Annotated in this window: 211 protein-coding genes, 10 tRNA genes and 8 pseudogenes (2 of these 229 running past the window's edge); 132 read left to right on the top strand and 97 right to left on the bottom strand. The window is 42.6% G+C overall.

The window, feature by feature from the left end; all coding sequences use genetic code 11:
• The 6 genes and pseudogenes from ACNS8M_RS12855 to ACNS8M_RS12830 form a co-directional block, all read right to left on the bottom strand.
• Positions 1–267: pseudogene (locus tag ACNS8M_RS12855) on the bottom strand (type II toxin-antitoxin system HipA family toxin); it reaches 931 nt to the left of the window's first position.
• A gap of 64 nt (positions 268–331) precedes the next feature.
• Entirely contained in the window at positions 332–634 is a 303-nt protein-coding gene (locus ACNS8M_RS12850) for a helix-turn-helix transcriptional regulator (protein WP_317097861.1), read from the bottom strand.
• Positions 635–781: 147 nt separating this feature from the next.
• Positions 782–1,483, bottom strand: coding sequence for an IS1 family transposase (locus tag ACNS8M_RS12845; RefSeq protein ID WP_419224903.1), 702 nt, complete (start codon positions 1,481–1,483; stop codon positions 782–784).
• A gap of 79 nt (positions 1,484–1,562) precedes the next feature.
• Positions 1,563–4,520 (bottom strand): tyrosine-type recombinase/integrase, encoded by a 2,958-nt coding sequence (locus ACNS8M_RS12840; protein ID WP_419224902.1) that lies wholly within the window; start codon positions 4,518–4,520, stop codon positions 1,563–1,565.
• The gene (locus tag ACNS8M_RS12835) at positions 4,517–6,697 is read right to left on the bottom strand and encodes a hypothetical protein (RefSeq protein WP_419224901.1); all 2,181 of its coding nucleotides are present in this window, start codon (positions 6,695–6,697) and stop codon (positions 4,517–4,519) included. Before ACNS8M_RS12835 ends, ACNS8M_RS12840 begins: the two co-directional genes overlap by 4 nt.
• 2 nt (positions 6,698–6,699) lie before the next feature.
• Positions 6,700–7,326, bottom strand: coding sequence for a hypothetical protein (locus ACNS8M_RS12830; RefSeq protein WP_354667295.1), 627 nt, complete (start codon positions 7,324–7,326; stop codon positions 6,700–6,702).
• Between the two features lie 146 nt (positions 7,327–7,472).
• Here ACNS8M_RS12830 and ACNS8M_RS12825 point away from each other — a divergent pair.
• The 5 genes and pseudogenes from ACNS8M_RS12825 (at position 7,473) to ACNS8M_RS12805 (ending at position 25,392) form a co-directional block, all read left to right on the top strand.
• Positions 7,473–8,413: pseudogene (locus ACNS8M_RS12825) on the top strand (IS5 family transposase).
• Positions 8,414–8,800: 387 nt separating this feature from the next.
• Complete coding sequence (locus ACNS8M_RS12820; protein ID WP_419224900.1) at positions 8,801–20,221, top strand: immunoglobulin-like domain-containing protein; 11,421 nt, start codon at positions 8,801–8,803, stop codon at positions 20,219–20,221.
• A gap of 107 nt (positions 20,222–20,328) precedes the next feature.
• Entirely contained in the window at positions 20,329–21,708 is a 1,380-nt protein-coding gene (locus tag ACNS8M_RS12815; RefSeq protein ID WP_419224899.1) for a TolC family outer membrane protein, read from the top strand.
• 112 nt (positions 21,709–21,820) lie between these two features.
• Positions 21,821–23,956 carry a type I secretion system permease/ATPase gene (locus ACNS8M_RS12810; protein ID WP_253116803.1) on the top strand — a complete coding sequence of 712 codons (2,136 nt, stop codon included), beginning with the start codon at positions 21,821–21,823 and terminating at the stop codon, positions 23,954–23,956.
• Positions 23,953–25,392 carry an HlyD family type I secretion periplasmic adaptor subunit gene (locus ACNS8M_RS12805; RefSeq protein ID WP_419224898.1) on the top strand — a complete coding sequence of 480 codons (1,440 nt, stop codon included), beginning with the start codon at positions 23,953–23,955 and terminating at the stop codon, positions 25,390–25,392. Before ACNS8M_RS12810 ends, ACNS8M_RS12805 begins: the two co-directional genes overlap by 4 nt.
• 128 nt (positions 25,393–25,520) lie before the next feature.
• On the opposite strand, the gene ACNS8M_RS12800 is transcribed toward ACNS8M_RS12805, so the two are convergent.
• The gene (locus tag ACNS8M_RS12800) at positions 25,521–26,138 is read right to left on the bottom strand and encodes a CAP domain-containing protein (RefSeq protein WP_078390486.1); all 618 of its coding nucleotides are present in this window, start codon (positions 26,136–26,138) and stop codon (positions 25,521–25,523) included.
• 135 nt (positions 26,139–26,273) lie between these two features.
• On the opposite strand from ACNS8M_RS12800, the pseudogene ACNS8M_RS12795 reads away from it, so the two are divergent.
• Together ACNS8M_RS12795 and ACNS8M_RS12790 are read left to right on the top strand one after the other, a co-directional pair.
• A pseudogene (locus ACNS8M_RS12795) lies at positions 26,274–26,663 on the top strand (helix-turn-helix domain-containing protein); the annotation flags it as partial.
• 70 nt (positions 26,664–26,733) lie between these two features.
• A pseudogene (locus tag ACNS8M_RS12790) lies at positions 26,734–27,824 on the top strand (IS3 family transposase).
• A 388-nt stretch (positions 27,825–28,212) separates the two neighbouring features.
• On the opposite strand, the gene ACNS8M_RS12785 reads toward ACNS8M_RS12790, so the two are convergent.
• The 8 genes and pseudogenes from ACNS8M_RS12785 to ACNS8M_RS12750 all read right to left on the bottom strand — a co-directional run bounded on the left by ACNS8M_RS12785 (position 28,213) and on the right by ACNS8M_RS12750 (position 33,893).
• Positions 28,213–29,250: a L,D-transpeptidase family protein gene (locus tag ACNS8M_RS12785; protein WP_005401921.1), complete on the bottom strand. Its 1,038-nt coding sequence runs from the start codon at positions 29,248–29,250 to the stop codon at positions 28,213–28,215.
• 128 nt (positions 29,251–29,378) lie between these two features.
• Positions 29,379–29,882: pseudogene (locus tag ACNS8M_RS12780) on the bottom strand (IS4-like element ISAba33 family transposase); the annotation flags it as partial.
• Between the two features lie 28 nt (positions 29,883–29,910).
• Positions 29,911–30,612, bottom strand: a complete 702-nt coding sequence (locus ACNS8M_RS12775; RefSeq protein ID WP_419224897.1) for an IS1 family transposase — start codon at positions 30,610–30,612, stop codon at positions 29,911–29,913.
• Positions 30,613–30,807: 195 nt separating this feature from the next.
• Positions 30,808–31,554, bottom strand: a complete 747-nt coding sequence (locus tag ACNS8M_RS12770) for an ATP-binding protein (protein ID WP_317097890.1) — start codon at positions 31,552–31,554, stop codon at positions 30,808–30,810.
• Positions 31,555–31,564: 10 nt separating this feature from the next.
• A complete protein-coding gene (locus ACNS8M_RS12765) occupies positions 31,565–32,173 on the bottom strand; it encodes a DUF1376 domain-containing protein (protein WP_419224896.1) in 609 nt (202 codons plus the stop codon).
• A gap of 69 nt (positions 32,174–32,242) precedes the next feature.
• Positions 32,243–32,491, bottom strand: coding sequence for a hypothetical protein (locus tag ACNS8M_RS12760; protein ID WP_180160752.1), 249 nt, complete (start codon positions 32,489–32,491; stop codon positions 32,243–32,245).
• Positions 32,481–33,665: an Arm DNA-binding domain-containing protein gene (locus ACNS8M_RS12755; RefSeq protein ID WP_419224895.1), complete on the bottom strand. Its 1,185-nt coding sequence runs from the start codon at positions 33,663–33,665 to the stop codon at positions 32,481–32,483. Before ACNS8M_RS12755 ends, ACNS8M_RS12760 begins: the two co-directional genes overlap by 11 nt.
• A 12-nt stretch (positions 33,666–33,677) precedes the next feature.
• Positions 33,678–33,893, bottom strand: coding sequence for a hypothetical protein (locus ACNS8M_RS12750; RefSeq protein WP_019837125.1), 216 nt, complete (start codon positions 33,891–33,893; stop codon positions 33,678–33,680).
• 110 nt (positions 33,894–34,003) lie between these two features.
• Here ACNS8M_RS12750 and ACNS8M_RS12745 point away from each other — a divergent pair, with 110 nt between their 5' ends.
• Positions 34,004–34,213 carry a helix-turn-helix domain-containing protein gene (locus tag ACNS8M_RS12745; protein WP_084792783.1) on the top strand — a complete coding sequence of 70 codons (210 nt, stop codon included), beginning with the start codon at positions 34,004–34,006 and terminating at the stop codon, positions 34,211–34,213.
• Between the two features lie 328 nt (positions 34,214–34,541).
• Here ACNS8M_RS12745 and ACNS8M_RS12740 read toward each other — a convergent pair.
• From ACNS8M_RS12740 to ACNS8M_RS12695, 10 genes and pseudogenes are all read right to left on the bottom strand, one after another.
• Positions 34,542–34,617, bottom strand: a tRNA-Gly gene (locus ACNS8M_RS12740).
• 299 nt (positions 34,618–34,916) lie between these two features.
• Entirely contained in the window at positions 34,917–36,758 is a 1,842-nt protein-coding gene (gene glmS, locus ACNS8M_RS12735) for a glutamine--fructose-6-phosphate transaminase (isomerizing) (RefSeq protein WP_419224894.1), read from the bottom strand.
• A 12-nt stretch (positions 36,759–36,770) separates the two neighbouring features.
• Entirely contained in the window at positions 36,771–38,135 is a 1,365-nt protein-coding gene (glmU, locus tag ACNS8M_RS12730) for a bifunctional UDP-N-acetylglucosamine diphosphorylase/glucosamine-1-phosphate N-acetyltransferase GlmU (RefSeq protein ID WP_419224893.1), read from the bottom strand.
• An 18-nt stretch (positions 38,136–38,153) separates the two neighbouring features.
• A complete protein-coding gene (locus ACNS8M_RS12725; protein WP_419224892.1) occupies positions 38,154–38,675 on the bottom strand; it encodes a phosphatidylglycerophosphatase A in 522 nt (173 codons plus the stop codon).
• Entirely contained in the window at positions 38,641–39,570 is a 930-nt protein-coding gene (thiL, locus tag ACNS8M_RS12720; RefSeq protein WP_419224891.1) for a thiamine-phosphate kinase, read from the bottom strand. Before thiL ends, ACNS8M_RS12725 begins: the two co-directional genes overlap by 35 nt.
• 25 nt (positions 39,571–39,595) lie before the next feature.
• Complete coding sequence (gene nusB / locus ACNS8M_RS12715) at positions 39,596–40,045, bottom strand: transcription antitermination factor NusB (RefSeq protein WP_419224890.1); 450 nt, start codon at positions 40,043–40,045, stop codon at positions 39,596–39,598.
• A 4-nt stretch (positions 40,046–40,049) separates the two neighbouring features.
• Complete coding sequence (gene ribE, locus ACNS8M_RS12710; protein WP_004974350.1) at positions 40,050–40,520, bottom strand: 6,7-dimethyl-8-ribityllumazine synthase; 471 nt, start codon at positions 40,518–40,520, stop codon at positions 40,050–40,052.
• Positions 40,521–40,531: 11 nt separating this feature from the next.
• Positions 40,532–41,653: a bifunctional 3,4-dihydroxy-2-butanone-4-phosphate synthase/GTP cyclohydrolase II gene (gene ribBA, locus ACNS8M_RS12705; protein ID WP_419224889.1), complete on the bottom strand. Its 1,122-nt coding sequence runs from the start codon at positions 41,651–41,653 to the stop codon at positions 40,532–40,534.
• 377 nt (positions 41,654–42,030) lie between these two features.
• On the bottom strand, positions 42,031–43,221 hold the full coding sequence (locus ACNS8M_RS12700; RefSeq protein WP_419224888.1) for an HlyD family efflux transporter periplasmic adaptor subunit: 1,191 nt from the start codon (positions 43,219–43,221) through the stop codon (positions 42,031–42,033).
• Positions 43,218–43,659, bottom strand: a pseudogene (locus tag ACNS8M_RS12695) (ATP-binding cassette domain-containing protein); the annotation flags it as partial. The pseudogene ACNS8M_RS12695 and the gene ACNS8M_RS12700, both read right to left, overlap by 4 nt.
• 336 nt (positions 43,660–43,995) lie before the next feature.
• Here ACNS8M_RS12695 and ACNS8M_RS12690 point away from each other — a divergent pair.
• Complete coding sequence (locus ACNS8M_RS12690) at positions 43,996–44,646, top strand: response regulator (protein ID WP_168419383.1); 651 nt, start codon at positions 43,996–43,998, stop codon at positions 44,644–44,646.
• Between the two features lie 170 nt (positions 44,647–44,816).
• On the opposite strand, the gene ACNS8M_RS12685 is transcribed toward ACNS8M_RS12690, so the two are convergent.
• A tRNA-Ser gene (locus tag ACNS8M_RS12685) sits at positions 44,817–44,907 on the bottom strand.
• Between the two features lie 119 nt (positions 44,908–45,026).
• Here ACNS8M_RS12685 and ACNS8M_RS12680 point away from each other — a divergent pair.
• Complete coding sequence (locus tag ACNS8M_RS12680; protein WP_168419384.1) at positions 45,027–46,907, top strand: potassium transporter Kup; 1,881 nt, start codon at positions 45,027–45,029, stop codon at positions 46,905–46,907.
• Between the two features lie 116 nt (positions 46,908–47,023).
• Here the strand turns inward: ACNS8M_RS12680 and ACNS8M_RS12675 are convergent, their stop codons facing one another.
• Positions 47,024–47,620 (bottom strand): hypothetical protein, encoded by a 597-nt coding sequence (locus tag ACNS8M_RS12675; RefSeq protein ID WP_419224887.1) that lies wholly within the window; start codon positions 47,618–47,620, stop codon positions 47,024–47,026.
• A gap of 310 nt (positions 47,621–47,930) precedes the next feature.
• On the opposite strand from ACNS8M_RS12675, the gene ACNS8M_RS12670 reads away from it, so the two are divergent.
• A complete protein-coding gene (locus ACNS8M_RS12670; RefSeq protein WP_168526706.1) occupies positions 47,931–49,007 on the top strand; it encodes a DNA/RNA non-specific endonuclease in 1,077 nt (358 codons plus the stop codon).
• A 48-nt stretch (positions 49,008–49,055) separates the two neighbouring features.
• A complete protein-coding gene (locus ACNS8M_RS12665) occupies positions 49,056–49,301 on the top strand; it encodes a hypothetical protein (protein ID WP_136143622.1) in 246 nt (81 codons plus the stop codon).
• A 108-nt stretch (positions 49,302–49,409) separates the two neighbouring features.
• Here ACNS8M_RS12665 and aqpZ read toward each other — a convergent pair whose 3' ends face one another.
• Both aqpZ and ACNS8M_RS12655 read right to left on the bottom strand, forming a co-directional pair.
• Positions 49,410–50,105 carry an aquaporin Z gene (aqpZ, locus tag ACNS8M_RS12660; RefSeq protein ID WP_168542730.1) on the bottom strand — a complete coding sequence of 232 codons (696 nt, stop codon included), beginning with the start codon at positions 50,103–50,105 and terminating at the stop codon, positions 49,410–49,412.
• Positions 50,106–50,214: 109 nt separating this feature from the next.
• Positions 50,215–51,216 (bottom strand): AraC family transcriptional regulator ligand-binding domain-containing protein, encoded by a 1,002-nt coding sequence (locus ACNS8M_RS12655; protein WP_419224886.1) that lies wholly within the window; start codon positions 51,214–51,216, stop codon positions 50,215–50,217.
• Positions 51,217–51,339: 123 nt separating this feature from the next.
• Between ACNS8M_RS12655 and ACNS8M_RS12650 the strand changes: the two genes are divergently transcribed.
• The gene (locus ACNS8M_RS12650; RefSeq protein WP_419224885.1) at positions 51,340–51,954 is read left to right on the top strand and encodes a hypothetical protein; all 615 of its coding nucleotides are present in this window, start codon (positions 51,340–51,342) and stop codon (positions 51,952–51,954) included.
• A gap of 355 nt (positions 51,955–52,309) precedes the next feature.
• Here the strand turns inward: ACNS8M_RS12650 and hisF are convergent, their stop codons facing one another.
• Complete coding sequence (hisF, locus tag ACNS8M_RS12645; RefSeq protein WP_004974384.1) at positions 52,310–53,068, bottom strand: imidazole glycerol phosphate synthase subunit HisF; 759 nt, start codon at positions 53,066–53,068, stop codon at positions 52,310–52,312.
• Positions 53,069–53,181: 113 nt separating this feature from the next.
• Here hisF and ACNS8M_RS12640 point away from each other — a divergent pair, with 113 nt between their 5' ends.
• From ACNS8M_RS12640 to ACNS8M_RS12630, 3 genes are read left to right on the top strand one after another with little or no spacing between them, the layout of a single operon-like run.
• Entirely contained in the window at positions 53,182–54,132 is a 951-nt protein-coding gene (locus tag ACNS8M_RS12640) for a homoserine kinase (protein ID WP_419224884.1), read from the top strand.
• Positions 54,133–54,142: 10 nt separating this feature from the next.
• Positions 54,143–54,772 carry a DUF1294 domain-containing protein gene (locus tag ACNS8M_RS12635; RefSeq protein ID WP_419224883.1) on the top strand — a complete coding sequence of 210 codons (630 nt, stop codon included), beginning with the start codon at positions 54,143–54,145 and terminating at the stop codon, positions 54,770–54,772.
• A 40-nt stretch (positions 54,773–54,812) separates the two neighbouring features.
• Positions 54,813–55,217: a DUF4870 family protein gene (locus tag ACNS8M_RS12630; protein ID WP_168419391.1), complete on the top strand. Its 405-nt coding sequence runs from the start codon at positions 54,813–54,815 to the stop codon at positions 55,215–55,217.
• Positions 55,218–55,313: 96 nt separating this feature from the next.
• Here the strand turns inward: ACNS8M_RS12630 and ACNS8M_RS12625 are convergent, their stop codons facing one another.
• From ACNS8M_RS12625 to hisB, 6 genes are all read right to left on the bottom strand, one after another.
• Positions 55,314–56,216: a DMT family transporter gene (locus ACNS8M_RS12625; RefSeq protein WP_168542720.1), complete on the bottom strand. Its 903-nt coding sequence runs from the start codon at positions 56,214–56,216 to the stop codon at positions 55,314–55,316.
• An 83-nt stretch (positions 56,217–56,299) separates the two neighbouring features.
• Positions 56,300–57,031: a 1-(5-phosphoribosyl)-5-[(5-phosphoribosylamino)methylideneamino]imidazole-4-carboxamide isomerase gene (hisA, locus tag ACNS8M_RS12620; RefSeq protein ID WP_168526034.1), complete on the bottom strand. Its 732-nt coding sequence runs from the start codon at positions 57,029–57,031 to the stop codon at positions 56,300–56,302.
• A 67-nt stretch (positions 57,032–57,098) separates the two neighbouring features.
• Positions 57,099–57,776 carry a 3'-5' exonuclease gene (locus tag ACNS8M_RS12615; protein ID WP_419224882.1) on the bottom strand — a complete coding sequence of 226 codons (678 nt, stop codon included), beginning with the start codon at positions 57,774–57,776 and terminating at the stop codon, positions 57,099–57,101.
• A 165-nt stretch (positions 57,777–57,941) separates the two neighbouring features.
• Complete coding sequence (locus ACNS8M_RS12610) at positions 57,942–58,406, bottom strand: DUF805 domain-containing protein (RefSeq protein WP_104852664.1); 465 nt, start codon at positions 58,404–58,406, stop codon at positions 57,942–57,944.
• A 169-nt stretch (positions 58,407–58,575) separates the two neighbouring features.
• Positions 58,576–59,193: an imidazole glycerol phosphate synthase subunit HisH gene (gene hisH, locus ACNS8M_RS12605; protein ID WP_104852663.1), complete on the bottom strand. Its 618-nt coding sequence runs from the start codon at positions 59,191–59,193 to the stop codon at positions 58,576–58,578.
• Entirely contained in the window at positions 59,193–59,786 is a 594-nt protein-coding gene (hisB, locus tag ACNS8M_RS12600; protein ID WP_004974403.1) for an imidazoleglycerol-phosphate dehydratase HisB, read from the bottom strand. The genes hisH and hisB overlap by 1 nt, the downstream gene beginning before the upstream one ends.
• Positions 59,787–59,883: 97 nt before the next feature.
• On the opposite strand from hisB, the gene ACNS8M_RS12595 reads away from it, so the two are divergent.
• The 5 genes from ACNS8M_RS12595 (at position 59,884) to ACNS8M_RS12575 (ending at position 62,095) form a co-directional block, all read left to right on the top strand.
• Positions 59,884–60,261: a GNAT family N-acetyltransferase gene (locus tag ACNS8M_RS12595; protein ID WP_004974405.1), complete on the top strand. Its 378-nt coding sequence runs from the start codon at positions 59,884–59,886 to the stop codon at positions 60,259–60,261.
• 142 nt (positions 60,262–60,403) lie between these two features.
• Positions 60,404–60,479 (top strand) — tRNA-Phe (locus ACNS8M_RS12590).
• Positions 60,480–60,613: 134 nt separating this feature from the next.
• Positions 60,614–60,689, top strand: a tRNA-Phe gene (locus tag ACNS8M_RS12585).
• A 159-nt stretch (positions 60,690–60,848) separates the two neighbouring features.
• Positions 60,849–61,583 carry a class I SAM-dependent methyltransferase gene (locus tag ACNS8M_RS12580; RefSeq protein WP_419224881.1) on the top strand — a complete coding sequence of 245 codons (735 nt, stop codon included), beginning with the start codon at positions 60,849–60,851 and terminating at the stop codon, positions 61,581–61,583.
• 98 nt (positions 61,584–61,681) lie between these two features.
• The gene (locus ACNS8M_RS12575) at positions 61,682–62,095 is read left to right on the top strand and encodes a hypothetical protein (protein WP_419224880.1); all 414 of its coding nucleotides are present in this window, start codon (positions 61,682–61,684) and stop codon (positions 62,093–62,095) included.
• Between the two features lie 103 nt (positions 62,096–62,198).
• On the opposite strand, the gene ACNS8M_RS12570 is transcribed toward ACNS8M_RS12575, so the two are convergent.
• The 3 genes from ACNS8M_RS12570 to ompR all read right to left on the bottom strand — a co-directional run bounded on the left by ACNS8M_RS12570 (position 62,199) and on the right by ompR (position 66,423).
• On the bottom strand, positions 62,199–63,722 hold the full coding sequence (locus ACNS8M_RS12570; protein WP_419224879.1) for an acetyl-CoA hydrolase/transferase family protein: 1,524 nt from the start codon (positions 63,720–63,722) through the stop codon (positions 62,199–62,201).
• A 307-nt stretch (positions 63,723–64,029) separates the two neighbouring features.
• The gene (locus ACNS8M_RS12565; RefSeq protein WP_419224878.1) at positions 64,030–65,490 is read right to left on the bottom strand and encodes an ATP-binding protein; all 1,461 of its coding nucleotides are present in this window, start codon (positions 65,488–65,490) and stop codon (positions 64,030–64,032) included.
• Between the two features lie 168 nt (positions 65,491–65,658).
• On the bottom strand, positions 65,659–66,423 hold the full coding sequence (ompR, locus tag ACNS8M_RS12560; RefSeq protein WP_096901297.1) for a two-component system response regulator OmpR: 765 nt from the start codon (positions 66,421–66,423) through the stop codon (positions 65,659–65,661).
• 347 nt (positions 66,424–66,770) lie between these two features.
• Between ompR and ACNS8M_RS12555 the strand changes: the two genes are divergently transcribed.
• Positions 66,771–69,122, top strand: coding sequence for a Tex family protein (locus ACNS8M_RS12555; protein ID WP_419224877.1), 2,352 nt, complete (start codon positions 66,771–66,773; stop codon positions 69,120–69,122).
• A gap of 87 nt (positions 69,123–69,209) precedes the next feature.
• Here ACNS8M_RS12555 and ACNS8M_RS12550 read toward each other — a convergent pair whose 3' ends face one another.
• From ACNS8M_RS12550 to ACNS8M_RS12535, 4 genes are all read right to left on the bottom strand, one after another.
• Complete coding sequence (locus ACNS8M_RS12550; RefSeq protein WP_168460776.1) at positions 69,210–69,521, bottom strand: hypothetical protein; 312 nt, start codon at positions 69,519–69,521, stop codon at positions 69,210–69,212.
• A 106-nt stretch (positions 69,522–69,627) separates the two neighbouring features.
• Complete coding sequence (locus ACNS8M_RS12545; RefSeq protein WP_168460774.1) at positions 69,628–69,918, bottom strand: hypothetical protein; 291 nt, start codon at positions 69,916–69,918, stop codon at positions 69,628–69,630.
• Positions 69,919–70,122: 204 nt separating this feature from the next.
• Complete coding sequence (locus tag ACNS8M_RS12540; protein ID WP_168460772.1) at positions 70,123–71,010, bottom strand: SDR family NAD(P)-dependent oxidoreductase; 888 nt, start codon at positions 71,008–71,010, stop codon at positions 70,123–70,125.
• A gap of 306 nt (positions 71,011–71,316) precedes the next feature.
• On the bottom strand, positions 71,317–72,594 hold the full coding sequence (locus tag ACNS8M_RS12535; RefSeq protein ID WP_168418898.1) for an O-acetylhomoserine aminocarboxypropyltransferase/cysteine synthase family protein: 1,278 nt from the start codon (positions 72,592–72,594) through the stop codon (positions 71,317–71,319).
• Positions 72,595–72,876: 282 nt separating this feature from the next.
• On the opposite strand from ACNS8M_RS12535, the gene ettA reads away from it, so the two are divergent.
• Positions 72,877–74,538, top strand: a complete 1,662-nt coding sequence (gene ettA / locus ACNS8M_RS12530; RefSeq protein WP_019838215.1) for an energy-dependent translational throttle protein EttA — start codon at positions 72,877–72,879, stop codon at positions 74,536–74,538.
• 122 nt (positions 74,539–74,660) lie between these two features.
• Here ettA and ACNS8M_RS12525 read toward each other — a convergent pair whose 3' ends face one another.
• From ACNS8M_RS12525 to ACNS8M_RS12505, 5 genes are all read right to left on the bottom strand, one after another.
• Positions 74,661–75,002, bottom strand: a complete 342-nt coding sequence (locus ACNS8M_RS12525; protein WP_168460768.1) for a hypothetical protein — start codon at positions 75,000–75,002, stop codon at positions 74,661–74,663.
• 153 nt (positions 75,003–75,155) lie between these two features.
• A tRNA-Glu gene (locus ACNS8M_RS12520) sits at positions 75,156–75,231 on the bottom strand.
• Positions 75,232–75,267: 36 nt separating this feature from the next.
• Positions 75,268–75,343, bottom strand: a tRNA-Ala gene (locus ACNS8M_RS12515).
• A 57-nt stretch (positions 75,344–75,400) separates the two neighbouring features.
• The gene (gene gltX, locus ACNS8M_RS12510) at positions 75,401–76,909 is read right to left on the bottom strand and encodes a glutamate--tRNA ligase (RefSeq protein ID WP_419224876.1); all 1,509 of its coding nucleotides are present in this window, start codon (positions 76,907–76,909) and stop codon (positions 75,401–75,403) included.
• Positions 76,910–77,049: 140 nt separating this feature from the next.
• A complete protein-coding gene (locus ACNS8M_RS12505) occupies positions 77,050–77,346 on the bottom strand; it encodes a hypothetical protein (protein WP_168418900.1) in 297 nt (98 codons plus the stop codon).
• Positions 77,347–77,843: 497 nt separating this feature from the next.
• Here ACNS8M_RS12505 and ACNS8M_RS12500 point away from each other — a divergent pair, with 497 nt between their 5' ends.
• From ACNS8M_RS12500 to ACNS8M_RS12465, 8 genes are all read left to right on the top strand, one after another.
• Positions 77,844–78,857 carry a sulfate ABC transporter substrate-binding protein gene (locus ACNS8M_RS12500; RefSeq protein ID WP_168418901.1) on the top strand — a complete coding sequence of 338 codons (1,014 nt, stop codon included), beginning with the start codon at positions 77,844–77,846 and terminating at the stop codon, positions 78,855–78,857.
• 197 nt (positions 78,858–79,054) lie between these two features.
• Positions 79,055–79,966 (top strand): 16S rRNA (cytosine(1402)-N(4))-methyltransferase RsmH, encoded by a 912-nt coding sequence (rsmH, locus tag ACNS8M_RS12495; protein ID WP_168418902.1) that lies wholly within the window; start codon positions 79,055–79,057, stop codon positions 79,964–79,966.
• Positions 79,967–80,028: 62 nt separating this feature from the next.
• Complete coding sequence (gene ftsL, locus ACNS8M_RS12490) at positions 80,029–80,304, top strand: cell division protein FtsL (protein WP_413784402.1); 276 nt, start codon at positions 80,029–80,031, stop codon at positions 80,302–80,304.
• Between the two features lie 12 nt (positions 80,305–80,316).
• Positions 80,317–82,140, top strand: coding sequence for a penicillin-binding protein PBP3 (gene ftsI, locus ACNS8M_RS12485; protein WP_419224875.1), 1,824 nt, complete (start codon positions 80,317–80,319; stop codon positions 82,138–82,140).
• Between the two features lie 10 nt (positions 82,141–82,150).
• Positions 82,151–83,644 (top strand): UDP-N-acetylmuramoyl-L-alanyl-D-glutamate--2,6-diaminopimelate ligase, encoded by a 1,494-nt coding sequence (locus tag ACNS8M_RS12480; RefSeq protein ID WP_419224874.1) that lies wholly within the window; start codon positions 82,151–82,153, stop codon positions 83,642–83,644.
• 9 nt (positions 83,645–83,653) lie between these two features.
• Positions 83,654–85,063, top strand: a complete 1,410-nt coding sequence (locus tag ACNS8M_RS12475) for a UDP-N-acetylmuramoyl-tripeptide--D-alanyl-D-alanine ligase (protein ID WP_419224873.1) — start codon at positions 83,654–83,656, stop codon at positions 85,061–85,063.
• Positions 85,064–86,182 (top strand): phospho-N-acetylmuramoyl-pentapeptide-transferase, encoded by a 1,119-nt coding sequence (gene mraY / locus ACNS8M_RS12470; protein ID WP_168418907.1) that lies wholly within the window; start codon positions 85,064–85,066, stop codon positions 86,180–86,182.
• Positions 86,183–86,255: 73 nt separating this feature from the next.
• Complete coding sequence (locus ACNS8M_RS12465; protein ID WP_168418908.1) at positions 86,256–87,059, top strand: putative RNA methyltransferase; 804 nt, start codon at positions 86,256–86,258, stop codon at positions 87,057–87,059.
• Positions 87,060–87,165: 106 nt separating this feature from the next.
• Here the strand turns inward: ACNS8M_RS12465 and ponA are convergent, their stop codons facing one another.
• Positions 87,166–89,724 (bottom strand): penicillin-binding protein PBP1a, encoded by a 2,559-nt coding sequence (ponA, locus tag ACNS8M_RS12460; protein ID WP_419224872.1) that lies wholly within the window; start codon positions 89,722–89,724, stop codon positions 87,166–87,168.
• A gap of 169 nt (positions 89,725–89,893) precedes the next feature.
• Between ponA and ACNS8M_RS12455 the strand changes: the two genes are divergently transcribed.
• From ACNS8M_RS12455 to ACNS8M_RS12365, 19 genes are all read left to right on the top strand, one after another.
• Positions 89,894–90,952, top strand: coding sequence for a pilus assembly protein PilM (locus ACNS8M_RS12455; RefSeq protein WP_194559041.1), 1,059 nt, complete (start codon positions 89,894–89,896; stop codon positions 90,950–90,952).
• Entirely contained in the window at positions 90,952–91,587 is a 636-nt protein-coding gene (locus ACNS8M_RS12450) for a PilN domain-containing protein (RefSeq protein WP_104852652.1), read from the top strand. The genes ACNS8M_RS12455 and ACNS8M_RS12450 overlap by 1 nt, the downstream gene beginning before the upstream one ends.
• Positions 91,584–92,294, top strand: a complete 711-nt coding sequence (locus ACNS8M_RS12445; protein ID WP_419224871.1) for a type 4a pilus biogenesis protein PilO — start codon at positions 91,584–91,586, stop codon at positions 92,292–92,294. The genes ACNS8M_RS12450 and ACNS8M_RS12445 overlap by 4 nt, the downstream gene beginning before the upstream one ends.
• On the top strand, positions 92,294–92,818 hold the full coding sequence (locus tag ACNS8M_RS12440; RefSeq protein ID WP_104852650.1) for a pilus assembly protein PilP: 525 nt from the start codon (positions 92,294–92,296) through the stop codon (positions 92,816–92,818). The genes ACNS8M_RS12445 and ACNS8M_RS12440 overlap by 1 nt, the downstream gene beginning before the upstream one ends.
• 60 nt (positions 92,819–92,878) lie before the next feature.
• Positions 92,879–95,020, top strand: a complete 2,142-nt coding sequence (locus ACNS8M_RS12435; RefSeq protein ID WP_419225342.1) for a type IV pilus secretin PilQ — start codon at positions 92,879–92,881, stop codon at positions 95,018–95,020.
• A gap of 37 nt (positions 95,021–95,057) precedes the next feature.
• A complete protein-coding gene (aroK, locus tag ACNS8M_RS12430; RefSeq protein WP_096901281.1) occupies positions 95,058–95,600 on the top strand; it encodes a shikimate kinase AroK in 543 nt (180 codons plus the stop codon).
• Positions 95,601–95,619: 19 nt separating this feature from the next.
• Complete coding sequence (gene aroB / locus ACNS8M_RS12425; RefSeq protein WP_168460758.1) at positions 95,620–96,699, top strand: 3-dehydroquinate synthase; 1,080 nt, start codon at positions 95,620–95,622, stop codon at positions 96,697–96,699.
• 9 nt (positions 96,700–96,708) lie between these two features.
• Positions 96,709–97,563, top strand: coding sequence for a hypothetical protein (locus ACNS8M_RS12420; RefSeq protein ID WP_419224870.1), 855 nt, complete (start codon positions 96,709–96,711; stop codon positions 97,561–97,563).
• A gap of 591 nt (positions 97,564–98,154) precedes the next feature.
• Complete coding sequence (gene gltB, locus ACNS8M_RS12415) at positions 98,155–102,630, top strand: glutamate synthase large subunit (RefSeq protein ID WP_419224869.1); 4,476 nt, start codon at positions 98,155–98,157, stop codon at positions 102,628–102,630.
• 91 nt (positions 102,631–102,721) lie between these two features.
• Complete coding sequence (locus ACNS8M_RS12410; protein WP_419224868.1) at positions 102,722–104,143, top strand: FAD-dependent oxidoreductase; 1,422 nt, start codon at positions 102,722–102,724, stop codon at positions 104,141–104,143.
• 290 nt (positions 104,144–104,433) lie between these two features.
• On the top strand, positions 104,434–105,024 hold the full coding sequence (locus ACNS8M_RS12405) for a LemA family protein (protein ID WP_168418454.1): 591 nt from the start codon (positions 104,434–104,436) through the stop codon (positions 105,022–105,024).
• Between the two features lie 20 nt (positions 105,025–105,044).
• Positions 105,045–106,151 carry a TPM domain-containing protein gene (locus ACNS8M_RS12400; RefSeq protein ID WP_419224867.1) on the top strand — a complete coding sequence of 369 codons (1,107 nt, stop codon included), beginning with the start codon at positions 105,045–105,047 and terminating at the stop codon, positions 106,149–106,151.
• Complete coding sequence (locus ACNS8M_RS12395; RefSeq protein ID WP_419224866.1) at positions 106,145–106,705, top strand: TPM domain-containing protein; 561 nt, start codon at positions 106,145–106,147, stop codon at positions 106,703–106,705. Before ACNS8M_RS12400 ends, ACNS8M_RS12395 begins: the two co-directional genes overlap by 7 nt.
• A gap of 461 nt (positions 106,706–107,166) precedes the next feature.
• Positions 107,167–107,697, top strand: coding sequence for a pilin (locus ACNS8M_RS12390; protein WP_168390234.1), 531 nt, complete (start codon positions 107,167–107,169; stop codon positions 107,695–107,697).
• 54 nt (positions 107,698–107,751) lie between these two features.
• Positions 107,752–109,410: an O-antigen ligase family protein gene (locus ACNS8M_RS12385; protein ID WP_168390235.1), complete on the top strand. Its 1,659-nt coding sequence runs from the start codon at positions 107,752–107,754 to the stop codon at positions 109,408–109,410.
• Positions 109,411–109,416: 6 nt separating this feature from the next.
• Positions 109,417–110,151 carry a TfpX/TfpZ family type IV pilin accessory protein gene (gene tfpZ, locus ACNS8M_RS12380; protein ID WP_419224865.1) on the top strand — a complete coding sequence of 245 codons (735 nt, stop codon included), beginning with the start codon at positions 109,417–109,419 and terminating at the stop codon, positions 110,149–110,151.
• Positions 110,152–110,303: 152 nt separating this feature from the next.
• Entirely contained in the window at positions 110,304–111,935 is a 1,632-nt protein-coding gene (locus tag ACNS8M_RS12375; RefSeq protein ID WP_419224863.1) for a Wzy polymerase domain-containing protein, read from the top strand.
• 219 nt (positions 111,936–112,154) lie between these two features.
• Positions 112,155–112,397, top strand: a complete 243-nt coding sequence (locus ACNS8M_RS12370) for a type II toxin-antitoxin system ParD family antitoxin (RefSeq protein ID WP_004974509.1) — start codon at positions 112,155–112,157, stop codon at positions 112,395–112,397.
• The gene (locus ACNS8M_RS12365; RefSeq protein WP_070153485.1) at positions 112,390–112,683 is read left to right on the top strand and encodes a type II toxin-antitoxin system RelE/ParE family toxin; all 294 of its coding nucleotides are present in this window, start codon (positions 112,390–112,392) and stop codon (positions 112,681–112,683) included. Before ACNS8M_RS12370 ends, ACNS8M_RS12365 begins: the two co-directional genes overlap by 8 nt.
• A 165-nt stretch (positions 112,684–112,848) precedes the next feature.
• Here the strand turns inward: ACNS8M_RS12365 and bfr are convergent, their stop codons facing one another.
• The 6 genes from bfr to gmk all read right to left on the bottom strand — a co-directional run bounded on the left by bfr (position 112,849) and on the right by gmk (position 118,037).
• Entirely contained in the window at positions 112,849–113,313 is a 465-nt protein-coding gene (bfr, locus tag ACNS8M_RS12360; RefSeq protein WP_131260631.1) for a heteropolymeric bacterioferritin subunit Bfr, read from the bottom strand.
• Positions 113,314–113,856: 543 nt separating this feature from the next.
• Positions 113,857–114,051, bottom strand: coding sequence for a bacterioferritin-associated ferredoxin (locus ACNS8M_RS12355; RefSeq protein ID WP_178866789.1), 195 nt, complete (start codon positions 114,049–114,051; stop codon positions 113,857–113,859).
• Between the two features lie 172 nt (positions 114,052–114,223).
• A complete protein-coding gene (locus tag ACNS8M_RS12350; RefSeq protein WP_156189568.1) occupies positions 114,224–114,607 on the bottom strand; it encodes a RidA family protein in 384 nt (127 codons plus the stop codon).
• Between the two features lie 123 nt (positions 114,608–114,730).
• Complete coding sequence (locus ACNS8M_RS12345) at positions 114,731–116,833, bottom strand: RelA/SpoT family protein (RefSeq protein ID WP_419224862.1); 2,103 nt, start codon at positions 116,831–116,833, stop codon at positions 114,731–114,733.
• A gap of 222 nt (positions 116,834–117,055) precedes the next feature.
• Complete coding sequence (rpoZ, locus tag ACNS8M_RS12340) at positions 117,056–117,337, bottom strand: DNA-directed RNA polymerase subunit omega (RefSeq protein WP_004896248.1); 282 nt, start codon at positions 117,335–117,337, stop codon at positions 117,056–117,058.
• Between the two features lie 76 nt (positions 117,338–117,413).
• A complete protein-coding gene (gene gmk / locus ACNS8M_RS12335; RefSeq protein ID WP_419224861.1) occupies positions 117,414–118,037 on the bottom strand; it encodes a guanylate kinase in 624 nt (207 codons plus the stop codon).
• 134 nt (positions 118,038–118,171) lie between these two features.
• Between gmk and ispH the strand changes: the two genes are divergently transcribed.
• From ispH to rplS, 12 genes are all read left to right on the top strand, one after another.
• On the top strand, positions 118,172–119,122 hold the full coding sequence (gene ispH / locus ACNS8M_RS12330) for a 4-hydroxy-3-methylbut-2-enyl diphosphate reductase (RefSeq protein ID WP_016658473.1): 951 nt from the start codon (positions 118,172–118,174) through the stop codon (positions 119,120–119,122).
• A gap of 164 nt (positions 119,123–119,286) precedes the next feature.
• On the top strand, positions 119,287–119,772 hold the full coding sequence (locus ACNS8M_RS12325; protein ID WP_419224860.1) for a GspH/FimT family pseudopilin: 486 nt from the start codon (positions 119,287–119,289) through the stop codon (positions 119,770–119,772).
• On the top strand, positions 119,772–120,281 hold the full coding sequence (gene pilV, locus ACNS8M_RS12320) for a type IV pilus modification protein PilV (RefSeq protein WP_419224859.1): 510 nt from the start codon (positions 119,772–119,774) through the stop codon (positions 120,279–120,281). The genes ACNS8M_RS12325 and pilV overlap by 1 nt, the downstream gene beginning before the upstream one ends.
• Before the next feature lies 1 nt (position 120,282).
• Entirely contained in the window at positions 120,283–121,266 is a 984-nt protein-coding gene (locus ACNS8M_RS12315; protein ID WP_419224858.1) for a PilW family protein, read from the top strand.
• Complete coding sequence (locus tag ACNS8M_RS12310; RefSeq protein ID WP_419224857.1) at positions 121,263–122,072, top strand: pilus assembly PilX family protein; 810 nt, start codon at positions 121,263–121,265, stop codon at positions 122,070–122,072. Before ACNS8M_RS12315 ends, ACNS8M_RS12310 begins: the two co-directional genes overlap by 4 nt.
• A gap of 24 nt (positions 122,073–122,096) precedes the next feature.
• A complete protein-coding gene (locus tag ACNS8M_RS12305) occupies positions 122,097–126,422 on the top strand; it encodes a hypothetical protein (RefSeq protein WP_419224856.1) in 4,326 nt (1,441 codons plus the stop codon).
• 9 nt (positions 126,423–126,431) lie between these two features.
• The gene (locus ACNS8M_RS12300) at positions 126,432–126,908 is read left to right on the top strand and encodes a type IV pilin protein (RefSeq protein ID WP_419224855.1); all 477 of its coding nucleotides are present in this window, start codon (positions 126,432–126,434) and stop codon (positions 126,906–126,908) included.
• Between the two features lie 13 nt (positions 126,909–126,921).
• On the top strand, positions 126,922–127,407 hold the full coding sequence (locus ACNS8M_RS12295; protein ID WP_419224854.1) for a type IV pilin protein: 486 nt from the start codon (positions 126,922–126,924) through the stop codon (positions 127,405–127,407).
• Positions 127,408–127,545: 138 nt separating this feature from the next.
• Complete coding sequence (gene rpsP, locus ACNS8M_RS12290) at positions 127,546–127,803, top strand: 30S ribosomal protein S16 (RefSeq protein WP_004974526.1); 258 nt, start codon at positions 127,546–127,548, stop codon at positions 127,801–127,803.
• 28 nt (positions 127,804–127,831) lie between these two features.
• Positions 127,832–128,380: a ribosome maturation factor RimM gene (gene rimM / locus ACNS8M_RS12285; RefSeq protein ID WP_104852625.1), complete on the top strand. Its 549-nt coding sequence runs from the start codon at positions 127,832–127,834 to the stop codon at positions 128,378–128,380.
• Positions 128,381–128,422: 42 nt separating this feature from the next.
• On the top strand, positions 128,423–129,172 hold the full coding sequence (trmD, locus tag ACNS8M_RS12280; RefSeq protein WP_419224853.1) for a tRNA (guanosine(37)-N1)-methyltransferase TrmD: 750 nt from the start codon (positions 128,423–128,425) through the stop codon (positions 129,170–129,172).
• Positions 129,173–129,344: 172 nt separating this feature from the next.
• Positions 129,345–129,716: a 50S ribosomal protein L19 gene (rplS, locus tag ACNS8M_RS12275; protein WP_004974529.1), complete on the top strand. Its 372-nt coding sequence runs from the start codon at positions 129,345–129,347 to the stop codon at positions 129,714–129,716.
• 67 nt (positions 129,717–129,783) lie between these two features.
• On the opposite strand, the gene ACNS8M_RS12270 is transcribed toward rplS, so the two are convergent.
• The 5 genes from ACNS8M_RS12270 to ACNS8M_RS12250 form a co-directional block, all read right to left on the bottom strand.
• Complete coding sequence (locus ACNS8M_RS12270) at positions 129,784–130,764, bottom strand: esterase/lipase family protein (protein WP_419224852.1); 981 nt, start codon at positions 130,762–130,764, stop codon at positions 129,784–129,786.
• 102 nt (positions 130,765–130,866) lie between these two features.
• A complete protein-coding gene (locus tag ACNS8M_RS12265; RefSeq protein ID WP_416710142.1) occupies positions 130,867–131,835 on the bottom strand; it encodes a lipase family alpha/beta hydrolase in 969 nt (322 codons plus the stop codon).
• 208 nt (positions 131,836–132,043) lie between these two features.
• A complete protein-coding gene (locus tag ACNS8M_RS12260) occupies positions 132,044–133,024 on the bottom strand; it encodes an esterase/lipase family protein (protein ID WP_419224851.1) in 981 nt (326 codons plus the stop codon).
• Between the two features lie 68 nt (positions 133,025–133,092).
• Positions 133,093–134,475 carry an IS200/IS605 family accessory protein TnpB-related protein gene (locus tag ACNS8M_RS12255; RefSeq protein WP_419224850.1) on the bottom strand — a complete coding sequence of 461 codons (1,383 nt, stop codon included), beginning with the start codon at positions 134,473–134,475 and terminating at the stop codon, positions 133,093–133,095.
• A gap of 479 nt (positions 134,476–134,954) precedes the next feature.
• Positions 134,955–135,986, bottom strand: a complete 1,032-nt coding sequence (locus ACNS8M_RS12250) for a lipase secretion chaperone (RefSeq protein ID WP_419224849.1) — start codon at positions 135,984–135,986, stop codon at positions 134,955–134,957.
• 142 nt (positions 135,987–136,128) lie between these two features.
• On the opposite strand from ACNS8M_RS12250, the gene truB reads away from it, so the two are divergent.
• Positions 136,129–137,034 (top strand): tRNA pseudouridine(55) synthase TruB, encoded by a 906-nt coding sequence (truB, locus tag ACNS8M_RS12245; protein ID WP_419225341.1) that lies wholly within the window; start codon positions 136,129–136,131, stop codon positions 137,032–137,034.
• 202 nt (positions 137,035–137,236) lie between these two features.
• On the top strand, positions 137,237–137,695 hold the full coding sequence (locus ACNS8M_RS12240; protein ID WP_419224848.1) for a hemerythrin domain-containing protein: 459 nt from the start codon (positions 137,237–137,239) through the stop codon (positions 137,693–137,695).
• A gap of 20 nt (positions 137,696–137,715) precedes the next feature.
• Here ACNS8M_RS12240 and ACNS8M_RS12235 read toward each other — a convergent pair whose 3' ends face one another.
• Positions 137,716–138,594 (bottom strand): EamA family transporter, encoded by an 879-nt coding sequence (locus ACNS8M_RS12235; protein ID WP_168542664.1) that lies wholly within the window; start codon positions 138,592–138,594, stop codon positions 137,716–137,718.
• Positions 138,595–138,754: 160 nt separating this feature from the next.
• Positions 138,755–139,987, bottom strand: coding sequence for a phosphoglycerate dehydrogenase (gene serA, locus ACNS8M_RS12230; protein ID WP_168418491.1), 1,233 nt, complete (start codon positions 139,985–139,987; stop codon positions 138,755–138,757).
• A gap of 347 nt (positions 139,988–140,334) precedes the next feature.
• On the opposite strand from serA, the gene ACNS8M_RS12225 reads away from it, so the two are divergent.
• From ACNS8M_RS12225 to ACNS8M_RS12210, 4 genes are all read left to right on the top strand, one after another.
• A complete protein-coding gene (locus ACNS8M_RS12225) occupies positions 140,335–141,744 on the top strand; it encodes an FAD-binding oxidoreductase (protein ID WP_419224847.1) in 1,410 nt (469 codons plus the stop codon).
• Positions 141,745–141,885: 141 nt separating this feature from the next.
• Positions 141,886–142,257, top strand: coding sequence for a hypothetical protein (locus ACNS8M_RS12220; protein WP_168418493.1), 372 nt, complete (start codon positions 141,886–141,888; stop codon positions 142,255–142,257).
• A gap of 168 nt (positions 142,258–142,425) precedes the next feature.
• Positions 142,426–143,316 (top strand): pirin family protein, encoded by an 891-nt coding sequence (locus ACNS8M_RS12215; protein ID WP_419224846.1) that lies wholly within the window; start codon positions 142,426–142,428, stop codon positions 143,314–143,316.
• A 157-nt stretch (positions 143,317–143,473) separates the two neighbouring features.
• A complete protein-coding gene (locus ACNS8M_RS12210; RefSeq protein WP_419224845.1) occupies positions 143,474–144,703 on the top strand; it encodes an MFS transporter in 1,230 nt (409 codons plus the stop codon).
• Between the two features lie 123 nt (positions 144,704–144,826).
• Here ACNS8M_RS12210 and ACNS8M_RS12205 read toward each other — a convergent pair whose 3' ends face one another.
• From ACNS8M_RS12205 to ACNS8M_RS12190, 4 genes are all read right to left on the bottom strand, one after another.
• Positions 144,827–145,123 carry a DUF3817 domain-containing protein gene (locus ACNS8M_RS12205; RefSeq protein WP_168418496.1) on the bottom strand — a complete coding sequence of 99 codons (297 nt, stop codon included), beginning with the start codon at positions 145,121–145,123 and terminating at the stop codon, positions 144,827–144,829.
• Positions 145,124–145,460: 337 nt separating this feature from the next.
• Positions 145,461–145,949, bottom strand: coding sequence for a superoxide dismutase [Cu-Zn] SodC (gene sodC / locus ACNS8M_RS12200; protein ID WP_250316244.1), 489 nt, complete (start codon positions 145,947–145,949; stop codon positions 145,461–145,463).
• A 217-nt stretch (positions 145,950–146,166) separates the two neighbouring features.
• Positions 146,167–147,306: an AI-2E family transporter gene (locus ACNS8M_RS12195; RefSeq protein ID WP_096901248.1), complete on the bottom strand. Its 1,140-nt coding sequence runs from the start codon at positions 147,304–147,306 to the stop codon at positions 146,167–146,169.
• A 108-nt stretch (positions 147,307–147,414) separates the two neighbouring features.
• On the bottom strand, positions 147,415–148,059 hold the full coding sequence (locus ACNS8M_RS12190; protein ID WP_096901247.1) for a ParA family protein: 645 nt from the start codon (positions 148,057–148,059) through the stop codon (positions 147,415–147,417).
• Between the two features lie 117 nt (positions 148,060–148,176).
• Between ACNS8M_RS12190 and ACNS8M_RS12185 the strand changes: the two genes are divergently transcribed.
• Positions 148,177–148,650: a Holliday junction resolvase-like protein gene (locus ACNS8M_RS12185; protein WP_168418498.1), complete on the top strand. Its 474-nt coding sequence runs from the start codon at positions 148,177–148,179 to the stop codon at positions 148,648–148,650.
• A 133-nt stretch (positions 148,651–148,783) separates the two neighbouring features.
• Here ACNS8M_RS12185 and ACNS8M_RS12180 read toward each other — a convergent pair whose 3' ends face one another.
• Positions 148,784–149,410, bottom strand: coding sequence for a class I SAM-dependent methyltransferase (locus ACNS8M_RS12180; protein WP_419224844.1), 627 nt, complete (start codon positions 149,408–149,410; stop codon positions 148,784–148,786).
• 175 nt (positions 149,411–149,585) lie between these two features.
• Here ACNS8M_RS12180 and ACNS8M_RS12175 point away from each other — a divergent pair, with 175 nt between their 5' ends.
• Positions 149,586–150,152, top strand: coding sequence for a hypothetical protein (locus ACNS8M_RS12175; RefSeq protein WP_419225340.1), 567 nt, complete (start codon positions 149,586–149,588; stop codon positions 150,150–150,152).
• A gap of 9 nt (positions 150,153–150,161) precedes the next feature.
• A complete protein-coding gene (locus ACNS8M_RS12170; RefSeq protein WP_419224843.1) occupies positions 150,162–150,572 on the top strand; it encodes a protease inhibitor I42 family protein in 411 nt (136 codons plus the stop codon).
• Between the two features lie 148 nt (positions 150,573–150,720).
• On the opposite strand, the gene ACNS8M_RS12165 is transcribed toward ACNS8M_RS12170, so the two are convergent.
• Positions 150,721–151,053, bottom strand: coding sequence for a HopJ type III effector protein (locus tag ACNS8M_RS12165; protein ID WP_168418502.1), 333 nt, complete (start codon positions 151,051–151,053; stop codon positions 150,721–150,723).
• 239 nt (positions 151,054–151,292) lie between these two features.
• On the opposite strand from ACNS8M_RS12165, the gene ACNS8M_RS12160 reads away from it, so the two are divergent.
• The 4 genes from ACNS8M_RS12160 (at position 151,293) to crcB (ending at position 154,389) form a co-directional block, all read left to right on the top strand.
• Positions 151,293–151,934 (top strand): hypothetical protein, encoded by a 642-nt coding sequence (locus ACNS8M_RS12160; RefSeq protein WP_096902615.1) that lies wholly within the window; start codon positions 151,293–151,295, stop codon positions 151,932–151,934.
• A complete protein-coding gene (locus ACNS8M_RS12155) occupies positions 151,934–152,533 on the top strand; it encodes an IS607 family transposase (RefSeq protein ID WP_419224842.1) in 600 nt (199 codons plus the stop codon). The genes ACNS8M_RS12160 and ACNS8M_RS12155 overlap by 1 nt, the downstream gene beginning before the upstream one ends.
• Before the next feature lie 4 nt (positions 152,534–152,537).
• The gene (locus tag ACNS8M_RS12150; protein WP_419224841.1) at positions 152,538–153,920 is read left to right on the top strand and encodes an IS200/IS605 family accessory protein TnpB-related protein; all 1,383 of its coding nucleotides are present in this window, start codon (positions 152,538–152,540) and stop codon (positions 153,918–153,920) included.
• 91 nt (positions 153,921–154,011) lie between these two features.
• Positions 154,012–154,389, top strand: coding sequence for a fluoride efflux transporter CrcB (gene crcB, locus ACNS8M_RS12145; protein WP_104852609.1), 378 nt, complete (start codon positions 154,012–154,014; stop codon positions 154,387–154,389).
• 144 nt (positions 154,390–154,533) lie between these two features.
• On the opposite strand, the gene ACNS8M_RS12140 is transcribed toward crcB, so the two are convergent.
• The 4 genes from ACNS8M_RS12140 to ACNS8M_RS12125 form a co-directional block, all read right to left on the bottom strand.
• Positions 154,534–154,788: a type B 50S ribosomal protein L31 gene (locus tag ACNS8M_RS12140; protein ID WP_096901241.1), complete on the bottom strand. Its 255-nt coding sequence runs from the start codon at positions 154,786–154,788 to the stop codon at positions 154,534–154,536.
• Positions 154,789–154,922: 134 nt separating this feature from the next.
• Positions 154,923–156,221 (bottom strand): ABC1 kinase family protein, encoded by a 1,299-nt coding sequence (locus ACNS8M_RS12135; protein WP_168419196.1) that lies wholly within the window; start codon positions 156,219–156,221, stop codon positions 154,923–154,925.
• 152 nt (positions 156,222–156,373) lie between these two features.
• Positions 156,374–157,729 carry an MATE family efflux transporter gene (locus ACNS8M_RS12130; protein WP_419225339.1) on the bottom strand — a complete coding sequence of 452 codons (1,356 nt, stop codon included), beginning with the start codon at positions 157,727–157,729 and terminating at the stop codon, positions 156,374–156,376.
• Between the two features lie 45 nt (positions 157,730–157,774).
• Positions 157,775–158,239 carry a DMT family transporter gene (locus tag ACNS8M_RS12125; RefSeq protein WP_419224840.1) on the bottom strand — a complete coding sequence of 155 codons (465 nt, stop codon included), beginning with the start codon at positions 158,237–158,239 and terminating at the stop codon, positions 157,775–157,777.
• A 123-nt stretch (positions 158,240–158,362) separates the two neighbouring features.
• On the opposite strand from ACNS8M_RS12125, the gene hemW reads away from it, so the two are divergent.
• Positions 158,363–159,517 carry a radical SAM family heme chaperone HemW gene (hemW, locus tag ACNS8M_RS12120; protein ID WP_419224839.1) on the top strand — a complete coding sequence of 385 codons (1,155 nt, stop codon included), beginning with the start codon at positions 158,363–158,365 and terminating at the stop codon, positions 159,515–159,517.
• A 96-nt stretch (positions 159,518–159,613) separates the two neighbouring features.
• On the opposite strand, the gene ACNS8M_RS12115 is transcribed toward hemW, so the two are convergent.
• Entirely contained in the window at positions 159,614–161,437 is a 1,824-nt protein-coding gene (locus ACNS8M_RS12115) for an acyl-CoA dehydrogenase C-terminal domain-containing protein (protein ID WP_096901237.1), read from the bottom strand.
• A gap of 225 nt (positions 161,438–161,662) precedes the next feature.
• On the opposite strand from ACNS8M_RS12115, the gene ACNS8M_RS12110 reads away from it, so the two are divergent.
• Complete coding sequence (locus ACNS8M_RS12110; RefSeq protein WP_419224838.1) at positions 161,663–164,074, top strand: hypothetical protein; 2,412 nt, start codon at positions 161,663–161,665, stop codon at positions 164,072–164,074.
• A 100-nt stretch (positions 164,075–164,174) separates the two neighbouring features.
• On the opposite strand, the gene aroE is transcribed toward ACNS8M_RS12110, so the two are convergent.
• From aroE to hemF, 3 genes are all read right to left on the bottom strand, one after another.
• Positions 164,175–164,963, bottom strand: a complete 789-nt coding sequence (gene aroE / locus ACNS8M_RS12105) for a shikimate dehydrogenase (protein ID WP_096901235.1) — start codon at positions 164,961–164,963, stop codon at positions 164,175–164,177.
• 142 nt (positions 164,964–165,105) lie between these two features.
• Entirely contained in the window at positions 165,106–165,312 is a 207-nt protein-coding gene (locus tag ACNS8M_RS12100) for a hypothetical protein (RefSeq protein WP_419224837.1), read from the bottom strand.
• 283 nt (positions 165,313–165,595) lie between these two features.
• Positions 165,596–166,546, bottom strand: a complete 951-nt coding sequence (gene hemF / locus ACNS8M_RS12095) for an oxygen-dependent coproporphyrinogen oxidase (protein WP_168526374.1) — start codon at positions 166,544–166,546, stop codon at positions 165,596–165,598.
• Between the two features lie 232 nt (positions 166,547–166,778).
• Between hemF and hemN the strand changes: the two genes are divergently transcribed.
• Complete coding sequence (hemN, locus tag ACNS8M_RS12090) at positions 166,779–168,152, top strand: oxygen-independent coproporphyrinogen III oxidase (RefSeq protein ID WP_168541567.1); 1,374 nt, start codon at positions 166,779–166,781, stop codon at positions 168,150–168,152.
• Positions 168,153–168,197: 45 nt separating this feature from the next.
• Here hemN and ribA read toward each other — a convergent pair whose 3' ends face one another.
• On the bottom strand, positions 168,198–168,800 hold the full coding sequence (gene ribA, locus ACNS8M_RS12085) for a GTP cyclohydrolase II (RefSeq protein ID WP_168419189.1): 603 nt from the start codon (positions 168,798–168,800) through the stop codon (positions 168,198–168,200).
• A gap of 307 nt (positions 168,801–169,107) precedes the next feature.
• Between ribA and dxs the strand changes: the two genes are divergently transcribed.
• The 8 genes from dxs to ACNS8M_RS12045 all read left to right on the top strand — a co-directional run bounded on the left by dxs (position 169,108) and on the right by ACNS8M_RS12045 (position 177,892).
• The gene (gene dxs / locus ACNS8M_RS12080; protein WP_168461818.1) at positions 169,108–171,018 is read left to right on the top strand and encodes a 1-deoxy-D-xylulose-5-phosphate synthase; all 1,911 of its coding nucleotides are present in this window, start codon (positions 169,108–169,110) and stop codon (positions 171,016–171,018) included.
• Between the two features lie 103 nt (positions 171,019–171,121).
• Positions 171,122–171,952, top strand: a complete 831-nt coding sequence (locus ACNS8M_RS12075; protein ID WP_179989904.1) for an inositol monophosphatase family protein — start codon at positions 171,122–171,124, stop codon at positions 171,950–171,952.
• Positions 171,953–172,435: 483 nt separating this feature from the next.
• Positions 172,436–174,286 carry a DEAD/DEAH box helicase gene (locus tag ACNS8M_RS12070; protein WP_168419186.1) on the top strand — a complete coding sequence of 617 codons (1,851 nt, stop codon included), beginning with the start codon at positions 172,436–172,438 and terminating at the stop codon, positions 174,284–174,286.
• A gap of 389 nt (positions 174,287–174,675) precedes the next feature.
• Positions 174,676–175,494 carry an ABC transporter ATP-binding protein gene (locus ACNS8M_RS12065; protein WP_168419185.1) on the top strand — a complete coding sequence of 273 codons (819 nt, stop codon included), beginning with the start codon at positions 174,676–174,678 and terminating at the stop codon, positions 175,492–175,494.
• Positions 175,491–176,270 carry a lipid asymmetry maintenance ABC transporter permease subunit MlaE gene (gene mlaE / locus ACNS8M_RS12060; protein ID WP_168419184.1) on the top strand — a complete coding sequence of 260 codons (780 nt, stop codon included), beginning with the start codon at positions 175,491–175,493 and terminating at the stop codon, positions 176,268–176,270. Before ACNS8M_RS12065 ends, mlaE begins: the two co-directional genes overlap by 4 nt.
• On the top strand, positions 176,270–176,941 hold the full coding sequence (locus ACNS8M_RS12055) for an outer membrane lipid asymmetry maintenance protein MlaD (protein ID WP_168419183.1): 672 nt from the start codon (positions 176,270–176,272) through the stop codon (positions 176,939–176,941). Before mlaE ends, ACNS8M_RS12055 begins: the two co-directional genes overlap by 1 nt.
• Before the next feature lie 15 nt (positions 176,942–176,956).
• The gene (locus ACNS8M_RS12050; protein ID WP_178318815.1) at positions 176,957–177,592 is read left to right on the top strand and encodes an MlaC/ttg2D family ABC transporter substrate-binding protein; all 636 of its coding nucleotides are present in this window, start codon (positions 176,957–176,959) and stop codon (positions 177,590–177,592) included.
• Positions 177,593–177,604: 12 nt separating this feature from the next.
• A complete protein-coding gene (locus ACNS8M_RS12045; RefSeq protein ID WP_419224836.1) occupies positions 177,605–177,892 on the top strand; it encodes an STAS domain-containing protein in 288 nt (95 codons plus the stop codon).
• Between the two features lie 181 nt (positions 177,893–178,073).
• Here the strand turns inward: ACNS8M_RS12045 and ACNS8M_RS12040 are convergent, their stop codons facing one another.
• Positions 178,074–179,087 (bottom strand): magnesium and cobalt transport protein CorA, encoded by a 1,014-nt coding sequence (locus ACNS8M_RS12040; RefSeq protein WP_168419484.1) that lies wholly within the window; start codon positions 179,085–179,087, stop codon positions 178,074–178,076.
• 152 nt (positions 179,088–179,239) lie between these two features.
• Between ACNS8M_RS12040 and ACNS8M_RS12035 the strand changes: the two genes are divergently transcribed.
• Together ACNS8M_RS12035 and ACNS8M_RS12030 are read left to right on the top strand one after the other, a co-directional pair.
• Positions 179,240–179,845, top strand: coding sequence for a TIGR00730 family Rossman fold protein (locus ACNS8M_RS12035; protein WP_168419483.1), 606 nt, complete (start codon positions 179,240–179,242; stop codon positions 179,843–179,845).
• Positions 179,846–179,849: 4 nt separating this feature from the next.
• Positions 179,850–180,272 (top strand): NUDIX hydrolase, encoded by a 423-nt coding sequence (locus ACNS8M_RS12030; protein WP_419224835.1) that lies wholly within the window; start codon positions 179,850–179,852, stop codon positions 180,270–180,272.
• A gap of 57 nt (positions 180,273–180,329) precedes the next feature.
• Here ACNS8M_RS12030 and ACNS8M_RS12025 read toward each other — a convergent pair whose 3' ends face one another.
• Positions 180,330–180,965 (bottom strand): ComF family protein, encoded by a 636-nt coding sequence (locus ACNS8M_RS12025; protein WP_168459968.1) that lies wholly within the window; start codon positions 180,963–180,965, stop codon positions 180,330–180,332.
• Positions 180,966–180,980: 15 nt separating this feature from the next.
• The gene (gene recG / locus ACNS8M_RS12020; RefSeq protein ID WP_419224834.1) at positions 180,981–183,026 is read right to left on the bottom strand and encodes an ATP-dependent DNA helicase RecG; all 2,046 of its coding nucleotides are present in this window, start codon (positions 183,024–183,026) and stop codon (positions 180,981–180,983) included.
• Positions 183,027–183,062: 36 nt separating this feature from the next.
• On the opposite strand from recG, the gene ACNS8M_RS12015 reads away from it, so the two are divergent.
• Positions 183,063–183,884, top strand: coding sequence for an NAD-dependent epimerase/dehydratase family protein (locus ACNS8M_RS12015; RefSeq protein ID WP_168419479.1), 822 nt, complete (start codon positions 183,063–183,065; stop codon positions 183,882–183,884).
• Between the two features lie 53 nt (positions 183,885–183,937).
• Here the strand turns inward: ACNS8M_RS12015 and plsB are convergent, their stop codons facing one another.
• On the bottom strand, positions 183,938–186,502 hold the full coding sequence (plsB, locus tag ACNS8M_RS12010) for a glycerol-3-phosphate 1-O-acyltransferase PlsB (protein ID WP_168419478.1): 2,565 nt from the start codon (positions 186,500–186,502) through the stop codon (positions 183,938–183,940).
• Between the two features lie 291 nt (positions 186,503–186,793).
• On the opposite strand from plsB, the gene ACNS8M_RS12005 reads away from it, so the two are divergent.
• A complete protein-coding gene (locus ACNS8M_RS12005; RefSeq protein ID WP_168419477.1) occupies positions 186,794–187,666 on the top strand; it encodes an acyl-CoA thioesterase in 873 nt (290 codons plus the stop codon).
• A gap of 158 nt (positions 187,667–187,824) precedes the next feature.
• On the top strand, positions 187,825–189,066 hold the full coding sequence (locus tag ACNS8M_RS12000; protein ID WP_168419476.1) for a dicarboxylate/amino acid:cation symporter: 1,242 nt from the start codon (positions 187,825–187,827) through the stop codon (positions 189,064–189,066).
• 53 nt (positions 189,067–189,119) lie between these two features.
• Here ACNS8M_RS12000 and ACNS8M_RS11995 read toward each other — a convergent pair whose 3' ends face one another.
• From ACNS8M_RS11995 to ACNS8M_RS11970, 6 genes are all read right to left on the bottom strand, one after another.
• Entirely contained in the window at positions 189,120–189,533 is a 414-nt protein-coding gene (locus ACNS8M_RS11995; protein ID WP_168419475.1) for a VOC family protein, read from the bottom strand.
• A 193-nt stretch (positions 189,534–189,726) separates the two neighbouring features.
• Positions 189,727–190,587, bottom strand: coding sequence for a ribosome biogenesis GTP-binding protein YihA/YsxC (gene yihA, locus ACNS8M_RS11990; RefSeq protein WP_419224832.1), 861 nt, complete (start codon positions 190,585–190,587; stop codon positions 189,727–189,729).
• Positions 190,588–190,709: 122 nt separating this feature from the next.
• Entirely contained in the window at positions 190,710–191,153 is a 444-nt protein-coding gene (locus ACNS8M_RS11985; RefSeq protein ID WP_168418785.1) for an RrF2 family transcriptional regulator, read from the bottom strand.
• A 93-nt stretch (positions 191,154–191,246) separates the two neighbouring features.
• The gene (hmpA, locus tag ACNS8M_RS11980) at positions 191,247–192,458 is read right to left on the bottom strand and encodes an NO-inducible flavohemoprotein (protein ID WP_168418784.1); all 1,212 of its coding nucleotides are present in this window, start codon (positions 192,456–192,458) and stop codon (positions 191,247–191,249) included.
• A gap of 239 nt (positions 192,459–192,697) precedes the next feature.
• Positions 192,698–194,281 (bottom strand): helicase HerA-like domain-containing protein, encoded by a 1,584-nt coding sequence (locus tag ACNS8M_RS11975; RefSeq protein ID WP_168525589.1) that lies wholly within the window; start codon positions 194,279–194,281, stop codon positions 192,698–192,700.
• A gap of 60 nt (positions 194,282–194,341) precedes the next feature.
• Positions 194,342–195,535: a PLP-dependent transferase gene (locus ACNS8M_RS11970; RefSeq protein WP_168525591.1), complete on the bottom strand. Its 1,194-nt coding sequence runs from the start codon at positions 195,533–195,535 to the stop codon at positions 194,342–194,344.
• A 160-nt stretch (positions 195,536–195,695) separates the two neighbouring features.
• On the opposite strand from ACNS8M_RS11970, the gene ACNS8M_RS11965 reads away from it, so the two are divergent.
• From ACNS8M_RS11965 to ACNS8M_RS11820, 30 genes and pseudogenes are all read left to right on the top strand, one after another.
• Positions 195,696–196,433 (top strand): type 1 glutamine amidotransferase, encoded by a 738-nt coding sequence (locus ACNS8M_RS11965; protein WP_168418788.1) that lies wholly within the window; start codon positions 195,696–195,698, stop codon positions 196,431–196,433.
• A 278-nt stretch (positions 196,434–196,711) separates the two neighbouring features.
• A complete protein-coding gene (rpsJ, locus tag ACNS8M_RS11960) occupies positions 196,712–197,023 on the top strand; it encodes a 30S ribosomal protein S10 (protein WP_000070912.1) in 312 nt (103 codons plus the stop codon).
• 59 nt (positions 197,024–197,082) lie between these two features.
• Positions 197,083–197,721 (top strand): 50S ribosomal protein L3, encoded by a 639-nt coding sequence (gene rplC / locus ACNS8M_RS11955; protein ID WP_168418781.1) that lies wholly within the window; start codon positions 197,083–197,085, stop codon positions 197,719–197,721.
• 11 nt (positions 197,722–197,732) lie between these two features.
• Positions 197,733–198,335: a 50S ribosomal protein L4 gene (gene rplD / locus ACNS8M_RS11950; protein WP_168418780.1), complete on the top strand. Its 603-nt coding sequence runs from the start codon at positions 197,733–197,735 to the stop codon at positions 198,333–198,335.
• Positions 198,332–198,652, top strand: coding sequence for a 50S ribosomal protein L23 (gene rplW / locus ACNS8M_RS11945; protein ID WP_004974703.1), 321 nt, complete (start codon positions 198,332–198,334; stop codon positions 198,650–198,652). The genes rplD and rplW overlap by 4 nt, the downstream gene beginning before the upstream one ends.
• Before the next feature lie 11 nt (positions 198,653–198,663).
• Positions 198,664–199,488, top strand: a complete 825-nt coding sequence (gene rplB / locus ACNS8M_RS11940; RefSeq protein WP_004974706.1) for a 50S ribosomal protein L2 — start codon at positions 198,664–198,666, stop codon at positions 199,486–199,488.
• A gap of 19 nt (positions 199,489–199,507) precedes the next feature.
• The gene (gene rpsS, locus ACNS8M_RS11935) at positions 199,508–199,783 is read left to right on the top strand and encodes a 30S ribosomal protein S19 (protein WP_004673001.1); all 276 of its coding nucleotides are present in this window, start codon (positions 199,508–199,510) and stop codon (positions 199,781–199,783) included.
• Between the two features lie 11 nt (positions 199,784–199,794).
• Positions 199,795–200,124, top strand: coding sequence for a 50S ribosomal protein L22 (gene rplV, locus ACNS8M_RS11930; protein WP_001982638.1), 330 nt, complete (start codon positions 199,795–199,797; stop codon positions 200,122–200,124).
• Position 200,125: 1 nt separating this feature from the next.
• A pseudogene (rpsC, locus tag ACNS8M_RS11925) lies at positions 200,126–200,942 on the top strand (30S ribosomal protein S3).
• Positions 200,882–201,295: a 50S ribosomal protein L16 gene (rplP, locus tag ACNS8M_RS11920; protein ID WP_168418779.1), complete on the top strand. Its 414-nt coding sequence runs from the start codon at positions 200,882–200,884 to the stop codon at positions 201,293–201,295. The pseudogene rpsC and the gene rplP overlap by 61 nt, the downstream one beginning before the upstream one ends.
• Positions 201,295–201,492 (top strand): 50S ribosomal protein L29, encoded by a 198-nt coding sequence (gene rpmC / locus ACNS8M_RS11915; RefSeq protein ID WP_004650482.1) that lies wholly within the window; start codon positions 201,295–201,297, stop codon positions 201,490–201,492. The genes rplP and rpmC overlap by 1 nt, the downstream gene beginning before the upstream one ends.
• Positions 201,489–201,746: a 30S ribosomal protein S17 gene (rpsQ, locus tag ACNS8M_RS11910; protein ID WP_004974714.1), complete on the top strand. Its 258-nt coding sequence runs from the start codon at positions 201,489–201,491 to the stop codon at positions 201,744–201,746. Before rpmC ends, rpsQ begins: the two co-directional genes overlap by 4 nt.
• A 91-nt stretch (positions 201,747–201,837) precedes the next feature.
• Positions 201,838–202,206, top strand: coding sequence for a 50S ribosomal protein L14 (rplN, locus tag ACNS8M_RS11905; RefSeq protein ID WP_001982634.1), 369 nt, complete (start codon positions 201,838–201,840; stop codon positions 202,204–202,206).
• Between the two features lie 9 nt (positions 202,207–202,215).
• Entirely contained in the window at positions 202,216–202,533 is a 318-nt protein-coding gene (rplX, locus tag ACNS8M_RS11900; protein WP_168418778.1) for a 50S ribosomal protein L24, read from the top strand.
• A 16-nt stretch (positions 202,534–202,549) separates the two neighbouring features.
• Positions 202,550–203,086 carry a 50S ribosomal protein L5 gene (gene rplE / locus ACNS8M_RS11895; protein ID WP_168418777.1) on the top strand — a complete coding sequence of 179 codons (537 nt, stop codon included), beginning with the start codon at positions 202,550–202,552 and terminating at the stop codon, positions 203,084–203,086.
• A gap of 9 nt (positions 203,087–203,095) precedes the next feature.
• Positions 203,096–203,401: a 30S ribosomal protein S14 gene (gene rpsN / locus ACNS8M_RS11890; protein ID WP_004825185.1), complete on the top strand. Its 306-nt coding sequence runs from the start codon at positions 203,096–203,098 to the stop codon at positions 203,399–203,401.
• Between the two features lie 12 nt (positions 203,402–203,413).
• Positions 203,414–203,809: a 30S ribosomal protein S8 gene (gene rpsH, locus ACNS8M_RS11885; protein ID WP_168418776.1), complete on the top strand. Its 396-nt coding sequence runs from the start codon at positions 203,414–203,416 to the stop codon at positions 203,807–203,809.
• 16 nt (positions 203,810–203,825) lie between these two features.
• A complete protein-coding gene (rplF, locus tag ACNS8M_RS11880) occupies positions 203,826–204,359 on the top strand; it encodes a 50S ribosomal protein L6 (RefSeq protein ID WP_004974722.1) in 534 nt (177 codons plus the stop codon).
• 14 nt (positions 204,360–204,373) lie between these two features.
• A complete protein-coding gene (gene rplR / locus ACNS8M_RS11875; protein ID WP_004281497.1) occupies positions 204,374–204,724 on the top strand; it encodes a 50S ribosomal protein L18 in 351 nt (116 codons plus the stop codon).
• A gap of 2 nt (positions 204,725–204,726) precedes the next feature.
• Positions 204,727–205,224, top strand: a complete 498-nt coding sequence (gene rpsE / locus ACNS8M_RS11870; protein WP_004974725.1) for a 30S ribosomal protein S5 — start codon at positions 204,727–204,729, stop codon at positions 205,222–205,224.
• 6 nt (positions 205,225–205,230) lie between these two features.
• Complete coding sequence (gene rpmD / locus ACNS8M_RS11865; protein WP_004786899.1) at positions 205,231–205,407, top strand: 50S ribosomal protein L30; 177 nt, start codon at positions 205,231–205,233, stop codon at positions 205,405–205,407.
• A gap of 3 nt (positions 205,408–205,410) precedes the next feature.
• A complete protein-coding gene (gene rplO / locus ACNS8M_RS11860) occupies positions 205,411–205,851 on the top strand; it encodes a 50S ribosomal protein L15 (protein ID WP_168418774.1) in 441 nt (146 codons plus the stop codon).
• A gap of 45 nt (positions 205,852–205,896) precedes the next feature.
• Complete coding sequence (gene secY / locus ACNS8M_RS11855; protein WP_171525193.1) at positions 205,897–207,216, top strand: preprotein translocase subunit SecY; 1,320 nt, start codon at positions 205,897–205,899, stop codon at positions 207,214–207,216.
• Positions 207,217–207,236: 20 nt separating this feature from the next.
• Positions 207,237–207,353: a 50S ribosomal protein L36 gene (gene rpmJ, locus ACNS8M_RS11850; RefSeq protein ID WP_000867907.1), complete on the top strand. Its 117-nt coding sequence runs from the start codon at positions 207,237–207,239 to the stop codon at positions 207,351–207,353.
• A gap of 107 nt (positions 207,354–207,460) precedes the next feature.
• Positions 207,461–207,817, top strand: coding sequence for a 30S ribosomal protein S13 (rpsM, locus tag ACNS8M_RS11845; RefSeq protein WP_004974734.1), 357 nt, complete (start codon positions 207,461–207,463; stop codon positions 207,815–207,817).
• Positions 207,818–207,836: 19 nt separating this feature from the next.
• Positions 207,837–208,223 (top strand): 30S ribosomal protein S11, encoded by a 387-nt coding sequence (rpsK, locus tag ACNS8M_RS11840; RefSeq protein ID WP_001040166.1) that lies wholly within the window; start codon positions 207,837–207,839, stop codon positions 208,221–208,223.
• 12 nt (positions 208,224–208,235) lie between these two features.
• Entirely contained in the window at positions 208,236–208,862 is a 627-nt protein-coding gene (rpsD, locus tag ACNS8M_RS11835) for a 30S ribosomal protein S4 (protein ID WP_004786890.1), read from the top strand.
• Positions 208,863–208,879: 17 nt separating this feature from the next.
• The gene (locus ACNS8M_RS11830; RefSeq protein ID WP_168418773.1) at positions 208,880–209,887 is read left to right on the top strand and encodes a DNA-directed RNA polymerase subunit alpha; all 1,008 of its coding nucleotides are present in this window, start codon (positions 208,880–208,882) and stop codon (positions 209,885–209,887) included.
• Positions 209,888–209,905: 18 nt separating this feature from the next.
• Positions 209,906–210,271 (top strand): 50S ribosomal protein L17, encoded by a 366-nt coding sequence (rplQ, locus tag ACNS8M_RS11825; protein WP_004974746.1) that lies wholly within the window; start codon positions 209,906–209,908, stop codon positions 210,269–210,271.
• Positions 210,272–210,472: 201 nt separating this feature from the next.
• Positions 210,473–211,963 (top strand): flavin-containing monooxygenase, encoded by a 1,491-nt coding sequence (locus ACNS8M_RS11820; RefSeq protein WP_168418772.1) that lies wholly within the window; start codon positions 210,473–210,475, stop codon positions 211,961–211,963.
• A gap of 62 nt (positions 211,964–212,025) precedes the next feature.
• On the opposite strand, the gene ACNS8M_RS11815 is transcribed toward ACNS8M_RS11820, so the two are convergent.
• Positions 212,026–213,198, bottom strand: a complete 1,173-nt coding sequence (locus ACNS8M_RS11815; protein WP_168418771.1) for an acyl-CoA dehydrogenase family protein — start codon at positions 213,196–213,198, stop codon at positions 212,026–212,028.
• 185 nt (positions 213,199–213,383) lie between these two features.
• Between ACNS8M_RS11815 and ACNS8M_RS11810 the strand changes: the two genes are divergently transcribed.
• From ACNS8M_RS11810 to ACNS8M_RS11790, 5 genes are all read left to right on the top strand, one after another.
• A complete protein-coding gene (locus ACNS8M_RS11810) occupies positions 213,384–213,641 on the top strand; it encodes a succinate dehydrogenase assembly factor 2 (RefSeq protein WP_168418770.1) in 258 nt (85 codons plus the stop codon).
• Positions 213,634–214,068 (top strand): hypothetical protein, encoded by a 435-nt coding sequence (locus ACNS8M_RS11805; protein WP_168418769.1) that lies wholly within the window; start codon positions 213,634–213,636, stop codon positions 214,066–214,068. Before ACNS8M_RS11810 ends, ACNS8M_RS11805 begins: the two co-directional genes overlap by 8 nt.
• A 445-nt stretch (positions 214,069–214,513) precedes the next feature.
• Positions 214,514–215,566 carry a hypothetical protein gene (locus ACNS8M_RS11800; RefSeq protein WP_168418768.1) on the top strand — a complete coding sequence of 351 codons (1,053 nt, stop codon included), beginning with the start codon at positions 214,514–214,516 and terminating at the stop codon, positions 215,564–215,566.
• Positions 215,567–215,670: 104 nt separating this feature from the next.
• Positions 215,671–216,252 (top strand): rhombosortase, encoded by a 582-nt coding sequence (rrtA, locus tag ACNS8M_RS11795; protein ID WP_168418767.1) that lies wholly within the window; start codon positions 215,671–215,673, stop codon positions 216,250–216,252.
• A gap of 137 nt (positions 216,253–216,389) precedes the next feature.
• Positions 216,390–218,675 (top strand): TRAP transporter large permease subunit, encoded by a 2,286-nt coding sequence (locus ACNS8M_RS11790; RefSeq protein ID WP_419224831.1) that lies wholly within the window; start codon positions 216,390–216,392, stop codon positions 218,673–218,675.
• Positions 218,676–218,766: 91 nt separating this feature from the next.
• Here ACNS8M_RS11790 and ACNS8M_RS11785 read toward each other — a convergent pair whose 3' ends face one another.
• The 5 genes from ACNS8M_RS11785 to rnr form a co-directional block, all read right to left on the bottom strand.
• Complete coding sequence (locus ACNS8M_RS11785; RefSeq protein ID WP_168418765.1) at positions 218,767–219,660, bottom strand: DMT family transporter; 894 nt, start codon at positions 219,658–219,660, stop codon at positions 218,767–218,769.
• Between the two features lie 79 nt (positions 219,661–219,739).
• Positions 219,740–220,153 (bottom strand): hypothetical protein, encoded by a 414-nt coding sequence (locus tag ACNS8M_RS11780; RefSeq protein ID WP_419224830.1) that lies wholly within the window; start codon positions 220,151–220,153, stop codon positions 219,740–219,742.
• A gap of 18 nt (positions 220,154–220,171) precedes the next feature.
• Entirely contained in the window at positions 220,172–220,381 is a 210-nt protein-coding gene (locus tag ACNS8M_RS11775) for a YheV family putative zinc ribbon protein (RefSeq protein ID WP_413784390.1), read from the bottom strand.
• A gap of 40 nt (positions 220,382–220,421) precedes the next feature.
• Positions 220,422–222,461, bottom strand: coding sequence for a M3 family metallopeptidase (locus ACNS8M_RS11770; protein WP_168459980.1), 2,040 nt, complete (start codon positions 222,459–222,461; stop codon positions 220,422–220,424).
• A gap of 194 nt (positions 222,462–222,655) precedes the next feature.
• The gene (gene rnr / locus ACNS8M_RS11765; RefSeq protein ID WP_168459981.1) at positions 222,656–225,079 is read right to left on the bottom strand and encodes a ribonuclease R; all 2,424 of its coding nucleotides are present in this window, start codon (positions 225,077–225,079) and stop codon (positions 222,656–222,658) included.
• A gap of 264 nt (positions 225,080–225,343) precedes the next feature.
• On the opposite strand from rnr, the gene ACNS8M_RS11760 reads away from it, so the two are divergent.
• The 4 genes from ACNS8M_RS11760 (at position 225,344) to ACNS8M_RS11745 (ending at position 225,939) form a co-directional block, all read left to right on the top strand.
• Positions 225,344–225,433: transfer RNA gene (locus tag ACNS8M_RS11760), tRNA-Ser, on the top strand.
• 15 nt (positions 225,434–225,448) lie between these two features.
• Positions 225,449–225,525 (top strand) — tRNA-Arg (locus ACNS8M_RS11755).
• A 47-nt stretch (positions 225,526–225,572) separates the two neighbouring features.
• Positions 225,573–225,649, top strand: a tRNA-Arg gene (locus ACNS8M_RS11750).
• A 213-nt stretch (positions 225,650–225,862) separates the two neighbouring features.
• Positions 225,863–225,939: transfer RNA gene (locus tag ACNS8M_RS11745), tRNA-Arg, on the top strand.
• A 91-nt stretch (positions 225,940–226,030) separates the two neighbouring features.
• Here ACNS8M_RS11745 and ACNS8M_RS11740 read toward each other — a convergent pair.
• Positions 226,031–227,330: pseudogene (locus tag ACNS8M_RS11740) on the bottom strand (SRPBCC family protein).
• Positions 227,331–227,487: 157 nt separating this feature from the next.
• On the opposite strand from ACNS8M_RS11740, the gene ACNS8M_RS11735 reads away from it, so the two are divergent.
• Entirely contained in the window at positions 227,488–227,985 is a 498-nt protein-coding gene (locus ACNS8M_RS11735; RefSeq protein WP_168418759.1) for a YcxB family protein, read from the top strand.
• Positions 227,986–228,024: 39 nt separating this feature from the next.
• Positions 228,025–228,663, top strand: coding sequence for a fumarylacetoacetate hydrolase family protein (locus tag ACNS8M_RS11730; protein ID WP_168459982.1), 639 nt, complete (start codon positions 228,025–228,027; stop codon positions 228,661–228,663).
• Positions 228,664–228,734: 71 nt separating this feature from the next.
• Here the strand turns inward: ACNS8M_RS11730 and msrA are convergent, their stop codons facing one another.
• From msrA to ACNS8M_RS11715, 3 genes are all read right to left on the bottom strand, one after another.
• Complete coding sequence (msrA, locus tag ACNS8M_RS11725) at positions 228,735–229,256, bottom strand: peptide-methionine (S)-S-oxide reductase MsrA (RefSeq protein ID WP_168459983.1); 522 nt, start codon at positions 229,254–229,256, stop codon at positions 228,735–228,737.
• A gap of 66 nt (positions 229,257–229,322) precedes the next feature.
• Positions 229,323–229,787: an META domain-containing protein gene (locus ACNS8M_RS11720; RefSeq protein ID WP_168459984.1), complete on the bottom strand. Its 465-nt coding sequence runs from the start codon at positions 229,785–229,787 to the stop codon at positions 229,323–229,325.
• A gap of 154 nt (positions 229,788–229,941) precedes the next feature.
• Positions 229,942–230,686 carry the 3' portion of a DUF4105 domain-containing protein gene (locus ACNS8M_RS11715; RefSeq protein WP_168459985.1) on the bottom strand. It continues 311 nt past the right edge of the window, so only the last 745 of its 1,056 coding nucleotides appear in the window; the start codon falls outside the window, past its right edge; its stop codon occupies positions 229,942–229,944.

Genomic DNA, 230,686 nt, shown 5'->3' with positions numbered 1-230,686 from the left:
TACGTGAGTCGTTCTAATGGCCCAATCCGTGCTGGATTGAATCCATCTTTTTAAATAAGCGATCCATAAGAAGCATGCCCCAACCATCGGGTAGGGCATCATATATAGGACCTGGCAATCCCATTTGATGTGCAGGAAAGTTCTTTCTTAATGGTCACGTTTTAACGGAAGTAGGTAAGAGAAAAGTTCTAAACCTTTACTGATCGCTTCTGCACTGTATTCAAAGGCGATTAATGGTCGACCTGTGATTGCGGTTGAGGAGACCAGTGTACCTCAAAGCCAATATTCCCCCCATCCATTGTAGTAAACATTAAGTTTTTTGAGCATGGATTTATTTCCTTTTGATACGTTGGCGAGCCGTATTGCTCTCATAGCGGAGAATGTCATCTACACTGTTTAAATCTGGTTTGAAGAGTTCCTCTAATTCTTTTAATCTGCCCAATACCATGGCAACGCGTACTAAATTTTCAAATGAAACATTTCGACCAGCTTCCAGATTAGATACTGTATTCACGCTAACACCAGCACGTGTAGCGACGTCTGACTGAGTCATTTCCAGATAAAGTCGTTCTTTGCGAAGCCTTTCACATAATAAAGTAACAACTTCTTCAGGTTTTTTGAATTTTAAATCCATAATATTGGGTCTTATATCTATATAAATCCATTAAAGCACAAAATAATGGATTTATAAAAATAAACCATTTGATGTAAGGAGGGTGCTTTATTAGCCTGATTAGATCCCATTAGATTAAAGGGTAGTATTTCAAAAAGTATGCTGGCGTTAAACAAATCCATTATTAAGGTAAAAGAAAGTCAAATCAAAGGCTTTAAAATGATTTTCGAGCTTTTTAGAAAAGTTGCAACTTCTCCTAAATCCACGCCTGATTCGATGACGAATTCTACAGTTGTTACCTTCAATACCGACGGTAAAAAACTTACCGATCACTTGCTTGCAACATTGAAATGCTGTGATAAAACTATCCCAGTGATCACTCGCAATTCCAGCATATTGAACCCTAAGCTTTTTAAGTCTAGCTTTAAGACGTTGAACCGTTGCTAAATCCCGCTTACCCCAAACATAAGCAACAACTTCTCCAGATTCTCGATGGTAGGCATAAATAAGCCATTGTTTATTTTTCTTATTCCCTACAAAAGTCCAAAGTTCATCGACTTCAAGACATTCGTAGTGGCTTTGTTTAGGCTGAATCTGATAGATCGATTCACTTAAGGTTCGTAATACCTTGCCAATGCTGATACGCTCGACTTCAGCAATATCTCTTACACCGCTTCCTCTGACCATTAAATGTAATATCTTGCCGGTAATACCTGAGTTACATCCTTGATAGCTTAATGCATGATCACCAATAAACTGACGTTTGCAATCTTTGCATTGATGGTTTTGTTTCCCATCTACTTTGATGCCATTTCTCTTTATATTATTACTTAGACAGGTAGGACATTTGATTTGTAGCGTTATTTTCATACCTCTATTTTATCAAAAGCCATATTGTTTTTTTCAGCATACTTTTTGAAACACCACCCAAATTTTTATTACAAGCAGCTTAAAGATGAGAAACTATCATGAGATACATCAGTAACTTGAATACCCCAAGTGCTTTTGCATCTTTACTTTTGAAGCAGAATTTAATTCGCCTTTCATTTACATTCAAGCTGAAGTTTTCTGCCCGTAATGTTAAATCCTGTAATGTCTTTTTGAGCTCTGTCTTGCTCTGTTGAGAGAGTTCTAAATGAAGATATTTTTTCGGAAATAAACTATGAATAAAAGAAAGAAGTTTCTTCAGTTGCCGTTTTTCATTCAGTTCAAAAATTAACTGGGCTGAATTGGGCTGAACTTTTTCAAGATAAATTGAGTAGATCGTATGAAGCTGTTTTTTGTATTTACTTTGTACATTTGCATAGCGCTCCTGAACATGTTGAATGACTTTTTTTTCCTCCTGATTGGTTGGCAACATGGTGACCAATGCATTCGGAGTTTTCCTTAAAAAATCTGTGGTAAATAACCTCGATGATTTTTTTTGGTTTACACAGGAGGTTTTCAAATGTAGGGCTCTGGCACGTAATTTTTGCGCGATTTGCAAAGGAATGGCTTCAGGTAACAGAAGATCTTGCTCTTTTTCTACTGCAAGAATGTGATGCAATAATTCAAAAGTCATCTCTGAGTCATGAGCTCCTAGCATCAGTGAATCAGGCGATTTCTGTTGTTCTGGTTTATATTGATGATCATGTTGCCTGTAACGGTCTTTAGTGAGTTGATCAAATAAAAACTGTTTGATCGCCCGTTGCTGAACAGGATATTTAATAGCATCATCATGTTTCAGAATATTAAAATAGGCTTCTTTAGGAAGTGGGCTGTGCATTTGATTCAGCTGGTAGCTAATTGCCAGATGCATTAAATGCAGATAGCTTGAACAGGTCGTGTCAGGGGTTAGGTGCCCGGCAAAATGAGAAAGTGCATACCAGGTTTGCTGAGTATTTCTGTTTCGCAACAATGCATAACGGATACGTAATTGCTCATGTGGGCTATAGTCAGTAAATGCATCTGAAAGTGTTGAGTTTTTTAAAATCAGGTAAAGATGATTAAATGCAGAATGGCGCAGACTATGGTAAGTAAAATTGTGTTCTCCAAAAACTGGCTGGATCAATTGTTTCAATAGGGAATTCACTTCATTTTCATGAGTTTCTTCTAAGGACTGTTTTAAAAACAGCGGTTGTGCAACTGATTTTCCTTGTTCTTTTAGCAGACGTTTTCTATTCTGACTATATATTTTAAATGCATGTAATTCGTCGGCTTTAAGTAGATGATGCAGGGGAATCTTGCGGTAAGCTGAGTAGCTTTTTTGATTTTTATTGCGATTGTTGCGAATAGTGATTATCACAGCATCTTCACTAATAAATAGATCACGTACGAAGATATTCAATGTTTCATTGATCCGTAGTCCGACTCTGAACCCCAGAATAAAAATCAGTTTAAATATATTTTTATCCTGAATCGAAATATTTTGAGTATTTTCGAGCTGCTCTAGCATGTGGTGAAAAATATGGGGCGAGATCAATGCGGTTCTGCAGATTTTTACCTGGATTAAATTATCCAGATCAACAGTGGGTGCGTTAAAAAATAAGGTCTGTTTGTGATGAAACTCCTGTAGACGTTTTTGTAGAGTTGCTCTAGTTGTTTCTTTCTTTAATAGAAGCATTTCTCCATACAAATCTTCAAAATCAGCATCTGAAAATGATGAAATATCTTTGTCTTGGGTTGCCTGCAGCCAATGGACTGCAAACTGTGAAAACATGGTCTTCAGAGAACTTTGCTTGAGCGGCTGAAAATCTGCACGTATAAGCTTGCGCTTAAATCGTTGCTGCTGCTGAATAATATGATTTAGAAGGTCCAGTTGAGGTTCCGTTAATTTTGAGCGTAGAATGCTCCACAGCAGCAAACGTTCCAAGGCTGGAGATTGTTCTTTAGCATATAATTCTATGAGTTGATCGCTATAGTTTTTTGCACGAATAGCTTGACGTATTTCTACTAAAATATCGGCTATATCTAATGCAATAGTGACTGTAGACTGGTTCTGAGGGTTCTCATAAACTTTCTGAATCGTATGGGTAGGCGTGGGTTCAGGCTGACTAAAATAAGCTGCTAATTGTTTTTCGAGAGGACTGGAACTATAAATTTCATTTTTTAAGATACAAATGGACATTTGATCCAGCCCGCTGTTTTTCAGGAACTGTGTATAGTAAAAACCGTATTTTAACAGGTCTTTACAACGCACCTTTTCCTCAGGGAAGCATTCAATAATACAAGCGTTAATCAGATGTTCTGCATCTTCAATATCCGAAAATAAATCAAATTTTTGATGTTTTAGTCTGTAGATCCAGCATTTCACAATGTCGTGTAGCACAAACGTTTTGGTATAGCTGACTGAAAAATCAGGGTCATATATACGCTGATTACCGAAATTCCGGTTCGGGATATCAAGTGAAACAATATGATTCAGGTTTAAAAAACTTTGAAATTTCTTTGTTTTTAAAATGATTTTTAAAAACTTTTGTAGTTCGTTCTCATTATAAATGCCATTAAATAATATTGAACTGATCAAACAGAAGCCAAGTGATTGAGTTAGACTGAAGTCATTATGTTTTGTCCAGTAAGCAATCATATTTTGGGCAAATTGAGTAACTTTTTTACCATGTTTTAAGGTTTCAATATTTTGTAGTGGCAGAGACCTTTCGTACCTTACGGGAGCGGCAGGCACTGGATAGTAGTGATTCGATGAAAGATTAAAGCGCTTGATATATTTAGCAAATTCTATACGTGCCATCTGATAGCTACGGATGTTTGACTTACAGTGTTCTAAAAGCTGATTATCAACTTGACGACAAATTTCCGAATAGTTCTCAGGCGTCAGCTCTATACATTTCTCACTAAACAAGTTCAGAAGAAATGCTTTGTTTTTTCTATGCTTTTTTATTCTTTTGAGGGAGTGTGGGTGTTTACTCATTCAATCAGGAACCCGTTAAATGTAGACATACTTTTAAGTTCTAATATTTCGACAAGCTTGTCTTGTGCTACTCGAATATGATCGTAATCAGTTGCCTGAAAACCCGAATAACGATCAAACAGTCCCTGCATTGCTTCGTCATGACCAAAGATGTCTTTAACTATATCTTCATTGCAGTATTGTGCAAAAAAATAACGAGAAAAGTGGCGGGTCCAATTGCGCTGAAGGGCTATTTCTGTACAGAATTTTTGAATATCAGAAAGTTCTAAATTTCGGATATCTCCTTGTGGATCGTAAAATAATAGAAAGGGGCGTTCACCCTCGAAGACCTCATGGATTGTTTGTACTTGTTCATTGGACAGATAGGCTTTTGTGAGGTAGAGAAAGTGTTTTAAATATTTTAGGTAATGCTGTATTTCATCACGAAGATAATCGTTAAACGGTAGATATCGTCCAATGGTGCCCGAATAACGCTGCTCTTTATCTGCAACAGCCATCAATTGATTGTCGAGGTCAATATAATCTAGATTTGGCGGGAAGGACTCACTTGGTCGTGCTGAAGTTATCAGCATGCAAATATGCCAAAGCCAGATTGAATAATACTTCAGTGTTTTGAAAGGATTTGGATTACCTCGAACTTGTTCATCAAGCTGTTTAAATAAAGATTTAACCAGTGGCAGATCTGGTGTTTGCTGACTACCGAAAGTAATAGGAGATTTAAATTCTTCGATATAACTGCTGTTGAGCTGCGGGCAAACTAGATAAAGTGTTTGGCTATAAATATCGAGAATATCTATGATCTGTGTTGAAGAGTAATGGCAAGGAATATAGTGCTGAACGCTTACGCCGCTAAGTAACTTACTTTCCAATTCATAACCTAGCTCATTCAATGTAATGTCACTGAGTAAACGTGGGAGATTTTGTTGAGTTAGCTGGAAAGTCAGCTCTTTATTGATGCTACGTAAATGCTCTTGTACTTTTGAATCAATTTTTGCATGATCCCACTTTTTTAGTTGAAAAATATTTTTAAAGTAAACTTGAGGCAAGGGAATTGTAAAAGAGTTTATGGTATTCAGCATATGTTCTTTCAAAACAAAATCTTTGAATTTAGAGATTTCAAAGCTTTGTTTGAAGAAACACGAGTCAGGCTTCAGTAAAACTTTTTTATTTTTTGCAGTGATTCGTGAGTTTTTTTGGAAAACTGGCAGATCTTTATAATAAGTAAGGCTGAGTACTGAAAATAGAAGTAAAGCATGAATGGGAGAACTTTCTGCTTCTTCAAATAAAACTTGCATAACGTGCCGTGCAGTAGGTAAATCGAAAACCCGAGGATTTGGCTTGTTCATTAGCTCATTCTTGTTTTGATGCAGAATTTTACTTTTCAGATTTACGATTTGGGCAGTGACAGAATGTTGCTCTAATCCAGTAAATTCAAAGTTATGATCTTCAACTGTTTCAATGACTTTATCTTCGCGTGATTGTTTAGCTGTACCCTGTTCAAACTTGGTCTGATACGTTTGCTCATCATCAAGAGTAGTTCTTGAGGTCTTGTAAACATCTGTTTGGGGAGGTTCTTGGATGCCTGGATTACTTTGACGGTGTCTTTTTTGACGTTCTGATTGAGTATAGGTATACGTATAAATAACGCGGATTTCTGCCAATTGGCCTATTTGGGTTTTCTTTAAACTCTCTTTGGATTTGTCAAATAATTTTCTATTCTCAGTTTCAGCTTCTTTTAGAAATTCAACAAGATCGTCTAATTCGATCGGAAGAGACGGTAAAAAATTGTAAAGCCAATGGTATTCCTGCTTTGTACTGGCTAAACGAAAACGTCTACAAAGATTAGCTACAGTAGCTGCATGTTCTTTGCTATCAAGTAATTCAATGCATTGAGTATTGAAAATGGCCCATTTCAGTGCATTTGATTGATATGCTGATGGAGTGTTGATCAGCGCCAGGAGATAATGAGCTAATGGATACTTACTAATCGATAGATCAGTAGGATGCTGATTCATAATTTTAATTAGTTTAACGACTTCAGTTGGTCGGATGAAATCATTGAGCTTAAAGAAGTCCTGATCATTTTCCAGTTTTGCTTCCGCCAGTGCTTGATAGAAGTCTCGAAATAGCTCAAGCTTTAATTCTTGAGTATCTTCTAAATAACGATATTCGTTCATGATTAAATTCCCGCCAGAATTTTTTCTAATGACAGTGGGTCGGCATAATTTGAAATAGAACTCACTGGACTTTTGGATTTAGACAGTCCTGATAATTCTCGTAGATAATTGATAGTTAAAACTTCCTGACCGAAAATTTCCTGAAGATGTGCAGCTAAGTATTCTTCATTTAGCCAATTTGCAATGATGTCTAAGCCATGAATGGAGTGGTGTAATCCGGAACACAGTAAGGCCTTTACTTCGCTTAAAGCCTGGATGGTGAATTCGTAGGAATTATTTTTTTCATAAGCTCTGAACTTAAATTCATTTTTATTCTTGTTGTAAGAATAGGCATAGATCCAGCTGAAATGACTACTAAAAAAATAGTGATCAGGTTTGTCTGTTGTCAGAACAGGAATGTCGACTTTTTGTTGAAAAGTAAAATCCAAATGATAGTTTTGCTGTTTCTCATTAAGCTGAAAAAATAGAGCAATCCAGATTTGGTAGGCATGCATACATTTTGGATAACACATTAATTTTAAGTTTTTTGAAGATACACGATGACTTTCAATAGCTTTTTTTTTATAGACATATGCTGATGTCTCCCCATATTTATGCCAAGTGGCTGAAAAATAAGCTATAATATTCACGTATTTTTTATAGGAGAGTCAAGGGTTGTGCACCCTATATTGTGTTATTAAATTGTAAATTTCACTATATATAGTGTTTTTAATCTTTTTTGGGCTTTGTTGCACAAACCTATCTGTAAAGGCTTTTTCAGCGATATAATTTTCAAATGAAGAAGCCTACACACAAAATCTATCGCACAACCAATTGGCCCGCATATAACCGAGCACTCATGAGTCGCGGAAATATTGCCATTTGGTTTGATCCTGCTACGCAATGGTATGCGCCATCAAAAGGCAAACAAGGGCGAAATCAAATCTACTCCGACGCAGCTATCCAATGCTGCTTAATGATTAAATCCTTATTCCGTCTGTCTTTACGTATGGTTACTGGCTTTGTGCAAAGTCTGATTAAACTTTGCGGATGAGCAGCCCCGAATATCAGTGATATTCTTACACCACGCTTTGTAGAAGACAAAAGCATATTGATATTGTAATCAGCTACCAAAAAAGTAGCGATGGGCTGCATCTACTCATGGACTCTACAGGCATGAAGTTTCTAGGTGAGGGCGAATGGAAACGAAAGAAACATGGACCTGAATATCGTCGCCAATGGCGTAAACTACATATTGGTATAGATGCTAAAACCCTACAAATACGCGCTATTCAGCTCACAACCAATAATCTCAGTGATTCACAGGTGCTTGGTGATTTACTTAATCAGATTCCACAAGATGAGCGGATTGATTCTGTTTATACCGATGGAGCTTATGACACCAAGCAATGCCGTCAGGTCATTGCAGATCGGCAAGCGCATGCGGTGATTCCACCTAGAAAAAATGCGAAACCATGGAAAGATACAAAGAGTAGCTCGCTAGAGCGAAACGAATGACTTCGAACAGTTACACGTTTAGGCAGGACACTCTGGAAAAAAATGGTCAGGCTATCATCGGCGAAGTTTGGTTGAAATAAGATGCATTGCATCAAATTATTAGGAGATAAGCTCAGTGCAAGGAGTTTTGATAGCCAAGTGAATGAGATCCATGCACGTGTAGCAGTCCTTAACAGATTTACGGAATTAGGTCGACCACTTACCCAAGTTACGCCTTAAATTTGGCTCAATTAGGGGCGCTTTGCATTTCAAATCTTTGTGCAACAAAGCCACCTTAATAACGGATTTGTTTAACGCCAGCATACTTTTTGAGACACCACCAGTAATTTTAATTAAGAAATGCGAAATAAAGCACGCAATTGAATATGCGCTGTAACATTAATATTGTATATTAATTAACTAATCTAGGATGGTTTTTTGTCTGCGCTAAATAAATTTGGTCATGTAAAGCATAAATAATTGATATGGCTAAACTTTCAAATTGAGGTAAAGTTATAAATGAATACATCGGTAAAAATAATCTCTGTTGATGGTGATGTTTGGCGTTTTTCAAAGACAAATAAAAAAATAATTCTAAAAAAGGGGGCAAAGCTTCAGACCAAGGATGTGTTGCATCTTTCTGAAGAAAGCAATGTTGTGTTGCAGCTTTCAAATGGCCGTGTGGTTGAAATACACGGTAAAGATTTAACGAATAATGGCGGTAATTTTAGCCTGAGTTCTTTATTGGGCGAATCAAATTCAGATATCGATAAAATTGTAAATTTTGCAAAATCATTTCAGCAAATGAATGACACTGAACAACAAAATGATGTTGTTCGTTTGGATGATGGTCGCGTATTTAAAAAAGAAGGTAAGGACTACGTTGAAATTGCAGGGGAGTCTTTTGATGAAGATCCTGATGTAACGCAAGGTGGTCATCGTTTTGTTCAACTTACTCGTGCGGGCGAAACATCTGTCGCCGATGGCATCAAACCTTTAATGTTGAACCGAGTGGTAGATAATATTCCGCCTTTAGGAATTGAGTACCCAATATTACCTTCAGTTATCAAACCATTTGAGCATGGTTTGGGTGGTGGTAGTTGGACACCTTTGTCGCCATTTGCACCTACACTAAACACGCCACCTGTCGCAAGCGATGACACGTACAACACCGCATTCAACACGCCAGTGGCACTCAACCCATTGGCAAATGACAGCGATGCAGATGGCAACCCACTGACCATTACTGCGATCAATGGCGTGCCTTTAACGCCGGGCACCGCCCAACAAATCAACACCCCGAACGGTGTGGTGAACATCGATGCCCAAGGCAACATCACCTTCACACCGAACACAGGCTTTACAGGTCAAGAAAGCTTCAGCTACAGCATCAGCGATGGCCAAGGCGGCAGCGCAACTGCGACTGGAACCATCAACGTTTCAGCAGCACCCAACACGCCACCTGTCGCAAGCGATGACACGTACAACACCGCATTCAACACGCCAGTGGCACTCAACCCATTGGCAAATGACAGCGATGCAGATGGCAACCCACTGACCATTACTGCGATCAATGGCGTGCCTTTAACGCCGGGCAGCGCACAACAAATCAACACCCCGAACGGTGTGGTGAACATCGATGCCCAAGGCAACATCACCTTCACACCGAACGCAGGCTTTACAGGTCAAGAAAGCTTCAGCTACAGCATCAGCGATGGCCAAGGCGGCAGCGCAACTGCGACTGAAACCATTAACGTTTCAGCAGCACCCAACACGCCACCTGTCGCAAGCGATGACACGTACAACACCGCATTCAACACGCCAGTGGCACTCAACCCATTGGCAAATGACAGCGATGCAGATGGCAACCCACTGACCATTACTGCGATCAATGGCGTGCCTTTAACGCCGGGCAGCGCACAACAAATCAACACCCCGAACGGTGTGGTGAACATCGATGCCCAAGGCAACATCACCTTCACACCGAACGCAGGCTTTACAGGTCAAGAAAGCTTCAGCTACAGCATCAGCGATGGCCAAGGCGGCAGCGCAACTGCGACTGAAACCATTAACGTTTCAGCAGCACCCAACACGCCACCTGTCGCAAGCGATGACACGTACAACACCGCATTCAACACGCCAGTGGCACTCAACCCATTGGCAAATGACAGCGATGCAGATGGCAACCCACTGACCATTACTGCGATCAATGGCGTGCCTTTAACGCCGGGCAGCGCACAACAAATCAACACCCCGAACGGTGTGGTGAACATCGATGCCCAAGGCAACATCACCTTCACACCGAACGCAGGCTTTACAGGTCAAGAAAGCTTCAGCTACAGCATCAGCGATGGCCAAGGCGGCAGCGCAACTGCGACTGAAACCATCAACGTTTCAGCAGCACCCAACACGCCACCTGTCGCAAGCGATGACACGTACAACACCGCATTCAACACGCCAGTGGCCCTCAACCCATTGGCAAATGACAGCGATGCAGATGGCAACCCACTGACCATTACTGCGATCAATGGCGTGCCTTTAACGCCGGGCAGCGCACAACAAATCAACACCCCGAACGGTGTGGTGAACATCGATGCCCAAGGCAACATCACCTTCACACCGAACACAGGCTTTACAGGTCAAGAAAGCTTCAGCTACAGCATCAGCGATGGCCAAGGTGGTACGTCGACGGCGAATCAGATCATCAGTATTGCGCCAGTGGGAACAACTGCCCTGAGCTTAAGCGCAGCAGCGGTGAACGAAGGTGCGGACATCACCATCACCGCGACGGTGGACAACGCACCACAAGGCAGTGACTTAGTGATCAGCTTGGACAATGGCCAGATCATCACCATCTTGGCGGGGCAAACCACAGGCAGCGTGACCTTTGCCAACCCGAATGGAGAAGACCCATATCTCGATGCCGAGAGCTTGGTCTTTGGGGTAGACAGTGCATTGGGCGGCAACTATGAAAACCTCATCAGCCCAGCCGATGTCAGCGTACAAGTCAATGACACCATTGACGACAGCACGCTGAGCTTAAGCGCAGCAGCGGTGAACGAAGGTGCGGACATCACCATCACCGCGACGGTGGACAACGCACCACAAGGCAGTGACTTAGTGATCAGCTTGGACAATGGCCAGATCATCACCATCTTGGCGGGGCAAACCACAGGCAGCGTGACCTTTGCCAACCCGAATGGAGAAGACCCATATCTCGATGCCGAGAGCTTGGTCTTTGGGGTAGACAGTGCATTGGGCGGCAACTATGAAAACCTCATCAGCCCAGCCGATGTCAGCGTACAAGTCAATGACACCATTGACGACAGCACGCTGAGCTTAAGCGCAGCAGCGGTGAACGAAGGTGCGGACATCACCATCACCGCGACGGTGGACAACGCACCACAAGGCAGTGACTTAGTGATCAGCTTGGACAATGGCCAGATCATCACCATCTTGGCGGGGCAAACCACAGGCAGCGTGACCTTTGCCAACCCGAATGGAGAAGACCCATATCTCGATGCCGAGAGCTTGGTCTTTGGGGTAGACAGTGCATTGGGCGGCAACTATGAAAACCTCATCAGCCCAGCCGATGTCAGCGTACAAGTCAATGACACCATTGACGACAGCACGCTGAGCTTAAGCGCAGCAGCGGTGAACGAAGGTGCGGACATCACCATCACCGCGACGGTGGACAACGCACCACAAGGCAGTGACTTAGTGATCAGCTTGGACAATGGCCAGATCATCACCATCTTGGCGGGGCAAACCACAGGCAGCGTGACCTTTGCCAACCCGAATGGAGAAGACCCATATCTCGATGCCGAGAGCTTGGTCTTTGGGGTAGACAGTGCATTGGGCGGCAACTATGAAAACCTCATCAGCCCAGCCGATGTCAGCGTACAAGTCAATGACACCATTGACGACAGCACGCTGAGCTTAAGCGCAGCAGCGGTGAACGAAGGTGCGGACATCACCATCACCGCGACGGTGGACAACGCACCACAAGGCAGTGACTTAGTGATCAGCTTGGACAATGGCCAGATCATCACCATCTTGGCGGGGCAAACCACAGGCAGCGTGACCTTTGCCAACCCGAATGGAGAAGACCCATATCTCGATGCCGAGAGCTTGGTCTTTGGGGTAGACAGTGCATTGGGCGGCAACTATGAAAACCTCATCAGCCCAGCCGATGTCAGCGTACAAGTCAATGACACCATTGACGACAGCACGCTGAGCTTAAGCGCAGCAGCGGTGAACGAAGGTGCGGACATCACCATCACCGCGACGGTGGACAACGCACCACAAGGCAGTGACTTAGTGATCAGCTTGGACAATGGCCAGATCATCACCATCTTGGCGGGGCAAACCACAGGCAGCGTGACCTTTGCCAACCCGAATGGAGAAGACCCATATCTCGATGCCGAGAGCTTGGTCTTTGGGGTAGACAGTGCATTGGGCGGCAACTATGAAAACCTCATCAGCCCAGCCGATGTCAGCGTACAAGTCAATGACACCATTGACGACAGCACGCTGAGCTTAAGCGCAGCAGCGGTGAACGAAGGTGCGGACATCACCATCACCGCGACGGTGGACAACGCACCACAAGGCAGTGACTTAGTGATCAGCTTGGACAATGGCCAGATCATCACCATCTTGGCGGGGCAAACCACAGGCAGCGTGACCTTTGCCAACCCGAATGGAGAAGACCCATATCTCGATGCCGAGAGCTTGGTCTTTGGGGTAGACAGTGCATTGGGCGGCAACTATGAAAACCTCATCAGCCCAGCCGATGTCAGCGTACAAGTCAATGACACCATTGACGACAGCACGCTGAGCTTAAGCGCAGCAGCGGTGAACGAAGGTGCGGACATCACCATCACCGCGACGGTGGACAACGCACCACAAGGCAGTGACTTAGTGATCAGCTTGGACAATGGCCAGATCATCACCATCTTGGCGGGGCAAACCACAGGCAGCGTGACCTTTGCCAACCCGAATGGAGAAGACCCATATCTCGATGCCGAGAGCTTGGTCTTTGGGGTAGACAGTGCATTGGGCGGCAACTATGAAAACCTCATCAGCCCAGCCGATGTCAGCGTACAAGTCAATGACACCATTGACGACAGCACGCTGAGCTTAAGCGCAGCAGCGGTGAACGAAGGTGCGGACATCACCATCACCGCGACGGTGGACAACGCACCACAAGGCAGTGACTTAGTGATCAGCTTGGACAATGGCCAGATCATCACCATCTTGGCGGGGCAAACCACAGGCAGCGTGACCTTTGCCAACCCGAATGGAGAAGACCCATATCTCGATGCCGAGAGCTTGGTCTTTGGGGTAGACAGTGCATTGGGCGGCAACTATGAAAACCTCATCAGCCCAGCCGATGTCAGCGTACAAGTCAATGACACCATTGACGACAGCACGCTGAGCTTAAGCGCAGCAGCGGTGAACGAAGGTGCGGACATCACCATCACCGCGACGGTGGACAACGCACCACAAGGCAGTGACTTAGTGATCAGCTTGGACAATGGCCAGATCATCACCATCTTGGCGGGGCAAACCACAGGCAGCGTGACCTTTGCCAACCCGAATGGAGAAGACCCATATCTCGATGCCGAGAGCTTGGTCTTTGGGGTAGACAGTGCATTGGGCGGCAACTATGAAAACCTCATCAGCCCAGCCGATGTCAGCGTACAAGTCAATGACACCATTGACGACAGCACGCTGAGCTTAAGCGCAGCAGCGGTGAACGAAGGTGCGGACATCACCATCACCGCGACGGTGGACAACGCACCACAAGGCAGTGACTTAGTGATCAGCTTGGACAATGGCCAGATCATCACCATCTTGGCGGGGCAAACCACAGGCAGCGTGACCTTTGCCAACCCGAATGGAGAAGACCCATATCTCGATGCCGAGAGCTTGGTCTTTGGGGTAGACAGTGCATTGGGCGGCAACTATGAAAACCTCATCAGCCCAGCCGATGTCAGCGTACAAGTCAATGACACCATTGACGACAGCACGCTGAGCTTAAGCGCAGCAGCGGTGAACGAAGGTGCGGACATCACCATCACCGCGACGGTGGACAACGCACCACAAGGCAGTGACTTAGTGATCAGCTTGGACAATGGCCAGATCATCACCATCTTGGCGGGGCAAACCACAGGCAGCGTGACCTTTGCCAACCCGAATGGAGAAGACCCATATCTCGATGCCGAGAGCTTGGTCTTTGGGGTAGACAGTGCATTGGGCGGCAACTATGAAAACCTCATCAGCCCAGCCGATGTCAGCGTACAAGTCAATGACACCATTGACGACAGCACGCTGAGCTTAAGCGCAGCAGCGGTGAACGAAGGTGCGGACATCACCATCACCGCGACGGTGGACAACGCACCACAAGGCAGTGACTTAGTGATCAGCTTGGACAATGGCCAGATCATCACCATCTTGGCGGGGCAAACCACAGGCAGCGTGACCTTTGCCAACCCGAATGGAGAAGACCCATATCTCGATGCCGAGAGCTTGGTCTTTGGGGTAGACAGTGCATTGGGCGGCAACTATGAAAACCTCATCAGCCCAGCCGATGTCAGCGTACAAGTCAATGACACCATTGACGACAGCACGCTGAGCTTAAGCGCAGCAGCGGTGAACGAAGGTGCGGACATCACCATCACCGCGACGGTGGACAACGCACCACAAGGCAGTGACTTAGTGATCAGCTTGGACAATGGCCAGATCATCACCATCTTGGCGGGGCAAACCACAGGCAGCGTGACCTTTGCCAACCCGAATGGAGAAGACCCATATCTCGATGCCGAGAGCTTGGTCTTTGGGGTAGACAGTGCATTGGGCGGCAACTATGAAAACCTCATCAGCCCAGCCGATGTCAGCGTACAAGTCAATGACACCATTGACGACAGCACGCTGAGCTTAAGCGCAGCAGCGGTGAACGAAGGTGCGGACATCACCATCACCGCGACGGTGGACAACGCACCACAAGGCAGTGACTTAGTGATCAGCTTGGACAATGGCCAGATCATCACCATCTTGGCGGGGCAAACCACAGGCAGCGTGACCTTTGCCAACCCGAATGGAGAAGACCCATATCTCGATGCCGAGAGCTTGGTCTTTGGGGTAGACAGTGCATTGGGCGGCAACTATGAAAACCTCATCAGCCCAGCCGATGTCAGCGTACAAGTCAATGACACCATTGACGACAGCACGCTGAGCTTAAGCGCAGCAGCGGTGAACGAAGGTGCGGACATCACCATCACCGCGACGGTGGACAACGCACCACAAGGCAGTGACTTAGTGATCAGCTTGGACAATGGCCAGATCATCACCATCTTGGCGGGGCAAACCACAGGCAGCGTGACCTTTGCCAACCCGAATGGAGAAGACCCATATCTCGATGCCGAGAGCTTGGTCTTTGGGGTAGACAGTGCATTGGGCGGCAACTATGAAAACCTCATCAGCCCAGCCGATGTCAGCGTACAAGTCAATGACACCATTGACGACAGCACGCTGAGCTTAAGCGCAGCAGCGGTGAACGAAGGTGCGGACATCACCATCACCGCGACGGTGGACAACGCACCACAAGGCAGTGACTTAGTGATCAGCTTGGACAATGGCCAGATCATCACCATCTTGGCGGGGCAAACCACAGGCAGCGTGACCTTTGCCAACCCGAATGGAGAAGACCCATATCTCGATGCCGAGAGCTTGGTCTTTGGGGTAGACAGTGCATTGGGCGGCAACTATGAAAACCTCATCAGCCCAGCCGATGTCAGCGTACAAGTCAATGACACCATTGACGACAGCACGCTGAGCTTAAGCGCAGCAGCGGTGAACGAAGGTGCGGACATCACCATCACCGCGACGGTGGACAACGCACCACAAGGCAGTGACTTAGTGATCAGCTTGGACAATGGCCAGATCATCACCATCTTGGCGGGGCAAACCACAGGCAGCGTGACCTTTGCCAACCCGAATGGAGAAGACCCATATCTCGATGCCGAGAGCTTGGTCTTTGGGGTAGACAGTGCATTGGGCGGCAACTATGAAAACCTCATCAGCCCAGCCGATGTCAGCGTACAAGTCAATGACACCATTGACGACAGCACGCTGAGCTTAAGCGCAGCAGCGGTGAACGAAGGTGCGGACATCACCATCACCGCGACGGTGGACAACGCACCACAAGGCAGTGACTTAGTGATCAGCTTGGACAATGGCCAGATCATCACCATCTTGGCGGGGCAAACCACAGGCAGCGTGACCTTTGCCAACCCGAATGGAGAAGACCCATATCTCGATGCCGAGAGCTTGGTCTTTGGGGTAGACAGTGCATTGGGCGGCAACTATGAAAACCTCATCAGCCCAGCCGATGTCAGCGTACAAGTCAATGACACCATTGACGACAGCACGCTGAGCTTAAGCGCAGCAGCGGTGAACGAAGGTGCGGACATCACCATCACCGCGACGGTGGACAACGCACCACAAGGCAGTGACTTAGTGATCAGCTTGGACAATGGCCAGATCATCACCATCTTGGCGGGGCAAACCACAGGCAGCGTGACCTTTGCCAACCCGAATGGAGAAGACCCATATCTCGATGCCGAGAGCTTGGTCTTTGGGGTAGACAGTGCATTGGGCGGCAACTATGAAAACCTCATCAGCCCAGCCGATGTCAGCGTACAAGTCAATGACACCAGCAACCCGACCACGGTGACCCTGAATAACGTGAGCGTGGATGAAGGCACAGGAACCGCGACGATCGGTGCAAGCCTAGATTATGCGCCGACCGATGGTCCATTGGTCTTGACCTTAAGCAATGATGCGACCGTGACCTTTAACGTGGGCTACACTCCGGGTGACATCGTGCAATCGACGCCATTTGTGGTACAAGGCGACGACGTCTACCTCGATGGCGAAAGCTACAGCGTGAGCATCAGCAGCTATACCGGTGGCGCAGAATTTGAAAATCTAGTGACCACGGATACTGCGACAGTGACCGTGAACGACACCATCAACCCAACTACTATTACACTAGATGGCTCAACCAGTAACGTGACAGGTCAGATTACGCTCACTGCGAGTGTAGATCATGCACCGCTGACGACCAATCTTGTCATCACTTTAACCAATGGTGGTCCTACGATTACAATTCTTGCAGGTCAAACCACGGCTAGTGTGACCTTTGCTAACCCGAATCCTACGCTGTCGCATACGTATGCAATTAACACGGCAGCAGGTGGTCGATATGAACAATTAGTGACGACCAGTACGGTAACGATTGCAGGTCCGCTGATTGATCTTGACGGTAATAATAGTTCTGGTGTTACGGGTACAGGCTATAAGACACACTTTGTCGATGGTGGTGCGCCAGTTGCGATAGGTGATGTTGATACCGTGATCACGGATGCGGATGCTGCTGGACAACATATTGCAACAGCAACGATTAAGTTGCAGGGCACAGCGGGTTCTGGTTTTGAAGCAGGTGATGTTCTTGCGGTAGGTACTTTGCCAGCAGGAATTACTGTTGCGTCGAATGATGGACATACCATTACCTTGACGGGTAATGCAACGCTTGCGGATTATCAAACGGCAATTAAGAACATTACTTTTGCAGCAGATGCCACTACACCGAACAAAGATCTGATTCGTCATGTCGAAGTACAGGTGACCGACGTCGATGGTAACCAAAGTAATGTTGCTGTTGCAGATATTACAGTGGGTATTATTAACGCACCAGGTCAGCCAGGTGGTCCAACCAATGGTAATGACCCAATCACAGGGGGTGATGGTGATGATGTTCTGATTGGTGATGCCGGTGGTGTTAAAGTTGTACTCGAACCAGGAAATAACTACAACCTCGCCTTTATCATGGACTTATCAGGTAGTATGGCAGCCCCATTAGATCAATCATCAGGAACTGGGAATGACCGTTTAAATCTGATGAAAGAAGCCTTATTGAACTATCTGAAAGACATTGTAGAACCATTTGCATCAAATGCAGCCGACCCAACCAAAGGCGGACAAGTCAATTTGACATTGATTCCATTTTCAGCTTCAGGTAATCCGAAGTTGTCTGCGAATAATGCAGGTGCAATAGATGGTGAGTCTGCTGTCCTTAGTGTATCTATTCGAGGGGATGGTACGTTAGCTAATCCATATCAGTATTCATATGCTAATGGTCCTTGGCAAACGGTTACTTCATGGTCAGACTTGGTTGATGGTATCTTGACCGATAAACTGGGTAACGGTGGTAGCAGCTTTACGCAGGGTGGTGGTACAAACTATGAAGCAGCATTTGATGTAGCAACAGCGTGGTTTAATGATGTACAAAGTGGTACAGGTCAAAATTATTTCAATCAGACGTTCTTTATTACAGATGGTGACCCAACATACTATGGTACTAATACATCAAGTAATGGTAGTTCACCAACGTTTACCACACTGCAACGTTCGTATGACGCATTTACAAAATTGTTGGGCGTGACAGGTGGTAATACAGTTCATGCTATTGGTATTGGTGCAACAGTTTCAAAACCAATTCTAAATTTATTTGACAATACGGTTAAAGATGGTGATGTGTATCACGTTGAAGTTGATACAGGAAGCCATAGTGCTGCTAGCAATGCTACGGGTGTTGAAGCACCAGCGGCTGATGTGAAATGGAATTTTACTGGTACTGGTAATACAACGGGTGTTACTGTTGTTTCAGGAGCAACGATTAGCAATGTATCAAACAGATTACAAATTATTGATACTGTTGCAGCAGATGGTCAAGCAGCAGTATTGGAAACAAATTCATTTGATGTCACCACAACAGGTGCAAATGGTGCATTAAATACCTATGCCAGCTTTACTTATCAACGTGCTACTGGAACAGTGGACAGTGGGGATAAATTTACTTGGACATTGGAAAAATTCAATACAGTGACTGGAGAATGGGAAGCTGTTGATAGTGGTTCAAATGCTTTTGAAAAGGATTTAGCAACAACAGCGATTACCATGAAGTCTAAACTACTTGAATTGGGTACATATCGCTATATCTTTACTGTTGAAGATGTGGGTACAAATCAGTTGAGAGTACAGCTTGATAATATCCAACTGAATACTTCGGCTGAACGTAGATACTTTAGGGATGTATTGAAGAAAACGACCAGTATTGGTACTAAGGATGTGGTTGCAGGCGAAGCTGATATTGTAATGACAGCCGACCAAATGAAGTATGCCCTAGAAGCAGGTAGCTTAAAACCAAACCCAAATAAAGTCGGTGATGACGTAATGTTTGGAGGTAAAGGTAACGATATTATGTTTGGTGATGTTATCAATACCGATTGGCTTGGTGTTGATAATGATACAACAGCGATTTGGGGTAATCGTGACATTAATGCTGCAAATCAGCCTGATGCTGAAGGTTCTGGTATGGCTGCTTTGACTTACTATCTCGGACAAATGTTGGGTCGTGAAGCAGAAGCTAATGATTACTATGAATTTATTAAAGCAGAATCTAATGATACAACAGGTGTAAGTCGCTTTAATGCGACCAATGACATGCGTGGAGGTAATGATGTTCTCGATGGTGCTGCAGGTAATGACATTCTGTATGGTCAGGGTGGTAATGATACTCTGATAGGTGGTACAGGCAGTGACATTTTGTTTGGTGGCACAGGTGCAGATATCTTTATGTGGGGTCAAACACTGAAACTTGATGGCTCAGGTAAGCCTGAAAGTGTGGGTGGTGTTCCAACCAAAGCACTTGTTAGCAGTGGTATCAATGATGCTGACGGTTCAACCGATACCATCAAGGACTTTAGCCTTGCAGACGATGACAAAATTGATGCCAAAGCCTTGCTTAATGCACTCGGCTGGAATGATGGTGTAGGCACAACATTAAGCCACTTTGTCAGTGTAAATGACAACACGATTAATATTCATGATGTTAATTTTGACCACAGTGTAACAATCGTGGTTGAGGGTCAAACCTTTAGCGATATCACCGACATGATCACCAAAACCAACTTCCAGACTTAAACCTAGCATAGAGGGCGTAGTCACTTCGCCCTCTATCCCAAATTTATTTATTAATATGATGGCAACATCGTTAAACATTTAAGAAACTTTAAAACAAGGGGAAACCTGTGAAAGTATTAGCATTAACAAAAATTGCAAGCATGGTAGCGGTAGCAAGTGTAGCATTGAGTACATCAGCAGCAGACTTAACATCTGTGACTAAAACTGCGATTGAAAATAATCCAGAGGTTCAGGTTCAATGGTCAAACTTTCTTGAAGCAACTGCGAATCAAAAACAAGCACGAGCAGGTTATTTACCATCAATTGATTTAAATGCAGCTTATGGTAAAGGCGATCGTGACTTTGATGGTCGTGGTTGGTTTAATCAGGGACAAGCAGAAATTGCATTGACCCAAGTATTATTTGACGGCTTTCGTATTAAAAATAAAGTTGAGCAAGGTGACTATGCTGCACTGCGTCGTTATTATGAGCTCAACTCTGGTGTAGAGCAAAAAGCCTTAGAAGCAGCGCAAGCTTATCTTGATGTACAACGTTATCGTGATTTGGTACAACTTGCAGAAAACAACTTTAACAATCACCAGCGTGTATATAACCAAATTCAACAACGTGCCAATCAAGGGGTAGGTAACCGCGCCGATTTATCTCAGATCGCAGGACGTTTGTCTTTGGCACAAACCAACATGCTTACAGAACAATCGAATCTCAATGATGTGTCTGCACGTTATGCACGTATTGTAGGTGTAGAACCAGCAAGTACATTGGCACCAGTGACTTTAACTGCAAACTTACCAGCGAATGCACAAGAGGCTGTACAAGCTGCCTATGCACATAATAATGAACTTAAAGCAGCGTTGAGCGAAATGCAATATGCACGTGCCAATGCAAAAGAGTACAAAGCCAATATGTACCCAACGCTCTCTTTTGTTGCGCGTACAGGGCTGTATCAAAACCGCAACAGTTTTGATGAACGCAGTAATCCAGACAAATATGGTCAAGACAGTGCTGTTGAATTACGCATGAATTATAATTTGTTTAATGGCGGTGCAGATAAAGCGGCATTAAATGCAGCCAACGCACGGGTTATGTTGTCAGATGATTTGAAAAATAAAGCCTGTGTAGATATTCGCCAAACGACAACTGTAGCATATAATAATGTTGCCAATTATCAGAGCCAAATGCAGTGGTTACAACGTCACCGTGATGAATCAAATGCGGTTGTTAAGGCTTATGCAGATCAGTTCGATATTGGTCGTCGTAGTTTATTAGATGTATTGGATTCAGAAAACGAGGCATTCCAAGCCAATCGTACCTATACCAATGCACAATATGATTTAAAAATCGCCCAGTTACAGACTTTATATAGCACAGGAAACTTATTGCCAACTTTAGGGGTAAAGCGTGACAACTTACCTGAAGTATCAGAAGTTAGCCAACGTGAAATTTTGGCTGAAAATGTGTGTGGTACAGCAAGTACAACTACACAATAAGCTGTTTGAGCTATAGAGATAAAGATCAGGGTGCAACATTGCGCCCTATTTTTTTGACAGAGAAAGTTTGTTTGCATTGACCAATAGCCTTTTATCAAGATGTGGTGAACACGTGAGTACACAGATATTCGATCCTTTGGCATTATGCTTGATAAGGATTGCCAAAGATCATGACATAAGCATAACCCAAGAGGGCTTGTTGTCTGGTTTGCCATTACCTAATGGCCGCTTGATTCCGCAGTTTGTGGAGCGAGCTGCCGAGCGAGTAAGTTTATACAGCAATGTATTGCAACAGCGTTTACAGCAGCTCAACCACTTCGTATTTCCAGTGATTTTATTACTCAAAGATCAGACTGCATGTGTATTGTACCGTATTGATAACGAGCGCGAAATTGCAACCGTGTACTTCCCAGAAATGAATGATACGGTGACAGAGGTAGCGTTATCACAATTGCAAGAAAAGTACCTAGGCACTGTTATTTACTTACAGCAGCGACAATTTATTGCGGATAATCAGCTTAAGATGCAGTCGAGTACGCAGCATTGGTTCTGGGGGGTTATTCGTCAGCATCGTTCGATGTATAAAGACATTTTATTGGCTGCATTATTTGTCAATATTTTTGCTTTATGTTCACCGTTTTTTGTGATGAATGTCTACGATCGTGTCGTACCGAATCATGCTTTAGATACATTATGGGTTTTGGCGCTTGGTATTACTTTGGTGATTACTGCCGACTTGGCACTTAAGCTAATCCGTAGTTATTTTGTCGATTTGGCTGCAGTACGTGCCGATAATAAATTGTCGGCATATATTATGGAAAAAGTACTTGGTCGCCGTATGGGACAAGATAATTTGTCGGTAGGAATGATGGCATCAAACATTCAATCTTATGAGTCCATTCGTGCTTTTAGTAGCTCAATGACTGTAGTTGCAATGATTGATTTGCCATTTTTTATTCTTTTCTTAGCGGTTATTTGCTTTTTATCTTGGATTTTTGTCATACCTTTACTCATTGGTGCAGTGGTTATTTTACTTTATGCGCTCTCTGTGCATATTCGTTTGAAGCAGTTGTCGGAGGCAATGTCGGAAGCATCTCAACAGCGACAAGGCTTATTGATTGAAACCTTAAATAATGAAGAAACAATAAAAAGCTTTAATGCGACAGGACGTATGCAAGCCCTGTGGGAAAAAGCCACGCGCTTTAATGTACATTATTCTTCGAAGTTACGTTTTTTGGGTGGCACTGTTGGTAGTTTTGCAGGATGGGTACAGCAAATTACAGGTGTGGTGATCATTTTGGTTGGGGTGTATCTCATTGTAGAGGGTAAGCTTTCGCAAGGCGCGCTCATCGCTTGTTATCTGTTGGCAACACGATCATTAGCACCTATTTCACAAGTTGCGGGGTTATTAACCTCTTATTATCAGGCTTCTAGTGCATTAAAAATGCTGGATCAAACAGTACAATCAGAACAGGAGCGTGACAATCTAAAAGGCTGGCTTAGTCATCCACACTTACAAGGACAAATTGAGTTTAAAAATGTAAGTTTACGCTATTCGGAGGAAGCAAAATCTGCATTGAATGATGTTTCTTTTTCCATTCGAGCAGGAGAAAAAGTTGCGATATTAGGTAAGGTTGGTTCGGGTAAAAGCTCAATTGAAAAATTATTATTGGCGCTCTATCGTCCAACAGAAGGTTCAATATTTATTGACCAAACTAATATCGCGCAGATTGACCCAGCCGAATTGCGAAGCCAGATAGGCTATATCCCGCAAGATATTGAACTGTTAAATGGCACAGTATTATCAAATATTGTATTGGGTAATCCGCATGCGAGTCGAAGTGCTGTCGAAAAAAGTCTTATCGTGTCGGGATTGGCACATATTTTAAAAGCGCATGAAGATGGTTTATCTTTTCAAATTGGTGAGGGGGGTAGCAAGCTATCAGGAGGGCAGCGTCAAGCTATTGCTGTAGCACGTGCTATTGCTCAAGATGCAAAAATTCTAATTTTTGATGAACCGACAAGTGCAATGGATACACCATTAGAGCATCATGTAATACGGCAGTTGCAACAATATATGACTGCTCAGCATACCTTGATTTTGGTGACGCATAAGCCTTCATTATTGGCTTTGGTTGATCGTATTATTATTGTGGAAGATGGAAAAATCATTGCCGATGGTGATAAAAAAACGGTGATGAGTACGATGTTTCCTCAGCAAAGTCATCACAGTGGAGCAGCATCATGACGCAACCACAGAAAAAAACCCAACGCGAAAAACTCTTTGAGCAAGTAGGAAAAAGTATTGAGAACTCTGAGCAAGTCAGTCAGTCTATTTTTTCCAGGTTGAAGTTATTTAAAAAGTATCAACCTGCAGCAGCAGATGATTGGCAAAGTCAGGTTCAAGAGGTCACACAGTCGCAAAAGCCTATGCAAGCACGTTTGATTCTTTATATTGTTGTGGCAATTTGCTGTATATTTTTACTATGGGCAGCTTTTGCACAGGTTGATGAAATTACTCGTGGCGAAGGTAAAGTTATCCCCTCCCAGCAAATGCAAGTAATTCAGTCTGTTGATGGTGGGGTGGTTGAAAAGGTATATGTGCAAGAGGGTGAGCATGTAAAAAAAGGTGACCTACTGATTCGTATTGACCCGACAAGGTTCACCTCAAATTTGAATGAAGTTAATGCCAAGATTTTTGCCTTGCAAACCAAAGTTAGACGTTTAAGTGCACAATTAAATGGCTCGGGCTATACCTCAGGCAGTGTCCCTGCGGGGGTTTCACCTGATGCAGCTGCAATCATTATGGCGCAAGAAAGCCAATATTATGCAGAAAGTCTGCGTGAACTGAGTCAAAGAACCATGACCAATCAAGGCACGGTTTCGACCCGTCAACAGGAGTCACAACGGGCGCAAGCTGCGCTCGGCCAAGCCGAAAGAGCATATCAAATTGCGGTGCGGGAGTTAAATACCACAAGACCGTTGTTAAAGACGGGTGCAGTGTCAGAAATGGATATTTTGCGCCTTGAACGTGACGTATCGAATGCCGATGGCGAACGCAAACAGGCGGCAGCGAATTTAAGAGCTACGCAGGCATCTATTGGGGAAGCGCAATCACGCACTTCTGAGGCTGCGGTGAGTTTAAAAAATCAATGGCGCAATGAACTGGCAGAAGCGCAAGCTCAGCTAGTGAGTTTAAAGGAAAGTATTTCAGCCGTGGCAGATCGAGTAAAAACCACAGATATTCGTTCACCGACCAATGGTATCGTGCAGAAAATTTTCTTTAATACCATCGGTGGGGTGGTGAAACCGAGTGATCAAGTCGCGGAAATCGTACCTTTAGATGGACAATTGATTGTTGAAGCAAAAGTGTCTCCGAAAGATATTGCTTTTGTACGACCAGATTTGCCTGCGGTGATTAAATTTACGGCCTATGATTTTTCAATCTATGGCGGAATGAATGCGAAAGTAAAACATATTAGCCCAGACACATTTACCGATGAAAAAGGCAATATGTTTTATATCGTCCGTGCAGTGACAGACAAACCAACTTTCGGTAAAGGATTGTCTGTGATTCCAGGGATGACGGTTCAATTGGATATTACGACAGGTAAGAAAACAATTCTTTCTTATTTACTTAAACCAATTTTAAAAGCGAAAAACAATGCCTTAACCGAGCGTTAAGTCGAATAAACGTCATCAATCTACTAAAAATCCTTCTTTTAAAAAGAGGGATTTTTAATTTATAAAGCAGATTTTATAAGTGTTAATTTCAGTTTTTACCCGATCAAATAAAGATCTTGTACTCGGTTTTAGTTTTTCCCGCTACCAAAGTGTTGCACCCAGTATGTTCGATGGGTTGTAGGATTTCGGCTACATGCGATCGCATAATCTTTAAATTGCGGTTTCATTAAGTTATCGCAATGTCCTGGGCTTAATGCCAGCCAATTTTCAAGAACTTGTTTAAGGTTGGTTTGACCTGTTGCTAGATTTTCACCCCCACCGCCTTTATACCCTGTTTTTTTAATACGGAATCTAAGATTTTCACCTCCACGCCCGACATGACTTAAAATCTGACGTTGTGAAATATCCTGTGCATGCGCAGTTGAGCTCATCTGTAATTGATTATTCCATTTTAATGAATGAGTTGCCGAGTAGGCAATTTTTCCACATTGTTGGGAGTGATTTCGAATTTCATTAATGGCATTTAAAACTGCTTGCTGAAACTGTGGATTTTGAATGTCATCACAAGAGATTTTGTCAAAAGAGGCTAAAGTCTGTTGAGGATTTTTTTGAGTGGGTATCGTTGTTGATTTTGCAATGGTTTTATTTGATTGATGCTGCAAAGGCTGTTGTGGTTGTGAATTTGAACATCCATGTAGTAAAAAGTATAGACTGCATATAAAAGAATGATAAGCAATATTTTTCATAGTGCACCTCTAGCAAATTTTTTTATTCATCAGATGTATTAGTTCAGACTTGATCGGACATAACTCTTGAAAAAGAGAAAGTTACCCATTTTGATAAAGGTGTCGAAATCTTAATCAAACAAAGGTAACTTTCTTATGTTGCATACTAACAATCAAATCATTAAACACAAAGTAGGTCTGCTCAATTTAGCTGAAGTGCTTCAGAATGTATCTAGAGCGTGTAAAGTGATGGGTGTCTCTAGAGATACTTTTCATCGCTATCAGGAGCTAGTACAGTCTGGTGACATGGATGCATTGATCAATAAATCCCGTCGAGTACCTAATCTAAAAAATCGTGTAGATGATGCTACAGAACTAGCAGTCATTGATTTCGCAACTCAGTATCCAGCTTATGGGCAGCATCGTACTAGTAACGAATTACGCAAGAAGGGTGTATTTGTTTCAGGTAGCGGTGTTCGCTCTATTTGGTTACGCTATGATTTAGAGAACTTTAAGAAGCGTTTGAAAGCACTCGCAGCTAAAGTGGTAATCCCCCCTAAAAATAATAGGATCTAAAAGTAGAATTTTCTCTTAAGATACGAGCAGGAGATTCTGCATGAAAACATCTAAATTTACTGACAGTCAGATCATGTCCATCTTGAAACAGGCAGAATCTGGCACACCTGTAGCGACCCTTTGCCGTGAACACGGCATGAGTAATGCTACCTTTTATAAATGGCGTGCCAAATATGGTGGTATGGATACATCATTAATGGCTCGACTGAAAGAGCTAGAAGCCGAAAATACCAGACTTAAAAAGATGTATGCGGAAGAGTGATTAAAGGCCGAAATCATCCAGGAAGCGATGGCAATGAGCAGCACTGCTGCGCAAGGGTAAAGCCATCTTGCCGGCGTAAGATGGCACAACAGGCAGTTGCCCAGCATGCCATTAGTATTCGTTTGGCTTGTAAAGCATTTGGCATTAGTGAAACCTGCTACCGCTATCAAGCCAAACTCAGCGATGACAATGCACTCATTGCTGAACAGCTCATTGAACTCACTGAGGAAAATTCCGATTGGGGCTTTGGTTTGTGCTTCTCGTATTTACGGCATGTTGAGAGTTGCTGCTGGAATCACAAGCGGGTTTACCGCATTTACTGTGAGTTGGCACTGAATCTACGTATTAAACCGAGAAGAAGACTAAAACGGCATGCGCCTGAACCATTGAAAGAACCAATCCGAGAAAATCAGGTTTGGTCATTAGATTTTATGCATGATCAGCTTTCCGATGGTCGCAAGTTTCGATTATTGAATGTGATTGATGATTACCGCCGCGAAGGCCTAGCCATTGAAGCAGGGTTCTCATTGCCCACAATCAGGGTTATTCGTACGTTGAATCAATTGCTGGAGTGGAGAGAAAAACCGTTAGTGATCCGATGCGATAATGGTCCCGAATTTATCAGTCACGAATTTGTGCGCTGGGCTACTGAGCACGGTATTCGTATTGAATATATTCAACCGGGTAAGCCACAGCAGAATGCGTATATTGAACGCTATAATCGGTCCATACGTTATAGTTGGCTGAGCAAGCATTTATTTGATACTTTGGATGAAGTACAAGATTATGCAACAAACTGGTTGTGGCATTACAATCATGAAAGACCACATCAAGCTAACAAAGGAAAGCCACCTCTAATGGCTGCTTAACCTCTACTTTTAACTTCGGTTATTTATGGGAGGATTACCGTATCAGTCGAAATTTGTAGGTGATCGGTTACGCACCTTAGAGCTATCGGGTGATGAAGACGCTAGGTTTATTAAAGATACTGTTTTTGCTAAGAAAATATCGACTTATTCAGATTATTTAGACCATAAAGATGAAAAACCTAAGTATCCGAGGAATCTTCCTGGAAATTGGACGTATTCCGAGATTGAGCTGTTTGTTAGTGCCCAATTATTGGCAACTATGAAAAGTGGGAAAAGTATACGCCTAGCGAAATCTTGGCTTTGTGGGAAGAGACAAGAGGAATTGAGCTTGAGAACGCAAGCGCTTGATTGCTAAATTTTGATTTTTCAAATAGCGAGGTAAATTTTTTCATTCCAAGAAAATTACAGTTAACCCCTTATGGAGGACTTTAGCTAAGTTATTAGCATCCCAATTAGTCAATCGGATACAACCATGCGATGCTGTTTTAGAAATTAAGGCGGGATTTGGCGTGCCATGAATCCCAAAAGAAGGTCGAGATAAACCAATCCAAATATTTCCTACAGGGTTGTTGGGTCCTGGGGGGAGGCTTAAGGGCTTAAGATTTTTGCCTTGAATAAAATTCTTAGGGTTATAACTATAATGTGGATTGAACACGATACTGCCGATGGCATGCGTGCCAGTGGGTGAGGGATTATCTTCGCTCCCGATCGTTGCAGGAAAAGATGCAATGATCTTATTTTGTCGATTAAGCAAATATAATTGTTTAGAACCTTTGTGTGCAATAATGCTTTGCACATTATTTGGCAAAACATTTATTACATTTGCGACAATAATCTTTTCACCGACTTTATTAAAATTTGCGCCTGAATTAATTTTTTTTAAAAACAATTCATCCATATGGAATTTTTCACCGAGCATTTCGGTCACACGGGTGTAATACAAGCCCTTCATTTTTGACTGTTCGGCATAATCCACAGGGATCGATTGAGCATAAGGACCTTTCAAGTCTTGTGTGGTAATGGTGTACTCAATAAACGTCGGTTGAGTCGTAACTTCATTTAAAAGCCGCCAAGTATTTGCATCTAACACTCCGTCACCACTTAAACCCTTCATAATCTGAAAAGCTGAAATGGCTTTCACAGTATTTAGGCCCAATATGCCATCAATTGCACCTGAGGATGAGTAATGGCGACTCAACAGCACTTGTAACTTTGCGTAAACAGGAAGATAGCCTTTTTCAAGATTGTCCGACCACTCCGCTTTATTTAGATTATCTAAAGACCATGTGTCGGCTTGGTTTAACAGTGCTAAATTGTTTAGATTGTTGGTGGTAGGAGGAAGTGATTTTTGTGGTTCAGCTGCAAGAGTATAAGTCGAAAAAATATACATACTACTCAGGCAAATAACTAAAAAGCGACTCAACATAACGACTAACCCCCAAACTAATTTTATTGATCAAAATAACTGCACTCATATTTTAAATAAAGTTGATAATTTAAAAATGTATATAAAATGCGGCTTTGTAACAATTTTAACTCTGTACACGACAAATTTCATAGGGCCCTTGTCCTATCAGGCTTTTTCTTTCTTAAAATTGCTAGCACTTTCTTAAATTCTTCTTTTTTCCCAAAACCAATCAAACGTAGAATAGCCATTTGAACATGGTCCAAACCGTAGCGAAATAAACTTACTGAAAGTCGTCCATGCTTCTTTATTTTTATCGCTTTTTTTCGATCATGTTGCCATTCACCTGTTAAATAGCACCAACAGAAACCGATAGCTAGCACTGCTATCAATTTCTTGACTCGTCTAGGGTCTGTTAAACGAGTATTTTCAAGATTGAATCCACGTCCTTTGAGACAACTAAATAAGGTTTCGATTTCCCAGCGTAATGCATAATCACGAATAGCTGAAGCATTCAACATAGGAGAAACAACAAGTAAAAGTTCTCCATCTTCTAATCGTAGCGCACTAATATACAGTTTCACTCGACCAACCCAAATACGTCGTTTACGACATTCAGTTTGACCAACTTGAAGATGACGAAATAAATCACTAGGTGGTGTTTCAAAAAGTATGCTGGCGTTAAACAAATCCGTTATTAAGGGAAAAGAAAGTCAAATCAAAGGCTTTAAAATGATTTTCGAGCTTTTTAGAAAAGTTGCAACTTCTCCTAAATCCACGCCTGATTCGATGACGAATTCTACAGTTGTTACCTTCAATACCGACGGTAAAAAACTTACCGATCACTTGCTTGCAACATTGAAATGCTGTGATAAAACTATCCCAGTGATCACTCGCAATTTCAGCATATTGAATCCCAAGCTTTTTAAGTCTAGCTTTAAGACGTTGAACCGTTGCTAAATCCCGCTTACCCCAAACATAAGCAACAACTTCTCCAGATTCTCGATGGTAGGCATAAATAAGCCATTGTTTATTTTTCTTATTCCCTACAAAAGTCCAAAGTTCATCGACTTCAAGACATTCGTAGTGGCTTTGTTTAGGCTGAATCTGATAGATCGATTCACTTAAGGTTCGTAATACCTTGCCAATGCTGATACGCTCGACTTCAGCAATATCTCTTACACCGCTTCCTCTGACCATTAAATGTAATATCTTGCCGGTAATACCTGAGTTACATCCTTGATAGCTTAATGCATGATCACCAATAAACTGACGTTTGCAATCTTTGCATTGATGGTTTTGTTTCCCATCTACTTTGATGCCATTTCTCTTTATATTGTTACTTAGACAGGTAGGGCATTTGATTTGTAGCGTTATTTTCATACCTCTATTTTATCAAAAGCCATATTGTTTTTTTCAGCATACTTTTTGAAACACCACCAAATAAGAACGGGTGTTTAGCTTCAAATAAGAATATCTGTCCATTTAATAAGAATATGCAATTAATGCAATTTTGAAAAATCTAATTATAAAAGCCAATTATTTCAGCGAGATAATTGGCTTAAGTAAAGAGTCGTATTATTTGGTTATCCGCTGATCATCCCAATAACACGGTACTACAATCAAATTGTTTTCATGTAATCGTGACCATAATCGGATACCTAAATCTCGCTGCATATTTTGGACTGTGAAATTGGAAATCAGAAGGGTAGATTTCATGTTGTCATAACGACTATACAAAACCTTATGTACCATCTCCAGGCGTTTTTCATGCCGGTCATGCAGGCCATATTCATCAATCACTAATAAATCAAAGCTGGAGAAATGGTCGATGACTTCCTTTTCAGAGCGTGAAGCATCTGACCAAGTGTCCATCATTTTTTGAGCAATTTCTGCACTGGTATAGTAGCGTGCAGATTTTGTACTGTTATGTAGAATGTTACGAATAATTGATGCACTCAGATGGGTTTTACCTGTACCTGGTGTACCAATCATCAACATGTTCGGGTTGTGGTCAGAAATAATCTGCTGTGCAAAGGCCTGACATAGTTTGATGGTATTGTCTTGTGCAGGGCATGCAACTACATAATTCTTGAAGCCCCGATCCAGGTAGCGTTTATTGAGCCCTGAATTTTTAATTTTCTGTTGTAGCAATCGCTGTTGCAGTTCATTCTCATAGGCTGCATGTGAGTGATGAACAGTTTCTTTGGCACACAATTTACAGAGCCTGTGACCAGCAATTTCCATTAGGGGTATATTATGGGTAGCGCAAAGTGTTTCCGTTGTTTCTGCGCGAAACTGGAGTGTTTTGAGCATGGTATTCATGACTGATCTCCTAAATCCACTTTGAATTTTCTAAAAAACTCTCATTTTTTTCTTCAAAATTTGAAGATGAAGATGAAGATGAAGATGAAGATGAAGATGAAGATGAAGATGAAGATGAAGATGAAGATGAAGATGAAGATGAAGATGAAGATGAAGATGAAGATGAAGGGCATGATTCAAGCATGGCTTGAGTAATACTCGAGCTCTTCTCAGGAGCTGCTTGAGCATTAACTTTTCGGTGCTTGGTTGATGCTTGAGCATTACTAGCGGATTTCCCCCAACGTGCCTGAGCTGCATTTTTAGCTTTATCAGATTTCATTTGCTGATTTTGCAATGCCTGGCTTTTTAAACTGCTTAAGAAATTTGAATGAATCTGCTCAGACTCGACTTCAAACAATTCTAGGGCCATCAGCGTATTTAACAAAGTTTTAGCCTTGGTGTGCTGCGGTAATTTCGTGATGCTACATACAGTCGCTAGGTCGTGAGGAATGGCACCATTTTTCCAGAAATCCATCATTAACAGCAGTGCCGCACCAATTTGTTCTGCTGTCATTCGTGCAAATTTCGCCTGTAGGTCGCCAATATAGAGTGGCATCCAAATTGAAATATCTTTATGCATGTGTTCACCTTTTTTATAGGGATAGAGGGGCTAAGGTCATCGATTGGATGACCTTGTATATTTATTAGATCAAGGAGCTAAGCTCATTAACCGAAGGCGAGCCTGTTGGGCCAAGTCGTCGTAATGGGCTTGTCCATCATCCAGCATTCGCTGTAGCCAAAGTCTCAACGCCTGGTGATCATCGAAGCATTTATTGATTTCCAGCAAAAAGGCCAGATTGTGCAGTTTGGGAATGTGTAACTCATGAATGAGTTCACGCGCGACCCTATCTGCTTCATGGCTGACCACCACACCGCCAAGGAAAGCTTTATTGTTCATGTGCAAGCTCCTCGGTAGTGAGTCTCTCCAGCATGGCTTCAAAAGCACTGCCATCGCGACGGGTAACATTCGGAATGTAGCGGCTATAGACCCGGAACAACATTTCAGTGGTTGAATGCCCCAATTGGCGAGCGACCCATTCTGGATTTTCACCTGCCGCCAGCCAGAGCGTTGCTGCTGTATGACGTGTCTGATAAGCACGACGAGGCGTTAATCCTAAAAAGCGCAGGATAGGGTGCCATACACGCTTATTAACTAAACGGTAGTCTAGAGGACCGCCATCATGGTTGCAGAAGACGAAGTCCGATTTTCCGTTGTTGAGGCTTTTCTGTTGCAGAAAGGCTTGGTACACTCGGTCATTCATCTGGATCATGCGGTCAGAACCATACGTTTTGGTTCCACCAAGAACACCATTCACTAACGCTTCACGGATATGGATCTCACGACGTTGCAAGTCGATATTTTTCCATTGAAGGCCATCGATTTCACTGGTGCGCATACCCGTAAAAAAGCGGATGGTGTAATAAGGTTTAAAGTCGTCACGAACAGATGTAATAATTCGCTGAACTTCTTCAAGTGAGAAAGGCGTGACTTCAATCCGACCTTCTTTCAAACTTTTTATGTTTTTGTAAGGGTTATCAAAATCATATCGTTCGGATGCGCTATCTAGTATCATACGAAGTACTGTCATAATCTGATTGATTCGTGATGGTGAAAGGCATTCTTGGTTATTTCCGTATGTCACTTTGGCGAGGGATGAACGGAATCCAAGGATGTCTGACTTTTTGATGTTAATAACAGGAATTGTTCCGAAATATGGAGTTAAATATTTTCGAATAACAATTCTAATTTTTTCTGCATAGCTGCTACGCCATTCTATTTCTTTATCAGCAACCCATATTTCACAGTACTTTGAAAAAACAGGTGCTTTAGAACTCACTGCATTGATTTGGTTTTCAGCAGCTTTAATTTCTGCCAGTCGAGCACTTTTGGGAAAATATTTTGCATAATCAAATACACCTAAGAGCATTTCAGCTTCCATACGTTCAATCGCTTTTTCAAGTTTTTTACGATTGTTAGGTGTATCTTCCATTGCAGTTGTTTCACGGCAACGCTTATTTAAGTACCGAAAATCAATTGTAAGCTTGCCGTATCTTGTACGGATTGAGGCCATGTGATTGAACTCCTATTGTAGTTGTAGGCTATGAAGAGAGCCGAACGAGGTTTTTGTCATATCTTCCTCAATGCGTTCCCAAACATAAAGAATTTTGCGCCCACCAAATGGGCGAATGTAATGAACGCCTTCAATTAAGACGCTATCTTTCAGTTGATTTCTGATAGTACGCTCATTGTAATGAATTCGTTCCGAAAGTTCTTTTGTAGTAAGATACGTGAAGTTCATATGTATATCCTTTTAATAAGTATCACAATGATGTTATTTAAGATCACAATGCAATACTATAAGCATTTAATACATCATGCAAGTACTTTATTACACAATGGTGGTAATTAATGATAGTTTGCAATTTACCAGTTTTATTAGCAGAACGCAGAATGAAGGTTGCGGATGTTGCGCGTGAAACAGGGATGAGTAAAACCACTCTGCATAAACTTTATAATGGTCAATCGACTCGTATTGATTTTGAAACTATTGAGAAGCTCTGTTTATTATTAAATGTAGAGGTAGGAGATCTTCTGAAATTACAAGCTGAAGAATCTTAATACGATGAAATATTTATGAAATTAAGGTCACCAAATTTGGTCACGATCCTATTTGATCTTGAAAAATATTGAATTGAAAATAATAGAAGTCTAATGACATAGAGATTTTCGGTGGAATAATTTTTTAGGCAGTTTTAGAAAGGGGTTCTTATCTTTTTGATTTATTGAAGGCACCATTTGGTCACCATTTGGTCACCATTTGGTCACCATTTGGATATAGCACTTTTGTAAACTTACTTTTTTAAGAATAAAGATCTCTTATGAAGAAAAATATTGAATAAAATCAATAAAAAAAGCCTCAATCTTTCGACTGAGGCTTTTAGAATTTTGGAGCGGGAAACGAGACTCGAACTCGCGACCCCAACCTTGGCAAGGTTGTGCTCTACCAACTGAGCTATTCCCGCATGCGGTGTATAATACATGATGCAAAAATCGGGTCAATCATTTTTTGCATTCGTCTGTATTGTTTGCATAAATAAGCAACATTTTTAAAAATTCATCCTGCTATGGACTTTAAACTTGTATTTTTTGGATCATTCAAATGGTATGAATCAGACAGGTTCTGATTCTTGCGCTAAATGCACCTGTTTAGAAAAGATGAAGACATAAAAAATCCGCAGGCTGATTTTTTAATAAGCAGACTGCGGATTGAGATTGATCTAAAATCAATAAATTAAGTTTAAATCATTGAATAATATGGATATTATTCTACAGTTACACTTTTTGCTAGGTTTCTAGGCTGGTCGACATCTGTACCACGTAACACAGCAACATGGTAAGACAGCAATTGCACAGGAATACTATACACAATTGGCGCAAGCAATGAACTGACTTGTGGAACATACACGACATGCTGACGCTCTTTGTCTGCAGGAATCCCGCTATGCTCATCTGCAAAGACAAATAATTCACCACCACGTGCCTGTACTTCTTCCATATTCGACTTGAGTTTGTCCAGCATGTCATCTTGTGGTGCCAAAATCACCACAGGCATGTCATTGTCCACCAAAGCCAATGGGCCGTGCTTTAACTCACCAGCAGCATAACCTTCTGCATGAATATATGAAATTTCTTTTAATTTCAGTGCACCTTCCAAAGCAATTGGGAATTGTGTGCCACGACCTAAGAATAGGCAGTGATTTTTCTCTACAAACAACTCAGACAAACGTAAAATTGCAGTATCTTTTTGCAAAGTGTCTAAAATCACTTTAGGTGTGTGCCACAGGTCTGCAATAATTTCCGCAGCTGTTGTTGCACTCATTGCATTTTTCACCAGACCTACTTTTAACACCAATAACATCAGCGCTGCCAACTGTGTCGTAAAGGCTTTGGTCGATGCCACGCCAATCTCAGGTCCTGCAAGTGTCAACAAGCTATGGTTGGTTTCGCGTACCATAGATGAAGTCGCCACGTTACAAATAGTCATGGTGGTGATGTCTAAGTCTTTTGCCGCAGCACGTTTCTGGGTATCACGTAAGGCGGCTAAAGTGTCTGCAGTTTCACCTGATTGTGAAATGCACACATACAACGTGTTATTCACAATGACTGGCGTACGGTAACGGTACTCGCTGGCAATTTCTACATGGCATGGCAAGTTAATCAGCTGTTCAAACCAGTATTTTGCAATCATACCCGCATGGTAGCTAGTCCCACAGGCAATAATCTGTACCTGTTGGATATTGGCAAAATCACCTTCAGCATCTTTCAGGAAATCTTCACGTAAAGCATTGCCATTCAAGGCTTGCGAAATGGTTTGTTGAATGGCTTCAGGTTGCTCATAAATTTCTTTGAGCATATAGTGTTTATATTCACCCTTTGATGCATTGCTTACAGTGGCATCCAGCTCTTTTACAGGGCGTTGAACCGTTTGACCATTTACAAAAACTTCAATGCTGTGGCGGGTTAAGCGGGCAATATCACCTTCTTCCAAATACATGAAACGGTTGGTAATTGGCAATAATGCCAATTGGTCTGAACTGATAAAGTTTTCGCCAATACCGACACCAATCACCAAAGGCGAACCTTCACGCACAGTGATCAACTCATCTGGATAATCGGTATGGATAATTCCAAGTGCATAAGCACCTTTCAGTTGTGGCACGACTTGCTGTACCGCAGCCAATAAACTCGGTGCAGTTTTAAGAGCATGGTCGACCAAATGGGCAACCACTTCAGTATCCGTTTGAGAACTGAACACATAGCCTAAAGTTTCCAGCTCGTCTTTCAGTTCTTGATAATTTTCGATAATACCGTTGTGTACGACAGCAACATTGCCAGAAATATGCGGATGTGCATTGTTTTCAGTCGGTTTACCATGTGTTGCCCAACGCGTGTGCGCAATACCGAGTGAACCTGTTATTTGAGAATCTAGTACTGCTTGCTCAAGATTTGCTACTTTACCGACACGACGCTCACGCAAGACCTGACCTTGACTAATCAATGCCAAACCTGCGGAATCATAACCGCGATATTCTAAACGCTTTAAACCTTCAATGAGGATATTGGTAATACTACGTTCTGCAACGCCACCGACAATACCGCACATAGGAACTTCCTCTTATTTTTTCAATTTTTGTGGACGTTGATAATTTTCTTTAGTGAACTGTTTAGAACGTTCCACAGCTAAACACTGTTCTGCAACATCACGGGTAATGGTCGAACCTGCGCCTACCGTTGCACCATTGGCAATGGTGACAGGTGCAACCAATGAACTATTTGAACCAATAAAGACTTGGTCACCAATAATAGTTTTAAATTTATTGGCACCATCATAATTGCAAGTAATCGTACCTGCACCAATATTGCTGCCTGCACCCACTTCGGCATCCCCTAAGTAGGTAAAGTGGTTGGCTTTGGAGCCTAAACCAATTTGACTGTTTTTCACTTCAACAAAGTTGCCAATATGCACTTCATTGGCCAATATTGTACCCGGGCGTAAACGTGAGAACGGGCCAATTTGCGCATCTTCACCTACAACCGCTTGGTCAAATACGCTATACGGCTGAACTTTAGTGCCCGCAGCAATTTTGGTGTTTTTGAGGATACAACCTGCACCAATCTCTACGCCATCACCTAGTTCGCAATTACCTTCAATAATCACGTTAATGTCAATGCGAACGTCTTTACCTGCATGGAGATTGCCACGTAAATCAAAACGGGTTGGGTCAATTAAATGCACACCTTGTTGCATAAGTTGCTTGGCTTGGAAGTTCTGGAATTCACGTTCTAAGGCAGCCAATTGTACACGGTCATTCACGCCTTCTACTTCAAAAGCCAGTTCGGGTTTTACCGATGCAACTTCTAAACCATCGGCAATTGCCATCGCCACAATATCGGTCAGGTAATATTCACCCTGTGCATTGTTATTGCTTAGTTTTGGCAGCCATTCATGTAATTTGGCATTACTGACGCAGTAAATACCCGTGTTAATTTCTTGAATTTGGCGCTGTGCTTCAGATGCATCTTTATGTTCAATAATCGCTTGAATTTTACCGTTTTCACGCACAATACGACCATAACCCGTGGCATCGGCAAGGGTGAGTGTCACCAATCCAATTTGGGTTTCACGTGAAACATCGAGCAGCTTTTGTAGGGTTTGCTCTGTAATGCAAGGTACATCTCCCGATAAAATCAGTGATACACCTTCACGTGGTAAAACAGGCAAAGTTACTTTGACTGCGTGACCTGTGCCCAGCTGTTCAGCCTGTTCGACCCACTGTATCTGTTCATGCGTAAAAGCATTTTGAACCAAAGTACCGCCATGACCGTAAATGGTAATAATATGATCGGCTTGTAATTTTTTTGCGGTATCAATCACGTGACCCAAAAGAGGTCGTCCTGCAAGAGGTTGTAATACTTTTGGTAAATTTGAACGCATGCGCGTGCCTTTACCTGCAGCAAGAATAATCACGGTGGTAGACATGTTGAATCCTAGTGATGGCTAAACCAAAGTAAAAGATAAATAAATATAAATACATAATGCGGCCCAAAGACCCGCAATAATATCGTCCAGCATGATGCCAAAACCGCCTTCGACTTTACGGTCAATCACGCGAATCGGCCATGGTTTCCACACATCAAATAGTCGGAACAGGGCAAATCCTGCAATCACCCAAACCCAGTTGATTTGATCAATAAAAATCAGGGGGAGGAAGGTGATGGATTGTCCTGCAAACTCATCCCAGACAATGCGCCCATCATCATGCACGCCCATGACTTGTGCGGTACGTCCACAGATATATATGCCAACCAGGGACATCATAGCAATGGCAAAAAGGCTTGGAATAAAACCAAGAAAGAACCAGATTGGAATAAACAGCAGGGCAAAGGCTGAGCCAAAAGTACCAGGCGCCTTAGGTAGTAGACCTGAACCGAAACCAACACCACACCATACAATCAGTCGGTCAGTCCAAGACATGGCTTTGAAATTAATCTCGGGTTTGTGCAAAGTGTTGGTATCCATGAAAATGAAGTGAACGATCTACGCCATTCTGTTCAAAGCTTAAGCGGTTTTGATTGTTAATTTTACCGATAATATGAATAGGGGTATCTAAGGTTTGTTGCAAAAGTTGCTGATAATTTTGCGGGCTTATTGTAAAGCATAACTCATAGTCATCGCCACCAGCCAAAGCATATTGCCACTGCTTTTGTTGTGGCAATTCGGTTAATGCAGCATCTATAGGCAGTTGATCGAGTTCAATACATCCGCCCACCTGAGAGGCTTTTAGAATATGTCCCAAATCTTGAGCTAAGCCATCTGAAACATCAATCATGCTTGAAGCCAACCCTTTGAGCTGTCGTCCAAGTTGGCAGCGTGGTGTTGGATAGTCCAAACGCTGTTTTAAAGGGTGTTCAAGATGGTTAAGCCCAAAGGCAGCATCACCAACTTGTCCACTGACACAAATGTAATCGCCCACTTGAGCACCAGAACGAGCAATGGCTTGTCCGTGTTCAATCCAGCCAAGTGCGGTAATAGTAATGGTTAGATGTGGACTCTGAGTCGTGTCGCCACCAATTAAGCGCACGCCAAATTGATCGCAACAATCGTGTAAACCCTGACTAAAGCCTTTTAGCCAATCGTGATCAATTTGGGGTAGGCTCAAGGCCAATAAAATACTGTGCGGAGTTGCACCCATCGCTGCAATATCCGATAAATTTACTGCAACGGCTTTCCAGCCAATGGCATGCGGGGAGGTGTCTAGGGGAAAGTGTCGTCCTGCGATGAGCGTGTCGGCACAAATCACCAGCTGTTGTTGGGGGGGGGGGGTAAGCAAGGCTGAGTCATCACCGACACCTATATCGACAGCATCGGGATGCGGTCTGTTGAAATAGGTATCAATAATAGAAAACTCAGCCATACAACAATCGACTCAATAATTTGAATTAGTTGCTTTGTTGCTTTTCTTCTGCACGCAAGCTGTTGGCAAGACGGTCTAATACACCATTGATGTATTTATGGCTGTCTGCACCGCCGAAGTGTTTGGCCAGTTCAATCGCTTCATCCAATACCACACGATATGGAATTTCTAGATGTTGTTCTAACTCATACGCACCTAAACGTAAGGTAGCGAGTTCAACACCATCGAGCGCTTGAATATCACGATCAAGAACAGGCACCAGTAATGCATCCAATGCTTCATGGTTGGCAACCACTTGAGTCAGCAATTCATGGTAATAACCAAGATCCACTTTGTGCATGGCGTTTTCCACACGGGTACGTGCTTCAATCTCATGCACTGGATTGCGGCTCATCTGCCATTCATAAATACCTTGCACAGCAAAACGACGTGCTTTACGTTTTGCTGCATAAGTGGCTTGAAGTGTTTGCGACATAGCGTTAAATAGCCTTTAACAAGTTAACCATTTCAATTGCAGTTAAGGCAGCTTCACTTCCTTTATTACCTGCTTTTGTTCCAGAGCGTTCAATCGCTTGTTCAATACTGTCCGTAGTTAATACACCGTTAATCACAGGTAAGCCTGTATCTAAACCCACCACGCCTAAACCTTTGGCACATTCGCCTGCAACAAAGTCAAAGTGTGGTGTGCTACCGCGAATCACTGCGCCGAGTGCAATAATCGCGTCATAACCATTCGATGCAGCTAATTTTTTAGCGACTACAGGAAGTTCCCAAGCGCCTGGTGCATGAACAACGGTGATATTATCCTCTGATACGCCATGACGTTTCAATGTGTCAATTGCGCCATCAAGCAAATGCTCAACCACAAAACTATTAAAACGACCGACTAAAATCGCATAACGGCCTTCGCTAGCGAGATGTAATAAACCTTCAATACGGCGAATTGCCATAGCAACCTCGATTATTTCTCTGATGTTGGATCTGCGGTGACGTATTCCACCACTTCTAAGTTAAAGCCTGATAAAGCATTGAAACGTAATGGTGAGCTGAGCAGCTTCATTTTTTCAACGCCTAAATCACGTAAAATTTGTGCACCCACGCCAATGGTTTGATATTGCTGAGACAATGCAGCATTGGCTTTGCCCTGTTTCGGGGTTTTTAGGCTATCTAGGGCTGGGCCCAAGTCCTGTAACTGCCCCTGACCAATCCACACCAAAACACCACGTTCGCTGTCTGCAATTTCTTTAAGCGAACGGTCTAAATTCCAAGTTGCGGAACCGTCTGCTTTGTTTAGTTTGAGCAAGTCACGTGTTGGATTAAAACCATGCACACGGACTGTGGTCACGCCTTCTTTAGGCTCGCCTTTGACTAATGCTAAGTGAATATCTGGGTTACCCAATTCACGGTAGCGATACAAGTCAAACGTGCCATATTCGGTGTCAATGCTTTGCTGATCTAGACGCTCTACAGTTTGCTCATTGGTCATACGGTAGTGGATTAAATCTGCAATGGTGCCAATTTTGAGGCCATGTTTTTCAGCAAAAACTTCTAAATCTGGACGACGCGCCATGGTGCCGTCTTCATTGATAATTTCACAAATTACCGATGCTGGCTCTAAACCTGCCAAACGGGAAAGGTCACAACCTGCTTCGGTATGACCGGCACGGTGCAAAACGCCACCTGGCTGTGCCATGAGTGGGAAAATATGCCCGGGCTGAACAATATCGGCAGGCTTGGCATGTGCAGCGACTGCAGTTTGAATGGTATGCGCACGTTCTGCGGCAGAAATACCGGTCGTAATGCCTTCAGCAGCTTCAATGGATAAGGTAAAGTTTGTGCCATGTTGCGCACCGTTGGCATCGACCATTAAAGGTAGGTTCAATTGCTGGCAACGGTCACGACTTAAGGTCAGACACACAAGACCACGTGCATGCGTAATCATGAAGTTGATATCTTCAGGGCGAACGTGAGTCGCGGCAATGACTAAATCGCCTTCATTTTCACGGTCTTCATCATCCATCAGGATGACCATTTTTCCTGCACGGATATCTGCTACGAGCTCTTCAACAGTATTGAGCGGCATCTACCTTCACCTTCTGATTTGTCTGGAACGACATTTTACTGACATAGACGCATAGTCTAACGCTTTTTGCCCTGTTTTGCCTATGCTTATCATTTGCATTGCGTGACTTATGGTTATACACAGTGCAGCAAGGCTTGCAAAGGGGCGTAAATTGTTATTTTACTGTTTGGTGTAGATTATTTAGGCAGTTGGAGTGCGGTAGGAATTAGAAAAACCAGCAACTGAGCGCATCCAGTAAATCAAGCCTTTAGGGTGAGTGTCGTCACTAGATGCTGTTCCAAATAATAGGATGCTCACTTTAGACAGGATGTGACCAATCCTGTCTAAAGCGCTGTTGCTGTTAGGGTAAAATAAAATTTTGATAAAGTCAGATTGTTTTAACGCTCACGTAAGGCTTCTTTGGCTTTGTTAAATGGCTTGATGAGATAATCCAATACCGTTTTTTCTCCAGTTTTAATATCCACGGTCGCAACCATACCCGGGGTGATGCTAAAATTTTGACCTGCTTTATTGCTCAGTTGGTCGGAATCAGTACGAATATAGACCCGATAATAAAATTGATCTTGTTTGACTTCATCTCGCAAGGTATCGGGCGAAATCACGGTTACTTTGCCTTTTAAGCCACCATAAATTGAATAATCATAGGCGCTAATTTTCACCAAAGCGTCTTGATCAGGGCGAATAAATGCAATATCACGCGGCAAAATTCGTGCTTCGACCAGCAGTTGTTCATCTAGCGGTACAATGGTCATCAGCTTGCCGTTTTGCGGAACGACACCGCCCAAAGTCATCACATCAATTTCTTTGACAATGCCATGTACAGGTGATTTAAACAGCGTGCGGCTCAAGCTATCTGATTTGCCTTTTACCACTTGTGCCTGAGTTTCAATGTCGGTATTGGCTTTGGCCAGTTCTTCACGTGATTTCACATAATACTGATTGCGCACATCACTCATTTGATTGCGTAAATTATTGGCTTCACGTTTTAAACGCAGTACTTCCACCTCACTAGCAGCACCTTTGGCAACCAACGGTTCGGTCATGGCCAGTTCCTGCTCTACCAGTGTCAGAGCTTGTTTTAGTCCAGACAAAGATTCTTCTAAATTGGCGCGGCGTGAGCGATACAATGCTGTTTCTTCATTGACCAGTTGCGGCTCTTTTAATACTTCGGCAGGGAAAGACAAGGCGGTGCCATTCACTTCTGCGCGCAGGCGTGCAGCTGTGGCCTGTGCTGCGAGCAATAATGATGTGGACTCACCAACATTCGAGGCAAAACGCGTTGGGTCGAGTTGTGCTAAAACTTGACCTTGCTTGACAATTTCACCTTCACGGACGTGCAGCTGAGTTAAAATACCACCTTCCAAAGATTGCACAATTTGCTCTTTAGATGAAGGAATGACCTTGCCTGTACCCGTCGTGACTTCCTCAAGTTTAAACACCCATGCCCAAACCAGTAAGACCAGCAAACCAATACAAATCAGCCAGATAAAAACACTGGATTTAGGTAATTCAGGTTCAAGATCGGTCAGTTTCATCACTCGCTGAGGGTTAAGTTCTTTTTCGCTCATGCTTTTACTCCCGACGCAGGGCTAGCTTTTATCTGAGATTGACTTAAGACCTGATCACGTGGCCCATCCATGACAATTTTTCCATCATTCATGACAATAATTCGATCTACCAATTCCAAAACCGCCCGACGATGGGTCGCAATCACCAAAGTACGCTGTCCTAGCCAGCCTTTTAAATGCTCAATCAATTGTTTTTCGGAAATATCATCAATTGCAGCGGTAGGTTCATCTAGCAGCAAAATATTTGGTTGGCGAATCAATAAGCGTGCAAGTAATAAGGCCTGACGTTGCCCACCTGAAAAGCCAATGCCACCTTCTAAAATGACATGATCCAGCCCTTCTTTTTTGTCTTGCACAAACTGTAATGCCCCTGTGATTTTAAGCGCATGTAAAAGAAAGATCATCATCACTGGCCAAAGGCGCACCCGCCTTAGGGTTTATCACTGAAATTAATATTTTTTAAAAGGTAGGTTTGTTGCTCTATCGAATAGCTTTTTGAAAGTCTTTATTTGAATTTATCTTATCCGCTGCAATATGAATTGATTATGGCTGTGGATAATTTTTTGAAACGTGTGCATAACTATTGGATTCAATGTAGTTAGACCATCGTCTTGTTGTATATTCGAGACGTGTTGACAGGGGATGTCATAAAAAATACACACTTTTCTGTGATTTCTTGCACAATAAATGCAAAAAAGTCATATCTTGCATATCCTTCATTGTACTTGTGTGGTTAGAATAGAAGAACTGTGCACAAGATCTCTCACGTCTGTTATGAATATATTAATCGTTGATGATCATCCGCTGTTTCGTCATGCCTTAATTCAGGCGGTTCGTTATAGCTTACCGCAAGCTCAAATTCATGAAACTGCTGCAGTGAATGAATTGTATGAGCGTTTGGAAAATGGGCCTGAGCCTGATCTTGTTTTATTAGATTTGAATTTGCCAGGTGCATCGGGCTTTTCTGCTTTAGTGCATGTACGTGCGCAATATCCATCTATCCCGATTATTGTGGTGTCTGCTCACGAAGAAGCATCGATTATTCAGCGTTCTATTGCGCATGGTGCAATGGGCTATATTCCAAAATCGGCACATCCAAGCCATATTGGAGAAGCTATTCGTCAGGTACTGGAAGGTGAAATTTGGTTACCACCAAACTTGGCTGCCAACGTAAGTTTTGACCCTCGTGCTGCAGATGAAACCGCTTTGGCCGAACGCATTCAATCTTTAACTCCGCAACAATTCCGTGTATTGATGATGGTGGCAGAAGGCTTATTGAACAAGCAAATTGCCTATGAGTTAGATGTTTCTGAAGCTACCATTAAAGCGCATGTAACGGCTATTTTCCGTAAATTGGGTGTGCAAAATCGTACTCAGGCAGTTTTGGCAATTAATGCTTTAAATATTGAAGAAAAGAAAATGTGATTGATCTGTAAAAGATTGATTTTAATAGCCGCTGTATTGATCTTGAAGATTGAACAGCGGTTTTTTATTGGGTGATGATCGCTACTCACCTTATATTGGCCATAAAAAAAGCCTAAACCCTTTGGATTTAAGCCTTCTAAGACATCATGTGACTACATGATAATGAAATTTGGCGGTGAAAGAGGGATTCGAACCCTCGATACGCTATTAACGTATACACACTTTCCAGGCGTGCTCCTTCAGCCACTCGGACACTTCACCATAGGCGGTGGATAATAACCAAAAAATAGCATAAAGCCAAGTTGAAACATTTGATTTAGAGAAAAACTTATAACGTAGTGCTATGATTCTCAAAAATACCGTCTAAATTGAAGACACCTATGCAAAGTACTGCAAAAAAAGCAGCCTTACCCGTTGTTACTTTGGCTGCACTCGGAGTTGTATTTGGGGACATTGGAACCAGTCCGCTTTACGCCTTCCGACAAACTTTTTTAACGGCTCATCTTGCAATTACCCAAGCCAGTGTTTTAGGAATTTTATCCCTGATTTTCTGGTGCATGATGCTCACCATTAGCTTCAAATATGTCACCGTTATCATGCGTGCCGATAACAATGGTGAGGGTGGGATCATGTCGTTACTGGCATTGAACCTGCGAACAACCCGCATTGCTGAAGATAAAAAAATCTTCCTGATTGCACTTGGCTTTATTGGTGCATCCCTGTTCTTTGGCGATGGCATTATCACTCCCGCAATTTCTGTGCTGTCTGCTATTGAAGGGCTGAGCATTGCCACGCCTGTATTTAACCAATGGTTAGTACCACTCTCGATCGGTATTTTAGCGGGATTATTCATGGTGCAGCGTCATGGTACAGGCACCATGGGCAAATTTTTTGGCCCTTTAACGTTGTTGTGGTTTTTTGCGATTGGTGGTGCAGGCTTGCTCAGCATCATCCAAACCCCATTTGTATTGGCCATGATAAGCCCACATTGGGCCTTTAACTTTGTGGTACAACAACCCTTTGTGGCATTTTTAACCATGGGTGCTGTGATTCTGACCATGACTGGTGGTGAAGCGCTGTATGCCGATATGGGGCATTTTGGTCGCATGCCAATTCGTCTAGCTTGGTTTGTCATTGTCTTGCCTTGTCTATTACTGAATTATGCAGGACAAGGTGCGCTTTTATTGCGTAACCCAGAAGCCATTGAAAACCCATTTTATATGCTAGTACCAGAATGGGGTCTATACCCGATGATTGGGCTCGCTACAGCTGCGGCTGTCATTGCGTCTCAAGCTGTGATCACAGGTGTTTTTTCAATGGTCAATCAGGCCATTCAATTGCGTTATTTACCTCGCCTGACGGTACGCCACACCTCCGATGTAGAGCGTGGGCAAATTTATTTGCCATTTATTAACTGGGCCTTATTTATTTCGGTGCTGATTTTAATTTTGCTATTTGAAAACAGTGCCAATTTAGCCAGTGCCTATGGTGTGGCCGTGACCATGACCATGCTTTGCGGCACGATTTTAATTTCAATTTTGGCCTATGGTTTTTGGCGCTGGCCTATGTGGAAAGTTGCCCTGTTTGCGGTGCCATTTTTAACGTTGGACTTAATTTTTGTGGCGTCAACTTCGCTCAAAATTGTCGCAGGGGGATGGGTCCCAATCTTAATTGGTGCAGTCATGTTTACCATCTTGATGACTTGGAAAGATGGTCGTGCCTTAGTCATTAAGCGTTTGGAAAAAGATGCCTTGCCGATTGATCTGTTTATTCAAAGTGTCAGCATGGGTAATGAAACCAAATTTGTACCAGGAGATGCGATTTTCCTGACAGGTACGCCAAACATTGTACCGCATGCCATGTTGCACAATATTAAGCACAATAAGGTGCTGCATGAACGTAATATCATGGTGACGGTGATTACTCGCGATATTCCATTTGTGGCACAGCAAGATCGGATTCAGGTCGAAAAGCTGGATGATCGTTTCTATCGGATTAGTATGTATTACGGTTTTAAAGATCAGCCGAATATTCCGCGTGCTTTAAAACAAGCTTACAACCAGCTCGAATTTGAGTTTGATATGATGCAAATGAGCTTCTTTATTTCGCGAGATCGTATTGTGCATACCGTGGGTGATGGTATGTCACCATGGCGTGAAAAACTGTTTATTTCTATGCAGCGTAATACCAGTCCTGTAAGTGATTTTTATCAAATTCCAACCAACCGTGTGGTTGAATTGGGCAGTCAAATCGAGATTTAAATTTGACTCATGCAAGGCTAAAAACCAGCACCTCATGTGCTGGTTTTTTATTTTTACAATTTTCTGATCTTTCAAATCAAAAAATTGGGAAGATGTCGATATTGAAGACAGCAATATTATTGTTCTGTAGAGTTCGGTTGCTCGGCGTTTACATCTGTATCCTGTGCTGCAGGGGCAACTGTTTCAGGTATAGATTCACTTGGCATATTGGCCGCAGCATGTTCAGGCATGTTGGTTGCTGTCGCTTGAGGTGTAGTCTGTAAAGTTTCTGCGCTGATCTCTAAATCATCACCTGCATTAATCGGTAAATCTGCCGAAGAAGACAGTAACGGGGCAGATGGCGTAGCGGTGTGTTGCTCACTCACCTGTTCTGCTTGTGTGGCATGTTGTATAGCTGTTTCGGTACTGGCAGAAGCAGGCACAGAAGCCTCAGGCTGTGCAATCATCTCTTGATCAACTGCGTTCGGGAGTGCAGTCATCGGTGGCGTATTTTCAGTATGCGTCACAGCTTGGGGTTCAGCATTTTGCACAATACGGATTTGCCCACTGGCTACCAATTCCTCTAAAGAGCCTACTTGCCCATTAATACTGGTCTGAATTTTGACTTTAGACAGGCTTTCTAAAGTATCGCCCGTTTGAATGGGTGGTTCTGAAAAGGCAGAAATGCTCATCAAGGAACTGGTTAAACCGAAAGCAAAAAGATGAAAACGCATGTTTGACTCCATCAAAACTATTTTTAAATCATTACGCATACCGCTTAAAAAATAGGGGCGGTATTTGTTGTATTTTGGGTGGCATGAGCTTGGCAGATTTGCCAAAAGTGTTGCAATCAAACCTACTAAAACTACCTCAGACTGATGTCAAACTTGCCTAAAACTCAGGCTGTGTGGGGCTTTTGTAGGGTTATATGCGGACTTTTGTTTAATTGTTAAACGAACAAGAGTGACTTCATATACAAGCTGTAAGTGGATTGTTAAGCTCGAGCATCCTCTGCGGATCTAGAGCGAAGTTACAGTAAGGGTTATGGCAAGAAAACGGCGCAATTCCAAAAAACATTGGACTCAAATTTTCAATCAAAATAGTTTAAAAGTACTGCTGGGTGTTGTGGCAACAGGCAGCTTCGCGATTGCCTTTGGTCAGGAAAAAGTAAGTCAGTGGATGTCGCTGATTCCAAGTACAGGCAACGGTGCATGCCTGACTCCGTTTTATAGGGAAGTACCGCCATATTTACTGAAAGCTAGCCTGCAAAAAGACAGTTATCCGCTATGTTTTAATGATTTTAGTGTGATGTATTCAGGTGTATCCAAAACGCCGTTATGGGTGGCTGAAGCATTAACCCCTGCACGTTTTAATCAGCGTATTCCACGTGAAGATAATTTTCATGAAGAACCACGGGTTAAGGCAGAACACCGTGCGACGTTACAGGATTATCGTGGTTCGGGCTATGACCGTGGTCACATGGCGCCAAATGCAGATATGACCAATTTGGCCGCGCAGTTTGATAGTTTTTCTCTGGCCAATATTGTGCCGCAAGCACCTAAAAATAATCAGCAAGTCTGGCGTGAACTTGAAGAAGCCACCCGTGCAATGGTGACCAAACAAAAGCAAGATGTGTATGTGATTACAGGGCCAAGCTTCAATACCAAACGTCTAAAAACGATTGGGCAGGGTGTGATTGTGCCGACTGCAGTATATAAAGCCGTGTATATGCCGAAAACTGGGGCGATTGGTGCTTACTATGCACCGAATAATGACTCACTACAGGTGAAAGTGGTCAGTGTCTGCTATTTAGAAGAACAGTTGGGCATCAATTTATTCCCACAATTAAGCGAAGAGCAAAAGCGAAATACTTACAAATTGCCACTGACCGCGAATGCTGTCAAAGCCAATACGCCAATTGCATATTCGCATTGGGATGCAGAAAGCCAATGTGCTGAAGAGGTGCCTACCGAGCAGTTACAAGCTTTACAGACCGAATTTAAACGCTCAGGCAGCAGTCCTGCTTCAGGTGCCAGTATTGACACAGAAACCCAAGATGCAATTGTGAAGCAGTTGATTGAAGCACTGTTGCAATATATTTTACAGTTGTTGAAATCTTAAACTGGGTTAAGATGCAAAGTATGGCCCCTTCACGCTCAGGTGAATTCAATGTTTAAACCGTTTCAAAATGGCACTGAATCACACGCCATTTATGATCTAACCTTAGAAAATGATCTCGATTGCATCAATGTCTATGGCAATTTGCAAATCAGTAAGGATCAGGCAGGGTTACAGGCAGCTAAAGCCTTGCAAGCTATGATTAATGAGGTCGTGGCAGCATTGGAGCAATGCCCAAACTTACCTGAAAAACTGGAACGTCCCGAAGCGGGTGAAATTGAAAATCCATTCTTATGATGGATAAAATTTAAACGGATTGTGCTTCCAAGCAGCAAGATATAAAAAAGCCCGCCACTTTACAGCGCGGGCTTTTTATTTTGAATCATTCAAATGCAAAGTTTTGAATTAGTCTTCAGTTTTAGCCATAGCTCGATACAACACCGCACCAATCACCGCACCGACAATTGGAGCGACCCAGAAAGCCCAAAGCTGGCTCAGTGCTGCAGTTTCTGCAAAGAAGGCTACACCTGTACTACGTGCAGGGTTAACAGATGTATTGGTCACAGGAATACTGATCAGGTGGATTAAGGTCAGTGCCAAACCAATTGCAATTGGGGCAAAACCTGCAGGCGCACGTTTGTCAGTTGCACCCATAATAATCATCAAGAAACCTGCAGTGAGTACAACTTCAATCATTAAAACTGAGCTAAGTGCGTATTTACCAGGAGATAAATCTCCATAGCCGTTGGTTGCGAAACCACCTGTACCTGCAAAGCCTGCTTGACCTTGAACAATCAGATACAGCACCAATGCCGCTAGCGTTGCACCAATAATTTGCGAAATAATATAAGGCGCCAGTTCTTTGGCTTCAAAACGACCGCCTGCCCATAAACCAATACTGACCGCAGGGTTAAAGTGTCCACCTGAAATATGACCAAGCGCATAGGCTGCTGTTAAAACGGTCAAACCGAAAGCAAGTGATACACCTACAAAACCAATGCCCAATTCAGGGAAAGCTGCCGCCAATACCGCACTACCACAGCCACCGAAGACCAGCCAGAAGGTCCCAATCAGCTCCGCGAAATATTTATTTAATTTGATTCTCCAGTGCTTATTTTTTGAGTTAAATTGATTTAACTTAAATTAAACTAATCGCATTTTATAACAATAGTGTGATGAATTTATCATAAATTTGAGTAGAAAGGATAAATTATACACGGCGCTGCAAGCGCCATTGTTGAGGGGTGTGCTGTGTCCATTGTTTAAAGGCGCGCTGAAAAGCACTCTGTTCTGAATAACCCAAGAGCAGAGCAATTTCCTGCAAACTTAAATGCGGGTCTTGCAAATACTGTTCTGCCAGTAAACATCGTACTTCCTGCATACGCTTTTGATAAGTCGTGCCTTGCTGTTGTAAATGGCGCTGTAATTGACGTACAGAAATATGCAATTGTTGGGCAATATGTTCAATTTGATACATATTTTTTTGCAGACCCGTCAAAATGGCTTGCTGCAGGCGCTGATCGGTCTGGGTGCTATTTGGTAGTTTATCTAGCAAGGCCTGCGCCTGTTGCAGCAATAGATGCTGTAAGGTTTGATCGCCCTGATGAAAGGGTTTTGCCAACTCGGAAATGGGCAGTAACACTTGGGTAATTGGCTGAGAAAAACGCACTTTGCAATGAAAATACTGTTCATACAGCGCAATGTTTTTAGGTGCGGGATGATGAAAATGCACTTCGTGCAGGCAAATGTCCTCAAACTGCATAAAATGCTTAAGAAATTCCATCATTAAAGCAATTGTGATCTCATCGGTCAGTTGTGTGGTCATATGCACAGGCAATTCCGACCAACGGATAGATAAATAATCGTTTTGTGCTTCGACCTGCAACGGGCCGCCATCATAAATCAGCCGATGAAAATCATGGTAACGTTGTAGTGCCTCGCCCAAATGGTCACAGGACAGGGCTAAATAGGCAATGATGCCCAAATGTTTGGGCTGCACATATTTGGCAATTTCCAGGCCCAAGGCAGGTTGCGGTAACTGCTGCTCTAAGGTGTTAAGCAATTCACGCCAAAGCGCATAATCAAAGCGTTCAAGATTTTGAATACTATGTAATTTTTCTGGAATAGGCAGTTGTTTTGCTTGGTAATAGCACATTAATAAATGCCCTAAGCCGCCATAGACCGAGCCTGTATATTCTTTGAATTGTTGCATGTGTTATCAATTTATTTTTGTCGTCATTTGTCAATGATATAAATTTCTTTGGTCAAGATCTAGTCTACTACTGCACCTATAGTGAACACAGCGGTCAAATCGTACAGGCAGGGAGGCGAGCTGATGTTAAAAGGATTTGTGGTAGGTTTGGTGGTTGCCAATGGTTTTGAATGGGTGGCACATAAATATATTTTGCACGGAACACATCGCCTGGGGCAGCGCCGTTATAGTCCAGTGCCTGAGAGTATGAAATCGCATTGGGAGCACCATCGTGAAGTGCGTAAAACCAGTTTTCATGATCATGGCTATGTTGAAGGCATCAGTAACTGGCGTACTAAAAATGAAATTGTGTCTTTGGCTGTGGTGGCTACAGTCGCCAGTGGTGTGTTCTATCCGATCTCTAAGGGCATGAGTCTGGCTGCTATTTATAGTGCAGCGAATTATTATTATATTCATCGTCGTGCGCATTTAGAGCCAGAATGGGCGGTTAAAAAAATTCCGTGGCATTATGACCATCACATGAACAGCAATCAGGATGCGAACTGGTGTGTGACTAAGCCTTGGTTTGATTATCTTTTAGGAACGCGAGTCATTTCAGCGCCTGCTTTACAGGAGCAAAATCCGCTAGGCATTGCCTTACCTCAGGTGATTGCACAGGGTTTAAACCGTTTGTCTGCTGCATATTTTCCTGCCAAATGGGTCGAGAAAAAATTAGCTGTGGCAGAGCAGGTATCTTAACTATATTGCAGCAAATGAAGGTTTGTAGTGACAGCTTAGGCAAGTCTTATCGCAAATGGTCAATATTTTAGGTGTTTTTGGTCAATATTTCGGCTAAAGCTCTGCGTATATTGTGTGCAGTGAAATATCCACGGATGTTTCGGTTGAATATTGTGTGATGATGAATTGATTTTGTTGATTATTTTTTATAAGTCTATTTAAAAAGATAAAAGAACCTCAGCGCTGTGGTTTTTTGAGTTGATAGGAGTCTTCGGACTCCTTTTTTTCTGCCTAAATTTTACGTTGACTTCAGTTTTAGGCTAAAAAAAGTGCAATCCTCAGATTGCACTTTTCACAGTTCGTTTGCACTATGATTTTACAAACGCATTTCAATGCCTTGTGCTGCCAAATATTGTTTGGCTTCAGGAATGGTGTGCTGACCAAAGTGGAAAATTGAGGCGGCCAGTACCGCATCGGCACCGCCTTTTAGAATTCCATCGGCCAAGTGTTGTAAATTGCCTACACCGCCAGAAGCAATGGTAGGTACCGTCACACGGTCATTGATGGCACGCATGAGTGCCAAGTCATAGCCTGCTTTGGTGCCATCGGCATCCATTGAGGTGACCAGCAACTCACCTGCGCCGTAGTCTGCCATTTTTACAGCCCATTCAATTGCGTCAATACCAGTGGGTTTACGACCACCGTGGGTGAAAATTTCCCATTTGTTATCACCCGTTTTTTTCGCATCAATAGCAACCACAATACATTGTGCGCCAAAACGCTGTGAGGCTTCCTGTACAAATTCTGGGTTAAACACGGCTGCAGAGTTAATGCTGACTTTATCTGCACCTGCGTTCAATAACAGGCGAATGTCTTCAACCTTGCGCACGCCACCACCTACGGTCAGAGGAACGAACACGGTTTCTGCCATACGCTCTACAGTACGGTAAGTGGTATCACGACCATGATGGGTAGCGGTAATGTCTAAAAAGGTGATTTCATCGGCACCTTGTTCATTATAACGACGCGCCACTTCTACAGGGTCGCCCGCATCACGAATATCAAGGAATTGCACGCCCTTGACCACGCGACCATTATCTACGTCTAGGCAAGGAATAATACGTTTCGCTAGCATAAATTTTTCCAATTATTACAGCCGATTATGAAACTCACCCACACAAGCGCTACACCTTGGTAGATGGAGCGGGTATTCTATCAAACTTAGCTCAGGTTTTTCGCAGGTTTTCTATGTCGGTTTATACTCCTTTGACTTTAAAGGAAGTTCAGGTCTTTGCAGCAGCCTATGGATTGGAGGTCTTGGCGCTGATTCCTATTCAAGGTGGTATTCAAAACACCAATTATTTTTTGCGTTGCGACAATCAAAGCGAGTACGTGCTGACCATTTTTGAAGAACTTGACCAACAGGCAGTGGCTGAGTTAATTCCTGTATTGCAGCATTTGGGGCAAACAGGTTTGCCTGTGGCGGTGCCTTTGTCACACTCAGGACAAGCCATTCATCGTTTAAAAGATAAACCTGCGCAAATTGCACCGCGTTTGATTGGACAGCACCCGACCATAGCAAGCGAAGCACAAGTTGCAGCGATTGCCATTGCTCAGGCAAAAATGCATGTGGCTTTGCAGGACTTTAGCTTGCAGCGTGATCATGTGCGTGACCATGCTTATTGGGCCAGTGTTGCACGCCAATTAAAACCGAGTCTGAATGTGGCAGATCAAGCCTTACTTTCCAAGCTACTCGGACTGTATGAGGCCTTGACCGCAGTCTATCCGCAGCGTCCCAAAGGCTTTATCCACTCAGACTTGTTCCGTGACAATACCTTGTTTGCAGACGATCAATTGCAAGGCATTTTAGATTTTTACGAATTAAATCAGGATGAATTGCTGTTTGATATTGCAATTACCCTGAATGATTTTTGTACTGACTTTCCTGAACTGAGTTTAAATGAAAGCAAAGCGATTGCATTTTTAAATGCCTATGAAAGCGTGCGCCCTTTAACTCAGGATGAAAAAGCCTGTTTAGAATTATATTTGGCAATGGCAGCGGGGCGTTTTTGGTTAATGCGTTTACAGGTGGCAGCTAAAAATGCTGCAGAAGGCCGTACAGGAGCTGATATTTTGCAAAAAAATCCGAATGAAATGCGGAATATGCTGATTGAACGCTTAAAGTTTGTGACGGCTTAAGGATACAGAGATGCGTGATCAAGGACGTTTAGTAGAGTGGTTTGATGAGCAGGGTTACGGTTTTATTCAGCCAAATGACCGCCAGAAAGATCGGGTGTTTTTACACATTAAGGATTTTGCTCGTCAGGGGCCGCGTCCAATTGTCGGTTGTGCCTTGGAATATACCGTGACAGTAGATGAATGTGGTCGTTACCGAGCGCAGCAAGCCGTTTATTTAAAAGCTGCACAGACCAAAGCTGCAGCGGCATCTTCTGCGAAAACCAAAACATCCAACAGCACACAAAAAATGCAGCCCATGCAGATGCTATGTGTGGCCTATATTGTTGTTTTAGCTTTGTTGACCATGTTGGGGCTACTAAGCGGAATGTTGTTATTATTCATCAGTTTGATGAATGCGCTGAGTTATTGGCTGTATGCACAAGATAAAGAAGCTGCACAGCAGGGTGGACGTCGTATTCCTGAAAATAATTTGCATATCGTCGCTTTTTTAGGGGGCTGGCCTGCGGCATGGTTGGCACAACAAAAATTACGCCATAAAACACAAAAACAACCCTTTGGTAAGATTTATTTTTGTACAATTTTCTTAAATATCTTACTGATTTTATGGTTTATTTCACCTTTTAATCAGTTGAATATCTAGTTGAGGGTGTTGTTTCCCTAACAGACGAGTCAGGAGCACCATGTCAGATTCAGTCCATCCATACACAGTCGATCAAGACCCACATCGTTTATTGACCATGATTTTATATGTGTTGTATATCGTGGCAATTTTTTCAGCGGGGATATTGGCTGTTATTGCTTTAATCATCAATTATTTAAAACGTGGTGATGTGCAAGGTTCAATTTTTGCCAGTCATTTTACTTGGCAAATTCGTAGCTTTTGGTGGTATTTGGTCTGGAATATCGTGGCATTCATTCCCTTTGTTTTTGTGCTGTTCAGTCAGGATGTACAAGGCTTTGCCAGTATGACACTGTTTGCCACCCTGTTTTGTATCAGCGTGGTGGGGCTGTCATGGTTATGGATTGTTTATCGTGCCATTCGTGGTTTAATTCGGGTGAATGATAATCTGCCGATGTACCATTAAAAATCCTACACTTATTTTAAATCACAACAGCGCTGCAAAGGTCGGGCTGTCGGGATGCCTGTATCAAGTGTTTTAAGGCATGGTTTATGTTCAGGTTTAGGTTTGGGGTTTAGTTTTAGATTTAAAAAGTTTAGGCCGCCATTCACTGATGAATACGCCTAAAACAACCAAAAGCCCACCAAATAATGCCAGAATGGGTAAACGTTCTCCTGCTAAACGCCCAATCAGGGCTGCCCACACCGGTTCACCTGCATAAATAATGGCGGCTTGCGCAGGGTCTACCTGACGTTGTGCCCAGTTCATCACCCATTGAATCAGGGCACTGGCCATCCCCAAACCCAGTAAAACCACAACCAAGGGCAGCCGAAATTCAGGCAGTTGCGTTTCACCTAGCCAAGGTGCAACAGCAAAACACAGCAATGAAGCAAAAGCCAGTTGTAGCAGCGTCACACGTTTTAAATTGACCCGTTTGGCAAAATAACCAATCAAAATAATTTCAAATGCAATCGCAATGGCGCCAATGAGCGTCATGATTTGCCCAAAATTAAATTGCAGCGCACCCAAGCCATTGCCTGTGAGCAATAGCAGTCCCATAAAAGCCAAGACTGCGCCCAGCCAAGTCATAACATGCGGACGCTGACCAAAGCATAACCAGAGCAGCAGCGGCACAAGCGGGACATACAGCGCAGTCAAAAATGCAGATTCACTGCTGCTGATACTTTGTAAACCTATGGTTTGGGTGGCATAACCCAGTGCAATCACAGCACCAATTGTAAAACCTGCAAAAACTTCATATAGGTTGATCGCACTTAAACTACGCCATGACAGCAGTGCAACGGCTAAAGTTGCTGCAGCAAAACGTAAGGCCACAAATAAAATTGGGCTGCTGAAATTCAAGCCATATTGCACCGTAATAAAGGTCGCACCCCAAATCAGCGTGATGAACATTAACGCCAGTTGAGGTGCTTTATGACGCAATGTATGGGTAAGATGAGGCATAGAAATGGATCAAAAATAGGTGAGGAAGAGCAAAAATCAATAAAAAAGAGGTCCGTAGACCTCTTTGAGCATCTCAGAACCAATTACAAGGCTTGTTCATCTAACAGCAATTGCGCTTCACGCAGGCTTAAAGTGCCTTCATAAATTGCACGACCTGTAATAGCGCCTAGAATGCCTGGCTGACCTTTTAAGTTGCGTACGTCATCTAAGTTGGTTACACCACCCGACGCAATCACAGGCAAGCCTGAATATTGCGCCAAGTTCACGGTTTGCTCAACGTTTACACCTTGCATCATGCCGTCACGGGCAATATCGGTATAGACAATGCTAGATACGCCTGCATCGGCAAAACGTTTGGCTAAATCAGTCGCTTTGACGTCAGTCACGTTGGCCCAACCATCGGTTGCCACCATGCCATTCATGGCGTCAATTCCGACAATAATGTGTCCTGCAAACTTTTTGCATGCTTCTTCTACAAAAGCAGGCTCTTGCACGGCTTTAGTGCCAATAATCACGAAAGACACGCCAGCATCTAAATAGTGTTCAATGGTTTCGAGTGAACGAATACCACCACCAATTTGAATTGGAAGCTCAGGTTGTGATTTTGCAATGGCTTCGACCACAGGCTTATGAATTGGCGTACCTGCGAAAGCACCGTTTAAATCGACTAAATGCAAGCGACGCGCGCCTTCATTTACCCAGTGCTGTGCAGTCGCCACTGGATCGTCAGAAAATACAGTATCATCTTCCATACGACCTTGTTTTAAACGAACACACTTGCCATCTTTCAGGTCAATTGCAGGGATGATCAGCATGCTTTCGCTCCTTGCCAAAAACTTAATGAATTCAATCTGTGCATCTTAACAAAGTATTGTTAAATCTCTAAGCATCTGTTGCAGGTTTTGTTTTAGATGGGCGAATCCGCAATTTGAGTGAACTGTTGGGAATGTGATCGGGCAATAAACCTAAACGCCCTAATTCTTCAAATACCAATACAGGTGCGTAGGCATCGGCAGCGGCATAGGCAATTTGCGCTTCGCTAAGTGATTGACGTGCCCAGTTTGAGGTACTAATACTTTTACTTTTGGGAAAATTCACATGAAATAACAAGGCTATGGCATTTTTGAGCCCCAATGGGCTTTTAAAGCCAAAGCTACCAAAACATTTGGATAATTCAATCACGCTATTTAGCTGCATGCCTTTTTTACGAAATAGATGGGCATCATTTTTAAGTCCAAAACCGACTTTAATTTGATCCCGATTGGCAAAAATCGGTTGTAAAAATTGCCAAATATCGGCATTGACCTGAAATAAATAGGCTTTTTCTAGCGTTGCCAGTTGAATTAAATGCGGGCCTGTAGATACTTCACCAACATTAAAGGTGGGTTTGGATTCGGAGTCAAAACCCAAAACGGCTGCGGTTTTTAATTCTGCTTCCACTTCAAGGCATTGTTCCAGCGTTTGAATCAGCATAATCTGCGTGCGGGGCAGATTTTCAAAGCGTGGTAATTGTTGAATTTGCTCAGGGCTTGGCAGGGTGCGCAAACGGGTTTGATCCATAATATTCAAAGCGGTAAAGAAGCCGTTTTAGCCTAAAGAATTTTGCAGAATTTGGCAAAGTCTAAAATATTGAAATATCTCTTTGCTTGAAAATTTTAAAAGTTAAAAAAATAGCCCAAGCGGTGTGGACTATTCTTAAACTTCAAATGGGTATGATTTAGGCTGTTATGCCATAAAGCCAGAAAATAAGCCGCCAAGGATTGCCAAAATAATCAGGACAATGAAAATCCAAGCCAGTACTTTTTCCCAACCTGCGGTTGGACGTGGCGCACCATAGCTATTCTGACGGTCATCGCCCGGGGCAAAGATCAGATATAAACCCAGAATAATATTGACCACAGGCACTAAAATCAGCAAAGACAACCAACCCGTATGATTGCGGTCATGTAGGCGGCGGATGGTAAAAATAAAGCTAAAGTAGAATGCAACGATATAAATAATAACAAGTAAGATCATGCCAATGCCCATAGAGCCTGAGCTTAGATCGACCAAAAGATTAGGTGCAATAATTGCAATGACTAAAATAAGCAGGGTCAGTGCGAAACTGAGTAAGCAGTTCCAAGCTAAAAAAGACATGCGACCAAAACGCCCCGTTGCACTCAGTGCAGAATCTTCTACATATTGACTCATTGTTGTAATTCCTTGGTTTTTAAATTGAGTTAAAATTTTTTTGAATTAAAGGTATAAAAAACGTGCTAATTTTAAACAATAAAATAGCAGATGAAAAGTGAAAAACATTCACGCAAAAATAAAGCCGAGATTCACTCGGCTTTAGAAAAAATTCAGTGCTTTGAAAAACTTAAATTTTCCATTCCACAAAATTTTTAAGTAGCTGTAAGCCCGCAGTATGGCTCTTTTCAGGGTGGAACTGCGTTGCAAACAAGTTATCTTGATGCAGTGCAGTACAGAAGGTCAGACCATAATCACAGGTTGCAGCCACAATGCTGTCATCTTGTGGTTCAACATAGAAACTGTGCACGAAGTAGAAACGCGCGTCTTGTTCAATGTTGTTCCACATTGGGTGGCTCGGGTCATGTTGATGTACCTGATTCCAACCCATGTGCGGTACTTTTAAGCCTTCCACTTCTGGAAAGCGTTTAACCGTACCAGCAAAAATACCCAACGCATCTGCACCGCCATTTTCTTCAGAACGTTGCATCAAGGCTTGCATGCCCACACAAATGGCGAGTACAGGCTTATTAAAGACTGCATTACGTACCACCTCATCAATTCCTGCTTCATGCATGCCCTGCATACAGTCACGCATGGCACCCACGCCAGGAAAGACGATTTTATCGGCTTGTGCAATCAGTTTTGGATCATTGGTGACATCCACCGTGGCACCCACATGCTCTAAAGCTTTGGCTGCCGAGTGTAAATTTCCCATGCCATAGTCAAGAAGGGCAATTCGGGTCATTAGAGTGTCCCTTTGGTCGAAGCCACAGTATTTTCAGCACGTGGGTCTACTTCACATGCCATGCGTAAAGCACGTGCAAATGCTTTAAATACGCTTTCAATTTGGTGGTGGCTGTTTTTGCCTTTAAGATTGTCAATGTGCAGCGTCATTAACGCGTGGTTGACAAAGCCTTGGAAGAATTCTGAGAATAAATCTACATCAAAGCTACCAATGCGCGCACGGGTAAATGGAATATCCATAAATAAACCTGGACGGCCTGATAAATCCACCACGACACGGCTTAAAGATTCGTCGAGCGGTGCATAAAAGTGACCGTAGCGTTTTAAACCTTTTTTATCACCCAAGGCTTGAGCAAAAGCTTGTCCAAGCGTGATCCCGCAGTCTTCTACGGTGTGGTGATCATCAATTTCCAAGTCGCCATCACAATGAATATCAATATCAAACAAACCATGTCGCTTGATTTGATCAATCATATGGTCTAAAAATGGAATGCCAGTATTGAGTGTGCCTTGACCCGTACCGTCCAGATTCACACGAACTCGAATTTTAGTTTCGTTGGTATTTCTTACCACTTCACTGATACGTTGGGTCATAGACACGTTCCTCAAAAAACGTCAAAAATGATTGATGTAAATATGTTTTCGCTGTGACGAAGTCTCAGCATATTAGATTGCTCAGGAGGGTTAATCAATGCCTATTACCGTACATGCCTATACTTCACTAGAAAATAACGAAGTGCGCAGCCAGCTTGAGCGACTGTATGATACCAGCCCTGAGTTTGGCGATGGGCAAGATGCGGTAAGCCAACTTGAGCAGAACTTAGCTCAGTATACCCTACTTTACACGGCAGAATTTAATACTAAAGTGATTGGGGCGATTTGGTGCACGGGACAAGAGGACAGTCGGACGCTTGAATATATCGTGGTACATCCTGCAAACCGTGGGCGAGGGGTGGCAGACCGTTTGGTGAGTGAGGTATGCCGTATGGAAGAAGCCAAAGGGGTGCAGCATTTCCAGCCGGGTTGTGGCGCAATTCACCGTTGTTTGGCGCATTTGGGCAAGTTGTGAGTCGGTATAGACACTCAGTCTATTATATAGGGTGATTTTTCATCAAAATAATCTTGGTTTTGCTGTAAAAGTAAACATTTGCACTGAAAAGCAAAAAAGACTATTGACGATTTATCACTGAAACTGTTTAATACGCGTCATTGGCGTGATAGCTCAGTCGGTAGAGCAACGGATTGAAAATCCGTGTGTCCCCAGTTCGATCCTGGGTCTCGCCACCATATTCAAAACGATTTAACGTTTTCAATCCCTGATCCCATCAGGGATTTTTTTTGCATAAAATTTATGCGATCAAATAAAAAAGTCATGATTTATATTGACTATTCAGCCGAGATACGGCTTAATACACGGCATTGGCGTGATAGCTCAGTCGGTAGAGCAACGGATTGAAAATCCGTGTGTCCCCAGTTCGATCCTGGGTCTCGCCACCATATTCAAAAAGCCTCAAACACTGTTTGAGGCTTTTTTTATGCCTAAATAAAAATGTTGAATACAAATCGGCGCTCTCTCGCTTCATCCAAAGTAAACACTACTCATTTTAAAAGCTGTATTAGAATCAAATGGTCAGGGTCAGGGTGAGTGAGTGCAGCATGAAAGATTTATTCTCGCAGGGTAGTGCGTTGTATCATCAGGCGCGTCCACAGTATTCAACAGAAATCGTCGATACGATTTTGCAGCATGTACCCGAGCGCTGTTTGGCGTGGGACTGTGGTGCAGGTTCTGGGCAGTTTACCCAGTTATTGGTACCACATTTTCAGCAGATTTTAGCCACAGATTTAAGTCAAGCACAGTTGGATTTGGCACCGCAGTGGGCAAATGTGAGTTATCGTACCTGCTTGGCGCAAGACAGTGGATTGGCGGATGCAAGTGTAGATTTAATTACGGTCGCACAAGCGATTCACTGGTTCGACTTTGATGCTTTTTATGCCGAAGTACATCGGGTACTAAAACCCAGTGGTGTGTTTGCTGCGGTGGGCTATGGTCTGATTCAGGTAGAAGATAAGGCAGTGAATACTGAAATTCAGCGCTTGTATGCTCAGACTTTAAAGGGCTATTGGGATGCCGAGCGCCGTTATATTGATGACTTATACCGCACAATTCCTTTTCCATTCCAAGAAATAGTCACGCCTGAACTTTGCCTGAAATATTGTTGGTCGGCAGCTCAGCTGTTGGATTATTTAAATACTTGGTCGGGGCTGCAGCATTATTTAAAGCAGCATACAGAAACGCCTTTGCTTGAACTACAGCAATTGTTACGGCAGCAGCCTACTCAGGTGTTTGGTATTCAGTTCCCCGTGTTGCTGCGTTTAGGTCGTTTGGCATAAAAAAGCACTGCTTTTAAATCGCTTGGCAAGTATCATAAAAGCTCGGTGAAAAAGGATGTTTCTCCACATGTGTAATCTTGAAATGTGTGAGGTGTCCAATGTCAAAATATTCTCTCCCTCTCTTATTTAGCTTTGCGCTGTGCCTGCCTGCGCTTTCATCTGCCAACGAAGATGTTCAATCTTTGAAGCTGTTGGATGATCATGCATTAAGTACAGAATATGCGCAATTAAACTCACTCAGTGTTTTGCAAGATCAATATCGTTTTACTGCGCAAGATGTGGTGAAACAAGCATTGGATGAGCAAGACTTGGGTCAGCATTTGGGTCTTTCGCATACAACACTTGCCGATTTGAGTACACGTTTTTATACCAATGCACAGGGTCAAACAGTGCTGCAAATTCAGCGTGATGTGGTGTCTTTAGGTGTGATTGAAACCACACTCAGTGTGGATGGTTTGCGTCAATTGGGACAGCATTTTATAGATGAGTTTAAAGTGTTGGCATTTGAGTAAATCAGCGCTGTTGTCAGAAAAGATATTGTTGTGATTATTTGAGAGATAAAAAACGCCCTGAATGAATCAGGGCGTTTTTTAATTTTCGTTTGTTACACAGACATTAAGCTGGTTGAGCCGCTTCTTGTTGTGCAGGTGTCAACATGTGACCGTGTTCTTCAAAGTTTGCATGCCAAGACAATGCTTCACGAAGTAGGTGAGGAGTATGACCACCTTTTTCACATGCACGCTCGAAGTAGTCATTCAAGGCATTGCGGTACATTGGGTGTACACAGTTGTCGATAATTGCACGAGCACGTTCACGTGGTGCAAGACCGCGTAAGTCTGCTAAACCTTGTTCAGTTACCAAAATGTCAACGTCGTGTTCGTTGTGGTCTACGTGTGCAGCCATCGGAACGATAGATGAGATGTCACCGCCTTTCGCAATTGACTTGGTTACGAAAATTGCCAAGTGTGCGTTACGTGCGAAGTCACCTGAACCACCAATACCGTTCATCATTTTGGTACCGCATACGTGGGTTGAGTTCACGTTACCGTAAATATCAAACTCAAGTGCAGTGTTAATACCAATGATGCCTAAACGACGTACTAACTCAGGGAAGTTAGAAATTTCTTGTGGACGTAAAATGAATTTGTCTTTGTAGTGTGAAAGATTGCCAAATACGCGATCGCCACATTTTTCAGACAAAGTCATTGAACAGCCAGAAGCGAACTTCATTTTGCCTGCATCAATCAATTCAAAGGTACAGTCTTGAAGTACTTCTGAGTACATGACCAAGTCTTCAAAGTTAGAGTGTTTGAAGCCTGTTAATACTGCGTTTGCAATTGAACCGATACCTGCTTGTAATGGCGCTAGGTTTTTCGGTAAACGACCTTGTGCAACTTCATTTTCAAAGAATGCGATCAAGTGATCTGCAATGGCTTGAGTTTCGTCATCTGGATCAGTCACGTTAGATGGAGAGTCAAGCAAAGTATCGTTAAATACAATACCTACAACTTTCGCTGGGTCTAACTGAATACCTTTGGTACCAATGCGTTGGTCAACGTGAGTTAACGGTACTGGACCACGTGTTGGGCGTGTTTCAGGAATATAAATATCGTGTAGACCTTCAAATTCTGTGCTTACCGTAGTGTTGATTTCAATAATGACTTTATCTGCAAATTCAACAAAGCTTGCAGAGTTACCTACAGAAGTTGTTGGAATAATTAAGCTGTCTTCAGTAATTGCTACTGCTTCAACAATAGCGATGTCTGGGCGTTTAAGCGTATTGTTACGCATTTGCTCAACAGTTTCAGACAAGTGCTGGTCAATAAACATAACTTGACCTTGGTTAATTGCTTTACGCAAAGTGTTGTCTACTTGGAACGGCATACGACGTGCCAAAACACCTGCTTCAGTCAATTGCTTGTCTAAATCGTTACCTAGACTTGCACCTGTAATTAAATCAATTTTTAAAGGATTGGTTTTTGCACGTGCAACCAATGCAAGTGGAACTGCTTTTGCTTCACCCGCACGAGTAAAGCCACTCATACCTACGGTCATACCATCTTGAACGAATTCAGCAGCTTGTTCTGCGCTGATTACTTTGTCGTGGAGGGAGGCTAAACGGATGCGATCTAAAGACATGGTGAACTCTCGTAAAATACTAAACTGATACCGATTGTACCGATCAAAAAAGGTATTTTGCATAGGTGTTAGGCTAAGGTCTAATTTTTTGCCTAAATGGTGGTATAAAAATATTAAATAATATATAAATTATTGAATTTAATAGTTTATTTGTATATCACTTGATAAGTATAAAAATTTATTTGATATATTTTTATACAATTTTGATATGCGCTGTGAGAAGTTTTTGCTTTGATCGCACTTCAGATTTGCTGTTGGTCTGAATTTGGTATATAGCCATTTCAACAGCATACAAAGCTGAGGGCAATTAAAAGTGCTCGCTCAGGCTTTGTTTGATTTTTTCCAGTGTGCCAAGGCTATTTTTTTCCTCAACCTGTTCGGGTTGTAGTGGTAGGGTAATAATGGCTTCTAATCCACCTTGTTCGCGGTTTTGAATGGTTAGTTCGCCCTGATGAATATCGACAATACGTTTTACAATTGCCAAGCCTAAACCACTGCCTTGTACGGTGCGCGCTTCATTGCCACGTACAAACGGCTGCATTAAATCTGCAATCTGGTCTTCAGGAATTCCTGTGCCGTTGTCGGCAACACTAATCCGAATCTGATCCTCCAGCACTTCTGCAGAAAGTTCAATGGGTTCTGCACCATAGCGTTTGGAGTTGTTAATTAAATTACCAATCAGACGTTTCAGTGACAAACTACGCACATGAATTAGAGGTAATTCCTGTGCGGTATAGCGTATATCCAAAGGTTTAAATTGAATAATCAGTTCCTGCAACAACACATTTAAATCTGTTTCTTGTAATTCTTCATCGGAACCATCACGCATATAAGAAATGAATTGATTCAAAATCGCATCCATATCTTCTACATCGTAAATTAAGCCCTCTTTTAAAAAGTCTTCATCGGGCATCATTTCAGCACTTAAACGAATTCGTGTGAGAGGCGTGCGCAGGTCATGAGAAATACCCGCCAGCATGATCCGACGATCACGTTCAGTCTGCTCCAAGGTATAAATCATTTGGTTAAAGGCTTGATTGACCTCACGAATTTCTTGTGGGCCGTGATTGGTTTCCAAATAGGGTGCTTTGCCTGTTTTACTGTAGCTATTGGCAGCATTTTGCAGACGACGCAAAGGGCGGTTTAGCTGGCGCACCAAAGTTAAAATAATCGCGGCTGCGAAAAGCGGGATACCTAAAAGCCAGCCAAACACCAGTTCAGGACTGTAGTTGGCATAGGTTTTTAGCGGCTCACGTACCCAGTTGCCATTCATTTCTGGGGTTTGAATCCAAATACGAGGGCTTGGCTTAAACTGGAAATATACTGTGACATCCTGCATTTTTAATTCAGTTGCCAGTTTTTTTTCAATTTGTCGGGTAAAAAATTCGGCAATGACTTTTTCCCGTACATTCGGATACTCACGTGGATCGGTCACATATTCAATCCCGACCCGATTTTTTAGCCAAGCATCTACATCAACTTCGGCTTCATTATGAAAAATGCGTAAATCAGGATTATTTAAAATTTCCAGCTCAACTGCTAAATAGCGTGCATGCTGTTGAATTTCAGGTAAATACAAAGTGCGCCAAAAGAACCACAACGACATAAACAGACTGAATAGCACCACAAAAACCACCAGTACCGCAGTGCGCATAGCGGCAGAACGTGGTTTGATTTTGTCTAAAAAACGCTCCCAGCGGGTACGTTTCTTTTCAGAATACGCCACATAATCGGTAAATTCTTGTGGGTCGATGGGTTCGAGTTTCACATCTTGTCCTGTGGCAGAGGTTGTAAAGCGAATTTGGTGAGTGAAATTTTATGATGAATATACTTTTTATTGGAATGTCTATTCTTTAAATCTTGTACAATGATCAGTATGTATAAATTTTGATCATTGTGTGAAGATGTGAGGCTAAAGCCTCACATCATTTCTAACTTATTCCGCACCATCTGGAACAAATACATAACCTACCCCCCAAACCGTTTGAATATAACGCGCACGAGCAGGGTTTTCTTCAATTAAACGACGTAAACGAGAAACTTGAACATCAATCGAGCGTTCCATCGCACCCCATTCACGGCCACGTGCCAAATTCATCAATTTGTCACGGGTCAAAGGTTCGCGTGGGTGTTGTACCAAAGCTTTGAGTACCGCGAATTCACCTGTAGTCAGTGTTACAACTTGACCTTCACGCGTTAAAGTACGGGTCGATAAATCTAGCGACCATGGGCCAAAACCGACCACTTCCATTTGCTGACTTGGTGCACCCGGTACTTCTCGCACTTGACGACGCAATACGGCACGAATACGTGCTAACAGCTCGTTTGGATTAAATGGTTTTGGCAAATAATCATCTGCACCTGCTTCAAGTCCTGCAATACGGTCTGAATCACTGCCGCGAGCGGTCAGCATAATAATTGGCGTATCGATGTTGGACTGACGTAAACGACGGCAAATACTTAAACCATCTTCTACAGGCAGCATAAAATCCAGTACGATTAAAGAGAACAGTTCACGCTGTAACAAACGATCCATTTGCGTTGCATCGTGGGCGGTTTTAACCACAAATCCCTTATCTTCCAAGAAACGTTGTAACAGGGTACGTAAACGCACATCATCATCCACAACGAGAATGCGTTCGACGCGGTCAGTTTCGGTGTGTACGGCATCTGTTTTTTCAGCAGGTACAACTAAACTCATGATGTGCTCCTTTATTCTTTATTGTCATCGTAAACAAAAAGTTGAGTTGGCTTTGAGTATACGATTCATTTGTATCTATTGCCTATGTTCTAAAGCAACAAATATTGCAGATAAAATCAAGACATAGATACCAAATATATACAGCATTCCTGTGTGAAAATCTGACATATTTGCCCGTTTCAGTCTAACATGGGCCTGAATTTTATTTAGATTTATAAAATTTTCCCGAATTGGCAAAAATCGCCAAAACACCACCATTTATAAAATTCATAAAACAATTGTGGATTTTATAGTCTTGGTCTTTATAATCATGGCTTTTAGTACTTATCCTTGTAGGATCACACACGATGACTGACTTAGTTCAGCAGTTAGCAAAAGAACTTGCCGTACGACCAAATCAAGTAGAAGCTGCCATCAAACTTATTGATGAAGGTGCTAGCGTTCCATTTATTGCACGTTACCGTAAAGAAGTGACGCAAGGTTTAGATGACACGCAGCTACGTCAGCTCGATACACGTTTATCGTATTTACGTGATTTATATGAGCGTCGCGAAAAAGTAATAGAATCACTCAAAGAACAAGATAAATTATCTGATGATTTATTGGCACGGGTAAACGCTGCTGAAACCAAAAATGCCTTAGAAGAAATTTATGCGCCTTACCGTCCTAAACGTACTAGTAAATCGTTTAAAGCCAAAGAAGCAGGTTTAGGTCCAATTGCAGCGCGAATTTTTGCAGAACAAGTCGAGCCAAGCGAAGCTTTAGCAGGCTTTAGCCATGCAGACTATCCAGATGTAGACAGTCAGCTAGATGCTGTGCAACACATTCTAATTGATGAATGGGCACAAAATATTGCCTTGACCACCGAATTAAAAGAAATTTTTGCCAAAACAGCGGTATTAAAAAGCTTGGTTGCTTCTGATGAGAAAAAAGAAGTGGGCAAAAAATTCCGCGATTACTTTGATTTTTCAGAAAACCTGAACAAAGTGCCATCCCATCGTTTATTGGCGATGTTGCGTGGTCGCCAAGAAAACGTCTTGGGCTTAAAAGTTGATGGTGAAGACAGTGCACCTTTGGCACGTATTGAAACTGAATATAATTTAGATCAGATTCAGCCGCAAGCACGTCAGGACTTTTTAAAACAAACGGCAAAATTGTTCTGGTTGGGCAAAGTACGTCCACAAATCGAACATTCATTATTGACTGAAAAACGTTTGGCTGCCGAAGCCGAAGCGATGGATGTCTTTGCAGAAAACTTGCGTCATTTATTGCTTTCTGCACCTGCAGGTGCACGATGTACGCTAGGCGTTGACCCTGGTATCCGTACAGGTGTGAAACTGGCAGTCGTGAATCAATCTGGCGATGTGGTTGCACATAGCACAGTTTATCCATTTGCACCAAAAGAAGATAAAGCGGGTGCGATTGAAGAACTTGCGCGTTTATGCCGTGAACACAATGTCGATTTAATTGCGATTGGTAATGGTACAGCGAGCCGTGAAACTGAAGCAGTTGTGGCTGAAATGATGGCTGCACACAGTGATTTGAAACTGACGCGCGTGTCTGTGTCTGAAGCGGGTGCATCGGTGTATTCGGCTTCTGAATTGGCTTCACAAGAATTACCAGAGCTAGATGTGTCGATTCGTGGTGCAGTGTCTATTGCCCGCCGTTTACAAGACCCATTGGCTGAATTGGTTAAAATTGATCCGAAATCGATTGGTGTGGGTCAGTATCAACACGACGTAAATCAGGCAGGTTTGGCAAAAACACTGGAAGCCGTGGTTGAAGACTGTGTGAACTCGGTGGGTGTAGATGTGAATACCGCATCTTCAGCAATTCTGGGTTATATCGCGGGTTTGAATAAATCAATTGCACAGCAAATTGTAGATTACCGTAAAGAGCATGGTCGTTTTGATAACCGCCAAGCCTTGAAAAATGTACCACGCTTAGGCGAACGTACCTTTGAGCAAGCGGCTGGTTTCTTGCGTATTCAAGCCGGTTCTGAGCCTTTAGATGCCTCTGCTGTTCACCCAGAATCTTATGGTTTGGTGGAAAAAATCGTTGCAGCGAAAGCGACGACAGTTAAGGATATTATTGGCAATACCGAAATTATCCGTTCGGTGAATGCGGAAGAATTTGTAGATGAGCAAGTCGGTTTACCAACGATTCAGGATGTCTTATCTGAATTGGAAAAACCAGGTCGTGACCCTCGTCCTGAATTCCGTACTGCAAAATTCCGTGAAGATGTGACTGAAGTGGCACAGTTGACTGAAGGCATGCAGCTTGAAGGCGTGGTGACCAATGTAACCAACTTCGGTGCTTTTGTGGATGTGGGTGTGCATCAGGATGGTTTGGTGCATATTTCTGAATTGGCCAATGAATTTGTGGCCGATCCGCATAAAGTGGTGAAACCAGGTCAAATTGTTCAAGTGCGTGTGTTACAGGTTGATGTAGAGCGTAACCGTGTAAACTTGTCGATGCGTCCAGAAGGTTCGGCTGCACCTGTTAAAGCGGCACGTACGCCACGTCGTGATCAAGAGCAACGTACAGAGCGTAAGCCGCAGGCGAAACGTCCGCAGCAGTCGCGCCCTCAGGCGGATCGCCCACAGGCTAAAAAGCCACAAGCTGCTAAACCACAAGAGAATAAAATTGGTGGTTTAGGTGCCTTGTTGTTACAAGCAGGGCTTAAAGGTTCAAAGTAATCTTTAATTACCCCAACAAAAAGCTCCCGAATTGAGGGAGCTTTTTGTTTTACAGCTAATTTTTAGCTGTAGATTTTTAAATTCAATTTATATCAACGGCACAATCCAACTCACTAAAATGAGCATAATTCCCAAATGCCCAAGTTTACGTGTGACGGCCACTAATTTAGAGGGCGGTGCTTCAAGTTGGCGGGCATATTCCTGAAGGCTTAAACCTTGTGAAGCTTTACTGCTAAATAAAAATACGCCCAAATCAATACAAATTAAAATCGTGCCGATATCTGCAACAATTTCCAGTAGTTCATATTCTTGCTGATAAAGCGCCATTGCAACCTGATAACTCAGAAACAAGGCAAAGGCAAAACAGCCATATTGTAAAATGAGGGCTAGGGCTCGCATAATTCATTCAAACGACTTAAAACAGCTGTGTTATAGCATAAAACAATCCATCAATTGAATGTTTTGTCGGATTACACGTGGTGGTTTAGATTGTTGGAGGAATGTTTTAAGCCATCCAGCTTTGCACAATAAAACAGGTAGCAATACTGCTTGCTGCCAATTTAGAACACAGATAAGCATAGTCTGTTGGAGCATCTGCTTGTGTTGCAGAGCTTGCAGGAACAGAAGTTGTAAGTCGACTGCGATAGCCGAGCTCCGATAGCACCACAATTAAACCTGCCAAAGTAATCACTTGGAAAATATTTATAGGATTGTGCATCAGCTCAGCATATAAGTGGTAGGCGCTCAAAGCCGCAGCAGAAAAACAAAACAGCTTAAAAAAATACAGTGTTTTCATTTTATTGTCCCTTTCATTCTTGCACTTATTGTGATGTTGCTTTCTTAAGCCAAGATTAAAATTTGCTTAAATTTGCATGAAAACAAAGCTTGAAACCATTCAAGAACTGTTGAATTGATGTTGTGGTATTGCAAGGGATGTAAAAATGAAGCCATAAAATAGGCGACCGATTGGTCGCCTAAATTCAAATTTGAGCAGGTTGAATTACCAGTGTTCACCTGGGAATAAACGCGCATACGCTTTTTGTACCCAGTTGAGTTTTTGCTGTTCGCCGACTGAAGCGGTTGAACTCGGGAACAGGTTATAACCAATTGACATGAGTTTGTTGTTGATGTCTGGTGCAATTGCATAAGTGATTGAAGCCAAACGACCCAGATGTGTCGCAATTTTCTTCGGACGTTTCACAATTGCATAAGCAATTAAATCTGCAGCTTGTTCAGGTGAAAGCGTTGGCACGTATTTATAAATTTTAGTTGGTGCAATCATTGGGGTACGCACCAATGGCATATACACCGAAGTAATTGCAATTTTATGCGTATGCGCTTCTGCAGATAGACAGCGACTAAATGCGTCTAGCGCAGCTTTAGATGCAACATAAGCAGAGAAGCGAGTTGCGTTGGCCAATACACCAATCGAGCTGATATTGATGATATGGCCATCTTTACGATGCATCATCTGCGGTAAAATATTTAGCACCAAACGTACCGCGCCAAAATAGTTCAATTGCATGGTACGTTCAAAGTCGTGGAAACGGTCAACCGATTCGTGTACTGCACGACGGATTGAACGACCTGCATTGTTAATCAGAATATCAATATGGTCGACTGAAGCAAGAATCTGTTGTGATACTGCATCAATCGATTGCATATCGTTTAGGTCGCAAGGGAAAACCGAAGCTTTACCTCCACGGGCTTCAATTTCAGCTTTGACTTGTTCTAAGGTTTCCTGAGTACGTGCAACTAAAAGCACATGCGCACCCGCATCGGCCAGTTTATGTGCCACTGTTAAACCGATACCACTTGATGCACCTGTAATAAGGGCAACTTTACCATTTACACGCTTTTGAAAAAGTTTCTCTAATTTTGGCTTCACGCTAATATTCCTGATTTAAGTTCCCAGATTGTCGTTTTTATTGAGATTGCTCATCCAAATCCTACCGTGATCTGGACTAATTTACTTGGCTTTATGATAGCCGATTGTGTAAAAAAAGCTATGAAATAAGTGATTGAATTTTCAGATGAATTTAGAGTAATTGCTCTATTTTAATACGCTGGCTATTCTTATTTTTACCATGAAATAAAGCTAATGCAAAGACATTCAAGGAAAAATTAAAATAAAAAGGCATCCTGTTGAAATAAATCAGCAGGATGCCAGTATAAAACTTGAACTGATGAGTTTTTATACAGCAGCGAGAGCCTGTTCCAAATCGGCAATTAAGTCATCGGCATGTTCAATCCCGATAGATAAACGCACCATATCTTCACTTACGCCTGCGGCTTTCAGTTCATCGGCATTTAGCTGACGGTGTGTGGTGGTCGCAGGGTGGCATGCTAAGCTCTTGGCATCACCAATATTTACCAAACGAGTGAACAGTTGTAAGGCATCAATAAAGCGGGTGCCACCTTCACGGCCATCTTGTACACCAAAAGACAGAATTGCCGATGGCTTGCCTTTTACGTATTTTTGCGCCAATGCATGTTGAGGGTGGTCTTTTAAACCTGCGTAATTGACCCATTTTACTTTTGGATGAGCCTGTAAATATTCCGCTACTTTTTGCGCATTTTCGGTATGGCGTTCCATGCGCAAGCTTAGGGTTTCTAGGCCTTGCAAAATCAGGAATACGTTGTGCGGGCTAATGGCTGCACCTGTGTTGCGTAGTGGTACTACACGTGCACGTGCGATATAAGCTGCAGCACCTAAGGCTTCTACATAATTGACACCGTGATAGCTTGGGTCTGGTGTGTTGAGTGCTTTAAAGCGTTCAGGATATTTGCCCCAAGGGAATTTACCGCTATCGACAATAATGCCACCAATAGAGGTACCATGACCGCCAATATATTTGGTCAGTGAGTGGATGATGATATCTGCACCGAAATCAAATGATTTTTGCAATACAGGCGTGGCCACAGTGTTATCTACCACTACAGGAATACCGTATTCGTGTGCAATTTTGGCAATCGCCTCAAGGTCAATAATATTGCCCAGTGGGTTACCAATTGACTCTACAAATACCAGTTTGGTTTTGTCATCAATCAAGTCACGCAGTGCTTCTGGATTCTGATAATCGAAGAAACGCACTTCAATGCCTTGTTTTGGCAAAGTATGAGCAAATAAGTTGTATGTCCCGCCATATAAAGTCGATACTGAAGCAATGTTGTCACCTGCTTCGGTAATGGTCTGAATCGCATAAGTAATAGCAGCCATACCTGATGCCAAAGCCAAGGCGCCAATCCCGCCTTCAAGTGCAGCAACACGTTGCTCCAACACCGCAGTGGTCGGGTTCATAATACGGGTATAAATGTTGCCTTGTACTTTTAAATCGAATAAATCGGCACCATGTTGTGTATTATCAAAGGCATACGATGTAGTTTGATAAATTGGTACAGCTACTGCTTTGGTGGTCGGTTCTGGGCTGTATCCTGCATGAATCGCCAAGGTTTCGTCTTTATAGGTCATGTTTACTTCATCTTCGTGAGTTAAATTGGCTTGAGTCTAGCATTTTTTAATATGAAAGAAAGCGTCAAAATATTGCAATATTTAGCGTGAAAGTTGATATAGCACTTAAGTAGATGGGCGGGCTGCAAGCTTAAAGACAGAGTTGTAACAAAGCGTGCAAGATGTTTGGGGTGTCTTATTTTTTCTCTGTATTCAGGTATAATACCCGATTATTTTTTCGCTCATTAGAGCAGGGGCTGCTCATCTGAGCCCCAGATTTGGTTTTCTATTGAGGAGTCCTACGTGGCCCAATATATTTATACGATGAACCGAGTGTCGAAAATGGTTCCGCCTAAGCGCGAAATCCTGAAAGACATCTCTTTATCATTTTTCCCAGGTGCGAAAATTGGTGTGCTTGGTTTAAACGGTGCAGGTAAATCGACGTTGCTCCGTATTATGGCGGGCGTAGACAAAGATTTCTCGGGTGAAGCACGTGCGCAGCCAGGCATCAAAATTGGTTATCTTGAGCAAGAACCACCTTTGGACGAGAGTAAAGACGTTCGTGGTAACGTGGAAGATGGCTTGCGTGAGCCACTTGATGCTTTGGCTCGTCTTGATGAAGTCTTCGCTGAATATGCGGCTGAAGATGCAGACTTTGACGCACTAGCCAAAGAGCAAGAAAAGCTTGAAGCTATTATTCAAACTTGGGATGCGCACAACCTTACAAACCAGATGGATCAAGCTGCTGCAGCACTGAACCTGCCTGCTTGGGACGCAGACGTTTCTAAGCTTTCTGGTGGTGAACGCCGTCGTGTAGCACTTTGCCGTTTGCTTTTGTCTAAACCAGACATGTTGCTACTAGACGAACCGACCAACCATTTGGATGCCTCATCTGTTGCATGGTTAGAACGTTTCTTGAAAGACTTCCCAGGTACCATCGTCGCGATTACGCACGACCGTTACTTCCTAGATAACGTGGCTGAATGGATTCTAGAACTTGACCGTGGACATGGTATTCCATACCAAGGTAACTACTCTTCTTGGTTAGAGCAAAAGAACGCACGTCTAGAGCAAGAACAGAAGCAGGAAGAGTCTTTTGCTAAAGCATTGAAAAAAGAACTTGAATGGGTTCGTTCTAATGCCAAAGGCCAGCAAAAGAAAAACAAAGCACGTATGGAACGCTTTGAAGAGCTTAACTCGCGTGAATTCCAGCAACGTAATGAAACTTCTGAAATTTACATTCCACCTGGTCCACGTCTGGGCAACAAGGTGATTGAAGTTGAAGGGATCAGCAAATCGTTCGGCGACCGTACCCTGTATAAAGACTTGAGCTTCTCGGTACCACCATGTGCCATTGTCGGTATTGTTGGTGAGAACGGTGCAGGTAAAACGACGCTATTCCGTATGATGACTGGCGAACAGCAACCAGATACCGGTACGGTAACGCTGGGTGAGTCGGTTAAAGTGGCTTACGTGGGTCAGATTCGTGACACCTTAGACGACAACAAAACTGTTTGGGAAGAAGTGTCTGGCGGTTTAGACATCTTGCGTATAGGTGAATACGAAATCGCATCTCGTGCTTATATCGGTCGCTTTAACTTCAAAGGTCAAGATCAGCAAAAACGTGTGGGTCAATTGTCGGGTGGTGAGCGTAACCGTTTACAACTTGCGAAAATCCTGCAAATGGGCGCTAACGTGATCCTGCTGGATGAGCCGTCAAACGACTTGGATATCGAAACTTTACGTGCACTTGAGGATGCCATTCTGGTATTCCCAGGTACTGTAATGGTGATCTCGCATGACCGTTGGTTCCTAGACCGTATTGCAACGCACATCTTGTCATTCGAAGGTGAAACACCAGAATTCTTCACTGGTAACTATACTGAATTCGAAGAATATCGTCGCAAACGTGATGGTGATGACTTAGTAACCAAGCGTCAAAAATATCGCAAAATCGGTGTGTAATTATTCCCGACGTTTGTAAATAAAAAACCAGCCTTAGGGCTGGTTTTTTGTGTTCATTCAATCATGCTGATTGAGTATCAAGACAATAGCAGGATGTGAAATCTGAAACAGACTAGCAGCGTTTAAACTTCCCACTCATGGGAACATTCACGGCACTTCCATTGTTTTTGCGACTGCATAAAAGCTTGCATGGAAATTTTAAAATCAGGCAAATCACGGTAGAACAAGAAGCCTGCTATCACACATACAATGAATACCGCTACAGTAATGCTTTGTAAGGTCGTGCCTGCACCATCGCCAAAAATCCACATGGCAATACTAATTAAAACCAGAAGCAATAATACAAATACCGCAGGAATGAGCATCACCAAGCTTTTAGGCACAACAGGACGTGGCGTTGCTTGACCTGCCTGTGCAACAGGCATGATTTTTGGGCTTTGACATTTAGGGCATCGGTATTGCATTACAACTCCAAAATTCTGATCTAATTGTTATTCTAACGAAATGTGCGATAAATAAAAAACAGTCTGTCAGAAAACAGGGCAATAAAAAAGCCCAAGTCGTTGCTTGAGCTTCTTTATAAGATGAAGATAAGTGCTTTATATTCATCTTGAATATGGCGTCCCTACGGGGATTCGAACCCCGGTTACCGCCGTGAAAGGGCGATGTCCTAGGCCTCTAGACGATAGGGACTTGATGAGGCAACACAGGTAAAGCCTTATTTAAACTTGGTGGAGTCAAGCGGGATCGAACCGCTGACCTCTACAATGCCATTGTAGCGCTCTACCAACTGAGCTATGACCCCAGTCTGTGTGAGCGCAATATTAGGGCTATTGCGCTCACACGTCAACAAAAAAATGAATTAAGCTGGATTAATTGCATCATTTTTCGGCAAATTGATGCTTTCATTCAGTTTTTCCCAGACTTTGACTTCTTTTTTGCTTGGGCCGCCTACAACTTCTAAGGCATTGCGCAAACGTGCAAAAGTTAGGTCAGGGCCAATGGTGACCATGGTTTGCATGACTGGCGTAGATGCAGTTGAACCTGCAATGGCAATAAAGAATGCAGGCATGAAATCACGCAATTTGATTTCCATTTGGTTGGCCAAATCCATGAGAGTTTGGCTCACGGTGTCATTGTTCCAAGTAAATAGGCTTTCTAAACGCCAAATGGCAAATTGCAGACTTTGACGCACTTGTTCTTCAGATAGCTTTTTGCTTTCAAACTGTTCTTTGCTCAAGCTTGGGAAATGGTTGAAGTAATGAGCAGACCAATTCACCGCTTCAGACAACAAGTTAATACGTGGTTGAATTGCGGCCGCAATATCTTCAAGCTTGGCACGATCTGCTTTCCATGCAAGCAAGGTATCCAGCAGTTCAGCAGGAGATAATGCTTTAATCCATTGACCATTCAGCCAGTTCAATTTTTCTACATCAAAAATTGGGCCACCTAGTGATACACGCTGAATATCAAAGTGTTCAATCATTTCGGCCAACGTGAATTTTTCACTTTCATCTGGCATTGACCAACCCATACGGCCTAAGTAGTTCAGTAAGGCTTCTGGCAGTACCCCAATATCTTTGTAGTAGTTAATTGAAGTTGGGTTTTTACGTTTAGATAATTTAGATTTATCTGGGTTACGCAACAATGGCATGTGACACAACACAGGCATATCCCAACCAAAATATTGATATAGCAATTGATGTTTGGGTGCAGATGGAATCCATTCTTCGCCACGAATTACGTGAGTGATTTGCATTAAATGGTCATCTACCACGTTGGCTAGATGGTAAGTTGGTAAGCCATCGGTTTTGAGCAAAATTTGCATGTCGACCTGCGCCCATGGAATTTCCACTTCACCACGCAGCATATCGTTAAATTTACATACGCCTTCGGTTGGGACTTTCATGCGGATCACATGCGGTTCACCTGCAGCTAAACGACGCTGTACTTCATCTGTAGAAAGATTCAAGCCACGACCATCATAACGAGGGCTTTCACCACGTGCTTGCTGTTCTGCACGCATCTGATCCAGTTCTTCTGCAGTTGCGAAACAGTAAAAAGCATGGCCTTGTTCAACCAGTTGCAAGGCATATTGCTTGTAAATGTCCATACGTTCAGATTGGCGGTATGGTGCATGAGGACCACCAACATCTGGACCTTCTGCCCAGTTTAAGCCTAACCAACGCAATGAATCCAAAATCATTTTTTCAGATTCAGGTGTTGAACGCAGTTGGTCGGTATCTTCAATACGAAGAATAAACTCACCGCCATGCTGTTTGGCAAAACATAAGTTAAATAAGGCGATATAAGCCGTTCCCACGTGCGGGAAGCCAGTAGGAGATGGGGCAATACGAGTACGAACAGTCATAACCAAAAATAATTCAAAATGTAAATTGAAACTATTATAACGAAAAAGCCCAAGTACTTAATGTTAAATTCAACATTCTGTACTTGGGCAGTTCGGCTGCTTTTGAAAAGGGGATCAAAGGCAGTGAAATTGGGTGTTGCTTATGAGTTGCCTTGCGGGAATAAGGCTTGCACAAAACGGCTGAAACGTTGGTTTTGCAAAGCAAAGAAGCTTTGTGTCGGTGCAACATTAATCGAGGTCAGTACTTTTAAATCATTATTTGATTCAAATTTTTGCTTGTCTGCCTGTTTTTGCTGGGTAATGGCTTTTTCAATTAGGGAGTTTTTTGCAGGTGCAAGGCTGCTTTTAGTTTCAGCCGACTTTATGACTGCAGCATGGCTAACCGTAGCAAGTGAGCTTAAGCTAATGAGTGTTGCCAAGATCAGTTTAGATGTCATTCTGATTTCCCCCTTTGTTTATGAATGCACTGACAATTTATAAGTTGTTCTAATACCGTTACCATTTAATCACAAAAAAGCATCCAAAAAGTAGACTTGCGTCACACTTTTTTCAAAATAGTAAATAATCAGGATTGACTATATACCGATTTTGCAGATGATCTGTCATTTAGAACATGTTGTAACAAACAAGTGTGGAGAGATCGTGAAGATTGTTACAAAAGTCACAATAAAAATAGTGTTAGAACAATTGTGATGAGCTTGATGGAGATTAAAAATACGAAATAACCTGAAATCATTATTCGATTTTTGTATATCCAATTCACAAAAAAGGTATAAATTTGGAATAAGCGAGATTTTAAACTTTAAAGTGAATAAAAATAAATGCTTAAGCTGAAATGATTTAATTATTTGGATATTTTGCCTCATTTTACTGAATTGCGCAGCGTGATGGGATTGCATATATTGGCGGCAGTTTAAAGATGATGTGTGCTGTAATGAAAACTCAATTCAAAGCTTTATTAGCTGCTGCGCTATTGGCAACAGGTTTTGCTGCAACGACTGCTCAGGCTGCAGATCGTCAGTTTTTAAATGTATCTTATGATGCAACCCGCGAATTTTATGATGAATTTAACCAGTCGTTTGGTCAGTACTGGAAAAAACGTACGGGTATCACTGTAAATTTCAAGCAGTCGCATGGTGGTTCGGGCAAGCAAGCCCGTTCGGTGGTAGATGGCTTAAAGGGCGATGTGGTGACTTTGGCCTTGGCTAACGACATTGAAGAAATTGTAAAGTCAGGGCAAATCCAAGCAGGTTGGCAAAAAGAGTTCCCACATAACTCTGCGCCATATACCTCAACCATCGTATTTATGGTACGTAAAGGTAACCCAAAACAGATTAAAGACTGGAAGGACTTAACCAAACCGGGCGTAGAAATTATTACGCCAAACCCGAAAACTGGCGGCTTGCCACGTTGGGTGTATTTGTCGGCTTGGGGTTATGCAGAGAAGCAACCGGGTGGTTCTAAAGCCAAAGCACAGGAATTTGTGGGCAAGATGTACCACAATGTGAAAGTGATGGACTCTGCGGCACGCGCTTCTATGACGACATTTGCTGAGCGTGGCATTGGTGATGTGCTTTTAACTTGGGAAAACGAAGCCTTAGTGACCTTAAAAACTTTAGGTAAAGACAAGTTTGATATTGTTTATCCTTCAATTTCTATTTTGACTGAACCTTCAGTGGCTGTGGTAGACCGTACGGTAGAGAAAAATGGCAATAAATGGTTGGCGACAGGTTATATCAACTATTTATATTCACCTTTAGGTCAGGAAATGGCAGCTAAGCATTTCTACCGCCCACGTAATGAAAAAGTGTTGGCAAAATATGCAGCACAATTTCCAAAGCTAAAAACGTTCACTATTGATGAAGTTTTTGGTGGTTGGGCAAATGCACAAAAAACACACTTTGTGAATGGTGCGATTTTTGACCAAATTTATAATTCTAAGCGTTAAGCAATACTTCGCTGTCGCCTGATTGATCATCAGATCAACACACAAAAAAATCTCTACGGAGATTTTTTTGTGTCTAAAAAAAGCCAAAAACGGATTTCCCTATGAAAAGTAATATTTATCTACAAAAAGACGTTTGGAGCTTTGTCAAAACAAGGTAATAATGTGCAGTTACATTTTAGCTGTATTGATTGAACCCTATGTCGCATATTTCTGTATTACTTCATGAAACTGTTGATGCCATGTTGGCAGATCGCAATACAGGAATTTATGTCGATGCCACCTTTGGTCGTGGTGGTCATACCCGTTTGTTATTGTCCAAACTTGATGCACAGGCACGGGTCTATGCATTTGATAAAGACCCGCAAGCATTGGCAGTGGCAGCGGAATTGGCTCAGCAAGATTCTCGTTTTCAGATTATTCATGCCAGTTTTGCCGACCTACAGCAAGAATTGAATGCTTTAGGCATTACACAGGTAGATGGTGTGATGGCCGATTTAGGTGTGTCTTCACCGCAATTGGATCAGGCCGAGCGTGGCTTTAGTTTTATGAAAGATGGTCCACTCGATATGCGTATGGACAACTCTCAGGGGCCAACTGCAGCAGAATGGTTAGTCGATATTGCAGAAGAAGCTTTGGCCAATGTGATTTTCCAATATGGCGAAGAGCGCTATAGCCGCCGTATTGCCAAAGCCATTAAACAGGCAGGCTATATTGAGACCACGGCACAATTGGCTGAAATTGTAAAAGTGGCGCACCCGAAATGGGAAAAGAACAAACACGCTGCTACTCGCACCTTTCAGGCCATTCGTATTGCGATTAATAAAGAATTAGAAGATATTGAAACCTTCTTGCCGCAGGCGGTCGAGGTGTTAAAGCCCCAAGGCCGTTTGGCGGTGATTAGCTTCCACTCTTTGGAAGATCGTTTAATCAAACAGTTTATTCAAAAAGAATCGAGCTTGCCTGAAGATACGGGCTGGGGCTTGCCACAACAGCAACAAGATACGAGACGCCTGAAAAAAATTGCGCGGGTACGTGCCAGTGATGCTGAAGTGAAAGCCAACCCACGCTCACGCAGTGCATGGTTACGTGTTGCAGAACGATTAGCTTGAAAAGGCCAATAATGAAAACAGACGCTGTAGAAAAAAATCTAACGCCATCACGACTAAAAAAAATGGTCGCTTATTTTATTTTGTTGGCACTGGTGTTTATTAGTGCAATTATGGTGGTATTTCAAGTGTTTGAGTATCGTCATGATTATCGTCAGCTCAGTTCGTTTAACCGCGAGCGTGACGACTTAAATGCAGAATGGGGGCGTTTACTGATTGAGCAACAAACCTTTGGGGCAACAGCACAAATTGGTACCCGTGCTGTGACGCAGCTGCGCATGTATTCTCCGCCTGCAGCACAAACGGTGGTGATTTCTTTGCCTACAACTTCAGAACAATAAGGCGGCTGGCACATGGTTGATGCGCGTAAAAAGCAAACCCGAAAGAAACAACAATCGGTCACTGGAAAAAATGCCATTCATGTTGAAATGTGGCGTTTTTACTTAATGTGGAGCGTGGTTCTACTGGTGTTCGTGGCACTGGTGGGGCGGGCATTTTATGTGCAAATTATCAACCATGATTTTTTACAAAACAAAGCCAATGCCAATATTTTAAGAACTGAAAAACTAAAAGCCATGCGTGGGGTGATTTATGACCGCAATGGCGTGCCTTTGGCAATTAGTACCCCAATTATGAAAGTGGTGATTGATCCACGTGATTATTTTGACAATAAAAAGTTGTTTGATGAAATTACCGCAGAGCTGGAGAAAAATCCGACTAGCCGTAAATTGCGTCGTCAGTTACCAGATAAAAACTTAAATTTAGATGAACTGGCCGATGCGGTTGGCATGGATCGTCAGGAACTCAAACAAAAAATGAATGAGCGTCCACGCTCACGTTATTTGGTGCTGCAAAAAGAAGTGCCACCGCAACAGGCAGAACTGATTTTAAAACGCAATTTCCAAGGGGTATATACCGAAAAAAACTATAAGCGTTATTACCCACAGCCGCAGCCGAATGCACAAATTATTGGTTTGACCAACAGTGAGGGCACAGGTATTGAAGGCTTGGAAATGCAGCTGAATACCCGTTTGGCTGGTGTAGATGGCGAACAGCAAATCATCCGTGACAAAAAAGGCAACCGAGTTAAAGACCCTGAAGTCATTAAAGAAGTAGAACCGGGTGAAAATATCACCTTAAGTATTGACTCACGTTTGCAGTACATTATGTACCGTGAATTAACCGCAGCTGGTGTCGCCAATAATGCACGTTCGGCAACTGCAATTGCGGTGGATGTCAAAACAGGTGAAATTCTGGCAATGACCAGTTGGCCATCTTACAACCCGAATGACAAAAAAAGCTTATCGAACAAAGATGCGATGCGTAACCGTGGCGCGGTCGATTCTTTTGAGCCGGGTTCGACCATGAAACCAATGACAGTGGCAATGGCACTGGAAAGCGGTAAATATTCACCGAATACCGTGGTTAATTTAAGTGGTGGTTCAATGCGGGTGGGCAATCACACCATTCGCGATACTCGTAATTATGGGTCACTGACTTTGGCGGGGATTATTCAAAAATCATCTAACGTAGGTGTGGCGAAAATTGCTTTGTCGTTGCCTTATGCAACTTTACCAACTTTCTATAAACGACTCGGTTTTGGTGCACGTTCTGCCGTTAAATTCCCGGGGGAAAGTGCAGGTTTAATCTTGCCGCCAAGTAAATGGAATGTATCAGAAGTGGCGACCATGTCCTATGGCTATGGTTTAAATGCCACTGTGCTGCAATTGGCAGATGCTTATGCCATGCTGGCCAATAAAGGCGTTAAAATGCCGCTTAGCCTATATAAGCTGGAAGAACAGCCCAAAGGTGAGCAAATTGTGGATGCCAAAATTGCCGATCAAGTGATGCTGATGATGGAAGCGGTGACCTTGCCAGGCGGTACTGCTCGTCAAGCCAATATTCCAGGCTATCGGGTTGCAGGTAAAACAGGGACGGCACATAAACTTCGTGCAGACCGTAAAGGTTACTCACAAACTGAATATCGTGCTTTATTTGCAGGGGTTGCCCCAGTGAGTGATCCACGTTTGGCGATGGTGGTGGTCGTAGAAAACCCAACGGGTCAGTATTATGGTGGTTTGGTGGCAGCGCCTGTGTTTGCTCGTGTGATGCAAGAATCGTTACGTTTAATGAACGTGCCTTTAGATAAACCTTTAGAAACTCTCAACACTCCATAACAGGTGACGCATGTCGATTCGCTTTCAAGATATTTACCGCACAGCAAGCGTTGCAGATTGGATGACACAAGAATTTCAGGGCTTTCAACTGGACAGCCGTCATGTACGTTCAGGTCAAATTTTTATTGCCCTGACCAGTTTGTCACAGCCTGAAAAAACCGTTGCATTTGCCCAAGCCGCTTTAGCACAAGGTGCTTTGGCGGTGATTTCAGAAATACCCTTGGCGGTAGTGCATAATTTGGTGGTGTCAGATGTGCGTCAGCGCATGGGACAGTGGCAAAAACAATATTTACAAGCCGTGCAGCCTGTACTTTTGGCACGCATACTTGCGGTCACAGGCACCAATGGCAAGACCACCATTTCACGTTTAATTGCTGAATTGTTGATGTTGCAAGGTCAACGCTGTGCGGTCATGGGCACAACAGGCAACGGCATTTTGCCGAATTTAGAAGCTTCAACGCACACGACGTTGGATGCCTTGCAACTACAAAATGCTTTGCACAGTTATGCCCAGCAAGGGGCGGTGTTTGCTGCAATTGAAGCCAGTTCACATGGCTTAGAGCAAGGTCGCTTAAATGGTTGCGATATCGAAATTGCGGTATATAGCAACCTGAGTCGAGACCATTTGGATTATCACGGCACTTTAGAAGCCTATGCTGCCGCCAAAGCCATGTTGTTTCAGTTTGCCAGTTTAAAAGTCGCAATTATTAATTTGGATGATGAATATGCTGAGATCATGCTGCAAGCTGCGCAGCAGAATCCTGCACAACCGAAAATTTTGACTTATTCAACTCAGCAAGCGGCTGATTATCAAGTACAGCAAATTGAATATAGCCTAAATGGTGTGAGTTTTCATCTACAGACTGGCACTGCAGAATATGTGGTACAAAGCCAATTGCTCGGACATTTTAATGTTGAAAACTTGGTGGCGAGTTTAATTGCGGCTGAGCAGGCAGGTTTTGAGTTGACTGACTTGATTGCGACTGTACCACAACTGAAAGGTGCGCCAGGCCGTATGCAAGTGCTGCGTGATGCAGAGCGTTTATTTGTGGTGGATTATGCACATACCCCAGATGCCTTGATTCAAGTACTGCAAACCCTAAAACGCCATGTCAGCGCACAGCTTTGGGCAGTATTTGGTTGTGGTGGTGACCGTGACCGTGGCAAACGCCCACTTATGACCCAAGCAGCACTGGATTATGCCAATGTCGTGCTCTTGACCTCAGATAACCCACGCACAGAAGATCCTTTGCAAATTTTTGCCGATATGCAGGCAGGTGTAGATTTGTCAGTGGCACAAACACATGAAATTCATGATCGCCGCGAAGCGATTAAATATGCCGTTCAACATGCACAGGCAGGTGATATTGTGTTGATTGCAGGCAAAGGTCATGAAAATTATCAAGAAATAGATGGGGTAAGACACTGGTTTGATGATGTGATTGAAGTGCAAGCTGCGATAGATGCACAACATTGCTCACCTTCTGCTTACCCTGCGCAATAAGGAATTTGTATGCACACTTCCACCACCAGTACTGCAATTTTAGAACCTTGGACTGCAGAACAACTGCAACAGGCAACACAAGGTTATTGGCTGAACGGACAAACACCACAGGGCGAGATTAAACGTATTTTGACTGATTCACGGCATGCAGAAGCAGGCGATGCCTTTTTGGCATTAAAAGGTGAGCGTTTTGATGCACACGACTTTGTGGCTCAAGTGGCGACCCAGGGCTGTTCAATGGCGATTGTCAGCCAGCCTGTCGACGCAGATATTTGTCAGCTCGTGGTATCTGACACCCGTTTAGCCTTAGGACACTTGGGTGCCTTTCGTCGTCAGCAACATCCACAATTAAAAGTGATTGCTTTAACAGGCAGCAGTGGTAAAACCACCACCAAAGAAATGCTCGGCAGTATTTTGTCACGTTTGGCACCGACCTTAATTACCCGTGGCAACCTGAATAATGATTTGGGAGTGCCGATGATGTTGCTGGAATTGAACGCAAGCCATCAATACGCGGTAATGGAATTGGGTGCCAGTCATCAAGGTGAAATCGATTACACTTCAAACTTGGTGCAGCCGCATGTGGCAGGCATTATCAATATTGGTACGGCACATTTGGGTGAATTTGGTGGACGTGAGGGCATTTGTCGGGCGAAGTCAGAAATCTATGCACATCTTGCACCACAAGGTACTGCCATTGTGCCTGCTGCCGATGATTTTGCTGAACAGATTCAACAAGCCGTTCAGTCAGAACAGCGTCTAAGTTTTGGTGAAGGCGGTGATGTTTTTGCCACAGAAATTCAGTTGCAGCCACAATCGGCAAGTTTTTGCTTAAATACCGCACAAGGCACACGTCAGGTCAATTTACCTTTTGCCGGCGAACACAATGTACAAAATGCCACGGCTGCTGCAGCCTTTGCACTGGCAATTGGCGTGAGTTTAGATGATATTGTGGCGGGCTTGGAGCAAGCGCAAGGGGCCAAAGGCCGTTTAAACTTTATTCAGCAAGGCGCACATTTGTTCATTGATGACACCTATAATGCCAATCCAACTTCAATGCGTGCTGCAGGTGAAGTTTTGGCACAGCAAACGGGCGTGCGGGTCATGGTGATAGGTGATATCGGTGAGCTTGGCAACAGTGCGGCACAGCAACACTATATGCTAGGACGGGATTTAGTTTCTATTCGTGGCATTAATTTTGTGGTGGCTGTGGGTGAATTTTCACCTGCGACTCAAGAGGGCGCGCGTAGTACCCAATTTGGAAAAAAATTACAGGCCTTTGTAACGCAGGAACAAGCCTTGCCATTTTTAATTGATCTGGTAAAAACACATCAACCTCAGTCCATGAGTTTCCTATTTAAAGGTTCTCGTTATACCCATATGGAAACGTTGATGGCTGCATTGATGGAGAAAATTTAAATGCTGTTATGGTTATTTGAACAGCTTGCGGGCTATCACAGTTCGTTTCAAGTGGTTCGTTATTTAACATTACGTTCATTACTGAGTGTATTGACTGCACTTGGCATTGGCTTGGTGCTTGGCCCTGTGATGATTCGTAAACTGCAAGCATTGAAATACGGTCAAGCAGTTAGTTCATATGCACCAGAAGGACATGCCAAAAAGATGGGTACACCTACCATGGGTGGGGTATTAATCCTGCTCTCGATTGGTATTTCCACGTTGTTATGGGCAGACTTATCTAACCCTTATGTCTGGATTGTACTTGCGGTCATGGTGATCTTTGGTGCTGTAGGCTGGGCGGATGACTGGATTAAAATTCGTTACAAAGACAATGCTGGCTTGCCAGCACGCAAAAAGTTCTTCTGGACTTCAGTGGCATCGTTAGGGGCGGGTATTGCGTTGTATGTGATTGCAACTCAACAGCCAAACCCTGCGCAAACTGCAGATATGCTGGATGTCTTGATTCCGTTCTTTAAAGATTTTAGTATTCCTTTGTCACTGATTCCATTGGGTATAGGTTTCATTATCTTTACCTATTTGGTGATTAACGGTGCCTCAAATGCAGTCAACCTGACCGATGGTTTAGATGGTTTGGCAATTATGCCAATCGTATTGGTGGCTGCAGGTTTGGGCGTATTTGCCTACTTGGCGGGGGATGTTCGCTTTGCAGATTATCTACATATTCCTTATGTGAAATATGCCTCTGAACTGGTGGTGATCTGCGCAGCAATGATTGGTGCTGGCTTGGCATTCCTGTGGTATAACGCACATCCTGCACAGGTGTTTATGGGCGATGTGGGCGCACTGTCTTTGGGGGCAATGTTGGGTACGATTGCTGTAATGGTACGTCAGGAAATCGTCTTTGCAATTATGGGCGGTGTATTTGTGGTGGAAGCCATTTCGGTATTCCTGCAAATTGGTTCATTGCGCATGCGCAATAAACGTGTCTTTTTAATGGCGCCGTTGCATCACCACTACGAAAAGAAAGGCTGGCGTGAAACCCAAGTGGTGATTCGCTTCTGGATTATTACAATTATGCTGGTGGTTTTGGGCCTAATGACCTTAAAATTACGCTAAGCCAAAAGAACTGAAAAACTTTGAAAAGTCGGCACATGCCGACTTTTTTATGCCGCCTGCTTTGGAGAAAATCATGAATCTGCTGATGTGTCCTGTGTGTCGTCAGGTCTTACAACTACATGACAGAACGTGGCGCTGTGCCAGCAACCACAGTTATGATGTCGCGAAACAAGGCTACGTAAACTTGCATGTCGTGCAGCATAAACACAGTAAAAACCCAGGGGATACACCTGCTTCGGTACAGGCGCGCCGTGCCTTTTTAAGTGCGGGGCACTATGCACCTTTGCAACAGGCTGTGGTGCAAAAATTGCGTGAACTGCGTATAGAAAACCTGTTGGATATTGGCTGTGGTGAAGGTTATTACACGGCAGCTATGCAAGCTGAAGTCATGCAATGTGTAGGGGTGGATATTGCCAAAAATGCAGTACAAGTGGCAGCCAAACTGAATTCAGAAGTGACTTGGGTGGTGGGTACAGGTGCAACTTTGCCTGTGTTGGATCATTGTATTGATGTTTGCAGCAGTTTATTTAGTCCAATACCCAAGCAGGAAATTTTACGGGTACTCAAGCCACAAGGCTATTTGCTGGTGGTTACGCCAGCGCCTGAACATTTGTTGGCCATGCGTCAAGCCTTGTTTGAAGATGTCAAACCGCATGAGCCTGAAAAATTTGTTACTCAATTACAAGATGCTTTTGAATTGGTGGATGCCAGTGTGGTGAAGACACCGTTACAGCTCAGTCAAACAGATTTAAAACATTTGATTGCGATGACACCTTATGCCTATAAGGCCAAACCTGAGCGTCGTCAGGCATTAGAGCAACATGCTCAATTTGAACTATCTGCACAACATCAAATTTACCTGTTCCAAAAAAAGTAAGCGCTAGGTTTTAAAAATCGGGCTGCTATTTAAGTCCAAGCTGTGCTCATAAAAAAGCCCTCATCATTGCGAATGAGGGCTTTTTGCTAGCTGATGGTGTCTGTGCTTACAAGACTTCATCAATTAAGTTTTCCAAAGCATCGGGTGCAGGTTTTGGTGCAGGCGTTGGTTTAGTCGGTGTATTTTCTGGCGTTTGCATCGGTGGTGGCGTATTGTTGTCTGGTATCAACACTTCCTCGCCTGGCAAGTCATCAAAATCACGTTCAGGTGCACGTACCGGTGCAGCAGGTGCAGGGCGATACAACGGACGTGCCAGAGGTGGAGAGGCGCGATAATCTTGTTGCTGTTCTGCGGTCAGTTGATTCAGCTCACGCTGTGGTGCTTTGGCTTTGTTGTCCAAGCTTACCCAAGCTTCAGGTGTTCCTTTGAGCGCATTGCCCATAAAGTCCGTCCAAATTGGTAAAGCAGCCACACCGCCGTATTCACGACGACCTAAAGTGGTCGGTTGGTCAAACCCGACCCAGGCCACAGTCACCAGCTTGCTGTTAAAGCCCGCAAACCATGCATCTTTGGCATCATTGGTGGTTCCTGTTTTGCCGCCAATATCACCACGGCCAATTCTGAGCGCGGCACGACCAGTGCCGTGTTGAATCACATCACGTAAAATGTTGGACATATCATAGGCAGAACTAGATTTTAAAATACGCTGTGCTTGTTTGTACTGACTGCGTTCTGCCAAAATTTTTGAATCTTGCGCAACTTCTGCCTCTGCCAATTTTTGATAGGTGACTTCAATCACTTCATCATCAGGGGTTGTGGCTTCGGCACTTTCTATGGTTTGTTCTTTGGCATTAATACAGGCAATGCAAGCATATTCAGGATTGGCTTGGTAAATCACCTTGCCATAGGCATCTTCAATGCGGTTAATGAAGTGTGGCTGAATACGGTAACCGCCATTGGCAAAGGTGGCATAACCTGTCGCCATTTGAATCGGCAAGACTTGTGGTGTGCCTAATGCAATGGTGTAGTTGCGTGGGATCTGATCTTCCTGCAAACCAAAATCCATAAACAACTGACGGGTACGTTCAATCCCAACGTCCTGTAATAAACGTACAGATACTGTGTTACGTGATAAATACAACGCACGACGCAATGGAATCATACCCAAATGGCGACCATCGGAGTTACGTGGCGACCATTTACCAATGGTAATCGGGCTGTCATTGACCATGGTGTGTGGGGTCATGCCACGCTCTAAAGCCAGTGCATAAACAAAGGGTTTAATGGTAGAACCTGGCTGACGCCAACCCTGTAAGGTACGGTTAAATTTAGATTGATAGAAGTTATAACCACCGACTAACGCTTCAATAGCACCGTTGTTGGGGTTGATTGCAACCAATTGTCCTTGCACTTTGGGTACTTGTACCAAAGCCCAAGCGGTTTTATTGTCATTTGGACGTAAACGTACAATATCTTTAACTTTTACAACTTGTGCAGCACGACTGGGTGCATTGCCAACACTATTGGCATTGCGGTAGGGGCGTGCCCAAGACATCCCAGACCAAGGTACCGTTACGGTTGAACCATCTTGCATTAATGCTTCAAAAGAATTGTTCAGCACTTTCGTGACTTGGGCAGGATACGTGTTGGCATAGGCACGAAACTCTGTCAAAGGCTTGTCATGCGCTTCAGCACCACGCCAGCCATGTCGACGGTCATAGGCTTCCAAGCCTTCCTGTACGGCTTGTTCTGCGTACATCTGACGTTTACTGTCTACTGTGGTGTAGACTTTGTAGCCAGAATCTACCGCTTGTTCACCAAACTTTTTCACCAATTCTGAACGAACCATCTCGCCAATATATGGATGTTTATTGCTGATACTGCGATCAGGCATATCTAGATTAATGGGTTCAGCAATCGCTTTTTGGTACTCATTTTGGTTGATATACCCTAATTGCAACATGCGACCTAAAATCCAGTTGCGACGTTCTAAAGCACGTTCAGGATTGACGACAGGGTTATAACGCGAAGGTGCTTTGGGTAAACCTGCAATCATTGCCATTTGTGCAATAGAGAGTTCTTCTAAGCTTTTGTTGTAATAAATTTTTGCGGCTGCCGCAATACCATAAGCATTTTTACCCAAAAAGATTTTATTGACGTACAAGGTCAAAATTTCTTCTTTACTCAGGTTTTGTTCAATTTTTCGTGCTAAAAAAATTTCGGTCAGTTTACGTTTCAGGGTGCGTTCAGGGCTTAAATAATAATTTTTCGCAACTTGCATGGTAATGGTAGAGCCACCTGTTTGCACATTAGAGCCCGTTACCGCTTCACTCACAGCACGCCCAAGGCCTTTGAAGCTAATGCCACTGTGTTCAAAGAAGGCAGAATCTTCGGCAGCCAAAAAAGCTAAAATAAATTTTTCAGGAATATGTTCGTAATCAACAGGTACAGAAAGTTTGCCACCGTACTCTGCAATCAGCTCATTATCGGCACTGTAAACCTGCAATGGCTTTAGTAATGGTGCTTTTTTTAAGGTGGTCATTTCTGGCAAAGATGGGGCAATATAGAGATACATGCCATAGAATCCCATCGGTATTGCGACCAAAATTATAATAATGATCAAAAAAAATGGATGAACACGACCCGAACAAGATAGCTTTTTCATAACAAGTGCGTTTTAATAAGCGCTAATAGCAAACTAATTGCTGGTCAGTATAGCGAGTAGATTTACGGATTGTTAGATGAATTATTGTATCCGTAAAAAATTATAGACCAGCGCAGATTAGTAGGTTAAATTTTTTTGGGGATAAAAAAATAATAGGAATGGTACTATTGTGCGTAGGTTATATCGTAAGCCAAGTAAGGGGTTAATAGGTGTAGATATTAGTTCTACTTCTGTTAAGTTATTAGAACTCTCTGTTAAGAATGGGAGATATTGGGTCGAAAGCTATGCGCTGGTCCCTCTTCCAGAAGGCAGTGTGGTCGAAAAAAACATTCTCAATCCAGAAGCAGTCGGGGATGCGCTTGAACGTGCATTGAACTTAGCAAACACGCAATCTACATCTGCAGCCTTAGCAATTCCAACATCAATGGTAATTACCAAAATCATTGAAATGGATGCAGATATGACCAGCGATGAGCGTGAAGTTCAAATTCGTATGGACGCCGAGCAATATATTCCATTCCCATTAGACGAAGTCAGTCTGGATTTTGAAGTTTTACCAGACCGCTTAGCCAATCCAAACCGTGTCAATGTGTTACTGGTGGCCACCCGTTTAGAAAACGTGGAAGCACGAGTTGAAGCATTAGAGTTGGGTGGATTGACTGCCAAAATTGCTGATGTTGAAAGTTTTGCAATTGAAAATGCCTTTAAAGTGTTCTCCGATACCCTGCCTATGGGTGTGAACACGATTGGTATTCTAGACATTGGTCACACCATGACCACATTGTCGGTTCTGCAAAATAACAAAATTATTTACACGCGTGAGCAAACCTTTGGCGGCAAACAGCTGACTCAAGAAATTCAAAACCGTTATGGTCTATCGTATGAAGAAGCGGGACGTGCCAAAAAGAGCCGTACCTTGCCAGATGATTACGACGTTGAGGTGTTAGAACCGTTCTTGGAGGCTGTGGTACAACAAGCCGCACGTTCATTGCAGTTCTTCTTTTCATCTTCACAATTTAACGAAATTGATCACATTTTATTGGCAGGGGGGAATGCCAATATTCCAGGTCTTGCGAAATTATTGCAGCAAAAACTGGGCTACCGTGTGACCATTGCCAATCCATTCTTGCAAATGGGCTTCTCTCCACAAATCGACATTAAAAGAATTGAAAGTGATGCACCATCTTTGATGGTGGCATGTGGTTTAGCAATGAGGAGTTTTGATTAATGGCAAAGATTAACTTACTCCCTTGGCGCGATGAGCTAAGAGAAAAACGTAAAAAAGAATTTATTGTATTTTGTATTGCAGCAGCTGCTGTAGGGGTGTTGGCCGTCGCATTGGCATGGTTTTTCTACAATGCAAAATTGGCAGATCAAGAACAAGCCAATCAATTGGTCATCAGTACCAACCAAAACCTAGATGTACAATTAAAATCTTTGGAAGGCTTACAAGAACAGCGTAATGCAATTGTAGAGCGTATGAAGCTGATTCAGGGCTTACAAAGCCAACGTCCAATTGCAGTACGTTTGGTGGATGAGCTTGTGCGTGTGACACCAAGCAATATGTATTTGACCAAAGTGACGCGTACTGGCAATAAATTTACCTTTGAAGGCAAGGCAGAAAGTCCAAATACGGTTGCAGAATTCTTACGTAATTTGGAAGCATCGCCGTGGTATCGCAATGCATTTATGAATTCATTCTTAGCCAAAGAAGAAAATAAAGATAAAGCACCAAGTTCTGTAGTTCCTCGTGTTGAGGAAAGTTATGGCACATTTGTGGTGACTTCTGATTTAGAAGAAATCGCAATTCCAGTGACCGCTACAGATCCTAATTCAACATCAGCAGCGGGGGCAGCACAATGAGTCTCGATGAATTTGATGAAGTAAATCAGGAAGCTGCTGTTGCTCCGAAAAAGAAAATGACCGTTGAGAAGTTTTTTCAGCAGTTTAATACCCTTGATCCAAATAACTATGGTGGTTGGCCACTTTCGGTCAAAATTACCTGCTGGATTTTCATTATTTTCTTAATTGCGGCACTAGGTTACTTTGTTGTAATTAAGCCGAAGTTAGATGCCATTGCTGCAGCGCATGCACAAGAACAGAATTTATTAAACGAGTTCCGTGAAAAAGATTCTAAATTGCGTAATTTGCAACAATATCAAGCGCAATTACAAGAAATGGAAGCTAACTTTAACCAGCAGCTTGAGCAATTGCCGAAAGAAACTGAAATTCCAGGCTTGGTTGAAGACATCAACGTTACAGGTGTTAATTCAGGCTTGAAGTTTAAAAACATTCGCTTAGAGAATGAGATCAAACAAGAGTTCTTTGTTGAACAGCCAATTTCGATTGAAGCAACAGGTGACTATCACGCTTTTGGTTCTTTTGTAAGTGGTACTGCAGCATTGCCGCGTATTGTGACTATGCATGATTTTGAAATTGTGGCGACTGAAAATAAAGACAAGAAAACAGATATTCCACAAGTGACATATAAAGCGCAAGCGAAGACATATCGTTACGTGGGTAGTGTAGATACACAAACTGCGGCTAACACTGCTGGAGGGGCAAAGTAATGAAAATTGAAAAGCTTTCGTTGGCTCTACTGGCAACTGTGTTAATGGTGGGTTGTGATTCTCGTATTGATGCAGTCAATGCACAAATGGCTGAAATCCGTAATCAGCCACCATTACCGATTGAGCCCGCACCCGTGTTTGAGCCTGCGCCAACATTCAACTATGCAGCGCATCAGCTGAAAAGCCCATTTATGCCAAGTTCTTTGGCTGCTGAACTTAAAATTATGGCAGGGAAGCGTGTTTATCCGAACCTTGCTCGCCAGTTACAACCACTGGAAAACTACGCACTTGAATCACTGACCATGAAAGGCAGTATGCGTCAAAATGGTCAAATTTTGGCATTGATTCAAACACCAGATGGTGAAATTGAGCGTATCCAGCGTGGCAGTTATATGGGGGTAAATCATGGTCGTGTGGTGAACATTACACCAACGCAAATTGATTTAATCGAGATTATTCCAGATGGTCGTGAAGGTTATGTAGAACGTCCAAGAAGTTTGGTTTTAATTGGGCCTGCGCCATAAATTAAAGGAATAAAAATGAATAACAGTGTGAAAGATTTTATTTTTGGGGATGGTAATACAATGAACAATTTGTTCCGTCAGTTTTCAATGGGCGCAGTCGCAATGGCGGTGATGCAAGTGGCTAATGCCCAAGTGAGCATTACCAATATTGTACCAATGCAAATTCCAGGACAAGGCACGGAAATTCGTGTCATGTTCAATGGCTTACCACCACAGCCAGCGGCATATCAGTTGGAACAACCTGCGCGTTTGATTCTAGACTTTGATAAAGTACAGCAAACGTTGAAACAAAACAGTGTTGCAGTGGCGACCAAAGAAGCCAGTTCTGTAGAGGTCAGCTCAGATGCTCAGCGTTCACGTTTAACTGTGAACTTGGCTGATGCAGGTGCGTTTACGACACGTGTTGAAGGCAATACCTTTATTTTAAAGATCAACTCAACTACCGCAGCCACACCTGTTGCAGCAGTGACTGCACAACGTAGCGCACAAGGAATTTCCAATATTGGTTTCCAACGTGGTGGCGAAGGTGAAGGTCAGGTGGTAATTGACCTATTGGGTAGCAACACCCCTGTAGATGTACAGCAACAAGGCAGCAAAATTGTCGTACGTACTTTGGGCAATAAAGTCCCTGCGCATTTGGCTCGTCGCCTGAATGTGAATGACTTTGCAACCCCAGTATCAACCATTGATGCGCATAATGATGGTAGCAATGGTGTGATCACCATTCAGGCTGCAGGTAGCTATGAATATATGGCCTATCAGGCAGAAGACAAGCTCACCATCAGCTTAAAACGCCCAGTTGATAAAAACCCGTTTAAGCCACGTGCAGCACAAAGCTACACAGGTAAAAAGATTTCATTGGACTTCCAAGATATCGAAGTGCGTCGTGTATTACAGCTGTTGGCAGACTTTACAGGCATCAATATGGTGGCTGCAGATACAGTACAAGGTAATATCACCTTACGTTTAAAAGATGTGCCTTGGGATCAAGCCTTAGACATTATTCTGAAAACCAAAAATTTAGACAAGCGCCGTAATGGTAATGTGATCTGGATTGCGCCAGTTTCTGAGTTGATTAAGGCGGAAGAAGAAGAAGCCAAAGCGATTGCACAAAGTGTTAAATTGGCACCACTGCAAACTGAATATATTCAGTTGAACTATGCTAAAGCCGCAGATATTGAGAAGCTTATTACTGAAGGTAAAAATGCATCACGTAGTGGTAGTTCAAATACAGGTTCTGGAGCTGACCCATTAGGTGATAGCGTGGGGAGCTTGCTCAGCCCTCGCGGTACAGTGTCTGTAGATCCACGTACCAATACCTTAATTATTAATGATACTTCAGCAAAAATTGATCAGATTCGTCAGATGATAGATTTGCTTGATGTGTCTGTGAAGCAAGTGATGATTGAAGCACGTATCGTACGTGCAACCACAGATTTCACCAAAGAGATGGGTGTGAAGTGGGGCATCTTGTCACAAGGGATCACCAACAATAATCATTTGTTGGTGGGTGGTAGTGATACCACTTTGTGGAACTTGCGTGAGCCAGAAGCGAATAGTGAGTTAGGCGGCTATACTTATGATATTGAGCGTCCGCAAAACCTCAATGTCGATTTAGGTGTGACCAGTCCAGGTGCCAGCCGTATTGCGTTTGGTTTAATCAGTTTATCTGACTTTATGTTGGATTTGGAATTGTCTGCATTACAAGCCGATGGCTATGGTGAAGTGATTTCAACACCAAAAGTACTGACTGCAGATAAGCAAAATGCCAAAGTTGCATCGGGTACTCAAATTCCATACCAATCTTCTGAAGGTGGCGGTGTTAATGCTGTCTCGACCACAGAATTTATTGATGCGACTTTAAGTTTGGATGTGACGCCAAGTATCACGCCAGATGGCAAGGTGCAAATGCAATTGAATATCACCAGTGACTCGCCAGGTGCGCCAACACCAACTGGTCAGCTCACCATTAACAAGAACGCAGTCAATACCAATGTCTTGGTAGATAATGGCGAAACTGTGGTCTTGGGTGGCATTTTTGAGCAGCAAACTGCCAACTCACAAACCAAGGTTCCATTCTTGGGTGATATTCCTTATATCGGACGTTTATTCCGTAAAGATATCAAGTCGGATAACAAACGTGAGTTGCTGATTTTTGTTACACCACGAATTGTTAATGACAGTGTTTCAAGAAATCATTAATATATTTTCAATTTAAACAAAATTTATAGGTGACTCCTTGCTAAGCAAAGAGTTTGAAACCCTACCAAATATCTATTTGGTAGGACCGATGGGGGCAGGCAAAACCACTGTAGGACGACATTTAGCAGAATTGTTAGGGCGTGAATTTCTAGACAGTGATCATGAAATTGAGCGTAAAACAGGTGCAACGATTCCATGGATCTTTGAAAAAGAAGGGGAATCAGGGTTTCGTAGTCGTGAAACAGCGGTCATTGATGAGTTAACTACGCGACATAAACTTGTGCTGGCCACAGGTGGTGGTGCAGTAACTCAAGCCCCTAATCGTGAGTTTTTAAAACAACGCGGCATTGTTGTTTATCTTTATACTCCTGTCGAAATTCAACTCCAGCGAACCTATCGCGACAAAAACCGCCCTTTACTTCAAGTCGAAAATCCCGAACAACGACTACGTGATTTGCTTGCAATACGTGATCCGTTGTATCGTGAAGTAGCACATTATATTATTGAAACCAATCAGGGTGCTGCGCGAGATTTGGCGCAAAAAATCTTAAATACGATTGTTTCAGAGCAAATATCTTAGGTAGAAAGCGACTCTTTTCATGCAAACTTTACATGTTGAACTCGGCGATCGCCGTTATCCCATTTTCATAGGCAGTGACCTTCAACCCAAAGACTTATTGGCTCCTTATATTAAGGGGCAGCAAGTGATGATTGTCACCAACACCACAGTTGCACCCTTGTATTTGAGTCATTATGTGACTGCCGTTGAAGCACTTGGAAAGAAAGTGGCAACATGTATTTTGCCTGATGGGGAAAAATACAAAGATATCCAGCATTTGACCCTTATTTTTGATGCGCTGTTGGAAGCAGGCTTTAACCGTGATTGCACCGTGTTGGCTTTAGGCGGTGGTGTGATTGGTGATATGGCAGGTTTTGCATCGGCAAGTTTCCAGCGTGGGGTGTATTTTATTCAAGTACCAACCACCTTGTTGTCGCAGGTCGATTCTAGTGTCGGCGGTAAAACAGGGATTAATCACCCACTAGGCAAAAATATGATTGGTGCATTTCAGCAGCCACAAGTGGTGCTGGCAGATATGTCTCAGCTGAATACCTTGCCTGAGCGTGAACTGTCAGCAGGTTTGGCTGAAGTCATCAAATATGCACTGTTGGGTGATCTTGAGTTTTTAACATGGTTGGAAACTCACATGGAGGCTTTGGTGGCACGAGATCCTGTGTTGTTGGCAGAAGCTGTTTATCGCTCATGTGCACATAAGGCTCGTATTGTCGCCAATGATGAAAAAGAGCAGGGCGAGCGTGCTTTACTGAATTTAGGTCATACCTTTGGGCATGCTATTGAATCATATTTAGGCTATGGTGAATGGTTGCATGGCGAGGCTGTGGCAACAGGGATGGTGATGGCAGCAGATTTATCACAGCGAATGGGCTGGATTTCTGCAGAAGATGTGCAGCGTACAAAAAATATCATTGCTAGAGCCAATTTACCGATAGTATGTCCACAGATTCCACTGGACCAGTTTTTGGCTTACATGGCACACGATAAAAAAGTGCTGAATGGTCAATTACGTTTGGTCTTGATGAAGCAATTGGGTCAAGCCATCATCACCAAAGAGTTTGATCTGGAATTGATGAAACAGGCAATTTTAGCTAACCAAGCATAAAGGCAGCTTATGACAGCACTGCGTACACACTGGCAAAAAATTCAACAGTCGATTTGGTTGCTGGGTGCGGTGCTGTGTTTATTGGCAGCCCTTATTTTCTGGGCAGTGACTGACCGTGAAGAGCTGGTTGAAATTGAAAAACAGCCCGAGTCTGAAATTGAATTACAAATTCAGCCTGAAAAAGTGGCAGCAACCACATACTTAGGTGGGTTGCTTGAAGAAGTTCGTCCATTGGAATTGACTACTCGCTTAACAGCATCAGGCGTGCATGAAGCTGAATTTCGTGGCACAAAATTCATTCAGGAACAAAAGAATAACAGTAGTATTGAGCTGTTTCGAGTCAGTGATGAAAATGTCATTAAAAGCTTTATCAAAAAACAGTCTGAACGCAGTAAATTATTTTATATTCGTTTAAGTGGCGAGGGACAGGCAGAACAATATGTGATGCTGTATGGCAACTATAAAAATAAACGTGAAGCCACTCAAGACCTTGCGAATTTACCTTTCCAGTTTCCTGAAACCATTCAGCCTGTTGTTGTGCAATGGGAAGATTATATCCCTTATGTGAATGACTTAGGGGCAGATGAGATGGGGCTAAATACCAAATTGCATGCGGTAAATTTACGGCCTGCTGCTGTGCCAAAAATAGATGAAAGTGTCTTAACACGTCCGCAGACGACACCAAATACAGCAGCAAGTGCCCAGCCTACTTCACCGCAAAATAGCACCACCAGTACCACAATTACACGTCGTGATCAGGCAGGTAATGTGGTGGATGTGCAGCAATCTCAAAGCGGTACTGTTCCTGCTCAGGTTCAGCCTGATGCACCAGAATCTGAAGAAGTGCACGACCCTTTTAATTAATAATTTAAATTCCTCTCAGCCTCTTGCACCAATATTGTAATTAAGCGACTGCTTAAGCATCACTTTTACTCATCTTTTTCATTTATTTTTAAGTTGAGCTATTTTAGCTCCATTGCACCAATTTGATCTAAAAAATTGATCATCCTGGATTAAAAATACGTTCTAAAATGGCGCAGCATGGTGTATAAAAATAATGAAGTGCACAAAAATGGTGCGAATTTATAGCAAAAATGTGAACTAACTACGATTTTTCTTGAATGATGCTGATGTTTAGCGCGTGTATAACTAAAAATTAAAGTTGGCATTGTTTTTGCTTTTATTGGTGCGTGAATTGAGTTGTTGTCCCTATTTTGGCGCAAAAAAGATTCAATGATTGTGCGAAACTGTCAAATTTGCCTGCTACATTAAAGTGTAAAAGTTGTGTAAATGATGAATGACACGTTTGAGGTTTAAGCCAAATCAGACTTAAACAAATGCGTGAAACTTCATTTACATAAGATTGATGTTTAGAGAAGTAAATTGAGTTAAATCGCAAAACTAGATTGTTTAATTGGCCCAATTGGGCAAGTAAAAGAAGGGTACGCTATGCACATGCCATCGCCTAATACTGTAGCTCCCGCTCAAGGTTTATACCAACCGGATGAGTTTAAAGATAACTGTGGTTTCGGTTTAATTGCCCATATGCAGGGTGATGCAAGCCATGATCTCGTCAAAACGGCTATTCATAGTTTAAGTTGTATGACCCACCGTGGCGGGATTGCCGCAGATGGTAAAACAGGGGATGGCTGTGGTTTGCTGTTGGCAATGCCAAAGCAATTTTTCCGTGAAGAGGCAAAACGCTTAAGTGACATTACCCTAAGCGAAATCTTTGCCGTAGGTACAGTGTTTTTAAACCTAGACCCTGCCTTGGCGACTCATGCTAAAAATATTCTGACTAAAGAAATTGAAGCCGAAGGCTGTAAAGTTCTGGCTTGGCGTGTGGTGCCAACCAATAATGAGGCATTGGGCGAAATTGCGATGCAATCTTTGCCTGCCTTTGAGCAAATTATTGTCAACTGCCCAATTGGTGTGACAGAAGTTGAGTTTAACCGCAAGTTATTCTTGGCACGTCGTCGTGCAGAGCAGCAATTAACTGCCGATCCATATTTTTACGTGACCACCTTGTGTTCAACTGTGATCAGTTATAAAGGTTTGATGATGCCTGCTGCGATTGCAGACTTCTATACGGACCTTGCCAATGAACGTTTGGCATCACATATCGTGGTATTCCACCAGCGTTTTTCGACCAACACCTTACCACGTTGGCCATTGGCACAACCGTTCCGTTATTTGGCACACAATGGTGAAATTAACACCATTACCGCAAACCGTAACTGGGCGATGGCACGTACGCCTAAATTTGAAAACCCACTTTTGCCAGGTTTAACTGAGCTGAAGCCTATTGTGAACCGTACAGGTTCTGACTCTTCTAGCTTAGACAACATGCTGGAAATTCTGGTGGGTGGGGGAATGGATTTATTCCGTGCCTTGCGTATGCTGGTTCCGCCTGCATGGCAGAACGTAGAAACCATTGATGCCGATTTACGTGCTTTCTATGAGTTCAACTCTAAGCACATGGAAGCGTGGGATGGCCCAGCAGGTTTAGTAATTCAGGATGGCCGTCATGCAATCTGTATGCTGGACCGTAATGGCTTACGTCCTGCACGTTGGGTGATTACCAAAAACGGCTACATCACCTTGGCCTCTGAAATTGGGGTGTGGGGTTATGAGCCTGAAGATGTGATTTCTAAAGGACGTGTTGGTCCAGGTCAAATTTTGGTAGTCGATACCTTTACTGGCAAAGTGCTAGATACGCAGGATGTGAATAACCATCTGAAAAGAATGCGTCCTTATCGTGAATGGTTACGTGAAAATTCAATCCGTTTACAAGGTAGCCCAGAGCTTGAAGAATATTTATGTGATCACGGTTTAAAAGGCGATGCCTTAAAAGCTGCACAAAAAATGTTTATGGTGACCTTTGAAGAACGTGACCAGTTATTGCGTCCAATTGCAGAAAGTGGTCAGGAAGCTGTGGGTTCAATGGGGGATGACACCCCAATGGCGGTATTGTCGCGTCAGGTACGCCATGTGTCGGATTATTTCCGTCAGCAGTTCGCACAGGTAACCAATCCACCGATTGACCCATTGCGTGAATCTATCGTGATGTCTTTGGAAACCTGTTTAGGCCGTGAACAAAACGTATTTGAGCAAGGCCCAGAACATGCAGACCGCTTGATTATTTCAAGCCCTGTACTGACCAATTCCAAAATGCATCAGATTCGCACTTTAGGGCGTAAAGGCTATGAAATTGCCGACATCGATCTGAACTATGCAGAAAGTGAAGGTTTACAAGCCGCTATTCAGCGTATTTGTGAAGCTGCGGCGCAAGCAGTGCGTGATGGAAAAACTTTATTGGTGCTTACCGATAAAAAAATCCGTGAAGGTTATTTGCCTGCCAATGCCGTCATGGCCACAGGTGCAGTACATCACTACTTAATTCAAGTTGGTTTACGTACCGATGCCAACATTATTGTTGAAACTGGCTTTGCCCGTGATCCACATCAATTTGCAGTATTGCTCGGTTTTGGTGCAACAGCGGTATATCCATATTTGGCTTATGATGTGATCAATGACTTGATTGCCAAAGGTGAATTATTGGGCGACCCAGTCTATGCACAAAGCAATTTCCGCAAAGGTATTGAAAAAGGCTTGCTCAAAGTCTTATCAAAAATGGGTATTTCAACTGTAGCCTCTTACCGTGGTGGACAATTATTTGAAGCGGTTGGTTTGTCTGCTGAAGTGGTGAATACCTGCTTTATTGGTGTACCGAGCCGTATTCAGGGCGCTACTTTTGCCGACCTTGAAAATGATCAGAAAAAACTGGCAGACACTGCGTGGAAATCACGTAAACCAATTGATCAGGGTGGTTTGCTGAAATTTGTCTTTGGCAAGGAATACCATGCTTTTAATCCAGATGTGATTAATGCATTACACAAAGCGGTACGTTCTGGCAATTATGCAGATTTTAAAGAATATGCAGAAATCGTGAACAATCGCCCTATTGCGACTATTCGTGATCTCTTTAAATTGAAAACAGACAATTCAATTGCTTTAGATCAAGTGGAATCGGTTGAGCAAATTTTGCCACGTTTTGACTCTGCGGGGATGTCTTTGGGGGCTTTGTCGCCGGAAGCGCATGAAGCCATTGCTATTGCCATGAACACCATTGGTGGACGTTCAAACTCAGGTGAGGGTGGTGAAGACCCAGCACGTTACGGCACAATCCGTAACTCGAAAATTAAACAGATTGCTTCAGGGCGTTTTGGGGTAACACCTGCTTACTTAACCTCTGCAGAAGTGTTGCAGATTAAAGTGGCACAGGGTGCAAAACCAGGCGAGGGTGGTCAGTTACCAGGCGGTAAAGTGAATGGGTTGATTGCACGGTTACGTTATTCTGTGCCAGGTGTAACTTTGATTTCACCACCACCACACCACGATATTTATTCGATTGAAGACTTGTCACAATTGATTTTTGATTTAAAACAAGTCAATCCACAAGCCATGGTATCAGTCAAGTTGGTATCTGAACCAGGTGTGGGGACCATTGCAGCAGGTGTAGCCAAAGCCTATGCCGACTTCATTACCATCTCGGGCTATGATGGCGGTACAGCAGCATCGCCACTGTCATCTATTCACCATGCAGGTTCACCGTGGGAGTTGGGTTTAAGTGAGGCGCATCAGGCATTACGTGTGAATGACTTGCGTGGCAAAGTTCGTGTGCAAACCGATGGTGGCTTAAAAACTGGCTTAGATGTGGTTAAAGCTGCAATTTTAGGTGCAGAAAGCTTCGGTTTTGGTTCAACACCAATGATTGCTTTAGGCTGTAAATATTTGCGTATTTGCCACTTAAACAACTGTGCTACTGGTGTAGCAACGCAGCAAGATCATTTGCGTCAGGAACACTATATTGGTGAACCACAAATGCTGATCAACTTCTTCACATTTATTGCTGAAGAAACTCGTGAATGGTTAGCCGCATTGGGTGTGGCGAGCTTGAAAGACTTGATTGGCCGTACCGACTTGCTAGAAATTTTACCAGGTGAAACCGAAAAACATGCGCACTTAGATTTAAGTGCTTTGTTGGAATCGCACCCTGCGGCAGAAGGCAAAGCGCAATACTGTCAGGTTGAAGGCAATGCGCCATTTGACAAAGGCATCTTGGCTGAAAAAATGATTGCAGAGATGTTGCCTGCAATTGAAGCAGGTACAGGCGGCGAGTATTACTTTAACGTGAGCAACTGTGACCGTTCAATTGGTGCGCGTATTTCAGGTGAAATTGCGCGTCGTTATGGTAACTTGAGCATGGAACATCATCCTGTCAAAGTGAATCTTATTGGTACTGCGGGACAATCTTTGGGTGTTTGGAATGCAGGTGGTTTGCATATCAAACTTGAAGGCGATGCCAATGACTACGTTGGTAAAGGCATGGCGGGTGGACGTATTTCCATCTTCCCACCAAAAGGTTCGCCATTCCAAACGCAGAATACGGCTATTATTGGTAATACCTGCCTCTATGGTGCAACTGGTGGTAAATTATTTGCTGCAGGTACGGCAGGTGAGCGTTTTGCGGTGCGCAACTCGGGCGCATTTGCGGTCATTGAAGGGGCAGGCGACCATTGCTGTGAATACATGACAGGCGGTATTGTGACTGTATTGGGCAAAGTGGGTCATAACTTCGGTGCAGGTATGACCGGTGGTTTTGCTTATGTACTCGATTTAGATAATGACTTCGTTGACCATTACAACCACGAACTGATTGAGCTGAATCGTATTTCAACGGAAGCGATGGAAGAACATAAAGCATTCTTAGGACGTATTTTAGATGAACACATTGCCGAAACAGGCAGTGCGTGGGCGTATAAGATCCGCCATGAGTTTGATTTCTATAGCCGTAAATTCTGGTTAGTGAAACCAAAAGCTGCCAACTTGCAGACTTTGTTGAAAACTACCCAAGCAGATCCACAATAATCCACGACTCAGCATTCGGCAGGTGTGGATAACTTTAGACTTATACCCAGCGTAAATGTCGCGTTATCCACATCCACCTACGGAGAAAGACATGGCAGAACGCCTACATAATGACTTTCAATTTCTGGATGTAGCACGCCAAGATCCAGAGAAAAAAGATCTCGATGTCCGCAAAAATGAGTTTGTGGAAATTTATAAACCGTTTACTGCAGAAGTAGCGGCGAATCAGACCCATCGTTGTTTGGGCTGTGGTAACCCATACTGTGAATGGAAATGCCCTGTGCATAACTACATTCCAAACTGGCTTAAACTGATTTCGGAAGGCCGTATTTTTCAGGCAGCAGAATTGTGCCACCAAACCAATACACTGCCTGAAGTATGTGGACGTGTTTGTCCGCAAGACCGTTTGTGTGAAGGTGCATGTACCTTGAACGATGGCTTTGGTGCAGTGACCATTGGCAATGCCGAAAAGTACATCAACGATACAGCTTTTGCCTTGGGTTGGCGTCCAGACATGTCTCATGTGAAATGGACCGATAAAAAAGTAGCGATTATTGGTGCAGGCCCTGCAGGTTTAGGCTGTGCCGATATCTTGGTGCGTAATGGCGTCAAACCGGTAGTCTTTGACAAACGCCCTGAAATTGGTGGCTTACTGACCTTTGGTATTCCAGAATTTAAAATGGAAAAAGACGTGATGAAGCGTCGCCGTGAAATTTTCTCGGGCATGGGAGTTGAATTCCGTTTAAATACTGAAATTGGTACAGACATCAGCATTGACCAATTGCTTGCAGATTATGATGCCGTATTTATGGGTATGGGCACATACACCTATATGAAAGGTGGCTTTGCAGGTGAAGATTTAGATGGTGTTTATGATGCGCTGGATTTCTTGATTGCCAATGTCAACCGTTGCCAAGGCTGGGAAAAAGACCCTGCAGAATACATCAGTGTTGAAGGCAAAAAAGTGATTGTACTGGGTGGTGGGGATACTGCCATGGACTGTAACCGCACTTCTATTCGTCAAGGTGCGCAGCAAGTCACTTGTGCCTACCGTCGTGATGAAGCCAATATGCCAGGTTCACGCCGTGAAGTGACCAATGCCCGTGAAGAAGGCGTGAACTTCTTATTTAATCGTCAGCCAATTGAAATTGTCGGAGAAAATGGTAAGGTTACAGGTGTGAAAGTGGTCACCACACAATTGGGTGAGCCAGACAGCCGTGGTCGTCGCAGTCCAGAGCCTGTACCAGGTTCAGAAGAAGTTTTACCTGCCGATGCCGTATTACTTGCTTTTGGTTTCCGTGCCAGCCCTGCAGACTGGTTTAGCACTGCCAATATTGGGGTAGATGGTTCAGGTCGTGTGGTTGCAGCAGAACAGCAAACATTCAAATTCCAAACGTCTAACCCGAAAATTTTTGCAGGGGGCGATATGGTACGTGGTTCTGATTTGGTGGTGACTGCAATTTGGGAAGGTCGTCAGGCGGCAGAAGGTATTTTAGATTATTTAGAGATCTAAACGAGTTTGTTTTGTTTAGATCTTGAAAGGGCTGAGTTTTAAGGAATTCAGCCTTTTTTATTGGATATTTTATCCAGCTCATCTTCTTGTGGAATATATTGCCATCCTTGAACCATATGTGATGTAAGATAAGTACCATCAATATTAATTCAATCTGCTGTACAAGGTTATTGTTTGATGTAAACAATTTGCTGATTCGCTCGATTAAACAAAATACACAAACACGTCAGAATTTCACGTTAGAATGAAATTATTTCAAACAAATACAAAGAAAATTTAGAGGTTGATTTATGAATTTCACAAAAAAAACCATGCTCGCAGTGGCCTTAACCAGTACATTAACTTTAAGTGGCTGTGGCTATAACACGCTACAAGTGAAAGATGAAGCAGTCACTGCTTCGTGGTCAGAAGTACAAAACCAATATCAACGCCGTGCCGACCTCGTACCTAACTTGGTCAATGTCGTGAAAGGCTATGCCAAACATGAAGAACAAGTCTTGACTGAAGTCACTCAGGCACGTGCCAATGTGGCAGGTTTAAAGGTTGATCAAGCTGTGCTTGAAGACCCAGCACTATTCCAGAAGTATCAGGAAGCACAGGCGCAAATGACCAGTGCCTTATCACGTTTAATTGCGGTGTCTGAAAATTATCCAGACTTAAAAGCCAATGAGCAATTCCGTGATTTACAAGTACAACTAGAAGGCACCGAAAACCGTATTGCCGTGGCGCGTAACCGTTACATCAGCACAGTGCAAGACTTTAACAGCTATGCACGTCAGTTCCCACAAGTCATGACCGCTAAAGTGATTGGCATGGACACCAAACCAAACTTTAGCGCAGAACAAAGCGCACAAACCGCACCTAAAGTTTCGTTTGAATAATGCATAGGGAGGATGACTGAATGCTGCTATCGCACAGCAAAACCCACATGAACCTTGGGCAAATATTGCTGCTCATCATGGTGATGTGTTTCAGCTGCTTGGCATATAGTGAAGTTGCCACCGCAACCGATGAAACTGCCGAAGCGGTAGTGCTGGGTAAAATTGTGCAGCAACAGCATCCTCAAAGTGCAAACCCTATTCCTGATTTAGTAAATTCAGGTCAGACTACATCAGGCACTCAGCAAGCGCCTATAGAAACGCCTGTTCAGCAACCACAAATTGCGAATGATATGGCAGAAGGTGAGTCCATCCGTGCTTTGCCGACCTTAAATCTGCCCGTGGTGGATCAAGCCAATTTGCTGACTGCCACAGAAAAACAGCAAATCAGCCAGCGAATTTTAAATTTACATCAACAAGCCAAAGCACAAATAGGCGTGGTGATTGTTCCGACCACAGGGCAGGAAGATATTTTTGATTTTGCCATGCGTGTCGCAGAACAATGGCAACTTGGTTCTGCCAAGCAAGACAACGGTTTGCTAATGGCAATTGCAGTTAATGATCGCCGTATTCAGATTTTAACGGGTTATGGTCTAGAAGGCGTGCTGCCTGATATTGTAGTGAGCCGTATTATTAACCAGCGCATTACGCCGTATTTTAAACAAGCCCAATATGCACAAGGCATTGATGCAGGCTTGGCAGAAATCGAACGGATTTTAAACCTAGACCCTGAAGTTGCTGCACAGGCTGCACAAGAGTTGAAACAACGTCAGGAACAAGCCTTACAAGAACAACACGCGCGTGAAAAAACCTTGAGCAGCGCTTTATTTATTTTAATTGCAGGGGTGATTGGCTCACTGATTGTCGGAAAACGCTTAAGTGCTTCAACCGCAGCCGTAGCAGGTACAGTGGCAGGTTTGGTCAATGGTGCAGGCTTAATCACCAGTTTAATGATTGGCGCAGGGATTTTCTTTTTACTTATCACCGCTATTGCACAGACCATTTTCCAAATATTCTTGTCCTCTGCAGGTCGTGGTGGCGGACGTGGCGGTGGCGGTTTTGGTGGTGGGGGCGGCTATAGCGGCGGAGGCGGTGGCTTTGGTGGGGGAGGAGCATCAGGATCATGGTAACAACAACCGATACAACAGAAATTATTACCCAACCGAAAATTGACATTGAAGCGCGTCCGAGTGTAAAGCGTTGGCTGAAGCATTTCTTTTATTTACCTGCCACCAAACGTTTTTTTAATGCGCAAGATCAACATGCGATTGCAGAAGCCGTGACTGCTGCAGAACATGGGCATGTGGGTGAAATTCAGGTGGTGATTGAAGGTTGTTTACCCTCGCGGTTGGCGTATGCGATAGATACGCATACCCGCGCACGCCAATTATTTGCAGAATTGGGTGTTTGGGATACTGAACTAAACAGCGGCGTTTTGCTGTACCTGAATTTGTGTGAACGCAAAGTGGAAATTGTGATTGACCGTGGTATTAAAACGGCAACCACGCAACAGGTGTGGGATGAGGTCTGTGCGCATATTGTACAGGGTTTGGCACAGCAGCAGTATAGGCAGGCAGTGATAACGGGTGTGAAAGAAATTGGTGAAATTTTGGATAATTTTTATGACCGCCAGTTGCTAGATAAGCAAAATGAATTGGGGAATGCGCCGATTATTTTGGGATAGATTTCTGTCAATCTATGTCCCTCTCTTTGAAAGATAGGGGAGGGCTTTGTCATAATTTTTTCTATAAAACCTTTCCTTTTGCAATTTTAGAATTTTCCTTTTTATGCCGTAGATGGTTTACCATGTCTAAAGCAGACGTTGAAAAGTAAAAAGAGACCCATCGCACACAACTTAAATTCGCTGAAATATAAATCAAATAAATAAACAGATGATGAAATAATTTAAAATGTGATGCAGTTCTCAAAAAATGACAAAATTTGTTAAATTCAAGTTTTTACTCTGACAATTATTGTCACTTTTTAACATAAATAAACAGTTAGTTTGAATATGAAAAATTTTTTATGTGTAAGATGCTGTTTTTTTGTGAGAATTGTCTATAATAAAAGTTGGCACGTTTAGTGCTAAGATTAAAATAGCTTACAAAGCTTATAAATAAACAAAAAACATTTGTGGAGAATGTTATGAATACAGTACAAAAGGGTTTTACTCTTATTGAATTAATGATTGTGGTTGCGATTATCGGTATTCTTGCTGCGGTTGCACTTCCTGCTTACCAAGACTATACAGTACGTTCTAAAGTGTCTGAAGGTATTTTAGCTGCGTCTTCTTGTCGTACCTCGGTGACTGAAGCAGTTGATTCAGGTGTTATTCCTGAAGCTGGTCAATGGGGTTGTGAGCAAGGTGCCGCATCAGGTGATGGGGCAACTAAGTATGTACAGCAAATTGCAGTACAAAATACCAATCCGCTTGGTCGTATTACAGTTACATTAGCGACAACTAATGAACTTAAGAAGGCTTCAGGTCAAAAAATTATTATGACACCATTAACTGCTGATGGTGAATTAACAAATGATGTTGTTTCTGGTACCACTACAACACCGGGTAACAATGCTGGTGCTTTAATTAAAGAATGGTCTTGTGGTCCAGAAGCTTCAAAAGCTGGTGAAATGGCTAAATATTTGCCTGCATCATGCCGTGTAGCACAATCTTAATAATTATATAAAAAAGCTGACTTCGGTCAGCTTTTTTTTACGAATTAAATTAATATGAATATTATAATTCTTGCTATTTTTCTTTGTTTTGGTCTGTCTTATTTTATAGGTCTGTCAGTCTTCCCATGGACTTCATTTTTGCAAGATTTTTTATGGTTTTTAGGGCTTTTATTATTTCTTATCATATTTTATAAAAAAAATGTTAATATCCCAATCTTACTAATTCCAGTATTTATTATTTGTTTAATCCCATTTACACAATTTTTATTTGACCAAGTTTATTATTTTTCGACTGCTTTCTTTAGCATCTGCTTTCTATTTGGATTTTTAGCTTCAATTGTCTATGGATATAACAGTATTCAGCTAGCAGAAAAAGAAAATATAATTAAGTATATTGCATACTTTTTTACTGTAGTTGGATTTATTAGTAGCTTATTTGCCATAGCACAATGGCTTCAAATCTCTCATTCTTATATTTTAAATTTAAGTCACAATCGACCTTATGCGAATTTAGGTCAGCCGAATCATTTGGCAACATTGCTTATGCTCAGTATTTGTAGTCTTCTATATTTATATGAGCATATGAAGTCTAAAAACATATTTTTAATTCTGTTACTCCCATTTGAAGTTTGGGCACTTGCATTAACTCAATCGAGAACGGCATGGGTTATATTATTTGTATTATTTATTATTTGCATCGTTAAAAAAATTCCTTTTGAAAAAAAATCGACGCCTTACATCGCTTTAACTGCACTATTTACCTATTTATTTATCTTTATATTTAATGCTGAAATTTCTGAATATCTAAATCTAGTTAAGCCAATTCCAGTGCAAGAACGACTGAATGGTGGGTTAGGTCGTATTGAAATGTGGAAGCATATGTACTATGCCGCGATGCAACAACCATGGTTAGGGTATGGTTGGTTTCAAACAACAATCGCACAGTTAGAAGGTGTTTTATTATTTAAAAATGAAGGCAATTTATCTAGCGCACATAATATAATGATTGATTTAGTTTTGTGGGTGGGCATTCCATTAGCCCTCTTAATTGTTGGATATAGCTTGTATGTTATAAAACGAATTTTTTTAAGTATTCATAGTTTGCCACAACTATATGTGTTTATGATGATGTTATGTATATTGGTGCATGCTCAGCTTGAGTTCCCTTTGTATTATAGCTATTTTTTATTTCCATTAGGTTTCTTTATTGGTTTATTACTGATCGATTGTAATTGTAAAAATTTTTTAGTTAATGAGAAATTAAAGCAATGTATTTTTCTTATTTCAATTTGTTTCTATGCTTTAATATTTAAACAGTATGATCAGTGGTTGACGAACTTTGGCTATGCATCTGGTATGGAAAATACAGGTGAATCACAACATAAAAAATCAATTGTTTTTTCTCAATTTGCAGACCGAGCTGAGTTTATTATTGCAAAAATTGATAAGCGGTATGCAGAAGATGAATTAAAGGTATTTGAGTATTACGTGGTTAGCCAACCGAGCTACTATAATTTATTTAAAATGGCACAAATATTCTACTTTAATGAGAATTTTGAGAAGGCAAATCATTATTTTGAGGTGTCAAATGCCTTGTATAATAAAAATGCTTTATTTGAAGATTTATCTAAAATTCCTACAAAAAATAGCAATGATATTGCATCACTATTTTTAAAAAATCATGATGATCTATCAGGCCCAAATGTGAAGTAATTGGTTATGACAAAGCGTATACATTTTTTTATCAAGCATCTAACGTTGTCCTTTATCGTTGCTCTGGTGTTGCTTGGACTCATTTTTTACTGTTGGTATCCTACACCACTTGCAAAAGCTGTTGGCGTAACTCATATCATTTTAATGTTATTTGCTATTGATATTATTATTGGTCCATTACTTGGGTTGCTTGTCTATAAAGAACATAAAAAAACCTTAAAATTTGATTTGTCGGTCATTATTTTGATTCAAATCGCGGCTTTATGTTATGGCGTATATAGCATTGAACAAGGTCGCCCTGTATGGTTGGTTTATAATGTAGATCGTTTTGAATTGGTTAGAAAAAATGAATTGGTTGATACTAATATTCAGCAAGCACAGCCACAATTCCAAAAACCTTCATGGTTTAAGCCGCAATATGTGGCAACTGAATTCGCCAAAGACATACAACAACGCAATGATGAAATGTTTGCAGAAGTTTTAGGTGGTATTTCTATTGCACAGCGTCCAGAACGGTATGTAGAACTCACGCAAGCTAAAAACCAAATCCAACAACGTGCATTACCGCTTGTAGAACTGCAACAGTACAACCCCAAAACAGACGTTGAAAAAATTTTAGCCAAATATCCAAAAGCAGATACTTGGCTACCGCTAAAAGCCAATGCAGTAGATATGGTGGTTTTAGTCAATAAAGAAACTGCGAGTGTCATCAAAATTGTAGACTTAAGACCATGGAAATAATATCTTAAGTTGAAAATGGGGAATCTAAGTATTCTCCTCGCAATCTTTCCATTGCAAAACTGGCAGAATTTCAATCAAACTTGCCACACAAAGCACTATCATCTTGCCTAAAAAAATATAAGATAGAGCCAGTTTTTTGGTCTATTTTTCCTATGAAATCTGCATTGCTATTTTTGGCTGCCATACTCATCTCCTTAGCATGGCTATTACCCATTCACTACCGTCCGTGGGTCACTTATACAGGCGAACTTTACGCATTTTTTGCCCTGTTTGCCCTTGCAGTCTGCCTATTCAAAGAAAAATTACAGATACCTAAAATCAGTCTGCCCTTACTGGCACTGTGCAGTGTTCCCTTTATTCAGTGGGGCTTTGGCTTGGTTTATTTCTTTGACAAAGCCTTGCTCAGCAGCGTGTATATGTTCAGTTTTTGGCTAGCAATCATTTTTGGCTACAACCTCACGCAAAACAACAGCGAACGTGAACGCATCTTCACAGGCTTTAGTTATGTGCTGCTTGGCGTGGGAAGTATCACCGCATTCATGGCGATTTGCCAGTGGCTCACACTCGATCAATACCTACCTGTTATGGTGGATATTAAAATTGGACAACGTCCTTATGCCAATTTTGCTCAACCCAATAACATGGCGACCTTTTTAGTGATGTCACTCATGGCATGCCTATATTTATACGAAAAACAAAAAATTAAAACCGTGTGGATTGTGATTGCTGCTGCCATGATTTTGGTCGGTGTGGTACTGAGTCAATCGCGAACGTCATGGTTGGCGTCGCTGTGTCTCTTAACCTATTTGAGCTATCAGCAATACCGTGGCGTGATGCGGATAAAATGGCGCTATAGCTTACTGTGGTTTGCCGCATTTATCGGGCTGATTTTTATCGCACCTGCTTTCAGTCAACTACTCTCACAAAGTGCAGACCTTTCGGTGCAATCTCGTGATGTGGTACAACGCGCCACAGGTGATATGTCGCGCTTGGCAATTTGGCAGCAAATGCTCGCTGCGATTGAACATCAACCGTGGTGGGGCTATGGTTGGCATCAAACCAGTGTGGCTTATGTGACGATCAGTGAATTTGTACAAGGTCCTGTGTGGATTCGCAGCGCACACAATTTTATTTTGGATTTTTTACTTTGGAATGGTGTGATACTCGGCGTGCCATTTTTAGCGTATTTGGGCTATTGGGGTTACCAGCTGCATAAATATACCCAGTCGGTCGAATCGGTTGTGGGGATTTTAATGGTCGGTGCTTTTAGCGTACATGCCATGCTGGAATTTCCACAAAACTATGCCTATTTTCTGCTGCCTGCAGGTTTTATCATCGGCATGATTCAGTCACAGCGTGTAGTGAAAGGTCTTACTTTATCTCCGCTATATTTACGCAGCACTTTTGTGGTAGGTGCATTGTTATTGGTGCTGATTTATCGTGATTATGAAGTGATGGTACCAAAACTGAATCAGTCGGTACGCTATGAACACACACCTGAAAAAATCACCCATCAAGACCGTATTTTTGTACTAGAAGAATTTAACCGCCGCATTGAGTGGATTCGTTTAAATCCGTATAGTCAGCAAACGCCTGAACAGCTGCAAGAGATTCATGAAATTGTATTGAACTATCCAACCACTTACGATTTATTGAAATATGCGCGGGTCTTGGCGTTTAACGGTTATGAGGCAGAAGCTAAAAAGCAATTATGGTTGTTAAGCATTTTGCGCAAGGTGAATGTGGATTATGCAACTTTGTTGGATGAAGCAGAGCAGCGCTGATTTGTGTAGCGCAAGGAGGGGGGATTTGAAAATAGTGAGCCAAATATGGTGAAAATTTTCAATGTTGAAAATCTCTCCCAACTTCTCTTTAAAAAGAGAGGGGGTATTCATTATAAAATTGATTTCATGTGCGAAAATTTAAAGAGATGCTGAACTTTTGTTCAGATAAAGGGAGTTGTGTTAGAATTGTATGATCTATTCACACAATAAGGCATGCTGATGGCGAGAACTACAAGTGTAACAATTGGCCCACAACTCGATAACTTTGTGAGCAAACTGATTGAATCTGGACGTTATGGTTCAACCAGTGAAGTGATGCGATCTGCACTAAGATTATTGGAGCAGCAAGAAAATCAAACTGCAGCTTTAAAGCAAGCGATTGAAGCAGGTGAGAACAGTGGAGAAAGTACACTTAGCCTAAAAGATATTGCGGCTCAAGTGAAGCAGAAGCATCGTGTATAAGCTATCAAATTTAGCTGTCGACGACTTCACAGCTATTTATGAATACACCTTACTTAATTTTGGTGTAGCTCAAGCTGACCAATACACGCAACATTTGGAAAATACCTTTCATTTGTTAGTGAGTTCACCGCTGATTGGTTATGCATGTGTAGATATTGGCGAGGGAATACGCCGTCACGATCATCATCAACATGCTATTTTTTATAAAAAACAGGATTATGGAATTTTTATTATTCGGATATTGCATCAACAGATGCAACCCATGAAACATTTTTTTGCGTTATAAATACTTTTTTATAAATCCAAGAATTTAAAATGCGCATAAGTAAAATATATTGATATTGAGAGCTTCTTCATTAGAGATAGGCAAGATACTGAATTTTAGGTAAAGTGCCCCAAAAAACAAAAGACTGGAAAACCAGTCTTTTGAGTTATCTAAACCAGATGAATCTTAGAGTTGGCTTTGAATATAGTTTTCAATACCCACAGTTTCAACCAAATCAAGCTGTGTCGTTGCCCAATCTAAATATTCTTCTTCTTTCTCTAAAATTTCCTGAACCAAATCACGGGTTACATAGTCCAATTGTTGCTCTGCTAAAACCACCGCTTTTTGAATCGCTTCAATATTTTCTTGGACTTTACGAACATCGCAATTCAAAACTTCAACTGTATGCTGACCGATATACAATTTGCCCAAGTGTTGTAAATTTGGCAGCCCTTCTAAAAATAAAATACGTTCAATAATTTTGTCAGCATGTTTCATTTGACGAATCGACTCTTTATATTCAGCCGAGCCGAGTTGTTCAATGCCCCAATCATTAAACATACGTGAATGTAAAAAATATTGGTTAATTGCAGTCAGGTGATGATATAGCACTTGGTTTAACTGATTAATCACATCGCGATTGCCTTTCATTGCAGCACTCCATCAACAATTTCTGCCTTAAACCGCTTAAGGCAATCTATATTTCTATCTTAAACAAGACTGGGCAAAATGGCGAGTGATTTAGGGGCTATTTATACTTCACAAATGGTTTGCGCTGTCGGCTAAAACTGAGCAGATCAGGCATGAAACGAAGGGAATAGCGAGACTATTGCCAAGTTTCATAACGCAATCTGAGAAAGTTTTAGCCACATGAGCAAGAACAAAGCACTGCTTTGTTTGCTGCGCAAGGGGACAAGCATATTTTTTGCTGCTATTGCGTTATGTGCCAGTCATTTAGAATGACTAAATTTCCTGTCCCATGCCTTATATCAGCTAAAAAATATGCGTCGTCGCAAACGTAGATGAAGTATAAATAGACCCCAGACCGCAAATGAAAATCGCAATCAAAAACAATTAGCTAGGCGGTGTGAAGAAATGTAAGACAAGAAAAACCCGCTGTAGTCGAAAGCGGGAGAGGAAACACTGAGTAAAAATTATAATACTGAAATGCGGGAGAGCAATAAAACGGCAGCTTTATGCAGCAATGGCGAGACGAGAAGCAATTTGAGCAATTTCATCACTGATGATGGCACGAGTTTCAGGTGCACAGCGACCGCAGCACGTACCTAAGTCAAACATATCGCGAATTTCACGATAGCTCTCTGCACCATTGGCAACGGCTTCTTTGATGTCTTGATCTGTAATACCACGGCATAAGCAAACGTACATGAATGCAACCACAATAATTGAAATAAGATAAGTGTTATTATTGATAATTATTATCGTTTGTCAATAAAAATCATTTAAAAAGTCATTTATCGTGATTGGGTTTTTGAATAAAAAAATGCCACCTGATAGGTGGCATCACTTAGTGATTTTTAACCAATTGAATAATAGGAGTTTATGGGTTGATGATAACCACACCATCCATTTCAACCAATGCACCTTTAGGTAAGCTGGCTACACCCAGCGCTGCGCGTGCAGGGTAGGGTTGCGCAAAATATTCTCCCATAATTTGATTGACCAATTGGAAGTGAGATAAATCCGTCAGGAAAATATTCAGCTTGGCAATATCGGCCAAAGATCCGCCCGCAGCTTCACAAACGGCTTTTAAGTTATCAAACACGCGGCGAATTTGCGCTTCAATGCCTTCTACCAATTCCATGCTGTATGGGTCTAAACCAATTTGACCTGATAAATAAACAGTATTGCCCACTAAAATGGCTTGAGAGTAAGTACCAATTGCTGCAGGTGCATTTTCAGTATGGATGACTTGGCGAGACATTGATTTCTCCTAAAATAATGTACGGACATCATAGACCATCCGACTGCATTTCAGTAGCCTGTTGAGTCTATAATGCAAAATTGGTGAATGTACGGCACAGTCAAACTATGTAGCCACATTAAATTAACAAGCTTTGGCTTCTTCTGCGATGCTGATGGCGCGCGCTAAACGGCTAATTCGTGGGAAACCGAAGTGCATACGCAAATCACGAATAATTTTGGCAATTTGCTTACGGTTATTCACCACAATATTCACATAGGTTTTGCCATCATGGCTGCGTACCATTTCTACTCCCGTTTTGGCCTTACGACATTGATAGATCAAATCGGAAATTTGCTCGTCATTCATATCCATATCAATGCTGAGATAAGCCGTAAAACTCACGTCATCTACATCTTCCGAGGTCCATTGTAGCGGCATGATATTTTCAGGATGCTGATGTTGCTCATGCAGTAAGTTGTTGCAACGCGCACGATGCACAATCAAGCCACGGCGTGACAAGTTGCCCTGAATTGGATCGCCCAACACAGGGTTGCAACAGTGCGCATATTTCACGTCAATGCCTTCTGTGCCCTGAATCAGACGGTCAGAATGTTCGCTGCTGTCCTGATCGAGTGCGTAAATGTGATTTGCCACTAACTGTGGCAATAAATCACCGACTGCAATTTGCTCAAATAATCGGTCTTTGGAGTCGATATGACGCCATTGCAACACATTTAACCAATCGGCTTCAGTTAAGTCTTGAATCGAGTGATTAAATAATTTCAGCGCACGGTTAAGCGCTTGCTGACCCACCAAACGCTGTTCTTCAATATCCTGATCACGCAGAATATTTTGTAAGGCACGACGGGCTTTTTGAGTGTTAATAAAACTCAGCCAGTCTGGGTTTGGTGTGGCTAAAACATCCGTAATGATTTCGACCACTTGCCCGCTGGTGAGTGGTGTGGAAAGTGGTTTGCTTTCACCATTAATTTTTGTACCGACGGCATGGTTACCTAAGAACAAACTGGCTGCATAGGCAAAATCAACTGCGGTGGCGCCTTGCGGCAATTCATGTAAATGTCCGTGCGGTGTATAAACATGAATTTTCTCTTGGTGTAGATAATCCAGTAAATCGCTAAATGTAGTTTTAGCGCATTCACCATCAATCAATACGTTCAAGCTTTGCATAGAGGCTTGAATGGCAGAACGGCAGGCTTGCGGTGCATTTTCACCCAAGACCACACCAAAACGTGCGGCTTTACGCATCAATTCAGTTTGAATGGTAAGTGATAAGGTGGTTTGTTCACCTTTTAGACGCATCATGAGCGATTGGTTACCGCCTGGCAGTGGGCGACGGATATGATCTTCATAATGCAAGACTTGAAAGCTGTCACGTAAAATATCAGCCAAACGGTCACAGTCGGCAATGCTTTGTAAAATAATTTCAAAGGCGTGGCTGTGGGTCAGTTCTTGTAGATCAATATCGTTTTTAACAAAGTGGCGCAGTAATTCAATATTGTTATTTTTCTTTTTAATACGGCCTGTAATTTGATTGTCTTGCAGCAGGTCGGCAAGATTTTGTTCCCATTTAGACTGGTATTCGCAGCGTTTTGGCTTGGTGTGCAAAAGGGCAGCTTGCACATCGTTATACATATCTAGGTCAAGGTTTTGATAACACAGATGTTCGAGGTTATCGGCCATTTCATTCATGCCGACAATACGCGCCATCGGCACAAATACATCAAAGGTTTCTTGAGCAATACGGGCACGTTTATCTGGTCGCAAGGCATCCAATGTGGTCATGTTGTGATAACGGTCTGCCAATTTCACAATAATGACACGTGGGTCCTGTAAGGTCGCTTGCAGAATTTTACGGAACGATGCGGCTTTGTTGTATTCCTTGTCACTGGAATGGCTAAGTTTGGTCACACCATCGACTAGTTCAGCAACTGTGCGCCCAAATTTCTCTGTGATGTCATCTTTGCTGTAGTCGGTATCTTCAATGACATCGTGCAATAGTGCAGCAATCAAGGTGTCGGCATCCAAACGCATGTGTGCCAAGATACAACTCACCGCAATAGGGTGTAATACATACGGTTCACCGCTTTTACGGGTAACGCCATCATGCGCATGTTCGGCATAATCGCAAGCCGTAAGCACCTGTTCGACTTCACTTACACTTAGGTAAGGTTCGATCATGGTTTGAAGCTGTTGTTTGGCTTGGCTGACCATCGTGCCTGGCATATAACACCCTTTAAAATACAAGTGATAACGAATATACAGTTAGACCTTATAATGAAAAGCATATTGCATGACTTGTCAAATTTTTTCATGCCAAAATATAGGGTCTTTAGACCATTTAAAATAAGATCTTAATCCTTATGTTATAACGGTTTTTGGCCCAAGATTAAAGTTCAGGCAACAAAAAAGCCTAGTAAAAAACTAGGCTTTTTCAGAAAGTTGTTCTTATTGGAAAGAAAAACCATCTAAATTCAAGTTATTTGCTGAAAGTGCGAGGTCAAGACTTGAGGTTTGATAGTCTTGATCACGTTGTTTCAAAATGTCTTTAGACACATGACCCACAGCAATTTCACGTAATGCCACTACAGTTGGCTTGTCATTGTCCCATTCTACAGTTGGTTCAATGCCTTGACGTGCCAATTGACGCGCGCGCTTGCTTGCCACTAGTACAAGCTCAAAGCGGTTGTCTACATGGTCTAAACAATCTTCAACGGTAACGCGTGCCATAAGAATTCTCGTTCGAATAATAAATTTAAACAGACTGTGCAGTATAAGGTGCTTTGTCTATAGACTCAAGTTTTAATCACGCCGTTGGTGGGCTAATTAATTTCTGAATCAACTCTTGATGACGGTTGGCTTGTTGTGCCAAAACCAGTCGGTTAGCAATAATGACCGCTTCTAAATCATGCAGTGCCTTATTAAAGTCATCATTAATAATCACATAGTCAAAATTGACATATTGCTGCATATCCTCCACCGCACAGCCTAAACGATGCTCAATCACTTCAACAGCATCTGTGCCACGGTTAGACAAGCGCTCGCGTAAATCGAACTGGCTTGGTGGGAGAATAAAAATTTGCTTCGATTCAGGAAAAAGATTACGTACCTGCTGCGCACCTTGCCAGTCAATTTCCAGTAATACATCGTGACCTTTGGCTAACTGATCTTTCACTGTGGTTTGGGCTGTGCCGTAATAATTGCCAAACACTTCTGCGTACTCAATAAAACCGCCTTGTTCTACCAAGTCAATAAAATCTTGTTTTTGCGTGAAGTGATAATGCACACCATCGAGTTCGCCGGGACGTTGACCACGTGTTGTGTGAGAAACTGAAACGTGTAAATTATTTACACGCTCAAGCAGGGCTTTAACGAGGGATGTTTTGCCTGTTCCTGAAGCGGCAGAAACGACAAACAATAGACCCGACATGATATTTTTCCTGATATGATAAAATATCTTCTCTATTTTAGAGTAGACGCCCCTTAAACAAAATAGCCAAGATGGCTTTTGTTGGCATAAATTTTTAAACATCCCACCTATTTAACTTCAACATAGAGGGTTCTATGGAAATTGTATTGGCGAATCCACGTGGTTTTTGTGCAGGTGTAGACCGAGCAATTGCGATTGTAAATCGTGCCCTTGAGTGTTTTAACCCACCTATATATGTACGTCACGAAGTGGTACACAATAAGTTTGTGGTGGACGACTTGCGTCAGCGCGGTGCAATTTTTGTCGATGAGCTGGACGAAGTGCCAGATGACAACATTGTGATTTTTAGTGCGCACGGTGTATCTAAGGCAGTACAACAAGAAGCAGAACGTCGTGGTTTAAAAGTGTTTGATGCGACTTGTCCATTGGTCACCAAAGTGCATATCGAAGTCACTAAATATGCGCGTGAAGGCACCGAAGCCATTTTGATTGGGCATGAAGGCCACCCAGAAGTTGAAGGCACGATGGGGCAGTACGACAAGAAAAATGGTGGCGAAATTTATTTGGTGGAAGATGAGGATGATGTGGCTGCACTTGCGGTTCAGCATCCAGATAAAGTGGCTTTTGTGACACAAACTACTTTGTCGATTGATGACACTGCCAAAGTCATTGATGCCTTGCGCCAAAAATATCCGAATATTCAAGGGCCACGCAAAGACGATATTTGTTATGCCACCCAAAATCGTCAAGATGCTGTACGTGACTTGGCTAATCAGTGTGATGTGGTGTTGGTCGTGGGGTCGCCGAACTCATCTAACTCTAACCGTTTACGCGAACTAGCAGAGCGTATGGGGAAACAAGCCTACTTGGTGGATAATGCCGATGAATTAAACCAAGCATGGTTTAAAGCAAATACAAAAATTGGTGTAACTGCGGGTGCATCTGCACCTGAAATTTTAATTAAACAGGTGATACAGCGCTTACAGGATTGGGGTGCAACAGCACCTGAAGAGCTGGCTGGCCGTGAAGAAAATATTACCTTTAGTTTGCCCAAAGAGTTACGTATTCCTGTAACACAGGCTTAAACTGCGAAGCATATAACACTTTTAAAAAACTGATTAAAAATAGGCAGATAACCGTTGAATGACGGTTATCTGCTTTTTTATGCCTTTTATCCTGAAGTGTGAGGGTTTTGTAAAGTTGTTGGTTACTATTTTTAATAGGGCAAAGTCTGTGTCTTGGGGGGAGTATGCATAAAAAGAATGGATTTACGTTAATTGAGCTCATGGTGACAATTGGGGTGCTTGCAATTGTTGCAACGCTGGCAGCTCCTTCCTTTGGCAATCTGATGAATCAACAAAAATTAAAAACAAATGTCATGGATTTAAAATCTCAATTGCAATTAGCGAGAAGCCAAGCATTATTAACGCGTGCTGCAACAGTGGTATGTATAAATAAAAGCAATACAGATGGGGATATTACCTCTACTACTTGTGCTCAGAAACTTCCAGGGTTCGGTTCATTGTCAACTGCTTTAAAGTCCTCAAATGTATTTATTGTGGAGCGAGATAATAAGGTTGTCTTTGATGCATCTATTAAAGATGATTTTTTTATATTTAATAATCTTGGTAAAACCTCATCAAAAAAAGTAAAGCTATGTAGTGGTAGCAAGTCTTATACATTGACATTGTCGGCAGCAGGGACAGTAGAAACTGAGTCAGGGGACGCATGCTAATGAAGGAAGTTATTCGATCTCAAAAAGGCGTTGGTCTGATGGAAGTCTTGGTTTCTCTCTTTATATTGTCTATTGCAATTTTAGGCTTCGTGGCCTTACAAGTAAGAGCAACCGTAGCTACTGAAGAATCGATTAAACGTTCTGATGCTTTAATTATCTTAAATGGTTTAGCGGAAAAAATGAGGTTAAATCCAAGCGCGGTCTCAACTTATAAAGAAAGTGCTCCTTCCTCACAGCCTTCCTGTGTAGCTAATAAAAATTGTAATGCTGCAAATCAAGCTAGAGCAGATTTGTATATGTATACAGAAAATGCAAAAGCTAAAAATATATATTTACAAGTTGTCGATTGTCCTAATACCTCTAATTTACAAAATCGGGCCTGTATTATTGCGGCGTGGAATGATACTGAGCCTGAACAAGCTACGGATACAAGTACAACTAAATCATGTCTAACATCAACTGGTAAATATGCTGATAAAGCAGATTGCTTAATATTAGAGGCGTATTGATATGAATAAAATTCAAGGTTTTACGCTAATTGAATTAATGATCTCTCTGGCTTTGGGGTTAATTCTTGTTGCTATTGCTATGCAACTTATATTAAGTGGTCAGTCAAACTATAGAATTCAACAAGCCGCAGCTACTATTCAAGATAGTGGGGTATTTAGTCTTAATGCGGTAACAAAAAACATACGTCTTGCTAATCATGGAAATGCTGGGGCCATCAATGATGAAACTCTATATGGTGGAATAGTTTTATCAGCACAAAGTGCAAAAAATATTACTCCTGTAAGAGATGGCAATCTAAATAATCTGAAAGTAGGTGGAACTCTGCTTAACTCTGCTTCAGCAATCTCTGCAAGTGAAAATGATGCTAGTGGTTTTGGCTCCTTAAATAGTGATCAGTTAGTCATTATTTATCAAGCACCAATGCAAATGTTTACTTGTACTGGGCGTACTGCACAAGGACCTCAACGTACAGTAGATACTACAGAAGGATCAATTAAACTGTACAAAGGCTGGTTTGTTGTAGAACGTTACTATATTAAAAAAAATACAGCAACGAACTCTGCTGATTTGTATTGTGCCGATGCAATGTTTTTAGCTAAAGGTGAGGAAATACTTGCTGGCAGTGGTTGGACTGCAACAGAGGTATTAGACCGAGACTATAGCCAATTATCAGGCGAGTTAGTTGCTCCTAATGTTGACTATATGCACGTGCAGTTAAATGTGAGAAATTCTGATGGCACTTACGGAACTATGTCAATTGCAGATTATCAAAGTTTACCGGTAACCACCACAACTCAGCGTCCATCGATTACTGGTATAAATATAGGTTGGTTAGTCCGGTCAAGTCAAAAATTACCTTCTTTAGATGTTAGGCCATATCAGGTTTTAGATACAACTTTAACTCCACCAGATGATAAATATATGCGGCATGTTTATACAACAAGTGTTGCACTTCGTAATGGTGGTGTAGGAGTGATGCCATGATCAATAAAAAGCAACGTGGTGCAACACTCATTGTGGTAATGATTTTATTACTTATTATTAGCGTGATTGGATTATATGCGATTCGACATAGTTTATTTAGTTTAAAACTGGCGACGAATGCTCAAGTACAAGCTTTATTAATGCAAACCTCTGATGTGGCTTTAAGTCATTTGGAGCGAAATTTTAACCAAAATGAGGCGACCAATATCGCTAGAACGCCTGTAGGGCAAGTGTTATTGAATGGTAATCAAGGAAAAGAACTACAGTTTTGTTATAAACCTACAGAAATTAACTCAACTAATAAATCTCTAAAAAATAGCATGTTTTTTAATCTAGGAGATTTTAGGGTTATTGAGCGCAAGGCAGCCAATTCAGTGTTAGCCGCAGAAACAGTTAGTTCAGGTGATATAGATGCATTTTGTGATCCTGAAACGATGTTTTCAATTAGCCGTAAAGCGTTAGTTACTCAAGTAGCTGTAATCAATCCAGATGATCCTGCAGTTGAATTAAACCGATTTGATCTAACAGCACAAGGCACAGATTTAAAAGATGTGAATGTAGAAACTAAGCGTGTCAGAGTAATTGTTACAACACTTGCTCCAGCATTATCTACAGCATCTGTTAGCGAAATTAAAGCATGTTTAAAAACACGTCTTTTAGATGATGTTTCACTACGTAATCAAGCGGATTTAACCACAGGTCAAGTGAAAGTGGAAACAGCACATGAGTGCTTAAGTAAACTTGGTGTTCCAGTAAATACCCAAGTTGCGGAATATGTAGTTAATTTGTCTGAAAGTAGAACTTAAGCCAGGAAGAATTGGGGAAATAATATGAAATTAAAACCATTAGTTAGAATGATGGCAACGCTTCCAATTATGGCTTTGCCAGTTATACCAGCATCACATGCCAGTGATTTAACTATTTATAGACCAAATTCTGGTGGTAAAACCTCTATTTTACTCATGCTTGATACATCGGGCAGTATGGGGATTAGTTCTTTGGTTTTACCCCGTGACAATGCGTATGGTAGTCCCGGCGACGTTGAGACTTCATTATGTGCACCCACTGAAGTGACAGAAAGTAATGTCAAGTTTAAAGAGTGGGCTTACAACGCTAAACCGGCTAATAGTACAAAAACAGCCTTTAAAAAAACCGTCAGTATCAATGGTAAAACCATAGATTATTATTTACGAGGGTGCGGTACGGCAACGGTAGGCAGTACGGGTAAATTAATTGAATCCGCTACCGGTAAATTCGATAGATTATCTCGCTTAAAGGATGCGGTGATACAACTCTTGGCGGATGATAGTCTGGATAATGAAGTAAGAATTGGTTTAGGTCATTTTTCGTCTAGACCATTCTATATGGAAAATAATGTAAAAAAATCTGTAACAGTAGGTACTACTGCTAACGCAGTAGTAGATGGTCATTCAGGTACAATTTTAGTGCCAGTTGCTGAGTTAACAGCGAGTCAACGAGAGACACTCATTAGAAAGCTAGCGAGTATTAAATCTATTGATACGACAACCAATGAAGATGGTACAGCAAATAGCAATCTAAAATTAACCAGCACAAGTTATCCAAATGTTTTTAAAGCATCTAGTGGTACACCAACTGCCCATGCTTATGCAGAAGCGGGTGCATATATGATGGGGACCACTACAGGTGTCTACCCAAGAACATTCCCAAAAAAAACAACCATTGTATATGATGGTTATGCTGTGATTAAAAATAATAGTAGTGCTAGAGACATGTGGGGGAACTATACAGATCCTGATCGTGGAAAACAATTGTATTATGTTTGTGTGGGTTTAGATGGAAATACTGGTGATGGTGTGCCTGGTACAAAAGCTCAATTCTGTGATAATGAGTGGAATAGGGGGATGGATAAAAGCGGAGTTTTTTATGACCCAAATACTAAAGGTCCAGGTGATAGATGGGTTAATGAATGGGTTAACGGAAAGAACATAAATGTGCACTATCCGGTTAAAATTTATGAGCCGAAGCCAGAGGGAGGATGGAATCTAGTAACTCCGCCACAGTTTATAGAGCGATTTGGAAAGGTAGATAGTGTTTGGGAACTACATAAAATGCTTCCGGTAGGATGGCGTTGGGGAGGGTGGTTAAAAGTAGATCATGAACCAATGGACATTGAACCAATTGGTACAAAAGTTTGGGATCACCACGGCTCTGATACAAAAAATATGGTTTCTTATCGAAGCAGTCCATTCTCATTAGAAACGATGAGTAGTACTAATAACGCCCCATTTGAGAATAATGTAGGTGGCTTTATGTACGCTGACGCTGCCTTAAAGGATGGTGATAATTATAAAGCGGGCGGTATTGCAAGTGAGTGTAATGGTAACGGTATTTACTTCTTAACCGACGGTGCACCTAACTCCACCAAGGACGATATGGCGCAAAACATTATGAACTTAACATTAAAAGATAATACTTATAAATTCACAGGGAAACCTATAACGAATCAACTGGAATCACCAAAATTACAGGCAAGTGTATTTACGGATGAGACTGGTGGTTGGGAATACATTGGTGAGTATGCTAAAAAATTAAGGAATCGCACTGCAAACTCGAGCACTCAAAAAAACCCAGCGAATATGAATATTAAAACTGCAGTGGTTGGGTTTGGTTCTAGTTTTGCTGATGTTGTCCAGTCTGATGGTACTTATAATTGTGAGGCTATCCGTGAAACAAACCCTGATGCTTATAATGCATGCAAGTGGGGGAGTGAAGAATATGGCGATGGTGGTTTCTACTATGCAGAAAATGTAGAAGATATTAAAAATAGTATTATGGATTTTGTGACCAAGGTTCAAGTGCCATTTACAGCAACAAGTCTTGGCTCTATTTCAGTCCCACGCGATCCTTTGGATCAAACTCAGATCGTGACGGAAGGATTTTTCCCGATGATCAGCCCGATGGATGATTCAGAAGCAGCGGCGGGTCAAAAATATATGACATGGGCGGGCAACTTAAAAAAATATAAAATCGTTGATGGAACATTGAAAGATAAAAATAATAATTCAATTTATACAACGGACAATAATCAGCAAAAAATTAATAGTACCGCTCAGGATTTGTGGTCGATAGCAGTATCGACAGAGGATCATTCGGATGTTATGAGTGGAGGAAGCTTAAATAAAATTCCAGTACCATCTCAACTGAATATTTCAAATCAACCTAGTAAAGCAGATAGTGTGCGTAATGTTTATACTATAGATGGCACGGCACTGAAAAAAGTGACCAAGGAGAATATTGCCACCGATGTTACGGGTGCAAACGCTCTTTCTAATACTATTTCTGCAAGTCAGCGTTATGCTTTATTGAATTATTTGGGCTATGCAGCACCTATCCCAACAACTACTCCAGCGACTTTGACAACGGCACAGGTTAATGGTTTTGCAACTGTGCCAGCATCCCCATATCGTTATATGGGAGGTGTGGTTCATTCTACACCTGTTCTGGCGACTAAAGAGGCAAAAATTGGTTCAGGCGCTAATGCTGTTGAGTCACGTGAAGAGTATGTTGTATATGGATCTATGGAGGGTGGACTACATATCGTAGATGCATCCACAGGTGTAGAAAAATCAGTGTTTGTGCCGAAGGAAATTCTAACCAATCAAGCGAATGCATTGGCGAGTAAAGAACCAAAAGGCGCGGGGCTAGTGTATGGTGTGGATGCTCCTTGGGCGATTGATGCACAATATAAAGTAAAAAATACCACTTCTGGTGAAACCACAACTACAGCGTATGAGGCGAGTGTCTTACGTGCTTATGGTGGTCTGCGTATGGGGGGTATCGGGTTTTATGGACTTAATATTAAGTCTGTAACTGCACCTGAATTATTATTTCATATTGATCGTTCGACTACGGGTTTTGATCGTATAGCACAAATCTGGAATAAACCAACTATTACTGAAATACGTCATGAAGGAAAACGCAAGCGCGTATTAATTTTAGGTGGTGGCTACGATGCAGAAAAATATGAAAATGAAACGGTAGAAACACCATCATCTCTGCCAACCATGGGGAATGCGTTGTATGTGATTGATGCTGAAACTGGTGAGTTAATTTGGTCAACAAGTTCTAGTATTAGTGCAACAAATACTACCGATAAAACAAAACATGAAGATGTAAAATATAGTGTAGTTGCTCAACCAGCTGTGCGGGATTATGACTCTGATGGTTTAGCAGACATGATCTATTTCGCTGATTTAGGGGGGCAGATTTTCCGTGTCGATTTAAACAATTTGGCACATATGAATAACACGAAGAAAAATATCGCAGTACGTGTGCAAAAGATCGCTAATCTGGCAGAAACCAATTTTGTTCCACGTTTCTATGATCGTGTTACTACAGCTGTATTTGGTAATGGTTCTGAACGACATGTATTTGTTTCTGTTGGATCAGGAAACAGGAGTTTCCCATTAAAAGGTTCACCTGTTAAGAATAAAGTTTACGGGATCTTAGATTACGATGCAGCAAAGAATGGTATAGAAAAGGCATCTTATTCTGGGTCGTTCCAAGCTGTTGCCACTATGGGTGATACAGGCAATATGCTGAACAGAGGAAGTGTTGGTAAAAATAGTTCTGGAACAGATATATTAACTATTAATGGGTTAACGGTATCTACAAGTAATGGTGAAACCACCTTAAATGACTCAAATAGAGCATTATTAGAAAGCAGCGGAACAAAACGTGGTTGGTATTTTGAACTTATTTCTCAAGGTGATGGAACACCTGCGAATAATTACTATGCTAAAGCATTTGAAGAGCCACAGCTTGTCATGGGTGACTTGTATGTCAGCATCTATGACCCTAAGGCATCACTTGGCACTGTTTCGGATAATTCATGTGGTGGGGGCGTTCAGGGATTATCGACAATCCACCGCATATGTGCACCATACGGAGACTGTGCAGCACATGTCACTACTGCTTATCAAGGTATCATTGGATCGACATTAGGTGGATTAACAAATCCAGCACGTACTACACAGTTAATTGGACCTATTGCGCCCGCTGGGGAGAAATGTGTAGGGCGTTGTGATACAAATACACAAACAGCAGTAGACCAATCACTGAAAAAATATTCACAACAACGTGTGATCCGTCCGACACGCTGGTTTGAGTGGTAAGGAGGACGAATGCCTAAATATTTGAATCATGGTTATACTTTGATTGAGTTAATGGTCGTGGTTGTGATCGTTGCAATATTTGCAGCGATCGCCATGCCTAGTTATCAATATTTCGTAGCTAAGACGTATGAAAAAGAAGCACAGGCAGAAATGCAAAAACTAAGTGAAAGATTGGAGAATTATAAAGGAAAACAACTTACATACGCTGAATTTATACCTGAGAATCAGGAGGGGACAGATAAAGGAGTTATACATTTGCCCTATGGGAGTGGTAGTGATTTTAATTACAAAATTATGATTGTGGATATTAATGACTCTAGTAAAAGTTTAGAAGATACAGAGTTAGGTCAAGGGTGGAAAATCATAGCTATTCCTAGTCAGACTAAATCTAACGCCTTGCGTCGAGCAAAATCATTTCTGCTAAATTCGAGAGGTTTTAGTTGTGAAAGTGATACTGTGTTGACGGTTTCAAGTAATACATGCTGATTAGGATAATTCGATGAAAAAAAATAATGCTTTTACATTAATTGAACTTATGATTGTAATTGCTGTGATCGCTATTATTGCTGCAATTGCATATCCTAGTTATCAGTCTTATGTTAAACGAGTCAAGCGTGCCGAAGTGCAAGCCTATTTGATGGAACTTTCGCATAAAGCACAAAGTTATAAATTGGCTAACCAAACTCTTAATGGATTAACAATAGCTAAAATTGGTAGTACTGTATTTCCGCAATCTGGTAATGCTAATTATAATATTAGTATTCAATTATTAAATAATACTAAAAATTTACCGGTACATTATATCTTGGTAGCGACACCACTCTCTACGAGTCCGCAAAAAGGTACAGGGATAATAACTTTAACATCTGCCGGTGAGCAATGTTGGTATAAGAATAATGATACCGCGAATGTAGTAGCAAGTGTGGATGCTGATAATAATCCAATACCAGCAACTGTGTGTACTGCTAAGTGGGAGGATAAATAAATTCAAAATTGTGGATAACCAACTTTTGATCTTTCATTCAGGGCAAACTTCGCGTAAAATATTGCCCTCTATGAAAGGGGTTTGAAGTGTTCCGGTGGTCGGTACATGAATAATCCGTAAAAACTATAAGGTTGTATCATGGTAGTTATTCGTCTTACTCGTGGTGGTGCTAAAAAGCGTCCATTCTATCAAATCGTTGTAACTGACAGCCGCAATGCGCGTGACGGTCGTTTCATCGAGCGTATCGGTTTCTTCAACCCTACAGCGCAAGGTAAAGCAGAAAAACTTCGTTTAGATGCTGACCGTTTTGCACACTGGGTTGCTCAAGGCGCTCAACCGTCTGAACGTGTTGCTTCTTTAGCTGCTCAAGCGAAGAAAGCTGCAGCTGCTGCATAATTTTTACAAATTAAGTCGTAGGTAGCCCATGACACCAACACAGAATGTGCCCGAAGATCGTATTCAGATTGGACAGCTACGTTCAGCTTATGGATTAAATGGGTGGCTCTGGGTCTATTCCAATACAGAACCCATGAGCAACATATTTGACTATCTGCCTTGGTACATTGAAACCAAAGCAGGTTGGCAAATGGTCGATGTAAAACGTTGGAAACCACATGGCAAAGGCTTGGTGGTCAGCTTAAAAGGTGTGAGTGATCGCACCGCAGCAGACAACTTAGTTGGTGCAAATATCTGGATTTCAAAAGCGCAACTGCCTCAACCAGGTGTGGATGAGTATTACTGGTCAGATTTAAAAGGCTTAACTGTGTTAGGTCTAGATGATGACGAACAGGAAATTAATCTCGGTCAAATCCATGAACTGTTTGAAACAGGTGCTAACGATGTGATGGTGGTTCGCGCAACTGCTGCCAGTGTCGATAGCGAAGAGCGCATGATTCCATGGCATAAAGATGTGGTGCAACGTGTTGATCTCGAAGCGGGTCGTATCTACGTGAATTGGGGCGTAGATTATTAATCCTTTCAGGATTCACATAGCAGGAAAATAGAGGAGTCTGCGGTGTTTTTTGCAGTCATTACGCTTTTTCCTGAAATGTTTGAAGCGATTACAGCTTACGGTATTAGCGGACGCGCAGCAAAACGCGATTTAATGCAAATTACTTGTATTAATCCACGTGATTTTGCACAGGGCAACTACAAACGGGTGGATGAACGTCCATTTGGTGGTGGTCCAGGTATGGTGATGATGGCGGAGCCGTTGGCGCAAGCAATCCAACATGCCAAAAACCTTGCACAGCAAGCGGGGGCAGTTCATGTGCCAGTGGTGTATATGTCACCACAAGGCAAAACCCTAAATGAAACTGCAGTACAGCAATTCGTTGAATATGATGGATTGATTGTATTGTGTGGTCGTTATGAGGGTGTCGATGAGCGTCTAATTCAGCATTATGTCGATCAGGAATGGTCGATTGGCGATTACGTTTTATCGGGCGGTGAACTGCCAGCGATGGTGTTGTTGGATAGTATTATCCGGAGACTTCCGGGTGCGATGTCTGATGAACAATCACATGTGCAGGACTCTTTTGTGGATGGTCTTTTAGATTGCCCACAATATACCAAGCCAGACCATTTTGAAGGGTTGGATGTGCCTGAAGTATTAAAATCGGGTCATCATGCCAATATTGAAAAATGGCGGTTTTTGCAGCGTTATCAACGTACACTTGAACGTCGACCTGAGTTGATTGAAAAAGTTGAGTTGAGCAAGCAGCAGAAAAAATGGCTAAAAGATTCGCAAGGACAGACCAAGTAACTGGTTTATCTAAGCACCATGGCTACAGGCAGTTGGTTTGTAGTCTTAAATAGGCTCTTTATGCATTGAAGCGGTCAGGCATAAAGGGAAAGTCAATCGGGTTTATGCGCTTTAGCCTCTATACCCAGTGGAAATCAGACCTCTTCTGACCCACACATACTGGAGATACCCCATGAGTGGTAAGCATCCTTTAGTACAAGCTGTTGAAAATGCACAGCTTAAGCAAGACATCCCAGCTTTTGCACCAGGCGATACAGTTATCGTTCAAGTAAAAGTAAAAGAAGGTGATCGTGAGCGTCTTCAAGCATTTGAAGGTGTGGTAATTGCGAAGAAAAACCGTGGTTTGAACTCTGCGTTCACAGTACGTAAAATTTCTAGCGGTGTTGGTGTTGAGCGTGTTTTCCAAACTCACTCTCCAATCGTTGCTAAAATCGAAGTGAAACGTCGTGGTGACGTTCGTCGTGCTAAACTTTACTACCTACGCGAATTGTCTGGTAAAGCTGCACGTATTCGTGAGAAATTACCAGCACGTAAACAAGGTTAATTTTAACTTTGCTTTACAGCTAAAAAATGCGCCGTCTAGGCGCATTTTTTATGTCTGAAATTTGAGTTTATAAGCCTTTTAATTTTAAGCGGTTGGCATGTTGACGGTAGATGGCTACAGGGTCGGGTGCAAATGTTCCTTTGATACCGAACAATAAATTAATTTCATCTAGGTGATTCCAAACAAAATCATCACGGATGGTTTTGCCAAATTTGGCACTGCATACAGATACAATTCCATCATTTTTACCTGCTTTATGGGCAGAGAGAAAATCAAGGGCTTGCATCGCTGCATCACTCGGGTCTAATGAATTGGTAACGGCTTTATTGCCTGTCATTGAATACAAATATATGCCTTGTTCATAGGCTTTGCCCTCGCCACATTCGGTTAAGGGTAAGCCTACACGAAAGCGTTGGTTAAATTCGGCTGTACCTTCAATGGAGGTGCTTTGCCCTGCAGCAAGTGCATCATGTGGAAAGGCATTGCCGTCTAAACCTTGTGCCCACAAAATAACTTTACCAAAGCTGCTGATGAGTAGATTGAGGAGTTTAGACGTCCCCGTGCTGTTGGCAACTTGAAGTACATCGGAAGCCACGACAGTCCCTTGATTGGCACCGCCCATGGTCATGACTGATGCAACGTGTTGTGGCATTACGCCTGCAGCATAACGAACCGCATGTGCTCCATGACTATGTCCAATTAGATTAAGCTTATTTGCACCTGTAATGGCCATAACTTCTTGGAGTTGCTGAACATATTGTTCACCGCGAACTTCGCTAGAATTAAAGGGTGACATGCGTGCCGCCCAAGGTTGTGCGCCATGCCGTGCTAGATCAGGCAAAATTTGATACCAGTAATCCATACCCAGTGCATCGCTGCCAAGTCGATTAAAACCGACCATACCGTGTGCAAACACAATTGGATATTTGGTTTTGGCATAACTGGAAAGTACGAAAGCTGCATCCACTTTTTGTAAGTTGGATGCATGGCTAAAGTTGCTGCTCAGTAATAAACAACCCGCAACAGTAAGAAGATGCGTTATTTTCATAGGTTTTTTTATTCTTGGATGAGCTGTTGGTCTGTTGTTGAGGTGGAGATATAAAAAATCCCTGCTAGAGTATTTGGCAATAGCAGGGATATGAGGTGATTTTTATAAACCTTGTAGTTTTAAACGGTTGGCATGCTGACGATAGACATCAACTGGGTCTGGAGCAAAAATGCTTTTTAAACCTAACAGTTGGTTGACTTCATCTAAGTGATTCCAATGGTAATTATCACGAACAGTTTGACCAAATTTAGCACTACAGCGTGAAACCAGACCATCGTTATCGCGACCATTATCAATGAGTAAACTGGTGGCTAACATGGCTGAATCTGGGTCAAGTACGTTGGTGACTGCACTGGTACCTGTAAATGAATAGAAATGGATACCTTTTTCTTGATATGCGCCCTCGCCGCAACTGGTGGTTGGCATACCCATTGGGAATTTTTTGTTAAATTCTGCTGAGCCAGCTAAAGTTAAGCTGTTTGCACCTGCCAATGAGTCATGTGGATAGCTGTTTGGGTCTAAACCTTGTGCCCAAGTAATGGTTTTGGAAACCAAATTGACCATATCAATTAAGGGCTGTTCAAGTGGTGTGCCCTGTACTTTTAAAATAAAGTCAGCCACTGGTGAACCTTTGTTTGGTGCACCTACCGCAGTGAGTGAAGCTACTTTAGAGGGCATTACACCTGCTATATAACGAATGGTTGGTCCACCATGTGAGTGACCAATTAAGTTCACTTTGCTTGCACCCGTAATTGCCAGAATTTCATCCACTTGTTGAGCCAATTGCTCACCACGAATTTCTGATGAGTTAAACGGAGATACGCGGGTTGCCCAAGTGTTCGCACCATTACGTGCTAAATTCGGTAAAATTTGATACCAGTAGTCGACACCAAGTTGGTCGTTACCAATCGTTGTAAACCCAGCCATGCCGTGAGTAAACACAATTGGATATTTGGTTTTGGCATAATTAGAGTAAACAAAGTTGGATTTCACTTGGTCTGCATTTGATGCATGCGCAGTGGTGAATGTGCTTGCTGCAATTAAGCCTGCAATGAATAGTCCATATTTCATATAACATCCTCTATTTTTATTGTGCTTTCCTAGCATGACAACATCTATTGTCAACTTTTATTATTCAGGAAACTTACCATAAAGCAAGCCCTGAATGATAAATGGTGTTCAAAAAAGCATTGTGGTGGTACAACTTTTTGGGATATTCAAGTGATACCCGTGACAACACGTTTAATGGGTAAAATCAAACCTGAGGTAAATAAATACCTTATAAACCTTGAAGTTTCAAACGGTTAGCATGTTGTCTGAATAAAGTTACAGGGTCTGGTGAAAATATCCCTGTTAAGCCAAACATCATATTGGCTAGGTCAGTATGGTTCAGTCGGTAGTTGTCTCGAATCACATGGCCAATATGGGTACTACAACGCGCGACCATTCCGTCATTGTCTTTGTGGCCATAAGACAACGGCCCTAATTGCATTAAAATACTGTCAATGTCCAGTAAATTGGTGGTTTGTGAAACACCTGTCCAAGAATAGTAATGAATCCCACGATCCACTTTGGCACCGTTGGTATTACAGTTGGCAGCAAGCGCTGTGGTTGGGAAACGTCGGTTAAAATCGGCAGAGGCCGTTTCAGTGAGTGAAGCCATTGAAGCATCAAAATCAATAGGCATGTCGGGTTGAGCTTGTGCCCAGCTAATCAGTGGTGCGACCATATAATCGCCCAAAATATTAAAAGCGGTACGTGATAACCGATTGTTTTGGATATCATCGGCAACTTTTGAACCACGGAATGTACCTGCTACACCTGTAATTGAGGCAACATATTCAGGTTTGGTGGCAGCCACATAACGCACCGTTGGACCGCCATGCGAGTGACCAATTAAATTGACTTTGGCCTTGCCTGTAATGGCCATGACTTCTTCGACTTGGGCAATTAACTGTTCACCGCGAAATTCTGTACGATGTGCAGGCGAGAGCTGTGCTGCAAAAACGGTCGAGCCATTACGTGCCAGATCAGGCAAAATTTGATACCAGTAATCCATGTTGAAGGTTTCATTGCCAATGCGTGACCAGCCTAGCCAGCCATGCACCATTAACAATGGATATTTGGTTTTGGCATAGTCTGATTTGACTCGTTCCTGAACAGCTAAAACGCTTGGCGCTGCTTGGGCTGTGCTTGTCATTCCGTATAGACAGCCAATTGCTGCCAGTGAAAGGGCACGTGTGTAATTGATCATGGTCATAACAATCCTGTGTTCTTTATTTTTATGGTGAAAAATTGTGATCTAAGCGCCTGTTCCTTAAAATGTGGTCAAACATAGTAAAGGACTAATTCGCACTCTGTTAATGTCTTGTTGCCAAGCGTGTAACTAGAGCCTGAGTCGGTCAGTTCCGACTTGTAGCGGTCAGTCCGTTCTTGCAATATACGCTTTACAGTTTTGTAAGGCGTATAACGACTTATCTCATTGTCGTTTAATCTTGCAAGCACGTTTCTCGCAGCATTCCAATCAGCTTGCACAACTTCCCCATTGAAACGGTGAAAACGATCTCCCTTACGTGTACCTATTAAAAGGCCATGCAAGAAAGAATCACTTTGCGAAGTATATGCAGAATTGACTAGATGCACCGTAGAACCTCTACGGTGAGATATAGAAGTTAGGGCATTAGCTAACAAACCTTTAGCCCATGTATTTAAGCGTCTATTGGTGTTTTTGCCATAGTTGCGTTTACTTTGAATTGGGGATGTTAAATCTTCCGCAACAATCACTTTGGCTTTATCAACCAACTTGTGAGTTGCTGTAAATATTAATGTTTTGAGCTTTGCTTTTTGAGTATCTTGTCGCTTATCTAGTTTTTTTCGACCTAGATTATTTAACTCAATTTTCTGTTTCTTGTGTGGTTTAGCTTTAGCAATCGCTCTGAGCTTGTTTCTGTGCTTGTACTTTTGATTTAAATAATCTGATTCACTTGAGATCAGCTTGCCTAGACCACTCCCATATACATCACCATCAGAATCTACAAAGGCTTCTGAATAGCCCTTATCAACACCAACAGTTTCTTGACCACAATCTTGAGTTTCAACCGCATCATAAGTGGAATGAACTTCGATATTTTCATTCCGAAGAACAATCCTTAACGTACCTTGCGGTGCAAATTCCATAGTGGTGTTTAGTGGAACTTTAATAGTTTGTCGAGGTACTAGGCTTGGTACTTTAAGCCAACATTGACCGTTTAACTCAAAGGTTTTACACATATCCGCACGTACAATGATTTGATTGTGCGTGTGATTCACACCATGCCGAAAATGCTTACGCATCTGACGATGGAGGAAATTATCTGTTGTCCATTCATCTTTTTTTAGCAGCGTATAGAGTCTTTTACGTTCATTGTCGCAAGTCGTACGTTTGCGAATAGCTTGTTTGACCTTTTCCTTGGCAGCTTCACGATAGGCTTTAATATCACCCATACAGTCACGCAGGGTTTCTTTCCACGCATTTGCAGATACACCGAAGTTGCGACCTTCTTTCATCCACGCATCACGAATAGCCCTGTCACTGATATTTAAGCCTGCAACAGCACCATATTTAGCCCAAACTTCACTGCGAACACGACCAAGTAAAACAGCTTGTTTTTCAAGTTGCTTATACTTTTCTCGATTCAAGTTTTTACAGTGATGAATGCGTGTTAATTTCACAAAGTCATGCCTAGGTTAAGGGATTGGATAATCAATAGATATGGATGCTAATATACCAAGACACTCACCTAAAATACAAAAGATAATCATTTAAATCTCTAATAAATACCCACCTTGCCACTACTGAATCGACATAGACAAAATGAGCACTTATGCAAATATTTGCCTATATTTTTAGTTATAGTTAATTACTCCCTTACAGCTTAGTCTTTGTTGCCTATTGGTAGTCATCTACGACTATTTTTTGTACGATTCGATATTTTTCCATGTGCCATACATAAAAAACATATCATTTGAGGACAGTTCTAGGCTGTGAATGATCAGATTTGTAAAATTAATTTAATATACAAATGTCTTTAAATATTAAGTATATGCGTAACTTAATATCTTGCATGAAATGTGTGAAAGGGTGCACTGAAACAATAAAAAAATAGGGCAGTGATTTGCCCTATTTCTTTGGAGTTGAATACAGTAGTTGTTTAATCTGCAAAAGGCAGTTTACCGCCCTGATCCTGCACTTGTTCAAAAGTGTCTAAACGTAATTGTTCTTGAGGGTTGCTAAAATGCTGGGTGCGCAGTTGTTGTACCGCTTGTTGTTTGGCATTTTGGCTCATACCGCTTTGCATAATCTGATCACGCTCAGTCAAATAGTTCTGTACCCGAGATTTCCACTGACTACGTTGTCCATCTAACTGTTCTAAACGCTGGGTAGCTTCTGGGCCTACCAAGTTTAGACGCATATCACGAATTTCTGCGGCAGAACCACCACGTGCTTTAATTGCTGCGGTTAAACTGCGCAAATCCTGTAAAGTATTTAACTGTTCTAAATTCTCCTGCCAATCTTGCGGGAGTTGTTTAAATAATTCCTGTAATTTTTGCGCTTTTTCAGCTTCGGACAATTTTTTATCATCCATCACCGCCATGCGTTTTAAGGTGTATTCGTGGTAGATATCTTCCGTACCAAATAAACCTTCAATTTCATAATCTGAAAAATACTGTTTACGCAGGTTTTGCATATTGCTAAAAATGCTGCGGTAATATTGCGGATCTTCCTGACTCAAGTTCGGTGCTTGCAGTTGCCCCAACGCATTTCTGTAGTCTAAATAACGCTGCCATAAATCTAAAATTTGCGATAAAGCAGGTTCTTTATGGCTTTGCGTGATATAGGCTTTAAAATCTGTGCTGATTGCTTCAAGGCTCTTTTCGCCATATTGGGTAATAAAATATTCAAAACAATTGCGGGTTTGTTCATTAACGATCAGGCGGTTGCTTGAATCTAGTCTGAGCTGACAATTGATTTCGGTATCTTGCTGGCTTGGACTTAAAAATGACGCGGCAGCGTTATTGTGCATGGCCTGCTGCATGCGTATCTGTTCAGCACTTTGTGTATCTGCAGTCTGTTCATGAGAAGTAGATTCAGATGTGCCTGACTGCGGCATCAGCCAATACACCAAAGCGGCAATGGCTAGAATCACAACAGCTAAAACAATCCATATTTTATTTTTCTGCATTCCGATGCACCTGTTTCATCTGTTTTATTTTTTTAATCGGGTTTCAATATGCCATAAAAGTTGGTAGCTGTTCTAGAAAAGTTGTCATTTATCTCGGCAGATTGTTACCATGACGCAGTTTTGCTTTAACTTACTTTTTGCTATGAAATCATCTGCGGCTAAAATTCAGCGTCGTGCCATTAGTGGTGTGTTTTTATTAAATAAACCTTTGGGGATTAGTTCCAATGCGGCTTTGCAAAAAGTACGCTGGTTGTATCGGGCGCAAAAAGCAGGACATACTGGGGCATTAGACCCATTGGCTTCAGGTTTGTTGCCTATTTGTTTAGGTGAAGCGACCAAGTTTTCACATTATTTACTTGATTCTGTAAAACGCTATCAGACCACCATTCAACTCGGGCATAGCACTACGACAGGAGATGTAGAAGGTGAAGTCTTGTTACAGCAAGCTGTGCCAGCTTTGAGCCAAGAAAAAATTGAACAGGTTTTGACGAAGTTTCAGGGCGATATTATGCAAGTCCCGCCCATGTATTCTGCCTTAAAAAAAGAAGGCCGTCCGTTATATGAGCTGGCACGTCAAGGCATAGAAATTGAACGTGAGGCACGCCCAGTTACTATTTATGCGATTGAGCTACTGTCATTTACCGAAAACAGTATCACGCTGGATGTTACCTGTTCCAAAGGTACATACATTCGTGTGTTAGGTGAAGATATTGCCAAAGCTTTAGGTACTTATGGACACCTGACTTATTTGCATCGGATTAAAACGGGGCATTTTGACCTGATTCCAAGCTACAGCATTGAATATTTGGAAAGTTTAAGCGAAGCGGAACGTGAAGCCTTATTGCTGCCTGCTTATGCGCCTGTACAGCATTTTCCACAGGTTCAGGTGCCTGAAGGTCGGGCTGAATATTTTAGCCGAGGTATGGAAAGTAATATCGAGCATCCCGCGGTTGCACAAGTATTGGTGTTTGATGGTGAGCGTTGTTTAGGCTTGGCTGAAATTACCGATAAAAAACGCTTGGTGCCTAAACGAGTGTTAAATCTTTAAAATGCAGTGAGATAGCTTATTTAAACTTGTGCTATGAAGACGTAAAGTTTCTCATACAAATCTTTGCAGGATTTCAGCGCCATGCCCTATACAGTAATTAGAGCTAAAAACTGAAATTAAAAACCGATAATAAAACCGAGCGTTGCGTCAGCCAGTGACATTGCTTGCCAGCCAGCATCGGTTTAAAACAAGAGGTCTGCACATGAATATTTTTGAAGCTTTGCGCCAGAGTCACGAGATTCAACGAGATTTAGCTACCCAACTCATTCAAACTTCGGGCGATAGTCCTGAGCGTAGAGCCTATTTTGAACAACTCAAAAATGAGTTGTTTGCCCATGCCGTGGCAGAAGACCGTTATTTTTATATCCCTTTAATGATGATGGATGCAGGGTTGAATATTACCCGCCACGCCTTGTCTGAACATCATGAAATTGATGAGTTGCTGGAACAGTTGACCGAAACTGAAATGAGCAATACAGGCTGGTTGGCTGTGGCCAAACAATTGTCAGAAAAAGTCCATCACCATTTAAAAGAAGAAGAACACGGTTTTTTCCAGCAGGCAGGCAAAATTTTATCTGAATCGGAAAAACAAAGTTTGGCCAAACAATACTTGGCAGAGTATGAAAAATATAAACAAATGTCTAAAGACAGTTTAGTTTAAGTTTTCATTCAAAATGCCATTTAAGCACTGTGTGGCTGTTTGGGTTTTTTCACGGCTCTTAAGGTCACACCAACCGAAGCCAGCATGATGCAGCACAAAGCCAGCCATTGCAGGCTGGTGATTTTCTCGCCCAATAAAACCAAGCCTGTGAGTGCAGCCAAAGCAGGCGACAAACTAGACAGTGTGCCATAGCTCATTTTGCTGAGTTGTTTCAGCGCTTGTAAATCTAAAGCATAAGGAATGGCGGTGGCGAGCACTGCAATGGCAAGTGCTTTGCCCCAATATTGAGTCTCAAACAGCGCAGGTGCATTGTTATATAATCCAAATGGAATTAGGGCTAAAGCCGAAATACTGATGGCGATGGTCAGAGCATGCATGCCAATATTTTGCTGTACCACTTTCTGGCCGAAGTAAATATAAAAGGCCCAGCATAGACCTGCACCTAAAGCGAATACTGCGCCCAAGATGCTAAAATTATCGCCGTGAGCTTGTCCCCATGGCACCATAAAAATAATGCCTAAAATGGCCAAGAACACCCAGATATAATCTTTACGGTTTTGAATGGACAATAATGCCAAACCCAAAGGCCCGACAAATTCTAAACCCACTGCAATGCCTTGCGGTAATTTGCCCAAAGACAGATAAAACAAAATATTCATGCAGCCCAAGGCTGCGCTATAGCACAATAAATCACGCCATTTTAAATACGACAGCCGCGAAAGAATTTGCCATGAGCGAAACATGATTGCCACAATCACGCTGGCAAAGCACAGCCGTAAAATTGTCACGCTAAGCGGGTCGAGTACCTGAAAGAGTTGTTTGGCAAATGAGGCACTGATTTGATAGGAGATCATGGACAGAACCATGAACAACACCGCAGTGAGTTGGGCGTTTGGCATGAGGCAGGAAAATACTCTAAAGCGTCAGAATAGGAATACGGGGGAGATTATACCAAGTTTAAAATACTAGCGGGTTGTGTAGCATGATGTTGTGCAGATGCAGCAGACATAAAAAACCACAGTACGCAGACTGTGGTTTTTTGTAGCATGCGCTGGTGGATTAGAACAATACACGTACGCGAATTGTGCCTTCAACTTCATGCAAGGTATCAAGCGCTTCTTTAGATGCCGTTGCATCAACGTCCATTACTAAGTAACCGACATCACCTTTGGTCATGAGTGACTGACCAGAGATGTTGATGCCGTGTTCAGCAAACAGGTTGTTAATTTTTGACAATACACCTGGAATATTTTGGTGAATGTGTAATAAACGGTGTTTGCCTTCAGTTAATGGCAGTGCAATTTCTGGGAAGTTCACTGCAGATAAAGTCATACCTTTATCTGAATATGCAACGAATTTCTCTGCAACTTCTAAACCAATGTTCGCTTGTGCTTCCATCGTCGAACCACCCACGTGCGGTGTTAAAATCACGTTTGGCAGGTTGCGTAGTGGAGAAACAAACTCTTCACCATTGGCTTTTGGTTCTTTCGGGAATACGTCAACTGCAGCACCTGCAATATGACCTGATTTGATCGCATCAGCCAAATCTTCAATAACGACACAGGTACCACGTGCTGCGTTAATGAAAATAGAGCCTTCTTTCATTTGTGCAAATTGTTCTTTTGCCATGAAATTACGGGTAGATGGCACATCTGGAACGTGTAAAGAAACCACGTCTGCATTTGCCAATAATTCGCCCATTGAGCCAACTTGACGTGCATTACCTAAAGGTAATTTGGTCACTGCATCATAATAAATCACGTGCATACCCATGCTTTCAGCTAAAACTGAAAGTTGAGAACCAATTGAACCGTAACCCACGATACCTAAAGTTTTGCCACGTGTTTCAAATGAACCTACTGCAGACTTATTCCAGCCACCAGCATGTGTGTCGGTTGATTTTTCAGGTACGCGACGTAGCAATAAAATTGCTTCAGCCAGTACCAATTCTGCAACCGAACGTGTATTTGAATATGGGGCATTGAATACTGGAATACCACGTTCCATTGCTGCAGTTAAGTTCACTTGGTTGGTACCAATACAGAAACAACCTACAGCAATTAGCTTGTTCGCAGCTTCAAAAACTTCTTCAGTCAGCTGTGTGCGTGAACGAATACCAATGAAATGCGCATCTTTAATCGCTTCTTTTAACGCATCGCCCTCAAGCGCCGTTTTACGATAATCGATGTTGGTATAACCCGCTGCATTTAACACGTCGATAGCGTTCTGGTGTACGCCTTCTAACAACAAGAAACGAATTTTATCTTTAGGTAGTGAAAGATGTTGGCTCATTACGGCTCCGCTACAAAGGCCAAATTTAGTGGCGGTATGATAACATAGGAGACGGGTCGATATACATTTCCTTTATGCCCAAGAGTGCAGGTATTTTTGTCAGATATAATCTCATTCAGAAATATTGGCTTAAATCTCCCTGTAATTTGCGGGTTATATTATCGGAATTGCCAATATTGACGGGTTTTTCAGAAAAATCGCTTATAATAAGCGGCATTCATGAAAGCCAACCCATGCTGTTGCTTTGATGCACAAAATTTTGTCTTAAGCATCTTCATCTAAAATCTTCAGAAGATGTTCAGACAGTCGCTTTTCTTCCTGTTTAATTCTTGCTAGGTCTGCAAACGATGAATGTTCCAGTCGCTTTAACACCTGAGTTATTGACCCAATTAACGGCAATAGTCGGTGAAAACCGTATTAAAACTGATGCTGATAGTCTCCAAAACTGGGGTCGTGACCATACAAAGCATTTTGATCCGAATCCATCGGTCATCGTTTTTCCATCCAGCACGGAACAAGTACAAGCCATTGTGAAACTGGCCAATCAGTTTAATGTTGCAATTACGCCATCGGGCGGACGTACAGGTTTATCTGCGGGTGCAGTCGCAGCCAACGGTGAAATTGTGGTGAGCATGGACAAGATGAATCAAATCTTGGAGTTTTTCCCTGCAGACCGTATGGTGCGCGTGCAAGCGGGCGTTGTGACCGAACAACTGCAAAACTATGCAGAAGAACAGGGCATGTATTATCCAGTTGATTTTGCATCTTCAGGTTCCTCACAAATTGGCGGTAACATTGGCACCAACGCAGGCGGTATTAAAGTTATTAAATACGGCATGACTCGTAACTGGGTGTTGGGTCTAACTGTAGTGACAGGTAAGGGTGACATCCTTCGTCTGAACAAAGGCATGATCAAAAATGCAACGGGTTATGCGCTACAACATTTATTTATTGGGGGGGAAGGTACACTCGGTTTAGTGACTGAAGCTGAAATTAAGCTAGAACGCCAACCGCAAGATTTACAAGTGATGGTATTGGGTGTGCCTGATTTTAATTCAGTGATGCCTGTATTACATGCCTTCCAAGCCAAAATTGATCTGACTGCATTTGAATTCTTTGGTGAATTGGCAATGCAGAAAGTGTTGGATCATGGTCATGTGCAACGTCCATTTGAAACTCAATGTCCATTCTATGTGTTGCTTGAATTTGAAGCGCCATTTGAGCCAATTATGGACAAGGCGATGGAAATTTTTGAGCATTGCATGGAACAAGGCTGGGTGATGGATGGCGTGTTGAGCCAAAGCCTAGACCAAGTCGAAAGCTTATGGCGTTTGCGTGAAGACATTTCTGAGTCGATTGCACCGTTTATTCCATATAAAAATGATATTTCAGTGCTGATTACTCATGTTCCTGCATTTATTCAGGAAATTGATGCGATTGTGGCAGAAAACTATCCTGACTTTGAAATTTGTTGGTTTGGACACATTGGTGACGGTAACTTGCACCTGAATATTCTAAAACCTGCAGATTTAAGCAAAGATGAATTCTTTGCTAAATGTCAGGTGGTGAACAAGTACGTGTTTGACACAGTGAAGAAATATGATGGTTCAATTTCTGCAGAACACGGTGTGGGGATGACCAAAAAACCATATTTGGAATATTCTCGCTCGGCTGAAGAAATTGAATATATGAAAGCCTTGAAGCAAGTATTCGACCCTCAGGGCATTATGAATCCAGGCAAATTATTTGATCTGTAATTCATTTGAGTTAATAAAAAAACGCATCCTTGTGATGCGTTTTTTTATGCTGAGATTTTAATTTTACATTTCTATGCTAGCGTTTTTGCACTAACAAGGCATCATAGAAGTATGAATAATAATGAACATTTTGGAGGAATTATGTTGCGTTTAATCACGGTTTCAGCATTGGGTATTGGGCTATTGTCAGGTTGTGCGACCACACAAAATATTATTTCACAGGTCAGCCCTGCAGAAACACCTTTGGCACAAGTATTAAAACAACGCCCAGATTTACGTAAACAACTCAGCACAGTGGAAATTCGTCAATACTTTAACCGTGTGGAAGCACCAACTGCGGCAGAAGTAAAAATTACCGAAACAGGATTAATGGACGATTCTGTGCGTTCCATTCGCAGTATCTATCACTTCAAAAATGTGAATGGGCAATGGCAGCAGGGTGATGTGCAAACTGCTTATTTATGTGCACGTGGTAAAAATACCAAGACTTTCCAAGCAAAAAAATGCCCTTAATTTAGTAGCGACTATTCGGCATATCATTCATGTATGAATCTAAAGCTTGGCTCTAATGAATGATGTTCTAAAAGTGCAACAAAGCGTCTGTGGATAATACTCGTGTTATCCACAGATTTTATTTAGGATCAAACATCTTCCATTCAGTTCAGGCTGGTACGTAAAGCTATGTCACTTAAAACATTGGCGTTTCTACACCGCAATGATAGCCGTTTTGCCGTGGGCGATTTTTATCCTGTCCTTTCAATCTTTTCGCATTATGAATTGGGCAATACCGTATCGCCTTTTTTATTGCTCGATCATTTAGGGCCGGGTGTTTTAAAACCAACGCAATTGCGTAAAGGGGTTAGCGACCATCCGCATCGGGGTTTTGAAACGGTCACGCTTATGTTTCAGGGTGAATTGGAACATCGTGATTCAAGCGGTGGGGGCGGAATCATTGCCGAAGGTGACGTACAGTGGATGACAGCCGCTTCAGGGGTAATGCATCAGGAAGTCTTTAGTGAAGCATTTTCTAGGCAAGGTGGTGCTTTTGAAATGCTGCAATTGTGGGTCAATTTGCCTGCCAAAGACAAAATGAATCCGCCGCGTTATCAACGTTTACGTGTGGCACATATTCCTAAAATTATGTTGGCAGATGATACGGGTTATGTGCGAGTGATTGCTGGTGAGTATCAACAACAAGTAGGGCCTGCCCAAGTACATTCGCCTATGCACGTATATGATGTATTTGTAAAACAAGGGCATCGAATTCAATTGCCTGCGCAATCGGGCGAGACCACCTTGTTGTATATGCGTTCTGGGCGTGCCCAATTTCAGTCTACAGATGAAGAATGGGATGATCATGCTTTAGCCGTGATGTCGAGTCTAGGAAATGATGTTGAATTGACAGCATTACGTGACAGCCATTTTTTATATTTAAGTGCTACGCCTTTGCATGAGCCAATAAATGGGCATGGTCCATTTGTAATGAACAGCTATGCAGAAATTCTAGAGGCATTTGATGATATTAAAACAGGCAATTTTATCCGTTACCCCGCTGAAGGAAGTGATGCCTGATTGGGTCTGATGTCGCATCAAGTGCCAGGTTCTATTCATCTCAATGACTAAAAAAATGCACCACAAATTTGCCATTCAACTCTGTTAAACTGCAGCTCAATTTTCTATTTTATGGGCTAACCGCTGCTGAATTGTATCGTTTAGTCCTTTATAACTCATGCCACAGCAGCAAAAAAATACCATTCAACGTGCCACACTCATGTTTCCCTTGGCTTTGGTCTTGTTTGAGTTCGCAGTTTATATTGGCAATGACTTGGTTCAACCTGCGATGTTGGCCATCACACAAGATTTTGGTGTCAGCAGTGCATGGGCAGCTTCGTCCATGTCATTTTATTTGTTGGGCGGTGCTTGTGTGGCGTGGTTATTGGGGCCACTCTCTGACCGTTTGGGGCGCAAAAAAGTATTATTGGGCGGCGTGGCATTTTTTACTCTGACCTGCTTATTGATTCTATTAACTCAGAATATTGAAAGTTTCCTAGCCCTCCGTTTTTTACAAGGGTTTGGCTTGTCGGTCATTAGTGCAGTCGGTTATGCGGCTATTCAGGAAAACTTTGCAGAGCGTGATGCAATTAAAGTCATGGCACTCATGGCAAACGTCTCTTTACTTGCTCCCTTGCTAGGCCCAGTCTTAGGTGCATTTATGATTGAGCATGTTTCTTGGCACTGGGGATTTATTGGCATAGCACTGTTGGCATTTTTGAGTTGGTTTGGATTGAAAGCCAAAATGCCTGAAACTCAGCAAAGTATTCCTAAACGTCCGTTTCGAGATGTGTGGGATGATTTTAAGCAAGTTTTTCAAAATACCAGATTCTTAGGTCTAACATTGGCACTACCCTTATTGAGCATGCCCTTAATGTTGTGGATTGCATTATCTCCCGTGATGTTGGTTGAGGATTTAGGCTTTAGCAGTCTGCAATACGGTTTGGCACAGTTTCCTGTTTTGGGTGGTTTGATTTTAGGCAATCTGGTGCTGATGAAAGTCATTGACCGTTTGCCTTTAGGTAAAACAGTCTTGATTGGCCTGCCTTTAATGTTGTTGGGCAGCGTGCTGATCGTATTGGGGGCAATTTGGCAAAGCTATTTTGTATGGTGTTTGGTGATTGGCATGAGCCTGATCAGTTTTGGTGAGGGGATGAGCTTTTCAGTCTTATATCGTTTTGCCTTAATGTCATCAGAAGTGTCTAAAGGGACTGTTGCTGCCAGTGTTTCAATGCTATTGATGCTGTGCTTTTTTATAGTGATTGAACTGGTACGTGTTTTATATATTCAATTTGATATTTGGGCTTATAGTGTGGCTTGTTTGGTGCTGATAACACTGTGGTTTAGTTTGCCACGCATGATGCTTAAACAGGTGATGCAGGAGCGAGTTGCTGCAGGGCAGTTTTAAGGGTTTAAATTTTTCTGCGGTATCATAAAACAAGGCGATGTAGCATCGCCTTGCAAACATTTGATTTAGAAATCAAATATCAAATAATGTGTAATGTGATGAACGCTAAAAAGGACTTGTAGATTAAGCCTCTACAGGTTGTTCCATCTTTTTCAATTTAGCATCAAAAACAAATGGGCCAAAAGGTAAAATTGATGCAATTAAGCCCAAAATAAACATTTTAAGAGACCATTTTTGTTTTTCACAAACCACAAAAAGCACCACTAAAAATGCGATAAACAATACGCCGTGACCCATACCTACATATTTCACTAAAATTGGGTTATCGAACATATATTTCATTGGCATGGCAATAAATAACAACAATAAGAATGAAATACCTTCGAGTAAACCAACCAGACGTAATGTTTTAATGTTCATGCCAATCTTATTAAAGTGGATAAAAATGCAGTGTAGCTGAAATTTAGACATTCGCAAAGATGAGCGGTTGTGATCTCTGCACATTTATAAGTTAGACACGATGTTTGCAAAATTGAGCTGTTTTCTGCTAGTTCGTAGCAAGTTTTTCAAAAATTAGTGAGTGTGGAGATGAAACACGACTGATATAAAGCGAGACGAGCTGCATTGAGCTTATTTTTAGAATAATCCACAACAAGATGATTTTACTTTTTTGCGGATAAGTCGAAAGGCATGTGTATAACCCTTAACTTATCCACAATTGATTTTAAATGTTTTATTGAAAATGTATAAAGCGGGTTTAAATGACCCCACAGGCGATTCGCTCACCACCACCGCCCAATGGTTTTGGATGGTCGGCATAGTTATCGCCGCCTGCATGAATCATTAAAGCCAATCCTTCAACTTGTGCCAATGTTAAACGTGGTGCAATCACGGTTACTTTGGCTGTTCCATCGCTTGCAACACTTAAAGCAGGTAAATCACCTAAATGTCCTGTCAGTGGTGTGCCATGATGCGGGACATTTTTCGGATTAAAATGACCGCCCGCTGCCAAAGCAGCAACCATTTTTCCTTCTTTTTCTGCTGCTGCACATGAACCTTTTTCATGGATATGAAAACCTCGTTCACCTGCAGGGAGTTGCTGGAGTTGGGTGTGAATGACTAAGCCTGCTGCACTGTCACGCAGTTCGACCGTACCTAATTCTTTGCCAATACCTTGTGCTGAAACAGCATGCATTTTCACTAATTTTGATTTTTCTTGTGTGGTTGCGGTGGTGCTGCAACCCATGAGTACTAGACCACTAAAAGCAGCAAGACTGGCAAATTGGAGTATTGAGCGCATAAAAGACATCCTGTTTGTTGTGCATAATATTTAGGGATGTCTTGATTGAAACAAAGTTAGCCACGTTACAATACAACATTTGCGTAGTGGAATGTATGTACTGTGTTGAGCTGATTTGTTCAGATCAACACAGCCATGTGAGCAATATGATCAGAAAGAAAGCTTAATCAAGCTTTGAATTGGAAGATGAATCGTCTTCGGGTAGGTCGTGTGCAAGTGTGGCTTTCGGCATCATTAAAGCTTCGGGTTGATTATTTTCATGCAACCATTCACGCCAAATAGCCAGTAACACGGCCAAAATAACAGGGCCAATAAACAGACCAATTAAGCCAAAGCTAGCAATACCACCCAGTACACCAAACATAATCAATAAGAATGGAATTTGGGTCGCACCTGAAATCACCAAAGGTCGGATGACGTTATCTGCCGTGCTGACTACACACACGCCCCAAGCCATAACGCCAATGGCTTCCATGGTATGCCCTTGGGTGAATAACCATAAGGATACCGAACCATAAGCCAGCGGTGGGCCAAAGGGAATCAGCGCAAATAAGAAGGTCACAATTGTCAGTACCATTGGGTTAGGTACATCGGCCACAAAATAACTTACACCTGCCAATAAGGCCTGTGCAATTGCCGTAAGACCAACCCCATACACCACGGCACGTGTGGTTTCAGAAATGGTATCTAAATAGTGGTGAATACGTGGCCCAATCACCATTTCTAAAGCCTTGCTGACTTGATGCAAGATGGTGTGACCATCACGATAGAAAAAGAAGAGCGATAACAGGGCAAAACCCAGTTTAATCAGATTTTTACTGACCTCATTAATGACCACTTTTCCGTAGTTTAAATGTCCCTGAATCCATAAGGAAATAGACTGCACAATACTGTTGGGATCGTGGTTAATTTCTTTGAGAGTGCGGGTGACTTCTTTTCCGATAATCGGTAAATTACGAATAAGATCAGGCACATCTAAATGGCCAGAAAAGACCTGTTTTTGCAATTCGTAATATAAATTGCGCCCTTCATGTTGCAGAATAAAAATGGCAAAGGTGAGTGGAATACCTACTACCAACGTGACCAACAGCATCATTAGGGCTGCACTGAGTGTAGGACGATGACCGCATAGACGTAGCACCGACTGATACAGTGGCCAGCTCATGTAGGCAATAATTGCTGCCCAAACAACAGGAACAATGAAGTATTTGAGTATATGAAAACCCAAAAACATCAGGACAAAAAACAGTCCAAACAATAAAATTTTTTGTAATGTTGGCGCGTACTGTTGCACTGAATTCACTGAAACATTCCTAAGGTCATGTGCCATATTAACTGAAAAAAAAGCTCCCGAAAACGAGAGCTTGGTAAGTTCTGGTGAATAAACCCTAAACAGGGGATATTCTAGGCTTTAAAACCATTGGCTAGGGTCATCTACTATGGCGTTTAACACAGGTTGCCATTGATCTTGCATCTGTAAATAAGTCTTTTGAGTTTTATCAAAAATACTGAGACCCTGCATGGCCAATTGTCCGTAAGCGGCGCGTTCTGAAATCCAAGCCACAGGCTGCTGTTCAATTTTTTGGAAAAAGTCCTGAATATCTTTAGAACTGGCAGAGTTTGGTTTGACACGGTTGGCCAGTAATAAAATTTGTACCTTGCCTTTGCGAATGCGCTTAATATCTTGTAAATGCTTTAAAAAGCGACGAGTGGAGTCAATATCAAAAAACGAAGGTTGTAGCGGCGTGATAATAGCATGCGCTTCACTGACCAATTGTTCAGCATGCTCGCCCGATAATGCCCCAGGTGCATCAATAATTAAGTATTCAATATTTTTAGGTGCATCACCAATCGACTTTTCGTGACGCCAGTCCAGACTTTGAATTGGGGCGGCTGTTTCTGGTCGTTGTTTTAACCACTGTAGCGCAGATTTTTGGTTGTCGGCATCAGCTAAGGCAACTTTATAGCCTTTTTGTGCAAGTGCAGATGCTAAACTAATAGCCGTAATGGTTTTACCACAGCCACCTTTTTGGTTGGCAATCAATATAGTTTTCATGACCCTCGAATCGATTTTACGCTGCTCACTCCTAGCATAGCATTGTTTTATGCTCGGAATATGACAGTTGACAAAAGTCGTAAAGAGAACTGAAAAAATTCAGGATTAGAAGGTTAAATGTCAATTTGGATGGCCATGCTGATTGGGGCATGTATAGGCGTAGTGTTGACCACGCTGATTTTGAGTAATAGCCGTAACGGGCGGATTAAAGCTGAGTATGAGCAATATATTGCAGAAATTGAACTTGCTCATCAGCAGGCGTTATTGCAGGCGCAAAAGCGCAGTGTAAACACCAGCCGTGCGGTGCTAAAAGGCAAAATGGCAGAGCAACTGGCACCGATTATGCCAGAATTTCAGTATTTACCCAGTGATGCCAAATTTTTAGGTGATCCTGTCGATTATGTGGTGTTTGATGGTTATACCGATTATCGGGATGGCAACGGACGTGCCGAAGATATTGCCATTGTCTTAATTGATATTAAAAGTGGTGGTGCGCGTCTGACCAAAGGCCAGCAAGCCATTGCTCAGGCAATTCAGCAGGGTAAAATTCGTTTTGAAACTATCCGTATTGATTTTCAAGATAATGATTAAACATATCTCACGCTGTAACAACGCGACATGACGTCATCTTTGTGGGTTGCATGGCAATGTAAGAGGCATAGTTGGTTTTAGCTATTGAAGCAAAGTCTTTGCATTTAGATTTTAAAGTGATGACTTTAACTTATCATTTGGGTTTATGCACCCGCGCCAATAACATACGCTGCGCAAGGCTTGGAATGCCTGCAACATCGATATAGCGAACTTCGCCCAATTCAAAACCCGTTTCGAGTAGGGCGACTTCAATATCACGATTTAGATGGCAGCCATCTGCAACTTTCTTTTGAATAGGGGTAAGCAGGTGCTGTAAACGCTGAATATTTAGGCTTTGTCGGTTCAGCACATGCTCCACCACATGCAAAGTACCGCCGGGTTGTAGTACACGATAAATTTCCCGCAAACTTTGTGCCAAATCTGCAATGCTGCACAGCGTCCAAGTAGACACCACATGCTGTAGTTGCTCATCGGCAAAAGGGAGTTGTTCTGCACTTGCAGCAATGTGCTCAACTAAAAAGGGTGCTGCGTCAATTCGTTCCTGTGCCAGTTGAAAGACGGCTGCATTGGGCTCTAAGGCATAAACCGTATCGATATTTTGATAAAAAGCTAAATTGATCCCTGTACCAAAGCCTATTTCTAACACTTCACCTGACACGCCCAATAAAAGTTCACGGCGCAAATCCATGAGCGACGGGGTTTGCATGACTTGATTGAGCAGGTGCGGAAAAATATATTTTTGATAAAGTCGGTACAGCATATTTTAATCTGATCATTCCTTTTTATTACCTTTGAGCTTAGCTGAAAAGTCTGTGCTTTTGCTATGTCAGTACATGCCAAAGACTGCATTTTGTTACTAATTTCAACTATTGTATTCATGATCTAGCGCTAAGATAAAAAGCTGAATACATGAATTTGATGGGCTGATGACCATGATGAAAAAGCATATTTCACTCAAACTGACCGCATTATTGTTGACTTTGGCTTTGCCATGTTCTGGCTATGCTTCGGTTGAGCGTAATATTGCCAAAGGCTTACCACCTGTCGTGAAAGGTCAGTCGATTGAAGTCTTGCAACCCTTTAAAGGTGATTTTCGGATTTTGGGTTCTAAAACCTATCAACATGATGCCCAAGCCAAATTTTCTCCAATTGATTATGCGGTGAGTTGGGGTTTATTTGCTGAACCTGAAATTGCCCGTCATATCACGGTCAATCAATATGACCGCTATTTAAACTGGAAAATAGATCGTTTGCCTGTACCTGCGGAACAAGCCATGCAAATGGTCTCCAATATGCACATCATTCCTGCCAACCCACAAATTGCCAAAGAAATTAAGAAGGTCAAACGTGGCGATTTGGTGCGTTTAAAAGGGGAGTTGGTGGAAGTCAAAGATCAGGATTTGGTCTGGACATCATCGCTTACCCCTGCCGATACGGGGGATGGTGCTTGTGAGGTATTTCGCGTCAGTTCAATTCAGTGGATTGAAAAGGTTAAAAGTTAGGACAGGGTGATGAATGGCTATTTGCGCATGTGTTTGAGTGGATGTGTTGTGGCAGTGGGCATAAGTGCATGCACAGGTATGAATTCAAGCATTGATGGACAAACGTTTAAATTTACGGCACAGCAGCAATGTCCCGCATTGTTAGAAATGGATGTTGGGCAAACTTTAGAATTACAACTGAATGAAAACCTAAGCACAGGCTATCAATGGAGTTTGGTAGAGCCGCTGAAGTTATTTGATGTAGAAAGTATTTATCACACTACTGAAGCTTCATCTTCTGCCCAAGTAGGGCAAGGCGGACAAAAAATATTTTATTTTCAGGCTATCAAGGCTGGTCAGGAATTACTCCACGTGAAACATGCCCGAGCATGGGAAAAAACCGCAATACAAGAATGGCAATGTCGGGTGCGTATTTCTTGATGTGTTTGATTATGCTAAACAGCTCGAATCATTGTTAGATTCAACGGCAAAGAATCTATAATTTCTTAAAATAAAAAGCCTTGTGAGGCTGTTTATAATCAGTATCACACGGCTTTCCTATCTAAATTTAAAACTAAAATACTCAAAATTATTTGGCGCTGAGTGCTTGCCCTTCAAATCGGATGCCATCCCAACCATGTTGCATAAACTGGCGAATGTTTTGGTGGTCACTGCCTGTCAGGTTTGCACGTACCGAGGCATAGTGTTCTGCAAACAAACTGAGGGTTTGTGCCTGATCTAAACCTTTTAACTGAGCAAAAGAAAATACTTTAGCGCTGCCCTGATTTTCAGTGGCAGCATTGTTTTGTTGTCCATTTTTAAATGCGGTTGGGGTGTGGTTATAGTGTGCTTCAATGAATGCAATCACATCGGCAAATGTTGCACTGCCTGCCTCAAGTTGAGCCAATAATTCTTTTGCCATGACATCCTCCACATGTGCCTAAATTGAAATAATATGCAGACTAGCGCAATTTGGTTTTGAGTGGAAAACTTTTTCGTGTATTTAACTTATGTGATTTAGGAAGATGTAAAATCTGAGCAAAGATATGGATGCTTCGGGCAAGATATCTTGAAATACAGAGTGATTGATATTAAATAATCATATTGACAAATATAGTCAAACATATACAATTTAGGTATTGAATTTTAAAAAAACTTGCAATGAAATACTTGACTGAAAGCTTAAAGAAAGTAGAGCAAGACCTTGCTTATTTTGTATCCCCTGAAAATAAAGATGGGTTTATTAAGGAATTTGCATCATGGGTCTATGGTGAGTGGTCAAAGAATGATTTCTATGAAACCGATATTGTAGATTTAGGCTATGATTGTTCTTCGTACCCTGAAAAAACAAATCAATCACTCTCCGATAAATGCCCCACCTATGCTGATTTTATTAATGCAAATACAGGCTTTTCTGAATGTACTCACGTTTCAGGACAGGGTATGCGCTGTCAAGAATATGAGGAAAAATTATTAGAGATTTTTGGTGATGCTTGCGCTAAAAAACTAGATGATTTAGTAGAGCCATATCAACTAGAAGTGCCTGAAAAATACAAAAAATTTGCAGAAAATATTAGTGAACTAATTTTCCTTGAAGTTGTTGATCATCATGAGGATTCAGAACTTTATGAGGTTTGTGACGATATTTTATTAAAATATAATCAGCTAGGAGTCGCATCATCCCCTTATACATGCCCTATCTGTGGATGGGATGAAGACAATGATCTAGCCATATATTGTGATGAATCCATATTTAAAGACTATACACTTGAGGATTTCAAGAAGTTAGCGGAGATTGATTAATGTATTCTCCTGCTAAATTCGGTGAAATGATTGGGAAGTCGGTTAAAACTCTACAAAGATGGGATGCCGAAGGTATTTTGGTTGCATGTCGAAATCCTAAAAATCGCAGATACTACACGCACGATCAATACCTTGAATATATCGGTATAAAAGCAACGGAAGCTAAATCGTCAGTAATTGTTTATTCAAGGGTATCTAGTGTTGCTCAAAAGCCCGATTTAGCTAATCAGGTGGCAGCTTTAGAAACTTTTTGTACTGTAAATGGCTATGCTGTTGATGATTGGGTGTCAGAGGTTGGAAGTGGTTTGAATTATAAAAGAAAGAAATTCAATCAGCTTTTTCTTGATATTGAAATGGGTAAAGTTTCAATGCTTGTCATCGCTCACAAAGACCGTTTGGTGCGTTTTGGTTTTGAGTGGTTTGAATCTTTTGCTGAAAGACATGGTTGTAAAGTTATTATTATGAATCAAGAATCTCTTTCCCCAACGGAAGAAGTAACACAAGACTTGTTAGCGATTATTCATTGTTTTTCCTCTCGACTTTACGGATTAAGAAAATACAAAGAAAAAGTTAAAGAATTAGTGAATAGTAAGGAATAACTTTTTGAAACTAACACGCATCCACCATTGTAAAAACTTGAATGTGCAAAAGTACAAACAGCTTGAGAAACAAGCTGTTTTACTTGGTCGTATTCGTAGCGAGGTGTGGGCTAAATATGGTGCTATTTCAGGTTTGAATATCAGTGACAGAGCTATTCGTGATGCGTGGATGAAAGAAAGTCGTGACTTTGGTGTTTCTGCAAATGCGTGGAAAGAAACGCTACGTGATTGCGTAGGTGATATTAAAGCCTATCGAGAAGCATCAAAAGACAAAGTAAAGCAGGCGATCCGAAAACGCACCTCCTGTAATAATGAACAAAAAAGACTATACACCTTGCTTAAAAAAGATGAATGGATGACTGATAATTTCCTCCATCGTCAAATGCGTAATCACTTTAAGCATGGTGTTAATCACACACATAATCAAATTATTGTTCGTGCGGATATGTGTAAAACCTTTGAGTTAAATGGTCAATGTTGGCTTAAAGTACCAAGCCTAATCCCTCGACAAACCATTAAAATCCCATTAAATACGACTGTTGATTTTGCACCGCAAGGCACATTAAGAATTATTCTAAAAAATGGCAATATTGAAGTTCATTCAACCTATGATGCAGTTGAAACACAAGATTGTGGTCAGGAAACAGTAGGTGTTGATAAAGGGTACTCAGAAGCTTTTGTGGACTCTGATGGCGATGTATATGGGAGTGGTCTAGGCAAGCTGATCTCAAGTGAATCAGATTATTTAAATCAAAAGTACAAGCACAGAAACAAGCTCAGAGCGATTTCTAAAGCCAAACCACACAAGAAACAGAAAATTGAGTTAAATAATCTAGGTCGAAAAAAACTAGATAAGCGACAAGATACTCAAAAAGCAAAGCTCAAAACATTAATATTTACAGCAACTCACAAGTTGGTTGATAAAGCCAAAGTGATTGTTGCGGAAGATTTAACATCCCCAATTCAAAGTAAACGCAACTATGGCAAAAACACCAATAGACGCTTAAATACATGGGCTAAAGGTTTGTTAGCTAATGCCCTAACTTCTATATCTCACCGTAGAGGTTCTACGGTGCATCTAGTCAATTCTGCATATACTTCGCAAAGTGATTCTTTCTTGCATGGCCTTTTAATAGGTACACGTAAGGGAGATCGTTTTCATCGTTTTAATGGGGAAGTTGTGCAAGCTGATTGGAATGCTGCGAGAAACGTGCTTGCAAGATTAAATGACAATGAGATAAGTCGTTATACGCCTTACAAAACTGTAAAGCGTATATTGCAAGAACGGACTGACCGCTACAAGTCGGAACTGACCGACTCAGGCTCTAGTTACACGCTTGGCAACAAGACATTAACAGAGTGCGAATTAGTCCTTGACTATGTTTGACTACATTTTAAGGAACAGTGAGATCACGTGTGACTAAAAATTATGGCTGTGAGAAATACACGACATAGCCGCAAAAAGGACAGCAGAACAGATGAATTGGCTATTGGTGGCAATTGGCGGTGCATTGGGGGCAAGTTTACGTTATGCCGCAAGCCTGTATTTATTTAAATCGGCACAGCATTTTCCATGGGCAACGTGGTCGGTCAATCTGTTTGGCTGCTTTTTGGCGGGTGTATTTTTTGCATTGAGTCAGAAATATCCTGTGTTGCAGCAGGAAGCCCGCTTATTGCTGATGGTTGGAATTTTAGGTGGTTTTACCACATTTTCTAGTTTTGGGTTGGAAACTTGGCAATTGTTGCGACAGGGACAGCACGGTTTGGCTTTTGGCTATGCCATGTCGAGCGTGGTTTTGGGCGTAATTTTTCTGGCTGTAGGTTTTTATAGTATTCAACAAGTTTTAAAACATTAACTGCCTATATTTGCTTTTCAGATAAAAAGAAGCCCAAGCTGGAGGAGAGTGCCTGGGCTTTGAAGATAGAGAACTGCTCAGCTTGGCGCTAAGCAATTGGGCTATGATTAAACTATAAAATAGAAAACTTAACTGAATATGAAGTTATTGTGAGCGTTTGAAACGTGCAAAACGTTTATTGAAACTCGCCACACGACCTTCGTTACTGGTTTGACGTTGCTCACCTGTATAGAACGGATGTGAAGCACTAGAAATATCCAAAGTCACATAAGGATAAACTTTGCCTTCATACTCTTTAGTTTGACTGCTTTGCAGGGTACTACCAATAACAAAGTAGGCATTGGCATTGGTGTCGTGGAATAAAACTTCACGATATTCAGGATGGATATCTGGACGCATAGGATTTCTCCGAACAAAAAGGTGAGATGATAAATTTATTTAAAGAAATGTTATAACATAACGTTAATCTTGGCAAATAAAACCCATCTCTGGGCTTTATTTTTAACATCACCTTGTTCAGTGAAACGCTGAGTTTAGTCTCGTGATGGAACCAACTCTTCAAAAATATCATTTAAATTGTCATGCACTTTTAAATGAATCAGATTCCAATAATGTCCAGATACGGTACGATTCACCATGAGGGTATCGGGCGAAGGTTTGAATACATCCCAGTATTTCAGCGAACTTTTGACCAGTTCAACCCCATCATGGTGGGCAGAGTTTTCTGCAAAGTCATAATGTGTGGTTAGTGGGCGCATCAACACTTCTAGCCACTGATGATATAGATCTTCAGGGAATTTACCTCGTGCAGAAATTGCCTGCAACGCATCTAAATGCTGTTCAATTTCGGCAATATCTTGTGCACGTGCGGCATGAATCAGTTGTCTAAAATGATGTACCACATCGCTCGACAGAGTTTTCACACCGCCGTAGTCATAAATAATGACCGAACCGTCTTCACGGAAGGCAAAATTGCCTGGATGCGGGTCGCAATGGAAGCGTTTTAAATAAAAGATTTCTTGGCCCATAGCACGCAGTAAGCGTCGCCCCAAAGTGTTACGGGTGCGCTGTGACCATGTACTGGCGGTTTCAATACTTTCGCCCTGTTCCAAACTTAAGGTTAAAATGTGCCGTGAAGAATAGTCTTTGAAAACCTGTGGAATAATAATTTTATCATCCAAAGCTGCGTGAAATGTACGTGCTACTTCAAGGTTTTGTGCTTCGATTTGATAATTCAGTTCATTGTCTAAACTTTCCTGAATTTCCTGAAACAGACGGTCTTGCAATTTACGGTCTATTTTTAACACACCCATTAAGCGCAAGGCTAAACGGACTTGTTTTAGGTCGCTTTCACAGGCTTCATCCACCCCTGGATATTGCACTTTAACCACCACTTGTTCGCCATTGGGCAAAATGGCTTTATGCACTTGTCCAATCGAAGCGGCTGCAAATGGCGTTTCATCAAAGTGTTTAAAAATTTTATCGAGTGGTTTACCGAGTTCTTTTTCAACTTGTGCTTTAATTTCGGCAAAAGGCATAGCAGGCGCTTGGCGTTGTAATTTACTGATGGCTTTAGCGACTTCAGGCGGAAAAATGTCTTTATATTGTGAGGCAATTTGCCCAACTTTCATGACTGCGCCTTTCATTTCACCTAAAGTATTGGCAATTTGGACACCAATATCTTGAAACAATTGGCTGCGTGCCGCATTTTTTTGTTGTTCATCAGCTGTCAGGTTTTTAATTGAATTCGATACGGTTTTAGTTGCAATACTTGCGGTCATGCCCGCCAGTTTCATAAAGCGACGACCGGGTGTACGCGCCGTTTTTGCCATGCGATGTTCCTCAAGATCATCTTTACTGTATTTTGATCATAAGTGTTCGTGAGCAAAATGCCTACTTTTAATTGTTAATGCATTTATTTGGATGACAACCCCAACATGCCAAAAGGTATTTCGGTATGTTGGAGTATGTTTAAGGGCTGTGTTTATTGGGCAAACTGGCGTTCCAGTCGCTGATTATTAAAATATAAACGGGTTAAGAGTAACACGCAGGCAATACTTAAACCGACAATCAACCCGACCCACACGCCTGCAGCACCCATGCTGCTGTAACGGGTTAAATACACGCCAATTGGAAAGGCGATGACCCAATAGGCAAGCATGGTAATCCACATTGGGCCTTGCGTATCTTGCATACCACGTAAGCAACCTGCCGCACTGATTTGCCAAGCATCCATGAGTTGATAAGCAATAGCAAACAACAATAAATATAAAGTGACTTGCGCCACTTGCGGGTCATTGCTGTAAATAGAAATAATTTCAGGGCGGAAAAACCACATCAGTGCCATGGTGGAAAATGCAAACAGGGTAGCGGTGGCAAAACCCAATACCTGTACTTTACGCATGGCATGAATGTTCTGTTCGCCATAATAGGTACCAATGCGAATGGTCAGAGCAATTGCCAACGACATGGGAATCATAAACAGTTGTGAAGTCACGGACATGGCAATTTGATGTGCAGCCAATGTCGTTTCACCCAAAGGACTAATGACGATAGCGGCGGTACTGAAAATACTGACTTCAAAGAAAATTGCCAGACCAATTGGCATGCCAAGCAGCAAAATGCGCTTGATCCAGATCGCGTCAAGCGTTTCCCATTGACTAAAAACCTGAGTGCTTTGATAGGCGCTGCTTTTAAAAATATACAGGGCTAAGCTAAAGAACATGAGCCATTGTAAAATTGCGGTGGCAAAACCACAGCCTGCACTGCCCAATTCAGGCAAAGGCCCCCATCCATACATAAACATAAAGTTGAGAGGCACCAACAAGACCAAAGCCAGCAAACTAATGACCGTGACGGGACGTGGATAGCCCAATGCTTCAGAATAACCGCGCAAGGCGGCATACATGGTTACGGCAGGCATACCAAAGCCAATGGCATGTAAGAATAAGCCTGCTTTGGGTTGTAAACTTTCAGGCACACCAAACACAGGCAGCAGAGCAGGCATGAACTGTAAAATCAGGCCTGCAATCACGCCTAAAATAAAGGCAATCCATAAGGACTGGCGGGCAATGGTGGCAATTTTTTCAGGGGTTCGTGCCCCTTTGGCTTCTGCCACCAAAGGTGTGGTGGCAATCATAATGCCACTAAACAGCAGCATAATGGGCATCCATAACCCGACCCCCACCGCAATAGCGGCCAAGTCGGTAGCAGACATGTGGCCTGCCATAATGGTATCAATCAGCCCTAGACCTGCTTGGGCAAACTGGGTGACCAAAATTGGAATCATGAGCTGAAACAGTTGTTTTAACTCAAAACGGGTACTGGTCACAGAATTCATTTTTGACACAAAAAATCTCAATACATGAGGTGCTTAGCGTTTTGGTTATGAGCGTTGTAAAGTGAGAAGCACACCAATAAAAATCACCACGCTACCTAAAAGACGTTGCCAGTTAATGCTGACTTTTTCCGTGCCCAAGAACCCAAAATGATCAATTAGCATAGAAGTGAGCATTTGCCCAAAAATAATCACCCCTGATAAGGTGAGCAAACTTAATTTTGGCGCGCTATAAATACTGATGCTAATTGCATAAACTCCTAAACATCCACCCATCCATAAATACCATGGAATGTGTTGCAAGGTACTGAAGCTAGGTTTTTCGACTTGTTGGAAAAAAACCAAAATGGCTAAAACTATTGTACCAACCAAAAAAGAGAAAAGGGCAGCTTGTAGCGGAGAATATAAATATTCCCGCAATTGGCTGTTAATTGCGGTCTGGAAAGCCATGGCAATCCCAATGCCCATGGCGAGCGGCAAAAGTAAGAATAGTTGACTGGAAACCTTCATCATTTTATCGCTTTTTTCTTATTGGTGATTTTCTAGTCTAAAGCAAATTGTAGGGAATACAGCGGTGTCCTGCTGTAGTCATGTTAAAATCTGTATCACTGTTCTGATTTTGCACTGAGCCTTGCTTTGAAGCCCTTAATACCCGCAGATATTCCTTTGTCTTTATACATTCACATGCCGTGGTGTGTGCGTAAGTGCCCCTATTGTGATTTTAACTCGCATGCTGTGCCTGACGGCAAGCTGAGTCTAGATTTGGAGCAGGAATATCTACAGGCTTTGGTGGAAGATTTTAAAACCCAAACCCAGTTTGCACAGGGGCGAAAAATTCATAGTGTCTTTATTGGTGGTGGCACGCCTTCACTGATTTCTGCACAGGGTTATCAATGGTTATTTACACAATTGCAAGCGCTGATTGCCTTTGAAGATGGCTGTGAAATTACTTTAGAAGCCAACCCAGGTACTGTTGAGCATGATCCTTTTGCAGATTATTTGGTTGCAGGAATTAACCGTCTGTCGATAGGCGTGCAAAGTTTTAATACAGCACATTTACAAAAATTAGGGCGTATTCACTCCAATGATGATGCAATTTCTGCGATTGCATTGGCACGTGAAGCAGGTTTTCAGCGTATTAATGTAGATTTAATGCATGGCTTGCCTGAGCAAACACTAGAACAGGCGCTGCAAGATTTAAAACTGGCGGTGGAACACGGTGCAACACATATTTCATGGTATCAATTGACCATTGAACCGAATACGGTATTTTTCCGCACGCAGCCAATTTTACCTGTAGATGATGTTTTGGAAGAGATTCAGGCACAGGGTGAAGCTTATTTAACTGCGCAAGGTTTTGTGAATTATGAAGTCTCGGCATGGCGTAAAGAGCTGCCGTCTGCACATAATTTAAATTATTGGCAATTTGGCGATTATTTAGCGATTGGGGCCGGGGCACATGGCAAAGTGACTTTGCCTGATGGGGTGTATCGTTTCCAGAAAACCCGTTTGCCAAAAGATTATTTAGCCAAAGTGCCTGCAGAGCATTTGCAGTTTAAAGCGATTAGCGCAGAAGAGTTGCCATTTGAGTTTATGATGAATGCGCTGCGCCTGAATGATGGGGTAGATGCAAAACTGTATGCTGCTCGTACAGGTTTAAATTTAGCCGATATGCAGGATATTTTAGGCACTTTGCGTCAGCGTCAATTATTGCAGAATGATCCAAACCGACTGGCATGTACCGAGCAAGGGCATGTGTTTTTAAACTCGGTATTGGAAGCGTTTCTTTGATGCGTGGCTGAAAAAGATTCAGATCTGAGATATTGTGATGTAAATAAAAAAAAGAGCGCATATTGCGCTCTTTTATTTGCTTCTACTTAGAAAATTTTAGTAATCAAAACTAAAATGTTCTGGTGCTAAAGCGGTCATGGTTTTAGATGGATTTACCATTGCTTCTGCATGACCTTGGGTACGTGGCAATAAACGCTCAAAGTAGAAATCGGCAACTTTGATTTTGGCTTTATAGAATTCAGGTGTTTCCTGACCATTACCTTCTGCCAATTTGGTTGAAGCGACAGCCGCTTGTTGCGCCCAGAAATAAGCCATCATCACATAGCCAGAGAACATCAAGAAATCAACCGAAGCACTAGAAACGATGTCACGGTCTTTACGTGCTGCCAACATAATACGCACGGTTAATGCATTCCATTGTGCACATAGCTTAGTCAAGTCCCATGCAAAACGACGCATGTATTTATTACGTGCGTGCTGACCACAGAATTTTAAAATTTCAGCTGTGTAGTCACGAATCACTTTGCCTTTAGAGCTTAATAAGACTTTACGACCAATCAAATCGAGTGCCTGAACACCAGTTGTACCTTCGTAAAGTGTTGAAATACGTGAGTCACGTACAATTTGCTCCATGCCCCATTCTTTAATATAGCCATGACCGCCATAGACTTGCATGCCGTGGTTGGCTGCTTCATAACCCATTTCAGTCAAGAAGCCTTTTAAGATAGGAGTGTAGAAACCTAAATGGTCATCATGTGCTTCAAAGGCAGCGGTATCGCCACGCATTAAGGCATCATTCATTTTGTCTGCCAATTGTGCAGCATGATAAATCATGGCACGACCGCCTTCAGCTACTGCTTTTTGAGTCAACAGCATACGACGTACATCGGCATGGTGAATAATTGCATCAGCTGCTTTTTCAGGGTCTTTTTTACCTGAAAGTGCACGCATAGACATACGTTCTTTGGCATACGGTAAAGCACCTTGGAAAGCCAATTCTGCATGGCAAATCCCTTGGATTGCTGTACCAATACGCGCGGTATTCATAAAGGTAAACATGGCATGTAAGCCTTTATTTGGTTCACCAATCAAATAACCCACCGCATTGTCAAAGTTTAAGACCGCAGTTGCAGAAGCACGGATCCCCATTTTGTGCTCAATAGAGCCACAAGTTACAGGGTTTCGTTCACCCACAGCGCCTTCTGCAGTCGGCAAGAACTTCGGTACGATAAATAACGAAATACCTTTCGTACCCGCAGGTGCATCTGGAAGACGTGCTAAAACAATGTGAATAATGTTTTCAGTCAGGTCGTGTTCACCTGCAGAAATAAAGATTTTGGTGCCTGAAATAGCATAGGTGCCATCGGCTTGAGGTTCAGCTTTAGTTTTGACCTGACCCAAGTCAGTACCACATTGTGGTTCAGTCAAACACATCGTGCCCGACCATGTGCCCGCTACCAAGTGCGGTAAATAAGTGTCTTTTTGCTCTTCAGTACCAAATTGCATAATAGTGTTGATACAGCCCACACTTAAACCTGGGTACATTTGGAATGACCAGTTGGCAGTACCCATCATTTCAGATTTGATGAGGTTAAGTGACATAGGCAGGTTTTGACCGCCGTACTGTTCAGGGTAAGACAGACCTTGCCAACCACCTTGAACAAATTGGTCATAGGCTTCTTTAAAGCCTTTAGGTGTAGTTACATCGCCATTTTCAAAATGACAGCCTTCTTCATCGCCAGATTGATTGAGTGGAGAAAGTACATTTTCACAGAAATCTGCTGCACCTTCTAAAATCATATCGACTGTATCTGCGTCTGCAAGTTCACCGTTAGAAAGATTTTTGTAATGGGTCGGGTAATCAAGCACTTCGTTCATTAAGAAACGAATATCGTGTAATGGGGCTTTATATGCTGGCATAGTCTTAATCCTAATTTAGAAATAGTTTTGGATTATCTGTATCGATATGTTGATTATTCACACTCATGGTCAAAATACATTGATAAGAATAGCGAATAAAAATGTCAGAAATGCGAATTATGAAAATTTTTCAACCTAAAAATATGAATAGAACACTATGTTAGAATGTATCATAATCTGTGCGTTTGAATAGACCAATCTATAATGAATATAAGGTGTTTACCAATGAAGGTACAATTAAAATATTTATCTTTATGTCTTTTTAGTTTAGCGGCAACAGGTTGTTCTCAGCATGTCATAAAGACCAATTCCAATCAGGCGGTGACCTTAGAACAAAAAGCTGTGACTGGCTTAAATGCCATTTTTGAAACGCCAAGTTATGACTTTCAAGGTCAATTGCGCGTGCAAGCCAAACAACAGGATAGCCCCTCTAAAACAGTGACTACACAGCCTGCTGAATTAGACCCAGCGCTCAAAAAGCAGGTAGATCAACATTTAAAACAGCAAAAAATTCGTTTAAGTACCCAAGAAAAGCAAAATTTATATGCGGCTATGGCAAAGGAGCAGCGCAGCGCATCTGATGTTTTGGGTGTTGCAGGAAAATCTAATCCCTTTGATTTTATGTTAAATGTGCTGAACGATACACAGTTTGACTATGACGGATCGGTACATTATCACCAAAAAATAGCAGCCTTAAATGTGGCAGCCCGTTATGAAAAACCGACGCTGTTGGTACAAATGAAAGTACCGATGGTGATTGATTTTAATGAGTACAAGTTTTATACCAATTATTTTTCATTGCTGCCGTATCTGGTCAATAAAGACAGCCAAAATGACTTTGCCTATGTCGACTTTTCTAAATATAAGTCAGACATTGAACGGGTGAAGGTAAAGGAATTTGCAGCGTATTTAAAAGCATTAAACGCAGTGCCTTATGTTTTGGCAGGTTCCCAACAAATTCAAAAAGTGAATTTAACTACGGCAGAGCGCCAACAGAAATTCAGTGAAAAAATCCGCTATAGCAGCAGCTTAGAAGACATGATGCTGCAGTTGTCGATGTTTGATCATGTCAATGCGCCGTATTTACAGCAGACCGTGTTAGGGCAGGCAGCAGCAACAGAAGATGCTACGGAGCAAGTGGCAGCTAATGCATCGTCTGAGCATGCTCAAGATGCACCTGCCAAAGAGTTGAGTCCTGAAGAATATTTAAAACAAAATGAAACGGCTGAAGATTATGGCATGAGCCAAGAAGGCTTCGTAGCGTATCAAGCAGCGGTCGCCTTGCGTAATTTGGTCAGCCAGAAGTTTTATGAGACTGAATCAAATCAGGAAGATGAGGCTGCTGATTCAACAGTGGTGACAGAAGCAGCATCCTCAGAGGCTTATGATGCAGCAACTCAGGCAGCCGAAGAGGCGATAAATGCGGCTGCATTAGAAGAAAACATATTAAGTGAGCAAGATTGTGAGCGTCTTATTGAAACAGCCAAAACAGCCAAAGTGGGTGATTTGACCTATTGTGCGTATGCTTATGAATTAAAAGCCTTCACCGAAAGCCGTGCTGCACAGGCAGAATCGGTATTTGAGGCGCATTTTAATACCCCGCAAGAAAAACTGGCTGAACTTTTTAAACCCTACCGTTCTGAACAATTGGTCGATGCAGCAGCTTTTGCAGCGTTGTGGCAAAAACATCAGGCTGAAATTCAGCAGATTATGAACACGACTGATGCACGTAAAAAAACACCCATTCAAATTGATGTGGCTTTAGATGATCAGGGGCGTGCCGCAAAAGTGGATTATGCCCTGCAATTTGAGCGTGAAAATTATGGCACTATTCATGTGCGTAATGATGTGCAGATTTCCAATTATGGAAATGCTAATAAGATAGACCGTGCAGCATTGCGTCAGGCAAAGTCTATTCAAGAAGTCAGTAAAGATTCTATTTTAGAAAAATGGGTGAAAAATTTAGGTCGTAGTCTGGAACAGGATACGGCAGCCAGTGAGCAGGCAGCCATCACAGCTACACTCAGTTATACCGATGAATTAAAGCAATTGGCTGAAAAGACCTATCAACAAAAAGGTTCATTTAGTGAAACTTATCAGACTTTATTTTTAGTGCACATGGCAGCAGAGCAGCGTGAGTGGGTGAAAAACTTAAGTCCGCAAACTTTGCAGGAAATGGCAGAAGTCTATGCCTATTGGTTTAGTGACGAGCGCTACTATGACCCGCAAGGTGCAGCACTCAAACGGATTGAAGCCCTGCAAGCCAAGCATCATTTGCAGGAAGATGTACAATTTAATAACGCCATTGGTCGTCATATTAATAATTTGACTGAAGATGCCGTCGATGAAAATAAAGTGGCATTGGACTGGCGCAAGCTCAAACAACAGTATAAACAGCCACAACAGATGTTTGCGCAGCAATATCAAAAGTTGTATCAAGCTGCTTATACTTGGGATACGCCCGATCTCGCTAGTTTAAAGAAAACGGCACAGATTTTAGGTCAAACTTATATTGATCATCAAAAAGGTAAAATGAGTCAGAGTTCAATTCAGTCTTTGAGCTTAGAACAGGCTGAAATGATTGATTATGAAATTTATATGGATGTGTATGAAGATATGCAGAAATATGTGAAATAAACCGAGCATAAAAAATGGGCAGTCATGGTTATACAAGATTGTCCAGTTCAAAAAATAGCCCTTTTGCTGATGCTAAAGGGCTATTTTCTTGAATGATGATTTAGAGAAAATCTTTTAACTCAGGTTTCACCCCATTCCAAATATAAAAAGATTCAATGGCCTGTCCAACTAACATACCAAAACCTTCGGAAGTGGGTACGCCACGTGCTTTGGCTTGTTCTAAAAAGCTAGATGCTTTGCCATATGCCATTTCATAGGCAGAGTTGAATTGCAAACTTTCAGGCAGTACCAAGGCATCCCCAGTTAAACTGGCAGAGGTTGCATTAATGGCCAAATCAAATTGACCTGTTAAATCGGTTAGTGCCATGGCCTGTAATTTGGCTTGTGGCACAGCAGCTTGTAAGTCGGCAACCAGTTGTTCTGCACGAGCAAGGGTACGGTTAGCAATTACGATTTTCTTCGCACCTGCTTGAACCAATGGATAGATGACACCACGTGTTGCACCACCCGCACCAATAATTAGAATGTCGCTTTGTTTTAAGTTCCAGCCCAATGCGGTAATGGCATCGACTAAGCCTTGTCCATCGGTATTGTCGCCATGTAGAACACCATCTTGCATCCATAAGGTGTTGACAGCTTTGGCAATTTTGGCACGCTCGGTCAATACGCCACATTCAGCAAAGGCTTGTTCTTTAAATGGCACGGTCACATTCATACCGACACCACCTTGCGCAAAAAAGTCCTGCACGCTGTCACGAAAACCATCCAGTGGGGCAAGGCGTTTGCTGTATTGCAGTTGAATACCGGTTTTGTCTGCAAAAGCATGATGCAGTTCAGGAGAGCGAGATTGTTCAATTGGGTTGCCAATCACGGCAAATTGTTTGCGCATGTGCCAAAATCCAGATGCTGAAATGCAGACCAATATACGTGAAATTGGGCGTGGACTGAAGCGTTGCACAGAATAAAAACCTGTGGCTATCACTGCTGTGAAAGCGCTAAAATTTTAGCTGGAAGATAAACGCGTGGAAGGGTTAAGGATTACAAATGGCGAGCACTGTTTCCAAAACTAAAATTGCTGCAGTCACAAACATGGCAATGCCTGCCAAAATACTGCTGCTAATGGCCAAACCATGTGATAGATGACTTTCAAAGATAAAAGTCATGCAAATTGAGCCAACTAAAATGGCAAAGGTAGACCAAAATAAAATAATTTTGGGTTTGGTGAATGTGTGCAGCATGGATATCTCCTGACAGATGTGGCGCAGTTTGTCATGTTGCTTTGACAGTTTGATGAATAAGCTTGCGATGCAGTCTGTTTGAATGATGAATTTTTTTATTCATGTCTGGTTGCATCGTAGAGTCGCGTGCGCAGTCACATCGTCTATTAAAGTCCATCCGCAACATCATGACAGTTAATTGATGCTGTGCATATTTATTGATTTGAAAATAAGCGATAAAGTTTGTAAGCAAAAAAGCGATTCGTGGAGGAATCGCTTTTTTAGAAGTTGAATGTGATCTTTTCTACAGTGAGCTGGCTTCGAGATTTAACCAGTCGCGAGGTTTTAAATAGTAGTCAGTGAGTTTTTTCTCTGCTGAATCTTCCGCCCATTCAGGACGATACGACCAGCCTGCCAAGTTCGGTAAACTCACTAAAATTGACTCAATCCGTCCACCTGTTTGTAAACCAAATAAGGTGCCACGGTCATAGACTAGATTGTATTCAACATAACGCCCGCGACGGTAAAGCTGAAACTCGCGTTGTGCTTCAGTATAGGCTTTGTCACGGTTACGTTCAAAAATTGGCAGAATCGCTTCCAAATAACCATTGCCAACAGCCTGAATATAGTTAAAACAGGTTTCAAAGTTCCATTGATTCAAGTCATCAAAAAATAAGCCACCGACACCACGTTGTTCATCACGGTGCTTTAAATAAAAGTAGTCATCACACCATTTTTTATGTTCTGCGTAAACCTTTTCACCAAAAGGGGCACACAAATCATGTGCAGTTTGGTGCCATGCCAAAACATCTTCGTCATTTGGATAAAACGGTGTCAGGTCAAAACCACCACCGAACCACCAAATTGGCGGCTGTCCTTCGGGTTCAGCGACAAATAAACGCACATTGGCATGTGAAGTTGGCACATTCGGGTTTTTCGGGTGAATCACCAATGACACGCCCATCGCCTGCGCAGGTGCACCTGCAATATTCGGATGGCGTTCTGTTGCAGAGGCTGGTAGTTTGGAGATGTTGATGTGTGAGAACATCACCCCGCCTTTTTCAATCACCGTACCGTTTTGTAAGACACGGGAACGACCACCGCCACCTTCAGGACGTTGCCAGTCATCAATTTCAAACTGTGCGTTTCCGCCACCTGCTTGTTCTTGTTGTTCTAAAGCCGCACAAATTCGCGCCTGTAAATCGAGAAGAAATTCACGTACCCGCTGAATATCCGCGTGAGTAGGATGCGACATGGCCACCTCAGCATAAAAATAAAATGGCTTACATCAAAACATAAAAGCCTGTAAAAATTAAGCGCTTTGTCTGAATTGTCTTAGCAAATCTGTGAATGAGGTAAATAGAGCATTTTATCCAGAGTATTCCGAGCAAAAGACTAGGTTGATTTCCACTTATAAGCTCAGCACAATAGTTTGCAGGCCAAAGCAAATTTTGCAGGGCGCTAATTCACTGGATGAGGCAGATGGGATGACACAGCAGGCAAATTCTTTAATTCAAAAATACAATGTGCCTGGACCACGCTATACCAGTTATCCAACCGTGCCATATTGGGATGACGAAACATTCTCAGCAGAGGCATGGCAGCAAACCCTGAAGCGTTCTTTTGATGAATCCAATGCCAGTGAAGGTATCAGTCTGTATATTCATCTGCCATTTTGTGAAAGTTTATGTACGTTTTGTGGCTGTCATAAGCGGGTTACCAAGAGGCATGAGGTTGAACAGCCTTATATCCAGGCGGTATTAAAAGAATGGGACTTGTATTGTCAGTTGCTGAAAGCTACACCAATTATTAAAGAAATTCATTTGGGCGGCGGTACACCGACTTTCTTTTCAGTGGAACACCTAACGCAGTTGATTCAGGGCATTTTGGCTAAAGCTGAAGTGGCTGATCAACATGAATTTAGTTTTGAAGGGCATCCCAATAACACCACTCGTGAGCATTTACAGGCTTTATATGATTTGGGTTTTCGTCGGGTTAGTTATGGTGTGCAAGACTACAATGAAAAAGTACAACGTGCTATTCATCGACTGCAGCCTTTTGAGCATGTGCAACGTGTGACCGAGTGGGCGCGTGAAATTGGCTATGATTCTATTTCGCATGATCTAGTGTTTGGTTTGCCATTTCAGAATTTAGATGATGTGTTGAATACCATTGAACAGACCCATCGTTTAATGCCAGACCGCTTGGCATTTTATAGTTATGCACATGTGCCTTGGATTAAAGGTAATGGTCAACGTGGTTTTAAAGATGAAGATGTGCCTAAAGATGAATTAAAACGTCAGTGCTATGAAGAAGGCAAAAATCGACTCTTGGCACATGGTTACCATGAAATTGGCATGGATCACTTTGCTTTAGCCAGTGATGGTATGTACCAGTCATTTAAAAATGGCAGTTTGCATCGTAACTTTATGGGGTATACCGCATCTAAAACACAGGTCATGATTGGTTTAGGTGTTTCATCAATCAGCGACAGTTGGTATAGCTTTGCCCAAAATGAAAAAAGTATTGAAGATTATTACGCGCGTTTAGAGCGCAACGAGATTCCTGTGTTTAAAGGGCATGTGCTGAATCGGGAAGATTTGGTGATTCGTCAGCATATTTTGAATTTAATGTGCAGCTTTGAAACCTCTTGGGCTAATCCCGAACTGAACTTTGCAGAAATTGAGCAGGTATTGCAGCAATTGCAAGAAATGCAAGAAGATGAATTGCTGTCGATTCAAGATCAGCACATTCAAATTTTGGAAAAAGGCAAACCCTTTGTGCGCAATATTTGTATGGCCTTTGATTTGCGCTTAAAACGCCGTATGCCAAATAACCGTATTTTTTCGATGACGATTTAAGTAAATCAGTTCTAAATTGCGGCATCCCTAATTAAAAAAGGTGACTTAGAAGTCACCTTTATCATACATGTGCGCCATACGTTCATGCTTGGTTTGCAAATATTCCTCATTGAATGGATTCAAACCCACAGTGAGTGGTACACGGTCTACCACCGTAATCCCTTGTTCTTGCAATGCTTGAATTTTCAACGGGTTATTGGTAATTAGGCGCACAGTTTTGACCTGCAAATGATCTAGCATGATGCTGCACATATCATAGCGACGTGCATCGGCAGGTAAATTCAGCATCAAATTGGCATCGACTGTGTCATGTCCTTGATCTTGCAGGGCATAAGCACGAATTTTATTGGTCAAGCCAATGCCACGGCCTTCTTGGCGTAAATATAAAATCACCCCTTGTCCTGCATCATTAATCAGGCGCTGAGTGGCTTGTAACTGCGGGCCACAATCGCACTTCAAAGACGCGAAAGCATCGCCAGTTAAACATTCTGAGTGGATGCGTACTAAAACAGGTTCGCTAGGTGCGGTGTCTAAACCTTTGGATAATGCCACATGTTCTTCGCCAGTTTCAGGATCTTGAAATACCGTAATCTTGAACTCACCAAATGCAGTCGGTAATCGTGAGGTTGCGACAAACTTAATCGGCACTGTTTAACTCGTGAATAGTCGATAAATTGTTTAAAGTATAGCGTAATGCTCAGACATTAGTAGAATAGCAAACACGAATTTATACAGAAGATTTTCTTTTTTGTATAAAGCACACGATAATGGTTGATAAATAGTTAGATTATTCAGGATAATCTACGCACCCAACGTGTGCCCAACTGAAATCATTGCTCAAAACTACACCGCTAGAAATGTGGCTGATTGAAGGTGATACCATTCGGTTATATGATCGAGTAATTCCCATTGACCTAGCTTAGGATTTGCCAGGCTTTAGAAGGCTTTGCCACATATGCTGTATACAGAAATTCCAACTCAACGCCCTGTAACACCATTGCTCGATGCGATTGACCATCCGCAGCAATTACGTTTACTCGCGCAAAGCCAGCTTCCACAAGTGGCAGATGAGTTACGTCAATTCATTTTGTATGCCGCAGGTCAAAGTGGAGGACACTTTGGCGCAAACTTAGGCGTGATCGAACTGACCGTTGCGCTGCATTATTGTTTTAATACCCCAAAAGACCGCTTGATTTGGGATGTCGGTCATCAGGCTTATCCGCATAAAGCACTGACAGGACGCCGTGAACAACTCACGACCATTCGCGCAAAAGATGGTTTAGCGGCATTTCCTGCACGTGAAGAATCTATATTCGATACCTTTGGTGTGGGTCACTCCTCAACAGCCATTTCTGCAGGTTTGGGGATGGCATTGGCACGTCGTTATCAGCAAAACCCATGTGAAGTGGTAGCAATTATTGGTGATGGCGCTATGACGGCAGGGATGGCCTTTGAAGCCATGAATGATGCAGTTGCGCATCAGGCCGATATGATGGTGGTGCTGAATGACAATGATATGTCTATTTCATGCAGCACAGGCGGCTTTGCCAAACACCTTGCTGCAATTTGGGAACGTGGTGAATCCGTTCATGTGAGTGAAACAGGTGAAGCCTACGTGCAGCCACATCCGAAGTGGACGTACAACTCACGTTTGCATTGTGCTGCTACCGAAGCTGCAGACAACTTATTTAAAGCCATCGGTTTTGATTATTTCGGCCCTTTCGATGGGCATGATGTTGAACAATTGGCGCAAGTTTTTAATGCCCTGAAAAAACGTAAAGGCCCACGTTTAATTCACGTTTACACAAAAAAAGGCAAAGGCTTTGCTCCTGCAGAAGCCGATCAAATTAAATATCACGCGATTACTAAAATCCATGCCAAAGCTGCGCCTGTTGCAGCACCAAAATATTCCGATGTGTTTGGACAGTGGTTATGTGATCAGGCCGAACAGGATTCACGTTTATTGGCCATTACACCAGCCATGTGTGAAGGTTCAGGCATGGTACAGTTTGCCAAACAATTTCCTGAACGTTTTTTTGATGTTGCCATTGCCGAACAGCATGCAGTGACTTTGGCTGCAGGCATGGCCTGTGAAGGCTTAAAGCCTGTGGTCGCAATTTATTCAACCTTCTTACAGCGTGGTTATGACCAACTCATTCATGATGTGGCTTTACAAAATCTAGATGTGACTTTTGGTATTGACCGTGCAGGTTTGGTTGGTGAAGACGGCCCAACCCATGCGGGGGCATACGATTATGCCTATATGCGTACTGTACCGAATATCGTCATTATGGCGCCAAAAGACGAAAATGAATGTCGTCAGATGCTGCATACAGCCTATTTATACAACGGTCCTGCAGCAGTGCGTTACCCACGTGGTAATGGCCTAGGTGTTGAAATTCAGCAACAAATGACCGCAATTCCATTAGGGCAAGCGGAAATTGTGGCACAGTTCAATACGCAGTATGAAGACTATGTTTCTGTTTTAGCCTTTGGTAGTCGTGTACAGGCGGCTGTTGAAGCAGCCGAAGCCTTTGCCAAACAGCATGAGGTCGCAGTACGTGTGGTGAACATGCGTTTTGTGAAGCCGTTGGATGAAAAACTGCTGTCTGATATTGCTGAAAGTACCGCTTTATTCGTGACCGTAGAAGAACATGCAATTATGGGTGGTGCAGGCAGCGCAGTAAGTGAATACTTGGCCAAAGCACAGATTGTCAAACCGATCATTCATTTAGGTTTAGAAGACAGCTTTATGCAACAAGCGACGCATGCTCAAATGTTGCAGCAAGCAGGTCTAGACGCTCAAGGCATTGAAAAATCGATGCAAAAAACTTGGCAGCACGTGCAGCAGTCTGTACTGAATTAAATTTAGCAACACTTCTTCCCCAAAAGCCTCAATATTTGTTAAAATGTTGGGGCTTTCATGCATTATTCTTTATCAATCTCTTCAAATTTGTAGTGGGTGTTCAATGGAACCTATGGTGGTGATGGCTGCGCGTGCGGCTCAAACAGTTGGTCAAGAGCTTTTAAAAGCGCATCAGAATCGTCATAAACTCGATCTACAAGTCGAAGAAAAAGGGATTGATGGTCCTGTAACGCGTGTAGACCGTTACCTAGAGCAATTGACCATTGATACTTTGCGTAAAAGTTATAAAAATCACAGCTTCCTGGGCGAAGAGTTTGGCATGCAGGAAGGCAAAGGCCATGATGCCGATTGGTGCTGGGTAATTGATCCTTTAGATGGCACTTTAAACTTCGTTCACGGTTTCCCTCATTTCTGTATTTCTATTGCGGTACAACACAAAGGTGTAACGCAGCACGGTGTAATTTACGACCCTGTAAAAGATGAATTGTTCTCTGCGAGCCGTGGCCGTGGTGCGATGATGAATCAGCGTCGTATTCGTGTAAATGTAAAAGACAGCCTAGAAAACACTTTCTTAGCCGTTGGGCATGCTTATCGTGCCAAGCGTGATGGTGAAATCATCTCTTATGCCAAAAACCATTTTGAAAGTTTATTGAATGTAACCGAAGCTGGTGCGCAATACCGCCGTGCAGGTTCTGCCGCTTTAGACTTGGCTTATGTGGCTGCAGGCCGTTTAGATGGTTATTTTGAACTTGGCTTAAAACCGTGGGATATTGCTGCTGGTGAGCTGATTGTGAAAGAAGCGGGTGGTACAGTAGTCGATGCACGTGGTGGCAGCGACTCTATGGAAAATGGTCAAGTTTTGGCATGTTCAATGAAAATGTTAAAACCACTTATGAAAGCCGTTGTACCTGCTTGGGGTGACGCGGCTAAATAATCAGATCACACGATCTACGCCGTCGTAAAAATGAGTAAAGCTCTCTATCTTGAGGGCTTTTCTTTTATCAACTGGTCTAAAATAGCTAATTTAAGATCTATTTTGATTGTGGGTATACTCGCTAAAAAGCAGGATATATCAAGGTTTACACAAAAAAATGCAAAAGTAGATTAAATAAGGTGACTTTTAAAATAATCCTGCTATAATCCGCCCACGCACTTAATTTCTGTTCATTACCTGAACATTTCTCTTCTAATCATTGTGTATGCGCGTGCGGTCCAAAGAGAGGACGATATCTCGCGCCCCAATCGCTAAAGCGATTCCTTCAGGTTAAGCCGTAATCATGCGTGCGTTATATCACATCGTCGTTACTCGGATCGCCGCTGAATCTTACATTGTCAGCGATAATTGCTGTACCGCTTTTTGCCGATGTCCATCTGACTTTATTTTAATGGAGCACCCATTTTCAGGGTGAAAATCTCTATGAGCAAAACTTTTGCTGATTTTTCTTTACACGAATCTTTACAACAAGCTTTAGAAGGCTTGAACTTTACTACGCCGACTCCTGTTCAAGAACAATCGATTCCAGCGGCACTTGAAGGTAAAGACTTATTGGTGTCTAGCCAAACAGGTTCTGGTAAAACTGCTGCGTTCTTACTCCCAACTTTAAACGCGCTTGCTAACCAAGATACTTTCGTTCCTTTTAAAGAACGCATGAAAGCCATTACTCAGCCATCTATTTTGGTACTTTGCCCAACACGTGAGTTGGCGCAACAAGTGAGCCAAGATGCGATTGCATTTGTACGTCACATGAAAGGTGTACGTATTGCAGCAATTATGGGTGGTATGCCTTTTGGTAAGCAAATCCAACAATTAAAAGGTGCACAAGTGGTTGTAGCGACTCCAGGTCGTTTACTTGACTTGGTGAACCGTCGTCAAATTAAGCTCGATAAAGTTGATGCTTTAATTGTAGACGAAGCTGACCGTATGCTTGACCTAGGTTTCTCTGAAGACCTAGAAGCCATTAGCGACTTGGCTGCTAACCGTAAACAAACACTAATGTTCTCTGCTACTTTTGCAAGCCGTATTATCACGCTTGCAGAACGTATGATGAATGAACCTGTGCGTATTGCAATTGAAACAGGTCACTCAACCAACATGGACATCACCCAGACTTTACACTGGACAGATGGCTTTGAGCACAAGAAAAAATTATTGTCACACTGGTTGTCTGATGAAGGTGTAGACCAAGCGGTTGTATTCGCATCGACTCAAGAAGATACCGACATGTTGGCTGAAGAATTGGCTGAAGCAGGTCACTCTGTCGTTGCTCTACACGGTGCAATGCCACAGACTGTACGTAACCGTCGTTTACGTAGCATTCGTGAAGGTCGTGCAAAAATTTTGGTTGCAACTGACGTAGCAGCACGTGGTTTAGACGTACCAACGATTTCTCACGTGATCAACTTTGGTTTACCAATGAAAAATGAAGACTATGTACACCGTATTGGTCGTACAGGTCGTGCGGGTCGTACCGGTAATGCCATTACTTTGGCAACTTACCGTGAGCGTGGCAAAATCCGTGCTTTGGAAGATTTCTTGGATGCACGTTTAAGCGTTTCTGAAATTGAAGGCTTAGAGCCATCTCCACCACCAGCACGTTCTGGTCGTGACGGTGGTCGTGGTCGTCGTGATGGCGGTCGCGGTGGTCGTGGCGGTTTTGGTGGCGGTCGTCGTTTTGAAGGCGAAAGCAACTTTAAACGTCGTGAAGGTGGTGATGATCGTCCACGTCGTAGCTTCGATGACAAACCACGTGGTGAACGTCCTGCATTTGGTGAAGATCGCCCACGTCGCGAGTTCAACTCAGATCGTCCACGCCGTGAAGGTGGTTTTGGTGACCGTCCACAACGTTCATTTGAAGACCGTCCACGCCGTGAATTTAATTCAGACCGTCCACGCCGTGAAGGTGGTTTCGGTGACCGTCCACAACGTTCATTTGAAGATCGTCCGCGTCGTGAATTTAATTCAGACCGTCCACGTCGCGAAGGTGGTTTCAACGATAAACCACGCTTTGATGCGAATGATGACAACCGTGGCAACCGCGTAGACTATAAACCTCGTCGCGAAGGTGGCTTTGGTGATCGTCCAAAACGTGATTTTGGTGATCGTCCTGCACGTCGTGAAGGTGGTTTTGGTGACCGTCAACCACGTTCTTTTGATGATCGTCCTAAGCGTTCATTTGGTGGCGAAGATCGTCCACGTCGTGAGTTCAATTCAGATCGTCCACGCCGCGAAGGTGGTTTTGATCGCCCACGTCGTAAATTTAACGACTAAGCGTTATCTGAAGCGTCAGCTTAAAGAAAACCGGTGTTGATCACCGGTTTTTTTATGTTAAAAAATAATTTTCCGTCTGAATAAAATGTATACTGTGTCATGTTTTTATTGTGTTGTGCGAATTATGAACATCGATGGCTTGCGAATGCTGATGCAGACGAGAGAGGGGATGATGCCGTATATTGGTTTAGCGCTGATTTTATGTAATTTAATTTATTATATTATTTCCTCTTATTTTTAAGTGTTTGCTGTAATGAAAGTGATTTAGATAACAATAATATTTATAGTTGCACAAGACGTGCACAGTTTTAAAAAATTTGCTAGATAACATTTTATGCTTCAATCCTTTATAGTATGCGTGCTGAAAAAATGCAGGAAGACCCTCAGCTATGAATAATTCAACACCTCAACATGAGCCGTCATTGATTGAAGTCAATGAACTGAGCTTTAAGCGAGGGAAACGTGTCATTTTTGAAAATGTCAGTTTAAAAATTCGCCGTGGGCAAATTACGGCCATTATGGGACCTTCTGGTACAGGTAAAACCACATTATTACGCTTGATTGGTGGTCAACTGGCGCCCGATCATGGTGATATTTTACTGGATGGAAAAAACCTTGCAGATATGTCACGTCAGGAGTTGTTTGCTGCCCGGGCACGTATGGGCATGTTATTCCAAAGCGGCGCATTGTTTACCGATATGAGCGTGTATGAAAACGTGGCATTTCCATTGCGCGCGCATACTAAGTTACCAGAGCATTTAATTGCAGAACTGGTGGCGTTAAAACTCGAAGCTGTGGGTTTACGTGGTACAGAACAACTCATGCCTGCAGAATTATCGGGTGGGATGAACCGTCGTGTAGCCTTAGCACGTGCGATTGCTTTAGACCCTGAATTGATCATGTACGATGAGCCATTTGCAGGCCAAGACCCGATTGTAAAAGGTGTACTGACTCGTTTAATTCGTTCTTTACGTGAAGCGTTGGATTTAACCACTATTATTGTGTCGCATGATGTGGGTGAAACGCTGTCGATTGCTGACTACATTTATATTATTGCTGAAGGCGTGATTCAGGGCGAAGGTACACCTGCGGAATTACAACAGCATGAATCGGCATTTGTACGTCAGTTCTTAACAGGCGCTGCCGAAGGGCCTGTCGATTATCAATTTAGCCATCGGGCTTATTTAAGTGATGAGGTGCGTTCATGAATGCTATTGCCGCATTAGGTCAACGCGTCATTGAGCGTGTTCGTGGCATTGGTGTCGCCACCCAAATGTTGTTGCAAATCTTATTTTCCATGCCAACTTGGCTTGGGGTAAAACTGTTTGTTTACCAGATGTACCGTGTAGGCGTTATGTCCCTACTCATTATTGCGGTCTCGGGTTTATTCATTGGTTTGGTTTTAGGCTTACAAGGTTACTCCATTTTGGTCAATATTGGCTCGGAAGCCATGCTTGGTACCATGGTGTCTTTAACCTTGTTACGTGAACTCGCCCCTGTGGTTGCAGCATTGTTATTTGCAGGACGTGCAGGCTCTGCCTTAACCGCTGAAATTGGTCTGATGAAAGCTACAGAACAATTGGCCAGTATGGAAATGATTGGGGTAGACCCACTCAAGCGTATTGTATCGCCGCGTTTATGGGCGGGTATAGTTAGCCTGCCAATGCTATCCATTATTTTTGCTGCGATTGGCATTATGGGCGGCAAAATGGTTGGGGTAGATTTTCTGGGTGTAGATGAAGGTTCTTTCTGGGGTGGCATGCAAAGCAGCGTGCAATTCTATAAAGATATTTTTAATGGCACCATTATTAAAAGTTTTGTTTTTGCATTAATTTGTACCTGGATTGCAGTGTATCAGGGCTATGCCTGTGTGCCGACCTCAGAAGGCATTGCAACGTCGACCACGCGCACCGTGGTGTATTCTTCATTATGTGTTTTAGGTTTTGATTTTGTGTTGACTGCGGTCATGTTCGGAGGTGTTTAATGAAATCACGTACTAGTGAGCTGGCCGTAGGTGTTTTTGTCATTCTGACAGGCATTGCATTGTTTTTCTTGGCGATGAAAGTCAGTGGATTGGTCGGAACCAATTTACGTGACAGCTATAATATGACAGCAACGTTTGACAATGTGAATGGTCTAAAACCACGTGCTAAAGTCACCATGAGCGGTGTGACCATTGGGCGTGTGAATGACATCACCTTAGACCCTGTATCACGTTTGGCCACTGTTGAATTTGAGTTGGATGGTAAACTGACCAGTTTTAATGCTGAGCAATTAAAAACAGTGCAAAATTATGCAGTTGAAGAATTGCGTTACAGTGCTGAATACGAACAGGCAAGTCCTGAGCAACAAAAAGAAATGGAACAACAACTGTTGAGTAACATGAAATCCATTACCAGTATTGATGAAGATGCTTACATAATGGTTGCAACCAATGGTTTGTTGGGGGAGAAGTATCTCAAAGTTGTTCCAGGTGGTGGTTTGAACTTTGTGAAACGTGGCGAAAGCATTGCCAATACCCAAGGTACCATGGATTTAGAAGATTTAATCAGTAAGTTTATTACTGGCGGTGCAGCGAAAACATCCAATGCAGCATCAGACACAGATACAGCGACAGCTGAAACAACAGATGCAGAAGTGTCATTTGTTGAGTAATTGAGGAGATTGTCCGTGAAAACACTTTTAAAGCAAACTCTGGCGGTAAGTGTGCTTTCTACCATGTTGGCAGGTACTGCATTTGCTGCACCCGCAGAAGCGCCACCAGCTTTTGTGAAAAAAGTTGCCGATAGCTTGATTACACGTTTAAAAGCAGATCATGCTAAATTGCAGAACAATCCAGCATTGGTGAAAACCATTGTGCGTCAGAACCTTGACCCGTATGTAGATGCGCAAGCATTTACCCGTATTGTGATGGGGACTTATGCAACCAACCAATACAGCTCAGCGGCACAACGTGCACAGTTTGAGAAAAACTTCCGTGAAACCTTAATTGAGAACTATGGTACAGCGTTTGCGAAATTCAGTAACCAAACCTATACCATGCGTCCTTATAAGGCGACCAACAGCAAGAACCCTGTAGTGACCATCGACTTTGTTCACAATGGTGAAAAAATTCCTGTGTCATTCCAGTTGGCAGATAAAGGCAGCCAATGGAAAATCCGTAACATCAACGTTTCGGGTATTGATCTAGGTTTGCAATTCCGTAACCAGTTTGCGGCAAACGTGAAGCGTAATGGTGGCAATATTGATAAAGCTATTGCAACCTTTAAGCCAGATGCAGAAGCTGCGGTTGAAAAGAAAAAATAGGTTAGGTGTGGCGTGATTGAATTATCAAATCAGGAATTATGCGTTTCTGGAAAAATAGATTTCAGTAATGCTGAGCAATATTACCAAAAAGGCATACAGTTGATTCGTCAACAGCAACTACCTTTGGTAGTGAATTTGGCAAATCTGGAACAAGGCAGCACTTTGGCTTTGGCTGTTTTGGTGCAATGGTTGCGTCAGACACCAGAAGCCAAAGGCTTACAGTTTAAATCTGTTCCTGAAAAAATGATGAAAATCATTCAAGCGTGTCATTTGCAAGATGATTTAAAACTGATCGCCTAAAACTGAAACCACAAAAAAGCACCTACTTGTAAGGTGCTTTTTTTATTGCGTTAATTTCCTTTCTTTACTAAAGGGAGGTTATGAGTGGTTGCAAACCTCTCTAACCCGCTGCTAAAAGGAGAAGAAAAATTGCAAACCTCTCCCTACCCCTCTCCTAAAAGGAGAGGAAATATAAAAGGCATCAAATCCATTTTTTCCATCTGAAGTAAATCAATGGGCCAATAAAGAAACCAATTAAAATAACACTGACCACAATAAAACTGGTGGTACCTTTGGCAAAAGGTAATACATCCGTGTTCATGCCGTAGACACTGGCAACTAGCATTGGTGGCGCTAACATGCTTGGTAAAATCGAGAATCGACGAATGGTGTCGTTCTGTTCAGTGTTAATGAAGCCCGAAGTCGTGTCGAGTAAGAAGCGCACTTTTTGGAATAAGAAAGCATCGTGTTCGACCAGTGAGCGTACATCTTCACTGAGTTCTCGAATGTCTGCATCGTAAATATGACTGCCCAACGCACGTGGACGAGCCAAGAAGGTCAGGACACGACGTAAATCAATCAAACACAGTTGGGCTTTCCCAAGCATGTCTTCTAATTGCGCCAGTCGGGTAATCATGTCATCTAGATCTAAAATTTGCTCTCGATGGCGGTTATTCAGGACTTCTGTGGAATACTTTTCTAAGTCCTTGTGGATATCTTCCAAGATATCCGCAAGCTCGTCTAACTTAGCCTCTAGCAAGCCTAGCAAGACCCAAGTCGGGTCTTTGTAGTCGATTTCGTAGTCATTGCGTCGTGCTCGTGCCCGAAAAGCACGAAAAGCCACTAATTTTTCACCGCGTAGGGTAAACAGGTGCTCTTTGTGCAGAATAAAGGCAACCGTTTGTACCGTGGCTAAAATACTGGAATTGTCTTCAGTTTCGCCATCGACCTGATAGTTTTTATTTTTAGTTAAAAAATAGGTACTAATGTGTAAAATACCGTCATCATCGCGGTAGAATCGCGCCGAAGATGAAATGTCTTCCAAAGACTTTAATGTGGGTAAATTTTGTGAGTATGCGTCCAGTACCCATTGCTGTTCTTCTTGTGAAGGGGCAATCAGGTCAATCCAGACCAGATCTGGGTGCAAATCGAAACCACCGTTGATGGTGGCATCTTCCAGACTACCGCGCTCTGTGGCATAAAAGGCTTCAAGCATTCGTCTTTTCTCCTCGCGCAGTATGGGTTTTTGTGGATGGGTGTATTTTAGACAAGGATCTTACTAAATACACTGCTCAGAATGCTATTTTATTTAAAAATCTCCCTGAAGTTTAATTTTATGGCATGACAGCCAGATAACATGGTGAAAAAATGATTGCGTCAATTGCTGTTTTCTGTGGCTCTGCCCCAGGAAAAGATTCTGTTTTTGCTGAAAATGCACGAAAAGTGGGGGAAACACTGGCGTTGCAGGGCAAAACCTTAATTTACGGTGGTGGACGTTCTGGCTTAATGGGTGTGGTGGCAGACGGTGCTTTGCAGGCAGGTGGTCGAGTCATTGGTGTGATTCCAGAGAGTCTGGCAGAACATGAGCTGGCGCATCCGCATTTGACCGAATTACATATTGTAGAAAACATGCATGCCCGAAAAATTAAAATGTCAGAGTTGGCAGATGCCTTTGTGGCTTTACCTGGCGGGGCAGGCACTTTGGAAGAAATTTTTGAACAATGGACTTGGGCGCAGCTAGGAATTCATTTTAAACCGTGTGCTTTTTTTAATGTCGATGGTTTTTATGATGACTTGCTGAAATTTTTACAACTGACTACAGTCAAAGGTTTTACCCAGCCACGTTTTTGTGAAGCGTTGATTGTGTCTAATTGTTTTGAACAGATTTTACAGCAGTTTGAGCAGTACCGTGTTCCTGAAATGAAATGGGAAGTACCTGAACTGGAATGGTTGCAACAAGAGTTGACCAAGTAAGCACATGTATAAAACTCATCCTCACACCATTACTGTTGCGGCGGCGATTATTTTAAATGCTGAACAGCAGTTATTGGTGGTACGTAAACGGTATACCCATTGTTTTATGCAGGTGGGTGGCAAATTAGAACCCAATGAAGCACCTGAAACGACCATGTTGCGTGAAATCGCGGAAGAAATTGGCTGTCAGGCACAAATTCAACAATTCATTGGACGTTATGAAACAGCAACAGCCAATGAACCTGACAGCCGTTTAGTCAGTTATGTGTATTGGGTGCAGATTGATCAAGCACCTCAAATTGCTGCTGAAATTGCCGAAATGAAGTGGGTTGATTTAGATGATCAAGACACTTTGCTGGCACCTCTGACCCGTGAGGTGGTGATGCCTTGGTTAAAGCAACAATTCGCACACGGCAAATGCTTGTAAGGTTGTGTCTTTTAATTGTTGAATGGCGTCACTTTGAGGGTTAAAGCACTAGGTACTTTATTCAGCACTGGCCACACATGCCGCATTGACCTTATGACAGCCAAGATTAAGCAATTGCTGTTTCAGTGCGTGAATTGAGCTGCCTGTTGTGACCACATCATCTACAATTAAAACCCGACGATAACGAATTTTAGGCACAGTCTGAATTTGAAATTGCTGATGAATGTCTTCCAGACGCTCTAAGCGGCTTAAGCCTTTTTGTGCATGCTGTTGCAAGCGAGTCACAGGTTGCCAAATGGGCACATTTAGATGTTTAGCCAAAGACTTAGCCAGCACTAAAGATTGGTTATAGCCACGTTCGGCCAAGCGTGCAGTGGAAATAGGCATAGGCACAATTGCCTGAATTTTGTCATAGCGCAATTGCTGTAATGCACCTGCTAACAGCAGTTGGTACTGTAACTGTTGTTCATATTTGAATTGTTGAATCATGCGATTGATGGGATAAAGATAATCAAATGCGACTTGAATCTGCATTTCTTGTCGTTGAACAGGCTGACTGCGCCAAGGCAGTTGTTGCCAACAGGTTTGACAGACCGCATGTTGCCATGGCGCATCTACATGACATAACTGACAGCGTTGTAGTGGCTTGAACAAGGCAAGCCCACGTTGTAATACAGTTAAATCCAGACGCATCGCATGATCCTGCATTTAAACATAGGCATAACGTGGTGCTTCAGGCAACCAGCGTTTCAATAAGGCTTCGGCATGTTCAGGATAATCTTTTAAAATTTGCTGTGCGACATGATGTGCCTGTGCCAGTAAATGATCATCCCGTTCTAATTTAGCGACTCGAAAGCCCATAGCACCTGTTTGTTTGGTGCCCAGTAACTCACCAGGGCCTCGCAGTTCTAAATCTTTTTCTGCAATGATAAAACCGTCATTGGTTTCACGCATAATCCGTAGACGTTCCTGTCCATTTTGTGAGAGTGGGTTTTTATATAGCAGCGCACAGAAACTGGCTTTGGCACCACGTCCAACCCGTCCACGTAACTGATGTAGTTGTGAAAGCCCTAAGCGCTCGGCATTTTCAATCACCATAATGGAGGCATTAGGTACATCGACCCCGACTTCAATGACAGTGGTGGCAATCAGTAACTGCAATTGGTTGTCTTTAAATTGCTGCATCACCGCCTGCTTTTCATCGGCTTTCATTTTGCCGTGTACCAGTCCAATATTCAGCTCAGTAAAGCGCTCTTTAATTTCAGCAAAAGTGGCTTCAGCCGCTTGTGCATCCAAAGTTTCAGACTGTTCTACCAAAGTACAGACCCAGTAAGCTTGTTTGCCTTCGGCACAATTGCTGGCAATGCGCTGTAGAACTTCTTCACGCCGATCTAGCGGAATAGTCACAGTTTGAATAGGTGTGCGTCCTGGCGGCAGTTCATCTATGACAGAGGTATCTAAATCACCATAGGCAGACATCGCCAATGTTCGTGGAATAGGTGTTGCAGTCATGACCAATTGATGCGGTGTGGTGTGGTTGGCGCCTTTATTGCGTAAGGCCAAACGTTGATCGACCCCAAAACGGTGTTGTTCGTCAATAATCACCAAACCCAGTTTGGCAAATTGCACATTGTCCTGAAACAGCGCATGTGTACCAACGACTAAATTGGCACTGCCATCCTGAATGGCGAGTTCAGCTGCAGCGCGTGCCTTGCCTTTTTGTTTACCTGATAGCCATGCCACAGTTAAGCCAAGCGGCTCAAACCATTTTTTAAAGTTGAGATAATGTTGTTCTGCCAAAATTTCAGTTGGTGCCATCAGTGCAACTTGCCAGCCTTCTTCTAGGGCATGGCACGCAGCAACCGCAGCGACCAAGGTTTTACCTGCACCAACATCGCCCTGTACCAAGCGCAGCATGGGTTTATTACGCTGCAGGTCTTGCATAATTTCATGTGAAACCCGTTGCTGTGCGCCTGTCATTTGAAAGGGCATGCTACTGAGTAAAGCAGGTGCTAGTTTTTGACTAGGGGAAAATGCAGGCGAGGCAATTTGCTGAATATAGGCGCGGCGGGTCAGTAAGCTGACTTGATGTGCTACCAGTTCTTCAAAAATCAGGCGTTGCTGTGCAGGATGTGAGCCTTGCGCCAATTGCAGCATATTGGCATCGGTAGGCGGATGATGAATATAGTCCAATGCCTGCTTGAGCGCATAGCCATTGGTCATTTTTTCTGGCAGTAGCTCGGGTAAATCATCGCTATGTTGTGCCAAAGCTTGTTTGACGTATTCGCGTAATTTGGCCTGAGTCAGACCATCAGTACTTGGGTAAATTGCAGTCAGTTGGGTTTTAGGCAGAGGAGTATGTTCGGTAATCAGTTGCAGTTCGGGATGGTACATTTCCAAACCACGTGCACCCACCCGTACTTCACCAAACACTCTTAAACGGTTGCCATGATTGGCGCGGTCAGTAATACCTTTATAAATATGATAAAAACGCAAAGTGATTTTGCCAAATTCATCTTCTAAATTGACCGCCATCGACTTGCGTTTGCCAGGAGGGAAATCCACTCCTTTGACCACACCTTCGAGTAAATAGCTGCGCCCCACACTCAATTGGTTCATGGGGATGATCGTGCTACGATCTTCATAATCACGCGGTAGATGAAACAGTAAGTCATCTGTGGTGAAAATATTTAGTTTTTCGAGTAATGCAGCAGAGGCAGAGCCTACCCCTTGCAACTGATGGACTGCAGCCATGTCCCCTCAACTTCAAATGCTATGATTAGGTGCTGAATGCATATTCTATTTATTGGTTATGGTAAAACATCGCAGCGTGTTGCAAAACAACTATTTACGCTCGGTCATCAAATTACCACAATTAGCCGCAGTCCGAAAACAGATCCTGATATGACGCATCTTGTTCAGGAGATTCATCAGCTCGATTTATCACATATTCAACCTATTGATGCTGTTTATGTGTTACTTGCACCATCACGAAATACGGCTTTGAGTCCTGTAGCGGCGTATCAACACACTTATGTAGATTCTGTGCAGCCGATTGCAGCTGCCTTAAAAGCTCATCCTGTAAAACGAATCATTGTGGTGTCCTCTACACGAGTCTATGGCGACAATGCAGGTGAATGTATAGATGATGATACGGTGCCTAATCCGAGTGATGCACAAGGGCAGTTGTTGTTGCAGATGGAGCAATTGTGGCAACAGGCTTACCCTGAACAATGTGTGATTGTGCGCCCTTCAGGTATTTATGGTACTTCGGTTGCACGAATGCTCAAACTTGTGGAAAGCACGCAAAGTTACCCCAATATACATTGGTCAAATCGGATTCATATTGATGATTTAGTACGTTTCTTGGCAGATTTACTTCACGTGGAACATCCTGCAAAATCATATATCTGCAGCAATAATCAGCCACAGCCTTTGCATGAAATCATTTTAAAACTTCAGCGTGCATGTGCTTTAGCTGAGTTGGTGCTGGAAAGTGAGCAGGAAACGGGGAAAAGGATTTTTGCTACGCGGATGGAGAAAATAGGATTTCAGTTAGAATATGTAGATTGCTTGGAGGATTATGCAAAGTTATTCGCAGAAATAGAATAATAAAAACTCCTTCTCTTGCGCCATATAGGGTGCAAGAGAAGGAACTTTAAAAACTATTTCTTTTTACGTTTCAAACGTTTCTTCGCTTGTTGTGCAGCCAGTGCATCTAAGGCTTCACGCAACTCTTCATCACTGAAGGTGGTGATGTGTTGTAACATTTGCAAAGTCACATCATCTAAAACCAAGTTGGCATATTGCGCGACATTTTTAAAGTTGTCGTCAAACACAATCGCATTGTCGCTATTGGTGCTGATATAACCCTGTTGCGTCAGCACTTTAATAAAGCTTTGGAATAAAGCTTTATCAAAGAACTCAGGTGAGTTGAATTCATATAGAACTGATAAACGCTGACCGACCAAATGGCTCAATTCTTCGACCTGACGTGCCGAAATATTGCCTGAACCACGTTGTGTGATTAAAGCCAAGGTCATGTAATAACGTTCTAAACTCTGCATTACAGGTGCAGCTAAGACCACCAACTGGTTATGATCTTCACTGTTTGGTGCAGGAGAAATTAAATTGCCTTCAGCATCTTCAGAAATCAATTTGGCCTGAATTAGAGCTTCTACATAGGCACAAATTTTTTCTTTAAGCTCTTGATCTTGCCATTTTAAGAACAATTCAGCTTTCAAGAATGGATATAAAGTACGAATGACATTGATGAGATCGCCACGACGAATCGAACCGTTGTGTTCTACCAACGCCGCAATTAATGATGGCAAAACAAAGGCATGCAAAATGTTGTTGCGGAAGTAGGTGAGCAGTACCGCCTGATTATCTGCAATTGCAATAATATCACCCAATACGTGCTGTACGCGTTTAATCAGTTTGAGCTTTAAGCCGTAGGCAATAATTTCTTTGCCTGACAATGGCGTGACTTGGGTGCGCTCATCATAAGGCAGGGCAGTGAGCAGCTTACGGTAAGTATCTAACTGCTTCTCGCAAATTTCTTCATCTAGCGTGTGTTTTGGTGTCGCCAGTAAAATTAAAGACAGCAATGAGACAGGGTTGATTACCGCAGCACGGTTAATGTTTTCTAAAATCGCATGTGCTGATGTGTTTACCGCATCTGAAACTTGTGGCGGAATTGGATCATCATTTTTTTCAATGCTGATGTGTTCTGCATCGTGTTGTTTTAGTACGTCATCTAAAAACACAGGTTCGCCAAAATTGACATGCACCTTGCCAAAAATCCGTTCAATCTTTCGCATGGTTTTTAAAATGCCCATTAGCGATTCAGATTCTTTTGGCTTGCCTTGCATTTCGCCCACATAGGTTGAGCCTTCCATCAGGCGTTCATAACCAATATAGGTTGGTACAAAAGCAATCGGTTTAGCACGACCACGTAAGTGACTATGAATGGTCATGGCCAACATGCCTGTTTTAGGTGGCAACAAACGGCCTGTGCGTGAACGTCCACCTTCAATAAAGTATTCGAGCGGCGTATTGCGTGACAAAATACTAAACAAATATTCTTTAAAGACAGTGGTATATAAACCATTGCCACGGAAGGTACGACGAATAAAGAACGCACCGCCTCCACGAAGCAATTGCCCGACAAATGGCATATTTAGGTTGTCACCTGCCGCAATGTACGGCACCATCATGCCTCGTTTGTAAATCACATAAGACAGCAACAAATAGTCGATATGACTACGGTGACATGGGGTATAGATAATTTCATAATCTTTGGCCAGTTCGCGCACGGTGCTGAAATTATGCACTTCTACGCCATCGTATAATTGTGTCCATAAGCGGGTCAGTGCCATATCGGCAAAACGTACTGCTGCATGCGAGTAGTCCGACACAATTTCGTTCAGATAACCAATCGCACGACGCTCAGCTTCAATCACGCTAATTTTACTGCGTAGACTTTCACGACGGATGGCATCTTGCACATCGGGAGACTTGATCAGGCTGAGCATGACATTGCGACGGTCAGACAAGTCTGGACCAAGTACGACTTCACGCTGCCCATCTAAATAATTATTTAGGGTGTTGACAATAAAGGTCGCAGGCGACAGGTTGGGATGCTCGGTTTTGGCATGTTCAATCAAAGCACGTAAAGATTGCGGCTCATGAAACTCCAAATAAGACTGACGACCATGTACCCCAATATTCATCAATTGTTTGACTGTACCTGGGGTTGCCCATGTATCGGTAAACAGCAATTTAAACCATGAATCTTCTTTGTCGGGAGAGCGTCCCCACAACACGGTTACAGGCACCAACTCAATATCAATTTCTGGGTGCTGTTCTAATTGTTCAATTAAACGCAGCAAGCGTGGTGGGAAAGCATAAGGTGGTGGATTGAGTAGGTTGTTTTCATCGTGATGCTGTAAAAATAGAATCGAGGCTTTTTCCTTATGTGAACCCATCACTAAAGGATCCAGCGCAGGGCTGAGTTTTAAACGACGTGTTTCACCATCAACGACCAAGGCATTACTGCGAGAGTGGTTCTGCAATACATAACAGGTGATGGTAGTACGTGAGGTATCTGAGTCTGCATTTGCTGCATCCTTGACAGGGACTTCACCCAGAACATGCGGTGTCACCACAAGGTCAAGCAGCTTGCCTGAAAGCTGACGATACATTTGACCAAAACCACGCTTGGACATATTCACTCCTACTTCATCACCCAAGTCCCTAGCTGGTAGGGAATTTATTTTGCGCCATTGTATCTAATAATGGCACAGCATTTTTAGATAATTTGCATGAATATTGTTAGATTTTATCGTTAAAAATCGTCTTTTTAGCAAAATAAACGTAATTCAGGGTGACACAAGGGTCAGTCTTAGATGAGTAAAATACTCAGAATTTATGGCAAAATAGCGCTACGATTTTACGGTTCAGTTTCTGAATCGATTTCGCTGCAACATCCCGCCGCTTGGCCATAAATAAGGTTAGTCATGAACGCACTTACGCAAGAATTGGTTGAACTTCTTCGTTTAGAAAAGTTGGAAGAAAATATCTATCGAGGCATTAGCCGCAACTTGGTAGGCAAGCGTGTCTTTGGTGGGCAGGTTTTAGGACAGGCTTTGCGTGCTGCTTCTAATACTACAGATCGTCCTGCGCACTCCTTACATGCTTATTTCTTATTTGGTGGTGATGTCAATGCACCCATTATTTATGAAGTTGACCGCTTACGTGATGGTAAAAGTTTTTCTAGCCGTCAGGTGCGTGCGATTCAGCATGGACGTACTATTTTTACGGCAATGGTGTCGTTTGCGCCATTGGAAGAAGGCTTGAACTATCAAATTTCAGAGCCGAATTATCCAGCCGCTGAACTTTTAAAAAATGAAGCTGAATTAAAACAGCATATTGTTGAATTTGTACCTGAAAACGTTCGCGCCAGTTTTATGCGTGATCGTCATGTTGAAATTCGTCCAATTAACCCGAGCAATCCTTTTTTACCCCAGCCTGAAGCGCCTGTTTATGCGCACTACATTCGCACACACGATGCGATTGCCCCAGAAGTGGATGAAGTCTCTTTACATCAGGCTATTGCCGCATTTTATTCAGACTTAACTTTAATGACGACAGCACTTCGCCCACATGGTTTAAGTTATTTATCGCCAAGTTTGCAGTGTGCCAGTATTGACCATGCCATGTATTTCCATAAGCCATTCCGTGTAGATGACTGGATGTTATATGACATGGATGCGACCATTAGCAGCAGTTCACGTGGTTTGAACTTTGGGCGCATGTGGCAAAATGGTGAATTGGTGTGTAGTACCAGCCAAGAAGGTCTGATTCGTTTACGTGAAATTGAAACTCAATAATACATTTTGGGTGAAATTTACCTTAATTGGCCGACTGTTATGCAGTCGGTTTTTTATTGCTTATATAATTGCGTTTGGGCTGTGCCTAAAAATATTTCTCGATTCAACCCACGCTGCATGGCATAGTCCACACATCATATTAAAAAATTAAACAGCGTATGAGCCTCAATACACAAATATTCATTGCCGCAATTTTGGGTGTGGTGTTTGGTTTTATACTGAATTTATTTCCAGATACCGCATTTTTTTCAGCCAGTTTGTATGGCATAGGCATTGTGAGCAGTATTTTTATCGGCTTACTGAAAATGCTGTTAATCCCGCTTATTTTTAGCTCGATTGTGGTCGGGGTATCGAATTTACAAGCCGTGGGGCAGTTAAGTCGAGTCTGGAAAATTACTTTGGCATGTTGTGTTACTACCACCACACTGGCTTTAATTTTAGGTTTGGCCTGTGCACATTTATTTGCTGTCGGCAAAGGTGTGGATATTGTGATGTTTCAGGATGCGATGGCGCAGCATCAAACCCCAGACACGCTCACACCCTCTTCTTTTTTTACCAACTTCATTCAAAACACCTTAATCAATCCATTTAAAGCTTTTGCTGAAGGCAATGTTTTGGCGGTGGTGATTTTTGCCTTGTTGGTGGGTGTGGCGCTGGTTAAAGGCGGTGAGCATTTTAAAACGGTTCGTAAACTCAGCCAGCAATTCTTTGAAATTATGATGTTGATGATTGGTTGGGTAATGAAACTGGCACCATTTGGTATTTTTGCCTTATTGGCCAAGTTGGTCGCCACTGAAGATATTTCAGTACTTAGCCGTTTGGCAGAGTTTGCCACCGTTGTGACAGGTACCACCATTTTTCATGGTGCGGTGGTGTTGCCTTTGCTGTTATGGGTTTTTGGCAAGATGGATCCGATCACCTTTTTTAAAGGTACACGTGCGGCGCTGATCACTGCTTTTGCCACTAGTTCCAGTTCGGCCACCATGCCGCTGTCTATGAAATGTGCACAGGAAAATTTAGGTGTACGGCCGCAAACAGCAGGCTTTGTGATTCCGCTAGGTACACAATTGAATATGGATGGAACGGCCTTGTATGAGGCGGCCGCAGCACTGTTTATTGCCAACTTAATGGGGCTGGATTTAAGTTTAGGGCAACAACTGATTGTCTGTGCGACGGCCATGATTGCCTCACTCGGTGCGCCAGGTATTCCTAGTGCAGGAATGGTGACCATGATTATGGTATTGCAGTCGGTTGGTTTGCCCGCAGAGGCGATTGCAATTTTATTGCCCATAGATCGTTTACTAGATACCGTGCGTACCGTGGTGAATGTGCAGGGCGATATGATGATCAGTGTGGTGGTCGATCGGCATACCCGTGAAGACCCTGCATTAAATACTTAAATACCGTGCTTCAAGCGATATTTCACTAAAAGGACATTTTTTTAGTGAAAGGTTTATTCCCAGCAAGGGCTATAAACGACTTCCCAAATATGACCATCTAAGTCCTGAAAATAACCTGCATAGCCGCCGTAAAAGGTGCTCTGTGCAGGTTTTAAAATTTTTGCACCTGCATTTTGCGCTTGCTTTAATACCTGATCTACTTCAAGTGGGCTATGTGCGTTATGGCCCAAAGTGATTTGTGCTGTGCCTTGTTCGGCAGGGGCGAAGCCAATGTCCTGTTGTAAGCTGTGTTTAGACCATAATGCCAGTTTTAGCCCCGCTTGCAGTTCAAAAAATACGACAGCACCTTGTTCAAATTCCTGACCAATAATGCCTTCAGTGGCAAGCCCTAGACCGTCACGGTAGAACTCAAGTGCACGTTGTAAATCTTCTACCGCAAGGGTAATGACTGAAAGATGTGCCCGCATGTTTGATCTCCTTATCTGCTGTAATTGTTATTACTTTGACAGTAGGGTATTTCTTTATGCGTTGTAAAGTGCAACTTTGGTGGTGTAAAAAATGGCACTAACAGGTGTGAGGGAAAACAAAAATAAAAAGTCCTATTCGATATTACACAAATAGGACTTTATTTTATAAAGCACTAGTCAGAGATTTAATGGATTATTTGATTTCTGTATCAGATGTGGTTGGATCGTTAGCTTCTACAGCTACAGGCTGATCAACATCAACATCAACATCAACATCAACATCAACATCGTCGCCAGTGGCTTCTGGAATGCTGTCTAAATCAAAGTGATGTGCTTGCTCTAAAGTAAAGTTTAAGCGTCCGCCCATCACACTGGCCAATTCTTCTAAACCTTGCTTGTTTAGTGAAGAGAACAGTTGAATGGAGAAATCTAATTTCATTTTTTTCAGCTGTTGTTTTACTTCAAGCAATGCCTTATTAGCAGGGCCACGGTTGAGCTTGTCTGATTTGGTGAGGAGTACATGCACGAATAATTTACGTGAATATGCCCATTCCAGCATCATGACATCAAAGTGTTGTAAAGGATGGCGAATGTCCATAAGTAACACCAAGCCTTGTAAGCTTTTGCGGTGAATCAGATAATTTTCCAATTCTTTTTGCCACACAATTTTCATGGCTTCAGGTACAGCTGCATAACCATAACCGGGCAAATCGACTAGACGTTGATCAGGGTTGCCCAAACTAAAGAAGTTGATCATTTGGGTACGACCAGGTCTTTTAGAGGCACGAGCCAATTGCTTTTGATTGGTTAAGGCATTAATTGCACTAGATTTACCTGCATTGGAACGACCTGCAAAGGCAATTTCATAGCCTGTATCTTCCACGCAGAGGTTGAGTTTAGGTGCACTCATTAAGAACTCAGCTTTCCGCAACCAGTTCAGGGCGCGAACAGAGTACTCAGTAATGGCTGGATCAACTTTTTTCTCGTAGCTGATTTTTTGCCGTAGCTGTGCCGCTGCCTTACTGTTTTTCGATTTTCCTCTGCTGTGGTGCATAACTTAACTTCAATTCATGGTCTACAAACAGGCATTATAAAGCAAGTCATACAGGCAAGCGAACTTTGCGAATTGAAAGCTCTAAAAAAGCGAGTGGGTTTGCTTAATATCAGCGATTACCTTTAGAGGTGAATTAGCGGAATAGGGGATTGGGTGCTGAGCTGCATATTTTGAGTAGGTTGCAGTACTTCGCCTAGGCTGTATTGGTCTAGGCTTTGGTAAAACTGTTCCATTGCCCGATTCAATATGCCTTTGAGCCCACACTGTGAGCGGAGTACGCACGGTGGGGTGTTACATTCTACAATCTGGTTTTCCCCTTGTAGAACTCTGACCACATAACCTAAACGTAACGGGATTGCATCGGGATGCAGGCGAATTCCACCGCCTTTACCACGAGTGGTAATCAACCAGCCCTGCTTGCCCATAAAGTGGACAATTTTAACCAAATGGTTTTGGGAAACATGCAAATCCTGTGCAATTTCCGCAATGGTATAGGGTACATCTCGTGGTCGTGAGATATACATTAAAATACGCAGTGCATAGTCGGTGAATTTATTTAATTGCATGATCGCACAGATGTTTTTTCAAAAAATGAAGAAATTAAGGCTAGTCTAGCATAACTAGACTAGCCTTACCTATCTGCTTTTTAATGCTTTGGATTAGTGGCGCACACCACCTGTACCAAATGCTTCGCTATGGATTTGCTCATCTTTAATACCACGAGCAAGCAAGGCTTTACGTTGTTCTGCCATAAATGGCATTGGGCCGCAAAGGTAGAAGTCTGCATCTGCTGGTAATAGTGCTGCATCTACTGTGCTTAAATCTAGGCGACCTGCAACATCATAATCTTGACCTAATACATCACCTTCGTTCGGGAATTCATAGGCTGTTAAGGTATGAATGCGCGGATATTTAGCAGCGATGTCTTGTAGGTGCTGTTTCATTGCATGGACTTGTTTGCTGCGGCATGCATGAATAAAGCTTACAGGTTGCGGTACATCCAAAGTCACCAATTGGTTCAGCATGGCAATCATTGGCGTTAGGCCTACACCACCACTAATAAAGACATTACGTTTGTTGCTGTCAATTAAGTAGAAGTTACCTGTTGGTGCAGACACTTCAACTTCAGCGCCTTCTGGTAAGCCATGAAGTGTGTTCGATACCCAACCTGCTACTTGATCTGCGCCATTGCCTGGTTCACGTTTGACTGAAATACGTAAATAGTCAGCTTGTGGGCTAGTTGAAAGCGTATATTGACGTGGCTGTTTCAAGCCAAGTTCTTCTACAAACACACGTACCGAAATATATTGACCTGCTTCGTAATTTGGTAAATCGCCACCATCTACTGGCTCGAAGTAAATAGAGGTGATTTCGTCACTTTCTACCACTTTCTTGGCAATTTTAAAGTTGCGCCAGCCTAACCAGCTACCTTTAGTTTGTTGATGCTGTTCGTAGATTGCACGTTCCGCATTAATAAATACCTCAGCCAATTGACCGTAGGCTGCTGCCCAAGCATCAATCAGTGGATCTTCCATCGAAATATTCAACACTTCACTAATAGAATGCAGCAGGTTTTCGCCCACAATATTATAGTCAGGTGCTTGAATGTTTAAGCTCACGTGTTTGTGGGCAATCAGCTCAATGACAGGAGCAAGTACAGATGGATCTTCAATATTTTCAGCATAAGCCAATACAGCACCTGCAAGCGCTTGAGCCTGCGCACCACTACGTTGGTGACCCATGTTAAAGGTTTCTTTTAGATCAGGATTATTCCCCAACATGCGATTATAGAAATAACCTGTGAGTGCGACACCATTTTCACGCAGTACAGGAACAGTTGCTTTTACAAGGTCAATTTGCTGTGGAGTCATGTTCGATCTCTCATGGCTGTTATTTATAAGATGTATTTAAAATATATCTTATAAATAAGGATTGCAACCAATTTTTGGAAAAACCTTAAAAAAATTATGTATTATAAAAATATCCCATAATTTTTAAAGTTTTTATGGAGTTTGTAGATGTGACAGCGAGAGGTTTTTAAGTGTTCATTCAGGTTTTGGGTGGTGCATCCATGAATGAAATTTATACAAACCTCATCGTTTATAACATGCTATTTCTTACCAAATAATGACCCTAACAAACCTCGTACAATTTTCTGCCCAGTAGAACCGCCTAAGCTACGTGCTGCACTTTTGGCAAAGGTTCCCACAATATCCTGAGTCAGTTTTTCACGCTGTTTGGCAGCGCGTTCTGCTTCTTTTTGCTGTTCACGGGCCAAGCGTTCCTGTTCACGTGCCTGCTGTTTTGCCAAGGCTTCTGTTTCTTTGGCTTCTTGTTTGGCACGTGCCTCGGCTTCTTTTGCTTCAATTTTGGCTTGCTCTTCCGCTGCAGCTTGTTGCTGTCGTTGTTCAACTTTTTGTTGCAACATCTCGTAGGCACTTTCACGGTCGAGCTGCTTTTCATACACGCCTGCAATCACGCTTTGATTGATGCAGGCTGTACGTTCTTCAGTGCTAATTGGGCTAAAAGCAGAGTAAGGCGGCATAATCCAAGCACGCTCTACGACTTGCGGTGTGCCTTGTTCATCCAAGCAGCTAATCAGGGCTTCGCCAACCGCCAGTTCGGTAATGGCTTGTTCAACTTTAAATTCAGGGTTGGCACGGAAAGTATCTGCAGCGGTTTTCACTGCTTTTTGATCTTTAGGTGTGAAAGCACGTAAAGCATGTTGTACACGGTTACCCAACTGCCCCAACACGCTTTCAGGGAGGTCTAGCGGGTTCTGGGTCACAAAATAAATCCCGACACCTTTAGAGCGAATCAGGCGTACTACTTGCTCGATTTTTTCTTGCAGGGCTTTGCTGGCATTGTCAAATAACAAGTGTGCTTCATCAAAAAAGAACACCAGTTTTGGCTTGTCCATATCGCCCACTTCAGGCAATTGCTCAAACAGTTCTGACAACATCCACAATAAAAAAGTGGCGTAAAGTTTAGGGGTGTTCATGAGTTTGTCGGCTGCGAGCACGTTAATATTGCCACGTCCCTGACTATCGGTCTGAATAAAATCCAGAATATCTAAACTCGGTTCACCAAAAAACTGATCACCACCCTGATCTGCCAAAGCCAGTAAGTTGCGCTGAATCGCGCCTAAACTGGCAGGAGAGAGGTTGCCATACTCTGCCTTAAACTCGCTGGCATGTTCGCTAACATAGGTCAGCATGGCTTTTAAATCTTTAAAATCAATCAGTAATAAGCCCTGATCATCGGCAATACGAAATACTGCAGATAAAACACCTTCTTGCGTGTCATTCAAGTTCAGCATTTGCGCCAATAATAATGGGCCAATTTCAGAAATGGTGGTGCGAATCGGGTGGCCTTGTTCGGCAAATAAGTCCCAAAACACCACAGGTGATGCGGCAAATGGAATGCTTTCAATGCCTAAGCTTTGAATACGTGCTTCAAACTTAGGGCTGCTGCTACCTGCTTTGGCAAGGCTAGATACATCACCTTTAGCATCGGCCAAAAATACAGGCACGCCAATGCGGGAAAAGTTTTCTGCCAAGACTTTAAGCGTGACAGTTTTACCTGTACCTGTTGCCCCTGCAATTAAACCATGGCGGTTGGCAAATTGAGAATGTAAAACCACATCTTGTTGAACATCGGCAGTTTTTTTAGCAATGACGATGGCTGTACTCATATTTTATCCTTAATCTGTCACTATTATTAAAATTGAAAGTATTGACGTCAGACCTAATTTTTAGGGATTGGGCAAATGCTGCAAGGCTTGCTGAATATCTTGAATTAAATCTGCAGGATGTTCTAAGCCTATACAGAAGCGAACCAAGATGCCTTGGGCTAAATGCTTATGCTCAAGATGGCGCATTGGTTTTAAATCGTACAACATGACCAAGCTAAGCGGGCCACCCCAACTAAACCCCAGTTTAAATAAAGATAATCCATCACAGAATTGACGTACAGCGGCTAAATCATATTCAGGTTTAAAAATGACACTGACCAAGCCTGCGCTGTGTCCTGCACGGCAAATTTCTTTCCAGTATGTATGACCAGCAGATGTAGCATCGGCAGGGTGCAAAACCTGTGCGAACTGCGGTTGTAATTTTAACCAGTTCAGCAATTCAATACAGCTTTGTGCTTGATGTTCATAGCGTAGTTGCATAGATGCCAGACTGCGCTGAACTTGTGCAACATCATCGCCCGACACACAAATGCCTTGAATTGCATGCATACGGAATAATTGATGATGCAAATGCTGATCGCGTGTCACCACCGACCCCATTAAAATATCGCCACCACCACTTGGGTATTTGGTCAAGGCATGCACGCTGATATCGACACTTAAATGTTCATCACCAAAGTCGAAAGCATTAAATGCTAAGCCCGCACCCCAGGTATTATCTAAAGCGGTGAGGATATTCTGTGCCTTGGCTTTTTTGACTAAAGCGGTGAGGTCAGGAAACTCCAGTGTGACGGAGCCTGCTGCTTCCAGCCAAATGAGTTTGGCTTTTTCAGAGGGTTGAAAGCTTGTGGCATCAATCGGGTTATACACCTGAACTGTAATGCCGTAACGCTGCTCTAAATTACGCAAATGCTCCATGTTAGGGCCGTAAATATTGTCGGCCACCCAAACTTCATCGCCATAACTTAAAAAACAGGAATTAACTAAGTTGATTGCAGACAGGCCGCTAGGCGCCAGTAAGCAATTTTGCCCGCCTTCTATTTGTGCAATCTGATCACCAAGTGTAAAGGTGGTGGGTGTGCCATGTGTACCATAACTATAGTCATAAGCATCGGTCCAATGGCGGTTGAATAAGGCATTGGTATTTTCAAAAATAATGGTCGATGCACGAAATAGGGGAGGTTGTACACTTGAAATATATTGTGGGGCACGTCTTGGTGCATGAATTAAAGCAGTTTGAGCATTTTTTTTCACAGGTTCACTCAGGTAAATCAGTCTGTATTGGCTTTAGCTTAAGAGAAACACAGACTTTAGGCTATAAAAAAGCGGAACTGTTTAAAAATACAACATGACTGTTGAAGTTGGCGCTATTTTTGCAGAAGCTCAGGGGTAGACATGAGAAAGGATGAGTAAAATGCAAGCGCCATTAAGAGTGCATTATTTTCAGCACATTGCTGGAGAAGGGTTCGGAAGTTGCTATTCCTATTTAAAGCAGATGCAGGCACAAATCAGTGCAACAGAATTTTTTGCCTTGCCGCCTGAACAAAATATCGAAATTGAAGCCTTGCCACAGGTAGAAGATGTCGATTTGTTGATTGTGATGGGCGGCGCCATGAGTGTAAACGATGAGGCCAATTTCCCATGGTTGAAAATAGAAAAACGCTGGATTCGTCGCTATTTGTCTCTGGGTAAGCCTGCAATTGGTTTGTGTCTGGGTGGGCAATTAATTGCTAATGCACTTGGCGCAGCAGTCAGTCGTAATCCTGAACAAGAACGTGGTTGGCATGATGTGTATAAGGTCAGTGATGTACCTGCTTCCTGTTTTGAGCTGCCTGATCAAATTAAGGTGATGCAATGGCATGGCGAAACCTTTGAATTACCAAAAGGTGCTATACGCTTAGCTACCAACCCCGTTTGTACCAATCAGCTTTATCAAATAGGCAACCATGTCCTCGGTTTTCAGTTCCATCCTGAAATCACCCCACAGGTACTACAATTGTTTTTAGATAATGATGCTGAGAAAAATATCTTTGCAGGAACTTATGTACAAGCGGCTGCTGAATTGAAACGTAGTACAAGTCGTCAGTTTCAGCCGGGTAATCAATTGCTAAACCAAGCAATTGATTATTTACTCGCACAAACAAGCACTTGAAAGCAAATGGTTGTAATTGATCCATTATATAATTGGTAGAACATGAAAAATAAAGCAATAAAGGCTAAAAGGGATTTGCTTATGCATTAAACAATCGTTATAATGGGCGACCCTTTATGCAAGGGGGTTAACTGCGAAGAAAGTAGTTAACATCGTGACAGTCGTGGCATCGATCATGACCTTAGTGATAATTCACTGCCTTTGACACTTGCCTTAAATTAGTGGGGTGAGATGCGTCAAGGGTGATTCTTTATATATTTGGCTTGGAGTTAACTGGTATGTCTAACCAGAGAATTCGTATCCGTTTGAAGTCTTTTGATCACCGTCTGATTGATCAATCTGCTCAAGAAATCGTAGAAACCGCTAAGCGTACTGGCGCACAAGTGTGTGGTCCAATCCCGATGCCAACTCGCATCGAACGCTTCAACGTTTTAACATCACCACACGTAAACAAAGATGCGCGTGACCAGTACGAAATTCGTACTTATAAGCGTTTGATCGACATCGTTCAACCTACAGATAAAACTGTTGATGCGTTGATGAAATTAGATCTAGCAGCTGGTGTTGATGTTCAGATTGCATTGGGTTAAGGCTTTCGGTTAATTAACACTCTAAGTTAATTAGGCCGCTTTTTTAGAGGTTTATGCACATGGCTATTGGTTTAGTCGGTCGCAAGTGCGGTATGACCCGTATCTTTACAGATGCTGGTGTTTCTGTACCTGTTACAGTGATTGAGGTTGATCCTAACCGCATCACTCAAATCAAAACGCTTGAAACAGATGGTTATCAAGCAATTCAGGTTACTACTGGTGAACGTCGCGAATCTCGCGTAACTAACGCTCAGAAAGGTCACTTCGCTAAAGCGGGTGTTGCTGCTGGTCGTTTAGTTCAAGAATTCCGTGTTTCAGAAGCTGAGCTTGAAGGTCGTGAAGTTGGCGCTACTATCGGTGTAGATCTGTTTGCAGTGGGTCAAATTGTTGACGTTACTGGTCAGTCTAAAGGTAAGGGCTTCCAAGGTGGTGTTAAGCGTTGGAACTTCCGTACTCAAGACGCTACTCACGGTAACTCTGTTTCTCACCGTGTTCTAGGTTCTACAGGTCAAAACCAGACTCCTGGTCGCGTGTTCAAAGGCAAGAAAATGGCTGGCCATTTAGGTGCTGAACGCGTAACTACACAGGGTCTTGAAATCGTTGCTATTGACGCTGAACGTTCAGTTCTAGTTGTTAAAGGTGCGGTTCCTGGTGCTACTGGTGGCGACGTAACTGTTCGTCCTACGATCAAGGCCTGAGGGGAAATAACGTGAATTTAAAAACTGTTTCCGGCTCTGCTGTTGAGTTATCTGAAGTTGCTTTCGGACGTGACTTTAACGAAGCACTTGTACACCAAGTTGTTACAGCTTATTTAGCTGGTGGTCGTCAAGGTTCTAAAGCACAGAAATCACGTGCAGACGTTGCTGGCGGTGGTAAAAAACCATTCCGTCAAAAAGGTACTGGCCGCGCTCGTGCTGGTTCTATTCGTAGCCCAATCTGGGTTGGTGGTGGTAAAACTTTTGCTGCTCGTCCACAAGATTGGTCTCAAAAAGTTAACCGCAAAATGTACCGCGGTGCAATGCAATGTATCTTAGCTGAACTTGTTCGCCAAGATCGTCTTGTATTGGTTGAAGAGTTTGCTGTTGAAGCTCCTAAAACTAAAGAGTTGCTTGCAAAACTTAACGACTTGAATGCAACTCGCGCATTGATCGTAACTGAAGCTGTAGATGAGAATCTATATCTTGCAGCGCGTAACCTTCCACATGTAGATGTGGTTGATGCTACTGCAATCGATCCTGTTAGCTTGATCGCGTTCGACAAAGTTGTAATGTCTGTTGCTGCTGCTAAGAAAATTGAGGTAGAACTCGGATGAACAACGAACGTTTATATCAAGTCCTACAAGGACCTGTATTTTCAGAAAAAGCACAAGTTTTAGGCGAAACTGCTGGTGTTCAAGTATTTAAAGTTGCATTAAATGCAAACAAGCTTGAAATCAAAAAAGCTGTTGAGCAATTATTTGGTGTGGAAGTTGTTAAAGTTAACACGACTATCACTAAAGGTAAGACTAAGCGCTTTGGTCGTACATTAGGACGCCGTTCTGATGTTAAAAAAGCATACGTCACCCTGAAAGCTGGCCAAGATGTTGAAATGGCTGACTTGGGCGATACCGCTGAAAGCGCAGCGGAATAAGGACGAAATTTATGCCGATTCAAAAATGTAAGCCAACGTCTCCAGGACGTCGCTTTGTAGAGAAAGTCGTTCACGACCATCTTCACAAAGGTGCGCCTTATGCGCCGTTGGTAGAAGCTAAAAAACGTACTGGTGGTCGTAACAACAACGGTCACATTACTACACGTCACGTTGGTGGTGGTCATAAGCAACACTACCGTATCGTAGACTTCAAACGTAACAAAGATGGCATTCCTGCTGTAGTTGAGCGTATTGAATACGATCCAAACCGTACTGCACACATCGCATTGTTGAAGTATGCTGACGGTGAACGTCGTTATATCATTGCGCCTAAAGGTTTACGTGCTGGTGATCAAGTTCAATCTGGTAACGATGCTCCAATTCGTCCAGGTAACTGCTTACCACTTCGTAACATGCCTATCGGTGCTACTCTTCACAACATCGAACTTAAAATCGGTAAAGGCGCGCAATTAGCTCGTTCTGCTGGTACTTCAGTTCAATTGTTGGGTCGTGACGGTTCATACGCAATCGTTCGTCTACGTTCAGGCGAAATGCGTAAAGTGCACGTTGAATGCCGCGCTGTGTTAGGTGAAGTATCTAACTCAGAAAGCAACCTACGTTCACTTGGTAAAGCAGGTGCTTCGCGCTGGCGTGGTGTTCGTCCTACCGTTCGTGGTATGGCGATGAACCCGGTTGATCACCCACACGGTGGTGGTGAAGGGCGTACTAAAGGTATTCAACCTGTAAGCCCATGGGGTCAAAAAGCTAAAGGGTACAAGACACGTACCAACAAGCGTACGACTAAGATGATTATTCGCGACCGTCGCGTTAAGTAACAAGTAAAGGAATCTGACAATGCCTCGTTCTCTGAAAAAAGGCCCATTCGTCGATGCGCACTTGTTCGCTAAGGTTGAAGCGGCAATCGCGGCTAATAACCGTAAGCCGATCAAAACTTGGTCGCGTCGTTCGATGATCCTCCCGGATTTTGTTGGTTTAACAATTTCTGTTCATAATGGTCGTAACCATGTTCCAGTGATTATTTCTGAACACATGGTTGGTCATAAACTCGGTGAATTCGCGCCAACTCGTACCTATCGTGGTCACGGTGTTGACAAGAAGTCTAAACGTTAATAGGTGCTATGATGGAAGTAACTGCTAAATTACGCGGTGCCGCTATCTCGGCACAAAAAGCACGTTTGGTTGCAGATCTTATCCGCGGCAAATCTGTTGCGCATGCACTTAACATTTTAAACTTCAGCAACAAAAAAGCTGCTGTTTTAGTTAAGAAAGCATTGGAATCTGCAATTGCAAATGCTGAACACAATAACAGTTTAGATGTAGACGATTTGAAAGTATCTACGATTTACGTTGATGAAGGCATGAGCCTTAAACGTATTATGCCACGTGCTAAAGGCCGTGCAGATCGTATTACTAAGCGTACTTGTCACATCACCGTTAAGGTAGGGGTTTGATATGGGTCAGAAGGTTCATCCAATCGGTATCCGCCTAGGTGTTGTGAAACGTCATAACGCTAACTGGTATGCGAATCCGAAACAATACGCTGAATACTTGCTTAAAGACCTTCAAGTTCGTGAGTTTTTAACTAAAAAACTTAAGAACGCAATGGTAAGCAACATTCTTATCGAGCGTCCAACAGGCGCTGCTAAAGTAACAATTAGCACTGCTCGTCCTGGTATCGTAATCGGTAAAAAAGGCGAAGACATTGAGAAATTACAACGCGAATTAACATCTATTATGGGTGTTCCTGCGCAAGTAAGCATCAACGAAATTGACCGTCCAGACTTAGATGCTCGTTTAGTTGCTGAAGCAATTGCTTCTCAATTAGAAAAGCGTGTTATGTTCCGTCGTGCTATGAAGCGTGCGGTACAGAACTCTATGCGTGCTGGTGCTAAAGGTATCAAAGTTGAAGTTTCTGGTCGTTTAGGTGGTGCAGAGATTGCACGTACTGAATGGTATCGTGAAGGTCGTGTACCTTTGCATACACTTCGTGCGGACATCGACTATGCAACTATGCGTGCTGAAACAACTTACGGTACGATTGGTGTTAAAGTTTGGGTATTCCGTGGTGAAATCTTGGGTGGCATGAAACAAGTCATGAACCCAGCACCAGCTGAAGAACGTCCAGCTAAACGCGGTCGCGGTCGTGGTGAAGGTCAAGAGCGTCGTGGTCGTCGCAATGATCGTTCTGCTGAAAAGGGAGAATAATCCATGTTGCAACCTAAACGTACTAAATTCCGTAAGGTGCAAAAAGGCCGTAACACTGGTCTAGCGCACCGTGGTAGCTCAGTATCTTTCGGTACTATCGCACTTAAGTCAGTTGAACGTGGTCAAATGACTGCGCGTCAAATTGAAGCGGCGCGTCGTACAATTAGCCGTCGTATTAAGCGTGGTGGTAAGATCTTTATCCGTGTATTCCCAGACAAACCAATTACTTCTAAGCCTCTTGAAGTGCGTATGGGTAAAGGTAAAGGTTCTGTGGAATATTGGGTTTGTCAAATCAAACCAGGTAAAGTCTTGTACGAAATTGATGGTGTGGACGAAGAATTAGCACGTGAAGCGTTTACGCTTGCTGCTGCTAAACTTCCGTTTAAAACCACTATCGTGACTCGGACGGTAATGTAATGAAAACTAAAGATCTACGTGAAAAGTCGGTAGAAGAGTTGACAGCTTTGCTTGATGAGCAACAGCTTAACCAATTCCGTCTTCGTATGGCGAAAGCAACTGGTCAATTGGGTAAATCGCATGAAGTTGCGCTTACTCGTAAAACTATTGCACGCATCAAGACCCTCCTTACCGAAAAACAGGGGAACGGGCAATGAGTCAAAATACAGTCCGCACGTTAACTGGCAAAGTTGTAAGCGACAAAATGGAAAAATCTATTGTTGTCCTTATTGAACGCCAAGTTCAACACCCGTTGTATGGCAAATTGATTCGCCGTTCAACCAAATTACACGCTCATGATGAGAACAACACAGCCAAGATTGGTGATGTTGTGACTATCAAAGAAAGCCGCCCAATGTCTAAAACTAAGTCATGGACTTTAGTTGAAGTTGTTGAAGCTGCTGCTGAGTAATTAACGTTCTTGTTGCATCATCGGTCAATTTCGAGTACTCTTTGAGCCTTTCGAAATTGTGACCGGTGATGCTCGGTTTTGGAGTAGGGCAATGATTCAAACCGAAACGATGCTTGACGTAGCTGACAACAGTGGTGCTCGCCGCGTACAATGTATTAAAGTACTAGGTGGTTCACATCGTCGTTATGCTTCTGTTGGCGACATTATTAAAGTTACTGTAAAAGAAGCTATTCCACGCGCACGTGTTAAAAAAGGTGACGTGATGAATGCTGTTGTTGTACGTACAAAGTTCGGTATTCGTCGTCCAGACGGTTCTGTGATCCGTTTTGATGATAACGCTGCTGTTATTTTGAATAACAACAAAGCACCGATTGCAACTCGTATTTTCGGACCAGTGACTCGTGAACTTCGTACTGAACAGTTCATGAAAATCATTTCATTGGCTCCTGAAGTTCTATAAGAGGCAATCATGGCTAAGATTAAAAAAGGCGATCAGGTAATCGTGATCGCAGGTAAAGAAAAAGGCAAACAGGGTACTGTTTTGTCAGTTTCTAATGATCAAGTGAAGGTCGAAGGTCTTAACTTGGTTAAGAAGCACCAGAAGCCAAACCGTGCTACGGGCGCTGAAGGCGGTATCGTAACGCAGGAAGCTTCGCTTCATATCTCGAACGTGGCAATTTTTAATGCTACAACCCAAAAGGCTGACCGTGTTGGTTACCAAACGATTGATGGCGTGAAAACTCGCGTTTATAAATCAAATGGTGAATCAGTGGCGGTAGCGAAGTAATAGGTTGAAATAGGCAATGGCCAGACTTAAAACACGTTACAACGACGAACTTAAAGCTCAATTACAAGAACAATTGGGCGTTAAGAATGTGATGGAGATCCCTCGCATCACTAAAATTACCATCAACATGGGTGTTGGTGCTGCAGCTGCTGACAAGAAATTGTTAGATGGCGCTCTTTCTGATATGCAAGCTATTGCTGGTCAAAAACCAGTTTTAACATTAGCTCGTAAATCAATCGCTGGTTTTAAAATCCGTGATGGTTGGCCGATTGGTTGTAAAGTTACTTTACGCGGCGAACGTATGTACGAATTCTTAGACCGTTTGATCTCTATCGCGATCCCTCGTATCCGTGACTTCCGTGGTTTCTCTGCGAAATCATTCGATGGTCGTGGTAACTACTCTATGGGTCTCAAGGAACAAATCATGTTCCCTGAAATCGATTTTGATAAGATTGATCGAATTCGTGGTATGGACATCACCATTACTACGACTGCTCGCACCGATGACGAAGGCCGTGCGCTTATGCGTGCATTCGGCTTCCCGTTCAAATAAGAGGTCGATATGGCTAAGAAAGGTATGATTAATCGCGAATTGAAACGCGAAGCTACTGTTGCGAAATACGCTGCAAAACGTGCTGAATTAAAAGCAACGATTGCAAACGTAAATGCAAGCGACGAAGAGCGTTTCGAAGCGATGATGAAGTTACAAGCATTACCACGTAATGCGTCTCCAGTACGTCTTCGTAACCGTTGTGGTTTAACTGGTCGTCCTCATGGTTACTTCCGTAAGTTCGGTTTAAGCCGTAACAAATTACGTGACACAGTAATGCAAGGTGATGTACCGGGCGTTGTTAAGGCAAGCTGGTAAGGAGCACTATAAATGAGTATGCAAGATACCGTTGCCGACATGCTAACGCGTGTTCGTAACGCTCAAATGGCAAAGAAGCAAACTGTTTCTATGCCTAATTCTAAGTTGAAAGTTGCTATTGCAAACGTACTTCAACAAGAAGGTTATATCGCAAATGTAGAAGTTGCTGACAACGAAGGCAAAGCTACTTTAACGATTACTTTAAAATATTTTGAAGGCAAACCAGTTATCGAAACTGTGAAACGCGTAAGCCGTCCAGGTCTACGTCAGTATCGCGGTAAAGATGCACTTCCAAGCGTTAAGCAAGGTTTAGGTATTGCAATCGTTTCTACAAGCAAAGGCATCATGACTGATCGCGCTGCACGTGCTGCAGGTATCGGTGGTGAAGTTATTGCTTTTGTTTCTTAATAATAGGTGATTCCTCATGTCTCGTGTGGCTAAAGCCCCAGTAACTGTACCTAACGGTGTTACAGTTACTCAGAACGGCCGGCAGGTCGAAGTGAAAGGCAGCAAAGGTACATTGTCTTTCAACCTGCATGCGCTGGTCGAGCTAAAACAGGAAGACGGTATTCTAGCTATTGCTCCTAAAGCTGAGTCGAAAGACGCTTGGATGCAAGCTGGTACCGCTCGCGCTGTGCTTAACAACCTTGTAAAAGGTGTAAGCGAAGGCTTCGAACGCAAGTTGCAATTGATTGGTGTTGGTTATAAAGCTGCGGTTAAAGGTAACGTTGTTAACCTTAACCTTGGTTTCTCACACCCAATCGACTACACACTTCCTGAAGGTGTAACTGCAGAAACTCCAACTGCAACTGAAATTATCCTTAAATCTGCTGATAAAGCAGCTTTAGGTCAAGTTGCTGCAGACATCCGTGGTTACCGTCCACCAGAGCCATATAAAGGTAAAGGTGTTCGTTATTCTGACGAAGTTGTACTTCGTAAAGAAGCTAAGAAGAAATAAGGCGCGAGGTTCTTATGAACGAAAAGAAACAATCCCGTTTGCGTCGTGCGAAAAGCACACGCTTGCACATCCGTGCATTGGGTGCGACTCGTTTGTGTGTAAACCGCACTCCGCGTCACATCTATGCTCAAGTTATTTCAGCAGATGGTGGCAAAGTTTTAGCGCAAGCTTCAACTTTAGATGCTACTTTACGTGCTGGTACAACTGGTAACGTTGAAGCAGCTCAAAAAGTAGGTGCTTTAATCGCAGAGCGTGCGAAAGCAGCTGGTGTAACTAAAGTTGCATTTGACCGTTCTGGTTTTAAATATCATGGTCGTATCAAAGCCTTGGCTGATGCTGCTCGTGAAAACGGCTTGGAGTTCTAATCATGGCTAAAGTTGAACAAAACGAAGGTCTTGTTGAAAAGCTGGTTGCCGTTGATCGTGTAGCCAAAGTTGTTAAAGGTGGTCGTATCTTCTCTTTCACAGCATTAACTGTTGTGGGTGATGGTAATGGTCGCGTAGGTTTTGGTCGTGGTAAAGCACGTGAAGTTCCAGCTGCTATTTCTAAAGCACTTGAAGCTGCTCGTCGTAACATGATCACAATCGAATTGGCAGACGGTACTTTACAACACCCAATTCACGCACGTCACGGTGCAAGCCGTGTTTACATGCAACCAGCATCTGAAGGTACTGGTGTAATTGCGGGTGGTTCTATGCGTGCAGTTTTAGAAGCTGCAGGTGTACGTAACGTATTGACTAAATGCCGTGGTTCTACTAACGCTGCAAACGTAGTTAACGCAACTTTCAACGGTTTGCGTGATATGACAACTCCTGAAAAGGTTGCTGCGAAACGTGGTCTTTCAGTAGAACAAATTCAAGGGTAATCAATCATGAAAACGATTAAAGTTACCCAGACTAAATCTGCATCGCACCGCTTGAAAAATCACAAGCTTAGCCTTAAAGGTTTAGGTCTGCGTCGTATTGGTCATACTGTAGAAGTGCAAGATACGCCTTCTAACCGTGGTATGATCAACCAAGTCTACTATATGGTTAGTGTAGAGGAATAAGCCATGACTCTGCGTTTAAATGAACTTGCACCTGCAGAAGGTGCTAAGCGTGAAGCCCGTCGTCTAGGCCGTGGTATCGGTTCTGGCGTTGGTAAGACTGGTGGTCGTGGTATCAAAGGTCAAAACTCACGTAAGAGCGGTGGTACACGTCCTGGATTCGAAGGTGGTCAAACTGCGTTATATCGTCGTTTACCTAAATTCGGTTTCACTAGCCAAATCGCTTTGAAAACTGCTGAAGTACGTTTATCTGAGCTTGCTAAAGTTGAAGGCGACATCGTTAGCCTAGAAACTTTAAAAGCAGCGAACGTTGTACGTAAAGATATGATTCGTGCTCGTATCGTACTTTCTGGTGAAATTACTCGCGCATTCACTGTTCAAGGTGTTGCTGTGACTAAAGGCGCTAAAGCTGCTGTTGAAGCTGCTGGCGGTAAAGTCGAGGAGTAATCCCCAGTGTCTATGACTCCTAGTTCTTCAGGTCATGTTCATATGATGAAAGGCCAACCATTTCATGTGAAATATCGTGAAATTATACGCCGAATGATGTTTCTCATTGGTGCGTTGTTGGTGTTTCGACTAGGAGCGCATATTCCAGTACCAGGCATTAATAATGCTGCACTTGAACATTTGTTTAATGCAAACCAAGGTACAATCCTTGGTTTGTTTAACATGTTTTCGGGTGGTGCATTAGAGCGGATGTCGATTCTTGCTTTAGGGATCATGCCATACATTTCTGCATCGATTATTGTGCAGTTAATGTCAACCGTGGTTCCTTCGCTGGAAGCTTTGAAAAAAGAAGGCGAACAAGGCAAGCGTAAAATTAATCAATATACGCGCCAAGGAACACTTTTTCTTGCACTTGTGCAAGCAATTGGTATGTGTGCAGGTCTGATTAGTCAAGGGATTACCCTTACTTCAGGTCTGGCTTTTTACGTTCCAGCTGTTACCTCTTTGGTAGCAGGAACTATGTTCCTAATGTGGTTGGGTGAACAAATTACCGAACGCGGAGTGGGTAATGGTATTTCCATGATCATTTTCGCAGGTATTGTTGCAGGCTTGCCTAATTTAATTATGCAGTCTTTCTCATCTATTGATAGCGGTCAGTCTAGTCTGATTGGCTTGGCAATTTTTGGCCTCTTATCATTGGGTGTACTTGCAGCAATTGTGTTTATTGAGAAGGCGCAGCGTCGTATTCCAGTAAACTATGCTCAAAAACAACAAGGTCGTCGTGTATTTACTGCACAGCAAACGCATTTGCCATTAAAAATTAATATGGCAGGTGTTATTCCTGCAATCTTTGCCAGTTCATTGCTTTTGTTCCCTGCGAGCTTAGGTCAGTGGGTGGGTAGTGCAGATCCTAATGCAGGATTAATCAAGCGTAGTCTTCAAGACTTGGCATTGGTATTGTCGCCTGGACAACCGTTGTATTTGGTGCTCTTTGGTGCGTTAATTATCTTTTTCTGTTACTTCTATACAGCGCTGGTATTCAGTCCTAAAGAGGTTTCAGAGAACTTGAAACGCAGCGGAGCTTATGTGCCTGGTATTCGCCCAGGTGAGCAAACTGCTCGTTACTTAGATCATATTCTCAGTCGTTTGACCTTTATTGGCGCGATTTACATCACAGTGATTTGTTTAATGCCAATGGTATTACAGAGCTCTTTTGGTATTCCATTCTATTTGGGTGGTACCTCATTGCTGATTGTTGTGGTGGTCGTGATGGACTTTATGGCTCAGCTTCAAGCACATCTCACCTCGCACCAGTACGATAATCAAACGTTAATGAGAAAAACGACTGCTCATCCTAAGGGATAAGCGCACTTAGAGGTTTCATCATGAAAGTACAAGCTTCTGTAAAGAAAATTTGTGGTAGCTGTAAAGTTATCCGTCGTAATGGGGTTATCCGCGTAATTTGCAGCGCAGAACCTCGTCATAAGCAGCGTCAAGGTTAATTTGATTAAGACCTGTTGATTTCAGTAGGCTAATTAGGTTATTATCCGCCCCTCAAGATTTTTGTGGGGCGGTTGATTATCTTAACTGCCTTTTTGGAGAAAATTGAATGGCTCGTATTGCCGGTGTAAACATTCCGGATAACAAGCACGCTGTTATCTCTCTCACTTATATCTTTGGTATTGGTCGCCACACTGCTAAGACTATCTTGGCTGCTGCGGGCATCGCACCAACAACAAAGATCCGTGAACTAGATGACGCTCAGCTTGATGCGATTCGTGCAGAAGTTGCTAAGGTTCCGACCGAAGGTGACTTACGTCGCGAAATTTCCATGAACATTAAACGTTTAATGGATTTGGGCTGCTACCGCGGTCTTCGTCATCGTCGCAGCTTGCCTGTCCGTGGTCAACGCACCAAAACTAACGCACGTACCCGTAAAGGTCCGCGCAAACCGATTAAGAAATAAGATTTCTGGAAGCTAAAAGATGGCTAAAGATACTCGCACACGCAAGAAGGTCACTCGTACCGTCTCTGAAGGTGTTGCACACATTCACGCTTCTTTTAATAACACCATTGTGACCATTACCGATCGTCAAGGTAATGCACTGGCTTGGGCTACCTCAGGTGGACAAGGCTTCCGTGGATCACGTAAATCAACTCCGTTCGCTGCTCAGGTAGCTGCTGAAGTTGCTGGTAAAGCTGCTTTAGATTACGGTTTGAAAAACTTGGACGTCCTTGTTAAAGGTCCTGGTCCAGGTCGTGAGTCTGCGGTTCGTGCATTAGGTGCAGTGGGTTATAAAATTAACAGCATTACCGATGTGACTCCAATCCCTCACAACGGTTGCCGTCCACCTAAAAAACGTCGCGTGTAAGGAGAAACATTCATGGCTCGTTATATTGGTCCAAAATGCAAACTCTCTCGCCGCGAAGGGACAGACCTGCAACTTAAATCTGGCGTTAAACCTTTTGACGTCAAAACTAAAAAACACGCTAAAGCACCTGGCCAACATGGCGGGGCTCGTGGTGGTAAGCAATCTGAGTACTCACTACAATTACGTGAAAAACAAAAAGTACGTCGTATGTACGGTGTTTTAGAGCGTCAATTTAGTAACTACTATAAAGAAGCTGCTCGTGTGAAAGGCGCAACAGGTGAAAACTTGTTGAAATTGCTCGAAAGCCGTCTTGATAACGTTGTTTATCGCATGGGTTTTGGTTCTACACGTGCAGAAGCTCGTCAGCTTGTATCTCACCGTAGCATTACTTTAAATGGTCGTCGTGTTAACATTGCGTCTATCCAAGTTAAAGCTGGTGATGTAATTGCAGTTCACGAAGGTGCAAAACAACAATTACGTATTAAAAACGCAATTGAATTGGCTGCTCAACGTGGTATCCCTTCTTGGATGGAAGTTGACCATTCTAAATTAGAAGGTACGTTCAAAGCTGCACCAGATCGTTCTGATTTACCTGCTGAAATCAACGAAAGCTTGATTGTAGAATTGTATTCTAAATAATCCTTGAGGTAGCAATAATGACGCGTACTGCAAATGAGTTTCTTACTCCGCAAGCGATCAAGGTCGAAGCGGCAAGCGGGACCTCGGCAAAAGTTATTCTAGAACCATTAGAGCGTGGCTTTGGTCATACTCTTGGTAATGCTTTACGTCGCATCCTTCTTTCTTCTTTACCTGGCGCAGCTGTGGTAGAAGTTGAAATTGAAGGTGTCGAGCACGAGTACAGTACTTTGGAAGGCTTGCAGCAGGACATCGTCGAGCTCTTGCTGAACCTGAAAGGATTGTCTATTAAGCTGTTCGATCAAAATGAAGCTTATTTGACATTGGAAAAACAAGGTCCAGGCGATGTAACTGCTGCAGACCTTCGTTTACCACATAATGTTGAAGTGGTTAACCCTGAACACTTGATCGGCACGTTAAGTGCTACAGGCAATTTAAAAATGCGCCTGAAAGTTGCTCAAGGCCGTGGTTATGAAACATCTGACTCACGTTTCCCAGAAGGCGAAACTCGCCCTGTAGGTCGTTTGCAGTTAGATGCTTCTTATAGCCCAATCAAACGTGTGTCTTACATCGTAGAAAATGCGCGTGTAGAACAACGTACTGACCTTGACAAGTTGGTCATTGATCTTGAAACCAACGGAACTGTAGATCCAGAAGAAGTAATCCGCAAAGCGGCAACAATCTTGCAACAACAAATTGCAATTTTTGTTGATCTTCAGAAAGATCAAGCTCCTGTTGCTCAAGAGCCTCGTGAAGAAGTTGATCCAATCTTGCTTCGTCCAGTAGATGATCTAGAGCTTACTGTTCGTTCTGCTAACTGTTTGAAAGCAGAAAATATTTACTACATTGGTGATCTTGTACAGCGTACTGAAGTTGAGCTACTTAAAACGCCTAACTTGGGTAAAAAATCGCTTACAGAGATCAAAGATGTTCTGGCTTCAAAAGGCTTACAGCTCGGCATGCGTTTAGAGAACTGGCCACCAGCTAGTCTCCGTATGGACGATCGTTTCGCCTATCGTAGCCGTTAATTAAGTAGGACTATCACCATGCGTCATCGTAATAGTGGTGTGAAATTAGGCCGTACAAGCAGCCATCGCAAAGCGATGTTCCAAAACTTGGCTAATTCTTTGTTCGAACACGAGTTAATCAAAACGACTGTTCCTAAAGCAAAAGAATTACGTCGTGTTGCTGAGCCTTTAATCACTTTAGCTAAAAACGATACAGTAGCAAACCGTCGTTTGGCGTTTGCTCGTACTCGTTCAGCAGCAACTGTTGGTAAATTATTTACCGTTCTTGGCCCTCGTTACAAAGAACGTAACGGCGGTTATCTACGTGTTCTTAAAGCGGGCTTCCGTGCAGGTGATGCTGCACCGATGGCTTACGTTGAGCTAGTAGATCGCGAAGTTAAATAATTTCGCCAAGAATAACGCACGTTGTTCGAAAAAGACCGGTTTTACCGGTCTTTTTTTATGCCTGTAAATTTTTCAAGCATGCTGATTATCTAAAATTGTCCTGAAATGATAAGAATTTAAGCTTCTTTTTTTAAACTTGACATTGTGTATTGTCAAATATGTGTTTTAATAAAAATCATCATTCAAACTGGACAATAAAACATGGATAAGCAGGTTGATATTTTAATTATCGGGGCAGGTATTTCGGGTATTGGTTTGGCTGCACACCTCACGCAACATTGCCCGCAGCGTTCTTTTGAGATTATTGAGCGTCGCCAAAGTTTTGGTGGAACGTGGGACTTATTTCAATATCCTGGTATTCGTTCAGATTCGGATATGTCTACTTTTGGCTATAACTTTAAACCTTGGAAAAAAACCAATGTACTGGCGGATGGCGCATCAATCAAAGGTTATTTGGCTGAAGTTATTCAAGAAAAATCATTAAACAGTAAAATTCATTTTCAGCATCGCGTGTTATCTGCTAACTATGACAGCCAAGCGCGTAAATGGATGTTAAAAATCGAAAATGCAGCCCAGCAGATTGAAACTTGGGTAGCTAATTTTGTACTCGGTTGTACTGGTTATTATAACTATGATCAGGGCTTTCAACCTGAGTTTCCAAATCAAGCAGCGTTTAAAGGCACTTTTATTCATCCGCAGCATTGGCCTGAAAATTTTGATTATCGTGGTAAAAAAGTTCTCATTATTGGCAGTGGAGCAACGGCAATTACTTTAGTACCTGCCATGGTTAAAGGAGGTACAGCGCATGTAACGATGTTGCAGCGCTCTCCAACCTATATTGCATCTGTGCCTGCTATGGATTTTGTTTACGAGCAGATGCGTAAGGTTTTACCTGAAGATGTTGCTTATAAAATTATACGTGCACGTAACATTGGCATGCAGCGTGCCATTTATGCCTTGGCACAAAAGCAACCAAAATTGCTCCGCACTTTGTTATTAAAGTCGATTCAGATGCAGCTCAAAGGCAAAGTCGACATGAAACATTTCACGCCGCATTATAATCCGTGGGATCAACGCTTATGTGTCGTGCCTGATGGAGATTTATTTACCATTTTACGTGAAGGTCATGCATCAATTGAAACGGATCATATCGTGCAATTTACCGAAACAGGGGTGCAATTAAAATCAGGTAAGCATTTAGACGCAGATATTATTGTGTCTGCAACAGGCTTGAACATTCAGATTCTAGGGGGCATACAAGCCACAATTGACGGTCAGCCAATGGATACCTCGAAGCACATGCTTTATCAGGGCGTAATGGTGAGTGATGTACCGAATATGGCGTTAATTATTGGTTATATCAATGCGTCTTGGACTTTAAAAGTGGATGTTGCCGCGGATTATATCTGTCGTTTATTCAACTATATGGATCAACAAGGCTATGATGAGGTCATCCCACAAGGTGATCAAACTGAGTTGTTGGAAGATACGGTGATGGGCAGTTTGAGTTCAGGCTACATTGCCCGGGCTGCCGATGTGATGCCGAAACAAGGCAAACATGCACCATGGCGTGTGACCAATAACTATTTGAAAGATCGTAAAACATTGAAACAAGCCAGTTTTGAAGATGGTATTTTAAAATTCAAAAAACAGGCACCAGTGCAGCAGCGTAAGCCGAAATTAGTGTCTTAAAACTTATGGTGCAAGTGTATGCAAGATACGCTTGCACCAAATTCTCTGCATGGATCGATGCTCTATAAAGAACGTGCAATCAACTCCTTCATAATTTCATTGCTGCCTGCATAAATACGATTGGCACGATTGTCTAAATAGGCACGTGCAATTGGATATTCCAGCATATAGCCATAACCACCATGTAGTTGTAAGCATTCATCGACCACTTTGGAATACAGTTCTGAAACTTTGTATTTTGCCGCTGCAGCCGCTTCTACGCTGAGTTGATTATTCAGTTGCAGTTGCATGCAGCCATCGACAAAAGTACGGCAGAAATCGATTTCTGTACGCAGCTCTGCTAGTTTAAAACGCGTATTTTGAAAACTTTTCAAGCTTTTACCAAAGGCATGTCGTTGTTGGGTATATTGCAAAGTGTGTGCAAAGGCAGCTTCTGCGCCAGCTTGGCACAGAATAGCGACGATCAAACGTTCCCAAGCCAGTTCTTGCATGAGTAGCATAAACCCTGCGCCTTCAGTGCCGAGTAAATTCGCTCGTGGTACGCGAACATTGTCAAAAAACAGCTCACAAGTGTCTTGGCCTTTCATTCCAATTTTATTCAGTGGTTTGCCTTTGCTAAAACCGACTCGATCTGCTTCGACCATAATTAAAGATAAATTTGCCGAGCCTTTATCGGTATTGCCTGTTTTACAAACTACGATAGCCATATCGCACAAATAGCCATTGGTAATAAAAATTTTAGAACCGTTAATCACATAGTCATCACCATCTATTACTGCAGTTGTACGCACTGCTTGTAAGTCCGAACCTGTGCCTGGTTCGGTCATGGCAATGGCGGTAATGACTTCACCCGTGGCCATTCGTGCTAACCAATGCTGTTTTTGCGCGTCAGTCCCAAAGTTGTTGATGTAATTTGCAACAATATCTGAGTGCAGTGAAAATCCTGTAGCACTGTCACCTGCATAGGCTTGTTCTTCAAGTAGAATCATGCTGTATAAACGGTTTACCGCTGAACCTCCATACTGTTCAGGCATGGTGCTGCACAGTAAACCCAATGCACCTGCTTTTTGCCAAAGTTCACGGTCTACATGCTGTTGTGCTTCAAATCTTTCTGTATGCGGAATCACCTCCTGCAGATAAAATTTGCGCACTAAATCACGAAAACTTTCATGTTCAGCATTAAATAAAGTTCGTGGCAACATATTTTGAATGGGACGAATTGCAGCAGATTGCATAGGGTCATCTTCCTGATGGTGTTGTTTTAAATTCACCTTAGAAGAGTTACTTAAGCTGAACAAGGTGCAGAATGCTTAATTCAGCAGACAGAATGATGCTTTTGGTCAATGCTGCACAAAAGTCATCGAAACTTTAAAAGGGGTCGGTTAAACTAGCTGGAGTTTAATTTGAATGGGGAATAACCATGAGTGAAGACATCAGCTTAGAAGAACGTAAAGTCATTTACCGCGCCCGTCGTGGTTTAAAGGAAATTGATGTCTACTTTGACCCGTATGTAAAAAATCATTATCTAAATGCCAGCGCAGAAGAAAAACAAATGTTTGCCGATTTGGTTGCACAGGAAGACCCAGACTTACTGGACTGGTTTATGGAAGTAGCTGAGCCGCCACGCCCTGAGTTAAAAGACTTTATTCAAAAACTCAAAAATTATGTACATGGCTAAACAGCAAATTCAGCTGAAACGCAGTCGTTTGGCTTTGCTGTTTCAGCTGATGGTTGGAAGTGTGATTGTGCTGCTTTTGGCACAGGTTTTAGCAACATGGCTATGGCTTTGTTGTTGTCTAATTTTAGGCGGAGCCTATTTCAAATTTTTAAAGAGCAATCGCATCCTGAGTTTAGATCAGTTAGATGAACATGAATGGTCGATTGCCTATTTTGCTCCGCAGGCAGCATCACAGCATATAAAAACACTAAGAAAAACGACACCGCAGCAAACAGAAATTCGTCGCGTACAGTTGCGGCAAGTCGTTGATCATCAAATTTATATTGTGCTGTATTTTCAGAAGGCATTAAAACCTGCTGTGATTTGGTGTGATCAAGTTTCTACTGCCGAATGGAAAGCACTTAAAGTATTGGCGAAAATGCTCTAGTTTTCGGACATTTGTATATTTTTAATAAAATAAAAAAACATAATTATCATAAAGATAAAAAAATCACTCACTTTTTGTGCTCTAATCAGTCATTTTAAATTGGCAAAAAAGATTAACCTTATCCCTATTTTTGGTTATATTGATTCCAGACAAGTGTAGAGCAATACATTTCAGAGCAATGAAATGATTGGATTGTAATTTGTTGAAAGATTTTTTATTTATACCGCGTAAGCGGGTACCAGTTAATAAGTAGCATGTGCTGAACCGTCGCAATGCTACTTTTTTTTGCCTAAATTTTGTCGGATGACAGATTACAGTCAATTTTCAAGACTGAAAAACATGGCAAAGTTATCTATCTGAAGCTGAAGCAAGATGCTTTTATTCAGATATTGCTTCTGCTATGTTTGTTGCAATGGACATAAACACAATTATAGAGGACAGGAAAATGTCGCAAGTCCAAAAAATAGGCCAGGGTGTGGCCGTATTCGCAATCACAAGTTTATTATTATCAGGTTGTTCACAAGTGGTTAAAACGGGAGCGAATGTCGCGCTTGGTTTTACTGAAAAGCATATTGTGCCGCCAATTTTGGCCATGGAAGATGCTGAAATGGTGTGTAATTCTGGTAACTCACTTACACCAGCCATTATGGCCACCAAAGACATGGGTGCAGACCCGACACGTGTTGCAGTATTGATGTACTCGGCTGCAGGAATTTGTGCTGAAGAAAAAGCCTTGGATGCAGAGCTGCGCTATTTACGTGCGGCCAAAGCAGGGCAGGTGTCAGAGGCACAAGATGCGCGTATTCAGCAAAAACGCTGGGCAGCATTGGCAGCACAACGCCAATATACGGGTTATCAACTGTTTCAGCATCGTTGGGAAAAGAAATATAGAAAAGCCTTAGGAGAAGGCTGCCCTAAAATGAACGGCGATATTGAACAAACCGTATATATGCTGGGCATGCTCAGTGGTTTACAAGCCATGACCAATGATATTAATTCAGGCGGTGCTGTGCATGTACCTAAAGATATTGCAGCAATTGTTGAACGTGGAATGACCTGTTTAAACAATGAAAAATTCTGGGGTGCACCTGAAGCCACCCGTGCAGTAATTTGGACCTTATTGCCAGGTGCAGGAGATGGTAAACCTGATCCGTATCAAACCTTAAAACAATCCATGCAAATTGGCGAAGCCAAAGGTGTACGTTTATCTCATGCTTTGTATGCAGTTGCAGCGCAAGCCAGTGGTGAAGATGCCAAAATTCGGGATGCTTTAAAATCTTTTGCTAATGCTCGCAGTGACGAAAAACCTGTCAATCCACAATTTAAACTGATTGATGCCATGGCCGGAAGCATGGTACAAGGAATTTCTGACCGTTATTGGACAGAAAATACAGGAATCCGTGGTAATGATGATGCAATGAAGCGCTTCTGGGATGAACAGGACAACTCATCAGAATTAGATGATTTGTTTAATGAGGATACCGCAGCACAACTGTAAACTGTAAGCAACTTTGCCCAATCTGAATTGTTGTTGTATTCACATTGGGCAAGCATTGATGAATATCAGGACATAATAAGAATAACTGGAGGGCAAAGTTACCTATGCAATATTCATCTCAATTTCTCAATCGAAAAATTGTGTTTATTGCGGCATGTATGTCAATTTCTGCATGCTTACAGGTCTTTGCAGAGCATTTTATTTACTGGTCTAGCCATTTGTTGGATGAGTTCTGGCGTTTATGGACAGGGCATTGGGTACATGTCGGTTGGATACATTACTTACTCAACATGATTGCTTTTGCCTGTTTACCTTTTATTTTTCCACATGCCAAAGTCTGGCACTTTGCCGCACTGCTCTTGGTGTTACCCCCTGCAATCAGTTTGAGTTTTTATTATTTTCTTGCCGATATTGATGCCTATGCAGGCCTGTCTGGTGTGCTGCATGGTGCTTATGTGGCCGTAGCTTGTGTTCATTTACTCTATAAAAAAGAACGTAGTTTTGCCACTTTGGTATTGACGCTGATTTTACTAAAACTATTCTGGGAAAATACCATGGGCAGTTTGGGTACAGCTGAACTCATTGGTAGCCCTGTTTTAGTTGAAGCGCATTTACTGGGGGTGATTTGGGGGGTATTTTTTGCATTGGGCTATATTATTTGGGCCTATTGCATCGACCCTAAATAAAGCATATTCCAATACAACGATAGCAACCGAACCGTATGACAGTTGACCATTTTAACGAAAAAGAAAATCTATATTGTCATTTTAATGATCATTACTTTGATGCACATTTAAACAGAATATAAAAAACCCAATAGAAGATGGATTTTTCTATTGATGAAAAACCGACAGAGATTCGAGCGATTTGGTTTCTGCGCAAAATAAAAACAGGACAATATATGCACAATAACGGACAACGCAGGTCTGGCTTGGCTTTGCTCAGACATATATGGACAGAATGGATTTCTACATTCGTTATTTTGATCTTACTGTTACTTACCTTGATTATTGGCACCGGTGAAATGGTACATGGTCAGTTGTTGCGTATGGGCGAGCGCTTATATGGCGACCCTGCAACAGGCATGCAATATTCATTTTTACGCGCTGAACCGACAGCGCCCGATTGTGAGCGCAACCCCGATGTAGATGCACAGGTGAAGGCACAAATGCAGGCCAATGCTGCCGATGAGTTTGCCGATATTTTTGGGACAGCTTCAGAGTCCGATGTGCGTTCTTCTATTTTGGCGGCTAAACAAATTTGTGAAGAAAAATATCAATTTCACGATCAAGCAATTCAGCACATTCAAGCGCATCCAAGCTTAGCGCTCTACCGTACGGTAGAAACCTCATTTTTTGGCATCTTTAAATTTGGTACTGAAAATCGCGCTATTTTGTTGGTGTTGATGGTGGTGTTTGCGGCAATTAGTGCCACTTTAAAAACCCACCATATTGGTTTACGTGGGCCTGCCACGAAAATTGATTTTAAGGTGTATTCGACCTTAATGCTGGTGGCAAATGGTTTCTTGACCGCATCAAGTATTAGCCAATATCGTTCTGTGCTGAATTCGGGCGTACCGATGAGCAGCGAGATGCAGATTATTTACTGGCTGTGGATGATCTTGTTTACAACGCTCACCTTGATCAGCCTGTTTCAGTTGTTCAAACCACCTGCACCGACACGTGAGGGCGGCAGTTTAGGGTTGGCTTTCCTGAGTGTACCTTTGTACGCGTATATGGCGATTAGTACAGGCTTCTCCTTCACCTTCCTGATGGATTATCCGATGGGGCAAGGGATTTACTTGGGACAGTTGGTTGAATTCTCCAGTATTTTCCTCAATTTAGCGCTGTTCATTTGGGCGGGGATGTTGCTGAAACAAACTCGAATTGTCGATTTATTCTTGAATATTTTGCGTCCATGGCATCTTGCACCAGAAACTCTCACTTGGCTGATTTTGATTGCAGCAGCCTTACCAACGGCCTATACAGGTGCATCGGGTATTTTTGTAATTGCTGCAGGTGCGATTATTTATAAAGAGGTCTGGAATGCAGGCGGACGTCGTCAGTTTGCATTGGCTGCTACAGCGATGTCTGGTTCAATGGGTGTGGTTTTACGTCCATGTCTTTTGATTGTGGTGGTGGCATCACTCAATAAAGAAGTCACGACGGACTTGCTGTATCACTATGGCTTGTATGTCTTCTTATTAACCTCAACTTTATTCTTGATCATTTCGCTGTTCTTTGCCGAGAGTAAATTCCGTATTGCTGCGCCAAGTGTTGCTGCACCATTGTCGTTCCGTGCTTTAGGCCCAGTTCTGCCGTATATCATTATTTTTGTGTTGATTTGGGCTTTCTATAAATATGCTCTCGACACCAATATGAATGAATTTACAGCACCTGTGATGATGCCTGTGATTCTTTTGATGATGGTGTTGTTTGATAAATTACGTCACGAACCTGCACCGATTCCACCAATGGGGCAGTGGGATCAGACCTTAGATACGCAGCCCGCAGCATCACAGACCGCAAATTCAGCGGAGCGTTCATTACTGACTGCGCCAGATTCACCATTGCGTCAATATGGATTCTTTAAAGCATTACATCTATCTACCAGTGAAACGGTGGGACACATTGGTGCTTTGGTCATTTTGATGGCGCTGTCGGTGAGCGTAGGGGGATATTTAGAACGCATTGAAATTATGGATGCTTTCCCAACTGATATTAGCAGCATCTTCATTGTGATTAGTTTGATCGTTGCTCTAATGATTTTTGTGGGAATGATCATGGATCCGTTTGGTGCGGTGATTCTGATTTCTGCAACGGTTGCCCCTGTAGCTTATCAATATGGCATTCATCCTGTGCATTTCTGGATGATTACTCTGATTGGCTTCGAGCTAGGCTATGTCACACCACCTGTGGCACTGAACCATTTATTGGCACGTCAGTCCATTGGCGATGAAGAAGTTGCAGCAGCAGATGCAGAAGTCAGACATAAATCCTTCTACTATCGCTTTGAACGCTGGATTTTACCTGTGATTGTGATGCTGCCAGCCATGCTTATCATTGCCTATGTGCCTTATATGTTTAAGTTATTCGGTTGGTATGAGTAAGCTTTTGATAAGCCTTATATAATTAATAAAATCTTAAATACCCTGTCCTTGTGACAGGGTATTTTGTATCCGAATGATCTGATTGAAAAACTTAATGGTCTGAAGGGTGGTGATGCCAGCGTTTTTGTAGCAATGGACTGCATAACACGATGGCAGTCAGAATTAGAGCAAAACCAATTAAGCTAAACACATCAGGCGTTTCTTGCCAAAAACTGAAGCCCCAAATTCCTGCAAAAATAATCGCAATATAATTTACGGGGCCAATTTGGCCAGCAGGGGCAAGACGATAGGCATTTGACATAAAAATCTGACTGATATTGGCCAAGAGTCCTGCACCAATTAAAAAACTCAGTTCAGTCCAAGTATAGGGACGCCATGACCAAAACATAGGAATGACCGAAATGAGCGTACCAATCAGGCAAAAGTAAAACACAATCCGTTCAGGTGGTTCGGTTTGTGTCAGAGCACGTACTGTGACAAATGCCATTGCTGCTAAAAAACTGGCACTGAGACCAATGGCAGACATACTGTTAAACATACCTGCATCGGGTTTGGCCACAAACAACACGCCAAATAGACCGATACATGCAGCCAAAAGCATCGACTTGGTGATTTTTTCTTTAAGGAACAGCCATGCAATCAGCGGAATAAAGATTGGTGAGGAGTAAGTAAAAACCATTGCATTGGACAGTTTTAAATTGGCAATGGCATAGAAAAAGCCATACATGGCGGTAAGACCGACCACAGAACGCCAAGTATGCATCCACAATTTTTGTGTTTTAAAAAAGCTCAAGCCTTTGTTAAAAAGTAGCGGGATAAAAATAAAGATGCCGATAAAATTGCGGAAAAAGACCACAGTGGCGTTATCTACCGTTTCTGAGGCATAACGCACGCAGACACCCATCAATGAAAAAAGAAAAGCCGAGCAGGTCAACAGCATGATTGCTTTGAGCAAATTCTGTTGGGCAGAACTGGGAGATGTCATACAAATAAAGCCAGAATAACCTAGGGCTATTCTAGCTTAAATTGACGACGTACAGACGAGATATTGCACAGCAAGGCTGTTATTGCGCTAGCTGTGCCTCCAAAATTTTAATTTGTTCTTCTTTGAGTTTAATCAACTCATCAGCATCGGCATGCTGCTGTTTTAACAAGCTGCTCTGATCATTCAATTGGTTTCGAATGTCATCCAATTTAGCCACTTCTTCTTTTGCAAGAGCAGCATTTTCAGGAACAGGCGCTTTAAGTAAATCTTCAGTGACCAACTGTTTTGGTGCTGCTTCTGCATCTTGCAACGAAGTTGCTTTGGGTGGTGCAGATTTAGCCGCAGGAGCCGTTACTGGTGGTGTGGCTTGCATGTCTGTGTCATTGTCTGCGCTGCCCATCCATTGAAAGATAAACACGGCAATAATGACAACAATTAAGCTCCCCGTAATCGCCCACAGGAATTTAGGGTTATGTCGTTGATCTTCAGTCATGCGTTGAACCTTATTGTTTTATTTTGACTGACGAGGCTTAAACTGGATCACCCCAACTTCATCTGAAATCTCAGGGATTTCAGGTTCATCAATATGTGTTGGACGGTTTTCCGTATAATCACATTCGATGCATTCGATCCATTCAGCTTCGCCAGCGGTGAGCATGACAACCCGATCCATCGCCTGACATTTTGGACATTTTGCGCCTGCAATGAAACGACGTTTAATGGTCATCATGACTCCCCTAACTTCATCTAAAGTTCTTAGTTTAAGCGTTTTTCACCGTGTTCGTCCAACCTTGATGACGTAATAGTGCGTCTATTTTTGGCTCGCGTCCGCGGAAATTGATAAATGCATCAAGTGCTGAATCTTTTCCGCCAACTGCTAGAATAAACTGTCTAAACTGCTTACCCGTTTCGGTATTAAACAGTCCTTCATTTTCAAAACGATCAAAGGCATCACTGGCCAAAACCTCTGCCCATTTGTACGAATAATAACCTGCTGCATAGCCGCCTGCGAAAATATGGCTAAAGCTGTGCTGGAAACGGTTATAGCTTGTGGTCGGCACAACGGCATAATTCTGGCGAATGTCATTTAGGGTGGCTTGAATCTGTTCAGCGGTTAATGCAGGGTTGCTGCGGTGAATACTTAAGTCAAATAGGGCAAATTCAATTTGACGTAGGCTTTGCATACCTGATTGGAAGAAACGTGCATCTAACAGCGCTTTGAGCAAGTGTTCAGGTAGTGTCGCTTGCGTATCAATGTGCGCACTCAGCATATCTAAACTGTCCTGATCCCAAGTCCAGAATTCCATGAACTGACTTGGTAATTCCACTGCATCCCATGCCACGCCATGTGTGCCTGCTACAGAAATATTATCCACTTCAGTCAGCATGTGGTGTAAACCATGACCAAACTCATGGAACAGAGTAATTACTTCATCATGGGTGAGTAGGGCAGGTTGGTCTGCCACAGGTGGGGTAAAGTTACACACCATATAGCAAATCGGTTTTTGTAAATTTTGAGAGAGTTGCATGCGTGAGCGGAAACCACTCATCCATGCGCCGCCACGTTTGCCTGTACGCGCATACAGGTCAAAGTAAAAACCACCAATCACTTGCCCTTGATCTTCAAGCTCAAAATAGCGTGCATCCGGGTGCCAAACAGGGGCAGCACGCTCAATAATATCAACATCGTATAAACGCTTTACGATGTTAAACAAGCCATCTACCACTCTAGGGGCAGGGAAATACGGTTTTAGCATCTCCTGCGAAAGGTTAAATTGTTGCAGTTTTAATTTTTCTGAATAGTAGCCTGTATCCCATGGTTGCAGGGTATCAATGCCGTCTTTGGCAGCAATGGCTTTAAGTTCTGCAATTTCCTTTTCTGCAGGTGCTCGTGCATGTTCTGCTAGTTCACGCAAGAACTGATCGACTGCTTCGACACTTGGTGCCATTTTGCTGGCAAGGGATAATTCTGCGTAATTGTTAAAACCGAGCAGCTGAGCCATTTCTTGGCGCAAACTCAGGATTTCTTGCATGATTGGTGTATTGTCAAATTCAGACTGGTCTGATTGATCGGATGCTCGTGTGGTGTAAGCTTGATATAGAGTTTCACGTAAAGCACGGTCATCTGCATAGGTCATAATGGCTAAATATGCAGGAATATCCAGTGTGGCTACAGCTTGTTCCAACTCACGTTGCTGACCATATTGTTTCAGTAACTCAATGCTACTTTGTGGCAAACCTTTGAGTTCATCTTCCGATAAAACTTTGTAATAGGCTTGTGTGGCATCAAGCACGTGATTGGAAAAGTCAGAGGACAGTTGCGATAAACGTGCAGAAATTTCGGCATAGCGTTTTTTGGCTTCACCTTCTAAGGCGACACCTGAAAGCTTAAAGTCACGTAAAGCCAGTTGAATTGCACTTTGTTGTGCGGCAGGTAAATCTTTAAATGTGTTGGCATCGTGGATATGTTGATAAGTTTGGTACAACACCGTGTGTTGACCAAGCTGTGTGTAGTAGTCACTTAAACTCGGTAATAGCGCCTGATACACTTCACGGGTTTCAGGGTTATTCATGACGGCATTTAAATGTGACAGTACACCCCATGCCTCACTCATATTATTTTCGAGCTGGTCAATCTGTTCCAAAATCTGCAGTTGCGCCGTGGTATTGTCAGGTACAGCCGTAAGCGTATTTAAAAACTGCTGCCCTTGCTGAATGGCGTGTTCAATTTTTTGTTTTAAATCTGCCAGTGTAATTTGATCAAATTGTGGAACAGGTAAGGTTGCTTGCTGTAATTTCATATTTTAAATGCCATATTCATTTCGTTCATTATTTATAGATGTAGGGCTTTTGAGGGCTGAAATCAAGGTGTGCACACAGATTTAGCCGCTTAGACTGATGAATCAGGCACAATAATGTAGTTAAGCTGTTCTGAACCGCTGAAAAAACAAAAAGAGCCGTAGCTCTTTTTGAAGTTTCAAGAAAACAGTACACGCTAATCTAATTTAGACTTGGCATTGGCTTTTTTCTTTTTGACTTTGGTCTTTTTCTTCACTTTGTCTTTAGGCTTGCTTTCAGACTTGGCCGAAGATTTTTTACTGTATGAGCTAGGTTTGCTCTTGGCTTTTTTCTTTGGTACAGGTTGTTCACCGTTTTCACTTAAAGTCGCTTTGCTTGGACGTTCAGAAAAGACTTGTTCAGTGGCTTCACGGCTGATTGGCTTTGCTACACGTGGTGCACGCATACGAACTGCACGGCCTGCATGGGTAAGCTGCTGCATCAATTCAAAATCAATTTTACGGTCTTCTAAATTGACTGCTGCGACTTTAATTTTGACTTCATCGCCCAAGCTAAAGCTTTGACCTCGTGCTTGTCCAATCAGACTTTGGCTGGCTTGGTCAAAGACAAAGAAGTCATCGCCCAATTGGCTAACGTGAATCATGCCATCTACATAAAGGTCTTTAAGCGTTACAAACAGACCAAACTCAGCTACTGCAGAAATGACTCCTACAAACTCTTCACCTAAATGCTGCTGCATATAGTGACATTTTAGCCATGTGGTGACTGAGCGTGAGGCTTCGTCGGCACGACGTTCGGTTGCAGAATAGTGTTCGCCTGCATCATCTAAAGCTGCACCAGACAGTGGAGATGGCTTTTGTTTTAAATGCGCTTTAATGGCACGGTGTAATAACAGGTCAGGGTAGCGGCGAATTGGCGAGGTGAAATGCGTGTAGGCATCATAAGCCAAGCCATAGTGTCCTGCATTATTGGCACCATAATAGGCCTGCATCATGGAGCGTAATAACACTGCATGAATACTAGGGGCATCAATACGGTCTTTGGTGGCTTCAATCACAGCTTGATAGTCGGCCTGCGTTGGCTGTTCTGGGAAATGCAAGCCAAGCAGTTTGACAAAATCACGGACTTTTTGAATACGTGAAAACTCTGGTGGTTCATGCACACGGTACAGCATTGGCACATCGTGTTTTAGTGCGTATTCTGCTGCTGCGACGTTGGCCAGCAACATACATTCTTCAATCAGTTTATGCGCATCGTTACGGGTGCGTGGCAAAATTTCGTTAATTCCACCCAACTCATCAAAGGTCATGTAGGTTTCAACGGTTTCAAATTCCATGGCATGACGTTCAGCACGTAAACCTTTCAGCACCTGATACAACTGGAACAGGGTATTCAGTGATTTACGTACTTCACGATCTTCTGGAATGGCAGCACTGTCACCCTCAAAATATTGAGCCACTTGGGTATAGGTTAAACGTGCTTTGGAATGCATGACCGATGGATAAAACTCAAACCCTGTAACACGACCTGCACGTGACAGTTTTAAGTCACAGACCATACATAAACGGTCTACATGCGGGTTCAGAGAGCATAAACCATTAGAAAGTGCTTCAGGCAGCATTGGCAATACAAAGTGTGGGAAATACACCGAAGTACCACGTTCCTGCGCTTCATCATCTAGCGGTTTGCCAGGACGTACATAATGGCTGACATCGGCAATGGCAACCACGACACGGTAACCCCCGCCTGGGCGTTTTTCGGCATAGACAGCATCGTCAAAGTCACGCGCATCTTCACCATCAATGGTAACTAAGGCTAAATCACGTAAGTCGATACGCCCTTCACGGTCTTGCGCCGTAGGCTCCTGAAAACTTTCAGCTTCCTGAATCACGGCTTCAGGAAATTCATACGGTAGACCAAATTCCAAAATGGTTTGTGGAATAATAATTTCGGTATCTGCTTTATCTGCCATGGACTGAACAATATGACCAGTCGTAAACTCTTCACGAGTTGGATAGTCGTCAATTGCAATGCGTACAGAGTCGCCCAGTTTGACTTGGGCATGTTCAATCAGTTCTTTTTCTAAGGTAATGGGTTGATGGCTATTCGGCTGGGCAGGCTGAATAAAATATTCACCATCGTATTCTGACAATTTACCAATGATTTGTTTGACGCGACGCTGGGTAACTTCAGTAATAAAGCCCCATGCTTTGCCTTTACGATCCACTGAAGTCTGGCGGACTTTAACCTGATCGCCATTAAACACTAAACGCAGTTCACGTTCAGGCAGCAAAATATCATCATGGCCTGAAATATTGGCAGAGCCTAAACCTTTACTGTTGATGTAAACCGTGGCGTCATGGGTCGGTTGTTCTGCAGCCAGCTGGAACTTAAATCCATCTTTCATGAGCTGACCATCACGCACCATGGCAATTAAACGATGGCTTAACGCATCAATACTTTTTTGATCTGCAATGGCAAAATGCTCGACCAAGTCTGCATGTGACTGTGCCGCTTGCAGTGTTTCAATGGTTTCTAAGATTAAGGTACGGCTTGGAATAGGATTTTCGTAACGTTCGGCTTCAGCTTTCGCTTCAGGATCGACCCAATTTTTCATCATGTAATAAACTTCATGTCAGAAGATAGGTTTAGCATAAGTCATGTACGTGAAGACTGCACGTAAATGATTGCAATAATGTGTTTTCTGTCGTTATTTTACGATGTTTCAGATTTTTATGTATGCAATGTCAAAAGATCACGCTGAATTATTGCATTGAAGCATGAAAATTGTTTAAAAAATATTTAATTGAGCAAAAATATGCAAAAATTGTGGTGTCTAAGCTTGCAGTACTAGCACTTAATTTGTATTATGGCGGCACGTTACGGTGAGATGGGTGAGTGGCTGAAACCACGTCCCTGCTAAGGACGCATACGGGCAACTGTATCGAGGGTTCGAATCCCTCTCTCACCGCCACGCTTTACTTATGTCGCGCTCATAGCTCAGCTGGATAGAGCACTTGGCTACGAACTAAGGGGTCGGGAGTTCGAATCTCTCTGAGCGCACCAATAAGTAAACCGAAAAGTAACGCATCGCCTTATGGCACACAAGTAATGCGCTCATAGCTCAGCTGGATAGAGCACTTGGCTACGAACTAAGGGGTCGGGAGTTCGAATCTCTCTGAGCGCACCAACTTGAACAATCAACCGCTTTATTGCGGTTTTTTTGTGCCTGAAATTTGGTGAATATTGGTATATGCATTTACCCGAAGCCAAGCCAGTACAATAGTTGTTTTACGGTAAAATTCTTTTGATTCGTCCAATATCTGTGCATTTGATTGCAAAATGATGAATTAATACTTAACAGCCAGAAAAAAACACGTATAATGCACCCCATCAAGTCGTCGCGCTCATAGCTCAGCTGGATAGAGCACTTGGCTACGAACTAAGGGGTCGGGAGTTCGAATCTCTCTGAGCGCACCAACTTGAAATAAAAAACCGCACTTTTGATGCGGTTTTTTTGTGTCTGAAATTTTTAAACTTTTCTATAAAAATGAATCTTTCTGTTTACTTATTATCTTAATTTTTGCTGTACTTTCAAAGCATATACGGTATTGCCACCTAATGCGGGTAAAACGTCATGATAGGGCATACTGCGCATGGCGCGTAATAAAAACGGTGCCTGATCATGAATCTTCATACTGCTGGTAATATGAAATAAGGTGCCATCTGACTGGGGGAGTAAGCGCATGCTACCTTTTACTAACTTTAAGTCACCGCCATTGGCACTGAAGTGGTTTTGCAGCGCATCAGGTTGGTAAAAACGCATTTTGAAATTAAACGGAATTTGAATGACCCCTAAACCTACCGAGACTTTATAGTTGGCATCTATGTTTTGGGGATTGACTGGATGTAGCTCGACTTTTTTGATCTGCCGAGGAAAAAGTTGCTGGGTCGCTTCAGCCATTAACCACGGTTGTAATTTTTCAACTGGATTTGGAAAATATTGATAGGTACTGCTGAATCTTAAATTCTCTGACGCTGCTCCATCTTTTACCTGATGATTCGGCAATAAAAAGCTGACAGGTTGACCTGATTTTTGACTGAGTTGAGCAATTTTCTGTAGCTGTTGAGCATTGAATTTCATCTGCGGAACTTGGGTTGCCAGTGCTGTAGCATGTTTATTTTTAAAACGTTGTTGCAGTGCTTCTAGCAGAAAGGCATTGGTGCTCGGAGGAATGCCAAGTTTGGCCTCAGGTAATGCATTCAGAATTTTGCTGAATAAAAAGCCTTTAGGTTGATTCAGGTCACCCCATTGCGTGACTGTCACCAGCGTTTTATGTGGGCCTAGTGCAAACCATTCCAACTTTCCAGCACCATAAGGAATTGGAGCATCAATAATCAAGCTGCTGATACTGTTGTTAGCTTGGTGATGCTGCATTACCACACTTTCTTTAAAATTCAGGACTGGAATTGGGGTAGGGATATGAATTTGATATTTAACCTGCTGGATCGAACCTTGTTGCTCCAGTACCTTGGCCGATTTTAATGTCGGAAATAGCCCCACATAATTGGGATAATGTTGCAATAATTTTTCGACTTGCGCTTCAGCCACAGGTAGCACGACAGCAGCACTGTAATATTGGGCCTTGCTGGCCGCATTATTGTTTAAAGTGGGGGAGTTGGGTGTAACGTGTCGGATGGGCATAAATCAAAATCCGCTCGCCAGTCAGCTCTGCCAGTTGCTGAGCATTGCCTGAATAAGCACTGAGACTACTTGGGACTTCGGCATTCCAGGGAATAATCTTGGCCAGTGCTGTAGCAGATGTTCCTAAAAGTACACCAATGAGCATACATTGCTTTAATTTTTTCATTCAACATCCTGTTGCGTATTTTTTGTTTTAATTGCTGTTTATTTAAAACCAAATACACTCATTTCCAAAGCAAAGTTATGTAATTGATGCCACAGCTCATAAGGTGGGCGATATTTTGGTATAGTATTGGGCAAGATTTTATTTTTAATGTGATGCTATGACTGAGTCAGCACCAACTTTATCGACCCGTTATTTTCTGACTTTAGAAGAATCTCAAGATGGGTTTGCGCTTGCCACTTTTGGTAAAAAACAATTTACCCGATTTATTACCCCATTTATTAGTGTGGCGATTATCGCTTGGGGCTTTTATTTAGGTTTAGATGGTGTAGGTCGTTACTACATTGCACTTGGTGCTTTCTTTTTGCTGTTACAAATTTTAATGCGCTACTGGTTTTTACCGATGATGTTTAAGCGTCAGTTTGTGAAATACCAATTTGGTAAAAGCGAGCAAGGTATTGATTTATTTCAGGACTATGCCGAACTGTATGCCAATGGCCGTAAACAAGTATTTCATTATAACGAAGTGCAAAATTTTGCTGTGGGTAAACTGACCTATATGCTGGAATTGAAAAACCGTACTGTGGTGATTGTACCGAAACGTGCATTTAATCAGGCCGCAGAGCAAACCATGTTTGAAAATACTTTTAAAAAGTAAGTTTTAATTTTTCCTATTTGTAAATATCAGAGGATGACCATGAGTACACGTCCATCTAAAATTGTCTGTGTCGGTCGCAGTTATGCAGACCATGCCAAAGAATTAGGTAATGCTGTACCTGATCGTCCTGTGTTATTTATTAAGCCACCAAGCAGCTTACGCAGTTTAAATGATGGTATTTCTTGGAATAAAGTCTGGGGCAATTGCCATTATGAGTGTGAACTGAGTTTACGTATTGATCAGCCATTAAATGCAGACACAGATCCTGCCAAAGTATTGGATGCTGTAAGTGCAGTGACTTTGGGCTTGGATTTAACTTTGCGTGAATTGCAGGATGAACTTAAGAAAAAAGGACAGCCGTGGGAACGAGCCAAAGCGTTTGACGGTTCTTGTGTGTTGGCAGATTGGGTGGATGTATCGGAAATTCAGGACTGGAAAAACGTGCAATATTGTTTGGACATTAATGATGAATTACGTCAGCAAGGCGATACCAGTTTATTGATTTTTGATATTGCGGCATTGTTGGCAGATATTAGCCAAGTATTTAGTTTAGAACCTGGTGATGTGGTAATGACTGGTACACCTGCAGGGGTGGCAGCATTACAGTCGGGCGATCAGTTGAAGATGACCTTACAAGGACGTACTCAGGCATTTGTCTGGACGACTTTTGTAAAATAAATAGTGGTGTAAACGGTGATGTCATCAAAAGATGAGTATCACCGTTTTGTACTTGCTTTTAAATCCAATGGTTATACTTTCAGTAAATGCTGAAATTTACTGCGTAATTTATTCAGTTTCGGTGGAATGGAAAAATTGCAGTAGCCCTGATTTGGATTTTTGGCAAAGAAATTCTGATGATAGTCTTCTGCAGGGTAAAATTCAGGTGCTGCACTGAGTTCAGTCACAACATTCACACCTTCAGCTTGTAAGGCTGCAATCATCTCGGCGGCAGCTTGTTGCTGTGTAGCATCTAAATAATAAATCACAGAGCGGTATTGTGTGCCGACATCATTGCCCTGACGGTTTAATGTGGTTGGGTCGTGTGTGGCAAAAAACACCTCAAGTAATTGTGAATAGCTGATCTGCTGCTCATCAAAATCAATCAAAATGACTTCTGCATGTCCGCTGTCACCACGGCAAATATCATCATAGCTTGGGTTTAATGTCTGCCCACCAGCATAGCCATTGGTGACCTTCTCTACACCTTGCAGTTGTAAAAACACGGCTTCAACACACCAAAAACATCCGCCACCAAACAATGCTTGTTGCATGATTTTGTCCTTATATTTTATGAATGAGTCGTGTGAAGCCCGTTGATTTATCAACGGGCTTAAGCTTTAACGGGCAGCAGTTGCTGTGGCAAACTGAATCAGTAAATTTCCATGACGGTCTAGCAATTTCAGGGTTTTGCCATAAACCTGATAATGCGTCACTTTATTTAGAGCTTCATGAAATTTTTGATCCAGATTATTATTGTTTAGACAAGCCATTCGTGTAGTTGCCAACTGACCGAGTTGTATGGTGTCACGTCCTGCGACATAGCTACCACTTAAACGATTACAGCTGTCTGAACCCGTAACGCTTTGTGTTGCTGCATTAAATTGTAACTGCGGTAAATTCTGAGTTGCTGTGCTGCTGAGCATGGTGTTGCCCAATTGTGTTGCAGTCCAAGTGCGCTGAGCTAAGTTGGCCTGATTGATTGCCGTGATTTGGCTGGCGCTGGTTTGGGTTGGCATATTTTCACATCCAGAGAAGAGTATGACTGAAGCAAATATTGCGATACCAAAAGATTTTTTGAACATGGGATGCTCACTTATTTTTAGGAAATTGTTGCTATCTAAACAAATTATGCATGATTGCTCTAGTTGAATTTGTAGCTTTGCTGCAATTTTGTTGAGGATACTTTGCGTTTTTATGGTTGTGCTGATGTTAGCAGAACCAAATGACCAAAATAGGTCAAGGCAGCACTTTGTTTTGATAGGTTGGGTGCGAGTAAGGCGTGCTGATTTTTGCTGAGGAATCGAGCTGTACCCCTTGTCGAATGAGCGCGGAAAAGTCTTGGCTGTGGATATCTTTTAAGTTTTCCACACGTGGGTTAATGTGGGCACGTTGATACCAAGTTTGCATATCCCAACGATGATCCAGCGCATGCAAATCATATAAATAATTAGGTAAATAGCCTGAAGCAAACAGACGGTAATCGGCAGGGAAACGCTTTTGGGATACTGCCTGAATCATATCAAACAACAGTGTGGTGCAATTACTGGTCAAAGTATTGTACCAATGTGGCTTAGCTGCTAAAGCATCGGCTTTACGCAGATATTCCTGAAACAAAGCCTGAGCTTCTTGAGGATTCATCTGAATTGGGAAAAAGTAAACTTGCTCACCCCGAATATTACTGCGGGTATAGATAATATCTTTTTCATCGGCAGCGACCAGACTGAGTTCATACTGTCGGAAAAAGCCACCAATTGCAGAAAACTCTTCGTGTTTTTCTTTACGAATTTCAATGGAAAACGTTAGTGGCGCTTGATCTGAAAAGTCGAAGCTGACGAGGGTGTGTGCAATTTTAGGCCCCATCCAATATGAAGTGATGATATTCACCCCAGTAATCTGTTTGAGATTAAATTGGCGGGTTTCCCAGTGTTCGGTATAGCTGCCATCGGCATGCCAGTCAAAATTACGGACATTGTGCAGCGTG

The organism is Acinetobacter sp. A2, assembly GCF_048537555.1.
GTDB lineage: Bacteria > Pseudomonadota > Gammaproteobacteria > Pseudomonadales > Moraxellaceae > Acinetobacter.
Note: the sequence above shows the minus strand (reverse complement) of the source record. Positions and strands in the feature narration are given on the sequence as shown.

Excerpts from the sequence above, each read along its gene's own strand:
- ACNS8M_RS12665 (WP_136143622.1), top strand. The coding sequence starts at position 49,056 with ATGTTTAAACCGTTTCAAAATGGCACTGAATCACACGCCATTTATGAT.
- ftsL (WP_413784402.1), top strand. The coding sequence starts at position 80,029 with ATGGTCGCTTATTTTATTTTGTTGGCACTGGTGTTTATTAGTGCAATT.
- rplO (WP_168418774.1), top strand. The coding sequence starts at position 205,411 with ATGACTCTGCGTTTAAATGAACTTGCACCTGCAGAAGGTGCTAAGCGT.
- ACNS8M_RS12240 (WP_419224848.1), top strand. The coding sequence starts at position 137,237 with ATGAATATTTTTGAAGCTTTGCGCCAGAGTCACGAGATTCAACGAGAT.
- ACNS8M_RS12170 (WP_419224843.1), top strand. The coding sequence starts at position 150,162 with ATGAATGGCTATTTGCGCATGTGTTTGAGTGGATGTGTTGTGGCAGTG.
- pilV (WP_419224859.1), top strand. The coding sequence starts at position 119,772 with ATGAAGGAAGTTATTCGATCTCAAAAAGGCGTTGGTCTGATGGAAGTC.
- serA (WP_168418491.1), bottom strand. The coding sequence starts at position 139,987 with ATGAGCCAACATCTTTCACTACCTAAAGATAAAATTCGTTTCTTGTTG.
- ACNS8M_RS12555 (WP_419224877.1), top strand. The coding sequence starts at position 66,771 with ATGACTGACTTAGTTCAGCAGTTAGCAAAAGAACTTGCCGTACGACCA.
- ACNS8M_RS12785 (WP_005401921.1), bottom strand. The coding sequence starts at position 29,250 with ATGTTGAGTCGCTTTTTAGTTATTTGCCTGAGTAGTATGTATATTTTT.
- ACNS8M_RS11965 (WP_168418788.1), top strand. The coding sequence starts at position 195,696 with ATGCAAGCGCCATTAAGAGTGCATTATTTTCAGCACATTGCTGGAGAA.
- rplR (WP_004281497.1), top strand. The coding sequence starts at position 204,374 with ATGAACGAAAAGAAACAATCCCGTTTGCGTCGTGCGAAAAGCACACGC.
- rpmD (WP_004786899.1), top strand. The coding sequence starts at position 205,231 with ATGAAAACGATTAAAGTTACCCAGACTAAATCTGCATCGCACCGCTTG.
- hisH (WP_104852663.1), bottom strand. The coding sequence starts at position 59,193 with ATGACCCGAATTGCCCTTCTTGACTATGGCATGGGAAATTTACACTCG.
- hemF (WP_168526374.1), bottom strand. The coding sequence starts at position 166,546 with ATGTCGCATCCTACTCACGCGGATATTCAGCGGGTACGTGAATTTCTT.
- ACNS8M_RS12570 (WP_419224879.1), bottom strand. The coding sequence starts at position 63,722 with ATGTCTTTAGATCGCATCCGTTTAGCCTCCCTCCACGACAAAGTAATC.
- ACNS8M_RS12575 (WP_419224880.1), top strand. The coding sequence starts at position 61,682 with ATGTCAAAATATTCTCTCCCTCTCTTATTTAGCTTTGCGCTGTGCCTG.
- ispH (WP_016658473.1), top strand. The coding sequence starts at position 118,172 with ATGGAAATTGTATTGGCGAATCCACGTGGTTTTTGTGCAGGTGTAGAC.
- ACNS8M_RS12385 (WP_168390235.1), top strand. The coding sequence starts at position 107,752 with ATGAATATTATAATTCTTGCTATTTTTCTTTGTTTTGGTCTGTCTTAT.
- ACNS8M_RS12400 (WP_419224867.1), top strand. The coding sequence starts at position 105,045 with ATGCTGCTATCGCACAGCAAAACCCACATGAACCTTGGGCAAATATTG.
- rplE (WP_168418777.1), top strand. The coding sequence starts at position 202,550 with ATGGCCAGACTTAAAACACGTTACAACGACGAACTTAAAGCTCAATTA.
- ACNS8M_RS12375 (WP_419224863.1), top strand. The coding sequence starts at position 110,304 with ATGAAATCTGCATTGCTATTTTTGGCTGCCATACTCATCTCCTTAGCA.
- ACNS8M_RS12140 (WP_096901241.1), bottom strand. The coding sequence starts at position 154,788 with ATGCGTCCAGATATCCATCCTGAATATCGTGAAGTTTTATTCCACGAC.
- ACNS8M_RS12480 (WP_419224874.1), top strand. The coding sequence starts at position 82,151 with ATGTCGATTCGCTTTCAAGATATTTACCGCACAGCAAGCGTTGCAGAT.
- ACNS8M_RS12445 (WP_419224871.1), top strand. The coding sequence starts at position 91,584 with ATGAGTCTCGATGAATTTGATGAAGTAAATCAGGAAGCTGCTGTTGCT.
- nusB (WP_419224890.1), bottom strand. The coding sequence starts at position 40,045 with ATGTCGCAAACACTTCAAGCCACTTATGCAGCAAAACGTAAAGCACGT.
- hisB (WP_004974403.1), bottom strand. The coding sequence starts at position 59,786 with ATGACCCAACGTATCAGTGAAGTGGTAAGAAATACCAACGAAACTAAA.
- rpsQ (WP_004974714.1), top strand. The coding sequence starts at position 201,489 with ATGAGTCAAAATACAGTCCGCACGTTAACTGGCAAAGTTGTAAGCGAC.
- rplC (WP_168418781.1), top strand. The coding sequence starts at position 197,083 with ATGGCTATTGGTTTAGTCGGTCGCAAGTGCGGTATGACCCGTATCTTT.
- ACNS8M_RS12315 (WP_419224858.1), top strand. The coding sequence starts at position 120,283 with ATGAATAAAATTCAAGGTTTTACGCTAATTGAATTAATGATCTCTCTG.
- ACNS8M_RS12035 (WP_168419483.1), top strand. The coding sequence starts at position 179,240 with ATGATTGCGTCAATTGCTGTTTTCTGTGGCTCTGCCCCAGGAAAAGAT.
- ACNS8M_RS11830 (WP_168418773.1), top strand. The coding sequence starts at position 208,880 with ATGACGCGTACTGCAAATGAGTTTCTTACTCCGCAAGCGATCAAGGTC.
- ACNS8M_RS12070 (WP_168419186.1), top strand. The coding sequence starts at position 172,436 with ATGAGCAAAACTTTTGCTGATTTTTCTTTACACGAATCTTTACAACAA.
- ACNS8M_RS12395 (WP_419224866.1), top strand. The coding sequence starts at position 106,145 with ATGGTAACAACAACCGATACAACAGAAATTATTACCCAACCGAAAATT.
- rplS (WP_004974529.1), top strand. The coding sequence starts at position 129,345 with ATGAGTGGTAAGCATCCTTTAGTACAAGCTGTTGAAAATGCACAGCTT.
- rpsM (WP_004974734.1), top strand. The coding sequence starts at position 207,461 with ATGGCTCGTATTGCCGGTGTAAACATTCCGGATAACAAGCACGCTGTT.
- ACNS8M_RS11785 (WP_168418765.1), bottom strand. The coding sequence starts at position 219,660 with ATGACATCTCCCAGTTCTGCCCAACAGAATTTGCTCAAAGCAATCATG.
- ACNS8M_RS12745 (WP_084792783.1), top strand. The coding sequence starts at position 34,004 with ATGATAGTTTGCAATTTACCAGTTTTATTAGCAGAACGCAGAATGAAG.
- ACNS8M_RS12760 (WP_180160752.1), bottom strand. The coding sequence starts at position 32,491 with ATGAACAATAAAGCTTTCCTTGGCGGTGTGGTGGTCAGCCATGAAGCA.
- ACNS8M_RS12850 (WP_317097861.1), bottom strand. The coding sequence starts at position 634 with ATGGATTTAAAATTCAAAAAACCTGAAGAAGTTGTTACTTTATTATGT.
- hmpA (WP_168418784.1), bottom strand. The coding sequence starts at position 192,458 with ATGACTCCACAGCAAATTGACCTTGTAAAAGCAACTGTTCCTGTACTG.
- tfpZ (WP_419224865.1), top strand. The coding sequence starts at position 109,417 with ATGACAAAGCGTATACATTTTTTTATCAAGCATCTAACGTTGTCCTTT.
- ACNS8M_RS12615 (WP_419224882.1), bottom strand. The coding sequence starts at position 57,776 with ATGGATCAAACCCGTTTGCGCACCCTGCCAAGCCCTGAGCAAATTCAA.
- hemN (WP_168541567.1), top strand. The coding sequence starts at position 166,779 with ATGACACAGCAGGCAAATTCTTTAATTCAAAAATACAATGTGCCTGGA.
- rplB (WP_004974706.1), top strand. The coding sequence starts at position 198,664 with ATGCCGATTCAAAAATGTAAGCCAACGTCTCCAGGACGTCGCTTTGTA.
- ACNS8M_RS12205 (WP_168418496.1), bottom strand. The coding sequence starts at position 145,123 with ATGAACATTAAAACATTACGTCTGGTTGGTTTACTCGAAGGTATTTCA.
- ACNS8M_RS12525 (WP_168460768.1), bottom strand. The coding sequence starts at position 75,002 with ATGCAATACCGATGCCCTAAATGTCAAAGCCCAAAAATCATGCCTGTT.
- ACNS8M_RS12640 (WP_419224884.1), top strand. The coding sequence starts at position 53,182 with ATGTCGGTTTATACTCCTTTGACTTTAAAGGAAGTTCAGGTCTTTGCA.
- ACNS8M_RS12265 (WP_416710142.1), bottom strand. The coding sequence starts at position 131,835 with ATGAAATATGGACTATTCATTGCAGGCTTAATTGCAGCAAGCACATTC.
- rpsK (WP_001040166.1), top strand. The coding sequence starts at position 207,837 with ATGGCTAAAGATACTCGCACACGCAAGAAGGTCACTCGTACCGTCTCT.
- rpsP (WP_004974526.1), top strand. The coding sequence starts at position 127,546 with ATGGTAGTTATTCGTCTTACTCGTGGTGGTGCTAAAAAGCGTCCATTC.
- ACNS8M_RS12110 (WP_419224838.1), top strand. The coding sequence starts at position 161,663 with ATGAAGGTACAATTAAAATATTTATCTTTATGTCTTTTTAGTTTAGCG.
- ACNS8M_RS12630 (WP_168419391.1), top strand. The coding sequence starts at position 54,813 with ATGTCAGATTCAGTCCATCCATACACAGTCGATCAAGACCCACATCGT.
- bfr (WP_131260631.1), bottom strand. The coding sequence starts at position 113,313 with ATGAAAGGCAATCGCGATGTGATTAATCAGTTAAACCAAGTGCTATAT.
- rrtA (WP_168418767.1), top strand. The coding sequence starts at position 215,671 with ATGCAATATTCATCTCAATTTCTCAATCGAAAAATTGTGTTTATTGCG.
- ACNS8M_RS12155 (WP_419224842.1), top strand. The coding sequence starts at position 151,934 with ATGTATTCTCCTGCTAAATTCGGTGAAATGATTGGGAAGTCGGTTAAA.
- ACNS8M_RS11995 (WP_168419475.1), bottom strand. The coding sequence starts at position 189,533 with ATGCGGGCACATCTTTCAGTCATTACCCTTGCGGTAGAAGATTTACAA.
- ompR (WP_096901297.1), bottom strand. The coding sequence starts at position 66,423 with ATGAGTTTAGTTGTACCTGCTGAAAAAACAGATGCCGTACACACCGAA.
- ACNS8M_RS11730 (WP_168459982.1), top strand. The coding sequence starts at position 228,025 with ATGAGTACACGTCCATCTAAAATTGTCTGTGTCGGTCGCAGTTATGCA.
- ACNS8M_RS12075 (WP_179989904.1), top strand. The coding sequence starts at position 171,122 with ATGGAACCTATGGTGGTGATGGCTGCGCGTGCGGCTCAAACAGTTGGT.
- ACNS8M_RS12725 (WP_419224892.1), bottom strand. The coding sequence starts at position 38,675 with ATGGATACCAACACTTTGCACAAACCCGAGATTAATTTCAAAGCCATG.
- ACNS8M_RS11805 (WP_168418769.1), top strand. The coding sequence starts at position 213,634 with ATGGCTAAACAGCAAATTCAGCTGAAACGCAGTCGTTTGGCTTTGCTG.
- rplV (WP_001982638.1), top strand. The coding sequence starts at position 199,795 with ATGGAAGTAACTGCTAAATTACGCGGTGCCGCTATCTCGGCACAAAAA.
- aroE (WP_096901235.1), bottom strand. The coding sequence starts at position 164,963 with ATGCGCAAACAATTTGCCGTGATTGGCAACCCAATTGAACAATCTCGC.
- crcB (WP_104852609.1), top strand. The coding sequence starts at position 154,012 with ATGAATTGGCTATTGGTGGCAATTGGCGGTGCATTGGGGGCAAGTTTA.
- yihA (WP_419224832.1), bottom strand. The coding sequence starts at position 190,587 with ATGCACCACAGCAGAGGAAAATCGAAAAACAGTAAGGCAGCGGCACAG.
- ACNS8M_RS12845 (WP_419224903.1), bottom strand. The coding sequence starts at position 1,483 with ATGAAAATAACGCTACAAATCAAATGTCCTACCTGTCTAAGTAATAAT.
- ACNS8M_RS12835 (WP_419224901.1), bottom strand. The coding sequence starts at position 6,697 with ATGAACGAATATCGTTATTTAGAAGATACTCAAGAATTAAAGCTTGAG.
- ACNS8M_RS12440 (WP_104852650.1), top strand. The coding sequence starts at position 92,294 with ATGAAAATTGAAAAGCTTTCGTTGGCTCTACTGGCAACTGTGTTAATG.
- ACNS8M_RS11820 (WP_168418772.1), top strand. The coding sequence starts at position 210,473 with ATGGATAAGCAGGTTGATATTTTAATTATCGGGGCAGGTATTTCGGGT.
- ACNS8M_RS12350 (WP_156189568.1), bottom strand. The coding sequence starts at position 114,607 with ATGTCTCGCCAAGTCATCCATACTGAAAATGCACCTGCAGCAATTGGT.
- ACNS8M_RS12840 (WP_419224902.1), bottom strand. The coding sequence starts at position 4,520 with ATGAGTAAACACCCACACTCCCTCAAAAGAATAAAAAAGCATAGAAAA.
- rpsE (WP_004974725.1), top strand. The coding sequence starts at position 204,727 with ATGGCTAAAGTTGAACAAAACGAAGGTCTTGTTGAAAAGCTGGTTGCC.
- ACNS8M_RS12130 (WP_419225339.1), bottom strand. The coding sequence starts at position 157,729 with ATGAATTCTGTGACCAGTACCCGTTTTGAGTTAAAACAACTGTTTCAG.
- ACNS8M_RS12500 (WP_168418901.1), top strand. The coding sequence starts at position 77,844 with ATGAAAACTCAATTCAAAGCTTTATTAGCTGCTGCGCTATTGGCAACA.
- ACNS8M_RS12655 (WP_419224886.1), bottom strand. The coding sequence starts at position 51,216 with ATGCAACAATTCAAAGAATATACAGGCTCGGTCTATGGCGGCTTAGGG.
- ribE (WP_004974350.1), bottom strand. The coding sequence starts at position 40,520 with ATGGCAATTCGCCGTATTGAAGGTTTATTACATCTCGCTAGCGAAGGC.
- ACNS8M_RS12755 (WP_419224895.1), bottom strand. The coding sequence starts at position 33,665 with ATGGCCTCAATCCGTACAAGATACGGCAAGCTTACAATTGATTTTCGG.
- ribBA (WP_419224889.1), bottom strand. The coding sequence starts at position 41,653 with ATGCCGCTCAATACTGTTGAAGAGCTCGTAGCAGATATCCGTGCAGGA.
- ACNS8M_RS12165 (WP_168418502.1), bottom strand. The coding sequence starts at position 151,053 with ATGGCAAAAGAATTATTGGCTCAACTTGAGGCAGGCAGTGCAACATTT.
- ACNS8M_RS12135 (WP_168419196.1), bottom strand. The coding sequence starts at position 156,221 with ATGGCAAAAACGGCGCGTACACCCGGTCGTCGCTTTATGAAACTGGCG.
- ACNS8M_RS12370 (WP_004974509.1), top strand. The coding sequence starts at position 112,155 with ATGGCGAGAACTACAAGTGTAACAATTGGCCCACAACTCGATAACTTT.
- ACNS8M_RS12535 (WP_168418898.1), bottom strand. The coding sequence starts at position 72,594 with ATGACCTATAAAGACGAAACCTTGGCGATTCATGCAGGATACAGCCCA.
- rplP (WP_168418779.1), top strand. The coding sequence starts at position 200,882 with ATGTTGCAACCTAAACGTACTAAATTCCGTAAGGTGCAAAAAGGCCGT.
- sodC (WP_250316244.1), bottom strand. The coding sequence starts at position 145,949 with ATGGGTTGCAGCACCACCGCAACCACACAAGAAAAATCAAAATTAGTG.
- ACNS8M_RS12680 (WP_168419384.1), top strand. The coding sequence starts at position 45,027 with ATGCAAAGTACTGCAAAAAAAGCAGCCTTACCCGTTGTTACTTTGGCT.
- ACNS8M_RS12210 (WP_419224845.1), top strand. The coding sequence starts at position 143,474 with ATGCCACAGCAGCAAAAAAATACCATTCAACGTGCCACACTCATGTTT.
- ACNS8M_RS12040 (WP_168419484.1), bottom strand. The coding sequence starts at position 179,087 with ATGCTTGAAGCCTTTTATGCCACAGAGCGCGGTAGTCTGGAAGATGCC.
- ACNS8M_RS12420 (WP_419224870.1), top strand. The coding sequence starts at position 96,709 with ATGACAGCACTGCGTACACACTGGCAAAAAATTCAACAGTCGATTTGG.
- rplX (WP_168418778.1), top strand. The coding sequence starts at position 202,216 with ATGGCTAAGATTAAAAAAGGCGATCAGGTAATCGTGATCGCAGGTAAA.
- ACNS8M_RS11770 (WP_168459980.1), bottom strand. The coding sequence starts at position 222,461 with ATGAAATTACAGCAAGCAACCTTACCTGTTCCACAATTTGATCAAATT.
- rpsH (WP_168418776.1), top strand. The coding sequence starts at position 203,414 with ATGAGTATGCAAGATACCGTTGCCGACATGCTAACGCGTGTTCGTAAC.
- rpsN (WP_004825185.1), top strand. The coding sequence starts at position 203,096 with ATGGCTAAGAAAGGTATGATTAATCGCGAATTGAAACGCGAAGCTACT.
- ACNS8M_RS12635 (WP_419224883.1), top strand. The coding sequence starts at position 54,143 with ATGCGTGATCAAGGACGTTTAGTAGAGTGGTTTGATGAGCAGGGTTAC.
- ACNS8M_RS12030 (WP_419224835.1), top strand. The coding sequence starts at position 179,850 with ATGTATAAAACTCATCCTCACACCATTACTGTTGCGGCGGCGATTATT.
- ACNS8M_RS12025 (WP_168459968.1), bottom strand. The coding sequence starts at position 180,965 with ATGCGTCTGGATTTAACTGTATTACAACGTGGGCTTGCCTTGTTCAAG.
- ACNS8M_RS11790 (WP_419224831.1), top strand. The coding sequence starts at position 216,390 with ATGGATTTTTCTATTGATGAAAAACCGACAGAGATTCGAGCGATTTGG.
- ACNS8M_RS12270 (WP_419224852.1), bottom strand. The coding sequence starts at position 130,764 with ATGAAAATAACGCATCTTCTTACTGTTGCGGGTTGTTTATTACTGAGC.
- ACNS8M_RS12015 (WP_168419479.1), top strand. The coding sequence starts at position 183,063 with ATGCATATTCTATTTATTGGTTATGGTAAAACATCGCAGCGTGTTGCA.
- ACNS8M_RS12610 (WP_104852664.1), bottom strand. The coding sequence starts at position 58,406 with ATGAGTCAATATGTAGAAGATTCTGCACTGAGTGCAACGGGGCGTTTT.
- rsmH (WP_168418902.1), top strand. The coding sequence starts at position 79,055 with ATGTCGCATATTTCTGTATTACTTCATGAAACTGTTGATGCCATGTTG.
- rplN (WP_001982634.1), top strand. The coding sequence starts at position 201,838 with ATGATTCAAACCGAAACGATGCTTGACGTAGCTGACAACAGTGGTGCT.
- ACNS8M_RS12180 (WP_419224844.1), bottom strand. The coding sequence starts at position 149,410 with ATGCTGTACCGACTTTATCAAAAATATATTTTTCCGCACCTGCTCAAT.
- ACNS8M_RS12545 (WP_168460774.1), bottom strand. The coding sequence starts at position 69,918 with ATGAAAACACTGTATTTTTTTAAGCTGTTTTGTTTTTCTGCTGCGGCT.
- ACNS8M_RS12390 (WP_168390234.1), top strand. The coding sequence starts at position 107,167 with ATGAATACAGTACAAAAGGGTTTTACTCTTATTGAATTAATGATTGTG.
- ACNS8M_RS12550 (WP_168460776.1), bottom strand. The coding sequence starts at position 69,521 with ATGCGAGCCCTAGCCCTCATTTTACAATATGGCTGTTTTGCCTTTGCC.
- hisF (WP_004974384.1), bottom strand. The coding sequence starts at position 53,068 with ATGCTAGCGAAACGTATTATTCCTTGCCTAGACGTAGATAATGGTCGC.
- gmk (WP_419224861.1), bottom strand. The coding sequence starts at position 118,037 with ATGTCGGGTCTATTGTTTGTCGTTTCTGCCGCTTCAGGAACAGGCAAA.
- truB (WP_419225341.1), top strand. The coding sequence starts at position 136,129 with ATGAAATCATCTGCGGCTAAAATTCAGCGTCGTGCCATTAGTGGTGTG.
- rpsS (WP_004673001.1), top strand. The coding sequence starts at position 199,508 with ATGCCTCGTTCTCTGAAAAAAGGCCCATTCGTCGATGCGCACTTGTTC.
- mlaE (WP_168419184.1), top strand. The coding sequence starts at position 175,491 with ATGAATGCTATTGCCGCATTAGGTCAACGCGTCATTGAGCGTGTTCGT.
- rpmC (WP_004650482.1), top strand. The coding sequence starts at position 201,295 with ATGAAAACTAAAGATCTACGTGAAAAGTCGGTAGAAGAGTTGACAGCT.
- ACNS8M_RS12675 (WP_419224887.1), bottom strand. The coding sequence starts at position 47,620 with ATGCGTTTTCATCTTTTTGCTTTCGGTTTAACCAGTTCCTTGATGAGC.
- ACNS8M_RS11780 (WP_419224830.1), bottom strand. The coding sequence starts at position 220,153 with ATGACTGAAGATCAACGACATAACCCTAAATTCCTGTGGGCGATTACG.
- ACNS8M_RS12700 (WP_419224888.1), bottom strand. The coding sequence starts at position 43,221 with ATGAGCGAAAAAGAACTTAACCCTCAGCGAGTGATGAAACTGACCGAT.
- hisA (WP_168526034.1), bottom strand. The coding sequence starts at position 57,031 with ATGCTGATCATCCCTGCAATTGACCTGAAAGATGGCAAGTGTGTTCGT.
- gltX (WP_419224876.1), bottom strand. The coding sequence starts at position 76,909 with ATGACTGTTCGTACTCGTATTGCCCCATCTCCTACTGGCTTCCCGCAC.
- ACNS8M_RS12805 (WP_419224898.1), top strand. The coding sequence starts at position 23,953 with ATGACGCAACCACAGAAAAAAACCCAACGCGAAAAACTCTTTGAGCAA.
- ACNS8M_RS11735 (WP_168418759.1), top strand. The coding sequence starts at position 227,488 with ATGACTGAGTCAGCACCAACTTTATCGACCCGTTATTTTCTGACTTTA.
- ACNS8M_RS12775 (WP_419224897.1), bottom strand. The coding sequence starts at position 30,612 with ATGAAAATAACGCTACAAATCAAATGCCCTACCTGTCTAAGTAACAAT.
- ACNS8M_RS12305 (WP_419224856.1), top strand. The coding sequence starts at position 122,097 with ATGAAATTAAAACCATTAGTTAGAATGATGGCAACGCTTCCAATTATG.
- rpsD (WP_004786890.1), top strand. The coding sequence starts at position 208,236 with ATGGCTCGTTATATTGGTCCAAAATGCAAACTCTCTCGCCGCGAAGGG.
- ACNS8M_RS12115 (WP_096901237.1), bottom strand. The coding sequence starts at position 161,437 with ATGCCAGCATATAAAGCCCCATTACACGATATTCGTTTCTTAATGAAC.
- ACNS8M_RS12295 (WP_419224854.1), top strand. The coding sequence starts at position 126,922 with ATGAAAAAAAATAATGCTTTTACATTAATTGAACTTATGATTGTAATT.
- ACNS8M_RS11810 (WP_168418770.1), top strand. The coding sequence starts at position 213,384 with ATGAGTGAAGACATCAGCTTAGAAGAACGTAAAGTCATTTACCGCGCC.
- ACNS8M_RS12625 (WP_168542720.1), bottom strand. The coding sequence starts at position 56,216 with ATGCCTCATCTTACCCATACATTGCGTCATAAAGCACCTCAACTGGCG.
- ACNS8M_RS12770 (WP_317097890.1), bottom strand. The coding sequence starts at position 31,554 with ATGAATACCATGCTCAAAACACTCCAGTTTCGCGCAGAAACAACGGAA.
- ACNS8M_RS12670 (WP_168526706.1), top strand. The coding sequence starts at position 47,931 with ATGGCAAGAAAACGGCGCAATTCCAAAAAACATTGGACTCAAATTTTC.
- ACNS8M_RS12325 (WP_419224860.1), top strand. The coding sequence starts at position 119,287 with ATGCATAAAAAGAATGGATTTACGTTAATTGAGCTCATGGTGACAATT.
- ACNS8M_RS12475 (WP_419224873.1), top strand. The coding sequence starts at position 83,654 with ATGCACACTTCCACCACCAGTACTGCAATTTTAGAACCTTGGACTGCA.
- ACNS8M_RS12250 (WP_419224849.1), bottom strand. The coding sequence starts at position 135,986 with ATGCAGAAAAATAAAATATGGATTGTTTTAGCTGTTGTGATTCTAGCC.
- ACNS8M_RS12690 (WP_168419383.1), top strand. The coding sequence starts at position 43,996 with ATGAATATATTAATCGTTGATGATCATCCGCTGTTTCGTCATGCCTTA.
- ACNS8M_RS12100 (WP_419224837.1), bottom strand. The coding sequence starts at position 165,312 with ATGCTGCACACATTCACCAAACCCAAAATTATTTTATTTTGGTCTACC.
- ACNS8M_RS12765 (WP_419224896.1), bottom strand. The coding sequence starts at position 32,173 with ATGCATAAAGATATTTCAATTTGGATGCCACTCTATATTGGCGACCTA.
- secY (WP_171525193.1), top strand. The coding sequence starts at position 205,897 with ATGAAAGGCCAACCATTTCATGTGAAATATCGTGAAATTATACGCCGA.
- ACNS8M_RS12055 (WP_168419183.1), top strand. The coding sequence starts at position 176,270 with ATGAAATCACGTACTAGTGAGCTGGCCGTAGGTGTTTTTGTCATTCTG.
- ACNS8M_RS12505 (WP_168418900.1), bottom strand. The coding sequence starts at position 77,346 with ATGACATCTAAACTGATCTTGGCAACACTCATTAGCTTAAGCTCACTT.
- gltB (WP_419224869.1), top strand. The coding sequence starts at position 98,155 with ATGCCATCGCCTAATACTGTAGCTCCCGCTCAAGGTTTATACCAACCG.
- ACNS8M_RS12065 (WP_168419185.1), top strand. The coding sequence starts at position 174,676 with ATGAATAATTCAACACCTCAACATGAGCCGTCATTGATTGAAGTCAAT.
- ACNS8M_RS12465 (WP_168418908.1), top strand. The coding sequence starts at position 86,256 with ATGAATCTGCTGATGTGTCCTGTGTGTCGTCAGGTCTTACAACTACAT.
- ACNS8M_RS12595 (WP_004974405.1), top strand. The coding sequence starts at position 59,884 with ATGCCTATTACCGTACATGCCTATACTTCACTAGAAAATAACGAAGTG.
- ACNS8M_RS12125 (WP_419224840.1), bottom strand. The coding sequence starts at position 158,239 with ATGATGAAGGTTTCCAGTCAACTATTCTTACTTTTGCCGCTCGCCATG.
- ACNS8M_RS12000 (WP_168419476.1), top strand. The coding sequence starts at position 187,825 with ATGAGCCTCAATACACAAATATTCATTGCCGCAATTTTGGGTGTGGTG.
- ACNS8M_RS12450 (WP_104852652.1), top strand. The coding sequence starts at position 90,952 with ATGGCAAAGATTAACTTACTCCCTTGGCGCGATGAGCTAAGAGAAAAA.
- ACNS8M_RS12800 (WP_078390486.1), bottom strand. The coding sequence starts at position 26,138 with ATGAAAAATATTGCTTATCATTCTTTTATATGCAGTCTATACTTTTTA.
- ACNS8M_RS11800 (WP_168418768.1), top strand. The coding sequence starts at position 214,514 with ATGTCGCAAGTCCAAAAAATAGGCCAGGGTGTGGCCGTATTCGCAATC.
- ACNS8M_RS12650 (WP_419224885.1), top strand. The coding sequence starts at position 51,340 with ATGTTAAAAGGATTTGTGGTAGGTTTGGTGGTTGCCAATGGTTTTGAA.
- ACNS8M_RS11985 (WP_168418785.1), bottom strand. The coding sequence starts at position 191,153 with ATGCAATTAAATAAATTCACCGACTATGCACTGCGTATTTTAATGTAT.
- rpsJ (WP_000070912.1), top strand. The coding sequence starts at position 196,712 with ATGTCTAACCAGAGAATTCGTATCCGTTTGAAGTCTTTTGATCACCGT.
- ACNS8M_RS12260 (WP_419224851.1), bottom strand. The coding sequence starts at position 133,024 with ATGACCATGATCAATTACACACGTGCCCTTTCACTGGCAGCAATTGGC.
- ACNS8M_RS12355 (WP_178866789.1), bottom strand. The coding sequence starts at position 114,051 with ATGTACGTTTGCTTATGCCGTGGTATTACAGATCAAGACATCAAAGAA.
- ftsI (WP_419224875.1), top strand. The coding sequence starts at position 80,317 with ATGGTTGATGCGCGTAAAAAGCAAACCCGAAAGAAACAACAATCGGTC.
- aroB (WP_168460758.1), top strand. The coding sequence starts at position 95,620 with ATGCAAACTTTACATGTTGAACTCGGCGATCGCCGTTATCCCATTTTC.
- recG (WP_419224834.1), bottom strand. The coding sequence starts at position 183,026 with ATGGCTGCAGTCCATCAGTTGCAAGGGGTAGGCTCTGCCTCTGCTGCA.
- thiL (WP_419224891.1), bottom strand. The coding sequence starts at position 39,570 with ATGGCTGAGTTTTCTATTATTGATACCTATTTCAACAGACCGCATCCC.
- ACNS8M_RS12175 (WP_419225340.1), top strand. The coding sequence starts at position 149,586 with ATGAAAAAGCATATTTCACTCAAACTGACCGCATTATTGTTGACTTTG.
- ACNS8M_RS12300 (WP_419224855.1), top strand. The coding sequence starts at position 126,432 with ATGCCTAAATATTTGAATCATGGTTATACTTTGATTGAGTTAATGGTC.
- ACNS8M_RS12005 (WP_168419477.1), top strand. The coding sequence starts at position 186,794 with ATGAACGCACTTACGCAAGAATTGGTTGAACTTCTTCGTTTAGAAAAG.
- glmS (WP_419224894.1), bottom strand. The coding sequence starts at position 36,758 with ATGTGCGGTATTGTCGGTGGCGTTGCAGAACGTAGTATTACCAATATC.
- ACNS8M_RS12410 (WP_419224868.1), top strand. The coding sequence starts at position 102,722 with ATGGCAGAACGCCTACATAATGACTTTCAATTTCTGGATGTAGCACGC.
- rplW (WP_004974703.1), top strand. The coding sequence starts at position 198,332 with ATGAACAACGAACGTTTATATCAAGTCCTACAAGGACCTGTATTTTCA.
- ACNS8M_RS12405 (WP_168418454.1), top strand. The coding sequence starts at position 104,434 with ATGAATTTCACAAAAAAAACCATGCTCGCAGTGGCCTTAACCAGTACA.
- rpmJ (WP_000867907.1), top strand. The coding sequence starts at position 207,237 with ATGAAAGTACAAGCTTCTGTAAAGAAAATTTGTGGTAGCTGTAAAGTT.
- rimM (WP_104852625.1), top strand. The coding sequence starts at position 127,832 with ATGACACCAACACAGAATGTGCCCGAAGATCGTATTCAGATTGGACAG.
- ACNS8M_RS12185 (WP_168418498.1), top strand. The coding sequence starts at position 148,177 with ATGTCAATTTGGATGGCCATGCTGATTGGGGCATGTATAGGCGTAGTG.
- msrA (WP_168459983.1), bottom strand. The coding sequence starts at position 229,256 with ATGCAACAAGCATTGTTTGGTGGCGGATGTTTTTGGTGTGTTGAAGCC.
- ACNS8M_RS12310 (WP_419224857.1), top strand. The coding sequence starts at position 121,263 with ATGATCAATAAAAAGCAACGTGGTGCAACACTCATTGTGGTAATGATT.
- rplQ (WP_004974746.1), top strand. The coding sequence starts at position 209,906 with ATGCGTCATCGTAATAGTGGTGTGAAATTAGGCCGTACAAGCAGCCAT.
- rpoZ (WP_004896248.1), bottom strand. The coding sequence starts at position 117,337 with ATGGCACGCGTTACCGTTGAAGATTGTTTAGACCATGTAGACAACCGC.
- ACNS8M_RS11975 (WP_168525589.1), bottom strand. The coding sequence starts at position 194,281 with ATGAGTACAGCCATCGTCATTGCTAAAAAAACTGCCGATGTTCAACAA.
- ACNS8M_RS11720 (WP_168459984.1), bottom strand. The coding sequence starts at position 229,787 with ATGTTCAAAAAATCTTTTGGTATCGCAATATTTGCTTCAGTCATACTC.
- rplF (WP_004974722.1), top strand. The coding sequence starts at position 203,826 with ATGTCTCGTGTGGCTAAAGCCCCAGTAACTGTACCTAACGGTGTTACA.
- ACNS8M_RS12220 (WP_168418493.1), top strand. The coding sequence starts at position 141,886 with ATGTTGCGTTTAATCACGGTTTCAGCATTGGGTATTGGGCTATTGTCA.
- ACNS8M_RS12225 (WP_419224847.1), top strand. The coding sequence starts at position 140,335 with ATGAATGTTCCAGTCGCTTTAACACCTGAGTTATTGACCCAATTAACG.
- plsB (WP_168419478.1), bottom strand. The coding sequence starts at position 186,502 with ATGTCCAAGCGTGGTTTTGGTCAAATGTATCGTCAGCTTTCAGGCAAG.
- ACNS8M_RS12750 (WP_019837125.1), bottom strand. The coding sequence starts at position 33,893 with ATGAACTTCACGTATCTTACTACAAAAGAACTTTCGGAACGAATTCAT.
- ACNS8M_RS12190 (WP_096901247.1), bottom strand. The coding sequence starts at position 148,059 with ATGAAAACTATATTGATTGCCAACCAAAAAGGTGGCTGTGGTAAAACC.
- glmU (WP_419224893.1), bottom strand. The coding sequence starts at position 38,135 with ATGTCTACCACCGTGATTATTCTTGCTGCAGGTAAAGGCACGCGCATG.
- rnr (WP_168459981.1), bottom strand. The coding sequence starts at position 225,079 with ATGATGAAAAATTGGGTCGATCCTGAAGCGAAAGCTGAAGCCGAACGT.
- ACNS8M_RS12345 (WP_419224862.1), bottom strand. The coding sequence starts at position 116,833 with ATGCCAGGCACGATGGTCAGCCAAGCCAAACAACAGCTTCAAACCATG.
- ACNS8M_RS12160 (WP_096902615.1), top strand. The coding sequence starts at position 151,293 with ATGAAATACTTGACTGAAAGCTTAAAGAAAGTAGAGCAAGACCTTGCT.
- ACNS8M_RS12215 (WP_419224846.1), top strand. The coding sequence starts at position 142,426 with ATGTCACTTAAAACATTGGCGTTTCTACACCGCAATGATAGCCGTTTT.
- ACNS8M_RS12235 (WP_168542664.1), bottom strand. The coding sequence starts at position 138,594 with ATGCCAAACGCCCAACTCACTGCGGTGTTGTTCATGGTTCTGTCCATG.
- ACNS8M_RS11815 (WP_168418771.1), bottom strand. The coding sequence starts at position 213,198 with ATGCAATCTGCTGCAATTCGTCCCATTCAAAATATGTTGCCACGAACT.
- ACNS8M_RS12435 (WP_419225342.1), top strand. The coding sequence starts at position 92,879 with ATGAACAATTTGTTCCGTCAGTTTTCAATGGGCGCAGTCGCAATGGCG.
- dxs (WP_168461818.1), top strand. The coding sequence starts at position 169,108 with ATGCTGTATACAGAAATTCCAACTCAACGCCCTGTAACACCATTGCTC.
- ACNS8M_RS12580 (WP_419224881.1), top strand. The coding sequence starts at position 60,849 with ATGAAAGATTTATTCTCGCAGGGTAGTGCGTTGTATCATCAGGCGCGT.
- mraY (WP_168418907.1), top strand. The coding sequence starts at position 85,064 with ATGCTGTTATGGTTATTTGAACAGCTTGCGGGCTATCACAGTTCGTTT.
- ponA (WP_419224872.1), bottom strand. The coding sequence starts at position 89,724 with ATGAAAAAGCTATCTTGTTCGGGTCGTGTTCATCCATTTTTTTTGATC.